Genomic DNA, 230686 nt, shown 5'->3' on the forward strand with positions numbered 1-230686 from the left:
GTGTTGGACCATCTCAACGCCCACAAAGTCCTAAACGCCTACAAAGTCGCCGGAGTTCGGGAATCCATCGAGAGTGTCGGAGCAAAAATTCGCTTTCTGCCGCCGTATAATCCCGACCCGGGTCCGATCGAACAGTTCTTCGCCAAACTCAAGCACCTCGTTCGCAAAGCCGGCGAGCAAACTGTCGAAGCCTTGTGGAGTCGCCTCGGCGAACTCCTCGAACATTTCCCAAGCGCAGAGTGCCGCCACTATCTTCGCCACTACGGCTACAACCGCTACAAATCATCGTGAACGGCTCTAGCCGAAGAGCAATCTCGGGGCCACGCTGGGACTCTTTCGGCTGGCCGGTATACCTCCAAACGTGTGAACCTACGGCACTTTGCCAAATGGTTCGGGAACTCACGTAAGTCAACGAGATCGACGGCCCAGCGGTCCAGGAATATCAACAGTTCCTTCTTGAGGGGATTGCCGAGAAAAAGTTTGCTCGAGCAACCGTCCACACGCGGCTGCAAAACACATGTGCCTTTACTCGTCGGCTCTGGGGATTACATGCGATCTCCGACCTACCCCTGGTTCTCGCCCAGAACAACCGTGACCTCGCCATTGGAAAAGACGTTCGTCGGCAGTCGTTCCTTACCATTAGTGAGGTAAAAACGTGTCTTGCCCAGGCGAACGACCGTCTATGAATGTACGTATTGCTGAGGCGCAGTTGCGGTATGTATCAGGGCGACATCGCAGCTATCATGCCGGACGAAGTCGATTGGAATTAGAGGACGATCACCCGCAAACGCAGCAAGTTCGCCCATCACGCCATGGCACCGAGCGTTCGCTATTTACTTGGGCAAGACACGTTGCAGTTTTTGCGGGATCATCGCGAGTCTGAAGGAACGTTGCTCCTGCAGAATCGCTACGGGATCCCACTTGTTGTTCGTGATATCCGTGAGAACGGAAAGGCGACCACGAACGACAGCATCAAAAACGCCTACGATCGGCTCAAGAAGAAGACCGGTATCGAGAAGCCGTTAAAATTGCTTCGCAAGGAAGCTGCGACTGACCATCAGCGATTAGTCACCCTGGCTGCTACCGGTCAAATGCCGTTTCCGGATTATCTCGCTGCGAAAGACGCTACCGAACTGCTCATGGCAGTTCGGCGGCTGCGACGAACGCGATCGGTTCAATCTATCGCCCGAGCATTGCCAAAGACATTTGGCGAGAACAACGGCGATGACCTCTAAGAAACAGGGAAGACATATTGATACGACAGTTCAATCTGCACCAGCCACACCGCGCGGTGCTCTATCTGCGAATAAGTTCCGACAAGCAGAATCCGCGGAGTCCCGAGCAGTAAGAAGCCGAGATCAAGCAGCGGATTCAGACTCTTGGGTTATCTTCTGAGCTTTTCGTCTGAATCCGATCCCACTGCACGGTTCCAACTTCATTTCTGTCAAAAACACACGACGCTTGGTCAGGTTGATTTCGAACAATTCTGGATGCCGATTTCCAGCTTGTATGGCCAACGAAACTCCCCAGCTTCCAATCAACGAAGAATTGTGGAACTCTGGTGGCACATATGCGGTATCCTCGGGACGCAGAATCAGCGAGACGTACAGGAGTCGTATATTCTCGCGAAAATCCTGCCGGACGTTTGAAGAAATGGTTCTCGCCGGATCTTTGTCGACGCCATCCAGACCGTTCCCCTGTTTTGTCAACGGGAAAGGCAGTCGCGAATCGTGGAGTTAGATCAATATTTGGCGGATTCACGGGCGGAAGAAATTGACGAGGTGCGGTTCCGCGATGCCACGGCCGAACGGATTGGACCGATGACCTACCCATCCGAAATCTGGGAAAATTTTGATGAAGTAACTAATTGTTTGTTTCGTGAAGCATACGATCGAGTTTGAACACCACGGAACCCAGGCCATTTAGTCGGTACAGCACGACTGGAAATAGATGGACAGGCTGATCGGCGGGCGAGGCGGCAATTCTATTGCCTAGCAAGTGCTCAACTCTTGTCATACGAATGCCGGACGGCGTTGCACCGTTGCTATTTAGCGATTTGGGACGTTCTGCTTCCCTATCTGGATTGGCGATATGAAAGCTGGGTTAGCGATATGAAAGATCGGACGAAAGCCACTTCTTTCGCCAACTCTGGCACCTTGATCGCTGCCGTCCGATGAGGATGAGCAAGCGCACTTCCACCTGTTTCATGGCCACATCTTTGCCCTTTATCCGGCGTGCGGCATAGTATTGCGCACACAGACTGCGGAAAGACTCGAAACGGCCTTTCAATTGTGAGTTCGCCGTACACTGGGTGTAGATCAACAAAGTGAGGAGTGCTAATCCTGACTGCGGTATTTGGAACCGCACCAGCAGGGCTTGCGGCGTCCATTCGACGCCCTCAAAGAGGACATTCCCAAGCTACTCTCACAGCAGCCAATCCGCTCCACGCAAAACCTCACGTCAGGATGTGCTTGATAGAATGCTTATAACACACGTTGATGACCGAGAGAACCTCTTGCAATTCCTTCCCAGGCACTCCACAATCCAATGTACAGGAACTCCAATTCCTCCTTGAATATGGTGCCCCTTGTCCGACTCACGCTCCAATCTTTCGCCCCAGGCAAGTCACTCCGATAATGACTTCCTTTCCGCTTGTGGCGGTGAAAATTTGCCGCGTTTGTGGATCGAAGTAGGCGACGAACGATTTTGGGAAGCCCGGTTTTCCCGGCCTGACCTGATCATCGGACAGTCGCCGCAAGCGGATATTCAGTTAGAGCATCCCAGTATCAGCTTCCGGCACATTTACCTTCAGTGGCTCAATGGCCACTTGGCGTGTTTCGATCTCAGCAGCCGCACGGGAATTCGCCGCGAATTGGGCAAAGATGCCTCTAAATGGTTAGAGCCCCAAGAAGCCTTCGGAATTGGCCCGTATACCATTCTCTCGAGTTTTTGCCGCGCGGAGACCCGGCCGGACGAGTTGGGCAAAGCCCGCAGCCCGATTGTCTTGGAAACCTTGTTTCCTAAATTGGAAGCCGAAGCGAAATGGTTGCGTCTTAATCGGTGGATACTGCTTGCGGGTTGGTCGAACAACTGTCATCTACGATTGCAGCACCCCAGCGTCTCCCGCATCCACGCAGCCTTTGTTTTGACGCCGACTGGCCAATGGGTGATCGATCTTCTGGGCAATCAGCCCGTGCTCGTCAATCGTCAAGCAATTCGGTCAGCTCAACTCCGTGACCAAGATGAATTGGAAATTGGTCAGTTCCATTTTCGCGTTCACGATACGCGGATTCGAACGCGGCTAAGCAGCAAAGCAGTTGCCAACAGCAGCAGGAGCACGGTTCCGTTCCCCAAAGGATCGGGGTTAATCGCTCCGAGTCGGGCCAGCGCCCGCCCTCCCCGTCGGATCATCCAACGGGCTCCGCAGGAATCGTCCTCTAACGATTTGCCACCCCAGAATCCCGATACGCAACGTCGAGAGCACCATGCCGACGAGATTCCGGCACATGCCGAAGAACACGCCCGTTCCGGTCATGACAGCGACGTCGCTTCGGTGATCCACGCACTGACCAGCCAGTTTGCGCAGTTGCAGCAAGACATGTTTGCCCAAAACCAGCAGATCCTGACGATGTTCGGTCAGTTGATGGACCAAGTGCATCGCGAACAACACGACTTCGTCCGTGCGGAATTGCAACAAATCCAGACGATCAGTCATGAGTTGCTCGAGGTGCGCTCACGACTGAACCGCGCGACGCCCCCTCCTGAAACTGCGCATGAGGATGAAGCTCCGTCGAGCCCCGTCAACCTGCCCGACACCACAACTCGTCAGTCGCTAGAACACGAAGAACCGACGGTTGACCGTCCCGATGACGTCGTCTCCGATGCCGATCAAACTTCGGATCCGTCCGCGGAGCCGGCTGTAACCGACAAGGTCTCCGCGGAAAATCTTCCAAACAAGCAACTCGCCGAAGAAGCCACATCAAAGTCTCGCGATTCGAGCCAACAGCATATCCTACTAACGCAACGGCTTCACGCGTTGGAAAAGGAGCGAAACAGCAGGTGGAAGCGTTTGCTGAGCACTTTAACCGGAAAACAACATCCTCCGGCTTGATTCAGCAGCCCAATCGGCATGAAGCGAGTTCTCTAACAGGCCCCCAGTTTGCTCGCCTTGGTTTGCACGGCTTGGTCTATCGCCGGGGAACGGCTCTGGCCGGCACAGCGATCAACGACCCATAATTGGCCGACCGGAGAAAGCATTTGACAGCCGTATACCGCCTGCTTAGACTTGACAACCAAGTATACGTTTCTCTTTTGGCAAGGTTTTCGCCGTGAACGACGATCCCGTGTCCACTCAACGCCCCGATCCTAACCGGCGACGCCTGCTGCGAAAAGGCGCAGGGGTTGCCTTGGTGCCGACCATCCTCACACTCCAAACCCGTACAGCTCAAGCTCACGGCGTGGGCGTCGATTACACCACGACGCAGTACCGCTACGGAATCCTAGCAGGTATGACCAAGCGGTATCGAGAGAGTTATTGGCATCATGACAATGACTTGGAGTCTGAATTTAAGCGACTTTACGGAAGCAAAAGAAATCCCGACAAATATGAATTTAGGCATACGGTCTATTTTGTGGACGGGAGCGGGATGTTAGCAGTGCTTGACGGCACGAACCAGCCGAGATCTCTCGAGAATTCAGACTGGGTTAAACGATGAGTTGTGGACGTAGCTTTTGAATGTCAGTTGAGCCTCGCTTGCGGTGGGTGGTGTGGGACGATGAGTTACTGATCTATCACGAACCCACCGGTGATTTGCACGTTTTGAACGAGGTAGCCGCGGGGGCCTTCTATCAACTAAAGGCGGGAACTCCACCGACAGCCTCTGTCTTGGCGGAACGCGTGGCGGCGGCCTTGGGATACGCCTCCGATTCAACGTTCGAACGGCATATCGAACGCTTGCTGATGGACTTCCAAGAGGCTGGGTTGACGATTGGTGAATGATTAGGATCTCAATGCCATGCCGAATCATTCCCACTCTTCTAACGAAACCTGTGTCTTGCAGCCGCAGCACGATTGCTCTCGGTCGTTCCTTGCAGATGTGTACGAGACGGGGGCCTCGAACGGCAGTGCCGCCGTTCGGTTTGACTCGTGTTCCCCCGCACAATTGCTGGATCTCAGCCGGGCGGAAAACCTTGTGTGGGCAGTCGGTCCGTTTCTCATCCGGTTGACAACCCACGATGCCACGGTTGTCAATGCACTGCGATTTTTGTATCGCGCGGCACCGTTGCTCACGGAACCGGCAACGGCGATCACAGATTTCCATCTATCCGTGCGATCGAGCTTCGGTGGTTTCACGAGCACCATCTTTGTCGATGGCCAACCGATTTTTCGCCGTGTGCGGAAACGGCATCTCGTCCCAATGGTGGAGTGGGCATTGAACTTGTGCGCCTTCCAAGGCTGCCACCATTACCTGACAGTTCACGCGGCCGTCCTTGAGCGAGGGGGACGGGTACTGATGCTGCCGGCTTTGTCGGGGTCGGGGAAAAGCACGCTCTGCGCGGCCTTGAGCCAAAAGTCCTGGCGGCTGTTTTCGGATGAGGTGGCGTTGATCGATCTCAACAATGGATTGATCCACCCGGCTCCACGGCCCATTAGCTTGAAGCGTGACGCGATCGAGTTGATCCGTCAGCGTTTTCCCCAAGCGATTCTCGGACCCACTTGGCGGGGCACGATCAAAGGCGACGTCGCGCACCTGCTGCCGATGGATGAATGCGTGGCCCGGACTTCCATAACTGGCCGGCCAGGTTGGATCGTGTTCCCTCAGTTCATCCCAGGGGCCGCCACGTCGCTAAATCCGGTGTCCAAAGCGCGCGGTTTCGTGCGGACAGTAGAGCAGTCGTTCAATTTCGCCGTACTCGGATCAGTCGGCTTTGAAGCCCTCAAGCGAGTCATCGACCAGAGCAAATGTTACGAGTTCACCTACGGTGGCGATCTCTCGGAAGCCTGGCGAACCTTTCAGGAGTTGGCCGATCGAGACTGACCATGCCATTTTGAATGCCCCTCCGCAATCGGCGGCAGCGCCTTTGATGCAGGTCCTGTCCCGGAGCCGCATTGGGGACTCCTTGTCCCCGACGGATTGGGATTGCTTGCTGCGGGACGCTCGCCGCTGCGCATTGCTGCCCAGACTTCCGCATCATTTGCCCGCGACCGCCGCAGTGCCCCCCCCCGTTCGTCGCCAATTACAGTCGGGTGAAAAAGTGGGCCGGTTTTTCGAGCGGCAACTTCGCTGGGAAATCGAATGTCTCTCGCGTGACTTGCAAGAATTTGCGGAACCCGTTGTGTTTCTCAAAGGGGCAGCCTATTTGCTCACCGACTTGCCTATCGCTCGCGGTCGCCACGTGAACGATATCGACATCCTCGTTGACCGCCAACAACTCGCGAAGGCAGAGCAGGTCCTTCGGCAGCATGGTTGGCAGCCGCTGCCGGTCAGTGAATACGATGATCGCTATTACCGCCAATGGATGCACGAACTGCCACCCCTTCGCCATCCACAGCGGAAGATGGCTCTGGATTTGCACCATGCCCTGCTACCGCCGACTGGGCGAGTGCGACCCGATACCAGTCAACTTCTGCAAGCGGCGCAGCCGATCTCCACATCAATGCTGCCCGACGCGAAAGTTTTATGTCCGGAAGACATGTATTTGCACGCTGCGGCACACATGTTCCAGGACGGGGAATTGTCGGGCTCATTACGCGACTTACTGGACTTGGACGGCCTCTACCGGCACTTTTCCGCGGCAGACGGACGATTTCCGCACCGGCTGATCCAGCGAGCGAACGTCCTGCAACTGCAACGTCCCCTCCATTATGCACTACGCTACACACGACGGTTGTTGCTGACTCCCGTTGATGAAGAAGCCGCCGCCATGCTGTCGCCACTCGGGCCTTCATGGGGCTCCGCATGGGTGATGGATAGGCTGGTTCACCGAGCATTGATTCCCCCGAACCAAGACGGCACTCCAGTCAAGCAACGCTTTGCGCAGTTCATCTTGTATCTTCGTTCGCACTGGTTGAGAATGCCGCCGCTGCTTCTCGCTCGGCATTTGACTCGCAAATTACTCAGCCGCCTGCGCTCGTAACCGCCGTACCCAAGTGAATCGACAACGAAAAACTTCATGTTGGGGGCAACTGGCTCTGTCGGTGCAAACCACATTCGAACATCAACTTGTGCCCGATCGCGAACCGCCTCTCAATCACGAGAACTTGCAATTTCCAGGCTGCTGGTCAATTGCTCATAGGTTTCGGCGTCTGGTTGCTCCAGCCGTCCTTGCGACAAGCCCTCTTTGATGGCCTTTCGAAGGTGAAATCGTGCGGAACCCGAGTTGCCGCTCCGATGGTAAGCGTGGGCCAAATGTAGGCGATAGAGCGGAGAATCTTCGATCGCGATGGCATCATGAAAATCCTGGATGGCTGACGAAAAGTTGCGTTGACGGAGACGGACCAGGCCCCGAGTGTCGAGTAGATCGGGCAGCGGGCCGGCGGTCTGCATGGCCCGGGCAAGGAGTTCTTCCGCCTCGTCGTGCTGACCTTCCACCACCGAGAGCAACCAAGCCAAATTGTTGAGAACCACGACATGTCGCGGATTCAGAGTCAACATTCGCCGATTGAGCGAAATCGCTTCGGAGTAATGTCCACGAGTTCGGTAGATCGCTTCCAACAAGTGCAAATGGAACAACGAGTCGGGGACTTGTTGCAGTTCTTCTTGGACGGCGGTCTGCATCGCGAGAAGGGTTTCCTCGGCGACGGCCACCTGTTGCGCGAGTACCACGGACGCTCCCAAAACGCTTGAAAGGTTCAGGGCATCCCGCTTCTCGAAGAGTAACTTCCATGCTTGATCCATTTGGCCGCTTTGCCCTAACAATTTGGCCAGCGAGAACGCATACTGTTCGTTGGCTGGCATCCCCTCCCGACAACGGACTTCGGCGGCGTCGGCCAATCGATCACGCATCTCCTGCGAAAGCTCTTTGGAACCCGCGAGTTTCACCAGCAACTGAGTCGCTTGCAATTCCCGCTGTGCTTGTTCGGCGGGGTCGACGGTTTGGTTCACGAATTTGCTCAGAAGCTTGAGCACGCGCTCAAATTGGCCCTGCCGAGCCGCCAAAAGGCAGGCGACTTGGACAACTTCTTCCGAATCCGGTTGCAGCTGAGCGAGCGTTTTTTCCGCTTGGCCGAGTTCGTCATGGCGTAACTGACGCCGTACGTAGGCAACTTGCACGCGGTCGTCGCCGCCGAATTCACGCAGTACCTTGTTCCACTGTTGTTCCGCGGATTCCTCGCGCTGCATTTGATCGTAGGCCTGGGCCAGCAACACGGCTTCCTCGACAGAAAGCTCGACGGCCCGAGCCACGCGCTCAAAGAGTTCCACGGCCTCTTTCACGTGGTCGGGGTGAGGCCGCGTGAGCAGCAACCGCGCTTTGAGGCGGGCGTCTGGCCAGGAGTTCTCCGCCTCTGCGCGGTTCTGATCAAGCAGATTCAACGCCTCTTCGAATCCCGGATAGTCGCGCGATCCAATTGCTAAAGCCAATAATCGCCGAACGGTGAGCAAATCGATTTCACCGCGTCGCCGAGAGTCTTGCAGGATTTCCCGTAACAGCGGTTCCGCATCGGCGCCGCGGCCGTGCCGCAAGTAGAATGCGATCAGTGTGGAAAGAGCGTCGCTGTCGCCGGGATGCTGCTGAAGCTGCTTTCGATAATGTGAATCCGCTCGCTCAAGTTGTCCGGTAATTTCGTGGCAAAATCCCAACGTCGCGTCTCGATTCTCGCCAGCGAAGGACTGCTCCGCTTGTTGAACGACGGCCAACGCATCGTCACGACGTTCTTGCTGCATGAGCAGTTGGACCAAGGCGATCCAACCCGTGGGCTCGGACGGAGCTGCGTCGACCGCGGCGGAAAGTTTGGTCTCGGCTTCTTCGAACTGACCGTTGGCAGCCAAAATCTGGCCCAACCAGATCAAGTTGGATGGCTCTTGCGGACGACGGGCGACTGCTTCCCGCGCGACTGCAACTGCTTCATCAACCCGCGATTGCTGCATCAACACTTCCGCGGTGAGTTGCGCCACGTCCGCACGGGCAGTTCCAGTGGCTTCTCGCATGGCGGTTTGCGTCAACTGACGTGCTTCCTCGTGCCGTTGTTGTTCGTAGAGCAGAGCTACCGTTCGCCGAAGCAGTGCCGGGTCGTTGGCACCCATGCGAATGGCCGCTTGGAACTGGTCGGCCGCGGTCCGGCGTTGGCCGAGCAACAAATGGACCCGGCCCAATTGGGTTTGAGCCAAGGCCCATTGCGATCGAGTCTGTAGCGCGCGTTCGAGCCAGGTTTTGGCTTGGCCCAATGCCTCTTTGGTGTCGTTGGATCGAGATTGTTGCACTTCGCGAATCCGTAGCATGGCTTGTCCACATAGGACGAGCGGCGTGTCCGCGCCGCCAATCCGCCGAAGCTGCTCGACAGCCTGGACCGCCGCAGCATCTCGATCGACATCGAGAGCCACGAGGAGCACATTGAACCAAGACTGGGCATTGTCCGGTTGCTTTTCAGCCACCATCAGAAATTGTTCTAGCGCCGCTGGCCGATCCCCCAGTTGTATCAAGCCCTCCGCCAGCGAGACGCGGGCCGCGATCTGATCTTCCGGCGAGAGTTTCGCGACGGATGACGCCAATCCTTCCAGTCGGGCCAATCCCTTGTCGCCTTGTTGGATCGCCAAGACCGTCTCCACTGTCACCAGACCGGCGGTCGGTCCCGCCGCGACTTTCGCTTCGGCCAGCAGTTGCTCGGCGCGATCACGATCTTCCTCAGCCAAAGCCAAGCGGATTTCCGCGGCCCAGAGGACCGGGTCATCGGGCCGCTCCCGACGAGCTTGTTCGAGCCGTTGGCGGGCAGCCGCCGCGTCGCCTTGAGCCAGCAGCCAGGCAGCCCGCAACGAAACCGCCTCGCTGACAAGGGATGCCTCAGAGTTAGTCGCGTCCGCATCCCGACTTTTCCAGGCCTGTTCGACGAATTGCCATCGGCGGCGGCCTGGCGGCTGTCGCATCACCTGCGCCCACTCCAACCGTGTCCACTCCAACCAATCTGGTGGGTCATTGCCGAGGACGCGATAGACCTCCAACGCCTCGTCGATGCGTCCTAATCGGGCCAGCGTGCGGGCCACACCGAGCCGGGCCGCCTGTGACAGGGGATCCAGTTTTTCGGCCCGGCGATATTCAAAAAGTTGCTCGTCGAGCCGGCCCAATCGACCGTAGCATTCTGCCAAGTGCAAACTGCCCAACCGGGCCAACGCGGACTCCTCGGAAACTTGCTGCATCACGGATTGCAGCCGGAGCGTTGCCGACAACGTGTCACCTTCCGCCAGAGCCAACCGGCCCGCGATATATTCCACCGCCTCGGGTGAACGCTCATCCGCTTGCAATTGAGCAAGACATTGGCGGGCTTCGGCCAATTCGCCACGGGCCACAAGTTCATCGGCAAGGACCAATTCCAAGCCAGGACTGTCCACACAGTTCTCGACCCCCTGACGCAGTGTCGCCAGCATGACTTCCGTTTCCCCTGCCGCGGCCGCGAAGCGGGCAAGCAGCTCGTAGAGTCGCGGTTCGTCCGGACTCTCACGCAACGCGTGACTAAGGGCTTCCCGCGAATTCTCCCTGTCGCTGTCGCAGCTTTCGGGGGAGCGCATGGTGATTTCCGCCAGAGTGATCGCCACCTCGGCGTTGCCAGGTTCCAATGTCAGCGCGGCCTTCGCATCGGCGGACGCCGCTCCCCAGTCCGCGTTCGCAGCGTGGTACTTGGCCCGTGCTACTCGTGCGGCGGCCGATTCCGGCGATTCCTCGATCATCACCTCGTACAACTGCGCGGCCTGCTCCGGTTCGTCCAGTTCATGTTCAAGCAAATGGGCGCAGCGAATGTAGGCATCGCGGCGGGTGAAGTCGGAATCGAACAACGCGACCTGCGTGAACGCGGTGTCCCGTAGCGACGCATCATAGGCGGCAGTGGCAGCGAGTGCATTGCCCTCAGCTTCGAGTGCCAACCCCCGTAGGAATTGCAATTCCCCTTGATTGGGGTCGTCATTCAACAATCGGTCCAGGTGCAAGAGGGCGTCGGCGAACCGCCCCAAACGCAACGCCACGTCGACTTGCCGCCGCCGGATGTCTGTGTCATCCGGATGCTGCCGCAGCACGTCTTCATAGAGCAGAAACACTTGCAACCATTGCCGACCCGACACCGCGACCTCATCCAGCAAACGGGCGTACTGCAATTTGGCTTGACCGTCGTCAGGCCGAAAACTCAGATACTGTGCCAACCAATTGCGTGCCTGCTCGGGCTCGTCAGGCAGGAATCCCTGGGCACGGGTCAACATCACGTTGGCCGTGCGATCGACTTGAAATGCATGCAAAAAATGAGTGCACACCGCTCCGACGCCCACCACCAGCAGCGTCACCAGCACCAACCGGCCATTCACCTGGCGGTGTGGCCGGGACTCCTGGGCATCACTGTGCTTAGCCTTGGCGTCGGCCGCTTCACCGCGGGAATTCTCGGATTTCGAAGTGGACTGTTGGCTGGGTACGGATGGCGGCTGTACTCCGAACTGAAGTGGGATGCTTACGGGGGCGTCCTTGTTGCCGCGGCGGTGTTTGCTCATGACATCTCACCGTATGAATAGTTGCAGGCCCGCTAACGAAAGTCGATGGTGCAGTATCGGCAATCTAAGGTGCGGTCACGGGAAGTTGGACAGGCGTGTTAATTGAAAGTTGACGCATTTACAGGATGCACACATTCCGTATACTGACTGGGGTCAACACAGTGATTCAAGTCAAAATTTCTGATTTCGAGTCAAATTTCTCAATTTACCCGACGCCCGCTGCACCCCATCATAAAAACGGAGAGCTGCGGTCGCTCGTGCAGAACGGCACAGTCCAAAAAACCGACATAAACCGCTTGCATCCCTCATTACGCGGCGGTACAGTCGCGTGTAGGGCATAAAGGACCACTAGTGGACAGGGCCGCCATGACAACAATGGCTTAGCGGCGTGGGCTATGATTCGTTTCCGTCTTCTTGTCATCCGTGTACTTTTTGTCGAAGCAGTCTTGCTGTTCGGTGGTGGTGCGCGTGTGACGCATGCGGGCCCGATGAACGTCAGCTTCGAGGAGTGGCAAGTATTCGGGGAGCTTTCGGAAAGGACCAGCAAGCCAGCTGAAAATCCTCCAAGGCCCGATGCTCCGCCCGCACCTGCGTCGGCTGCGGCCCCGGACGAGTTCGCCATCGCTGCTTCGTCGATGGGTTCCACTTCCAGCGTTTCCCCCAGCAGTTCGTCTGCTCCTCCCGCCGCGCTGATTGCCGCTGCGCTCCCTCAGCCTTCACTCCACCTAGTCTACACACTGGTGGACGAGTTCCTCTTTATCCCGCCTCGCTTTCTGGACGGTGTGTTCCGGCCCCCGCGATCTCTTAAGCTCTTCTCGTATTAATATTCGTCCAAGATCACAGTATTTTGTTTCTCAAGTCCGAACTTCCCTCAGCGTCACGAAAGACCTGATCTTTGTGTACGGCGGGATTTGGTTTGTGACTTGGGATTCATCGCCTTGCTTTTTTCTTTTCCTTCAAAAGAATGCTGGTTAGGCATCTTTCACCATCATGAAATCCATCAACTTAACTTTCGAGGACCATAATGAAACAACCCATTTACTCAATTCTGACTACTGTTGCATTGTTCACATTCACTGCAGGCAGCGCCCACGCGGCACCGATGTTCTTCACCGATCAGTCTTCCTTTGATTCTGCAACGAGTGCGTTGACGTTTGGACTGGAAGATTTTTCCAGTCAGACCCCGCGGCTCCTGGCTGACAACACGCCGCATACGTTCAATGGCTTCACAGCCGATTCAACAGAAGTGCCAGGAAACAACACAGCATTCTATGTGGCACCGGACGATTTTTCTGGTGCGGAACATACACCGTTTACTACGTCGCAGCACCTGGGTTGGGCAGAAAGTGTATCCACCTCAGCCTTTAGCTTCAGTGGCTTCGGGAACTTTGGTCCTACGATTACTCTCACGTTTGCCAATCCACTCAACGCCCTTTCATTTATGTTTTTAGATAGTGACAGCACTGACGAATATCGGCTCGCAGTTGATGGTGTGGATGTGGGATCTGTATTTCCCCCGACCGGCACTAGCTTTGACAACAGCACGTTTTTTGGCATCGTGGACAACATGGGAACGTTTCAAACCATTACATTCTCAACTCCCACAACAAATCCGGGTGGCTTTGTGGAAGAATTTGGAATTGATGATGTGCGGTACGCAAACGCCACAGCGACCTCGTTAGTGCCCGAACCTGCCTCGATGACGTTGTTCAGCCTCGGTGCATTGGGCATGGGTTTCGCAGCCCGGCGGCGTCGGCAGCGTGTTGAAAGTTAAGTTTCTCATGATGTGAATGACGCAGATCCAGCCCCGTGGCTACACGCCGCGGGGCTGTGTCATTTGGGCAATACTGGTTCGCCCGCCCGCCGCAACACGCCATCAAAAAAACGGACGCGAGAATCACTCCCCGCGCCCATACATTTGGTCTTTTGAAACCGCGACGAACAACAATCGTTCCCCGCGCGTTTCCACGTTAGAGACTCGCGTCCTGCTCAACCGATTGATCCTCACGCCGTCGACGCCGCGTCGCGTAAGCCATCCCCCTCGCCCCCAAACCAAACAACGTCAGAGAAGCCGGTTCGGGTGAAGTGACGACGGTGATTGAAGTGCTTGCCAGAAGGTTCGTCATACTTAGATCGGAGAAGGCGCTCAGAACAAAGGTGTATTCTGCACCCCTAATATTCGGGTCGAAATTGTTTGCCGATACCGGATCGTTGAAAAACCATGTTCCAGGAATTCTGGGCAAGATTATTGTTCGCGATCAGGTTAGAATTATTTCCCGGATCGCTTGTACCACCGCCGTTGGGAGTGGAATTGTCGCCAATGGCGTGGTCAGCGCTGGCGACATTGATGGGGTCAAACTGAAAGACGTTTGGGGCCGAAGATGGATCGAAATCGATTTGCAATAAATAGGTTCAGTCATCCAGATTGATTCCTGAGCTGTCGAGATAGTCCGAATTGATGGACCACTCGAAGTTCCAAATTGGCGTTTCGGGTGTGATCCAACCGGCACCGCTTATGGGTGAACCAGGTTCGAAGACATAGGTGCCGTTTCCTCGGCTGTTGAATACGTTTGCTGGGGGAATTCGCCATTGCCGTTCCCGTCGCCAAGAATGACGTCGTTGGTTACGTCCTTGTCATACATCAGAGCCGCATGGCTGGCCGATGAGACGGCGAGGCACAAAGCTAGGGCGATCGTATATTTCAATGACATAAAAACTTCTCCCTGTGGGTAAAGCGGAGCGTGGAACTCCGCAAATTATCGAAAGGTGGTGAAAACGATTCACAAATCGGTCCTGTGGCAGCGTTGTTTTGTCGCTGCCCGGGTCGGATTTTCAGCGTTGATCACGGACGGGGAGGACAGGATACGCCGTCGAGAAATCGCGGGGGGATGAACAGCCAGCCGCTATGGAGAAGGCGGGAAAATCCGCGTGCGTGAGCCTCGTGCAATCGGTGGTCCATGCAAAGCCGACAGTTGGCGCATGGCCTCCCGAACTGAGCGACGAGTGACCCATCAACGAATTGGCGAACGCGGACTGCTTCACATGGCGGGGCACGCGTTTTTCCGGGGACGCGTGTTGCAGAGGAGTCAAAGAACTCGCGGCTTCCCGCGCCTTAGAGTGCAGACCGAGTTCTTCGAATTCTTCCCACTCTTCGATCTGCACACAAATCATGCCCACGAGGAGGGATGACAATACCGTCGCCCCCCACGGCAAGATGCAGAGAAAGTAGAAAGAGGCAGGAAACGGATTAGGCGAGATCTTCCAGCGCCATCACGAATGTATGTGAGGCTATGGAATGAAAGATACCGCTGCAACCGCTCAAATTTTGGAATACACAAGCTAGCGAGTCAAAACGGAATCCATTCGCCTTCAGAGCGTTTCTCGAACACCCAGAGCGCGTTCCAGGCGATGGCTACATCACTTCGGTTTCGCCTGTGGATCGTGTTCCGGAGCCGTTGGCACGGACGGCCATCTGCAACATTTGATCCAGACGATGCACCTCGTCTAAGAGGTGTTGGACGGCCTGGCCCCAAGACGGAGGAAGGCGATCGAGTCGCCGAGCGATCGTCTCGACTTTATCGGGATCGGAAAGGAAACTTTCAGTTTTTACCGGCTTGCACAATTTTGGCGAGGATTGCGCTTCGGTGACGAGCCCAACCCAACCGCAGGCGACGCAGCGACACTTTGAGTCATCCGACCACTCGGAGTCCAAAGCCACTGGTTCGATAATATCGAATTCCACGCTGTCCTTGAAGGAACAGGAAACCTCGCCGACAAACGCAACTTCAACTTGGAGTTCACGACTCCGACAACGAGGGCATTTCATGGGCAATCGTATCTATGTTAGCGGTGGATGTTTGATGGGAGGACCGAAATAATGAATTGGAAATCGTTCAACACTTGAACATATTGATCACCGTTATCTCATATACACACGAGTAGTGCAGGAACATACTCACTTGTATAACAAGTAACTCCCCCTATTGCAAATCGATCACACCGCTCTTCTCTTCTTTTTGATGACCACTGAATGTAATCTTTTGGAGCAGTCAGCTAATCCTTCTCCAAGCGGATTTGCCCATTCGTGGCCCAAATACCGTTGGCCATTCGGCCTGCCAGTGCAAGGGACGCGAGCCCGAAATTCGCATCTGGCGGTATCCCGCATCATGATGTTACCCGTCAGTTCGCCGAGGCAAAGTCCAGATCAGTGGTTCATAAGATGGTGTAGGTAGAAACACCGGCGGGTCGTTCGGTTGACTGGCTGGACCAACTCGCCATTGATTTTTACCTCTAGAAATGCCCTTGCCCAAGGACTCGTCAAAAGGATTGGGTTCTTCCAATGGTTCATTGCTCTTAGCCTCGTTGGTCTGCTGCTCTTTTTCATCTGGTTGCAACTCGGGCGCGGGAGCGTCCTGCGGGATGGGCGGCAAGACCATCGACGGTTCAGCATGGAAAGGTGGAAGTTCCATTGTCACATCCGAGTAAGTCGGACACCGGCAATCCACGAATGAGCTGGGTCGCCAGCACGTCTCATGGTAGCCAAAATTGTGCTGATAGGGTGGCGGGCAAATCGGCGGGGTGTAATGAGTGTGCCAAGTCTGGTTACAAAAATAGACTTCTCGCTGGCACCTGGATGATTTGCGGACGACCGCAAACCACAGCCGTTCCAAAAAGGATTGAGGTGCTTCCTCGCACGCTTCCCAGCCGCCCCCTTCGGCTCTTCCGGCAATATCCGCGCACCGCGTCTGGTTCACGGCCGGTCGACATCCTCCGACAATCGACTGTGCGAATGCTGAGGATGATAGTGAGATAATTAATGCTGAGAGCACTAAGGTACGGTACATCAGCTTTGAGCTTGTACGTCCACTCATAATCGACGCCCTATTGAGTTTGAGTAATCGCCTTGAGAGTTCAGCACCCGCATCCTGCGTCAGATACGCAAGTTGCGTCTAGAATCCTGCACCAATTCCGCCGCCAAATCCCCCAACGCCAGTTCCTCCTTCTAGATTGCGAACCAGTCCGTTGCCGAGCAGCGTAACGCCAAACACCCGTTCGACCGGTGAGAAGACGCGACTGAGGAATGCGTCGACGGTCAGCAGCGGGTCGGCCTTCACATAAATGCGGTCGCCTGGAAGAAGTTGATAATTGGTGGCGGTTTTGCCTTCCGCAGTGATAGCACGCCAATCGACATCCATCACCTGAGCGCAGCCCTGCCCAGCGGGCGCGGGCCGCGCGACCCACATTCTTTTCGACGACACTTCGCCGATCCCGTCGATGAGGCTAATCGCGTCGAGCACGGTTTCGTTTCCGGTCGCAGGCAGCCGAACGACTTCCTCGCCGAATCCCCCGCCGTCCAGAATGATGTAATACACCTTGCTGTTGTAAGCAGCGACAGCGACATTGAGTTCCGGCTCGAGAATATACTGCGAGAGGTGAGATTCCAACGTGTTTTTGACTTCGGGAAGTGTCATGCCAGCCACAAACACATTGCCGTAAATGCCCAGCGAGACCGTGCCATCCGGATTGACCAGGTGCTCACCTGTGATTGCCTGGTTGCCGGCGATTTCGACCATCGTGACCGAGACCTGGGGGTCCTTGATACCCGCTGTCCGACCTTTGTCATCGCGGAGGTACGTTTGAAATTGCTTTTTGATGGCCTCGCGAGCCTGATCGACAGTCAGCCCTTTGATCATCACAGCACCATAAACGGGACCGAGGTCAATCGTTCCGTCGGCCTGAACGCGATACTCGCCATTGACGATCTTGGACTGCGCCTCAGATTCCAGAAGAAATTGCGTTTCAATGGGGTTGGATTGCGGTGGCGGTTCACCCGGTTCCTGGGGTGTTTCGGGGACAATCGGTTCGAGCGGTTCCGGGTTGGCGAGCCAAATGCGGACAACATCGCCAGCTCGCAGTGCGTAACTAGGTGGTCTGATATTGTTCACTGCTTCGATTAATAAAACGTCTGGTGCCGCAACGCGATAAGGCGGCAGGGCAGTCATGTCCAGCTCACGAGGAATTGGAATATGTGCCACTTCCGCTTCGATTTGCTCTTCGACATTGCGATTTGCCAGCACTCCACAACCGCTTAGCGCACTACAGCCAACACTCAGCAGGATCAAGATTTCCCACAAACGAAACTGGGGATGCGGCCGTGATGCGACCATGTTGGGGCCTCATGTTTCTGGTCAGTGAAATGCTTGTTCAGCAACCGTACCGTAATTATTGGAATAATCGACCTAACCCAATTCCAGCTTGAATCAATCTTGTAACGCAAACCGAACAAACCTTACCTAATTCGCTGTCAAAGCCAGAAAATCTTCCAGATAGAAAAAGTTTCATTATGAAATTGGAAATTGCTTGCAACCCGGATCCGCATTTGTATACTAGCCTTCTGTGAGCTGAAAAACGTTCACATCTGGCATTTCCTTATGGAAGGGGAAGATGAAACGGGTTTACCCCTACCCGTTCATCAGCAATTGCAGAAAGCCTTGTCCTTAAATGGACACTGCATAAGGCACGGGGACGGAGTCTGGGATTTTTTTGCCAATCCGTTCGCTACATCCTGAAGTCTTCGTTCGCTCATTTGGTCTTATAGTTCTTTCTCTCTAGCCCTGCTTTTTCAGGCCTTTGTTAGGGGGGGCGAACCGCTTGGCTTTGGTTCGAATCTCTTTCGTCGTGCGACTGTTCGCGATACGCTTCTATTGACGAGGCAGGGCTGCTTCGCTTTTCAGGGTTGTCCCAAGCAGATGATGTTGCCCAATCTCTCCGGTGATGTGCCTGACTGGTACTTTGAGTCTCCACCCGACCAACATTCTCCCTGGTGGGTCGCTCACATTCATACTCAAAACTCAAGGTTGTTTCTTTCTAGGTTGCGTGGAAGCGGGGTGGGCTGCTTCCTGCCAATGTACCAGCCTCGTCAGTCGCGCAAAGACCGTCGCCAGGGTAAGCGGCCGCCCGCCTATCGCCCGCTATTTCCGGGGTATGCTTTCCTTCGTGGCGATGGCGATGCGCGATCGTTGGTTGTTCGGACAAATTACGTTGTTCAAATTCTCTCTGTGAATGACCAGCAAACGCTGCATGATCAGCTGTCGGATATTTACCGCTTGATTTGTGCGGGTGTTTCGATTGCTCCCGAGGATAATTTATGCCCTGGTAAGACGGCTGAAATTGTCTCCGGGCCGTTGGCAGGCTTTAGCGGCAAGGTTCGCCACGCAGGAAGTAAGTTCAAGCTGGTGGTGGATGTCAACTTCATTCAAAAGAGTGTTTCGGTTGAAGTTGATCGCTTCAATGTTCGTGAAGTGGCTTGAAAAATAGCTTTGGCGGTGCCGCTGCCTTTGCTTTTTTGTTAATTCTTTTGCGCCCATACGGAGTGTCGATGAGCGCCGCACGACCATTCTTGTCTCCCAGTCTCGTTCCCTTGGCCGGCAGTTTTCTCGTCGCTTTGGGAGCGCTATTGTGGGCGTATTCGACGACTCTCGCACACTGCGTGGATCGCTGGTCGCACCAGCCGATTTACTCGCATGGCTATTTGGTGCCGATCTTCGCTCTTGCACTGCTTTGGCTTCGTCGTGATCGCTTGCAACCCGCTCAGTTGCGCCCGACTTGGTGGGGGTTGCCCTTCCTCTTGTTTGGCGTGGGCCTTCAACTTGCGGCCAATCATTTTTACTTTGAGTGGTTCGAGAGCTTGTCGTTCCTGCCGGCTGTACTAGGTATCGTGTTGCTCTCCGGTGGTTGGGCGGCTCTGAGGTGGTCTTGGCCCGCCGTGCTGTTCCTTGTGTTCATGCTTCCATTGCCGTATACCCTTGAAGTTGCTCTACAGGCCCCCCTGCAGCGGCTTGGTACGGTCAGCAGTTGCTACGTGATGCAAACCCTCGGAATGCCCGCGTATGCCAAAGGGAACGAGGTTTTTGTTTACGACAACGTAATTCAGGTCGGAGAAGCCTGTAGCGGTTTGGGTATGACCATGGTCTTTGTGGCTTTGGTAGTGGCTGTAAGTATTTTGAGCACGGAGCGACCGCTCTGGGAACGGCTTCTCGTCTTGTTGAGCGCGCTGCCAATTGCCGTAATTGCCAATGTCATACGGATTACAACGACGGGTTTGCTTCACGCCTGGGGTTGGCATGATGCGGCTACGCTTCTGCACGACAAATTGAGTGCGTTCTTTATGATGCCTCTGGCGCTGGGCATGCTGTGGTTTTTGCGATGGTATCTGTCCCGTTTATTCATCCATGAGATTGACCGGCCCATGTCGATGGGGCTCGGAGGCAATTCGGTCGCCGAGGCATAGGCAATGCCCGCGTTCCCGCTTCCGTCACGATGATCGCCCCCCCCTCCCTCTTGAATTCCCTCCCAAATTTCACAACTAATCCTTCCTAGGCTCCGCGCTGAGCTTTCGCCTCGGCATATGTGGGAACCCACAGGATGGGCGAGGTCAGTGAAGACTTCCGCCCTTCCTTAGTCGGAGTTTCCAAAAGGAATACAGAATCAATATGGTTTCGCCCCAAACTCAAGACTTTCCGCGTAACGGCAATGGCACGCATCATGGCCAATACGAGTTGATACCAACCTCGTCGATCCCTCTGCCCATGGGGGCATCGACAAATTCCGCGAGTGATGCTAGTCAGTCGGTTGATTTGCGCGGTCTGCTCAGTGCTTTTCGGCGTCGTTGGCTGCTCGCCACAGTTCTCGGAGTCGTTCTGGGTGCTGCCGCCGGGGCAATGGCTTGGTTTTTGCTGCCTGCCCCCTATTCCACTTTTGCGGAATTCCATATCAGTTCGGTGTCCGACCAATTGCTTCCAGGGGGTAGCGGCAATAATCGCGCCTCGTTTTCGACCTGGAAGCAAACGCAGATGAAATTGCTCACCAACCCATTTGTCTTAAATGCGGCGTTGAGAGACCCAGCGGTAGGCCAGGCTTCCGTCTTAAGAGATGAACCACGGCCGGTCGATTGGCTGGAACGAAACCTGCAAGTCAGTCAAAGCGGTGCGGAATTCTTCCGCCTGAGCCTGGAGGGTGAAAACCCGGATGAAATCACCAAAATAGTCAATGCGGTCAGTAAAGCCTTTGAAGAAGAAGTTGTCAACAAAGACGCCAATCGTCGCAAGGATCAACTTGATAATCTCAAGAAAGTGCATCGTGAGAGCGAAGATAAATTGCGTTCACGGCATCGAGCCTTAGAGAGTTATGCGCGGCAACTCGAATCTAATCCTTCGCATGTGGATGAAAAACAAGGGTTTCTACTGACGATGCAAGTCGAGATGAGCCGCGCCTTGGCGGACTTGCATCTGGAACTCATGAAAGCTGAGTTATTGGCCGCCCAACACGAGAAGGCAACCGAACAGGTTGATTCCACTATTCCTGAAGCAATTTTGAATGCCGAAATCGCTCAGCAACCTGAATATCAGAGATTGCAACAACGCTTGGCCACGCAGCGATTTCTTGTGAAACGAAGCGAGTCACTGACCGAAAATCATCCGCGACGTCTTGAGGCCGAGGCCACCCTGCAGGAATTGGAGGATGAGAAGTCCGCGCTTCGGGAACGCCTTCGCCCGAAAGTGGAAGCCGACTTTCAAACCCAACTTGCTTCCAACGTCGAGCACTCCGCGTCGTCGCTCGGCACGCAAATTGAATACATGCGGAGCCAAAAGGCGGAATTAGAAAAGCGGCTCGAAGAAATTGAGATTGAAGAACGGGACACGGCGAAATACTCGCTGGAGTTGGATCAACTTAACAAAGAAATATCCCGCGAAGAGAAGTTTGCCGAACAAGTAGCCAGTGAGATCCGTCGTCTAGAGTTTGAAGAACGCTATGCACCGACGGATATTTCACTCACGCGGAAGGCTGAGATCCCTTATCAGCGAGAAACCAAAAAGAAGGTCATGATGGCCGGTGCGGCTGGCTTTGGGTTGTGCGGGCTTCTAATGGCCAGCATCGTGTTCTTCGAGTATCAATCGCGGCGAATTCACTCTGTGGAAGAAGTAACGGGCGAGTTGAAGCTCCGTTTAGTCGGCGCCGTTCCCGCCCTGCCTCGCGATATCGTGCGGGGCAAGTCACGCCGCAACGTCGCGCGAACAGCCTATTGGTCGAACGCCTTGACGGAGGCCATCGATTCAACTCGCACCATGGTCTTGCGAGAAGCACGAGACCGGTCGTTCCAATGCCTAATGGTTGGCAGTGCGGTTGGTGGGGAAGGCAAGACCACATTGGCTTGCCACTTGGCGACGAGCGTGGCCCGGTCGGGGAGACGGGTGCTGCTCGTCGATGGTGATATTCGGCGGCCGAGTGCCCACAAAGTGTTTGGCGTGGAACAAGGACCAGGACTTTGCGAGCTTCTGCGGGGTGAGATTTCCCTAGATGAAGCGGTTGTGCCGACAACGGCCGCGCCCGGCTTGACCTTGCTCCCCGCAGGTAAACTCGATGCGGAAGCTGTTCAATTACTGGCTCAGGATCGTTTGCGTGAAGTGATCGATGCTCTGCGGACGGCTTATGATTTCATTGTCTTCGATTCTTCCCCCATTCTACCAGTCACGGACGGATTGCTCCTCGGGCAACATGTCGATGGCGTGGTCTTGGCAGTGCGGCGGGATGTCAGTCGGCTGAAAAAAGTCGGCGAGGTCTTCGAACGCCTCAATATGTTGGGTGTGCCTGTCATTGGCGCCGTGGGAATCGGCATGGTCGGGGCCGCATACAATTATCGATCAGGTTATGGCCGTGAATACCGGTATTTTCGTTCGTCGCCCTTCCAGGATTCCTAGTGTCTATTGCTTGTCGAATGGCATGGAACCGGCTGCATTCGCGGAAATCGTCAGGAGTACTATATGATCCGCTCTCTGTTACCCATTTTCGTGGGCACAAGCGTGTTGATCGCTGGAGGTTCGATTCAGAATCATTGGGCCAGTCGTTCACAAGCCGCACTGCGGCAGGCTGCCTCGCGACTGTTAGAGCTACCACCGACCATCGGAACATGGACCAGCGAAGAATTGCCTCTGCGACCCCAGGAGTTGGAAATGGCCGAGGCGGAAGTGGCAGTTTCTCGGCGTTATGTGCATCGTCAAACCGGACACGCGCTGCAAGTCATGATCCTCTGCGGACGTCCTGGCCCGATAGCTGTTCATCCCCCCACTGCGTGCTTCACTGGTGCTGGATATCGGTTGGCCGCAGCGCCTCGGGTTGCCACCGTTCCCATTGGTAAAGGCGGTGCCCAGACGTTTTGGCAAGCTGACTTTCTAGGCAATGACCAAGGGATTCAAACGAACCTCCATACATGGTGGGGGTGGACGACTGAAGGGAATTGCATCGCGGCGAAATCGCCGCGGTGGGAGTTTGCCGGAAAAGACTTCCTCTACAAAGTCTATCTGATCCAAGGTCGAAACGAACTTGAGCCTGACGAGGACGAGGCTGCGATCCAGCGGCAATTTCTCGATATCTTTCTGCCCGCCCTCCGCAAAACCCTCGCCGAAGAATCCAACAAGTCTTGAAAACTTGAAATCACGCCTGAGTTTCGACGGTCGTGTCAATCAAGACATGATCAGTGCTGGCCACTCTGCGAATTTCCTAGTACCCACTGTTTAACGAACATGTCCGCTAGGATCGCAGGAAGCAATCTTTCGCATGGTGCTGTCGCTGGGCGCGTTATGCGAAAACTTTATTGCATAAGCAACGGTTCTCATACCGCGCGGTGAAAGCTCTGATCATACATACTGTCATGGCGGAACTGACTATAAGCCCTTAGAGAACTGGCGGATCATGAGTACGAAGCCCCACTTTGAAGCAAAGCTAATGGCAAGTCAATCGGCTCCCCCGGTGCGCGGTCTGCAAAGTCTCCGAGAAGACGGCCATACGGATCGTCAATCTAGGACTTCGTACAGACGTTGGTATTGGCCGATGAAAGCGACCACTGATTGGCTCTTGGCATTGATATTGTTCTTGTTCTTGCTGCCGATCATGTTGGTCACGGCCATGCTGGTGAAACTGACTTCCGTAGGCCCCGTTTTGTACACTCAAACCCGGCTCGGAAGAAGTGGTCGATCCTTCCGGATCGTTAAATTTCGCACGATGGTCCATCGGGCCGAAGCGAAGACGGGAGCCGTCTGGAGCAAACCAGGTGATCCGCGCATTACTAAGCTAGGTCGCTTTCTCCGTGAGACGCATGTTGATGAGTTTCCCCAACTCCTCAATGTTTTGATGGGCCAGATGAGTTTAGTCGGTCCGCGTCCGGAACGGCCAGAGATTACCAGTGACTTGGAATGGCATATTCCCCAGTATCGGGAACGATTGGCCGTAAAGCCTGGAATCACAGGTTTGGCTCAAGTGAATCTTCCTGCCGATAGCGACCTGGAAGGCGTTCAAAAAAAACTGGAGCACGACCTGTACTACATCAATGGCGTCGGTCCTTGGCTTGACTTTCGTATCCTCATGCGAACCGGCTGGAATTTGGCGATAGCCTTAGTGAAGATAATAGTGAACTCAATTCGTTTACCTACAGTGGACGAAATCAATCAGTCCACTATCAAGTCCATGGTCGCACAGGCGAGCAATAGCGACACTGCGAGCCACCGCGAGCAGGCTCGGCATTCGCTCATCGGGGAGCAACCCTAGTGCAGAACGTCTTCAGTGTCGATGTCGAAGGCCACTTCCACGTCAGCGGATTCGCGGACGTAGCATCACCGAAGGGGTGGTCGCCTAAGATCACGTGTGTCAGATTGTGCGAAATCAATTGCTGAGTCAAAAATACCTTCACCTACTGGTGTCTGAATCTAGTTTAGCTCCTTACATGAAACGAGACGACTTGCCGGGAGTATCAGCCGTTGTCGAATTGGTTGATGTCGATCGTAAAAACTGGCTGGCCTATTCAGAGAAGACGCGTTAGGCGTGGAATTGGCTTAACGTCGCAGGGTTAGCTGTTGCGACGGGACGGGGTGGGTTCGTGGCCGCGCTCGCCAGTGAGTGGGTGAAACAACTTCTCAAACTCCTGCAAAGTCCTCGGCTGCAAGGGGAACTAGGCATCGCCGGACATTACTATGTTGAGAAACCCCACAATTGGAACACCTGCATGGCACCATTCGGCAAACTCGTGCAGCTCGGAACATACGAGTCTTCGCCATTGCCTATGATGCAGCCGGTCACTACGCGGACGCAAAGGTCATTTTATCCGTCATGAAAGGCTTAATCTTCACCTATGCCCTCACCTACGGGGGTGCCATTGCCTCGTTCATCAACCCCTTCTATGGATTGTTGGTCTACGTCTGCTTTGCGATCATCCGTCCCGAATTTCTCTGGTATTGGTCTCTTTCCAGCGGCGGCAATTTTAGTCGTATTATCGCTATTGCCTTATTGATGGGCTGGGCCGTGCATGGATTTGGCAAATGGAATCTGGGACGGTCGAAAAGCATTCTGTTCTGTCTATTCGGATTCTGGGTCTGGTCGCTGCTCAGCGCTCTTGTGGTCGCTTCGAACAAGAGTGTCGCGTTCGGTTTCGTCGAGGAATTGGCAAAAATCCTCCTGCCGTTCGTCGCCGGGCTCACGTTGATCGATTCCGAGAAAAAATTGAAGCAACTGGCTTGGGTCATCTTGCTCAGCCAAAGCTACCTCGCCTTTGAGATGAACCAGACATACCTCACCGCGTTCAATCCCCTGCAAACCCCGTGGGGCACTGGAGGCTTCGGCGGTATGGACAATAATTGCGTGGCCATCGCCATGGTCACCGGAGCCGGCATGGCGTTCTTCATGGGCATGCATGAGCGCGGCTGGAGGAAGTGGCTCGCGTTTGGCGGTGCTGCTCTGATGACGCACGTCGTGCTGTTTTCATTTTCCCGCGGCGGGATGGTCGGGTTGATCCTCATGGGCAGCGTGAGTTTTTGGCTGATCGACAAACGTCCCCGCCACGTTGCCCTCTTTGGACTCGCTGCCATCGCTGGCCTCATCATGGCCGGCCCCGAAGTTCGTGACGAGTTCATGTCCTCGTTCGCTGACGCCGAGCAACGCGACTACTCGTCGCAAAGCCGTATCGACATGTGGTCCGACTGTCTGGATGCCATGCAGAATCACCCTGTCCTTGGAACGGGGCCCAACCATTGGCCGGTCATCGCAGCAAGTTATGGTTGGCCGCCAGGCAAAGAAGCGCACACGTTGTGGCTGCAGATCGGCGCGGAATTGGGCATCGTGGGGCTCGGATTGTTGCTTGGATTTTACATGACGACAGCCTTTCGACTCTACCCCTACGCCAAACGCAAGGTCGCCCAAGCCTCGGAATGGGAGGTCTTGGTCGCCCGAATGACGATTGCCGCCTTGGCAGGCTTTATGGTCTCAGCGCAGTTCGTGTCCCTCGAAGGTCTGGAACTGCCCTACTACATAATGTTGGTCAGCGCGGGCACCCTCAAGGTTGCCGGCTCGCAACGACGGCAATCCGTACAGTGGGTTCTCGTCCGGCGTCGCTGGGATGGGCCAATGCAAACCGTTCGCTCACCGTTGTCGAGCTCTTAAAGTCGTGTTTTCTTGATCTATCGTAAGCCGTTTTTTGCTAGCGGAGCGTTTAACCGCAATGAGTACCGTGGCTGAAGTATTTGAAACTCCCGCAGGAGAGACCTCTCAGGCTCGGTCAACCCCCGCTGCGGGAGACGTCCCCATCACCGTCATCGAACCTCGGACTGGTTGGCAACTTGTCGATTGGCAGGAACTCGTTGCGTACCGCGACTTATTCCGTTTCCTCGTTTGGCGGGAAGTGAAGGTTCGCTATGCCCAGTCCGCCATAGGCATCGGTTGGGCCATCATTCAACCGCTGTTCTCCATGGTGGTCTTTAGCATCGTCTTCGGCAGACTGGCGAAAGTTTCCTCAGACGGCGTGCCCTACGCCTTGTTTAGCTTCGCGGCTCTCGTGCCTTGGACTTACTTTTCCAACGCTCTTGTCGATGGGGCTAACAGCCTTGTCAGCAACGCCAGTATGCTCAGCAAAGTTTACTTTCCTCGGCTGCTGATGCCTTTATCGTCCGTCATCGCGAAATTAGTCGACTTTGCAATTGCAATGACTATCTTGGCCGCTTTAATGATGTGGTATGGTCACCCTCCCACCTGGGGTGCGTTGGCGCTTCCTCTGTTAGTTTTCCTGATGATGCTTACCGCCGCGGGACTTGGCCTTTGGCTGACCGCTCTCGCTGTGCAATACCGCGACATCAAGCACGCCATGAACTTCGTCTCGCAACTGTTGATGTACGCCGCCCCGGTGGTTTACCCGGCCAGCCTCATCCCTGAACAATATCGTTTGGCCTACGCGTTGAACCCCATGGTTGGCGTGATCGAAGGTTTCCGGGCCGCCCTCCTCGGCACCAACCCCATGCCCTGGGACCTGATCGCCGTCGGCACCGCCAGCGCCCTCACCATCGCCCTCACTGGCTGCCTCTACTTCCGCAGCCGCGAACGCCTCTTTGCGGATGTTGCCTGAAACTTATTCCTCCTTCCGAGACTTGAGTCATGCTGCAAGCCCTTGAACCAGCATTGAGTTCCATTCCAACCGGCCCAATGCTCAATCTTGGTTGTGGTCCCGTGCAGCCGGATGGTTGGATCAATATCGACGGCAGTAATCGGGCTTGGCTCGCTTCCCGCCTTTCTCTACTCGATCGCTTCCTGACAAAGCTGCGGGTTGTTCCACCGACCGAGTTTGGTCCCCAGGTCAAATATCACAATCTCTTTCGTGGTTTGCCATTTGCGTCGAATTCGGTGGCCGCCATTTATGCGGGCGAATTGTGGGAGCATTTTGAACTCGCCGATGCCGAGAAACTCACGGCCGAATGCTATCGCGTTTTAGCGCCGCAGGGTGTTCTCAGGGTTTGTGTTCCTGATGGTATCCAATTCTGGACTCGCTATTTAGAAATCTTCGATGAGGTGCGATCCAAACCGGACGGTATTCGCAATGCAAGCCCGTTGAAGTCCCACGTGCAGATGTACTTTAACGAAATTTGTACGCGGCGACGGTGGTTTGGCTCTATGGGCCACACGCATAAATGGCAATTCGACGAAGTCCAGTTGGTTGAGCTATTTGAAGCCCAAGGATTTGTCGATGTCGAACGAATGCCTTTTCACTGCAGCCGAATCCTGGATGTTGCCAACGTCGAACGCTCCGATTTTCTGATCGTCGAAGGCGTCAAGCCCGAGTAATAGCCACTCCATTCTCCACGCAAAATCCACCCTGAAGCCTAATGTCGCGCCCCATCATCTCTGTTGAAAACCTCGGCAAAGCCTATCGCTTGGGCCTCAAGGAGGAGGTTCATGATAGCCTTGTCGGGGCCATGCAGTCCTTCGCCCGCAGTCCGCTTCGGAATTTTCAGCGACTGCGACGGCTGAATACGTTTACCGCGGAGGACGAGTCGGACGATACTCTCTGGGCGCTCAAGGATGTGTCCTTCGAGGTCGCCGAGGGCGAGGTCGTGGGCATTATCGGTCGCAACGGGGCCGGCAAGAGTACGCTGCTGAAAATCCTCTCCCGCATTACCGAACCGACCCGCGGCCGGGCCGTCATCCGCGGGCGGGTCAGTAGCCTCTTGGAAGTTGGTACCGGCTTCCACCCGGAATTGACCGGCCGCGAAAACATCTACATGAACGGCACGATCCTCGGCATGCGGAAGAAGGAAATCGACCGCAAGTTCGACGAAATCGTGGACTTCTCCGGCGTAGAAAAATTCCTCGACACCCCCATCAAACGCTACTCCAGCGGCATGCAAGTCCGCCTAGCCTTCGCCGTCGCCGCCCACCTGGAACCGGAAATCCTGATCATCGACGAAGTCCTCGCCGTCGGCGACGCCGAATTCCAAAAAAAATGCCTGGGCAAAATGCAGGACGTGGCGGAGGGCGGACGCACGGTGCTGTTTGTGAGCCATAACATGGCCGCAGTCCAGTCTCTCTGCCATAAAGGATACCTGCTCATCGGCGGTGCCGTGGGCGCTCAGGGCTCCATTTCGCATGTGCTTGCAGAATATCACGAGAGTACTAATTCGGTGCTACAATTAGATCATGCGACTGACCGTGCTGGAGTGCTGTCTGGCGTGTATCTGATTGGCGACGATGGAACCCCATCATCATACTTGGAGATGGGAAGGCCTCTCGTATTAGAAATTGAACTCGAGTTTGCGGAAGCAGTTTTCGAACCGACTATCGGGATTGGTATTGATAACTCATTGGGGCAACGAATCCTCTCGCTTCACACTCATCGGACAAGTTCTCTGTCAACCAGATTTCTTGGTTCAAACCGTGTGCGAGTCACTATCCCGCAATGCCCATTGGCCCCTGGCGAATATTCGTCTCGGATAGTAATTAGCTCTCGCAACGGAAATGTAGCGACAATTGATAACGCACTGCAGTTTTCAGTAATCGATGCAGACACTTTTGGTGAGGGCCGTGGATTTCATCGCGGTTATTGCATTGCACCGACGCGGTGGGAACTAGTACCGTCAGATTTTGCCTACAAAGACTGAGCGAGGTAGATGACATTGGCCACAGCAAGACAAAAGCATAGCTCAACGTATGACCGAGAGTTCTGGATGCGGCGCGACAAAGTCGCAAGAAACTCAGCCAGAGCCTGCGTACCTCTCCTGCTCAATGCGTTCACCCCAGCAAGCGTCGTCGATCTTGGCTGCGGACAAGCCCACTGGCTTTCCGTTTGGAAAGAACTGGGAGTCGAAGACGTCCTGGGTGTTGATGGCCCCGGCGTACGTGAAAACAGTACTTTGCTGATCTCGGAAGATAAGTTTCTTGAGCACGATTTGACCAAGAACCTTGATTTGTCTCGGACATTTGATTTAGCCCTGTGTTTGGAGGTGGCAGAACACCTCCCTCCAAAGACTGCACGAACACTGGTCGACACGCTAACTAGACTTGCTCCAATTGTTGTGTTTTCTGCCGCGATTCCTGGCCAGGGCGGCGTCGGACATGTCAACGAGAATTGGCCCTGGTACTGGAAGAAATTGTTCGCGGAACAGGGGTTTACCCAGTATGATCCCTTGCGTCACTTGTTGTGGCACAACGAAGATGTCGCCATCTGGTATAAGCAAAATATGTTCGTGTACGCAAAATGCTCTGATGGCTCGCCGGTACATGAATACCTTGCACCGTACGAGTCGTCACAATTGACTTTGATCGCTTCCGACACGCTTTACCGGATTTCCAAACCGAATTTTTTTAGTCGCGCACTAAATCGGGTGCGTTGTGCATTCACAGATGGGTAATTACGCCGACTCTAGGTATAGGACGTGCGAAAGTGTCTACTCCTGTCGTGTCAATTGTTCTACCAGTGCGGAACGGTATGCCGTATTTGCGGGAAGCTGTCGAGAGCATACTCGCTCAGACGTTTCGCGACTTCGAGCTACTGTTGCTCGACGATGGCTCGACGGACGATACCCCTGCCTACTGCCGGTCGATCGAGGACGCACGTCTGCGGTATTTCCGGTTGGAAGGGAACGGGTTGGTCGACGCACTGAACTTCGGTCTGCGCGAAGCACTTGCCCCCGTCGTTGCCCGGATGGATGCCGACGATGTGTCACATCCCGAGCGACTGGCGAAGCAACTGGAGTTGATGCATCGCGATAACCTCGTGCTGCTGAGTTGTGCATTCGACCGGATTGATGCGGAGGGGCATACAAACGGTCGCGTCACAAACCTTGTCACTGACGAAGCCATCCGCTGGCGCATGTTGTTTACGCCGGCGTTTGTGCATCCGGGGGCCATGTTCGACAAAGAATCTGCTCTCCGAGTCGGCGGATATCATCCCGAATTTCGGGTTGCACAGGATTTTGACCTTTGGACTCGGCTAGCTGCCTGTGGACGTTTGGGAAATCACGGAGAGACGCTGCTTCAGTACCGACAGCTAGACTCCTGCGTGTCCGCACTGAATCGCGACGAACAAGTCAAAAATGCCTCCCGCGCCGCGGCACGTTACGCATCGTCGATCTGCCCGGACGTCTCTGAGAAAGCCTGGTACGAACTGCACCGTTTTTCTTCGGTTGGTGGGATCCCCGTCGCCCATTCGATCGTTCAACTCTCGCGAGCATTTTCCGCCGTTCGGCGTTTATTCATCGACCGATTCGGCTCAGAATGCTCAGAACTTAACGCATCTATAGCCGCCTTTGAGAAGCACCTTCGTTGGCGGTCTTTCGATTCCAGTGTAAGACTCGGCATCATGGAGGCAGCTTCACGTTATCGGGCTGCCCGTAATTTTGACCCCAGCGGCAGCAGGATTGGCTCGATAGTTCACCGGCGATTCAAGCGGTTTCTGAACGTGAAATCCGTTCGGCCTGCAAGCGGTTCCTTTGGCCCAATTCCGTCGCAAGTATTGGCTAAACCTGAGAGATAGAATCGAAACCAAGCGTAAGTATTATCCAGCCGCCTTACAATCAGGATCAGTTTATGCTGGAGATACTTGTCACTTAGTCAACGTGAATAATGTCGTTTTCTTATAAGAGAGCCAAAGGCCACTGTTGGCGGTTTTTATCGCGCCGCTTGCCTTGGAACATCCGTCCGTCGTATTCCCAATTCGGCGAAGACATGATTATTGAATGGTTGACGCGCAGCCAGTCCACCGGTTTTTTTGTCGATGTGGGGGCGTTTCATCCCATTGCCCTATCTAACACGTATTCTTTGTACTGTCGTGGCTGGCAGGGGATTAACGTGGAGCCTCGCCCTAAAGTCGCACGCGAATTTGCTGCTTTTCGCCCGCGTGACACGACTCTTTCGGTAGCCATCGGCAGTGACATTGTCCGCACTACGATGCCCATGCATGTGTTCGTACAAGGTGAGTATTCAACACTCGATACGTTGCGAGCAAGAGAATTGCAGTGACAAGGGTATGAGTTGTTGGAGGTGATTGAAGTCCCGGTGAAGACACTTGCTGAGATCCTCGAAGCTCACGGACCAATGAATCGCCAAGTCGATCTGCTGAATGTCGATGTGGAGGGCCTCGATGAGCAGGTTCTGCAGAGCAATGATTGGAGCAGATTCCAACCTCGACTAGTTCTCGTCGAACGCCATGGACTGTCGTATGAAGAAGCGGTTGAGGATTCAACGGTCGTGTATCTGAAGAACCTTGGCTTAGGGTACAACCTCGTGACGAAATGTGGACCCACTCTGATCCTTCAACGTACTTCCTGAGAAAGCTCAGTCAATCCATGTATCCCACTGTCAGTATCATCCTGCCGACTTATAACCGCGAGAAGTTTCTGCCGGAGGCGTTTGCGGCTATTGCGGCCCAAACGTTCCTGGATTGGGAACTGATTGTCGTTGATGACGGCAGTACGGATGGGACGCGGGAGTTGGTGCCGCGGTTGACCGCGGAGTTCTCCCAACCGGTCCGCTACATCTATCAGGAGAACCAGGGAGCCTACGGGGCTCGCAACACCGGATTGGACCACGCCACCAGGAAGTACATCGCCTTCTACGACAGCGACGACCTCTGGCTGCCGCACCATCTCGAGGACTGTGTGGACGCCCTGGAAGCCAACCCTGACGTCGACTGGGTCTACGGGGCCTGCCGGATGGTCGATCATCCGACTGGTAAGGAACTAGCCGCCTCCACGTTCTACGTGGAAGGCCAACCGCGACCGTTTTTGCAGTTGAAAACGCGTGCGGCTGGCAAACTGCGGATCATCGAAGACGAAACCGTGCTCGAATGCATGATTACCCACGGTTTGTACAACGGGCTGCAAAACTCCGTGATGCGAAGCCAGCTGTTCGATGGCGTGCGATTCGAGGCGGCGAGCCGGAACGAAGCGGAAGACCAACTGTTCGTCATCGCCAGCCTGCGTCGCGGCTTCCAGATGGCCTACATCGACTCGGTCCACCTGGATTACCGTGTGCACGATGCGAATTCTTCCGCAGCCGGCGGAGCGGCGGATCTCGAACGGCAGACGCGAGTGCTGCGACTGCTGGCATCCGGTTATGAGCGGATGCTAGCCGAGCCGAACTGGCGACCGAACGAACGCAAGGCTCTGCGGAATCGACTGCAACAAGAGTACTTCTGGAAACTCGGCTACTCGACGTTATGGATGAGCGGCCAGCGTGTCGAAGCTCTGGAAATGTTCCGCCGCGGCCTGCACCACTGGCCCTGGGACTGGCGGTGCTGGAAGACATTCATTTTGTGTCGTGGGATTTCTATGACTGTTAGGAAGCGTCCAAAGCTAAATTGTCATGTTCTGTAAACCTAACCTATTCATTATTGGCGCAGCCAAGTGTGCAACTAGTTCTTTGCACACGTATCTGGGCCAGCACCCGCAGATCTTCATGAGCCCGTTGAAGGAGCCGGGATTCTTCGCAGGAGACAAAGAAGATGGTGCAAAGCTGCGTCCGTTCACAGTAAATGGTCAGACGATATACAAACCTTACTGTAACGACTTGGATAGCTATCTTGCACTTTTCGATGGAGCGGATGGAGCTACGTATGTTGGTGAGTCGTCGACTGCGTATTCTCAACTGCCCGTGCGGAGCGGTGTAGTCGACCGCATCTATTCGTTCAACAAGAACGCTCGCATTGTCTATGTTTTGAGAGATCCGATCGATCGCACGATTAGTCACTACTGGTGGCACGTGCAGCACGAAGGAGAGAAACGAGACCTACTGTCGGCAATCCGCGAGAATAGCCATTATTGCGACGTAAGCTATTACGCCATGCAGCTACGTCCGTATCTCGATCGATTTGGGGCGGAACGGGTGTTTTGGCTCACGACGGAGTCGCTCGCGAGTGAGCCTGTCCAAATATTGAAGCGACTGTTCGCTTGGCTTGAGATTGACGAGACCTTCACGCCCGCCGGTATCAATGCAAGGTCAAACGAGACTCCAAACGTGCTGAACCAGCCGACTTCACGGATTTTGAACCGACTACGATTTTCGCCGGCATGGGAGCGAATCAGCCCGTGGGTCCCGAAGTTGGTCCGGACGTCGGCTCGACGATTAAGCGAACGGAAGATTGATCGAGCGGCAGTTGATTCTCGAGCAGCAGTCGAGTTTCTTCGAAGCATCCAAGTTAGGCAAACAGACGAATTGCGTCGTCTGCTCAACTACGATTTCACGGAATGGAAAACAGTAAACGGCGGCGGCTCATGACAGTGCAGACAACCGATTGCACAAGATCAAAAATGAATGTACTATACCTAACGATGAATCCCAACCGGCAGAGCACGACGGTGCCGACGGAGGGGTGGTTTCGGTTTCTGCCGGAGCGGGGCCTACGGCCCGTATTGGTGTCGCGGGAACTCGGCGTGTTTCATGCTTGGGCTGTGGAAGAAGGAGTGCCCTCGTACCAGGACCCGTTGCCATTCCCTAGCAAGGGCAATCCGGTCCCCTTCGCGCGATCGCTGTGGCATTTGCGAAAGATTGTTCGCCGGCACAACATTGAGCTGATCCACTGCAACGAGCAGGACATTTATCCTATTGGGCAGTATCTTGCGAGGATTTGTAAGCTGCCAGTGGTTGTGAGTGTGCATTTTACGATGGGCCGTGAGTTCTGCACTTGGGCGTTCGGCGGAAGGAAGGCCCCGCAGCGGATGTTTTTCTTGAGCCGAGGCAGTCGGGAGGCCTGTCGGCCGGGGGTCGAAGGGGTGGTCCCCGAGGATCGGTGGCGGCTGTTGTACAACGGACTCGACCTGGAGAGGTTCCGCCCGGACGAGGGCCGCCGACAAGAATTCCGCGATGGGATCCTTAAAGAAACGGACATTGCCATTGGCGTGGCATGTGCCATTCGGCCTCGCAAGCAGCTTGAGCATCTTTTCGAGGCGGCTGCGCGGATTCAAGATGAACGGCTGAAGGTCGTCGTTGCCGGCGGACCGGTGCCCGGAGATGAAGAATATGCTCGCGAGCTTCTTGATTCAGCAAAGGCGCGGTTGGGAGATCGTTTGATACTGTTGGGGCACCTTGATGAGCTTCGAGGGTTTTACAATGGACTCGACATCTTTTTGAATACTAGCCAGGAAGAAGCGTGCAGTATCAGCGTGATCGAGTCCTTGGCATGCGGCTGCCCCATTTTGGGTTACGCCAGTAAATCGGTGGACGATCAAATTCTCCCGGAAGGTGGCGAGATCGTCGATCAGGACAATATCGATCAACTGACCGCAGCGCTTACGAGATGGATCTCGGATGTCGATGATTTGCAAGTGCGGCGTTCCGCAGCGCGAGAGCGAGCCGAGAAAATGTTCGACATTCGCAAACTCTCACACCAGCTTTGGGATGAATACCAAGAGGTCTTATCTTCGGTCCCGCACAAGTCTCCCCAAGCGGCGTCAATACTATGACAAATCTCAAAATTACCCTCACCTCCTGGGCTCCGTTTATTGGCGGGGCGGAGGTGGCGGTGGAGCGGTTGGCGATGGGGCTTTCCGCGGCCGGGCATCAGGTGCTGCTGGTCGTTGGGACCGACGGCGAGGCCCTGGCGCGGTTTCGCGACGCAGGGATTCGCTGCGAGTTCGTGCCGCAGCAGTTCACGGACAAGCTCAAATGGCTGCAGTACCGTAGGAGTCGGCATGCACTGATGGAGGTGCTACGGCGGGAAGAGCCTGATGTGGTGCATAGCAACGACTTGCCGTCACATCAGATGACCTCGGACGCGGCCCGGCGGTTGGGGATTCCGCGGGTGTGCCATCACCGCTGGATTTTCGAGGGCTCGGCGATCGAGTGGCTGAACAAGTTCGACGCGGATCGACATCTGTTCGTGTCTCAGGCACTGATGCGGATGCTCTGCCGAGAGTCGGGCCAACTGCAAGACAGTTCGCGAGCGGTGGTGTATGACGGTCTACCGCTGCCGGAGACGCCTTGTGAAGACGACCAGTTCGTGGCGAAGCGGCGTTTAGGTCTTGATCCCAGCAAGTTGCTGGTGCTGTTCGCCGGGCAGATCATCGAACGCAAGGGCGTGGCGGATTTGCTGCAGGCTTGGGCTCGGCTGCCGAGACACGCGGAGCAGGCAGAGTTAGTGATCGCGGGTGACGACCTGGAAGGCGAGGGGGCGTATCGTCGGCAGATGGAAAATTTGGCCCGCGAGTTGAACTGCACCGCGCAGTTTGTGGGTTTTCAGAAAAATATCCCGGAGTGGTTGACGGCGGCAGACATCGTCACCGTGCCCTCGCATGCCGAACCGCTGGGCAACGCCACTTTGGAGGCGATGGCTCATGCCCGGCCGGTGATCGGCGGGGACGTGGGCGGCATCCCGGAAATGGTGCTCGATGGGGAAACCGGTTTGCTCGTGCCGCCGAAGTCGCCCGACCAGCTAGCCCAGGCTCTACAGCAATTGCTCGCTGAACCTGAGCTCCGGCAACTAATGGGCCAGGCGGCGCGAAGACGTTGCGAGGAAATGTTCTCGCTAGATGCTCATGTGCAAGCCGTATTGGCGGAATACCAAATCATCTTGCAACATTCCTCCACGGGAGTTGCGGTATGAAGACACTTCTAATTTCGAGTGTCTTCCCGCCACAGGATGGAGGGAGTGGTCGCTGGTTTTGGGAAATCTACCGGCGGTTGCCGAGAAGCGAGTATCACGTCGTCACCGGTACACATCCTCGTGCGGCTGAGTTTGATGCCACTCACGATTTGAATCTCACTCGGATTCCGTTTTCACTATCGACTTGGGGAACAAGCAGTGTCGCGGGTCTTGGCGGCTATTGGCGTCTTTGGAAGCATATTCGTCAAATCGTCCGTCAGCATTCGATCGAGCGGATCCATTGTGGCGCTTGCTTGCCGGACGGTTGGATTGCATTTCTCTGCAGGCGTTTCTTGAAAATCCCATACGTATGTTACATGCATGGCGAGGAATTGTGTTACGCGGGGGCAAGTCGAGAGTTGGGATGGATGTCTCGTCGCGTGCTCGGTAACGCAGATTTCATTATTGCAAACAGCATTAATACGGAAAACATATTGCGTGATCGTTGGGGTGTTCCGCCAAGTCAGATTCGGCGACTCTCCCCCGGTGTCGATACCCGGTGGTTTTGTCCTGCTCCCCGAAATCCGGGTGTGAGGGAAACGCTGGGATGGGGAGAACGCCTCGTCATTCTCACCGTTGGGCGATTGCAAAAGCGCAAAGGTCACGAACAGTTCATTCGGGCACTCCCGGCGATTAGTCGACATTTCCCACGAGTCCTCTACGTTATTGCCGGGCAAGGAGAACAATACACTGCCCTTCAATCGCTCGTTGACGAATTAGATTTACGGCAGTTTGTTAGATTTATGGGAAGTGTCTCCGAGGAATGCTTGCTCCAATGCTATCAACAATGTGACTTGTTCGTGCTTCCTAACCGGCAGATTGGCTACGATGTCGAAGGGTTTGGCATGGTGTTGATCGAGGCCCAGGCTTGTTCTCGGGCCGTGATCGCCGGCGTTACGGGCGGGACAACAGAAACAATGCAAGTCCCGCAAACGGGACTTCTTATCGATCCCGATGACAGCAACGAAATGGTCGAAACGATCATCAAGCTGCTTGACGAGCCGAGGGAGTTGCATCGTATGGGGGAAGCGGGACGCAGATGGGTCAAGGAGCAGTTCGACTGGGAGCAACTCGCGAGGCAGGCCTATGCAACCTTCGAAAACATTGCACCGGAAGGGTCTCCTGTCCTCGTCAATGGATGAGTTCCATCGTCAAGGAAGAAGTCCGCAGTTTCCAAGTGACTACCTTTGGGTTCTGCTGATTCTCGTTCCGTTCGCCGTTCTCTTCACGAATTGTAGTCATGATGTATTGGGATCCGAGATTCGCATCGAAACCTCGGAAGAACTTCGCCATGCAATTGCCGACGCTCAGCCAGGTCAGACGATTCTCCTGGCGCCGGGTGAGTATCGAGGGGAGATGATTTTTGACGGGGTACGAGGGCTGACGTCGCGACCGATTGTGATTGCAGGGGCTCGTCCGGATATGCCGCCGGTGATTCGGGGTGGCGGCACCGGGATGCAGCTGAAATCTCCAGCTCATGTTGTGCTGCGGGACCTCGTGTTCGACGGAGCGGCGTTGAATGGAATCAACATCGATGATGGCGGACGAGCCGATCAACCTGCTCACGACATCATCCTGAAGAATTTGACTTTCCGAAATATCGGCACTCAGGGCAATGACGATTGCATCAAGCTCTCGCGTGTGAATGGCTTTCGAGTGGAAGACTGCACGATGGCCGGTTGGGGCCGCGAAGGCCAAGCAGTCGACGTGACCGGCTGTGAGGGCGGAGAAATTGTTGACTGTCGATTCGACGGACAGGATAAAGTCAAGGTCGGCATTCAGGTCAAGGGTGGCAGCCGTCTGATTCGGGTGCAGAATTGCTCGTTTTCGGGCATCACCGATCGAGCGGCACAAATCGGAGGAACAACCGGCGCGAAGTTCTTTCATGCCGGTCAAAACTTTGCGGAAGCCTCTCAGGTAATACTCGAAGACTGTAGCGTTGTTGGCTCAGAGGCTCCCATCGCTTTGGTCGGTGTCGATGGCGTGCGAGTGCACCGGAATGTGATCTACTGTCCCACCGGTTGGTTCTGCCGAATCCTGCAAGAAAACAACGATGCTCGGTTTGTTCCTTGCCGGAACGGTCTCTTTTCTGAAAATGTCATCGTTTGGCGAAACCGCGAAATGGTGAACTTTGTGAATGTTGGTGCGGGAACCGCGTCGGAGACATTTCGCTTTCGGGAGAATTACTGGTATTGTCTGGATCACCCAGGGCAAAGTCGTCCTACGGGCTTGCCGACTGCTGAAGAGCAAGGGGTCTATGGAGAGAATCCCGAACTGCTCGATCCCGATCACGGAGATTTACGACTCGGTCGCAGCCGAGCTGAAATGCGAGCCGCCAGCGATCGTGCTGGCCATCCGTTGTGGAAAGTAGGAGCATTCGTCGTCGTCAGTTTACTGTTGCTCGGATCTGGGCTCTTGGCTCGTCGCCAAGCTGGTCGTTTGTGGACAGCCGTGCCATCGGCACAAGTTGCATTGACCCGATCGGCTCCTCCGCCAAGCCAAAATGACTTAGGCATTTGCGCATTATTGTGGGCTGGCTTGATCGCAATTCCAACGGTCAGCCAATTGACTTTTATTACTTTGGAGACTGTTGAATCTGCATCACCGTTCGAGAATTTCTTCAAGCATCCCTGGGGAATCGATCCTCATCGGAAATCCGATTGGGTTGCGAATTTTCTCGCCTTCTTTCCGTTTGGTCTGCTTGTCGCAGGTTGGAGCGATGCCGACCGCACAAGCCTGAAGGCTTCAGCCGTCCGACTATTTTTCGCACTGCTCAGCATTATTGCGTTTGCCGTTAGCCTTGAATTGTTGCAGTCTTACACCCCCGAAGGGATTGTCTCGCGAAACGATGCTCTGGCAGCGGTGCTTGGTGGAGCAATTGGCATGTTGAGCTGGTTATTGCTGGGTCAAGTGAGTGTAAATCGTTTGCGATGTTGGACACGCACGTGCCGTCCTCGACAGGCGGTCGATGTCCTGCTGATTGCGTACACCTGCGGGCTAATCGTTTACGCCTTGTATCCTTTGGAATTCGTCCTCCAACCACTTGATCTCTATCACAAATTGAACAGTGGAGCTTTTCAACTGGTGCCATTCCACGGATCGGAACTCGAGGCTTCCCAATTGATTTTGGTTGCCACGGTTTTCGTACCAATTGGCTATTTGACGACATCATGGGGAACAACAACACGTCATCCCGTGCGGAGTGGTCGAAGCGGTTTCTTGCTGGCATTGGCCGTCTTGGCCTTTGTGGAATCTGCCCAACTTCTTGTTCGTGGTGGCGGATTTGATGCGACCAACATTGTCTGCGGCAGCGTGGGCGCGGGAATGGGTGTTCTTCTCGCTCGGAAGTTCGCGATGAGTAGCCCGCTCTGGTCTCCCGTACCGCCCTTGAACACAAGCTGGGTTGGACCGCGACGGGTCTTCGCATGGGGTCTCGCCGGATCCATGGTTTTGCTCATCGTTCTGGTGGGCTAAGTCGGGAACTCGAGTATCACACGACACGCAGCAATCGACGGTTCACATCCAGTCAAAGAAATGTCTCAACTCCCTCGTGCGGCATCGCCGGACTGTTGTATCTTGACCGCGATCGAGTCGGCCAAAAGCCGCTCTATTACTACCAAGGCCACGACCGCCTCATCTTTGCTTCTGAATTGATAGCCATTCTTGTCGACCAGAGTATTCTCCAAGAAGCTGAGAGCTAAGCGTTGGGGGAGTACTTCGCCTACGGAGTGATCGGCGGTGCGACGTCAATTTTTCCAAGGAATCCGCAAATCGTCTTTAACGACTTTTTCGATTGGGTTTCACGAAGACGACTTTAGCGAACTGCCCTGTACGCAGGAAGTCGCCCGACAGTATCAAATCAATCATGTTGAAGAGGTCGCGACTCCGACTGCTGGCGGAAAGCTTAGAGTCTCTCGTCCACTTCTATGAGGAGCCGTTCCCACGATGTGCGTTGCTCGACTGGCGCCGCAATCGGTAAGAGTCGTGCTTTCCGTCGAGGGCGGCAACGAAGCCTTCGGCTGCAAACGGCGTTGATGAATCTTGCGCGACCGCCGCAATCGGCCTACGCGAACATTCTCTACCTGGCAAGAACAGGGCTACGGCAACGGCATTACACCGACGAGTTTCGACAAACACTCAGTGGGTGGCGGCCAGAGTCGACCGTCGAACACCTTTATGGCCGGACCGACTATGCGATGGCGGGCATGATTAACACCGACGTCGCCTTTCTGCTACCGGATGATTTCTTGACGAAAGTCGATCGAGCGAGCATGGCAGTGGGACTAGAAGTTCGTCCTCCGTTCGACGATCACGAACTGCTCGAACTAGCGACTCGAGTGCCCTCCCAGTGGAAGATCCAGAAAGGCCAGACGAAATGGATGCTCAAGCAACTGTTTGATCAACGATTGCCAAGCAACGTCGTCTGGCGACGAAAACAGGGGTTTGAAATCCCGGTTGACGATTGGCTACGGGGACCACTGCGAGACCTCATCGAAGAAACCGTGATGGGACCATCAAACCCGATTTCCATGTACTTGAATCAATCGCAGCTTTCGCGGCTTTATCAATCGCACGGGACGGCATGGAGCTGTTCTCTGGGCCGTATTAGTTCTCGCGGTATGGATAGAAAAGTATCTAATGATCTCCGGCTCGACGACGGCCAGACTGCCGGACATTCTTAGAACGAACGAGTAGCGTCTATTTCTCTCTTTTCAGGTTCAATCTCAATTTCCAGGTTCAAATTGCGATGGCATTACCAAATACGGCTCAATCGAAACTGCAACCAATCGCTGGAGATGGCCCTCAGGATTCCATTGAGACGCCGGCAGCGCCTGTCATCTCCCCCTCGATTTCGCGTCTCTCGGCAATGGTGTCGCCATACATCGCCATTGCACGGCCCGACCATTGGTTTAAGAATGTCTTCATGCTGATTGGCGTTTTGCTCGCCTACTTCTATCATATGGGGGACGTGAGTGGGCCGTGGGTTTGGAATCTGATTGTGGGTTTAATCGCCACTTGCATCGTGGCGTCCAGCAATTATGTGATTAACGAAATACTCGACGCTCCGACGGACTGCGATCATCCCGTTAAGTGTCATCGGCCGATTCCTGCAGGCCAAGTCAATTTGTCAATTGCCTATGCCGAATGGGTTGGTTTAGGAATTCTCGGTTTAGGACTTGCGGCCGCGGTCAACCAACCCTTTTTCATCGCCGCGGCCGCTTTGCTCGGCATGGGCCTGATCTATAACATTCCACCAGTTCGCTCGAAAGAACTGCCCTATCTCGACGTGCTCTCCGAGTCGGTCAACAACCCGCTACGTCTCGCGTTGGGTTGGTTCGTGATCAGTCCCCACGAAATCCCTCCGGTCTCGCTGCTTGCCTCTTATTGGATGGTCGGGGCATTTTTCATGGCGAGCAAAAGGTTTGCTGAATACCGCGCGATTGGTAGCAAGGGCGTCGCGACAGCCTATCGAAAGTCGTTCGCGTACTATGACGAGAATCGCTTGCTCGTCAGTATCTTTTTCTACGCTTGTGGTGCAGCCTTACTCTTAGGCGTCTTTATTATCCGTTACCACTTGGAGTTAATCCTCTCGGTGCCCTTAATTGCGGGGTTCTTTGCCGCATATCTCCGTGTCGCGTTGAAAGAAGATAGCGCCGCACAAAACCCCGAGCGTTTGTATCGGGAACGCGGTCTGATGCTCTATCTTGCAGTCTGTGTACTCGCCTTCGGTGGTCTGATGTTTGTGCACATCCCCGCGCTTTACGAAGTGTTCAACGTCAATCCGTCTCAGGTGCCTGCACTTTGGAAGCTATAAGAAATTCATAGATCGCGAGATATGACATGACGATCAGCTTCATTGAGAAGGTAGCGTGAACCTTGGCAACGCGAACACTTGGAGATCCCTCGAACAACAATGACCGTGTCTGGCCACAGGCCTTGACTGCAATCTTGCTTTGTGGTTCCGTTGTTCGTTTCGGCCTTTGGCTGGCGTTTGCGGAACAGCCGGTCCAAGTTGCCGATGCTCAGGACTACAACCGCTTGGCTGTCGGCTTGGTTGAAGAACGGGCCTACCTGACCGCATCCGGCAAGCCCAGTTCGCTACGGCCTCCGCTGTATCCTTTGGTAATTGCTGGCTTGTACGAGGTCTTTGGTTTGGAAAACTACCAAGCCGTGCGGGCATTTCAGGGAATACTGAGCTTGGCGACAGTTGTTATCGTCTATTTCATGGGGCGTTTGGCATTTGACAGGGATGTCGGAGTGCTAGCTGCGGGAGTGACCTGCTTCTATCCATCACTGCTGGGTTTCAACAACTTATTGCTGAGCGAAACGCTCTTCACCTTTCTTTTGGTGCTCTCGACTTGGTTAGCGATGTTGGCAGTGGCAAAGCAGTCTTGGCAATTGCTCGCTATAACTGGTTTTTGCTTGGGTTTGGGAGCGTTGACCCGAAGCATTTTATGGCTATACAGCCCGTTTTTGAGCATCTATTTTCTGGGGGTTTGGCAGGGTTCCAGGAAACAGCGCTTCGGTGCAGCAGTGATTCCGCTCGCGACGATGCTCTTTGTAGTTGCTCCTTGGGCTTACCGCAACACAGTGATTCAGGACACGTTAACAATCGTGGATGTCATGGGTGGGCGGAACGCCATGATGGGCAACTATGAATACACCCCATTGGAACGTTCTTGGGCCACTGTTAGCGACGTGACCGGCGAACGCAGTTGGGATCAGGTGCTGCGTCAGAAGTATCCCGCGGCCAAAGGCATGACGCAAGGCCAGCTAGACAAACTCGCCATGCGGCACGGAATTCAGTTTGTTCTGTCTCATCCCATACTGACAGCCAAACGCACCGTCGTCCGCTTCTTTAATTATTGGCAACTCGAGCGAACTATGATTGCCGGGATGCGACAGGGGCTCTGGGGCAACTTCCCCGGCTGGTTCATGATTGTCGTGGCACTATTGATCGTGGGCTCTTACGTTGGAACGTTATTTCTCGGGATCGTGGGATTGATGATGACGCGGCCGAAAGACCGACGATTTTTTTGGCTCTTCATCTTGTCAATTGCGTTTCCCTGTTTAATTCACTCGGTGATTTTCGCGCACTCCCGTTATCACCTGCCTACCATGCCGATTTTGTTTTTGTTTACGGCGTCGGCGGCAACTCAGTGGTCATCGATCTGGAAACGCCGCGACGAACGAGCCTTTCGACTCGCCGCAGTCCTTTGCTTCGTGTTTGTCTTAGGTTGGGCTCGCGAATTGGTGTTCGTCGATTTAGCGCAGGCATCGAAATTGCTCCGATAAGACGGTGGTCTATCACAGGGCTCTTCGAGTCGGACAGGTTCATAAAGGGAACCTGTCGTTGCATCGATTCGCCAAGAGTTCCGCTTAGAACCACGTTCGATCTCAAAAGCTGTGCGACTTCGGCCACTTGAACTATTGAAGTCGTCGCATTGAGTCATAACCTCAAGACCTTCTTTGCGCCGGTGTCGCCTAACGTTTAGATGTTTGATCCTGCCGACGACTAGGTTCTGACGTCGTTTCTCAACTTTTTCATTCTTTTCTCGAAATCAGCAGGTCAATTCATGCCAGGAATATGCGGGATTACCGATCAAACCGCGAGTCAAGATCTCGCTCATATCGGCCTGACAATGCTGGAGAAATTACAACAGCGTTCTCGCGACCGGGTGGAGTCGAGCAATTCGTCATTCGGCGATTGCTGGATGGGTCGGGTGTCTCTCGGGGTAGTCAACAGCGGCGCCCAGCCGGTGGAAGTGACGGCCAGCGACTCTCGTGCCGTGCTCGATGGCGAGATCTATAACGTGAAAGAACTGCTTCTGCATTTGAATTTGCAATCGTCAATGATCGATCCGCAAAACCATGCGGAGATTCTGCTCCACGGATATCTCAAGGAAGGACGCGGCTTTTTTGCTAGAGTGGAAGGAAAATTTGCAGCAGCCATCTGGGATGGCCGGCATGACCGATTGCTTTTGGTCAACGACCGGTTTGGCATGAAACCGCTCTACTTCACCCGCTCCGGACGAAGATTACAGTTTGCCTCCGAGATCAAAGCGTTGCTGGCAGCCGGAAACTGCTCCACCGATCTCAATATGCGCGGGTTGGCTCAGTTCTTCACGTTTGGGCATCTCTGGTGTCAGGACACCTTTTACGCGGCCATTCAGACTCTTCCAGCAGCAGCTTGCATCACATTTGAGCCAAACACTGGCGCGCTCGAGGTCGAGCGGTACTGGCAGTTGCAATCTCAGGTTGATCGGGTAACCAATGCTCGTGATCAGCTCGACCAAGTGGATCGTTATTTCAAGGAATCGGTCGATCGTTGTTCCCTCGATACACCGCATCTCGGGTTGTCATTGTCGGGTGGTCTCGATGCACGGTCGATATTGGCGGTTATGGACCATCACCGCGTTAATGTGCAATCCGTCTGTTTGGGTATTGAGGGGAGTTTGGACTTGCGGTCCGCCAGCGAGCTCGCGCGTTTGGCTGGCAGCCAACTTCATCCGTATATTTTGAACGATCGATTTCTGACGAATTTCGAGACGCATTTGGACGCGATGGTCCACCTCACAGATGGGCATTACTTGTCGCAATGTATCGTGATGCCGACTCTGCCCGTTTACGAGGAATTGGGGATTCAAGTCTTGTTGAGGGGGCATGCTGGTGAATTGATGCACATGCGCAAGGCCTATAATTTCTCGCTCGATGCCGAGGCAAAGGAAATTCGTCAGGAACAGCAGCTGCAACAATGGCTCTCTCAGCGATTGCAAGCGTACATGCTGGATGGCTTGGATCAGCCGCTATTCGCTTGCATGGATTCCGGTGAAGTGCAAGATTTGGCACAGGAGTCGCTGAGAGAAGCCCTAGAAGAGTCGTCGGGATGGCAACCGCAATTGCACCGCATTTGGCATCTGTTCTTGACACAACGACTACGTCGCGAGACGGCGATGTCACTCGTCAAAATCAACTCGGTCACGGAAACTAGGATTCCTTATCTTTCCGCCGATCTCGTTCAAACGTTGCTGACCTTGCCGCCCGATAGGAAACTCGATGAGCTGATCCAACAGCACATCATGCAGAAACGCTTTCCTGAATTTCTCGGCGTGACGAATGTCAACACGGGGGCGAAGGTGGGAGCCGGACGACTCAGCAAATTCGTGGGTTATGGGCGGATGAGGGTTCTGGCAAAGCTCGGAGTCAAGGGCTACCAACCTTACGAGCGGCTCGGTTTATGGTTGAGGAGGGAATTGCGGACGACCGTCGAGTGCATCTTGCTGGACGACCGCTGTCTCGAACGCGGTGTATTTCGTCCCGAAACTGTGCAGAAGGTGGTCCGCGAGCATCAGGGAAATACGAAGAACCATACCTTCTTATTGATGGCCATGATGATTTTTGAACTTGGACAGCGCAAGTTCGTGGACCAACGGAGTTCACAACATCGGTTTGTGGATTCGGCCCATCAAGTTGGTGCCGGCCGGCCGCGGCTCACATCGAAGACCGCCGAACCGAAGTACTGATCCGACATCCGCCATCACAATCTGATGACTGCCATTGTATGACCCAAAGACCGCGCTCGCATGTATGCCAAGTCTTGCATAGCCTCACAGTGGGAGGGGCGGAGGTGCTTGCTGCGCAAATAGCCAGGGCATTGCAAGACCAGTTTCAGTTTTCATTCGTGTGTCTCGACGATCTGGGTAAACTTGGAGAAGAACTGCGAGAAGATGGTTTCGATGTCCTCCAACTCGATCGAGGTCAGGGTTTCGACTTGAAGACGGTTCGGCAACTCAGGCGGACGATCAGAGATCGACAATTCCAACTGATCCACGCCCATCAATACACGCCGTTCTTTTATACCGTGGCGAGCCGAGTGTTCGGTGGAAAACCGCCGGTCGTCTTTACGGAGCATGGTCGTTGGCATCCCGACCTGCCCAGTCGAAAACGAATTCTGTTTAATCGCTTGACCCTGCGAGGCGGGGATCGCGTGATTGCCGTGGGTAATGCCGTGCGGCAGGCACTGATTGATAATGAAGGACTGCCGGCGGATCGCGTCAGCGTGATCTACAATGGGGTACCGTTAGCAGCCTTTCGGGAAAGCACTCCCTCCCTACGAGAAGCGGTTCGCAATGAATTGGAGATCCCTACCGATTGTGATGTACTGATTCAGGTAGCGCGTTTGGACCATTTGAAAGATCACCTGACTGCGGTCCGGATGATGGCGACAGTCTGTCGAACGCGTCCCCAAACCCTGTTGCTGATTGTGGGAGAGGGCCCCGAACGGACGACAATTGAGCAAGCGATCGCGGAAGCGGGATTGCAGGAGCATTGCCGACTATTGGGGATGCGTCACGATGTCCCGCGTCTCCTGGCCGCCGCCGATGTCGCTGTCTTGACGAGCGTGAGTGAAGGGATTCCGCTCACCCTGATCGAAGCGATGGCAGCGAGGTTGCCGATCGTGTCGACCGACGTTGGCGGAGTCAGCGAGGTTGTTCTCGATGGGGAAACCGCTCAACTGGCGTCGGCGGGGGATGATCAAGCACTTTCTCATGCAGTTTTAAGTCTGCTCGACGCTCCCGAACGCCGCCAGCGAATGGGGCAAGCAGGCTACGAACGTGCCCACGCTATGTTTGGCGAATGTCCGATGCATCAAGCCTACGCCGATCTATATCGGAGCATGCTAGCAACGAATGGTCTAAGTTCTGCAGAAAACCCAGCCGATCCGATTGCCACACAATGAATCAAGCACACATTGACACCATCGAACAACGGAAGTTATCGAGCGGCTACCGTGGTCGCGAACTAGCAAGTCGAGAAATCCGAGAAGCTTGTCCGTCGCAATCTGTATACAGTGGATCCACTGACACTCCGCTGGCAGTATTTGACCTGGACGGTACCCTGCTGCGAAGCGATAGTTTTTTACCGTTCTTGACGAGCTATGCTCGACGTTCGCGTCGGTATCGAGGCCTACTGCGAATGCCCGTCGAGTTAACACGCTACATGTGCCGGCTTGTGAAAGATTTCGAGGTGAAAGAGCGGTTAATGGTGCAACTGCTTGGTGGGGCGTCACTCTGCGAATTACGCGAACATATCGAATGGTTTTGCAGTAGTTGGTTGCCACGTCAATTGCATCCGCTGGGAATGTCGCTATTGAAGAAACATCAAGCGCAGGGGCATCGCGTGATCTTGTTGTCGGCCAGCCCCGACGTATATGTGCCGGCCATTGCTGCCGAGCTAGGGATTACCGAAGTGCTTTGCACGCGAGTGGCTTGCCGCAACGGAATCTGCCAAGGCACCATCGAAGGCGTCAACTGTAAGGGACTAGCAAAACTGAAGATGTTAAGAGAGCATCTCGGTCTTGATGCAGCACCGCAAAATTCTCACGCTTACGGAGATTCGGCGCATGACCTGCATGTACTCCGATGGGTCGAGTACGGCTGGATGATTGGAAAGCGTCGGTCGAATCGGGTTTTGAAGCCAGACGGCAATCTGACTGCATCACTCTCTTAATGGACGGAACAATGCCATCGCGATTCGAGTTCGGTGCTGAAGCCAGCGGCGAGGCTAGACCGTGTGACTCAGCGAGTCCTGTGGACGATGATAGGGACAGGAGAGGCTCTTCCGAGATCCTAACAGGGAACGCATTGGATCAGGAGCTGGATCGGACGCTACGCATTGCTCAGCCCGCGCATCCCGCCCGGGATTTGCGGTGGTTGCGTATCTTGGAAGCTGGCTTTCGTCACCGGCCCTACTTAGTGCAATTCCGTCAGGGGGAGAATGTTCAAGGCCGATTGCCACTTGCGTTCGTCAAAAGTGCCCTGTTTGGTCGCATGCTAGTAAGTTTGCCATACGTGAATTCTGGTGGCGTACAAGCGGAAACGCCTGAAATTGCCAAGCAGCTGATTGATGCGGCGGTCGCCTTGGCCGATCAGCTTAATTGCCGCTACTTGGAATTGCGTCATGAGCAGCGTTACTCCCATCCGGCCTTGACCATGGAAATGGACTCGAAAGTTCATTTGCGGTTAACCTTGCCGACCACGGCAGGGACATTATGGGACAAGCTGAAATCAAGCGTGCGCAATCAAGTGCGAAAGGGGCAACGACAGGGCTTTACAGTTCGCTGGGGCGGCGAGGAGTTGCTGCGTGACTTCTATCAGGTTTTCTCTCACACCATGCGTAACTTGGGAACGCCTGTGTTTGGGCAGTCGCTCTTTCGGAGCATTTTAACGCATCTTTCCGATCGAGCTGAATTTTGCGGGATTTACGACGGTCGCCGTTGCGTGGCGTCTGGATTGCTTCTGCACGGGACGGAGACAACTGAAGTGCCCAGTGCCGCTGCACTACATCGCTATCGGCCCACCAATGCCAACATGCTGCTGTATTGGCACTTGTTGGAGCGGGCCGTGCAGCGTGGCCAACATTGTTTTGACTTTGGGCGATCGACGGTCGACAGTCCAACGTACCGCTTTAAGAAGCAGTGGGGGGCTCAACCATCACCCGCTTGCTGGCAATACTATCTGCGCTCTGGTAGCGTCGATGCCTTGCGACCGGAAAACGAAAGCAACCAACGGCTGATCAAAATTTGGAAACGCTTACCGGTGAGACTGACCCGCTGGCTCGGTCCTCCAATTGTCCGTGGCATTCCTTAGAGCAGTTTACTTTTGACCATAGCGGCTTCTGTCTGTGGAGGCCGAAATACAAAGGCTTTTCAGCGTCTTTCATGGACACAGAAGACCGTACACGGTCTAATCGGCTTGGAACAGTTGCGGAGCATGAGGAGCTCACCTGAGGGCCTCGCCCTGCTATGAATAAAGAACGCGTTGTGCCAGATGAACAGCAATTGCTAGCATTCGCGGATGATTGGGGTCGGCATCCATTAGGTTGTCAGAATTTGATTCAGCGTTTGCTGCGACGTTATCCCGTGATGTGGGTTAATACAATCGGAATGCGGCTGCCGCGATTCGATCTCCTGACCCTGACCCGCGGCTTTGAAAAAGTCCGTCGTTGGTCTCGAGACCAGTCAGAAGCTTCATTGCCAGACAACCTGACCGTATTGCAGCCCATCGTGTGGCCTGGGTTTCGCCGTCGGCTGGATCTGGCGGTCAATCGGCGATTATTGTTGCGTTGCCTCGACCGGTGGCTAGCATGGCAAGAGGCCCTCGTGACCGCGATCACCACTTTACCGATCGTGGCGGATTTGATGGAATGACTCTCGGTGCAATAGTGGATCTATTATCTTGTCGACGATTTCAGTCGTTGGCTAGGATTAGACCATCGAGCCATCGAATCGATGGAGTGGAAAGTGATCCGGAATTCCGGCACTGTCATCGCCGCAGGATCCACCCTGCAAAAAGCGGTTGGCGGCAAGCCGGTGCCACGTGCAATTATTGACCCACGACGTGGACCTAGCACATCGGCAGAGATCGAATGACATGTCGAATCAACTCGCCATCGATGCCGAATTAAGCCAATGCGAACGTCCGATCATCCTCTTCTGGGGGCTGATCGATCAGCGGATGGTTCTGGAAGTTTTAGATGCAATTTCCACGAGATTGCATTGGTCGGACCGGAATCCAACTCCGATTTGCGCATCAGACAAATCGAGCGCGTACACTTCGCGGGGGCAAAAATCATTGGAGGAACTCCCGGCGTGGGCTCACCAAGCAGAAGTGTTGATCATGCCCTACGCCGATCTCCCGGTCACGCGAGCCATGCAGCGTTTGAAGTTCCGTTCATCCTAGCGATCAACGATAAAGGCGTCAGTCGATGCTAGCCACCCATGCCTCCTCGAAAACAACTTGGACCGCTGGTCAACGTCCTGTGGTCTTACATACGCGCGTTGTGACAGATACCGGCGGCGGCCCTGACAAAACCATTTTGAACTCGCCGCGGTTTCTCGATGAATCCGGCTACCGCGGATTGTGCGCCTATATGCACCCGCCGCACGATCCTGGTTTTGAATCCCTGCGACAGCGAGCAATCGATGCCCGCACACAATTGTTGACCGTTCCGGATCGCGGTCCGCTGGATTGGCGAGTGGTGCGGCGGTTGTTGCAGTTGTGTCGGCGGGAAAAGGTCGCGATATGGCACGGGCACGATTATAAGAGCAACGCCCTCGGATTGCTGCTGCGGCGGCTCCATCCCATGCGGCTGGTCACAACGGTTCATGGATGGGGAGTCCATTCCGGCCGCACGCCGCTTTATTACCGCATCGACAAGTATTGTTTGCGAAGGTATGACCGCGTCGTGTGCGTTTCACCGGACCTCTTCGAGGAATGCATTGCCTCGGGGGTGCCGGCAGAACGCTGTGTCTTGATTGAAAACGCCATTGACCTTGAGCAATATCGACGCTGCCATTCTCCCGGACAGGCGAAGCAACAATTGGGGATCGATGCGTCGCGTTTCGTCATCGGGGCGGTCGGCCGCCTGTCTGCTGAGAAAGGTTTCGATCGGCTGATTCAGTCATTTGCTTCGATCGTCTCCCAAGGTCTCGACGCCGAGTTGCTGATCGTTGGCGAAGGTGATGAGCGGCCGCATTTGGAGCAACTGATCGCCAGTCTGCCATGTGCGGACCGGATTCGCTTGCTGGGCTACCGGGGGGATGTTCCTGAACTACTTCAAGCCATGGATCTCTTCGCCCTCAGTAGTTTGCGCGAGGGTCTGCCGAATGTTCTCCTGGAAGCCATGGCGCTGGAGGTGCCCGTCGTGGCGACGCGGATCGCTGGCATTCCGAGGTTGATTGCGCATCGACAGAATGGGTTGCTCGTCGACGCGGACGATGTGGCGGGGCTCACTCGGGCGATGCATGAATTGCTCGAAGATGCACCGTTCCGCCAGAAACTGGCAGTCAGCGCGCGAACAACGATCGAACAAAGATATAGTTTTGCGGTCCGCATGCAGAAAATACGTCAGGTTTATGACCAACTTCTCCAAGAAAAGCAACGTTAAATGGGTCAGTTGGCGACTATGTCGATCGCTGGCCATCCTGTACACAATACTGCTCACGTATTTATTGTTGACACCACATCCGCTGGCAATCTTTGGAGCGACAGGGGCCGAAACCGAAACGGTTGTGGATCAGACTCTTTCGGGCGCCCTGCAGCATGTGCTGGCCTATGCCGTTTTCGTCATCGTGCTATGGTGGGGAACTTCAGCGAACTGGGTGGCACGGACTGGCATGGCGGTTGCCCACGGCATATGCTGCGAGGTTCTCCAGGCATTTGTGCCGCACCGCTGCTGCGATCTACCTGACGCCATTGCGAATTGCGTGGGAGTACTGGTGGGCGGACTTGTGGTGACGCTCGTTGGCTACATTTTCAGGCAACAACCGCGGGAATGTCCTCCACAACCAATGTGAGTTGAAAATGACCGGCTGTCTGCGGCCTGGATTGAGTAGCAAGACCATGCACGCGATTGAACGTTTGCTGTTATACGCCGTTTCCGTGGGATGCGCAGTCCTGCTGTTTTGGGGAGGGGAATCGCCCTGGTCCGCGCCCTCAGCCGGGCAGGTACCCTCTCCGCGACTTAGAGAACAGACACCTCCTGCTCATCAAGCCTCCTCGACCCGGTTGAAAATGGCTGCGGAACGCGAGGACGACATCGTCTTGGCTGACAAACAAGGCCGCCCTCGCTTAGAGCTTGGACTTTCTACTCGCGGCCAACCACGATTGCTGATGCGTAATGCGGAAGGAACACCCGTCGTTCAGTTGGAAGTCACTCCCGAAGGGATCGGTCGCGTCCAGGTATCGAACAACCGGCAATCCGCCGAGTTGGCCACTGGCCATGACGGGGGCTTGGCGTTGACGATTCGCGATGAATTCCGTACCGTCGCCCGCTTTGGGTTGACGACTGATGGTGACGTGGAACTCGTGCTTCAAGCCACCAGTAAAACCCCACGTGTGGTCCTCTTAAGCGACGATCAAGGTACGGCCGAGATTACCACCCGCACCGCACTTGGTCGGAGTGGTCCCTCGTTATCCACCAATCAGCAGGGCGACGCCGCAATCGGAATCCTTGATCGTGAGGGAGAATTTGGGCCTGTCATGCACCAGTTCCGCGATGGTCTGAAGGAAATTGCCGTATTAGGCGACGCGAATCGGCCGACTGGTCCCAACATGGTACTCGCTCCCGATGGAACCTCCATCATTTCGGTGCGTCATGCCAACGGACAACCCGCAACGAGTATGCTGACGGCCCGCGACGGCATCGCCGTCGTGGCGGCCAGCAATCCCCAGGGTAGCCAACAGGCGGTCTTACGCGTGGACGCGAAGGGCAACGCGAGTTTTGGGGTGATTGAAGGAGAACCCCAACCGCCAGCCGTACCGGATCGGCCGCCACGGCCCCGCTTGCCAGCGGATCGTTTGATTCAAAACGAAGCACGGACCACTCCGCCAGCCGTCGCCCTGCATAAACATCAATCGGGAATCGAGAGAAGTGTGCTCGGTAGAACAAGTGGGAATGATCGTCCGTAGCATTGATGCCGCTGTCGATTAGAAACCGCACACACTTTGCCAGCGACTTCTTATCGTTTTGACTTATCTTTCCGTTTGACGCTATGCTTGAGGAAATCTTGACGGACCGATTGTCTTAATTCTAGTCTTTTGCACTGGATACCCACGGATGGTGATACGTTGGTTTCTGGGAATCACCATTGTCGGCCTTGTTATCGCTTGTATTTTCCGGTCCGTACTTCATCGTCTAGCGACATCGGGCGCCGCTGACTCTCAGCACGATCCTCTACCACCGCATCGCTGGCATTTCTTATTATTGGTAATCCTCGGGACGTCGACTTTGGTATACGGCTCTTTTATGCCGTTCGAATGGAGACATGTCACCGTTCAAGAGGCTTGGGAGTCCTACCGCCGACTATCATGGTTTCAATTTTCACCCGCCAGCCATGCGGATTGGGGGGTGAACTTGTTGGTCATGATTCCGATCGGTTTTTGCTGGAGTGCAGCCGCCACGCTGGACGGTCGGCAAGGTTGGGGCGGGCAGCTGCGCAGTGGACCGTTCCTTCTCTTGGGATGCGGTGTTTTTAGTATACTCGTAGAATTCGGCCAGCATTGGTTCGCACCGAGAGTTCCCTCGGCAAGTGACGTTCAAGCGCAGGTTTTAGGAGCAGTGATTGGATATGCACTGTGGGTTGGATCCGGGCAGCGCTTCATCGACTACTCACGTCAGCTCGGATTGCGAACGAATGCGAAGTTCCTCTGGGTACTTCAATTCTATTTGGCAGGCCTGATCCTCTATGCCCTGTTGCCGTTTGATGTAGTGAGCAGTCCCGCTGATATTTTTCACAAGTGGCAGCGAAACCAAATTCATCTCTTACCCTACTGGCCGACATCTTTAACGTCGCAGGTCTGGACCGGGATTCTGCTTGACATATTGAAGTTTGTTCCCGTCGGTGCTTGGTCGATGCTGGTCGCTCGCGGGGTGGGAAAAGATGCCTACGTGTTCGGTTTTATCGGCGGGATACTGGTCGCGGTCGCCATGGAGTTGTCACAAGTTTTCCTTATTAGTCGGCATGCTGATGCAAACGATCTATGTATGGCGGGCCTAGGCATTGTGATCGGCTGTTGGCTTTACAACCACTTCGCGCCTGCTCCTTTAAGCGTCAAGGTTCCTCGGCAGCACGGCTCATTGAAATGGGCCATGCTGGCCATCTTCCATGCTGGATTTCTTTGCTTCTACTATTGGCAACCGTTTGACTTTCAGCATCAACTCATTGATGCCAGTCAGCTTTGGAAACGCTTGTTTTCAACGCCAACGAAATCACTGTATTGGAGCAATGAGCTCACGGCGGGAACACAGTTTCTCGAAAAGATCGGGCTGTGGATTCCATTGGGAGCCATGCTGATGGAATTTGTGATTCGGTTGCGATTCACCGAAACCATTCGGCTTGTTATCGGTGCCGCAGCATGGAGCATCGGTTTGCTCTTCGCCCTGACCATCGAAGTTGGCCAACTCTTCTTGCCATCACGGTACCCCGATCTTAGCGATGTGATGTTGTATGGGGTAGGACTATCATTCGGTATGTGGTTTTGCAGCCGACTTCATGCTCAACCCGGCTCCCGTGGAGTCATAGCCGAGGGGCACGCCGAACGATGATCTCAGACGACGCAGCACATCAATCGCCGGCTTCAAAACGCGGTCAGAATTTGACACTTTTTTAGATCTCTTGCTATCCAAATATTTCTGATGGCAATTCGTCTCTGCCTCGCGCATAGTGGACGTGATCACACATCCGTGTTCCTGATGACCTTAGTCGTTCATCTTAAAAATTGTGCATAGGATTAGATCGGAATTAGGCCAGAGGTAAGGAACCGCAATCTTGTACGTGGCGGGTTGGTGATGGAAGTGGGCTAGGAGAGCGGCAGTCACAGTAGTATGGACGCTAGGGGGCGGCAGGTGTCACTGATTGTGAACATCGTCTCTAAGAAGCGGCTTTGCATGACAAAATTCAACTTCCACTAAATTCCGCATGACGAAACGACCACACACTGGCATTGTTTGTCAGCTCCACACATGCATGATCCTAGAGCATACACAACCTACCAGGGTCTGCTGTATCTAACATGATCTGCCGTCGCCTCAACCGGGTTTTCGGATAGTTTTTCGGCGATTTTTTTCTTCGACTAAGTATCTCTCATAACCTTTTCAGTTAAGTATCCGTTCTCAGATTAGGTTGATAAAGCATGTGCGGAATCGTAGGTTATATCGGCTATCGTCCTGCCGTCCCAGTACTGCTCGGAGGACTCCGGCGACTGGAATATCGTGGGTACGATTCGGCGGGCGTGGCGTTGGCAGACCCCACCACCGGTCAGCTCAACACTCGCCGAACGGTGGGCCCTGTTGATGCGCTCTGCGCAAGTTTGGAGGGAAACTCGCTGCTCGGAAATGTCGGTATCGGCCATACGCGGTGGGCAACGCATGGACGACCCACACCAGCCAATGCCCATCCGCATATGGACGCCGACAATCGTCTCGCGCTGGTGCACAACGGGATCATCGAGAACCATGCCGTCCTGCGAACTTATTTGCAAGATCGTGGGATCGTCTTCCGTAGCGAAACCGACACCGAGGTTCTGACGCAACTCGTTGGCATGCTCTATCGTGAGTCGGGAGATTTCTTGGCAAGTGTGCAGGAGGCGCTGGGCGAAGTGCGAGGCACCTACGGCATTGCCGTCTTATGTGCCGATCTACCCGACACCTTGGTGGTGGCACGGCGAGGTAGTCCTTTAATTCTCGGTCTGGGTGATGGCGAATACTTTTTGGCCTCCGATGCCACGGCCATCGTGGCGCATACCCGCCAAGTGGCTTACATGGATGATAACGAGGTCATTCAGCTCACCCCGAAAAGTCTTCATGCCAGTACGCTGGACAAGCAGACGGTCAAAAAATCGTTTGGCAGTCTGCAAATGACTTTGGATGAGATCGAACTGGGCGACTGCCCGCATTTCATGTTAAAGGAGATTCATGAACAACCACAAAGTCTTCAGAACACGATGCGGGGACGGGTTCAGCAAGGTCGTGATGACGTGATCTTGGGAGGCCTGTCAAATCTCGAAAGGGAGCTATCACGGTGTCGCCGGGTGCTATTGTTCGGCTGCGGCACGGCTTGGCATGCGGCATTGATCGGGGAGTATTTGCTCGAGCACGTCGCAGGTCTACCAGCCGATGTCGAGTACGCCAGCGAATTACGATATCGCAATCCGATCATCGAAGATGGCACGCTGGCCCTGGCGATCAGCCAATCGGGGGAAACCGCAGACACACTAGCCGCTCTCCAGGAAGTCCAACTCAAGGGAGCCACCTGCCTTGGCGTGGTCAACGCGGTGGGGTCGACCATCGCTCGGGAAACGGACGCCGGAATCTATTTGCACGTTGGCCCGGAAATTGGCGTGGCTAGTACGAAAGCCTTCTTGGCTCAAGTGACCGTACTCACCATGCTGTCAATTTATCTTGGCCGCCGCCGCCAGCTCGCTCCCCAGCAAGCGCGACATCTCATCGACGAATTGGCACGTTTGCCAGATAAAATTGAGCAGGTCCTTGCATGTGAACCCCTCATCAAACGACTGGCGCTGCAGTTGAGCGAGTGGGACAATTGGCTTTACCTCGGTCGCGGCGTCAACTTTCCCGTGGCTTTGGAAGGAGCACTGAAACTTAAGGAAATCAGTTATATCCATGCCGAGGGTTTGCCTGCAGCAGAGATGAAGCACGGTCCGCTGGCTTTGATCGATCCTGGCATGCCCGTGATTGTCATTGCCCCTCAGGATCACACGCATGACAAAGTCCTGGCCAACATCGAGGAGGTCCGCTGCCGGGAAGGACGCGTCATTGCCCTGGCGACGGAGGGGGATGAAGAAATTGCCCGCCTCACCGATGAAGTCATCTATGTGCCCCGAACGCTGCCCATTTTGACACCGCTGTTAACCAGCATTCCTCTGCAGCTATTGGCATATCACACCGCTGTCGCCCGGGGTTGCAATGTCGATCAGCCTCGCAATCTCGCGAAAAGCGTCACCGTCGAGTGATTCGGCAACGAACAACTCATCAGGGTGCCTCGACTTCGCAGTGTTCTTCAATTGCGCCAATTATCAAATTTGAGGAAATATCCGATGGCCGCAAAAGTGATTGTCTTCGAAGACGCTTATTGGCAAAATTTTCTGCCGCTCACGTACTGGCGGGCCACATTTCAATTGCAATGTGGCATTACAACTCTGCTCGACAAAGTTGCTTTTCAAGCTCCTGATCGACGGGCACCGAGCTACCTTTGGGATGGCGTGGCTGTGTGGTGTCGAGACGAGTTGACCGAGAAGGTTGAAGCCGAAACCGGTCTGGATACGAACGCCGCCACCGATCAACCCACGTTGCTAATTAATGGTCGCGGTATCTGGCACCGCTTGCCTGAAACCGACAACCAAGCTTCCTCCTGGGTCGGGACCACCTCCGATGATCAGGTCGCTTGCATTTTTGCCGATGCGGAGTTGGCGGGAACGCTTACGCCGGAGATCATGCTTGATAGCGAACTTTTGACAGCGACGGTGGCATCGTTACCTCACCGCAATGTCTCGGCGGACGTTGATTTGATGAGCTGGCCCTGGGAAATCATCCATGCCAACGAGCGTGCGATCGTCAGCGATTGGCGAGCAATCCTAGGCTATCAAGGACGGATCGAGAGCCACCTCATGAGCGGCAGCCACGTCCTGGCCCCAGAGTCCGTACACATTGGCGCGGAAACTCAAATCAAGCCTTGCGTTGTGATTGACGCCGAAGACGGACCGGTCTGGATCGGGGAACGCGTCACGATTTTGCCGCACAGCTACATTAAAGGCCCGGCCTTCATCGGTGATGGCTCACTCATTCAACCCGGATCAGCTGTCCACGCGGGCACCAGCATCGGCGTACGGTGCAAAGTAGGTGGGGAAGTCGAGTCCAGCATCTTGCAAGGCTATTCCAACAAACAACATGATGGCTTTCTCGGACACAGCTACATTGGCTCGTGGGTCAATATCGCGGCGGATTGTATCAATAGCGACCTGAAGAATACCTACGGTACTGTTCGCGTTCCGATTAATGGCAGTGACGTCGAAACGGGTGAGATGTTCATGGGCATGATCGTGGGGGATTTCAGCAAATTGGGGATCAATGTCAGTTTCCCCACCGGTGCAGTGATTGGCTTCTGCTGCTCGGTCGTGGCCTCTCGGACGCCAAAATACGTTCCTAGCTTCACCTGGATGAACCACGAGGGAGCGGAGCCATTTCATGTCGAGCGAGGCTTGACCCTGGCTCAGAAAGTCATGCGACGACGCAATCGCGAAATGACACTCCCCGAGCAACGATTGTTTGCCGAAGTTCATCGCGAAATGCAATTGATTGAATCACTCGAAGAACCAGGGAAAGTCGTCCGATAAAGAACTCAGGGCCGTTCTCAACTGCGATTAGGCTTTGTTGGAACGGTTGTTGATGGCGGGCGATCCTGCCGGGATCTACGAAAACAGCACCAAATTCGGTCCGCGATCCGTCGCCATATCCGGGGCCTTCTCGTCAGGTTTTCCGCAGAGTCAAGCCAATCCTCGCAGCCAGTCAACGTTCCTTCATAAACAACGTCATCTACGGAATTGACGACGACCCACTGATCCTCCTCCTGACTCCGTTGAATGCGAAATTGACTCACCAGCGATTCCTGCGGTGTGATGAAGTGAGAAACGGAAGATTCGTGGGCATCAACGACGCCTTGGGAAATATCCGCCCAAGTCTTGAAAACGCGCGACAAAGCCTGTTCCGCCCAGTTGAGATGTTTCGCTCTGCAGCAACTGCTGTGTCTCGTCAACTTCGTTGCGTAAACCTTTAATCGATTTGGCTTGGCTGGCGATTTCTCGCTGCTGGGAAATCGTCGATTCGTTCAAATAACGTTCGGGACGCACTCGTTTGTAGTAGTTGAAAGCCGGGCTGCGAGTCCGATCCAAAAGGTTCAGGTAGGGGCTGATCGTTGGCCTTCGATAACTCGGCGGGAGATTGGAAGTGGGTAGTTGCGCGTGGCACACGCTAGCCAGCATCCAACATGCGACAAACGCAGAGCAGAACTGAGGTAGGAGTCGCATTGGAGTCCTCCGAGAAAATGGAATAGGAAAGGCGGAGTGGATGTGCCGTCTCAGTTAATCTATTTCGACATTCAACGGTCAAATTCGCAAGGGTTTTCCACAAATCTTCACCGAAAACGGCGTTAATTTGCCTAGCATGCAATACGAGATTTTACATTTGTAGTGCGACTGGGTTCTGATGAAGCCTCCTCACGATCGAAAACCGCTCGTCTTCAAACAGTCAGACGGGTCGCTGATTGAGTTGCATACGCAGTCGCATCAACAGCGGCTTCCCGAATCTCCTCGGAATCGTCGATGGCGTCCTTGGCGTTGGCTGGGAGGCTTCGCAATTGCTTCGCTGCTACTCGCGGGACTGCTCGGTCTTCAAGTCTTGCGAAAACGCTCTCAGGTCGACAGAGCGTGGAAGGAAGTCGTGGCCAGTCGAATCGAGACTGACGGCCAACCCGATCTTCAACCGCTGATCCGCTATGTCGAATTGCGACCAGACGATCTTGAAACCATGGCGGATTTGGTCGAATTGATCAGCGATTCTCAATCGTCCAAACCCGACTTAACCAGTGCTTTGCTCATCGGTGAGACCATTCTGCGGCAACAACCGCAACGTAATGCGTTACGACGAACCGTCATTGAGATCGCGCTCAAACTGGAGCGTCACAAGGACGCTGTCTGGCATCTTCAGCGGTTGCGCGAGCATGACCCCCGCGATGCGGAAATGGCTTATTTGTTGGGGCAATCCCACTTAGCGTTAAATCAATCTTCCGAGGCCATGCGGGCCTTTTTGACAGCCATTGACCTGAAGAAAAATGACCTGAAGAATTACCGGGGCTTGGCAAAAGCGTTTCAAATCAGCGGTGGCAGGCTGCCTCATCGTGAAGATTTTTTGGCGATGAGTCTCGACGAAGACCTTCATGCCGTTTTTCTTCCCAAACGCTTGTTGCCACTGTTCAAAGCAGGTGATACGATCGAAGCGCTGACCGAACGCTTGTGGAATTACGCGATTGACACCGTCGAGCAGCGCGGCGACGCTCTCTTGGAGAAGTCACGTTGGCTGGTCGAGGTAGGTCGCCTGGGCGAAGCCCGCGCCGTGTGTGAAGAAGCCCTACGTCTTGATCCGGCAAATCCTCAACTGCAACAAGCTGCGGCGGAATGGGAAATGGCGGGGATTCGCGCAGAATCCGAATCAATCTCCAGTTCCGCGACCGCGGAGAAGCGGGAGCGGCTCCGGCGGGCGGAATCCTTGGTCGAACAAGCGATTGCACAAACGGCCGCCGACTTTGCACTATGGTTGCTCCGCGCCGAGATCCAAATGTATGAAGGGCGCCCACGACAGGCGGAAGACACGCTGCGTAAAGGCTGGTCGTTGATCGCGGCTGCTGAGAAGAGTTCATCGATCAACGCCGATTCCCCCGAAAACATGGAGACAAAAGACTTCGCGAAACTCGAGGCCCGCTTTGTCTGGGCGTTGGCGAATCTCATCGTGCAGCAGATGGAAAACGATTCTGCTGGTCAACCGCAACGTCTCGACGAATTCGAACGGCTGCTTCAGCGATTGGAGTCACTTTCGGTCCCTGCAGCCAATGTCGATTATCTGCGGGGACGATCCCTGTTTGCCCAGCAGCGCTGGCATTCTGCTCGTCAAGTCTTAGCGGAAGCCAGCCGTGAAATGGATCGTCGATCGAGTATTCTTGGGCATCTGCATCTGTTGCTCTCCAAATCCAATCGACGGCTCGGACTCTTCGAACAAGAAGTCAGCGTGCTCAGAGACGCAATTGAAAACAGTCGGGATTCTGCGAGCATCCGGTTACAAATGGCGGACCTGCTCAGATCGCATGGAGAGGTGAGTGAAGCGTCAGAATGGCTAGAGTGGCTGCCGGTCGAGGACTACGGCGATGCCAGCCGACTCGCGCGAGTCACGATTTTGTGCGAAGCGGCTCGGCCACCCGCGAATCGAAGGCCGCATGTGTTGGAAGCGGCGATCCAGCACGCCAAACGCTGCGGCGTTCCAGCCGCTGAAATGGCGTTTTACGAGGCGGATGTCGCACTCTTGTTGCAGAAACCGGATGAGGCGGGCAGGATCCTGGAATCTTTGCGAGATGCGCAGCCCGACCATCCGGAGGCGTGGGTGATGTTAGCGCTCTTTCACGCTCGCCATCCCGATGGAAATGGCTTCGCTCAGGCCAATACGATCTTGCGGAATGCTGAACAGCATCTTGGTCCCGATCCGAGCTTCTTTCGCGCCCGCTTGATCATCGTGGTGAACCTGCCTCAAGCCGAGGCAATTTCCGCTCTGACGCAACTTGCTGCCGAACCACTTGCTTCACTGCCTTCCAGCGCTGATTTGGCGTTTGAACTCGCTGCTGCTTTCGAGCATTGCGGACAAATAACTGCCGCCCATCACTGGTTCCGCATGGCGGCTAATCATGCCCCTATCAATCTGCGGTATCGCTTTGAATCCGCGAGACTGCTGGCTGCGCTAGGCCGCTGGCCAGAGTTTGAGAACAGTTTGATCCAGCTGGGAGAAATCGAAGGCGCGGACGGCCCACTCGGTGGTTATCTCCGGGCGGTCGCCGTCATCGTGGCACGGGAGCAAAAGATTCTCCAACAGAAAGAGATTCAATCGGCTCACGAACACCTTGATGCTGCGGAAGAGGCGCGATGGCGTTGGTATTTCGTGCCGCTGGCCCGTAGCATTCTGCTTCACCTTGAGCACAACAGGGAAGCAGCTGGGCTGCAGCGAGAGCACGCCGAACAGTTGGCCGCCGCAGCCGGACGGACGATTCGCGATACAAGCCCGCCCAGTCAAGCGCTGTTGGGATCCGAAGTGTTCCCTGTCGGGGAATGGACCAGGGATATCATGTCCCAGCCGCTTATTGCCTTCTACCTGGATGAGACATCGTTGACCTTCGTGAAATTCGACGAGAGCAGCGGAGTCAACAGCGAGGATGCTGGGCGAACTGCCCAGCTGGCATTCGCCGGGATCGACTTCGAACGTATCACGCTGACGTCTGGGAACTCTGGGTCCGCCCACGAACAGGCCGAGACTCGTGTGACCGCCGGGCTGCGTTCCATTGTCGACCAAGTCGCCGATTCGAAGAGTTCGATTTCGACCCGCGTGTTTGTCGTGACCTTGGCTTCGCTGGGTTTGGTGCTCGTCGTGAATACGATCCTCTTTGAACGCGTGGGGCCGTTTTGGGGACTGCTCATCCTCATACCCGGCTCCTTGATCACCTTTCCCGTTTGCTATATCTGTCTGAGCTGGTTCTTTCAGAATTTTTTGTAGGGCCGTTGAATATCCACGCCACAACACACTCGATGCTGTTCCGTGAATGCCGTCTGCCAACGCCTGGCAGGAAGCGAGTTGACTGATGCCTACGACCGATCATTGTTCTCCACATTCTTTGCCTGCGGACGACGGTCCCGTCGCCCTTGCAACCGAGACCGGACTGCCCGAACATGATGCGCCGGCGGATTTGATCCGACCCGTCAATTATCGCTTCGGTCTCATTTCGGTCATCGTCGCATCTGCTCTGATCGGAGGCATTTCCTGGCTGCATGGCGTGCAAATGGCCCGGTTATCCGACACATTTCTCACGCAAGGCCAGGCTGCCGAGGCTGCCAGTGAGCCCGCCCAAGCCGTGGTCCATCTGCAACAATATCTCACGTTCGAGCCCGGTGACGTTGAGGCCCGGATTATGCTGGCCCGCAATTTGGAAGCGAAGGCCGTCTCGGCACGGGATTATTTCGCCGCCCTGCGAAATTACGAAATGGCTTTGGTGCGGAATCCCAACCGCGCCGATGCCCGCCGCCGCTGTGTGGACCTGTGGCTAGCGTTTTCGCGTTATAGCGACGCACAAGTCCATCTGAGACAACTCCTTGTGCTCGAACGGAACGATCCCCAACTGTGGTTGCAAATGGCGGGATGTCATGAATCGTTGGGCGAATATGACGAAGCGATCGCCGTGTACCGCAAGGTCATTCAGCTCGCTCCTCATGAATTCGAAGCCTACGCCCGCTTGGCGAGACTGCTACGCGAACAACTCGAACAGCCGGAAGATGCGGATCAGCTATTAGGAGGACTGGTCGCCGCTCATCGAGGTCAGCCGGGGGCTCACGTCGTCCGTGCCCAATATCGAGAACAGTTTGGCTTGCCGCACGCCGAACGCGATGCACGCATCGCATGGCAGCTCGCGCCGGGTGATCCCGAGGTCGTCCGCCTTGCCGCACGCGTCGCGGCCCGTCAACTGGATCAGGGCCAATCGACGGATTTTCCCGTCCACCAGATTCGCGCCCGTTTGGAACAGCACTGGGAGGCGGACCGCCAAGATCGGGCCTCTGTTGAAGCGCTGATCGATTTGGAGCTAGCCGACGGGCATGCACATGTCGCGGAACAGCGGGTTCGCGAGGCTTTGAATACGATGGACCAGTTTAGCCTGCGGGTGCGATTGATCGACGCACTGCTCGTCCAGGGAAAGACGGCCAAAGCACGCACGGAACTCAAACAACTGCCCCGTTCGGAGTCTTCGACTCCGGTCGTCGGTTTGCTGTGGGCTCGGCTCGACATCCTCGACGATAGCTGGCTGGCAGCGATTCAACGACTGGATGCCTTGCCAGTCGACCAGATTGAGGACGTCCGCTTGCGGTTGCAAATCTGGCTTCATTTGGGGCGGTGCTACTCCCAAATCGGACACGTGCATCGTGCGTTGGACGCCTACCATCAAGCCATCGCCACAGCCCCGCGGCAAACCGAAGCACGGTGGGGTCTGGCTGGCGTGTTGGTCCGCCTGGGGCGGTTTCAAGAAGCTGTCGCCGTTTACGAACAACTGCCGCCCACCGGTCCCGTCGCGCTGGCAATGGCTCGGCTGGCCTTCTGGGAACAACTCCGAAGGCCCTCCGAAGATCGTCAATGGCAGGGTGTGCGTCTCGCGGTCGAGCGTGCTGCGCAAGCCGGGGCGGATCGTGACGAGCTGCTTCCGTTGCAGAGCCGCCTGCTGTGGGCGGAAGGACGCGCCGACGAGGCCCGACGGATGCTGCAGAACGACATCCAGGCCCGCCCCCAATCAGCGGTGGCTCCACTCGTACTAGCGGAACTGGAATCATCGACTGGTCGAATCGAGAAAGCCGCTGAAATCCTGCAGTCCGCCATGGACCGTGGCATCGATCAGCTGGCAATTGAATTGGCCAAACTGAATCTCAAGCAACCCGCTGCGGGCGACGATGCGTCCTGGCTGCTTGATGAACTGGGAGTCAATGCCCCCCAGCAGTTGCAAGCCTACGTGCTCGGCCAGCTCGCCGAGCGGCAACAGACCGCCGGAGCCGACCCCGAAAAGCTGCGCGAAATGTGGCAGCAACTGGCGGCCCTCCAACCCCACGACCTGGGGCTCTGGCAAGAATTGCTCGCTCTGGCCTTGCAGCAACGCGAAGTCCCGACTGCCCAAGCGGCGTTGGCGGAAATCGAACGCCTCGAGGGCGGGCGTGGTCCTTATTGGAAATTGGGCCGGGCGGATCTCTGCCTGATGCTGGCACGCAGGGGTCAGACGGAGAAACTTGCCGAGGCCCGTTCTCTGCTGACTGAGTTTCTGGAAACGTATCCGGATTCGCCGCAGGTCGTGCTCCGACTCGCCGAGATCGCCGAGCGTCTGGAACAGCCGGAGACCGCCATACAACACTATCAAGCAGCCGTCAACCGCGGCGTCTATCATCCGCTGGTCGTGCGGCGGCTGGTGGAGCTCTTGTCGTCCGCCGGGCGTTATCGCGAGGCCGAACAGTACCTCGCGAGTTGCCAGGAAATTCATCCCCAGGCGTTTGTCGCCCGCTTTGGACATTTGGCTACCGAGGTCCTGCTGAGGACGGAGCAACTCGAACAAGCGGTCGCCTTGGCTCGCAAGGCGGTTGCCCTCGATTCCGAGAGCTACGACAACCAATTCTGGCTCGCGCAGATGCTGTGGATGGGCGGCGACCGGGCCGGTGCGGAAGCCGCGCTGCGTCGGGCGATCGAACTGGACCCGACCCGGGCCGGTGCACGGTTCACGCTGACGCGGTTCATGGCGATGAACCAGCGTACGTCTGAAATCCCGTCGCTGCTCGCCGATATCGACGAGCAGCTTTCCCCAGGCCAAAGCCTGACGCTCCGCGGATACACGCACGAGTTGCTTGGCGAAACTGATGCCGCAGCCGAGGCCTATCGGCAAGCCGCGACCAATCCAAACGCCAAACCGCATCAGCAGCTGAATTACGCTGCATTTCTCCAGCGTCAACAACGGGGAGCCGAGGCCGAACCCATCCTACGCGGCCTTTTGCAAGCGGAAGTCTCTCCATCGACCCGTAGACAGGCACGTCGGTTGCTGGCGGGCATTTTGAGCCTCGGTCCGGCATACGCCGCGTTGCAGGAAGCCCGGAAGCTTCTCGAACAAAACCTCGCAGACGACCCGCAGTCAGCCATCGACTTGCGACAGAAAGCCCGTTTGCTAGCGAAACGCCCCATCCGGGATTGGCGTTGGGAAGCCCTGCTGACACTCGAACAAGTCGAGGAACTGGGCTTGCTCACCGCGGCGGATCAGTTGCTGCTAGTACAGTTGCTGCTGGAACAAAAGCAGTTCGATCGAGCCGAGGCGGCAATTCAAGCGCTAGCCGTCGCTCCAGACGGCAATCCGGAGACGTTGGCCTATTGCATCGAAACCACGCTCAATCGCAGTGAACTGGAAGGCGCGACCGAGCGCTGGCTCGAGCAACTCGTCGAGTGGCAACCGAACGCGCGGCCGACACGGGAACTCCAAGCGCAATTCGCCATCCACGCCGGTCGCATCGAGGAGGGCCTCCGCTACCTGGACCCCACCCCCGAGAAACCCGAGACATCGGCGTCTCCTCAAGAGACCGTGCCCCCCAAAGAGACTGTCACCGCCGAGCAACTCGCAACTCAACAGGCGGGCACAGCGCGTCTGTTAGTCAGACTGGCTGACGTCCAAGACGAATTTGGACGTGTGTCGGCGGCAGCAAGACTTTTGGACGATGCTGAACGACGGCTTCGCGTCTTGGCACAGACGCAGCCGGAGAAGTCCGCGCAGTTAGCAGCGTACTTGGTCGATCAGTTTCGCTTCGAGGAAGCAGCAGAAATCTGCCGCCAGACCGCGACTGTGGCAGATCCCGAACAACTGGCGGAAATCGCCGTTGAGATCCTCAAGCGAAGTACCGCTAGCGTAACGCTAGCCGATCCGTTGACCTTACTGGCGAAACTCCGCGAGCGAGCGCCCGACTCGCTTCGCGTGCGGTTGGCGGAAGCCCATGCCACGCATCTCACCGAGCACTACACCGAGGCGCTCCAGCTATACCAGTCTCTGCTCGACGACTATCCAGACCTTATTGTAGCGATGAACGAACTCGCGTATTTGCTCGTGGTGCATGAAGGCCGCGGACGGGCCGCCGAGGCGCTGCAACTCGCAGAACGGGCCATTGCACTAGCCGGACCGCTGCATTTCCTGCTCGATACGCGGGCAGTGGCCTGGCGGGCTGCGGGCAAACCGGACCGGGCTCTTGCCGACCTGGAACAGGCACTGGCCGACACAAACACGCCCACCAAACTGTTCCATCTGGCGCAGGTGCATCGCGACCGCAAGGACCTGCCGGCGGCCCGCGCGGCTTTCGAGCGAGCCTTGAACCAAGGACTTAGCGCCAGCAAGTTGCATCCCGCCGAACGAGCCGCCTTCCAATCGCTCGCCGACCAGCTCCGTGAATGAAGAGGGCTCCCGCGGAGGACAGTACAAAAAACCGCTCTCTTTGTGACAAAAGATCTTGGGATTTGGCAGAGAATCGAATCCGGAAACGAAGCAACCGTCCTTTTACGCCAAATCACGAAATTTCGGATAATCCAAAACTCTGGTCCAATCGATTGTTGACATCACTCACCTCGCCTGTAATTCTGAACATTTGCAGGGAAACTATCTCTCACTTCCTGGTGATTTGTTATGCAACTACAATTTCTCCTCGCCGGATTTGTATTCCTTACCGCCCTCTCCCACACCACAATTGCGGAAACAGTGACATTTTCGCAATTTAAGCATGGATTTGTGCTCGACAATCAAACGTATGATAACGGCGATGGTGATGTCTTCCATGGCATCCCAGGTGCGACAATCTCGGTGTACAAGTTTGGGAGTAACAACAATCTCGTTTCTACGCTGGGTGTCATCTTCGACTCCAGAGAATTAAACACTCAAGATCCGGACCTCGAAGACCCCTTCGTCAACGGGAATACCGCGAAGGACGGTTTTGGGAATATGCTCATCGTGCAGGAAGGCGATAATCTCTCCGTGACAAATGGTGTCTTGGATGGTGAACCAGACGATCAAGGCCCTCGTCCCTCAGGACTGATTATTGTCGAGTTTAACAATCCGATTACGTCGGTCGGTTTCGATATCATTGATATCGAAAACGATAACGATGCCAAAGACAGTGGAATTCTCGCAGCAAACGACGTCAATGACATTCTAAACTACGATTTTGGGACCACTAACGATGCCATGTTGAAGACATTCAATGAGATGCAGGCGAATGGCAATCCGCAGGGCCTTCAATTTGGCAACCGATCCGCCAATCGCATCGCTCCCCTCTCCGCGACGGATTTCGGGCTTGCTTCAGGGAGTTCATTCAGCACCATTGCCTTTTACTTCAACGACTCAGGTGCGATCGACAATATCGTCACGACGGCCTCCGCTAGCGCGGTGCCGGAACCCGCTTCCTGGTTACTTCTCTGCATTGGCGGGGGATTCTGCGTTTGGCGTCGACGCGCGTGCCCTGGGAAAGCGGCCTGACTCAAGCTGCGGTTGAAGGTCAGATATGTTGTGATCAACATCGTCTTTCGCAGTACGGAGTTGGCAAAGCATGTTTGTAGATATCGGAGCGGGTGTGCCCATTAGCATCGACACAGGTCTTGGCTGTTAGATCGGCCGACAGGCAAATTTCTATTGACCAACGGCAAGACCCTGGTGGACTTCGCTTGAAACCCCTCCCCGACGCCAGTACCGCAGATGGCGTCCGCGCCCCGTCTCGCCAAGTTTTTTTCGCTGGAAACTTCTGATGCCTCGTCAAAAAGAACAATCACGTTCGTCAGCGCACGAATCCGTGGCAACGATGGAGCCCTCCCACTCCGCGCGGTCAACCGCAACCGAAGAGGAGACCTTTCGCCGGGTGAATACGCGGTTGATCGTCATGACCGGGATCACGATTCCGGTGCTGCTTGTGGTGGTCCACTTCGTGCATGGCTTTCAAGTCGATCGTCAGGCGCAGTCCCTGTTGTCGCGAGCCGCTGCCGCTGAAGAAGCTGGTGATACCAACCAAGCTCGAGAACTGCTCGCCCAGTATATTGGCTTTCAACCGCGGGACACCTCCGCACTACTGCGATACACCCGACTGTTGAACGAATCCGCCAGCAATGCTCGGCAGCGGTTGCAAGTCTTTCTACTCTTCGAGCAAGTCGTGCGTCGCGATCCAGTGTTGGCCGAGGAAGCCGAACTCGATCGAGAAATCGCCGACGTGGCGATGGAGATCGGCCGTTACTCAGACGCGCTGCGCTACTTGACAAAGCTGCGCGAGCATCGGCCCAGCGATCCCGAGCCATTATATCTTAGCGGCCAATGTCATCATTCGTTACGCGAGTTTGGCGAGGCCATCGTGTGGTATCTCCGCGCGATTGACGCAGCTCCCGCCGAAGTCCAGCACTATCCCTTGGCCGCAACCGTGCTCGCCGACCACTATGAAGACCTGCCGCAACGGCAGAGCCCCCAGGTCTCGCAGTTTTCCATTGATGAGTCCCTGAAGAACTTACTGCCAGACAACGCATCCGCGGAAACCGAGCCGGACAACGATGACGCGACTGGGCCGATCGAATCCGCTCAACGCGCAGGGATGACGGCGGCGAAGCGTTTGTTGGAATTGATGGTGACGCAAGCTCGGCCGCGCGAAGACGCCTACCTGGCGCGAGCCCGATTTCATGTCAGCCGTGACGAACTGGCAGACGCCCGTCGCGATGTGGAGTCGGCCCGCGGCATTGCCGACGAATCGGCTGACTTGTTGCTGCTCTCGACCGACGTCGCGGTCCGCCAAGCCAAAGCCGCCCAGTTCGAAGGTCGACCGCAGCAAGTCGAAGCTGCCATGACGATCGCTCACCAAGACGCCAGCCGCGGAGTGGAGGAATTTCCCGACGACTTGCGTTTCGCTCGGATCCTGGCGGAAGTGGAGCTTCAATCCGCATCGCTCTCGGAAAATGTGACGGCCCAGCGAGAACACCTCGCCACCGCTCAAAATGTGCTCGCCAATGCCTTGGCTCGACATGCAAAATCTCCCAGGCAGCCGCAGTCCGATGCTGGCAGCCTCGGGACTCAGGCCGTGGAGCTGCAATGGCTGCTGGCTGATGTCCTCATTTCGCAGTTGCAGCTTGGCGATCGATCAGACACTGACAAGGGGCAGCGTGAGCGGGTCGCCGACATTATCGGCGATATCCGTGGAAAATCGAGCAACTCGGCAGCGGCCGATTTTCTGGAAGCTCGGCTGCTGATGGACGACAATCGCTGGCACGATGCCGCCACCACGCTGGAGCGCACCCGCCGCAGTCTGCCGGAGAATTCACCGTTGATTCGCCGGATTGATCTGTTGCTGAGCGGCTGCCACGAACGCCTGAGTAACCCCGATCGCCAAATCGATGTGCTCCGCCGGGCGCTGAAGGACGACCCGCTTTGGCGGCAGGCCCGCTTAGAGTTGGCTCGCGCGTTAGCTCGTGTCGATCGCGACGAAGAAGCGCTGCAAGAATACCAGTTGGTCGGGATGGTCTCGCTAGTGCCCGTCGAGGTCGCCCGGATCTTCTTGGCCCGCGAGTTGAAGAAGCCCGTGGAGAGCCGCCGCTGGGCCGTGGTCCGTTCCGCTCTGTTGGCCGCCAAGCAAGCCACGCCGGATCGTCCCGATGTCCCGATCCTCCAAGCCCAAGTTCTGTTGCTGGACAACCAGCCGGAAGAGGCGGACCAGGTGATGCAGCAGGCATTGGCCGACTATCCCGAAGACGCCTCGGTCTGGGCCGCGGCCGCCGAGATGGAACTGCAACGGACTGACCGGGATCCCGCCGAACGGCTCGCGGAATCCATGCGGATCATTGAACAAGCCGGTGAGAAACTCGGTGATCGGGTTCCGCTGCGGTTGGCCGCGGCCAGCGCCGCGCGGTTCCTCCCCGCCGACCAGACTTCCTTAGAGTTGATTGCCCTTGAAGACAACGCAGGTCAGTTCGAAGCCGACGAGCAGTCCGAACTCTACCACGGTCTTGCGCGGGTCCACTTGGCCTCAGGTTCAGATGATCACGCGGAGCGCCTCTGGAAAGCGTGGGCCGCGGCCCAGCCCGCCGCCATGCTTCCCCGCCTATTGCTCGCCGAACAAGCCCGCCGCGGGAATGACGCTGTCGCCCTCCGCGAAGTCGTTGAGGACCTCCGCAATCTGGAAGGACCCTCCGGACCTTACAGCAACTATTACGCCGGCATCGCCGCACTCTTGGAAATTGGCGGTGATGCCGACTTGCAAGATGATGCGGCCGCATTGGCGGCTGCGGTCGAACGCCCTCGGCGGTTGTTGCTCTCCGCGTTCCGAAGTCGTCCCACCTGGGCTGCCGTGCCGGAGGCATTGGGCAACCTGGAAATGGCCATCGGCAATCAAGACGACGGGGCCGACTATTACCAACAGGCCATCCGGCTGGGCAGCCTCTCCCAACAAGTGATCCGCCGGTTAGCCCAGTACTACTTCGACCAGCGCCGCTACAGTGAAGCGGACCGAGTGCTGCAGCAGGCCGCTGCCCAACGGCCCGATCTGGTCACCGGCGATTTGGCCCGCCTCGCTTGGCGGATCGCTTGGCAGCAGCGGCAATTCGACGAAGCCATCAGCCTTGCCACAAATGTCGCGGACAACAGCACCGACTACCGGGATTATATCTGGACCGCGCAGTTACAGTATGCCCGCGGCGAACGTGGTCCCGATGTCGAAGCCGCCCTTCGGGAAGCTGTCAAACCGGCACTAGGTGCGAAGGAACCCCAAGCGTGGCTGGCCTTGGTGCAGTACTACGCGCGGGAAGACAAAATGGAACAGGCTCGCGCGGCTATTCAGGAAGCGGCCCGCCATCTGCCGAACGATCCTCCCGCCCAGCGGCCGCTCACGCTGGCCCGCTGCTATGAATTGATCGAAGATCTCGACCAGGCCGAAACCCACTACCGCGAGGTCCTCCGCACCGACGCCGACGACCCCCGCCTCCGAATGGTCCTGGCCGACTTTTACACCCGCAACAACCAGCTGCCGAAGGCGGACGCCCACCTCGACTTCCTGCTCGACCAGCAGCATGATGTGCCCATGTTCACCCGTGAATGGGCCAACCGCCGCAGGGCTCTGGTCATCGCCTCCAGCGGCAGCTACGACGACACCCGGCGAGCGCTCGAATTGCTCACCCGAGGGCACAGCCAAAACGAAAAACTCTCCGCCGAAGACCTCCGCACCCAAGCCGCCATCCTCTCCCGCCAAGGCCGCACCCAGGCCGACCGCAAACAGCTTCGTCAAATTCTGCAGAAGCTGGTCCAAGAGAATTCGGCCGACCCCGCTGAGCGGTTCCTGCTCGCCCGAATGCACGCAGCCAGCGACCAATGGGAACTGGCCGAAGACCAGATTGATGCCTTGTTGAAGGCAGACCCCGCCAACACGGTCTACCGGGCATGGCGAGCCACGCAATTGATCGAACGCAAGGAGTTTGACGACGCGCAGTCTCTCATCGACGAGATTAAGAATCTCACGCCTGACTCATTCGGTGTTACGGCTCTCGAAGCCTACTGGAACCAGGCCCAGGGGCAGCAGAAACTGGCAGCCGATTTGATCAAACGACACTTGACGAAAATGGAGCAGGTCACGGCTCCCGATCAACTGATTCACGACCTCGTCATCCAAGGCCAGGCCGAAGCAGCTCTCGATGCTCTTGAAGAATTTCTCCAGCAGAACGGGGATCGCGACGACCGGGCCGCCCTGCAGCAGGCCCGGCAGGAGTTCGCGGCGGGCGATGTCGACTCCGCCATTCTGCAACTCAAGCGGCTTGTCCTTCGAAAGGATGTGCGAACCGCTATCTACCTCTTCCAGTACCGCCAGGCCGCCCAGTTGCTGGACCGTTGGGGCGAATTGCCGGCGGCGGAGGAGATTATTCGGCAGTACCTGGAGTTTTCCCGTAAGCCCGAAGACGCGCTGATGTTGGTCTCCAATGTGGCCCGGCAAGGGCGTCTCGAAGAGGCATTCACAATCCTCGCAGAAGCCTGGGACGATTGCCCGCCCGCCACGGTCGTTAGCACGTCGGTTGCATTGCTGCGGGAAGGTTCCCCTACGTCCGCTCAGATCCGCCGCGTCGAAACTCGGATTCAGGACCTGGTCGAAGCCCATACAGATAGCCCGGAACTGGTCATCTTTCTAGCCGATCTTCGCGACTTCCAGGGCCGCTACGATGAAGCCGAGCAAATCTACCGCGATCTCTCGCAGCAGAAGTCCGGGCATCTCGTGGCGATGAACAACCTGGCGTACTTGCTCGCCGTCCGGCAGAGGGAATTGCCGATGGCCCGCATGTTGATCGATCAGGCCCTCTCCCAGACAGGTCCCGTTCCGGAGTTGCTCGATACGCGTGCGGTGGTGCATTTGGCCGCCGGCGATGTCCAACTCGCCCTCGCCGACCTGAAGTCTGCCGTGGACAGCTCCAGCGCCCCGGACCCCGCCAAGCTCTTCCACTTGGCCGTCGCCCAGTTACGATCTGGCAATGTCAACGGGGCTCGGCAGACCTATGACCGGGCTCTCGCCGCAGATTTTGAGTCTAACAATTTGCATCCCCTTGAGAAACGACTCTTCGCCAGCGAACTGAACACTTTGACAAAACGCTAATGGGCTCCCCATCAAACGAGGCATCGAGCCGACAATTCAGGAAAATTGTTACAATTGGGCTTGTTTTCGTTGACGGCTAATGGGACCGAGTGGTAGTCTGTCTAGTGTACTAGTTTTTGGAGATTGTTGTGAGCGGTCTGTTTCGAGTCATCCTCTTCGTAGCGTTGGGCTTGGTTTGGTTACCAAGCGGCCAACAGTCTGCGCAGGCTGGGATGATCACCGCTCGCATCGCCACCAGTGAGAACTCCGCTTTCTCTCTGGGTGAAACTTCAAGTTCCGCTCCGAAATCGCAGCCAAGCTACGTGCTGCTCCGCGATGCCCAACACTGGGCGGGTACCCCGTCCGGCATGGGGGGCGCCCCCAGCAGCATCACCGGCGGTTCCGCCACCACGTTTCTCGCCGCCGTTGATACAAGTAACCTCTCCCCGACCCAGCAACTCGAAGTCTGGCTCACCAGACAGCACGAGTCCTATCACCCCAAGTTCCTCAAAACGCGATTGTTTCGACCTCCTCGATCCTAGGCAAGTGTTTGTTTTGAATTGTTTGTTCACTTGTTCTGGTTTCTAACGCTTTAGAGGAAGTCATATGTGCATTTTGATGCGCGGGTTAATCTTTGTGGTTGCTTGTTGCATGACATCTTCAGCTGTCGCTGGGATGATCTCACCCTTTGTGCCGCTCGCGACCAATGTCGTTAAGTTTCGCAACTACGAAAATATCTTAGATGCTACTACTGGTCTTAAGAAGCCGATCGGTGCGTCGATCGCAGTTGGTGACCGTCTTCGTGGAGTCCTGTTTACAGAAACCGTTACTGCGTTTCCACCTGGAGGTAGCGGCACGTCTCCCAATTCTATTGGAGTGGAAATCGGAGGCATTTTTGACATCGAGGCGATACGAATTGATGGCACTGGCGCTAGCCAAACGATTACATTCGGTCCAAGTGGTGAGTTCGGCGCGGGAGGCAGTTTGGGCTCCTTGGGGCTCGATCCGAAAACAATGGTGGCATTCTACCGCGATACCGTTCTGGATACTCAGTCCACATTTGTCGATAATACAAAGACTGAATTGGATATCGAAGCAGCCATCGCTAACGGCAGGCTGTTAGGCAACTTTGGTTATGGAACCGGTGGAACAGATCCAGGAGATATTGGTGCTGCTGGAAACGGGTATTGGTTCTCCAATGGGCTCGATTTTTTTTATGGTTTAGAGTTACTTGATCCGCTGGCAGGAGAAACTCCGAGTTTATTTACTGAACTCACGGTGAGCCCAATGTTGAATCCGGATCTAGTTACTGCGTTACATGTTCCTCCATCAACCCTCATCAACGACAACCTCGAGCCGTTTGGTACAACACTGTTCGATCTCGTTGGTCGTGGGGAAAATCGGGCGAACTCCGGCCCAACTGGTGCTCGTACTGACTTGTACAATTTGCGTAGCGAGGATCCGGCGTACATTTTCCCTAACCCTGAGCCATCGTCGTTCCTATTGCTTCTGGTCGGGATGGGTGGAGCTCAATTGATGCGTCGTCGTAACAAAGAGGAATAGTCGTTACTTAGTTCTTCGTCAGCGAACTGGGAAGAGGGAGATCTGTTCACACAGGTTTCCCTCTTTCTTTTTTGAGTTGATGGTGATGCAACTTGGGCCAGAATGGATTTAACGAATGACACGAGTTCTTGTCATTGGTGATAGCATGAGTCTTGCTCACGTGGCGCGAGCAATTGTATTTGCCCGGCGACTGCAAGAATCCGGTGAAGATGTTGTGTTTGCGACAGGTTCGCACCATCAGGCACTAGCCTACCAAGAAGGATTCAAGTCCGAGGAAGTTTTTTGTGTTCCTCCAGCCGAAGCGATTGCTGCAATCCGTCGCGGTTCACACATTTTTACCACCACCAATCTCAAGGCGTATGTTGAATCAGACAGAAAGCTGATTGACCGTGTTCAACCCGATTTGGTCATCGGAGATTTCCGACTGAGCTTAAACATTTCCGCTCAACAAATCGGAGTTGAGTATCGCAACATTGTAAGCGGTTACATGACCCGCTACTACTCCGCCCCACAAAGTCCGCCTGAAACCTTTCCGGTCGTCCGCTTGTTGGGGCGTCGAATTAGCCGTGCTGTATTCCCGACGCTGAAGAAGCTGACACTGAAGTATTATGCACAGCCATTTGTAAGGTATCGCCGACAACACGCGATGCCTCCGATTCGTGATATCTTTGACGTGATCTGTTCACCTCACCGCAACTACATTGCCGACTTGCCAGAGTACACGCCCACACAGAATCTGCCTGTCACATTTTGCTATGTCGGTCCGTTGTTGTGGGAACCAACTATTGAACCACCGGAATGGATCAATGAATTGGATCGAACAAAATCCACGGTTTACGTGACGATGGGCAGTACAGGCCAATCCAAGTCATTTATGACTGCTCTAAGGGTCTTGCGTGATGCGGGGCATCAAGTTCTGGCAACCACCGGAGGACATGTTGAGAACGTGCCGGACGGCGTATTCGCCGCTGATTATGCACCAGGCTCATTGCTACTCAGACACTGCAATGCCGTGGTGTGTCATGCCGGAAGTTTGACAACATATCAAGCAGTGCAAGAGCAAGTCCCAGTCGTCGGAATTCCCACTTTCCACGACCAGGAAACGAACGTTGAACGAATTGAGGCCCTTCGCTGGGGGGTTGGGTTACATCCTATAAAGTGGCGCGGCCGAGATTTGCTCGCTGCCGTTGATTTCGTCAAGAACTCCGAAATCCGGGAACAAGTCGCGATAGGCAGTGACCGAATACGCTCTTCAATCACCCGCTTCAATACAGAGTTTTCGATCTAAGAGGAACAACATTCGCCATGACGTCTAGCGCTACGTCCATCTGTTTCACACTGACACGATACGGCAGGAAACCAAGTTCCCGTCCATTGCTGAAGAGGGCATTGTAGCAGGTTTCCGCTTGGGCAGTCTTGGAAGAAGATTGCCGGTCGAACAGCAACGGCACCGTACTATCGAAGCAGCGGTCGGAGACGCTGGTGAGTGTGATCAGCGGGTCAATGGTGTGTGCCAAGCAGGTTTCCCGCACCATGTCAACGTAGCAGCGGCAGTCGATGGGGGTCATCGGCACGAGGGGGGAATACCACATAAGACCGCATCCATCCCGTGCGGGATTCATGGCCTGGCCGGCGGGTGGGCGTTGACCGCTCTTCCAGTACGCCAGCGGCAACGCCAGTGATTGCGGCACGCCGTTCATCATCTTCAGAAACGTCGACATCTGCTCCAACCGTTTCCGCAACCGGGCCTTCACCGGCACAGCGGGCAGCAGCCGAGTCAGCCGGTCCCCCCAGCGGAGTTCCCGCTCGCCCATGAAATGCACTGAAGCCACGTCCCGCAGTGCCTGCCGAATAATGCGCTTCGCTCCTCTCAGCATCGGGGCATCGACATACAGGGCCCCCACGCCGGTCCAGTGCGTAACGTCGTGTTGCTTCCGCAACGGGCGAAGATGCTCTTCGGTTAGTGTCCCACCGCTCGCGAGCACGTCGGCCGGGAATTCGGTGGTCATTGAGAGCACGCGGACATCGTTCATCAAGTTGATCGAACTCACCGCGCTGCCCAGCGACCGCAAAATCCGCTGCACCGCCGCCACGGCCGGCTCCAAGTCTTCCTCGCGTTTTATCTGAAATACGAATGCCCGCACGCAAGCTGGCCGCATCGCCAGCGCAAAGGTGGCTTGGGTCACAATCCCCAGGTTGCCCTGCGTAAACATGCCGTCCATGTACGGACCAAGGCCCCACTTGAAAGCCTTGTCGATCCGCGGACAGCCCATGGCGGTGAGCGTGGGTTTGTAGATGGAGCCGTCGGTTAGCACCGCCTGTAGCGTCGTCAGCGCTCCGAAGTGGTCCGCGTAAGGTGTGATCCCGTAGCCGCGCTGCATCGCGTTCCCCAGCAAGCTGCAGTCCGGTCCGCCGCCGTGCACCGGCACCATGAACGGTAGATCGCGCTCGATCAAGTAGTCCGACAACTGCCTCTGCGTGACTCCCGGTTCTACCGTGACTAGGCCGAGTTCTTCATCAAACTCAAGGATACGGTTCATGCCGGAGAGATCGAGAACGAAGTTGTTGTCATGGACGGGGTTCGCCGCCCCGTAACCCCAATTGCGACCCGTGCTGATCGGGTGCAGCTTCACGCCACGCTGTGCGGCAATCCTCGCAATTTCAGCGACTTGTTCCTGGCTGCGCGGCGCGACGGCTCCCGCGATTCGCCGCTTCACGCCCGTGGTTGACGGGCTGAACTTTTCTGTGGCCTGTTGCGCATCGAGGATGGCATCGGCACCAACCACGCGCGTCCATTCTTCTAAAACTGCTCGAAGAGGAGTAGTGGTTTGTTCTAGAGTACTAATCATGTCGGACAGAACCCAGATTTGACTTGAAGGGGAAGAGAGCTTGAGCCTGAAGGGAAACACGCCGTTTAGCCCTCATCGCAACACACTACCCTCGCGACGCAAATTTCTCGGCCTGAGAAATTGACTCGCCTAGCCAAGGGGTAGGCAGGTGTTGGCGAGGTCGGCGGCAGCGGTAAAGAAGTCGGCTTCGAAGGGTGGCATGGGGCACGGTTGCAACTGTAATTGGGGGATGGCCGTGCCAAAATAATTGTCGTAACACTTGGGGCGATCGCGGTCGATACGCTCAAAATCAAGGCAGCAAGCCACCGCCGGTGCGTGTTCGACACAAGGGTAGCATTTCTCTGGACCGATTTGCTGAAAGCCGAGAAATTTCTGATAGAATTTTGCGTGTTTGGGGTGGACAGCGGCCAGCAATTGGTGCAATCCTCTCGCGCGGGCATACTGAGCCATCAACCGCGTGAGCTCCGAGAAGATCGTAAAGAACTGCGAGGGCTCCAAGTTTTTTGCCGCCAAACACGACACTTCGCCGATCGGGATTTCTTGCAGGCGGAGTTCCTTCACCTCATCCCCATAGATGATCTCCAAGGGCAGCCCCGCGCTGCCATCGCCAATCAACGTAAGTGTGCAAATGATTTCGCCATCGTACTCCGCCGCAAACATTTCCGTGGTGGGGATCAGATGGAATGGCGTGACCCGCAGTCTAAAATGATTCTCTCGAATCAATCCGCGTTGGATGTAGGTGTCATATACCAGCCGGAAGGCTTTGAAACGACTTTCGAAACTTCCGACGACTCGATACTGCACTTCGTGCAAGGGAAGGGCCGAGCTATCCCGGTGACGGGGCGAAGCTGGACGTTCCGTTGGCAGCGGGACGCAAATAACCATAATAGAACCTTGGTAAGCAAATTCTTGAATCGCGTATCGTTTGCTGAAAACGCTGGCCCACTGAACGCTTTGCAGCACGCTTTCCAGAATCTTGAGTCCAATTTCGGATAATGGCCCGAAAAAAATCAGTCGAAAGGTTTTCTAGGGGGATGTAACGAGAAAAAGAGTCGTTCTGTTCAGGCGAAAGGGATTGTATCGCCGGAGTTGAGGACCACGCGAATGGAGGGTGCTAGTCATTAGATTAGAAATGCTTGGGGATCTGTATCGGATCCTGAACAAGGCGTCTAGACCAATTACTAGGTGACCGCGGCGAAGAAGGCCAGTAAAGTGCTTCGTCAACTGCTCGCCGACTATTTCGGCCGTCCGCCACACCGTTGACTTGTGACTTAGACACCCGGAACTCCGTCAGCTTCGCGAGCAAGCTGTGAGCAGCGGACTCGAAGGCCCCCTTGGTACACTACAGAGATCCTTCAATTTGCTCCCTGCCATCGCTCCATCTCCGTAAAGAATGCATCCGATGCAACTGAATAAATGAACCAATAACGATCATTCCAGATTTCCTACCAACTTTCACAGGACACACGCGGCTGTGGTGTAAACGGTTTTACCTAGTTGACCTAGGGGAGACACTGGTCTAGATTAACATGTCCAACTCGATTCACTGCGATCAAGTGATCGAAGGATTCGAGTGCCAATTCCGCGCCGCTTTTGGAGGACCAGTTGATGCAGTGTCCTGTCTGTTCGTTCAAGGTACTCAAAGTTTCAGTACGCTTTGAGGCACACGTTACTTGTGCCTTTGAAGGCGACGAGAACTTCCAACTTGTCGAATCAGTTGCGGTAGACTCAAGGTGGACAAACGAGTCTGCATGTGAGTGCGTGTCTTGCTCTTGGGCCGGTTATGTCTTTCAGGCCAAGCGTCAATCGGGCATTGAACGGATAGATTCGTAGGCTAATGACTCCCAAACCGATCGGTGAGCTGCCTTGTCAAGATTTCTGAAGGCTCGGGTATCTGGATGCCTACAGCGACATTTGCGACCGAATCGGCTAAGTAGCTTCAGGTCTGGCAACCATGTTGCATCCCGCAAGGGTTCGGTAGAAACTCCAGGAAAATTTCATCCATCTCAGTGACTCCACTAGACAAGTAGGCGTTCTGAATGCAGGACGTGAGCGCCTTGCTCAAGGAATCATGTTCGGCAAGTAAGTCATTGAGTTCACGCTCACTCAACGGAATTGGCTGCTGCGATTAAGACGCAGTCTTGTTCAGTCGTTCCAACCGCGCGTGCATTTCCCGCTCTGACAGCGTTTCTGGCAGGATAGTGGCCGGTGCCAAATCAGTGAAGGCATAGTTGACTCCCGCAGCCAGAATCAGCAATGCGATTAACGTTTGCGGGATAAGCCAGAGAACCGCACTAAAGCTTGAACGCTAGACGGAATCGATTCTTCAGCCGTTGCCGAGTCCGAAAATCGGGACTACCAAAGTTTGCCAACCTGAATCTCCGACCATAAAGTCGTTGCCCGCCATACCCACCTTTGAGAGCTCGCAAAATGCGGCGCCAGCGGCTATTTCGTTCTTTCTCAAGTTTGTGGAACCGTTCGGTCAACCACATATGTTGGTCCGGCGCGCGTTGCCCCGACGACGCTGGTGACGCTGATTTCTTGCTGGTCTGATCGGCGTTGAAGTTTCCGGCGTTGAGGTTTCGCTTGGCACTTCGGGCGGCAGTTTGTTGTTCAAATCGACGTTTCTGTCCTGTTCGTCGACTGATTCGAAATTCGCTTGCGGCCCAATTGCTGCCAACTCAGGATCGGTTGTCTCTTCGTCGGTTGGTACTTGGTTTGACGGCGTCGCTGTCTCGTTGTAGGTCGTTTTCGAGGACTGCAATTCTTCCGACACGATCGCTCTGGGCTGCAGTTGTGTTTCTGACGAGTCGGGTACAGCCGCGGAGTTCGAACTGGGGGATTCGTTTATCAATTGCGTTTGCAGTTGTTGGTTTTCGGCAAACATATTCTCCTGCATGAGAGCCATCCGATCGACTAGCTTGAGAACGAAATCCTGCAGTTGCGAATCGTTCGAGCTGGTGGAATTAGATGCGTTCGTCTGGTACTCATCTGATGGCTTCGATCTGGCTTTGGGTTCGTGTTCACGATCCGGTTGAGTTGTTGCACTGACTTTTTAAGGGGTTTTCGATGTGTTGGTTGGAGGAATTAGGCTGACAAACTGTTAGTACTGGTAGTCGGCTCCGTCGCGGCTGCGTTGGCAGCTTGCTTCGATCTCCTGCAGACGCTGGAGCAACTTCTTGGTTTGCTCAGGCCGTTCGGCGGATAGGTCATTCTTCTCGAAGGGATCTTGGACGATATTATACAAGCGAACGCTGCCATCCTTTTTCGCTTCTTTCAAGAGTTTCCAGTCGCCCGACAAGATTGCCTTGCCGTCGATTCCTCGGTGTAGTCGTCGGTAACCGAAAAAGAGATCTTGGTTAGGCGTTTGCACCTCTCCACGAATGATCGGCATCAGATCGATTCCATCAATCGGACGCGAAGTTTTCTCAACGAACGGATCGCCAATGATGGCAGCAATCGTCGGAAGATAGTCAACCGTGCTGCAACGAACATCGGTCTCAGTTCCTGACGAAATAACGCCGGGCCACTCCGCACACGCCGGAACCAGCAAACCGCCTTCGTACATCGTGTGTTTGTGACCTTTGAACGGTCCTGCGGAAGCGACGCCCTTCTTCGCAAGTCCATCAGATGGGCCATTGTCACTACAAAAGAAGACGACCGTGTTCCTCTCGATTCGCAGTTCACGCAGCCGTGTTCGCAGGCGGCCGATCTGTTGGTCCATGGCCGTGATGCAACCGTAATAGTTCTTTCGAGCAGTTCCCGCTTTGGGGTAGAGCTTCTTGAATTCTTCGCCGGCAACGACGGGTTCGTGAGGAGCATGAAACCACACGGCTGCGAAAAACGGTTTCGACTGGTTGGCCTCGATAAATGGAATCACACGATCCATAATTACTCGGCTGTCATCGCCGCTAAGATTCTCCTTGGCTTCGACTCCATTGTGCACATAAGGAAAACCGCCTTTCCACGGCCCACCAGGTTCACCGCCCCAGCTATCCCAATCGTCCGGAGTGATCGTTGGATTCCATGTCGGCACTGCACTGGTGGTTGCGAAGTATTCATCGAAACCATGATGAGAAGGCGGTGAATAAAAGCCACGTGTACCGACTTCTTCGGGCTTAACCCATCCGATATGCCACTTACCAAATAGACCCGTTGCATAGCCATGCTTTTTCATAAGCTCGGCGATTGTGATTTCGCCCACACGCATGCCACCGGTGTGCGCTGCGAGGATTCCAAACCGGAACGGATACCGCCCTGTCAGGCAGCTGCCACGCGTTGGCGAGCACAATGGGGCGGCGGCGTAGAATCGATTGAATCGAATTCCGCTGGCTGCCATCGCATCTAGGTTTGGCGTCTTGATGCGATCGTTGCCATTGAAGCCCACATCTCCCCACCCTTGATCATCGCTCATCAGTAAGATGATGTTGGGGTCCGCTGCCCATGACACGCCCGGAGTGCAACAGAAAACAAACAGACCTGTCACTAACAAGGTCTGTCGGAGTCGGCGGTGATTCTTCATTCTTATGGATCGCTTAGCGCTGGTGTTTGCTTAGAAATGTAGATGCTCGTTTCTTGGCGAGTTGAATTTCGTTTCCACGTCGACAAAGCCTCTCAGTTGGACATCCCTCCGTCGGCGCGGATGTGTTGGCCAGTGAGCCATTTGCCATCGTCGCTCGCCAGAAAAGAGACGACAGCAGCAATGTCTTCCGGGGTGCCTAAGCGACCGAAAGCGGACAAGTCGATGAACTTTTGCTTTCTCTCTTCGTCGTTGTCGTTGAACATACCGGGACTGGTCGCGCCTGGACGGACACTGTTGACCGTGATGTTTCGCTCACCCACTTCTTTTGACAAGGAAACTAACATCGCGTCAATCGCAGCTTTGGTCGCGGAGTATATTCCGGTTCCCGCCCGCGGTCGTTCAGCCAACTGCGAAGAGACAAAGATGATTCTTCCGTTCTCGCGAACCTGTTTAGCCGCTTCGCGAATCGTGAGAAAGGCGCCACGAGTGTTGACCGCGAATAGTTTGTCAAAATCATCCGCCGAAAAGTTTGCCACTGGCCCACTGATCATTGTGCCGGCGTTAGCAATCACGACATCGACATCCCCGAACTGTTTATGAGCTTGTGCGAACAATTGCTGTACTTCGTGTTCCGATGCGATATTGGCTCCAAACGCGATGGCGTTTCCATTTTCTGATTCAATCTCCTTCACAACAGCGTTGGCAGCTTCTTCGTCAGAACCATAATGAACGACCACGTTGAAACCATCACGTGCCAGACGACGACAAATCTCCCCGCCGATCCCTCCGGATCCGCCCGTCACGATCGCTGTTTTCAATGGCTGACTCATCGTTGGGTCTCGGCAGGTGTTGCTTCTGTGTGGACGCTGTTGTGGGTGAACCGCGACAGCGGTTTTCTCAAATTAGTTGATACCGGATGCCCCGGCAATTCCGCGAACTGTTCCGACAGTTTCGTTGTCCTGGTCTGCCAAGACTACGAATTCATTTCTTGCATCAGCTGAGTGATGTCCGGCGATTCGTAGACTTTCTTGACGAGTTCCGTAAACGTTGTGGCGAACCGATCGTTATCAGCCAAGTCACCGAAGACCGGTTTGAACTTGATGAAGGCCAGTGGATCATCGGAAGTTCCCTTGGCTGCTTGATGCAAGGCTGCTTTCATCTCATCGATCACCTCAAGCGGTTGTCCCTGTTGGTCCGCATGCATCTCGCAGTAGTAGCACCAGGCTGCAATGACCAATGTCCCATAACGAATACTTCCGTCTCGGCTCAGGTTTTCCCGAATTGTGGGAATTAGAAAGACCGGTAGCTTGCTGGAGCTTTGCGAACATATCCGTGACAATTGGTCGCTGATGTTGGGATTGCCAAAGCGTTCCATGAGCGTGTTCTTGTATTGATCGAGATCGATCCCTTCGACGTCTCCTAGCACCGGCACAGCCTCAATATCAAAGAAGCCGCGTAGGAAACTCGCGAATCGCTCGTCACTCATGCAGGCGTCAATTGTGTCCAGGCCATAGATTGCTCCGGGAATTCCCAACACTGAATGTCCGGCGTTGAGTAATCGGAGCTTCATGGTCTCATATGGGCTGACATCGGGGACAAATTGTGCTCCAACGTCTTGCCAGTTGGGGCGATCATCCGAGAACTGATCTTCGATCACCCACTGCGAGAATGGTTCGCAGGTGACTGGCCATTGATCATGCACACCGTACTGTTTTTGAAGAAATTCAATGTCGGATTTCGCTGTGACGGGCGTAATGCGGTCGACCATCGCATTCGGGAAGCTAGTATTTTTGTCAATCCAATGGGCCAAATCGGCATCCAGCAAATGGGCATAACCGACGACCATTTTCCGAGTCAGGTCGCCGTTATGCTGGATGTTGTCGCATGACTGGATGGTCAATGCCGGCAGACCGCGTTCGCGACGCATTTTCAAAGCAGCCACCAGGTATCCAAAAACCAATCGGGGTTGCATTGGGTTTTGGATATCGTATTGAGCATCGGGATTAGATGTATCAAAGTCGCCTGTTGCCGGATCGACGTTGTACCCGCCTTCGGTGATTGTGAGTGAAACGATGTGAGTCTCGGGGGCCGCCATTCGCTCGATGACTGCTTTCGGGTTATCCGGACCGATCAGAAAATCGACCAGTGACCCAATCACTTTGGCTTCAATTGTCCCGTCGGGATGTTTGACGATCAGTGTATATAGGTAATCCTGCTCCTGCAGGATGGCTTGCATTTTTCGATCTGATTCACGCAGGCCGACCCCGCAGATTCCCCAACGCAAATCGTCTCCTGACTGCAACAATTGATCGGTGTAAACCGCCTCATGGGAACGATGAAAGCCGCCCACGCCGACATGGACAATCCCAGTCGCCAATCGACTTCGATCATATGTCGGACAGCCGACCTTACTTGAAATCTGGGAAAGGTTTTCTTGGTTGAGGGGAAGGGGGTGCTGCATGGTATGGATTCTCGTTCGTTCATCGCCTTGCTCACTCCGAGGAAGGCTGGCTTATACTGCGTCGCAATGCCCAATATGACGCGGCGAAATAGACAATCGTAAAAGCGAAACTCCAAGGATAAAATATCGCAACGTTGTTTTGATAAGCTTCCATATCGGGACTATCAAACATGACGCGAAGTGCCAGGACCAGCGTTAGTGCTAGCATTGACCAAGCGATGGTTTCGAGAGCTTTGGAAAGTTTCGATTGAACATGCCCCGCGTCGATCTCCGTGACGGCCTGCTGCATTTGAAACGCTTTGATGGCCTGATTCAGTTTTTCTTCGGCAGCCTGCTCGACGGGGTAAGTCTGTCTGGCTCCGTAGCGGCTTGCCAGTAGCGTGTACAGTGCGATTGTGAAGACCCAGGTTGGCAGGAATAAATAGAAGAATGACATGACCTGCAATGCATTTAAACCGAACCCGAACACCAGTCCCGCCGCCCACGCTGCGACTGCCGGAGTGCTGTGTTTCAGTTTTCGGTAAGTCACCCAATAGCGAGTGAACCCGATGCGAGGGAAGATCACATGTTCGGCAAAAACAATTCCACCGACAGGAACCACCAATAAACCAGCATAAGTTAATAACGGCAAGATCTGGCGGAACACAAACGGGAAGCAGGCAATCATTACCGTCACGATACCAACCGTGAACGTGACTTTCTTACGCGAGTATTGATGAAAGATCGCCTGTGCAGCTAACCCCGCTCGGTACAGATTCGCGTTGGCGGTCGTCCAACCGGCAACGATCACAATCACGTAACCGGACAGACCAAGTGCTCGATAGGCGACGTCTCCCGGATCGAGTTCGACGATCGTCGATTTCATCAGGACTGCAGTCCCGGCTCCCATAATGCCCGATGCAATCCAGGCGATGTAATGCCCGAACAACATGCCTGCACTAGTACATAAACCATAAACCGACCGCTTCGCATATCTCAACAACGCCATGTCGATCAGACCGAAGTGGGTAATGGTATTCGCTGCCCATGCGAAACCGGTCACTTCCAGCAGACCGATCCCCGGTTGCCCTGTGCTGTTGACCCCGGTCCAGATGGATCGATTCCCGATAGCCATAAAGTCGGCAAATCCTGTGAGCTGAGTCCGGCCAATCACCGCGTCGGCTAGTGCTGGTAACAACACCAGTGCACCACAAACGAACATAACAACCAGCCACGGTCCGCAGAGTCCGGAAAATTCGGCCACGGCATTGAATCCATACATTGCCACCAGCACCACAATCAGACCCACGCTAAGTACCACAAGGACGAACAGCCCACTGGTAGGATACCACATCAACTGGGCAGGGATGCCGAAGAGCAAACGGACTGCAGTGCAGGAGACCGTAATCATCGCTGCTGAAATGACCGTAAAGATCAAAACGTTAGCCCAGTTATAAAGACTCGTCATCGAGTCGCCAGCGATCTTGTCTAGATAGGTGTATAGACTCAGTCGGGTCTGAACGGCGATGGGAGCGGTGATTAACGTCCAACTGAGAATTGCAAGAACATTGCCAATCAGCAATCCGGTCAGAATGTCTTGGGTTGATGCCCCCATCGCGACGAAAGTGGCACCGATGACAAACTCGGTCGCTGCAACATGCTCGCCCGCATACAGCCCCGCAAAATGCGTCCATCCGTGTAGCTTATGGTCCGGAACGGGTAACTGTTCGGGGTCCATCTCGGCAATCGCGGACGTCGAATCGATACTCATGGTGTTTACGCCGTCGATCTTGTTGCAAGGAGGCAAACCCTCATGGGTTTCTTGTCAGCATGGTGACTCATCCTCGCGTGATTTTGTTCCCAAGTACGGTTCCAAATCATTATAGATCAATCGACTGCCAAAACACCCTGAGTCAGAATTAAATCTGAAATCGGTCATTTCAAATATCCGACTTGCAGAAAGTGTTTTACCCGTGCTGACCATTGTTCCAGTGTCGAAAATCTCCCCATGGATCAACTTGATGGCTGCTGAGATGCAATCATCACCATCGATATCGACAGAGTGGGAGCGAGAATATCGGGATACGCTTTGTGGTCGTTGCAAGGCTGGAAAGTCATGATGGGAACCAACGGGCGTCAGTTTTCAAAGTCAAAGATTCGATAGACAGGAATGAAGAGGACAACAAAACTGTTCGCCAAGAAATGGATGGCTGCGATGCGATTCCGTTGACCACTTTGGTGACTCGAAGTCGCCAAGTAGACGTTTGAGGATCTTAGTAAGGAACGCAGAAGAGAGCTGTTGAATTGGAATCGTAGCGGTTTCTGTCTTGTGAAGGCCGGAATACAAGGGCTATCCTTGTTCTTCACAACATAGAAGACCGTAACACCGTTAGAATTGCCAGAGCTTCTCGCCTCCAAAATCAGCGGTGGCGATGAATGCGAGTAGTTGGTTTCGTTTTGTAAATTGATTTCGATTGAAAGGCTAAGTTAGAAATCGATTCAGCGTTACTAGTCGCATTGAGAGTTATCACCGCGGGATAATTCCCACTAGTTCTTACTTCGTAGCAGAAATGCAGTACAGCGATTTGTTACTACGCAGGTAGAGCCTATTGTCCGACACTGCGGGCGAGGCATTGAAATCGGTTTCGTCGCTAGCGATAACATTTCGTTGGGTTGGCTGAAATTCATCGCCAGGCGGATAAACAATCGTGCCGTCACGTCGAGTTACAATATAGATGTGATCGCCAATTAGAATCGGCGAGGCATAAACCGGACGTCCGCCTCCCAAACCGGCCACGCGTTTTCGGTAAATAATTTCGCCATCGTTGGCGGACGTGCAGTAGGCAATTCCTTTGTCGTCAATCCAGTAGAACCGATCATCGTGCAAGAGCGGCGTGGCAATATAGGAACTAGTGCGACTTGTCCACACGGTATGCGAGTTCGTTACATCATCCTTGCCCCCCGCTTGAACAGCGATGCTGCCCGAACCTTGATAGCCTCCAAAACTGTAAACGGTCTGACCGTCAATGATAACAGACGGGCAAACATTTCCGGTCATCGGAGTCTGACAATACCAGTTAAGTTTTCCCGTCATAGGATTCAACGACCAGAGTTCACTCGGTACGCTGATCACGACCTCTTGTTCTCCATCATCGAGTGTGACGATGCGAGGCGTGCCGTAAGTCAACTCCAGCATACTGGCTTGCTGCGTCCAGATTTTTTCGCCAGTTATCTTATCCAGGGCAATAATTGACTGCGATTCTTCCGAAGCATTCACAATCACACTTTGCTGGAAGAGAATCAAGCTCGCTGCCGAACCCCACTGCCGATTGCTTGATTCCTTGCCGACATCGACGCTCCAGTTCTTCGTACCGTCCAAAGTGATTGAATGAACCCCCGCTTTTCCTAAAAAGACATAGACGTTTTCCCCATCACTGACAGGCGTATTGCTGGCGTAGCCGTGTTCGGTAATGTAGCCCTGATAGCGATCCTCCTTGTAATCGATGGGGAAGTCGACCGACCAAAGTTGCTCTCCTGAGTTCTTATCGAAGCAGAGCACGACACGCTTCGAGTTGTTTTCACCGGTGAGGTAGCAGGTCACTACCACTTTGTCGCCGACAACAATTGGGCTTGAGGAACCAGTCCCTGGCAAGTCGACTTTCCAGGTGATGTTTTCGGTTTCGCCCCAAGTCAGTGGGACAACGTCGGTCGATTTTGCACTCCCGCCCGGCCCCAAGAACTCAGGCCAGTCGGCAGCGGAAATCTGAGATTCAAAAAAGAGCAGGCAAAGTACGGCTATTGAACAGCGTAGCATGGGTTGGAATTTCTAGTCGGAGGAGAAGTAGACAATGTTCGCAGTTATTGTTCAATGCGCCGCTTTGGCAGCAGAGGTGTCAAGGATTTTGAAATCGGAACAAATCTCTGCTAGGACGCTAGAGATATGAGTCAGTACAACAAGACTCCGCTCATGCTAAATCCTCCATTTGAGAACGTACTGCATTGAACCACAGTTGCATCTTGCTTCTTACTGTTTCCTCCGCGTCCTCTATGTTTGCAATTTGCAATCAAAGCTGGACTTGTACTCAGCCCCCATGACAACGAACAATCGCTGCGGATTCTCTTGTGAAGCGGCACGAATACTATGGTTGACTTCCATTGATGAGGTTCTTGGAAGCGGCACGCAGTTGATCGAGTTGGGAGGCCAATGGCGAAGACGTACCGCGAATTGCTTGCCAAGCTTCCCGGTTGATCAGCAATCCCTCCAGCAGATCAAACCAGGGAGCCTGCATGCTCAGCTGTGGACGATCCTGCGAGGCCGAAAGCCATTCCTTGATTCCTGCATCAGAACGCTCAAGCGCCTGGCTGGCAAGCTGAATATTACCTTGGCGATAATGGGCTAGCGCGAGCGGTGCATGAACGAGATACTTCGCTGGCCAATGAGGATCTTTCTCCGCGTTTTTTAGCATGTGGATCGCGGCATCGAAATCGGAGGCACGCAGTAGGGCCAGTCCGGCGATGTACTGGCGTAGGCACAACGGGCCAATATCAGCGGGCGCTGCTTGTCCGAATCGATCCCGGCGGGGACCATGGGGAGGTTGTCCCGGAAACCGATTTGCCGGTGAATGCATTCCAGGTTGGCGTGGGCCAGGATTCGGCGGCGGTCTATTGGGTCGCGCATCGAATTCGGGCGGCTTTGGTCGGCCTTCGAGTTCCGGCGTCTGTAACCATCGCTCCGTCATAAGCGCCAACTGGCCGTAATCAACCGCAGGGGCCAACTCACCGCTTACCGTCAAATCACGCACGAGCATCCATTGCGGGTGATCCGCATCCTGGAACACGGCCGCACGACGTTGCTCAGAGATATCTCGGAATGCGGCTTTGTCTGCTGTGTATAAGAACAAAGCGGGAACTCCCCACCACTGCGGTTCCGCAGTCGAAACCCCTTTGTTCATTGCAATGGCGTAGTCACTGCCCGCCTCCGGCCAGAGGCCTATTCGAGTATATAGTTGAGCCCGTTGAACTCGTGGGAGGTAGTAAGCCGGTTGCATCGAAACAGCGGCTTCAAAATCCTGTAAAGCGTTCGTCCAGCGTCCGGCATCAGCGTGTGCCTGACCGCTGACCACCAGTTCGTTGGCTCGGACGAGATCCTCGGCAAACTGTTCCACTTTTTGTTTGGCTGCAATTGCTTCGGATTGTGCACGAGTGGCTTGCCGTAGTGCAGCGTCTTTGGCATTGCGTTCATCAATCGCTCTCGACATCTGCCACAAGCTCGCAGCAGTTCCTACAACCATGGTGATTCCCACAAGCATGGTCGTGAGGAAAGCGACACGATGCCGCCGGGCATACTTCTGAATTCGGTACAACGTGCTCGGCGGGCGGGCCTGGATTGGTTTACCGTCAAGGTACCGCCGGATCTCCACAGCCAGGGCAGCCGCTGAGTCGTAACGACGAGAGCGATCCTTATCGAGCGACTTCATCACAATCCAGTCGAGGTCTCCCTGCATAACGGTGGCAAGTCCACGCGGATCAACACGTCGTTGATCTGCGATCGTCGTCAGGATTTTACCGCAGGTGGAAAGCCGTACGCTGGGACGAGGGGGCTCCTCTTCTCGAATAATCCGCCGCAGTTCATCCAATCCAGCAGAGTCAAGACGCTCCCGATCGAAAGGCGTTCGACCGGCCAACAATTCGTAGAGTATCACTCCAAGTGAGAAAACGTCGCTGCGTGTGTCGATGTCCAGGCCACTCATCTCGGCCTGTTCAGGACTCATATATAATGGCGTCCCAATCATCGCCAAGAAGCTAGTGTAGACGGTTTTGTCCGTCAGTTTTCCGCTGAGTGCTTTCGCGACCCCGAAATCAATCACCTTCGCAACCGGTTTGCCATCGTGAAGTGTGACCATCACGTTGGAGGGTTTTAGATCACGATGAATGATCCCTTTCTGATGAGCGTGATGGACTGCAGAGCAAACATCGATCATTAGTTCCAGCCGCTGTGGAATGCTCAACCGGAGTTGATTACAAAAGTCGACAACGGGCAATCCTCGAACCAATTCCATCGCAAAGTAGGGGCGGCCATTCGTAGCGACCCCTGCGTCGAAGATCTGGGCGATGTTCGGGTGGTTCATTAACGCCACGGCTTGGCGTTCCGCTTCAAAACGAGCGATGACTTCTCTGGAACCCAGGCCTGGCTTCACGATTTTTAGCGCGACTTTTCGTTGGACTGGTTCTTCCTGTTCGGCAACAAATACAAGTCCGAATCCTCCCTGACCGATCTGCTCCTTCAAGGTGTAGGGACCGACTTGCGTACCCAGAAGTTCGCCTGCATCACTGAGTAGCGGAAGTGAGGGAAGACGACTCCGGTCGGTTCCGATAGGGTGATCCAGCAATTTAGCGGGCGCGTCATGAGCGGCGAGCAACGCATCGACCGAGGCACGCAGATCCGCGTCGTCACCACAGGCAGCGTCAAGATAGGTCAGGCGATCGCTGAGATTTTCTTCCTCTACGGCTTGCAGAAATATGGCTCGTTCAGTGGGATTGGGCATAACCAGATTCTATTCATGCCGATTCACTTCGACCAGTTTTACAACGCCATTCGTGGACTTCGTTGGCCGTCCACGACCGGACCGGGCTTTCAACTCTCAATGCGCGAATGGAATATGAGGAAGCAGAGGTCACGCAAGTTCCGTCACCTCTGCTTCTTCCCCCTGCTTTTCCCTAGATCATCCGTCAAGAATGACCATTGTGGCATCATTCCGGACGCTGTGGGCGTTGGGGGCGTCCTTCAGGACGCTCTCCCGCTCTGCGTTCTTCGTGGCCGCGTCCATGTGGCGGGTGGGCATCTTTCAGTTGTTTTTGCTGCTCGTCCGTCAAAATTAAGGCGAGACGCCTGTCGACCTCTTTCTGCAACTCGGCGAGTTGACGTGCTTGTTTATCGTTCAAGTGGAGTGATTCCACAATCGGTTGGGGCAGCACTTCTCCCGGTTTTGGGGGTGCTCCATGATGGCCATGAGGCAACTCCCCTGCTCCACCTTCACGTGGCGGTGGTCCATCGAGTCTAGGTCGTTCGCCCTGTTGATTGCCACGCCGAAGCCGATCGCCATGCTCCGGACGTCCTCCACGAGCATGCTTTTGCATCGCCGCGGTCAATTCTTCCTTGGTGACGCTGCCATCTTTGTTCGTGTCTGCTTGCTTGAACAACTCCAGAATCATTTCTCGAGGAGGACCTCCGGCAGGACCACCAGGAGGGCCACCACGACCGGGGGGTTGAGCGAACAGGAGACCGGGGCCAGCGATGACACCAGACAAGATGGCGAATTGAATACCGCGACGGAACATTTTGCGACTCCACGAACTTTGTATATTGTGCCGAGGCAAAACGCTTGCCCCTCGAAAAGTAATGCGTCTTCTCGATTCGAAGTGGGCCACACTTTTTTGGATTTTTTGTTGGGACTTTCCTTCCAAGATTTATACGCTGAGACTGACCCTTAACTGAGGTGTGAGAATGAACCGCGATGTTACACGCATCCTCTCGGCCATCGAGCAGGGAGATCAGTCCGCGGCAGAGGAACTGCTTCCGCTCGTGTACAATGAACTGCGTCGATTGGCGGCCCATCGCATGAGACAGGAGCAACCAGGGCAAACACTCCAAGCGACCGCTTTGGTTCACGAAGCCTTTCTCCGACTCGTGGGCGATAGCTCGATCCAGTGGGATGGGCGTGGTCATTTCTTTGCCGCCGCTGCGGAATCCATGCGTCGAATTCTCATTGAAAATGCACGCCGCAAGGGACGGATTAAGCGAGGCGGCGAACTACACCGTCATGATTTGGATGACAATATTGCCGCCTCCAGTTCCGAGAATGACGAGAACCTGCTCGCCCTCGACGACGCGCTCGTCAAACTCTCCGCAGAAGATTCTCAATTGGCCAAACTTGTCGAACTGCGATACTTCACCGGCTTGACAATCGAAGAGACAGCGGAAGTCCTCGGCGTCTCGCCACGAACAACCAAACGCAACTGGACCTACGCCCGTGCTTGGCTGCAACGGGAAATGAGTCAATAGATGAATAGCGGCGAGTACAAAAATCAATGCGACCATCAAAAGCAGCTTGGAAAACGCAGAAATATGGCCCCGTATTGACTCGCCGGTTACTCGTGTTTACAATATATCGTCGATCAACGATAAATAGGTTGTCCAATGGCCAAGGCTAAAACACGTCAGCAAGAATGTGATTTGCCGCCGGCCAAGTTGCCGGATGACGCGAGTGCTGAGGCCTTGGCTGGCTTGGCCTGGGCGATTGCACACCCAGCCCGCGTGCGGATCGTGCGAATATTGATCAATCGAAACGCATGTTTGTGCGGTGAAATTGTGGCCGAGTTGCCGCTGGCGCAGTCGACGGTTTCCCAGCACCTCAAAATCCTAAAGGAATCAGGACTCGTTCAGGGTGAGATCGACGGTCCTAAGGTCTGCTATTGCATCAATCGCGAGAAACTGGATGAGTTGAAGCAACTGATTGTGAATCTGTAAGTTTTTTTGGACATGTCTATCGTTGTTCGACGATGGGCGATTTTAGGAAGCTAAGAAGGGAGACTTGAAATGAGCACCGTTCAAATCTATGACAAAGCAATGTGCTGTTCGACAGGGGTTTGTGGACCACAAGTTGATCCTGTGTTGCCTCGATTTGCGGGTGATCTCGAATGGCTGAAGTTAAAGGGCCATCAAGTCGAGCGATTCAATCTCAGTCAACAACCCGCCGAGTATGCCCAGAACCTGGCTGTTCAGCAAATGCTGCAATCGGAAGGCGTGGACTGCTTACCACTGGTGATTGTCGATGGTCAGATCGTCAGTCGCAGCGAGTATCCAACGCGGGAAAACCTTGCCTTGTGGACCGGAACTTCCTTGGGCGGATCGGCTCTGCCTCTGGTTTCAGAAACCGGCGGAGATTGTTGCGTCAACTCCGGCTGCTGTTGAGGTCTCACCATAAATTATCGTAATCCCCGACTCGCATTCTGTTCTTCACCGGCGAAGGCGGCATCGGCAAAACGACGATGGCTTGTGCTACGAGAAGTTCGTGACGAATTGGCTGCTCGACTCACCGTCGTCCCGATGCTGCCGGACCCGCCGGTTGGCATTTTCGCCTCGCGACCTCAGCAGAATGTCGCTGACCCTTCGAATCCATGGTCTTGGAATTGTTTCTCATCAAAACCGGTTGCTCTGTTGTTACGCCCGGGAAACTCGGCTCATCGTCAAATGGCGGAGGCGTTTTTGCGCCGGTTTGGTGGCGATTGGTATGCAGTACATAGTGCTGGTCTAAAACCAATCGGCATCAATCCTTCACGACTTCTTCGATCAAGTCTTGCCCTAATAGATTCTGGCAAGGTTACGACGCGGGCGAAACTAGCGCGACGTTAGCTGTTGCGTTTCTTGTAGCAATAGACGTTGCATCGCCGAGTTCTCAACGACTTTGACTTGTTGCGGTGAAACCGCGGGGATTCATCTTTGACTGCTGTAATGCTAAACTGGATCGCAGTCACCATTCCTGTCGACAGAAGTGGACGATTCGGCTCTGACTTTCACGAGCTTATCGCCCCGCCTGCAGACGCCGCTTCGTTTTAGCCTGCTTTCGTCAGAAAGTTTATTCAAGGTGAGCGTACTGTGAAATTCTTTCCCTCACTCCTATTGATAGCGACACTGTCGACAAACGCTTCCGCAGAACCAACAGCAGACTTTTATGTATCGCCAAAAGGTTCCGATGCCTGGTCGGGGACTTTGGCGGCCCCGAATGAGCAGCAATCAGACGGGCCTTTTGCGACGCTCACACGTGCACGTGATGCAGTACGGCAATTGGGGAAGAATCCATCTGGTAATGTCGTTGTCCTTATTCGAGGCGGAACCTATCGTCTTGAGAAGACCGTCGTGTTTGGACGATTGGATTCGGGACAAGGTGACTCAACAATTACCTATGCCGCCTACCCTGGTGAAACCCCGGTCTTCAGCTCCGGACAGAACATCAACGGCTTGAAGCCGGTAAAGTCTGAACTGCCAGGGTTACCGAAAGAAGCGGTAGGCAAGGTACTGGTCGCGGATGTTTCAAGTCAGTTTCGTGTTCTCTTCGACGCAGAAGGTCTCTTGCCGCGAGCCCGATCGCAAGGCTTTATTCCATTGGAAGGCGGCAGCCGCAATGAGCTTCGCTTCCCCACCGGTCGCCTCAAGAACTGGTCGAATGTTGAAGACGTGGAAGTCGTAGTTCGACCGCATCACGCCTGGATCGTGAATATCCTGCCCCTGAAGTCCGTTGACGAACAAAGACAGATTGCGCGGACATCGATCGATGCAACGTATGCGATGAATCCGTTGCACTTCCTAAAAACAACGGAATCGTGCTGGGTCGAAAATGCGTTGGAAGAACTTGACGAACCAGGTGAGTGGGTTCTGAATTCCAAGGAAGGCAAGCTGTATCTTTGGCCGCGGAATGACTCAGCTGTGCTGGCTCCGCAACTCATAGAACTTATTCGAATTGAAGGCGAAGTTGACAAGGACGGTCCCAAGGACAAGCCCGTCCGAAACCTGCGATTCCGCGGCCTCACATTCATGCATGGCGACCGCTATCAGATCGCAACCGATGATGCCGGGTTGCAGCACGACTGGGACATGCACGACAAATCGAATGCACTGGTTCGACTGCGTGGAACGGAGAACTGCACGATCGAGCAATGTCGGTTCGCCCATAGCGGCAGTGGTGCAATTCGCATCGATCTACACGGCCAGAACAACACGCTCTCAGGCAACATCATCGAGCACATTGGCGGAACCGGTATTCTACTGTGCGGTTACGGCCCGGGCACAAAGGACGTGAATCGGAAGAACCTCGTTGTTAATAACCACATCCATCATACCGGCCGAATCTACTCACATTCGCCAGGCATTATGATTTGGCAAAGTGGTGAGAATCGCGTTGCGAATAATCTCGTGCATCACACTCCTTACACCGGCATCATCATTTCCGGCTGCATGACGGACTTCTTTCACAAGCGAGGCAGAGAACTTGGCAGAACGATTCGGCGACACGAAATCGGTAGCTTGCCGAAGAGGGTGACACGCAACGATGTGAACCAGTTTCTTCACACCCGCAACAATATGATCGAGCAAAACGAAATTCATCACGCGATGGAAATGCTTGGTGACGGCAACGGGATCTATATTCGCGGTGCAGGTAACGGAAACGTCATTCGTCGCAATTACATCCATCACCTTGTCGCGCCAATGATCATGCAGGCCGCGATTCGAACAGATGGCGGGCAGAGAGATACACTTATCGCCGAAAACCTGATCTACAAATGCACTTCACAAGGCATCATTCTGAAGCTCAACAATCGCTGCGAGAACAACATCATCGCCGACGTAATCGCGCCGCCTCGTGGCTATTACCTCGCCGTGCGTGAAGGCCCGATGACCGGGGCCACCATCAAACGGAATATCTTTTACTCCACGTCGGACGATTGCACGTTCATCGATGAGTTGCCACCAGGGAGAGGCCGAACGACTGAAGACCGTCGAGGGCGAAAACTAGCATTGTCGAAACAGGCCGACACTGATCAGAACATCTACTTCTGCGTAGCCAACCCAGAGCTAGGAACGGACATGCTAGAAAAACAACAGCAGGATGGCGTAGATATTCATAGTCTGGCTGTTGACCCACTGTTTGTTGATCCTGCCCATGGCGACTTCCAATTGAAGCCCGATTCCCCGGCACTGAAGATGGGCTTTGTTCCATTTGATATGTCGAGGGTCGGATTGACCAAAAACGATCGTTAAACTCCCGACGAAATCGAGGATGTAATCCATGACCCTAATCATCGCAATGACCGCTATTGGAGCAACTTGATGAAATCCTCGACCCACGAAAGCCCGACACGCACGTCACGCCGATTGTTTCTGAAGGCGGCCGGCGTTTCGATTGCACTGCCGAGTTTGGAATCATTCGCCAAAGTCACTGGTACGGCTGAGAAACCAATAACGCGTATGGTCTGTATCGCCAGTGCGTTGGGCATGAATCCGGAAGCCTTTTTTCCCCAGTCATTCGATCCCGACTACGAGCTTTCGCCAACGCTAAAATCGCTCGCGTCGTTGCGGAAGGACTTCACCGTTTTTTCGCACATGGATCATCCGGGCATCTTTACGAAGCATGGGGCGATGAACTCGCTACTCAGCGGGGTTGATGCGAAAAAGGCGACCGCGGGCCAGAACGTTTCCATGGATCAGGTGGCTGCGGCGCATGCTGGATATGAGACCCGGTTTCCGTCCGTGCATATTTCACTGGGTGGCAGTCAGGGAGCATCGTGGACGGCGTCCGGAATCAAGGTGCGGGAAGAATCCGATCCGCTGGCTCTATTCCGGAAACTGTTCGTCAACGACTCCGCTGCAGCTAGACAGGCACGCAAGTTAGAACTCGAACAACAGGGCAGCGTGCTCGACCTCGTCCGCAGTCAGGCCGCCCGACTGGAAAAGAACGCTAATCCCGCCGACCGCAGAAAGCTAGACGAATACCTGACCGCGATCCGCGAAGCCGAAATGCGAATTCAGGGGATCCAACGTTGGCAAGCCATTCCCAAACCCAAAGTCGATTTTGACGACTCGGTAAACGCCCATGGAAACATGGATTACCCGACCCTCTCGCCGTTGATGTTCGACCTGATGTTTCTAGCGATTCAATCGGACAGTAGCCGAGTCTTCACCGCTGGCTTTGGGATGCACAACCACGTGATCGAAATCGACGGAGTCACCGACGGCTATCACGGAGTGACTCACCATGGCAACTTGCCACACCGTCTGCGTCAGCTGCGAATCATCGACGCGTTCTACATCGAACAGATGGCTCGCTTCATGACAAAGCTGAAAAGCACACAGACGGCCGGCGGCAACCTGTTAGATGAAACAATGGTCTTCTTTGGAAGCTGCCTAGGCGATGCCTCGCGGCATTCGAACCGCGATTTGCCGATCATTCTCGCCGGTGGCGGCTTCAAACATGGTTCCCACGTAAACGCAATGCAACGCAGTGGGCAACAAACACCGCTGAACAATCTCTTCACAACAATGCTGCAGCGATTCGGCGTCGAAATCAACCGTTTCAACAACGCCACCGGAACAATCACCCTGTAGTGGAATTCGCCAGAATTCCCAAGGTGCAAAGTAAGTTCTTAATTCAACGGAACTCTGGTGAGTTCTTATCCAACCGTACTCTAGTAAGTCCTCATTCAAAGGAACTCTGGCGAGTTCCACTACGAAACTATGACGCAAAGAGATCATCTTCGGCGACTTGACCCGCCGCAGTACCGAGGTTATGCGGTCGTTCATTGGATCATGACGATTCGTGACCGTCGCGCAGGATGGTTGGATGCTCGAATGTACTACCACTTTCGAGAGCTACTGACGCATTCACAGTTTCGCTATGCAATTGCATGCCCGATCTTTTGCATGATGCCTGATCATATTCATCTGATGTGGATGGGGATTTTGGAGTCGACTGACCAAAAACTCGGCATGCGGCATCTTCGGGCACGGTTCAATGGTTCGCTGTCCCGCATAGGCTATGAATTGCAGGACCAGTCGTATGACTATGTTCTGCTCGAAGAAGAACGACAGGAAGCGGCTTTCATGGCAACGTGCGAGTATATCGCTCGCAATCCGGAACGTTCAGGACTTGTGGCTGTGGACGAGTTTGCAAAGTACCCGTATTCCGGTTGTCTTGTTCCTGGCTATCCGGAGTTGAAACCGTTCGAAGCGGATTTCTGGTCTCGATTCGATCGCAGCGTTTCGTACCATCGGAAGAATGGCTTGGTCGTAGGATTTGCCAAAGTTCCCAATGAAGAAAGTGAACAAGAATGATTGAGATGATGAAGTTGGGGCTTCGGGAATTCTGGCGAATTCCACTACTCCTCATTCCTACGTTGGCCTCGGCAGCGGAGGATATTGGGTCGCATCAGCCGTTCTTTAACAAGTACTGTGTTGCGTGTCACGGGCCGAAGGAACCAAAGGGTGAACTTCGCCTCGACCGTATTACCGCCCTTAATACCGAAACGTTCCAAGCCATCTACGAACGGCTTGCGGAAGGCTCGATGCCGCCGGACGACCAACCACAACCATCATCGGCGGAACGCAAGACGCTCGTGCGTCACGTACTTGAACTTGCAAAGACAGAATCTGCGGTCACCGCTTCCGGTCTGCGGCGGTTGAACAAACGCGAATATGGAAATACGGTGCGAGACCTGTTGGGATTGCACGAGGGAATCTTCGATCCGAGTGAATACGTCTACGACGACGAGATCGACGAAGGATTCGATACGTCCGCGGAGTCGCTCGTCATTTCCAACGAATTGCTCATGGAATACATGGAGGCGGCGGACAAAAGCCTTCGGCACGCATTGTTCACCGCAGAAACGTCACGACCGAACGCTCGCACTGTTAACGTTAGCGTGCCGAGGATGAAGGGCGTTGGCGGCAGCCGGTACATCAACAATTATAAGAATCACATCGTCTGTCGCTGTGGCGGCAAGGCGATGGTCTATGACGGGCGGCCGACTCGTACGATCACCATCCCCGGCCGCTACAGGATCACAGTCAAAGCCGCTGCGATCGACCGAGACACCTATCCCGTTCGATTCACACCAGAACGTGGCCCGGTCATCATGGGCTTTGGTGTTCAGCAGGATGCCGCCACAAGCGTCTCTGTTAAGCCCCAGCTTCTCAAGACCTTTGAATTGAAAGACGAAGTCGATCAGACATTCACTTTCGACACGTGGATCGACAAAGATCACTTTCCCTACTTCTCGTTCGTCAACGGATCCAGTAAGCCGATCACTCAGGTCCGTGCTGGCATTCGCCAGCGAAAGCTCGATCGATCGGAAATCAAGAAGCCATATCGCGGCCCCGGTATTCGGATCACCGCATTTCAAGTCGAAGGACCGTTCATTGACGAGTGGCCGCCTGCGTCGATCCGAACAACGTATGGAACCAACGAGCTGCCGGATCTCACCAACCCAGCAGACCGGCAAAAGGTTCTCCTTCAATTTGCGAACCGAGCGTTTCGTCGGAGCGTGTCGCAGGATGAAGTCGCTCCATACCTCGCCTATATGAACAAGCAATTTGCTAGTAGTGGATTTCGCCAGAAATCCCAACAAAGCAATGAACCACCATCAACGACTTATATTGGGAATTCTGGCGAATCCCACTACCGCGCTTGGCATGAAGCGATTATCAAAACGTTCGCTGCGATGATGAGTTCTATGGACTTTCTTTATATTCGGGAAGAGCAGGGCGAGCTTGATCCGTTTGAACTTGCGAATCGGCTGTCGTACTTCTTTTGGAGCACCATGCCAGACGACGAATTGTTCCGCCTTGCCGAATCCGGAAAGCTCACGGATCCCTCGGTCCTTCGCGAACAGGTGTCGAGAATGCTTAGCGACCCGCGGTCGGAACAGTTCAGCACTAGTTTCGCTGAGCAGTGGTTGGCCCTCGATAAGCTAGGAACGATGCCGCCGGACGCGAAAGGCGAATTCCGGGTCTACTACAAAGCCGGGCTTGAGTCGGCGATGCTTGAGGAGACTCACCGATACTTTCGATACGTGCTCGATGAGAATCGAAGCATTCGAGAGTTTCTCGACTCGGACTACTCGTTCGTCAATCAAAGTCTCGCAGATCTTTACGGAGTACCGTTTGACGGCAGTGACAAGAATGATTTCGTTCGCGTCAAGTTTCCACCGAACGCCAAACGCGGCGGACTTCTCGGACACGGTAGCATTTTGACGCTGTCCGCGAATGGCGTCGAAACGTCACCGATCGAACGCGGAGTCTGGGTGTTGGCGGAACTGCTTGGGACTCCGCCGCCGCCACCACCAAAAGCCGTCCCTGCACTAACACCGGACCTGAACGGTGCCGTGACTGTGCGACAGATGTTAGAGAAGCACCGAAGCGATCCCGCTTGCATGGAATGTCATCGCCGGATGGATCCGCTTGGATTTGCTCTCGAAGCCTACGATCCCATCGGCCGCTATCGCACCAAATACTCAAAGACGCAAACCGTGAGCACCCACGGCAACTACCTCGGTCAGGATTTCACCGACGTCACCGAACTCAAGCAGATTCTATCGAGCGAAGTCCGACCGTTTGCTCGCAACCTCATCATTCGGATCGCCGAGTACGCAAAAGGCCGAAAGCTCATCGCGGCAGACTATGCCACCGTGGAATCGCTCGTAGAGACGGCTGCGGATAGCGGTTTCAAGTTTCAAGACATCATTAAGGGCGTCGCCTCAAGCAGTCTGATGACCCATAGATAGAACACAGAACCCGTTGATCGAGTTTTCGAGAAGTCATTAGGGCCGTAACAACGATGAGGATTGCCATTTCGGACGGTCTATTACTGTGGACGGTCGCAACTTTACTTGTGGCACTGGGCCGACGATAGCAGACGACTCTTCATCGACACTCGGGCTTCCCCCACCGAAGGGAGGGGTTCTCCTGTTTGACGGTTCAAACTTTGGGGGCGTATCACGGCCGACGAATTTCAGTTTGACGGGAATATGCTGAGCAAGTATTCCACAACACCAGCCCGGAAATAAGACCTTATGATGAAATGTCTGTTGAGAATTCTCTTCGTCCTCCTGGCCATATCTGTTTCAGGTCGCGTTTATGCAGCGGAGAAACCGAACATCATCTATTTGATGTTGGATGAGTGGGGTTACTTTGAATCCGGACACATGGGACATCCGGAACTGCTGACTCCCAACATCGATCGCTTTGCTGCCGAAGGTATGCGATTTACGAATGCATACGCCGGAGCACCTGTATGTGGTCCGACTCGGTGTGTGCTGTTGACGGGGCTGCATTCCGGTCACACATCGATGCGAGTCAACGATGGTTTCTCACCGATTCGAGCCGACGAACCAACGCTTGCTTCCATGTTGAAGCAGTCGGGCTACGTGACTGGCGGGTATGGGAAATGGGGACTCGGTGGCCGGGGCACATCTGGTGTTCCGGAAAAGCATGGCTTCGACGAATTCTTCGGCTACTACGATCAGGTTCACGCTCACACGTTCTATCCGCAGTATCTCATCCGCAATAGCGAAGAAGTACCGCTGCCAGGCAACCCGAGTGAGACCTTTTACGATGGCGACACGCACGCACAACTAGAAATCTTCAAAGAAGCGAAGGAATTCATTCGTCGCAGCAAAGACGAACCCTTCTTCTGCTATCTGCCGTGGACGCCACCACATGGGCTGTGGGGTATCGACGAAGAGGATCCATCGTGGCAATTGTTTAAAGACAAACCATGGATCGCCGGTCAGCAAACCGACCGTGACGCTCGCGTGTATGCCGCCTTCATGCACATGGTCGATCGACAGGTGGGGGAAGTCCTCGAACTGCTGCGAGAGCTGAAGATCGATCACAATACGATTGTTTTCCTGTGCGGCGACAACGGAGGCCAGGATTACTTCAAAACGAAAGACCGCCCGCACGGCTTCTTTGGTCCGAACCTGAATCCGAAGACCGGCCAACGCTTTCGAGCGGGAAAAGGGTCGCTGTACGAAGGCGGTTTGAAGGTTCCGTATCTCGTTCGTTGGCCGGGCAAAATCAAACCTGGCACCGTCTCCGATCACTTGCTGTGTTTTCAGGACGTCATGCCGACGCTCGCGGAGTTGACCAGTTCACACAGTCCCAAAACCGATGGGCTGTCGTTCCTGCCAACGCTGCTTGGCAAGTCTGGCCAGCAGAATCATGCCTATCTCTACTGGGAATATCGCGGCCAGCAAGCCGTGCGGATGAACCAGTGGAAAGCGTATCGTTCAGACCGCGAAAGGCATTGGGAACTCTACAATCTTGCCAGTGACATCGAAGAGAAAACCAACGTCGCCGCCGACCATCCCAACATCTTGAAACAACTGGTGAGCTTTGCAAAGGAATCGCACGAACCAGCGCAAGGCGGTGAAGTCTTCGACCGCAAGTTGATCGAAAAAGACCGCCGACAGGCTCCACACAATCGCAATAAGAAATGACTTTGTTTCGTAGTGGGCTTTGTCAGGATTTCATGGCACTGTGGACTTCTGGCGAAGTCCACTACCTGAACCTGATTGAACGCGTCAATGGTGATGTATTCCCTGTAGGCCGATCGAAGTGATCGGGGAAGACATGATCAATTGGGTGCATCACGGGCTGGTTGCGGATTCCAGGTCCAGTTGCGTTTGACTGATTCCACTGACAACAAATCGAAACCGATCATCGATCGACTCTCTTTGTCATTCGAGGACTGAGCCATTGACTATGAAGCACACCTTGAGAACGATCCTTCTAGTAGCCACCTGTTTGCAGACGCAGTACGCGATCGCCGATGACAAGCCCAACGTCATCCTTGTGATGACGGACGATCAGGGCTACGGCGATCTGGCCTGTCACGGGAATCCGGTTCTCAAGACACCCAATTTGGATCAGCTCTATACTGAGTCCGTGCGGTTCACCGACTTCCATGTCAGCCCATTCTGCACACCGACAAGGGCTGCACTGATGACGGGCAATTATCCGGGGTACACGGGGGCTTATCGCACTAGTTCGGGACGCACCATGATGCATCCCGACGAGAAGACCATGGGCCACCTCTTTGCGGAAGCCGGATATGCCACGGGAATGGTGGGGAAGTGGCACCTTGGCGATAACGCGCCGCATCGGCCGCAGGATCGCGGTTTTCAGGAAGTTCTCTGGCATCGCTGTGGCGGGATCGGACAGGCATCGGACTATTGGGGCAACGATTACTTCGACGACACCTACGAGCGTGCGTCGGCAGATAACCGGCAAGGCACCTTCGAGAAGTTCGAGGGCTATTGCACCGATGTGTGGTTCAGGGAAAGCCTTCGTTTTGTTGAGAAGAATCAGGATAAGCCATTCTTTCTTTACCTCGCACTCAACGCTCCGCACGGTCCGTACTATGTGGCTCCGGAATGGGCGAAGCCTTATCAGGACAACAAACAAGTCGCCAATCCAAACTTCTACGGAATGATTGCCAACGTCGATCACAACATGGGGATCCTGCGGCGACGACTGAAGGAACTCGGCCTGGCCGACAATACGATTCTGATCTTTATGACAGACAATGGAACGGCAGCCGGCGCGAAGTTCCGAGGTCTGGATTCCGAAGCTGTTATCGGCTTTAACGCCGGAATGCGGGGCAAGAAGTCGTCGATCTACGACGGCGGCCACCGCGTGCCATTCTTCATCCACTGGCCAAAGGGCGGACTGACCGGCGGACGAGATATCGACACCATGGCCGCACATATCGATGTGCTGCCGACCCTGGCGGAACTCTGCGGCATCTCAGTTTCGCAGGCCTATGCGCCGGATGGAATCTCGCTCAAGCCATTGTTCGGCGGGTCCAAGAAACCATGGCCTCGAAAGCATCATATCGTGCAGTTTCATGGCGCTGCTGGCGGAACTGCACTGCCTTCCCAGCCCTTTGCGCATTCGGTTGTCCTCACCGAACGCTGGCGTCTGGTGAACCATGGCGATCAATTCCTTTACGACATCGAGGCCGACCCTGCCCAGCGTAGGGATGTCTCCGCAGAACACCCCGAGGTCGTGAAGCGTTTACGCGAAGCCTACCAGCCATTCTGGGACAAGGTGTCTCCTCGCATGACGCCAGTGCGTATCGATCTGGGGAACCCGCATCAGAATCCCACGGAACTGTGTTCTCAGGACCGGTATCTGGAGAAGGGAAATCCGCCCTGGAACTTTGGATCGATCAGGAAATTGCCCAGGGTGACAGCGCCATGGATGGTGAATGTCAGGCGGGCCGGTCGCTATCGTTTTACATTGCGGCAATGGCCATCAGTCGCCGAGAAACCACTGGTCGCTGTGCGAGCCAAAGTCGTGATCGCGGGGCAGGAAAAGGAAATGGAAGTTCCCGCCGGTTGTAAGGCGGTCAGGATGGAACTGAATCTTCCGGCGGGTCCAACAGAGTTGTGGACTTATCTAATCGATGAACGTGGCCGAGCCGGCGGCGCTTACTTTACGGATGTGGAATTCGCGCCCGATGACAAATCACCTCTTGAAACCCAGGCGATTCCCCTGCGTGTGTCTACGAAGTAAACGACTCCTCCCACGCCAGCGACCGTATCGGAGACGACGCTTCCAGCCGGGCATCAATGACCTAGGTCTTGAGACGGCTGGATGACAGTTCGCAGTCCTCATAAACCGAGAATGCTGCGACGAGCCATGCATGCGCTTCACTCGCTTTTTGGCGACCTCGGCCAGATCGATTTAAGCTGATGCAACTTCAACAACGAGATCTTCGCTGAATCATCTCCGGCGAATACCTCTATCGAAGCCGATTTGCTGGTGGGAAAGATTCGGTCGCTAATGACTGCTTCGCCGTCGTTAATGAATACTTCGATTGTGGATCGATCGACAAAGATGCGAAGCGAGACTTTGCCATCGATCATCCGAGCCGGAGCAGTATGTCGTCCCGGAAAAGCATCGTGAAAACCGACGTTTCCCGACCTCGTTCTATCAACGTAAACGCCAGAGTAGTTTCGGTCATACGCGACCTCGGTGTATTCGTCATCTCCGGTGCGAACGCGGAATCCAACCGATCGTGATGTTCCCGGTTCGATAATCGCCTCAAGTTCAAACGTCAGGTCATCGAGTTCGTTCTGTTCAGTGACCACCACCGGAGGCCATGCCGCTTTGGTCGCATCGAGTATGCGTGTGGTCGTTCGCAGCTTCTTGAGTTCCTTCACCGGCTTCTGAACCAACACGTAGGTTGGTGGTTCTTCCTTGTTGAAGGCCACTTTTCTGAGGCTCAGGCTGCGAGGGACACTCATGCAGCTTCGCCACGGCGACGTCGGAATGAGGTGAGTTTCCCAATTGTTGAACCAGCCGATCCAGATGCGACGTCCATCCGTTTTGGGAATATTGTCCCAGCTAATCGGAGCGTAGAAGTCTCGTCCGAAGTCGACCCATTGGGCATGCTGCTTGGCCTTGAAACGGGTGCCGTCGAATTCTCCGACGAAGTACTCACCGCCGCTGCCGCCCGCGACGGAGCCATCGCCCATGTCGACTTCCAGCACCCAAAGCTTCTTTCCGGATTCACCTTCAACAGGCAGTTCAAAGAGATCCGGGCATTCCCAGTTAGGCTTATCGAGGGTGCCAGCCGGACCAAATCGGCTCAGTTCCTGCCAACTTTTTAAGTCGTTCGAACCGCAAAAGACAAGTACCTTTTCCGCAGCTAGCGAAACCACCATGACCCAACGTTTTGTTGGTTCGTGCCAAAAGACTTTAGGGTCACGGAAGTCGGCCTTTCCCAGGTCGAGTACAGGGTTCTGTTTGTACTGCGTCCAGGTGCGTCCTCGGTCGTTGCTATACGCCAGATTTTGAACTTGCTTCCCGTGTCCGTGTCCGGTGTAGATCGCAACCATCGGTGGTTTCTTCCCGTCGCCTAAGCCGGATGAGTTCATGTGGTCGACAACGCAACAGCCGCTGAACGCCATCATGCCATCTGCTTCGGGAATCGCGAGTGGCAGATGCTTCCAGTGCATGAGATCCGGACTCACGGCATGTCCCCAGCTCATGTGCCCCCATGTGTTGCCCGCGGGGTTGTATTGATGAAAGAGGTGGTATTCGCCGTCGTGGAAAACGAGTCCGTTGGGGTCATTCATCCAGTTAATCTCGGGACTGAAATGAAACTGCGGACGCAACGGTTCATTCATGTAGTCCGGCTGTTGGCGATAGTTTTCGAGATCTCTTGCCAGGTCAAATGGCTTCGGCGGCGAATCCGTTTGGATGATCTGGTCGACATTCAGGTGTCCCCAGCCCTCGGTGGCGTTATCAAAGATTCGCAGTCGAACCGTCCGTCCCTTGAATTCACGGACATCCCAGGACGCCCATAGCAGATGCTCTGATTCCGAACCGGTGGCGGTACGTACGGGCTCATCGTCCAACAGAAGATGTAACCCGAGTGTGTCCTTGTGTGCCCCACCGCCGATCAGAAATACAAGGTGTGATCGCTCGATTGTGAACTGAGGGCTTGTGGCTGTCCCGGTCGATTTGTCACCACCCAGAAAAGTGTTGATCAATCGCTCGCCGTGATAGCCGGAGACTTTCATCTGGTTGGGCAGTGTGCCTTTGGCCGGAGCCAAGCCGAATGCCTCGCCAGTCACCGTCCAATCCCCGTAGGAATCGCCTTCAAAGTCCTCAATCAGCAAATCCTCGGCGGCATGCAAACTACTGGTTACGAGAAGCAAGCAGGTGAGAAAGCTCGTGGTGAATCTGATCAACATATTTGCAAAGCTCCAGCGGAAGTATAACAGGTGCGAACAATGGCTTGGTTGCGTTGCAACGATCGGAAAACTCCGCAGTGCTCGGTCGTTTGCTCACCGAATCACCGCAGACTATCGCGACACTATCGAGTCCACGTGTCAGAGTGAGATAGCAAAGTCTGAATTGCATTGCGACCTGACGCATCATCTCGATCTCGGTTTCAGAGAATTCCTAGAATCGACCGATGACGAACAGTTCCCTGCCATTCAACTTCCGCATATTGTGTTTCTGCGTATCATACCGGTTTCTTAAAGGGTTGCATGGCTGTCATTGTGTTTTTTCTCACGGATCGTGCCACCATAGCGGATCTGAAATCGGCCACAGAAGCGGATTGATGCCCAAACGAGCCAACCGACCGGGTATCAGTGGAGGCTGCCATCATCCATAATTGAAGAAAAGCAAACTCTACGAGAGCTGCCGGCATTCCCAACGACGTGATGACCGACCGGCGGGACATGTTTGGGCAGCATTCGCATGACAGACTGTCAGTTTGTTCTACCAACTGAGGTAAACCATGATTCTTCGTGTATCAGTCCTAACAGCGGCGTTCGCGATACTGCTCAGTGCTGCACAGGCAGCCGAACGTCCCAATGTGATTGTCATCTTTACGGACGATCATGGGTTCGCGGATCTCTCGGTTCAGGGAGTCTTCGAAGACCTGAAGACTCCGAACATCGACCAGCTGGCGGCCGGCGGCGTGCGAATGACATCCGGTTATGTGACGGCTCCGCAGTGTGTGCCATCACGCGCCGGCTTGCTGAGCGGACGATTTCAGAATCGATTCGGTGTGGAGAGCAACGGCGAATCGCTGGAAGGTTTCAACAAACAGACCACCATCGCGGAACGATTGAAGAAGGCGGGCTACGCGACAGGGATGACCGGCAAATGGCACCTGGGACCACAACCGGACGTCGTTCAACATGGGTTTGACGACGTTTACTACAAAAACGCGAATCGGCCGGGATGGGCCAATTTCAATCTCGATGGAAGCGATCGCGAACCCGGTCCCGAGAACTCGAAACTCTATCACCTGGATGCGAACTCCGAGGCGGCGTGTGCGTTCATTCGACGTCACCACGACGAACCATTCTTTTTCTACTGTGCTTACCGGGCACCGCACGTGCCGTTGGATGCTCCACCGAAGTATCTGCAGCGGTTTCCCGGAAAAATGCCGGAACGGCGGCGACAGGCATTGGCGATGATTTCGGCGATGGATGATGGGGTCGGAAAGATCTTGACGACGTTGCGGGAGTTCAAAATTGAAGAGCGAACGCTGATCTTTTTCATCGGCGACAACGGGGCTCCGTTGAAGATTCATAAGCTCGATGCACCCGGTGGCGGACCCGGTTGGGATGGGTCGCTCAACGATCCGATGAACGGCGAAAAGGGCATGCTGGCGGAAGGCGGAATTCGGGTGCCGTTTGTCGTGTACTGGAAAGGTCGGATTGCTGGCGGACGGGTCTATGATCATCCCGTCATTTCCCTCGACGTGGCGGCGACGGCAAACGCATTGGCTGGGCTACCCGATGATCCACAACTTGACGGCGTCAACCTGATTCCCTTCCTGACCGACGAGACCAAGGGAGCACCGCACGAATTTCTCTACTGGCGCTGGATTGCCCAATCTGCGATCCGCCACGGAAAGTGGAAGTACCTGCGTGGAGGTCAGCGTGAGTATCTATTCGATCTCGACGCAGACGTCGGCGAGAAGCGAAGTGTGTTGAAGTCACATCCGGAGATCGCAGCGCGACTGCGAAAGAATCTGGAAAACTGGTCGAAAGAATTGCATCCGCCGGGGCTCACGACGAAGTCGATGTCTGAAACGTGGGAGCGTTACTACGACTTCTACCTGGACGGCAAGCCGGCTGGGCAGCACGGGAAAGTTCAAAGGACGGCCAATGGTGCTGGCACTGTGCAGGGGTGGCTAGTCCGAAACGGCCGATTGAAGATGACCGACAAAGCCCTGCAAGTTGTGTCCCAGGAAGCCAAACGCGATCCCTTTATCGCAAACGCAAAATTTAAGATTCCTGGTTTGTCGAAAGCTGTTATTCGCATCCGTCCGTCCGAGGACGGAAAAGTGGGAGTGGCATGGCGACTGGATGGGCAAAAGGATTTCAAATCCGTACAGTCAGCAGCCGTCACCGTCAAAGCATCTGACGATTGGCAGGACATTGAGGTCCCAGTCGACGTGACGGAACGAGTCATTCACGTTCGCATCCTGTTGCCCGGGGGATCGAGTGAGATTGGTCGAATTCAGTTGATGAGTTCCGATGGCCAGGGCTCAAAAGTCTGGACGTTTAGCTCAGAAAGGCAATAAATCTGATGTTACGAATCACCGCCCTGATGGTGTGTTTCGCGTGCTGTGTCCCGGTTGCCGCGGCAACAAAACCAAAAGTTGTCTTCATCCTGGCTGACGACCTCGGCTGGAGTGACACGACGCTATTTGGAACGACTCAATTCTATAAGACGCCGAATATCGAACGGCTCGCAAAGCGGGGGATGACTTTTACCCGGGCCTATTCATCGAGCCCTTTGTGTTCGCCGACGCGAGCGAGTGTGCTGACGGGACTTAGTCCAGCACGTCACGGCATTACGGCTCCAACGTGCCACATGCCAAAGGTGGTATTGAAACCGGTCCAGCCCACAAGCGGGCCTCCAAACGCGTTTTCGACCGTACCAGTGTCCGTCTCGCGATTGGATACTCGATTCTACACACTCGCAGAGATGTTTAAGGACAACGGGTACGTCACAGGGCATTTCGGCAAGTGGCATCTTGGGCCAGAGCCTTACTCGCCGCTCGAACATGGATTCGATGTCGATGTGCCACATCATCCGGGGCCTGGTCCGGCTGGCAGCTACGTCGCGCCGTGGAAGTTTAAAGACTTCGACCACGACCCCGACGTCCCGGACGAGCACCTCGAAGACCGGATGGCGAAGGAAGCTGTGGCTTTTATGGAGCAGAACAAGGACAAGCCGTTCTTTCTGAACTACTGGATGTTCAGCGTGCATGCTCCGTTCGACGCCAAACAGTCTCTTATCGACAAGTATCGGAAGCAGGTCGATCCCAAAGACCCGCAACGGAGCCCGACTTACGCGGCGATGGTCGAAAGCATGGACGATGCCGTGGGAACTCTGTTGGACACGCTCGACCGACTGAAGATCGCAGACGACACGATCATTATCTTCGCGTCGGACAACGGCGGGAATATGTATAACGAGGTCGACGGGACAACCGCGACCAGCAACGCACCGTTGAGAGGTGGCAAAGCGACGATGTACGAAGGCGGAGTGCGTGGCCCCGCGATCGTTGTGCATCCTAAGTCGATTGAGGCCGGTTCACGATCCGACGAAATGATTCAAAGCAGCGATTTCTATCCAACTCTTCTAGAGATGCTGTCGATCAAAGCTCAACCGAATCAGAAGTTTGATGGAGTCAGCATCGTTCCGGCGTTGCAGGGCAAATCGCTCAGCCGCGAAGCCATCTTCACCTACTTCCCGCACGCACCGGGAGTTCCCGATTGGTTGCCGCCTTCGGTTAGCGTTCATCAGGGCGACTGGAAACTCATTCGCATCTTCCATGGTGGCGAGAATCGAAAGCACCGCTACAAGCTGTTCAATCTCAATGACGACGTTGGCGAGCAGAACAATCTCGCGTCTAGGTTTCTTAAGCGTGTCGAGCAACTCGATGCCTTGATCGAGCAACACCTCATTGACACGCAGGCCGTTCGCCCATTGCCAAATTCCAGATTCGATCCGTCGAAATACGATGCGACTCAGGAAGGAAAGGCACGACTCAAGGGCAGTAAGAACCGTCCCGCGAAACCCAAAGCGAAGCCGACCGATAAACTCGTGGCCAGCTGGCGACCGCGTGGTACCTGCACGTTGTCAGCCGCCAACGGGACGCTGGTGGTCTCCAGCTCGGGCAACGATCCGTATCTCGTACATCGCCTCCCCAAACCCATCGACGAAGAATCGTTTACCCTGCACATCACGATGACATCGGACTCATCGGGAAAGGGACAGATTTTCTGGCAGGAAACAGATTCCGGTCCGTTCAACGCCGAACGCAGCAAATTTTTCGATGTCCAACACGATAGCCAACGACATGAATACGCCATCGACTTCACGACAAAAAGCCCATTACAGGCCCTGCGAATTGATCCATCACGAGGTCAAGGCAGAATCGAAATCTCCGACATTCGATTAGTTGGCAAAGATGACGCAACGCCCTAACCAATTCCTATGCCGTTCCCCTCGCCGGTGGCTGAAAATCTCAAAACCGTTCCTCTAGAACCCTTGAATGCGACCGAAAGAACAAGGGTTCTGTTGAGGCCCTCAAAGATTTGCTTCCGCCGTAGGGATTCATCCTCGAAACGACGCGGTGCAGGCTCACCAGGTCGTCGTGAAATCTCCTCGCGATAAACTGGTGAAGTCGTAGGAGCGAAACGCTGGTTGGATATCGACAGTCATCGAGTCCGCTTTTGGGCACTTCTCAGTACCAAGTTTGGTGAAAATTTGATCCGTTTTGGATATTTTCTAAAAAGTAACCAGTGGCGCCCATTCAATTCACGAAGTCAAATCCGTCTTACTGATTAGAGTCAGGTATCTTGATGTCAGAGCCGACTGAACCCCAGCACCTATTGGATGCAGCGATTGGCGGGAATCGGTTGGCGTTGGGAGAGCTTCTTGAACAGTTCCGTTCCCAGCTTCGTGAGAAGGTTCATGCTCATATCCAGGGGGCACTCCAACGTCGGGTCGACGAATCCGATATCGTCCAACAAACATGTGTGCGAGCAGTTGAAGTATTCCATAAGCAGTTTCGGGGCACCACGATCGAACAGTTCTGGGGATGGCTGGAGCAAATTCAGCATCACACATTTATCGATTTGGCCCGGAATCATCAGGCTCAGCGTCGAGACGTTAGACGACACAACAGCGATGCAAATGCTGATCAGTTTGCCGGAAAAGTCAGCTCCCCAAGCCAGAAAGCCATGCGGGCAGAAAAACAACAAAGGATCGAAGCAGCGCTTCTTCAATTGCCCGAATCTCAGCAGAAAGCCGTTCGACTGCGACATCTTGAAGGACGGAAAATCGAAGATGTTGCGCGAATTCTCGACAAATCTCCTGCGGCGACCGCGCAAGTCATTTACCGAGGTATCGCAGCACTCAAAAGACTTCTGGAATCGGACCCTCTCTGAGAACGCCCGCAGGATTTCCGGAGGTCGGCATGGCTGAGAATGAAGTTGGCGAGATTCTGGCGGATTACATGCGTCGAGTCGACTCCGGTGAACAGATCGATATCGACGCCCTATGCAGAGCACACCCTGCGATTGCGGACGATATTCGTGCCTATGTCGACGGCGCCGCTTTGGTCGAGGATTTAGCTCGCCAAGGCGACACTTCCAAAGCCGAAGCTTATCGAGACACATCGCGGTCCAAAGGATCCTATGACACTAACGTCACATTGGTCGGGCAGATGTTCGGTCGTTATCGGATTAAACGACGACTGGGCGAAGGGGCGATGGGTGCGGTCTATTTGGCCGTCGATACCCAGCTTGACCGAGAGGTTGCGATCAAGATTCCTAAAGTTCGGAATGGAGAGCACGACGAGTTTCTGGCTCGGTTTCGTTGGGAAGCCCAAGCCGCTGCGAAACTCAGTCATCCCGGAATCTGCTCTGTTTTTGATTTTGGAGAGTTCTCCAATCGGCCATACATCACAATGGCCTACATCAACGGAAAGCCTCTTTCTCAATTCATCGGCAGTGACGAACTCAGTCAAAAAGAGATCATGCAAATCGTCCGCGATATCGCAGACGCACTGCAGCACTCTCATTCGATGGGCGTCATTCATCGCGATCTCAAATCCGGCAACGTGATGATTAATGAGGAGGGCAAGCCAATCGTGACCGATTTTGGACTTGCTCGAAAAGTGGACCAGTCGGAAGAATCAAGAATTACTCGCGAAGGAGCGTTACTTGGAACGCCCGGTTATATGGCTCCCGAACAGGTCGAGGCCGATGTCGAAAGAATAGGCCCAGCCACGGACATCTACGCGCTTGGCGTGATTCTCTACGAACTCATCACCGGAGATCTTCCTTTCCGGGGCAGCATCCACTCGATCCTCGTTCAGATTACGCGGGACGAACCGAGAAACCCGCTGGATATTAATCCCGATGCTGACTCCAGGCTTTGCCAATTCTGTTTGCAGATGATCGCGAAGGAAAACGAGAGTCGTCCGCATTCGATGCAAGAAGTGGTCGATCAACTCGATCAATTCGCGGCTGAGCGGATTGGAAAACAAGATGACAAAACTAATCGTCTGAAAAAGTTGGAAAAAGCAAAGCGGAAGGTGGCCGATTTTGTCAAACGCGGGCAGTATGTCCAAGCCGTAAGTTTGCTTGAAAAGATGAGTGCGGCAACAGAGACCCAGGCTGCCGGGTACGCCAGTTGGGCGCGTGACGAAATAGAGCGAGTGAAAGAGCTTCCCCAGAAAATCCGGGAAGGAATCCCGACCCTGGTTGGAACTGCTCGCAAGTTCATGCAGAAATATGACTATGGTAGGGCTGCTAAAATCCTGCAGCAGATACCTCAAAAGATGCGTTCTCCAGCTGTCGAGCAGTTGCTGAAAAAGGCGACTGATCTGCAAGTCGAAGCAGACATGCTCCTCAAGACACTCAAGGAGTGTTGCAGATCACAAGAGTGTGAGGGGATTGAAGCGAATGTACGGAGGTTGTTGGAGATCAAACCCGACAATCAATTCGCTCGTGAACTTAGTGAGGCTTTGCAATCGTACCGTCATCTTCCAGCGGGACGTCGCGAATATGTGTTCGATCCGAATGGAAAACTCCTCCCACCGGACAAGGCGAGAAACGGTTCGAACCGTTTGGCGATGCTTTTGGCAGCAATGATTGGCATCGGCGGAATTCTTTATGGGATCACGCTGCTCATTGAGGCTGGCGATGTCACATTAATGGTGAAGACTGACGACGAGCTGCTCGAGCGTGGCGACATTACCCTGAAGTTTGATGGCGAGACTCATCTCATCTCAGGTCCCGAATTCGTACTAACGGTCGCGCCGGGCGAATACGGTTATGAAGTTCGTCAGGGCGACATAGTCATTCGAAATCCTGAGAAATTCACCGTTCGTAAGAACGGTCGTAACGTGCTTACAATCGAACCTACAGATCTCGTCGTTGATCGAGCTGACCAGTCCGACAGCGATTCGGAGTTAAACATATCCGATCAGCCATCACACTTCGCCGAGGTGCACGGAGTCACGAAATCCGAACTTCAATCCTGGCTTGAATCGATTCGCGGCGAATACATCCCCTTGTATATCAATTTGCGATGGGGAGCATCGGAATGGATTTTTGATGCCACTGCAGAAAGGGATACCACGGGAAAAAATTGGGTCGTCAACTTTTTTGAAGATGATTCCGAAGCATTCGAGTTCTCATCGAAATACCGGTGGACGCACGCCCTGTATTGGCGACTCTTGTTTCCCACCAAAGGCGTGGCACCACAAGATGGACCGGGATTGAGAATCCGCCGGGAAGTGAAGCGTACGTATAAACCTCAGGATATCAAAGACCAAGACTTTCAAGAAGCGGTCGATTATTACAGCGATCGGAAATGGTTTCCGATGTCGCTGTGTACAACAGAATCGGCGGGTCAGGAATACAACTTTTTCTTGGGTCACCAGCGCGGCGATATTGAGCACCAGTCGTTCGTGGGACTAAGTCTGGATGAGTTTAGAAACAGAGTCGAGGAGTTCGAAGGTAAAAGCTGGATCCTGCATTTCTTCCAACTTCACGCGGGGACATCAACACCAAGGATCAATTGCACGTTCTGTGAAAACAAAGTCGGCATCACATCAGCGTCGTCATTCAATCTGACAGAACCAGAGTACGAGTCCCAGCTTAAACAGCGAAGAGACTCTGGTTGGGCTCCTCATTGCGTCGGTTCCTATGTTGACGATGGAACTGTGAGCTACCTTGTTAATTGGCGGCGGCCAGCGACGTCGTCAAAGTCAGTTGCGGAACGTAATGATCGGGACAAACTTCCGCCTCACTGGCAACACCTACCTGCTGATTCTCCACCTCCCGCCATCGCTCCGTTTGATTCGCAGAAAGCGTCAACGCATCAACAGCAATGGGCCAAGCACCTGGGTGTTCCCGTTGAGTTCACCGATCAGTTCGGGTTCACGTTTCGCTTGATTCCGCCGGGCGAGTTCGACATGGGCTCATCAGAGACCGACCTCGACATCTGGATGGAGCATGGGAAAAGTGGGGGTGAATTTTGGGAACATTCGCTAATAAGCGAAGGTCCGCAGCACCGTGTGGTTCTGACTAAGCCATACTATCTGGCTACGACGGAAGTCACGCAAGAGCAGTTTGAATCCATCATGTCATTCAATCCTTCCTACTTTTCGCCGGAAAACAACGACGAGTTAAAGAATCAGTCGACAGCCAACTATCCGGTGGAAACGATTAGTTGGAACCAAATTCAAGAATTTCTGACGGGCCTTCATTCCCGACTCGGTGTTAAGGGCGAGGTTGAGAACCAGCAATTTTATCGCTTACCGACCGAAGCGGAATGGGAATTCGCTTGTCGTGCAGGAACAGATACCCTCTTTTGGACCGGCGATCATCAAGATACGATTTTGGACAAGGAGAATATTGAAGGCTTGCACGGCGGACCTTTAGCCGTTGGTTCCCTTATTCCGAATCCGTTCGGTCTCTTCGACATGGCCGGCAACATGCACGAATATGTGAACGATCGATGGTCGTCCCAGCAGTATGTCGATGAGGGGCAATCATTTACCATTGATCCACTAGGAGCAACGGATCCGAATTTACCGAACAGAGTTGTACGCGGGGGTGATTTTCATTGGTGGCACTATCACTCTCGTTCGGGATATCGCATCTCTTGCAACCAGGACATTCCCTCTGGAATAGCAATCGGGTTCCGAATTGCAGCAAATATTGGAACTCACAAGTTTGCGGTCGATCCGCTTATCGGGAATTCTCTTGAATCGCGATTCTCGGAGACTCACGGAGCTACGAAAGAAGAGCTGCAAGATTGGTTGGATTCAATTCGGGGGAAATATTACCCCAAGCACATTAACTTGCGTTGGGGGGCCTCTGATGTGATATTCGATGCGGTTGCCCTTCCGGACGTCGACGGTCAATCATTTCAAGTCAGTTTCTTTGAGAACGATCATCAGGCTGGTCAGGACTACAAAAAGCTAGGAAAGTCCCACCAGTTGCTTTGGAAGTTGCTATTCCCCAGCCCAGACGTATCACCGACAGAAGGTCCCGGATTAAAGATTTGGAGGCAGACCGGTCAGGGTTATCTAACGCTCAATATCGGAGAGAAAGACCTGCAGAAAGCCGTAGAGAATGTGTCGGGCGACGGCTGGATGCCTGCATCACTTGTATGCTCAGAATCTGCAGATCAACGAAACAACTCTTTTGTCTGCCAAAGAAACAATGGTCAAGAGCATCAAACGTTCATCGGTTTGACGCTAGGCGAATTTAAGAGCCAGGTTAAGGAATTCGATGCAAGTGGCTGGCCATTAATCTTTTTCCAGTTGAGCGCCGGAACTGCCGAGTTAAAGATATCCTGCGTCTTTCATCGAAGTGATGGCAACGAAGAATGGGACATCTCGTTCGATCTCACGGAACAGCAATATCAGTCAATGCTCAAACAGAGAAAATCGTCCGGTTGGTATCCAGACTGCGGCGGTTCCTACATGCAGGATGAGAATCCTCGCTATATTGTCGCTTGGCGTAGGCATTCGATACCTCAAGACAATTAACCCCCGGCCAGCAAAATCAACAACCAAAACCATGTTTTCTATCAGCCTCTAATAATCAACGACGGTCTTACTGCGCTAGCCTGCACTGTTTGGTCTCGGTGAAGATGAAGCTGCAGTAGAATCGCTATCAGTTTCCAATACTGCGAGCGAGACTATGGTTGACATGCCCTTACTTGGTGATCAGTGATTTGGCTTCTCGATACGCGATCCAAACGATCGTTTGGTCTGGTCCGATACCTTCGAACCAATCCTCTTTTAGTTCCGGAAGAGGTTTCATCTTTTCTTCCACAACAGCAAACATGTCTTGGGCTGCCTTCGTATTTCCCTGTTGGAACAGTGTCATTGAGAGGAAGAAGGAAGCAGTTTGACCAATCACGCCCGCAACAGATTTTACCTCTGTGAGAACTTCTTCGGCTTCAGCAAATTTGCCGACGCGGTACAAGGACATTCCAAGCGTTAGTTGGCCCCAAGGTTGGAACTCTCGGCTGTTGCCGTTGAGCTTTAACGCTTTGCGAATCAGTTTTTCGGCTTGCTCATAGGAAGCTATTTCGGCATTCGGCAGTAGACAGGCAATTTTGGCCGCCCGTTCTAACGCTGCCGGGTACTTGAGCGTGCCAGCGAAATCGAGAAGCGGATAACTCAGCCGCACGTGTGCGTCCCGCCGTTGCTCCCAGGCAAGTATTGCGATGTGTTCTAGTGCTGAATAGGTGAGGCTGTTCAATGCTTGAGCGTTCTCAGTATTGTTATATGAGAGTCGCTTCATCCATTGCAGGATGCGTTTCTCTTTGAGACTTAGTGTCTGTTCTTTACGGCCTGAGTCCTCGCAGCAAGTGATCAATTGGTTGAGACTGATCCATGTAAATGTGTGGTCGGGACCAAGTGTCCGTTGGCTAGTTTCGACCGATTCTTCCAAGAGTTTGAGAGCCTCATCGGTCCGTCCCATCCGACGATAGAGCATTGCCAGGGCGGACTTTGCTTTGATTGTGTGCAGATGCTCCTCACCAAATGCCTTGCGGCAAACTGCCAACTGTTCCTCACGCAGTTTAAGTGCCTTGCCTCGGAGATCGGTATAACCAGAAGCGAGATTATTCCGAATCCGCACGGTAAGCGGGTCTGCCTCCCCAAGAGTCTGTCGACAAGTCTGAAGCAGTTCTTCACGGAGAGCATTCGCCTTTTGATGCTTTCCGATTGCATGATAGGTGCCGATGAGAGAATCTCGGGCAGCGAGTGTCTCCGGATGTTCTTCGCCAAAATTCTCAAGGGAGTACTTGACGACTTGTTCTCGGAGATTCTCTGCTTCCTCATAACGTCCATTGAGAAAATGGAGAAATGCGAAATGACTCATTGCCTTGAGTGTACATGGATGTTGCGGGCCTAGTATTTCTCGACTAACTGTTAAGCACTTCTCATTGACTTCGAACGACTTCGCTCTTTGACTATTGTGATTGTAATAGAGCGCAAGATCGTTCATCGCAGAGAGCGTGCGAACATCGTCTTCGCCAAAGTTCTCTAGGTAGTAGGATTTTGCTTTCTCAGCGAGCTGAATGGCCTCTGGCTGTAGTCCTAATGCATGATAGGTGCGGGCTAGTGTCGTCTGAAGTCGCGATCGCTGCTCCGGCATGTCTGCCAATTCGGTATCCAACTTTTCAATAGCATTTTCGAGGAGTTCGATAACTTTGGTGTCACGACCATCCCTTTCTGGGGCAGGACTCTGGAAGACACTCGTCAGGAATTCCACGATTCGCTCAGCCTGCTTTCGAGCCATATCCTTCGCATCGCGTTCGGCTTCAACTTCTTCCAATGTCCGGGCGATTCGCTGTTCGGCGGCTTTGGCACGGATGGCCTCATTATTGGCTCGTGCAGCACTCGCGACTGCTGCCCGCTTCGCTTTGCTTTCCGCTTCGCGGGCCTGAACTGCTTCCTGCTGTTCCGACAATGCCCACATCATGCCACAAGTCGTACCGACAACTCCAAACAGTAATGCGATCGCTGTCGCACTGGCAGCGATGACGCCAACGCGATTTCGTCGAATGAACTTTCGCATGCGGTAAGTGGTCGAGGGGGGACCGGCACTAACTGGTTCATCTGAAAGGTGTCGACGGATATCTTCCGCTAAACCGTTGGCGGTGTCGTATCGGCGAGTCCGCTCCTTCTCTAACGCCTTCATGACAACCCAGTCCAAATCACCAGTGATACTGCGTGTCAGATGTCTGGGGTCGATATTCCTCTGTGCTGCGACGCTCGGGAGACTTTCGCTGCCACTGAGCCGCGTGCTCGGTTTCGGTGGATCGACTTCTTTGATGAGCCTGAGGACCTCGCCATACGCGGCCTCTCTCATTTGCGCTTCCTCGAGTGGCGTGGAGCCGGTGAGCAACTCATACAGAATGACCCCCAACGCATAGACGTCCGCACGCGTATCAATGTCGAGGTTGTTTAGCTCTGCCTGTTCGGGGCTCATGTAAAGCGGCGTGCCGACCATCATGCCATGAGCCGTGAAGTGCGAGCGATCCGTCAACGACTGGTGCATGGCTTTGGCGAGTCCAAAATCAATGACCTTGGGGACCGGCTTTCCATCGAATAGACAGACCAAAATGTTCGACGGTTTCAAGTCGCGATGAATGATGCCTTTCTGATGAGCATGCTGCACCGCATGACAGATCGGCAGAAACAGCTCCAGACGTTCCTTGACCGACAACTTCGCCTGATCACAATACTCGGTTAGTGGCACACCTTTCACGTACTCCATCGCGAAATACGGTCTTCCTTGCGTCGTCATTCCCCCATCAAGAACGCGAGCGATGTTGGGATGATCCATCATCGCCAGTGCCTGTCGTTCAGCTTCGAATCGGGCCAGTACCTGTGCGGAGTCCATTCCCGCCTTGATAAGCTTGACCGCAACCTTACGTTTGATAGGCTGTGCCTGACTAGCCACCCAAACCGCCCCCATCCCTCCTTCACCGATACGTTCTATTAACTTGTAGGGACCAATCGTCATCCCTGATGAAAGTTCCCCGGGAGGCGTTCCCTGCAAGAAGAACCCAAGCTCGTCGGTCTCGGCATCGCCGATCAGCGTCTTCTCAGATTGGGAGGGAGAAAGAAAGTTGCCCGCCTGATGATGCGCGTCTAACAGCGTCTGCACACGACTACGAAGTTCGACATCGTCGCCACAAGCGGCGTCGAGAAACTCGTCGATTTGTTCGGGCTTTAGATCGAGGGCCTTCATGAACAGGTCACGGGCTTTGGCGTCGAAGTTTGTCATCGCAGATTTCCAGGTAAGTGATTGAGTCACTTACCAATGCCCCGTTTGGCCGCAAGTTGCACCAAAAAACTCGATTTTCTCAAAAATCGTTTCTGCCGAAGATGTTACGACTCTTGAAGTCGATCGAACAGCCAAGCCCGTGCAAAAGACCACAGACGATCTCCCTGTCTGCGAGTCAGCCCCAAACTGGTTGCGGACTCTTGCAGACTCAGGCCGGCGAAAAACCGAAGCTTGACCAGTTCTGCAGATACGGAATCCTGTTCTGCCAGCGATCTTATTGCTTCGTCCAAGTCGATGAGCAACTCAGGTGGCGTTTCCAACGCGATCGAAACCGACGACAAATCGACTTGGCTCCAACCACCACCTCGTTTGAGCCGCTTTCGGTCACGAGCGCGATTAATCAAGATCCGCCGCATCGCTTCCGCTGCCGCAGCAAAAAAGTGCCCTTTGCCTTGCCAATCTTTCGTTCCTTCATTGCCAACCAATCGTAAATACGCTTCATGGACCAAAGCCGTAGCAGTCAACGATTGCCCAGGAAGCTCATGGACTAAACGAGCACCAGCAAGGTTTCGCAACTCTTCATAGACGAGCGGTAACAGTCGCTCACTCGCGACTAGTTCACCCGCATCGATTGCAGCCAAAATCTGCGAAACTTCACTCATACTCGCACCGCACTCTTCTCATGATGAATGACCAAGCAATCATCGACCATACTGCTCCGAAAAGTCAATTGGCTAAGCAATTGTTGTTCTGGGCACTCTCAGCACTGACGGCATAGTGGTTGACCATACTATAAGTGTCTTCGTGATTCAGCCGACTAACAAGCGCTCTCGAAACCACCGCGTGACGTTGGCAATACCATGTAGAACACTTATGACGCAATCTCGCAGCTAACTTTAAGCGTAAAGTACAGCATGGTGTTACGCTTGCCCACAAAGTGCGATCCAGTCGCAGTGCTGGAGTTAAAGAACATCTCCTCTAGAGGACCTCTCTCGTGAACTCTCCAGGTTGTTATTGAGCTGTATTCTGCTGAATGATCCCAGCTCCGAATCTCAACGATCGGTTGTACCAGCAATTTCGGTTGTCCACCAAAATAGATGCAAGTATCAAGCCAGCTATGGTTGTAAAGGTTCGGTGTTGCATTCGATTCTTTCAAGTTTCGTTGGCAGTCAGTTGCATGTGTCACACTACGCCGGCACTTCAATAGTTGCCAGTTTATTCGCGATTTGGTTTAGCAGATGTCCTTTTGATTGACGGCTGCTAACACCATTTGATTTGACTAGGATTGACAAGGCCGAGAGACGTGGGACGAGTGCGTGATGTTTGGTCTGTTATGGGCATGACGTCTATTCATTGTCACTTCTGGAGATGGTTCGGTTAGCAGTTGCGCGGGCTAGGCTAGCTTTGCTCCGTTGGGGACTTGTTGATCGGGAACAGCTAGGACGACGTTTCCATCGTTGCGATAGAGTCCGGTGATTAGGCATTCGGAGATGAATGGGCCGATTTGTTTCGGGGGGAAGTTGATGACTCCGATAATCTGCCGGCCGACCAACTCTTCCTTCTTGTACAAAGCCGTGACTTGGGCGCTGGACTGCTTGATGCCAATCTCTGGGCCGAAATCGACTCGGAATTTATAAGCCGATTTGCGAGCTTCCGGGAAGTCTTCCACCGAGACGATTGTGCCGACGCGAAGTTCGACACGTTCAAAATCCGACCAAGCAATCGTTTCCATCTCATTGTTTCCGTTCAATTCGATCCTCTGATTCCTATTTGTTTCATCTCAGCCCGTACTCGCGGGCTTGGTTGACGTGATTGTCGGAGCCAGTCAGTAGCAATCAAAGTCGGATTCGAGCCAAGCTACAAAACTGGCGTATGTCTAGGCTGGCACTCTAGTAGTATTTGTGACCTGCTAGAATTGTTGAACCAGTCTATTGCGGAACTGTTCCGCCTGAGCCCATCTGTCGAACTTCAAACTTTCTCAGCTGTCGTTAACCAGTATTGCCCCGATCGAACTCATGCATCCTCCGGCTTGAGCGAGATTTCCAAGAGCAGTGGCAAAGACAGCGGCTTGGAGTATCGTGTCCTGCCGATCGCGGTCGTGTCGATCGTTAGTTTGTGAAGGTTCCTACGAAGCTTTTGAAGGTTAGCCTTTGAGCCTAGGAACAGAACTTAAAGGAATGTGTGCTTAATCCATGTTGTTATGGTTGAGTCACTTTTTTTGGTCTGGATTGTATGAGTGGCCAAAGTCGCTGTTGGAAGACTCCTGGTGTTACGTAGCGTGTGTGGTAGGTCTGCCAGTCGTTGGCATGTTGTTGATAAACGGGATCCGCATCAAGGGGGCCGAGCGGTCCATCGTAGTTGGGATCCTCGTGAGTCGGCAGCGGACGGACGGTCCGAGAGAACGCGGTGTTGAAGTCTCCGTCCTTGACCCATCCATCGCCCACGAGCACGAAGTCTCGCTGATAACCCGTGGGGATCTCGGGAGCGGTGTCTGCAGAAAACTCGAACGCCAACTCATCGCCGGCGTTCATGATCACATATCGATCGTCAGTTTGCTTTAATAGTTCGCGGACATCTCCAAATCGTGTGTAATACCCTTCCAAGTCTAACCAGCGTTGCCCAACGGACTCGACATCATAGAAAGGTGTGTCAGGACGTCGGCGATCAACGGGTTTCAACTTAGAGTATCCCCGCTGTCTTAGTTCGGCGACTTGCAGCGGAAGCCTTGTGATTGTCGGTTCGACATCGTCGATTCGATAACTCCAACCAAGGAAGTCCCAGTAGATTTCCATATTGGTTCGCAAACGGAACCGCCGACTGTCAGAGAGCACTGACATTGGGACTTCAATGAGGACATTTTTGTTTTTGCCGGCGGGGAACCCTAAGTTGTCATTCACAATTTCCCAGTGGCCGTTTGAGGACTGACGTTCGAGGATCAACCCGTATGGGCGAAGATCATCTTGCTGTCCCAGGGCGACGTTCAATGAACTATCAGTGGGGTAAATCCAACCGTGCCCCATGATTAACACTGTTCGGTCGACGGAAACTTTATCAGGGATTGTGAACTCAATCCAATGGTCTTCAGCAACGCCTTGATAATCCCCCAGGGCAAACTGATCTGCATAGATTTCATCAATCGAATGAAGATGCTCATCAAGTGGTTGGCCATTGTGATTGATCGGGTTCTCGAACGGCTTGGGTTTTGTTGTTGTGAAGACTTTCTGAACGGGCGGTTGATTGGGGACGAAGCGTTCGTCGACATATATTACCGTTTCCGCTGGGTGATCGACGGCCAACAACGCCACATGATCGAAGAAATGAGTCTCCCAAAGTTCCGCGGTGATCCGCACGGAGTATAGGTCGTTGCGTGGAGCTAGTTGGTCGCCGGGGATTTTGATCCAGTCTTCGGTCTGAGTTACGCCGGCGGTGGTTTGTGCATTGATACGCAGTCCCAAAGGGGATCGCCAAATGAAGTCTTTGATAAAGCGGTATTGCGTGCCGTCATGGGTGAAGACCCACGGACAAGATCCTTTTAACCGCTGCTCTGCGATCAATTCCTGATTCGCTTCGAGTTCGAACTCGGCTTGGACGGTGCCATTCGGCCAAACAATACGTGCGACATCAGCCCGAGTCCGGTTTCCCAGGCCGAAATGGACTATTGGCGAGCGAATTGCGGCCGACTGCACCAAATTGCCGGCACGCACAGTCACCTGACCGCCAATGCCGAACGAGTTGATTCGCTGATCACCGGGGGCTTTGTTAGCTCGTGGTTTGATCACGTGCCAACCGTATCCTTTTTGACTTTGATTCGTGACGATCTTCCCGCCAGCCTGCGAGTGTCCGACCAGGTCCAACAGGCCATCATCATTATGATCGACGATCGACGTTACCATCAAATTCGGTTTCTCATCAGCTTGAGCCCATTCGCCATCTGCAGTTCGCAACCAAATACGAGTCTCATATTCGACACTGGCGACCAGATCGGTTCCTCCGTTGTTGTCGATATCTGCAATAGCCAGAAAGACTTCGCCGGTTTTCATGCGAGTCAAAGGATGCGATGTCGGCCACGAGGCTAATACCGATCGCGACCAAGTTTCGTTCAAATTCCAACTGGCGGACTGCATTTCCCCCGAATTCGAGATCGCAACGATGTCAAATTGCCCGTTGCGATCGACATCGCCGATCGCGACCGCCAATTGAGAATCCGCAAAAGGCGATGGCATTGGGACAAAGTTTCCGCCCCGCTGATTCTTCCAGACCGAGACCGTTCCCGTCGCATCGATCGTCACGAGATCAACCGTCCCGTCTCCATCCAGATCACCGGTTTGAAGATCCAAAACGGCGTCGACTGGAAGAAATTCATCGATTGCGGTGAACGTCATGTCGCCATTGTTTCGGACCCAACGCAGCAGCGATTCTCGGTTGCTCAGTAGTAGATCCAGGTCACCGTCGGCTTCCACATCCACGCTGAACACAGAAGCCCATGCCTGATCGCTACCCGAAAAACTCACGTCGGTAGGAAGATAGGAACCGTCGGCTTGCCCCAGAAGGATGCGACAACCTTGGTCGCCAACCACGACAAGGTCCTCACGAAAGTCGAAGTTCAAGTCCGCTGTGCAGAGACACGAAGTGTGCGGCTTGGACAAAGAGCCTGGCAAGGGAATTTCCGTGGACTGACCAACCTTCAATGTGCTGTCGCTGACGGCAAGCAAAGTCGAAGACTGGGTCTGAGATGACGCGAATGCCAGAAGGAATTCCGACTTTGCGAATCTGTTAGGGGCAGACTCTAAAGAGAAAGCCAATTCGAGATCCGCATCTGCAGACTGAGCGGATGGCAGTTGAAGTCGCAGGAACGAACGCAGCGGCGTCCCGATGGAGGCTCCAGAACCGGCTCCTAATTCTGCCAAACTATACTGATATTCCGGACGGGGTTTCAGCAAATTCTCGAAGAAGGTCAGTGAGACAGCCGCCTTCCGAAAGTCACTATTTTTCAATGCTTCGTCTGCGTCCTGTAACTGTTTTTGGATGAGATCCGGCCAACGATCAGCCTCGCTTAATAAGGAGTCGAGGGTGGAACGGAGGAGTTCTTCACGCTTCTCGGTTGCTGCCAATCGGGCTAGTTCACAACGTGCCCGGAGGTTTCCGGGAGCATGTTGGAGAATGTCGGTTAGTAAGGCGATCTTCTCTGCTTCGGTCTCATCGGATTGAATTTGTCCGAGTAACGAGACGAGCGAAAATGTGGTGGATAAATTCTCTGGCCAAGCTTGGTGGACTTCGCGAAGTTGCTCGATGGCCGCTTCAATTTGCCCTGCTTGTTCCAAAACTTCGGCTTTGAGAGCCGCTAATTCCCGTGAGTCACCCGCGAGGGTTTGCGCCTGTTGCAGCGACTGCTGAGCCGCTTCTGTGGATCGCAATCGCATCTGAGCCACCGCCAAGTTTGCCCACAACGCTGGCTCCTGCGGTTCCAATTCGATTGCGGTCTCGAGGGCCGTTGCAGCTCGTTCGTTCTGTTCGACATCCAACGCCGCCAACGCAGTGTAGAAACTCGCAACGACCTGTTCGGCCACCGTTTCTTCTTCCGGTTCTTGGGGATCGTGCTGCAGAAGAAACCAATACACGCCGCCGCCAACGATTCCAATCACAATTACCAAAAAGCTAATGATGGCGACGCGATTACTCGAATGGCCCGTTTGTTGATTCATGCGGTGTGGTCCTCTTTAGACGGAGCGGCTACGTCTGGAACTTGCTCGCCGTGCTTAATAACTGGTACCTGCAGATGCCCCACGACGTCTCATTCCGATAATCCCAAAAACGCCCAACAATACAAAGGGAAAAGGGTAAATCAAAGCGTTTCACCGCGATCGCCGGGGGGGCTCAAGGTCAAAGGTCAACGAGTGCGGTCCCGGACCTGAACCGATGATTCGCACCCCGCGTTCCACTGTCCCCGCCGATCGTGACCAAAGTTGGCTGAAGGATAAGATGGTTCCGTGGCGTCGATCGAGTCGCCAAATATCTTCGATGATGAAGTGGTGTGATCGTGTGTTTAGTGTTGAGGCCGCGGATAGTCTGCGGAGACATCACGTGCGGTATCGTCAGCAATCAGCCACCTTGCATCTGACTTCGGACGACAATTGCAGAAAGAACGCCTCCTAAGTGACTGTCCCCGCAATTCAGCGTTCTGCCAGAATGGTTCGACAGTTGAACTGGAGACTAGATCTCCTCGTCAACGTAGATCACATGTCGGAAATAATGATGCTCTTCAAAACTGGCGCCTAATGCTCCGACAATCACCGAGAAAGAGGCGACCATGGCTGGTACAACGAGGAAGATTTGCCAACTGAATTGATCGACCGCTGTCCATCGTTTGACGAGTTCTTCACTGAACAGAATCGTAGCGACGCCGACGAGGAGAGCAAACGTAACCGCGTAGGTCGTCAGCATTCCGAGCAGCACGACTGCAACTGCTGTGATATTCGTGATCACTGATTGTTCGCTAATTCGTTGTTCCCGACGTACTAAGAGTTGCTGTCGAATTGTTACATAACCCGTTGTGACAAGAATCGCCGTGACTGCAAGAACAACGATTGGCAAAAGTGACTGTGCGACTGCTAGTTCCCATGATTCCGCAGTCACGATGAGAATCAAAGAACTTGAGAGAGCAGCAGTTGTTAGTCGATTTAATCGCACCGGAAACTCCCAAGGCCGAGCGCCAATAATTGCACTGATGATCTCATGCCGGTTCAGCCAGGCACTATGGGCATAAAATGATATGAGCCGTTTGTTCTTTCCGTTGGGCACTTCTTCCAACCGAACATCAGCGATGAGACGTAAATTCTCGACGAGTACCTCGTGTTGCTCCGGGGACCAGTCGGCTTCGTGCAGAGTGTCGATATCAGCGAGGGTGTGAATCCTTCGCATGGCGTTCCCTGGATCATCCGTAGGCTCTAACGAGTTAATTTGGCCAAAAGCCTGACGAATCAATACGAATAGCCGACGGGCAAGTGTACTGATACGGGCGGGCTTCTCGACGAAACGGTTCTCCATCAATGGGTCTGGGCGAGAAGTAGAAATCACCGCTGAGTCAATCGATCGCGAAACGAAGCCGAACGCGAAAGGTTTGTAGTGGGATATGAGATCGACAGGTGTGATCACGAACACGAAATCCCAGTTTCTTGCATCGCGTTCCTCGCGAGCAATATTAAGAAGAACCACAGGCTCCATACGCACATTGACGGAGCCAAGTTCAGGTCGCCAAACTGTTTCGAGTGTCCAATCAAACGCGGAGAATTCGGATGTGAGCGTGTTCTTGAGATCGTCTTGAGTTTGTTGAATCGCCTGTGTGCCCGCGTCATCCAATTCCCCAGCGATGATCAGTCCAATTTCAATGGGGCGCAGCGTGGAGGTTGTACTCTGGGACATGTCATATAGCTTCCTAGTTCAACATCGACAATGCTCGACGATCGAATGTCATATGAAGAGATTGGCTTGACATTCAAAGCAGAATCGATCGATCCGATCACAAAGTCTGCCGACGCAAGAACGCTGCTAGTTCCTGGTGTTGATCGTTCGTTGTATCAAAGCCAATAACGAACTTGTGTTCTTCATTTTCAAGTGGTTCATGAGTGCGTTGCTGCATTTCAAGGATGGAAAGATCGGCGTCTGACGCGTCATTTCCCTGCTCAGCTCGGTCTGCAACACGGGACTGGAGTAATTCATCAGGAGCCTGGAAGTCGATAATGACAAAGTCGATCTGATGTCGGTCTGCGATTCTTCGAAATTCGTCTCGTCGCACTTTCTTAAGGAATGTGGCATCGATGATGGCTGGGAATCGAGTTTGTACAACTGTCTCTGCAACATCAGCGAGTCGTTCGTAAGTTTGATTTGTGACGAGTTCGGAGTATTTCTCTTCGCTCGAGGCATCGTCATTGACCAATCGTTTTCTTTCAACGTCCGACCGAATTCGAATCGCAGCAAGGTGTTCAAGGATTGATTGTGTAGCCGTTGTCTTACCACTGCCGGACATCCCATGGGTGATGAACAAACTAGACTTACGCGAAGCTGCGTAGTCCGCTGCGATGTCTAGCAATGTTTTCATGTCTCGCTGCTCTTGATCGGGAACATCGCCATTCTCATATTCTTGATTCCAACGGATGGCGGCGACTTTGGCACGAACGAGGGCACGATAAGCCACGTAGAACGGAAGTAGCTTAACGCCTTCATAGTCACCTGTGAGTTCGAGGTAACGATTGAGTAACCGATAGGCGAACGGTCGCAGACCATGATGCTCTAAGTCCATCACCATGAAAGCGACTTCGCACATCACATCAATCCAGCGAAGGTTGGGATTGAAATCGATGCCGTCAAACACAGTGACTCGATTGTCAATCAATGTGATGTTGCCAAGATGCAAATCGCCATGGCACTCGCGGATGAAACCTTGTTCTCGTCGGCATGTCCAGGCGTCTTTGTGTCGGAGCCACTGGTCATGCAGTTCATTCGAGATTTGCTCAAGTTGGTGGATCTGATCTTTGCCAGTGAGTTGTCGCCGGATCGGAGCGATGCAATCCGCAACAGCCTGCCAAACTATGTTTGCTTGTCCGAATTCCGAGTCCGAGTCTGCGATGTCGATTTCGGAATGAAAGTTCGCAATCGTCTCGGCTAATTGATCAATGTGGTTTTCTCGAAGCTCGTCTTTAGATGCAATAGTCTTAAGAAGTTGATTTGAGTCGAACCGTCTCATCTTGACGGCGTAATCGATCGGCTCGCCGTTTCCTTCAATTTCTGGATTTTCAGGAGAGCCCGTGATCGGAGCCACTTCTAAATAGAGGTTGGGAGCTAGGCGTTTATTGAGACGAATCTCTTCCTCGCAATAGTGACGTCGCCGGTCTAGCGTGGAGAAGTCAACAAAGGCCAGGTCGACCGGCTTCTTGATTTTCCAAGCATAGTCACCGTCAAGCAGTATCCAAGAAATATGCGTTTCATAGAGTTCAGGCAGCCGGCTACCCGGTCGATTGGCTTTGATCCGATCAAAGATGGCATTGGCGAGGTCTTTCATGGCGTTTTATAGGCCTTTGATTTTGTGGGATTGCCAGGCTGGCGGACTATCCGAGTGCCACATCGAGGACCATCATGATCGAAAAGCCAGTCATCAACCAAAGTGTCGCCCAATTGACTTGTCCCCCACGGTGTGATTGCGGAATGAGTTCTTCAACGACCACGTAGATCATTGCACCCGCTGCAAATGACAGGGCGTACGGAAGGACGGGAGCAACATAGACAACCATAGCGGCTCCAATCATAGCAGCAATTGGCTCGACAATCGCTGAGATTTGTCCATAGAAAAAACTTCGGCGGCGGGACAATCCATCACCACGCAATGGCATCGCAACTGCAATTCCTTCGGGAAAGTTCTGGAGGCCAATGCCAACCGCTAGCGCAACGGCTCCTCCGAGAGTCGCAGACTCCAATCCCGCGACCGATCCCCCAAAGGCAACTCCCACTGCGAGACCTTCCGGGATATTGTGAATTGTAATGGCAAGTACGAGCAGAATGCTCCGTTCCCAAGTCGTCTTAGGACCTTCTGATTGTTCGATCGGTAAGTCCGGGTGTAAATGCGGTAATGTTTGGTCGACAACCCACAAGAAGAATCCTCCAAGCAGAAAACCGATGAGGGCTGGCAACCAATCCGGGACGGATGACCATTCACGACTAATATCTATGGCCGGCGCAAGCAAGGACCAAAAACTCGCGGCGATCATTACGCCTGCAGCGAACCCGAGCATAGCATCGAGCAACTTGCGATTGACCGTCCGGGTCGTGAATACAACGGCGGCCCCTAGTGCCGTCACACTCCAAGTGAATCCACCAGCTAGTAGCGCTTGTTTAACAGGATGTAGCGTTTCAAACCAATCGGGAATCATAAGCCAGTCATGTTGGGCAGCATTCGTAATCGAGCAATCCGCGTCATAGGCGTTCGATTTTTTAGAACTATTCGTTTAGTCACCGGATGTGAGTGGGGTTTCTACCTTGATATTGTCTTGGCCAGGTTTCTGCCAAGCTGCCGGGGGAGCAGAGGCTTGATTCGGTATGACTCCGAACATCATCAACAGCAACCCAACTAGCAAGTGATTCTGAGCCATGCCTGATGCGTCGCCGAGACCCTGTGCGTATGCAAACCCGACGAGCCAACAACCAACAAGTGGTTGGAACCAATGGGCGGCACGCGTAGGTTTCCAATAGGAGAACAATGCGAGCAGGATGATCAACGTGCCGCACGCCAAGTTGTGCTCCCAGAAGCCATAGTTTCGCTCACCATAATGAAAGATCAACGGGCTTAGCAGCAGCCAGCAACCAAGCATTCCCTCGAAATCACGACTCCACATGTTTGACCTCACGCTTCCTTAGTTTCAGGGAACTTCACCATCTGGGCTGCAATTTCGTCTCCTTCAGTTGTGCGAATGCCCCAGAATGTTTTCCAGAAAATCGACCGGTCGTCCGTTTTCTTCCAGACCCGATAAAGGTAGAGCAGACAGGACCAAACCTCGTCGATTGCGAGAACAACGAGGATCAACGATATAACGGCCGTCACAAGACATAAGAAGCACCATGAGCCGACCACAGTTCCCTGCAGGATGACGAGGATCACACTCACTAAACCAAGCGGGATCACGTCAAACCCAAAGATCAGCACAAGCCACGGACGAAACTGCCAGCGGCGTTGAGAACCCGCGAGACCGAAGATGGCATCGCCTAGGTAAGCTAACGCCCCGAATATGGCGTCGGGGACGAGAAACCAGTACCGCATCTTCTCTGAGACGTCGGAATCGAGGACGGACGCCGTCTGATCACCGAAGACCGGATCCCACACGTCATCTATCATTCCCCATTGATACAAGCCCATATAGGTCGCGATGAAGAATGCGACCATCGCTAACACACAGATGGGTATCCGTTGGCTCCAGGCGGATGGGTTGTAGTCCCACGGATCAGGGATGGCATCGACGCGGCAGGCATTAGGGTCGAAGTCTGACGTGTTCGACGAGGTTTTCATGAGGGCGTATCCCGAACGGTGCAGGTTGTCAGTCCAGAATGCATTTGTTGCAAAGACCAGACCATTTCCGGTGAAGTCCTTTCCTGATTGGGAATTCCTCTCGTAACAACACTCTAGCTGGTCGCAGATCACTCAACGTGGTCGCGAAATACTCAGAATACAGCGGGTTGATTCGGATTGTTGCTGTTGTTTTCGCAATTTGAGAAGTGTCTCACGATGGCACGGATCATGCACCAATTATTGACCGAAGGGAGGAATCTCATGTCTAACCCAAATAAAAACTCTATGTCAAATCACCCCCCCGATGCCTCATATGAACAGTTGAAAACAATCCTGGATCGTGTGCAGGGTTTCCATCGGCGGTTCCGGAAAGGACTCGCCGATAGTAATAGCCTTGAGGACAGTCCGGGTCGCAAGCATGTGCTGAACTGGCTTCAAGAGACGGAGGAACGCGAGATTGAGCTGCTGAATCGCGTCCAGTCCGAGCAGAATACGGAGTTGCTGGACACATGGATTCAATATGTGCCAGATAGCGATTGTATTCAGAAACTCGAAGACCTCGAGTTGCGGCCTGGAATGAGTCTCGACGAAGTCCATGAATCGACAATGCGTTTTTATCAGTCTCTGTCAGCGTTCTACACACAACTTGCGCAGCAAGTTACTGCAGAGTCAGCCAACGAATTCTTGAGCCAACTTGTCGAGCGTTACGAATCGATCTTACGCACGCAGGCATGGATGATGAGAGACAGCCATACAACCGATTCGCGGTGACAATGTTTAATGCGTCATCGCAAGACGATCCGAACCGAACATCCAATAAGTTATTGATTCTGAAATTTGAGTTTGCCGAGAGGGAGTTTCATCGATGCCGCAGTCACAACCTGATAACGTCACACATCAGTCAAAGCCTGTTGTAGTCATTACCGGTGGGAGCGGATTGATTGGAACTCATGTCCTCAATGAATTGGGGCACGAGTACGATCTCGTCGTGCTCGACCGATATCCACCGTCGACGATGGAAGACACAGTGCATTTCATCTCGACGGACTTTACCGAGGACGATAGTCTTGCACAGGCATGTCGACAAGTCCGTGAGGAGCATGGTTCGCAGGTCGCTAGCGTGGTGCATCTCGTCGCTTACTATGATTTCTCGGGAGAACCAAGTCCTCTCTATGACAAGTTGACCGTCGAGGGGACACGGAAGTTTCTGGAACAGCTCAAAGCTGCTGGACTACAAGTGAAACAATTTGTGTTCTCTAGTAGTTTGCTAGCCATGAAACCACAGGAAGGGAAACTTACTGAGGAATCAGATACTCAAGCGGAATGGGCGTATCCCCAGTCGAAACTCGAGGCGGAACAAGTCATCCGTGATGAACGCGGCGATAGTTCCATTGTGCTGCTACGGATCGCTGGTGTCTATGATGAGAAATGTCATTCGTTACCTTTATCGCAGCAGATTACTCGTATCTATGAAAAGCAGTTGGAAAGTTGGGTGTTCCCGGGTAATCCTAAGCATGGTCAAACCTTGATTCACCTTGATGATCTTGCTCGCTGTATCAAACGGGTGATCGAGAAACGGGATGAACTGGACGAGGAAGAAGTGTTCCTCATCGGTGAACCAGACTTGCTGAGTTATGGCGAACTGCAAGAGCGGATCGGGGAACTTGTCCATGGAAGCGAGTGGACCACAATTCGAATACCGAAAGCCGTCGCGAAAGTCGGTGCTTGGGCGAAAGATCAGTTCGCTGCCGATGATGACAAACCATTCATCAAGCCCTGGATGGTCGATCTCGCCGATGCCAACTATGACGTCAGCATCGAAACCGCCCGCAGGAAACTCGGTTGGGAACCCAAACACAAGCTTGCAGACGATTTACCCAAGATGATCGATTTCTTGAAGAACGATCCTGAATCGTTCTACGAGACCAATACGCTGGGGGCATCCTAACGATATCGGTGGCTGTCCTTAAGCAAACTGCTTCCTGGCGTTTGCGAGGTGAACGGTTCTTTGCATCCAATGTCTTCCGCCGGTGGAAGTCGATATGGTAGAATGGGGTTGCTCCATCGATGTCGGCTAAATACCATAAGAGCGGAGGAATAGACCGAAGGCATGACATCACGGATTTATTCGATTGTCGTTATCGTTGCGGTTCTCGCTTGCCCCATGGCATGTGGGCTGGGGATCGCTCCGTGTTGTGCTCAAGAGAAGCCCGACGCCACTCCTGATGAGGGGCAAGAAGTCGCGTGCAAATGTCACTGTGCGTCAGCCACTCAGGACCCGTGTGAGGATGAGACATCCCGCGTTGATGCGGTCGTTCAACTTCCTGCCGATGTGCCAGGTGAACACGATCTTCCCTGTCAAGGGATTTGTGGCGGAGCGGTCGTCGAGAAACCCTCTTTGCCGGTTTTCGACCTGATTTTTCTCACGCCGATAGACCAGGACGTTTTCGAGCAGCCCACAATCTCGAATCGCTGCGATCGTTCTTTTGAAATCGACCAGAGCACCGGTCGGCAGCTGCGCGCGCTCCACATGTCGTTCTTGTGTTGAGCATCCACCGGCGAACCGCAGCTTTGCACCGCTAAGTGCTGATTCTGGCAGTTGTGCTTCGTGTTGCGCTTTCGCGAGCGTGACGTTCCTCTGCCTTTCCTACCCACGGTTTTAGGCCGGGCTATGTTGTTTCGTTTGCTCCCTTGGGAGTATGCCATCCGAAATCTATTTCGCCGTCCGTTGCGAACGTTCTTGACGTTCGCCGGGTTGACGACCGTTATCGTTCTGGTCTTCGTCGTGGTGGGATTTATTCGGGGCTTGGAGCGATCACTGGCCGTCAGTGGCGACCCCAAAACTGCAATCGTACTTTCGCTCAGCATGGGTGAAAACCTCGAGTACTCGTCGATCCCAATGCGGACAAGCGATCTCGTACCGGCCAGTGTCGCCGGGATCCAACAACGTGCCGGTCAAAAGTACGTATCACCGGAATTGTTCCTCGGGACACAGGTGACCGTCGGTCAGCAAGAGTCGATGGGGTTGATTCGTGGTGTCACGCGACCGGCACTGCTCGTGCGGAGTCGAGTCGAATTCGAAGAAGGCGAATGGCCGAAAACTGGCGAAGTTGTGGTGGGACGGATGGTCGCGACGAAACTTGGTGTGAATGGCGGAAATGTCGCATTGGGACAAACGTTGAAATTTGAAGGTCGAGAATGGCGAGTCAGTGGTGTTTTCTCGGCCGGTGGTTCGGCTTTTGAGTCGGAAATTTGGTGTCGTCTCGATGAGCTGCAACAGGCCATGAAACGCCAGGACTTGAGCATCGTTGCAGTGACACTTTCACCAAACGGCGACTTCACCGACCTCGATCTCTTTTGTAAAGAACGGCTTGATCTCGAACTTCAAGCACTGAAAGAGACCGACTATTACGCTTCTCTTCAAAGAGACTATGGACCAGTGAGATGGTTGGCTTGGCTCGTTGTGCTACTTGTTTCCGGTGCGGGGATTTTCGCCGGCTTGAACACGATGTACGGATCGGTCGTCGGTCGCATCCCGGAGCTATCGACATTGCAGACAATCGGGTTTGGACGTCGGGCTATTGTAATCAGTCTAGTTCAAGAAGGATTGCTACTCGCAGCGGGGGCTAGTTTGGTGGCAGCGTTGTTGGCACTCGTATTCATTAATGGAGCAGCAGTGCGGTTTACGATGGGGGCGTTTGCGCTTCAAGTCGACAGTACGGCTGTGTTGATCGGCTGTGGCGTCGGACTATCACTCGGATTGTTCGGCTCCATTCCCCCTACTATCCGTGCGCTCAAGATGCCTATCGTAGATGGATTGAAGGCGTTTTAATTTTGTCTGTCGACTGTAATCCTGCAGTTGGCCTAATCACCTTAGGAGTTATTCATGAAGAAACTCGTGTCACTATTGGGTTGCTTGGTCTTCAGTATGGTCATTGTTGGCTGTGCTCAGGAGTCTGAGCAGCCCTTACCGACTGCGAATGTGGACGGGGCTAAGTTCACACTGAGCAACGAACCAGAAGATGCTAAGGATGTGATTCAAGCTCGCGAAGATGCAGAGGAAGGGGATGATGTCGTCCTTGTGGGACGAATCGGTGGCAGTGCTAACCCGTGGATCAAGGATCGGGCGGCGTTCACAATCGTCGACAATTCGCTGAAAGCCTGTAGCGACATTCCCGGTGACCAGTGCGCAAAGCCTTGGGACTACTGCTGCGAAACTCCGAAGCTTCCCACGTCGACGGCATTGGTCAAAGTTGTCGATGAGAACGGGGAACTCGTCAAAGCAGATGCTCGTAGCCTACTGAATGTGGAAGAACTCTCGACGGTCGTTGTTCAGGGGAAAGCCCAACGCGACGACGAGGGAAATCTGACTGTGCTGGCCAGCGGCGTTTTCGTTAAGAAGAAATGAGGCTGATGATGTCTTCTCCCGTTGATCTTCGAGAACTAGCGATTGACCGTTCTGGTGTCGGCAGGCGGCCAAATCTCCGCGGACGACGACAACTGCTAACCCGCTACGTGTTGCCGTTGGTGTTGATTCTCGGTTTCCTTTCGTTAGTCACGTGGGCATCGTGGGACATTGTGTTCCCGCCTAAGGGCGTCACCGTGATGCCTGTAATCTCGACGACTGCTGATGTTCAACGGGAAGGTACGCCGTTATTCAAAGCCGCTGGTTGGATTGAACCACGACCGACACCGGTGCGTGTTGCCGCGCTCGCACCGGGCGTTGTGGAGAAACTTCTGGTCGTCGAAGATCAACAAGTGAGATTCGGCGAACCGGTTGCCGAGCTCGTTCGGGACGATGCCAAACTCGCCTACGACCGAGCCCTCGCAGACTTGAAGTTACGTGAAGCAGAGGTCGAGGAGACGAGATCCCAACTGAAGGCCGCCAAAACGCGATTTGCGCAACCGGTTCACTTGGAAGCGTCGCTCAGGGAAGCGGAAGCAGCACTTGCACGGACGGAAACACTGCTGAAGAATTTGCCTTTCGAATTGCAACGTGCCATCGCCGATCAGGAAGCGGCGCAACAAGACCACAACGGAAAAGTGACATCGCAGGGTGTTGTGGCCCAGGTCAAAATTGATATTGCCAAAAGCAAGCTGACTTCGGCCAAATCGTTGGTCAGTGAACTGCGTCAGCGAGAAGCGTCTCTAAAAAACGAGCGTGATTCCTTATCGAGTCGACGAGATGCCTTGCTAACCCAATTGGAACTTCTCGTCGATGAGACACAAGCGGTCGAAGCGGCGACAGCACAAATGAAGGCTGCAGAGGCACGTGTCGAACAGGCACGTGTCGCGGTAGCCGAGGCGAAGTTGCGGTTAGACCGAATGACGGTCACCGCGCCAGTCGACGGACGAATCTTCCGCTTGATTGCTCATCCCGGAGCACGGATTGGTGGCGGAATGACCCAAATGGCCGGGCACGACGGCAGCACGGTAGTCACGATGTATCAACCCGAGAAACTACAGATTCGGGTCGATGTGCGATTCGAAGATATTCCTAAGGTGACGTTAAACCAACCCGTCGAAATCGACAATCCAGCTCTTGAAGCCACGCTAGTCGGGCAAGTGCTTTTCGTCAGCTCTGAAGCTGACATTCAGAAAAATACGCTCGAGGTGAAAGTCATCATTCCTGATCCGCCAGCCGTGTTGAAGCCCGAGATGCTGGTGGATGTCACCTTTCTTGCTCCGGAACAATCCGATCGACTCAAAGAACCGTCTGAAGAGTTGAAGCTGTATGTTCCTCGCCAACTCGTCCAGCAGAGTGAAAGTGGATCGTATGTCTGGGTCGCGGATCAATCGGAAGGCGTGGCGCGTCGAGTAGCCGTTCAATCGTCTCACCCAGCATCGGGGGCTTTGCTTCCAATTGATCAAGGGCTCAATTCTACCAGTCGTCTCATCGTCAGCGGTGTCGACGGTCTCGAAGATGGTCAACGGATTGAAGTGACTGGGGAAGATTCTTCTTTGGCTGTCGGCGGCCCGAGTCGTAGCGAGAACGCAAAGAGTCTATTGTTGAATCGAATGCCCGAAAGAACGGATGAATAATGGCTTTGATCGAGATTCGAAACGTCACGAAAGAATACCGCAAAGGTGGTGAGTCGATCACGCCGTTGGATGATGTGTCGATGGATATCCAGCAAGGGGAATTCATTTCCTTGATGGGAGCCAGCGGTACGGGCAAATCGACTTTATTGAATCTGATTGCAAGCATCGATAAACCCACCCGAGGGCGAATCGTGATCGACGGTACCGAGATCACCGGACTCTCCCGCAAGAAACTCGCAAATTGGCGAGCGGAAAACCTGGGATACATCTTTCAGACACACAACTTGATTCCGGTACTGACGGCCTACGAGAACGTCGAGTTGCCCTTGCTTCTGCTACCGATGTCACGGAGCGAGCGACAGAAACGCGTCGAGATTGCGTTGCAAGCGGTGGATTTAATTGACCGGGCCGACCATTACCCACGTCAGATGTCTGGTGGTCAGGAACAGCGGGTCGGTATCGCCCGAGCTATTGTTGCTCATCCGAAAGTTGTTGTGGCTGACGAACCGACCGGCGACCTCGACCCAGAAACCTCGAAGCAAATTCTTGATCTGTTGGGCCGACTAAATCAACAACTGAACGTCACATTGCTGATGGTCACCCACGACGCTGAAGCCGCACAAATTGCCCATAAACAATTCCAACTCGACCATGGGAAATTGGTGCAAACAGGCGGCGAACTGTTCGAGCCAGTCGTCGCTGAGACAACGTGGGAGGGAAGCCATGATTAAGTTTCTTCCGTTGACGTTGAAAACACTATGGCGACATCGCTCACGAACCCTTTTAACAGTTAGCGGATCTGCAGTCGCCTTATTTGTGTTTTCTTTTGTTGGATCAATCCAAGAAGGCATGGACGACTTACAACGTCGGCAAGCTGCGAAAGGTTCGCTGGTTACCTTTCAAGCGAACAAGTTCTGCCCGGCTACGAGTCATCTGCCACAAGATTATGAACGGAAAATCGCCAGTCTCGACGGCGTACGAGAAGTTGTGCCGGTTCAGGTTTTTACGAACAATTGTCGGGCTAGTCTCGATGTTGTCGTCTTTTATGGAATCCCGCCGCAGAAACTGCAAAAGGCCCGCGACTTCAAACTGGTGTCCGGGAGTTGGGCCGACTTTGAAGGGCATCAAGATGCGGCCGTTGTCGGTCAGGCGGTGTCTCGTCGTCGTGGTATTCAGGTTGGTGATAAGTTTTCGATCGGTGAATTGAGTGTCAACGTTGCAGGGATCTTTAGTAGCACTGACCCTGCGGAAGAGAACTATATTTATTCCCATTTAGAGTTTCTTCAACGCGGCAAAGGGATGAACCTAGTCGGGACTGTGACACAGATCGAAGTACTACTCGCCAGCGGTGTTGACCCCGTTGCAAAGTGCAAGCAAATCGACGAATTGTTTCGAGGCGGTCCGATGGAAACTGATACTCGACCAAAAGGCGTCTTTCAGGCCAAAGCGTTGGGCGACTTGGCCCAGTTAATCGAGATGGCTCACTATCTCGGGTACGCCTGTGTGGGGCTCGTGTTAGCGCTTGTTGCGACTACAACTGTGATGTCAGTTCAGGATCGAATCAAAGAACATGCAGTCCTACAGACTCTCGGTTTTTCCGGGCCGAAGGTGTTCGGGCTTGTTATGACGGAGAGTCTGATTCTAAGTGTTGTCGGGGGCACGATTGGCGTTGGTGCTGCGATGCTAATGTTGGCAATTAGTAACCTCTCGGTCGGTGCCGAAGCTGTGACAATTGCGTTTACTCCGTCCTTGTCGCTTGCGATCGCTGGTGTTTTGATCTCAGCGGCGACAGGAATCCTCGCCGGAGTCGCGCCAGCATGGCACGCCGCACGAACCGAAATCGTACCTGCCCTCCGACAAGCCTAACCGCGGTGATGGTCTTCTGCGTCCGAGATATGAAACGATCTCAGACGCAAAAACCTTGCGGCGAACGAACCTTACCGGATCGCCAAACTTTTCACCTTCTAAAGAAGTATCAGGCGATAAGCTTCTATGGAAACTCAGTATCAACGCTGTTGCTTACGTCAATAGTTTCGCGATCGGTGTTCCGCGATCGGTGATGGGTACGGGGCGGTCGCCGTCGTAGAGGTTCTTGTGGTAGTCGATTCCAAGAGCTGCGAAGATTGTGGCGAAGAAATCAGGGACGCCCACCGGGTCCGCAACGATTCGTTTGGCGAGATCATCAGTCTGGCCCCATGCACCACGATGCGACAAACCGCCGCCGGCAAGTACGCAACTAAACGCCGAGCCTTGGTGGCCACGTCCTCCGCCACTATCGAACTCGGGTGGACGACCAAATTCGCTGGTGATGACAATGAGTGTCTTGTCGAGGAGTTTCTTCTTTTCAAGGTCGGTGATTAACGTCGAGACAGCCGTATCCAATTCTTGAATCAGTTTGTGCTGATTGACGATCCCGCTGTTGTGAACGTCCCAGCCGGATCCGTTCAAGAAGTTCAAATTGTGACTGACTTCAATGAACCGCACACCACGTTCAACCAACCGACGGCTGAGCAGGCAGCGTTGTCCGAACTCGCCCCCGTAACGGTTTCGCAAGTCATCCGGTTCGCCGTCGAGTTGGAAGACACGATTGAACTTGGGGCTGCTCAGTTTCAAGCTTTGTTGAATCGTGTCATCGTAGTCCTGCAATTGAGCGACTTCGGTCGCGCTTCGACTTTTGCGAAGTGTCGCGAGGAACTGTTCTCGGCGACTTTGCCGGGCGTCGGTGATACCGTCCGGCCGGGAGAGACCTGCTGGGCCTCGGCCGGTTTCCGTGAGATATAGATAACCGTACTTGGCTCCGAGAAAGCCTGGACCGCGGGTGACATTCGGATAACCGATGAGAACATACGGCGGAGCGGCTTCGTTCATCGGACCGCGTTCGTGGACGACCAGCGACCCCAACGATGGATAGGTCACCGTGCCACTGATCGCACGCCCGGTGTGCATCCGATTGGTCGCGGCGGCATGCTCGTCGATGACATCATGATTCACCGTGCGAACAGCCGTGACTCGATCCATGACGTTCGCGAGATTTCCCAGATGCTCGCAGACTTGAACGTTATCGACTGCAGTGTCGATTGCGTTGTAGTAAGCGCCGGGCTTTCTAGTTTTCGGGTCTCCCTTGGCTTTCGGATCGAAGGTGTCGATCTGGCCCATTCCACCACCCAGCCAGATCGAAATCACATGCTCAGCTTGTCCCCGAAGCAACGGTTGTTGTTCAGCCGCCCGAGCGAAGATCGGGAGACTCAGTGCGCCGGTAGTCGCGGCGGCTGTGCCTAGGAACTGACGTCGAGACGTTCTATCCATTCGAGATTGTCCTTGTGTGGTTTGGACGAATTTTACTAGTGCAGTAATAGAACTCTTTTGAACCGCGATACGGCTTAAGGGACCCAGACGAAATCACGGTCGTTGACGAGACTCCAGATGACATCTTCATACACCTGCCGCCATGAAGCACGAATTCGCGGATCGACCGCCGGTCCTCGCAGCACACGGCGTTGCCATTCTTCTTGAATCTCGTTGGCTTCGGGCACCAAGTGGTTGGTCCATGTCGCTCTCGGCAGTGGTGGCAGCGGTGTCGGTCGTTGGACTTGGTCTTTCGGAAGAATGCGATCTTCGAAACCGGCAGCGAGTGCGGGAAGAAAGTCGGCTTGTTCGTTCTTATTGGGGTATCGCGAACGGAACCGTAGGAACAGCGATTCCAATAGTTCTTCGGGAGATTCGGCCTCGATTGCCAGTTCCGCCAACTCGCTTTGATCCGCTGCCCGCGTCAGAGACATGGAAAGTGTGCCGTTGGCGAGAATTCCTGGTTGCAGCACGTTCGGATCGGTCTCGCGTTCGACGATTGGCTGTTGTCTGGTCCCGGTCCATCCAAATGCCTCCAGCACATCGACGATCGGCTGAGCCCGTGGTAGCGATAAACTTGGGCGGTCGCGTTCGTTGTTCAGTCCCGCGAACATCCACGATCGTCTTGGCCAACCCAAGGTTTGACGCGAGTGTATCGGTTCGGCACCGTCATGCGTGAATGTCAATTCTCCAGTATTCATCCGGCGACCCGTTGCGGCAAATAGCGAATCCACCACCTGTTCCGCCGTGAGTCGTCGTGGATCGGGAGCATTGAAGAATCGTTGGTCAGCCGACGCTTGCTGGTTCCGACCAACGGCCTTTCGCTGGTAAGCATCGGACGTCATGATCCGCTGCAAGACGTGACGCAAATCGTAATCATTCCGAACAAACTCCGCGGCTAACCATTTCAACAACTCGGGATGGCTCGCCGTTTTCCCTTCCCAATCGTTAACGGGTTGGACGAGTCCGGCTCCCATCAGACGATTCCAAATTTGGTTCACAATCACCTGCGGAAATCGCTCGTTTCGCGGGGACGTGATCAAAGCGGCGAGACGCTCGCGGGTATCCGTGGGTTTCTGCATGATGGCGTCGATATGCGGTCCATCATCCACACCGGTAAACGATGCAAACGGCCATTTCGGTACGACCTGCACGCCAGGCTTCAGGGTGACCTGAATGAGCGATTCGCGACCGATGCCTTCGAAGAACGCATCCGGGACACGGCTGGTTTTAGGAGGAGTGAGCTGCTTACGATTCAACATCGCAGCGAGCGAGTACAGGTCTTCCTGCGTTGTGCTGTGATACGGCGAATCATGACAACGGGCACACTGCAATTCGATGGCGAGAAATGCCGATGCCACAATGTGGCCTTTGGCAGCCATTGGGGAATCGTTTTCGCCGGCCAACCCAAATCCTGCGCTACCGCCTTCATGAGCGCTGCCACGCATGAGGATCAACTCTGTCACCATGCGGTCGAACGACTTGCCATCACGCAGGGATTCGTAAAGAAACCAGCGAAACGGACCCGTCGAGTTGAGCGATTGATTCAGCAACGTGGGATTCTCGGCCAACAAGTCCATCCACAAACTGACCCAGTGGTCTGCATAGCGGTCGTCTTGCAAGAGCCGTTCGATCAGCTTGTCTCGTTTGTGCGGATCGTTGCTTGCGAGAAAATCCCGAGTTTCGTCTTCGGTCGGTCCGACTCCGACAATATCGAGATAAACCCGACGCAAAAATGACGCGTCATCCACGATCGGTGCCAACGCAACCGACTCGGCTTCTAACGGTGGTTGCGGCCATTTGGCCCCATCTTTGACCCAGGCTTCCAAAGTGGCGATTTGCTCTTTCGTAAGTCCATCTTCGGTCGGTGGCATGTCACCGGCCCGCACACGAACGATGAGTTCACTGCCATCGGGATCGCCGGGCACGACAGCGGGCAGTTCCGAATCTCCCTGGCCCAACACACCCGCCCGGGAATTCAGTCGCAAACCGCCCTGCTCCTTCTCACCATGACAGCGGAAACAGTGTTCACGCAGAATCGGTAGTACTTGAGTGTGGAAATGCTGGGCTTCTTTCGCGTCTGTCTTCTCCGCTTGACGCGCGGCCGCTGAAATCTTCTCGGCAATGAATTGATCAACCGGATGCACATTGGATTGTTGAACCGAGACGTTTTGCGTTGCCAGTGATTCTCGGGCAAGCTGATGTCTGCGTTCCCAGTATTCGTCTTGCGATGTCGCTGCGGCACGTCGGGTTGCGTCTTCAAAGGATACTAGAGACGACTCGATTTTCCGCAATTCCGATTCGACGGCTGCGTCGGTCAGTAGCAATGAAGACGAGGGATTGCCGGTTAATACGAATAGCGGCCCTTCACCTTCCGGTTGCATGGCCACACACACTTCACCCGACTCCGTGCGATCACCATTTCCACCGACGAGAAGTTCCAAAACGACTCGAACTTTCCTTGGCCCGGCTTGGTTCGCCGCGGGAATTTCGAATTCGGTGAAGGCTTCCTGTTGGGGGAACGGTAGCAGACGTGCGTTCTCTACGAGTGGCTTTGGGATCGGGACAATCGGTTCCAGGTTACCGCCCCGATTACGAACGGTTTTCGTTCGATGGACGAGTTTCCCATCGATCCACAAGCGACTTAATGAACGAACTCTCGTGAGAAATCGATGTTGGCCAGCCGGAAGTTCCACGTCACCCGCAATGCGTAGCAGCAGCGGTGCCTGCCAACTGGTGCGGATTCCCCAATCGTCGTACCGCACTGGAATTCTCGGCAGCAAAAATGCATCGCCGTACCAGCGTGTCGTCTCGTTGGGCCAAGATTCGCTCTCGTACAGCCAGCGATTTCCCGCCGGCATACTTTCGCTGATTTGGTAAAGAACTTTTCCCGGAGGGATATCGCCGAGGTCGGGCATCACTTCTGGTGCGAGTCTAACGACACGTTCTTTACCGACGCGTTTGAACCGGTCGGCAAGTGTTTTGTCGTCTAACACTCGACGATGGATTGCAACCGCATCCAGCATGCCCGCGAACCTTTCGCCGATGCGAACTTCGTCATCGTCGACCACGGGTGGCTTCTTGGTGGGCCCACCCATGTCCCAAGTGCCATCCGTCGGTTTCCCGTTGACCCAACCACGGATCGAATCCGGTTCTCCAAACTTGTAAGTGACGGCGATATGATGCCAACCTGTCGAAACGGGAAAACCATCCTTTGATGTCCAGCGATGCCAATGCCGATCACTGCTTGCCAATTTCGATGCAAACAGAAAATTGACTCGTGCTTGGCCCGCTTGCCCCATAATTCGCAACGCCCAGTTTTGGTTGTCGCGAGCAAATTTCGGCGATGTCGTGCGGCCTTTACCGATGATGTATTGCGGTTGCCCGTTCTGGATATTGCTTGGATTGACCCAAGCTTCCAAGGTGATCGCGTCGCCATTGGTAAAGTCGAATTTGCTCTCGGGCCCGGTATCCGAAATCGAGAGAAAACCGGAGGCATCCAGCTTGATTGCAGTGTTCGCTGGGGATAACTCGGGAAACTCCGGTGGGCGTGGTCCCGCTTGATCGCGTTGCACACTCCCCCGTACACGAATCGGAGTCGTTTCTTCGGTGTCGAAGTCCCAGCGGGCGACGTCATCTGTGTGGTGGTCGTCTTGAGCGACTGCGGGGTGTACGAGACAAAGCAGCGCACATGCAGCGATGGCAGCGAATCGGCTTGGCATTTTCGGAGCTTCGGTGGGATGAACGAGTTGAGTGTGGGCGAGATGTCGTGGGGTGGGCGACGACTTACGAGGCAGCAATATCTTTGAAAACTCGACCTTCATTCTGATCGATTCGTTCCGGGCGACCTTTATGGACGAACACTAATTTCTTGTGGTCCAAGCCCATCAAATGCAAAATCGTGGAATGGATGTCATGAACGTGCAGGCGGTCCTCGACGGCGTGGAGTCCCACTTCGTCGGTCGTTCCGTAGGCTCGGCCGCCTTGCACACCACCACCGGCCATCCACATCGTAAATCCTGTGGGGTTGTGATCGCGGCCATCGCCTTTTTCGCTCATCGGCGTGCGTCCGAATTCACCGCCCCAGACGACTAAGGTTTCGTCTAACAACCCGCGTTGTCGCAAGTCTTTCAACAGGCCCGCGACCGGCAGATCCATCCCGCCACACATCCGAGTGTGATTGGATTCGATGTTGGAGTGCGCATCCCATTTGCTACCTGCACCGTGATAGCATTGCACGAACCGAACGCCACGTTCGACCAACCGACGAGCCATCAACAGATTGCGTCCGTAGGGAGCGGTTTGTTTGTTGTCGAGTCCATAGAGCTTTTGCGTTGCTTCCGATTCTTGGGACAAATCGACCGCCTCGGGAGCATGCGATTGCATCTGGAACGCCAACTCGAAACTGCGGATGCGTGCATCGAGATCGGAGTTGTCCTCACGCGTGGAAGCATGCTGCTGATTAAGCTGTTTCAGAAAATCGAGTTCCATGCGTTGTTGCGGTGTGGCGACGTGCTTCGGTGGGACCAAATTGGCAAACGGCGGCCCTTCCTTTTGCATCGTCGTTCCCTGATAAACCGCCGGCATGAATCCCGCACCCCAATTGCGAGCGCCGTTGATCACCCGACCGCTGCCTTCTTGCATGACGACAAACGCGGGCAGGTTTTCGTTCTCCGTTCCCAAACCATAAGTCACCCAACTTCCCAGCGACGGGCGGCCGGCGAACTGCGAGCCGGTGTTCATCTGGCAGATGCCGCCTGAGTGGTTGATGCCGTTGGTCCAGCAGGATCGAATGACAGCCAACTCGTCGGCCATTTCCGCCGTATGGGGGAGCCAATCCGAGATCCACAGGCCCCCTTCTCCATGTTGTTTCCATTTCCGTTTGGAGGCCAAGATCGGCGAATCGAACTCGCCCATCGCGGTGATCACCCGACCGAAACTTTCCGGGATCGGTTTCCCCGCTAACTTGTCTAGTGCCGGCTTGGGATCGAAGGTGTCTAAGTGGCTTGGTCCGCCATCCATGAAGAGAAAAATGACACTCTTCGCGCGTCCCGGCCGATTGGCCAGCTTAGCCGCCAGCGACGCAGGAGCGGCACGCTTTGCCGCTTCCGCAGACTGCTGGGGCAACATGCTGGCTAATGCCAAAGCACCAAAACCACCGCCGGTCTGCGTGAGCAGTTCGCGACGCGACAACCTGTTGTCGATAGAATGATTAGTCAACATAGATCATCTCGTTGGAACAAAGGATTGTATGAAGCAACGCCACACGAGCACGATCGCGGGAAGACTGCACGTCCGCATTGGCGAATTTGACAACTGCATGTCGCTTATGACCAGACTCATCGCGACCTAACTGGTCTTCGTTAGAAAATTGCAGGTCGAACAGCAACCGAGAATCGATCTCGTCACGCTTTTGCGGAACGATATTGACGTTCTGGGTAAATATGTCATCACTGTGCAGAGCAGCCTGATGCAAACGAACGTTATGGATCAAGCCGTCCCATGTGTGATGTTTGGATCGTCCGCCGATTTCAATCGAGCGATCGGTTTGCACATTCCAACGGGCTTGATGAGCAACGTGGGCAACTTGCGGTTTGGCATTCGGTACGGAGAGGTCTAACAAGTAAAAAGTGATGCCCGACTTCGATGCGTCGTCCAGGTCGATCGAAACCGCCACGCGGTACGGCTTATTCAAATCGAGCCGGAGATTGGAAGCTACGACTTCATACTCGGGTTTGCTTTCCTTGCTGTCTCGCGAACCAATGAGTTGCAAGATGAGATTGCGTGGCTTGTAGGCACTCTTCGTCGACGTCACCCCCAACGACCAACCACGGTCAGAGTTTTTACCGGTCCAATTCGTTGCAATCGTGCGAACCGAGGCATCAGGGTACAGCGAACGCAGCATCACGGTGGCTTCGAGTGTGAAGTCGCCAGTTTCAGGCTCGTTCTGCAACTCGTTGATTGGCGGAACTTGAATCGAGGTTGGTTGTTTCGGGTCGAGTGTGATTGCCGGTCTGCCGTCAGGAAGTTTGGCCAATCGCTTCGGTTGTTTCGCTTCCGGTGTGATTGATTCATAAGCGTGCAGAAACGATTCGGCTTGTTGAAGTTCCTCGTGAGTCGGTTCGCGGAAATACGCCTTTTGATACGCGGCTCGAACTAACGCTTCATTGCTGTCGGCCGAGCTGCGTGTCACCATTGTTTTGGCGCGATCATGCAACCAGGGATTGTTCATCATCAACAGCGATTGAGGAGCGGTCGTTGTGCGGTATCGCTTGCACTGACTCTCCACGCGATCTGGAAAATCGAAGGCCGCCAACAGCGGATCGAGGGCATTGCGTTTGACCGTTTTATAGATGGCACGTTTCCCCGAACTAAGTTCTCCGCTAGCCGACAAAACACAATCGTGGATTTCCTCGCCAGAGAGTCGGCGAGAGTTCATCCGCCATAGTAAAACATTCTGCGGATCGAGCGTTGCGTAGTTTTGATCGCTTCGTTGTTCGGAAGATTGGCGATACGTGGCCGACGTGAGAATCAGACGGTGAAGCTTCTTGAAACTCCACCCGTCCGCCATAAACCGCCGTGCGAGCCAGTCGAGTAGTTCGGGATGCGACGGCGGTGTGCCGAGTTGCCCGAAGTCGCTGCTGGTATCGACAAGTCCGCGACCAAAATGTTGTTGCCACACGCGATTGACAATGACACGAGCCGTCAGCGGGTTGTTTTCGCTAGCGATCCAACGAGCCAATGCAGTCCGTCGGCCAGTCGATTGCAAGGCTTCGTGAGGCGGTTCGATCGTTGCCGGTTCCCCATCCAAGATGACCGGGAACGCCGGTGCAATCGGCGACGAATTCGGCATATCGGGAATGACTGTTGGCGGAGCGATCGGCCCGACATCGCTAGCCACAAACTTGACCGTCGGCAACGGTTTCGGTTTGAGATGGTCGAACTCGGCCAACTTCTTTCGCAACTGTTGACGTTCCGCTTCCAGCGATTTGTCCAACCACTCGGGCAGCTTTTCAGGATTCAGCACGAGTTGGTTCATCGTCAGCGACGCGATCTGATACTGATAAGGACTGATCTCATGACGCCGACTCGAAACGAACGATTGAATCTCCTTGGTGAATTTATCGAATCCCTGCCCGCCGGCATGTTTCAACAATGCGGGTGTTTCGATCTCGTGGAGTCGTTGTCGAATGTCCTCCGTCGCCGCTTCCCAGATGCGTTGTTGTTCCAGATATTTCGCTCGTGTTTCGACATCGGCCACCGGTTGGTCTTCCCGTGGAAGCAGCGGTTCGAAGAAAGCTCTCAGACCGTAAAAGTCTTTTTGCAACAGCGGGTCGAACTTGTGATCGTGACAGCGGGCACACTTCAGCCCTTGCGCCAAAAACACGTCGGCTGTCGTTTCTGTGACGTCATTGATAATTTGCGCCCATTGACCTTCGACATCTCGTTGGTTGTATTCGTAAATCCAATGTCGCAGGTACATCGTGCCGATTAACGCATCCCGGTTACCCGGGTCAATTTCATCACCGGCCAACTGTTCCATCACGAATCGATCGTATGGCTTATCTTGGTTGAATGACCGGATGACATAGTCTCGGTAATGGTGTGCTTCGGGACGGGCGTGATCCGCGTTGTAGCCGTCGGAATCGGCGTAGCGGACCAGGTCGAGCCAGAACCGTGCTTGATTCTCTCCGTAGGCGGGGTCGTCGAGCAATTGGTCGATCAGGGTTTCATACCGGTCCGATGCCGCCGTAGAAGACGTTGCCGCGAGGGACTTTGCCAGTTTCTCGGTTGGTGGCAAACCTGTGAGGGCAAAGTGAACTCGGCGGGCAAGTTGGCTGAGTTCCGCCTCTGCGGATGGTGTCATGCCTTCGCGGGTGAGTCGGTCGAAAATGAAGTGGTCAATTTCGTTGCGACACCAACCCTGGTCGTCGACATCGGGCACGGGCGGATTAGCGACCGGTTGATAACACCACCAGTCGCGATCTTTCTCGGTAATCTTCGGAGTCGGTTTGAGCACAAGACCGTTGGGCCACTTCGAACCAGCGGATACCCACTCCGTGATTCCTGCGATCACTTTCTCGTCCAATTGCTCGGTCGGTGGCATCTCGAACGATTCGTAACGTAGCGCTTCGAGCAGCAAGCTTTCATCGGGCTGACCGGGCACAATCGCCGGACCGGAGTCGCCACCTGCGAGCAGACTTTCCAACGATGTCAGTCGCAGTCCGCCTTCTTGTTTCGTCTCGCCATGACATTGAATGCAATGACTGACCAACGTCGGACGGACGAACTTTTCAAAAGCATCGCGTTCCTGACCGAACGTGTCGGCGGCCAACACGATACTGAAGATCGCGACGAATGAAACAAAACATGAGCCGAGTTTCCGCTCTGAAACATCAGACCGGACTACGGACCCAAGTTTGAATTGGTTCTGTGTATCTCGCATGTTTATTTTATCTCCGGCAGACCGGCTACGAACACCGGATCAACACGGTGCCCATCGTCTAATGCGTCTTGAAAGAATAAACCGTCGACCGTCTCACCATTACGATATCCAAGGTCGGACAAGTCAATCCCAACCGCCAATCCCCGGAATCTCACGCTCTGTTGCTGCGATGTATATTCGCGTCCATCGAGTTGACTGGGCGATTCGACCGATTGACTAATAAAGTGGACATAGAAGTTCGTTAGGTCTTGAGCTTCCGTCGACTCCATCGTGAGGTCGTACTTTCGAATCGTGTGAGACTTTAGCCCGTCACGAAACGACAGCGGACTGACGTGAAACGCATCCCCTTCCGAGGGGTTCACAAACGTCTGCAGTTCGAAGAACACAACATCCGCACCCGGGCCGTTGACGACCGGCCGTTCGAAGCGAACCGCCATACCCGGTGTTCCGTTTTCACCCGTCATGACGGGATCGGTCGTGAGTGGTTCGTGGCTGCCATCGGGATTGATCACACCGGTCACCAGGCTGGCATCCGATAGAAAATCCAATCGCGACGCAGGCAATAACTCGTTGCCGCACAAAAACGCACGAGGCTCTGAGCCTTTGAACCAAGTGACCCGTGTCGAAATCAACTCTTCGACAGGGAGCCGATACACGTTTCCGCCGCGCTGAACGGTCACGCTTTTCAGGTTCTCGGCACCGCCGTCTGAAGCCTGCAAGGCTTCATAAGAGATCACACGGTCCGGCAACTCGTGTCGATAGAAACTGGCATCAAAATCGACCGTATCGGTATCAAGTGTGCCCCGATCAACGAATCGCCGTGCTTGCCCTACTGTGAGTCGCTTGTACGATCCCCCATCAACTGACTTCGGACTTTCTTCAGAGGGTGGACTGTTCCGGCCGGTATCGTAGACGTCAGCCGCACCTTCGATGACATGCACTTCGGTTTCGCTGGTTTCACCGACATAGACGGTAAATCGCGTTCCCCGGTCGATGACACGAGTGACCGGCGTCTCGACCCGAAAGCCTTCGGCCCCTGCCGGTGCATACACGGAACAATTGCCAACGTCCAATGCCAGGCTGTCGTTGGATGCAATTCGAAAAACAGCCGGACCTTCCAAAATTGCTGAGGCCCCGGTGGGAAATGCAACTTTGATCAACCCGCTCATCAACACGTATTCACGCTGCAAAGTCAACGTGGAGCCAACAGGCGGCGACAATTCCCCGAAGAACTTTGCCTGTGCAACGCTGGCCAGCTGTACGTGACTTCCGTCGATCGGGCCAAAATTCGGCCGTGAATCGTCGGTCACAGTCTTCGTTGGCGTGGAAGGCCAAACGGCCCATAACACTCCTGCAACCAGAATTAACGAAGTCGTCATCCAGAACCAGCGGGAGGATGCTCGATCGGTATCTCGTTGTTCCTGGGGGATGTTGACTCGTTCGACCGTCGACATCACACGACTGACAAACTCGTCCTGTCCATCCGGCAATTCAGCGAGGGTCTCGCGAACAAACTCATCCTGTCGCGTGGGGTCTTCCGCGGCGATCAGTCCTAACAGTCGATGCGTTTGCAACAGATCAACCGCTTGTGTGACGAGGTTCGAGTCGGTCGCTAACAACTGACGAAGACTCTCAACACCACCCTCGTCCAACTCCCCTTCGAGATAGTCGGTCCATAATTCGGCAAAACGATCCTGATCGTTCACGATCGACCTCCTTCAGCGGCCGCCATTCGAGTCTCGACGCAGCGTTGAAGTTTCTGTCTGATCTTCCAGAGCTGTTTTTTGACGGCCGGTACCGATCGCCCGCAACGTACCGCCATCTCTTCGAGTGGAATCTCAATATCATAACGCCAAGTGATATAACGACGCAGATCATCGCCAAGCGTGTTGAGACAGCTTTCTAGATGCTTCAGCCGCATGGTCCACATCTCGGGTGGATCCGCACTCCGTCGATCCAGTTCCCGTTGGAGCAAATCGGGGCCGTACCGAGCATGATAATCGGCGATCCGCCGCAATCGTGTGGTTTCGGTCTGCAGTTGGTAACGAGCGATTGTGAACAACCATGCACCGAAGTTTGTTCCAAGTTCGAACTCGTTCAACCGCGAATACGCCGCCACGAAACTGCGTTGAGCGATCTCGTCGACGTCCACTCCCAATGGCACATGAGCAGCCAACCACGCTCGTAATGGACGCTCAAATCGACGCAAAATCACCTCGAACGCACCCGTTTCGCCTTGCGAAACACGCCGTAGCGCTTCGTCGACTTGGGAATCATCACTCGTCGGTTTTTCGGTCATAGCTATTATGGACATGGCAGTTCCCTCGACGAGGTTACCCCCAAATCGCGACATTTTTGTCTGCTTTTCCACCACAACCGTCCCCAAAGCATCACAAACACAATTCGATGGACGTTTTGGAGGGGAATCCGTCCGGTCTGTCACGCTTGTGCTGTAATTTCCGAGGAGTTTCGTCCGCGAAACTAGAATCTCGGGAAGTCGTATGCGAAAGTGTTGATGCACCTGACTCGTGAGGACCGCGGGCACGGGCGTGCCGATTGGCTCGGCCGGAATTCTTCAACTGTGGAAAGTGGACCTTCGTATGATCGACGATCAATCACCCCAAGGGCGACTGTTAGCTTCGAAACTCTCTCGTCGACAAGCGATGTTTTCGATTGGTTTCGGTACGACGGGATTGTCGTTGTTGGGGTGGCCGAATTCGTCCCCTGCGGTTGCGGCCGACGAACTCGAGCCCATGAATCGCTTTCCACGGATGGTACAAGAGTGGTTTGTCGGTCAGGTGCGACAATCGGATCGTCGTCACATCAATGCCCTCAGCCAGCTAAAAACCAAGGCCGACGCAGAGAACTACGTGCGAAACGCGCGGGCTCGTATCCGTGCATCGTTTGGACCGGAACCCAAGCGAACGCCGCTGAATCCTCGGGTGACGAAGACAATTGAACGCGACGGCTATCGCATTGAAAACGTCATCTTTGAGAGTCGCCCCGGGTTTCCAGTCACCGCGAACCTCTATATCCCGACGAACCGAACGGGACCGCTGCCGGCAGTGGTCGGCACCTGTGGTCATTCTTCGAACGGAAAGGCCGAGAAAGCGTATCAGTCATTTGCGCAAGGGTTGGCGCGGCTTGGTTACATGTGCTTGATCTATGATCCCATTGGCCAAGGTGAACGGCTGCAGTATGTCACGGATGATCTGTCATCTCATGTTGGTGTTGGCGTCCGTGAGCACTTGCATGCCGGAAATCAGCAGTTTTTGGTAGGCGAGTTCTTCGGAATGTGGCGGGCGTGGGACGGTATCCGGGCACTGGATTATCTGCTGACACGTCCCGAGGTCGACAAACAGCGAGTCGGCGTGACTGGTAATTCCGGCGGCGGCACGATGACCACATGGCTATGTGGTGTGGAACCGCGATGGACGATGGCCGCCCCCAGTTGTTTCGTCACCACCTTCCGTCGCAACATGGAGAATGAGCTACCCCAAGACACCGAACAATGCCCGCCGCGGGCTCTCACACTCAAACTGGATCACGCTGACTTCCTGGCGTCGATGGCTCCGCATCCGGTGATCATTCTCGCCAAAGAACGCGATTATTTCGACGTTCGCGGGGCCGAAGAGACTTATGGTCGCTTGCGAAAGTTGTACCGTCTGTTGGATGCCGAAGACAATGTGGCTTTGTTCGTTGGTCCGACCGGTCATGGTTTTTCGCAGGAGAATCGCGAGGCGATGTACTCGTGGTTCAACCACGCAAGTGGACTGGTCGCCGACAGTGCGGATCGAGAATTTGACGGTACTCTCACGACAACCACCGACGTCGCGTTTTCCGCGGAACCGGAGATTACCATCGAGAAGGATGAGACGTTGTGGTGCACCGAGAAGGGCCAGGTCGCCACGCTCGACGGCACAAAAACGGTGTTCGGATTCACTCGCGAGAAATCGAAGCAACTCGAATCTCAACGCAAACCCCATGACGTTGCATCTCTACGACGTGCGGTGGCTGATGTGTTGAAGCTACATGCCAAACGCAAGGTCGCGCCGGATTATCGCAATTGGCATTATCTGGTCAGTCGTGGATATCCGACCAAGAATGCGATGGCTTACACCGTCGAAACTGAGCCGGGTATTCAGGCGATTGTCTATCGTCTCACCAGCGAGCGTTGGCATTCGCGTCCGCCTCGTTCCGGGAAACGGGCCATTTTGTATGTGTCTCATCTTTCCAGCGACGCCGAATTGCGTGACGAACCACTCATTCGCGAGGTGATAAAGACCGAACCCGATTCCGCCGTATTTGCCTGTGACGTCCGTGGCATCGGCGAATCCCTGCCGGAAACTTGTAATCCGGGTTCCTTTCATACCGCGTATGGAAACGATTATTTCTATGCGATTCACAGTCTGATGTTGGATCGACCCTACCTTGGGCAGAAGACCTTCGATGTTCTGCGAGTTCTCGATTGGCTGGCATCTCTCGGTCACACGGATGTTCATTTGGTCGGCCGGGGATGGGGGGCACTCGCAGCGACGTTCGCCGCTGTGATGTCGGATCAGGTCAAACAGGTGACACTGAAAAACTCGTTGACCTCATATTCTGACATTGCCGAAAGCGAACACTACGACTGGCCACTCTCGACGCTATTGCCAAACGTGCTCGCGAGATTCGACCTGCCGGATTGCTACTCACAACTCAAGGATAAGCAGCTTCGCCTCATCGATCCGTGGGGTGCGGAGCCTAAAGGGGAACAATAGATGCAATGAGCAAATCTATTGTTATCAATCGACAGGTCGCCAGTCGCCCCAGACTTACCTTCGAGACCTGATAGTCAATCTGGCATGGTGGCTCGGAGACTATAGAGACAAGAGACAGTCGTGTCTGATTGGTTACCAGCAGTTGCGGGTGGATCGATGGAGAATCCGCGTCCCTGCTTTGGAAGTAACCACGCATTCTCTCATAACTGGCCGTTGATCGCTCATGATGGCGTTTCGCCGATCAGTCGAGCTTGATCACGGCTTCTTCTGACAAACGACTAGACAGTCTGTAACCGTCGTCAACACTGCTTTCGCCGTGTCTCAACCGTGGGAGATGCCTCATCCGCTGCTGATGGTACGAATCTTGCACGCAGTTGCATGTCGCATCATCGAAACAAACAGTTGGGTACAACACGGGGAGGTTTCCCATGACAATGGTGTTCGAGCGGATACAAACGCAGGGGATCGCTCAGTTATCCTATCTCGTCGGCGACGACAGCACTGGCACTGCAGCAGTGGTTGATCCACGTCCCGACATTGAAATCTACCTAGAGCTCGCCCGCAAATATGGGGTCGCAATCACCCATATTTTTGAGACGCACATTCATGCCGACTTTATGAGCGGCTCGCGAGAACTCGCTGCGAGACTCGGTTCCGCGTCAATTTTTGCAAGCGGTGAAGGTGACGCCAAGTACGACTTTGAGGTTCAAAAGATCGGTGACGGGGATCGGTTCGAATTCGGGTCTGTCGTATTGACGGCTCGACACACTCCTGGCCATACCCCTGAGCATTTGGCTTACGAACTCGCCGAGAAGCAGCGGGCCGATCAGCCTTGGGGTGTGTTGACCGGGGATTCTCTATTCGTCGGTTCGGCCGGGCGTCCCGACTTGCTGGGTGAGGAAGAAACCGAAGAACTGACCAAGCAGCTTTTTCACACCTTGCAGGATTACTATCTGAAGCTGGATGACGGGGTGATCTTGTACCCCTGTCACGGGGCCGGTTCGGCTTGCGGTGCTGACATTGGCGAGCGTCCAATGAGTACTATCGGCTACGAACGAAAGACAAACGAATTTCTGCAACACGACGACTTTGAGACGTTTAAAAAGTTCGTTCAGGACGGTGCACCACCGGTCCCGCAACATTATCCCATACTCAAAAAGGTCAATGCCAAGGGCCCGAAAGTCGTGGGTCGAGCACCTGTCGTCCCCGGTTTGCCACCGGAGAAGTTTCAGGAAGCGTTGCAATCAAAGAATTCGCAGTTAGTCGATACCCGTCAGATGCTAGCTTTTGGTGGAGGACATATCCCCGGAGCAATCAATATCGGCGACCGTCCGGAGTTATCAGTCTGGGCGGGAGACATGTTGTCTTATGAGAAGCCGATTCTGCTAGTTGTCGAAGACGAGACTCAATTGAATTGGGTTGTCTGGCATTTTGGCTTTGTCGGGTTGACACAGTTCACCGGTTATCTCGTCGGAGGTATGAAAGCCTGGGAGAACAAAGGCCTCCCCTTGACAACTCTGCCGCAACTTACGGTGCAACGTCTTGCAGAACAGCGACAGCAATTCGAACTGCTCGATGTGCGATCACCAAGCGAGTACGAGAGTTCCCGCATCAAAGGAGCCAAACACCGTTTCGTTGCGGAAATGCGTGATGGTGTCGATAGCTCGTTGGATCTTGATCCCCAAAAGCCGGTCGCCGTTTACTGTGGTAGCGGGTACCGAGCGAGTATTGCTGCAAGCATTATGAAACGCGAAGGGTTTGAGAAGGTCTATAACGTCCCCGGCAGTTTCCAAGCCTGGAAAAATGCCGGGTTTGATGTCGAGAAGGCCTCCTAAATTAGGGATTACAGTGACCATGAAGAATCGAATTCGATTGGCAACAATGACACTTTTGGCGGTTTACTCGGTGCCGGCGGTTCAGGCCGCCAACGAGGTGCCATCGCCTTATCCGGCCTATCCGGAACCTGCTTGGTCTCCCTATCTGGTGGGAGCGTTAATTGGGGTCTTGGTCCTAGTAACCCTGTCACTGGTCGGAAAGAAAGTCGGTGCGTCAAGTGCCTATTCTGATCTCGCCGGTTTACTAGGACGTGTCATCGCACCGCGACATGTCCGCTCCCTGCCTTACTGGCGAGACAGCAAACCGATGATTGGCTGGACTTTAGTCTTCGTATTAGGAGCCATCGGGGGTTCATTTCTGGCGGCGTGGAGTGGAAATGAACTAACAGGAACGTTTCTCCAACCGCTTTGGGTGGCAAGGTTCGGTGACGATAGTGAGCTGTTGAGAACACTCCTAGCTTTTGCCGGTGGAGCGATTATGGCGTACGGTGCCAGATTGGCCGGTGGTTGCACGAGCGGGCACGGAATCAGTGGAACATTGCAACTGGCGGTCGGTTCTTGGATTGCCGTCATCTGTTTCTTTGTCGGTGGGATTGCCGCGGCTCTGCTTTTGTATCGTTTGTAAGTCAACCACTATAAAATCGCCTAGGCGTCTCGAACGAAGAGCGCTCGACAAGGAGAAACTGAATGACTCCGAATACTAGTCCATCGACAACTCAGCCAAACCCTTTACCGGCGACATCACAGTCGGCCCCTCAACAGTCAGACCGATCCGATCAACAGTCAGAGCAAGAATCTTGGGGATGGTTGGAAACCTCTCCTACTAAACTAGTGTTTGGTCTTCTCGCCGGTATTGTATTCGGGTTCTTGTTGCAAAAAGGTGGTGTAGCTAAGTTTGATATTCTGATCGGGGTGCTACTGCTAGAGAATTTCGTCGTCGTCAAGGTGATGCTGACCGCGATTGTTGTCGGTATGCTCGGTGTCTATTTATTGCGACGTCTCGACCTGGTTGAGTTGCAGCTCAGTGACACAAATTACGGAGCCAACATCGTCGGCGGGTTGGTGTTCGGGGTTGGTTTTGCTCTGCTAGCATACTGTCCCGGAACAAATGCAGCCGCAGTCGGTCAGGGAAATCTGGATGCCCTCGTTGGGATCGGTGGGATGATGTTCGGATCTTATCTGTTCGCCTTGTCATCACGGTTCTCAAGTGGAACTGTCAGCCGTTGGGGGCGTCGTGGCAAGCTAACATGGCCGGAACTTTTGCATGTTCCGACAGGTTTGTTCGTTGCAATTGCTGCTCCACTGCTCGTAGGGGTGTTAGTCTTGCTGGAACTCTTCGTGAAGTGACTTGTCTGTGTACTGGTTTGATGACCTAATGCTCTCATGCATAGCGGCCATGTGATGACGAATGAAACGTCAGTTGTTTTGACCGAATCGATCAGTCCTGCGATAGCGCAGTTAGTCGACGAATTGAGTTCTTGGAATCATGCAATCACTCTCGAAGAGATTAAGGTTCTAGCGTCTCGACATCGAATCAGCCGGGAAGATCTCGATCAGTTCGTGCAATTCGACGATCACGAATACTCGCATCAGCCGATTGCAGTGGGACCGTTCTTCGAGATCGGTTGCATTGGTTGGCAACCTGGGCAGTCCAGCCCCATTCACGATCATCGCGGTTGTGTCTGTTGGGTTCAGATCGTTGATGGCCCATTAACCAACATCGATTACCGCGAGGATTCGTCAGGACGCTTGAAGATAGCGGCCAGCGACCGATACCAAGCGGGCGAGTGGTTTTTAAAGAGTGACCAAGACGTTCATCAGCTCATTAACGATAACACCGATGGCCAAAATGCGGTGTCCCTCCATGTGTATTCACCACCTCTGTTGCCAATGAAAGATCGCATCCGGTTTGACCGTGCGAAAACGTCTCGTTCCGATTAACATGGCGGCTATACCTCGTCCCCGCCATTCCTTTGCGATCAGGAACCGAGCATGTCGAACTTTCGGAAGCACATTTCGGTAGCCGCTACCGGTTTGTTGATTCTTAGCCTTTCGGTTAGGCCAAATGCTGCGGAACAGACCCGTCCCGTTGCGAACACGGATGATCAGCCACCAAACTTTGTGATTTTTCTGACCGACGATCTTGGGTGGGGGGATCTGGGTTGCTATGGTCATCCCAGGATTCAGACGCCCCATCTCGACGCCTTCGCCAAAGAAGGTTTACGTTTGACGCAATGCTATGCGGCGTGTTCAGTTTGTTCGCCGTCGCGGTCGGCCATTCTCACCGGACGGACACCATACCGCAATGGCGTTTGGCGATGGATTCCGTCTGGTAGCAACATCCATCTTCGAGCAAGCGAAGTGACGATCGCTTCTTTACTCCAGAAGCGGGGCTACGATACCTGTCATGTCGGCAAGTGGCATCTCAACGGCCACTTCAATAGCGACAAACAACCTCAACCCGACGATCACGGTTATGATCATTGGCTGGCCACCCAGAACAACGCCGCCCCCAATCATATCAATCCGAAGAACTTTGTTCGCAACGGAGAATCGGTCGGCCAGATGGAAGGGCCTAGTTCACATATTGTTGTCGAGGAGGCAGCCGAATGGCTGAAGTCTCGGCCAGACCAAGGCACACCATTCTTTCTCACGGTTTGGACGCACGAACCCCATTTGCCAATCGAGACGGCTCCTCAGTTCATGAAGCCGTATGCAGACTTAGATGACGAAGGTCTACGACAACATCATGGCAATGTAACTCAGCTCGATGCGGCCTTCGGGAAACTCATGCAGACTTTAGACGCGATGGGACTCCGCGAGAACACCTGCGTGGTGTTTACTAGCGACAACGGACCGGAGGGGGCCGGTACCAAAGGACGAACCCGCGGATCGACTGGCGGACTTCGCGGTCGCAAGCGTGACACCTACGAAGGCGGCATCCGTGTACCGGGGATCATTCGCTGGCCAGGTCGGGTGAAGGCCGGCAGTGAAAGCGACGAACCGGTGATTGGCTCGGATCTCTTCACGACCATTTGCAAGACCCTCGACATCCCCATGCCGAGTGACCGGACCATCGACGGTGCGAGCATGTTGCCATTGTTTGAAGGGAAACCGATTGAACGTGCACAGCCTTTGTACTGGCGAAATCATTTGGCTCCCGCACGACAGAGGATGGCGTTGCGAATTGGCGAGTGGAAGCTTATCGGCTCGGAGGATCTCACACATTTCGAACTATACAACCTCCAGAACGATCCCGAGGAAACAATGGAACTTTCCAGCAAGCACCCCGAGGAGTTCGCCAGACTCAAAGCCAAGCTTCTGGATCACGACCGCAAAGTTCTTGAGGAAGGACCGGATTGGTGGGAGCAGGAAGCAAAACAACAACGTAAACCAAAACCAAAACGCCTTTCTGACGGTGAGGATCAAACCGGGACATTCGATGTCATCAAAGGCGGGACCGCGAAGAAATCCGACCTGGGAATCGAGTTGAGTTCCGATGGCGAATGTCTGGCTTTACAGAAGTTGAAAGCCCCCGTAACCGATCGCATGACGGTCCGGTTCCGTTATCGTAGCACCCAGAAAGACGGCATCACTCGCAACGCCGCCTGGGTGTTTGGTGCAAACCCAACCAATGCAGAGACCGTCAAAGTCGGCACGGCCATCGGATTGGGTCAGCATGTCATCTTCCTGGGAGATTGGAGGCAGGTTGGTTCCTTGGCTCGCGTTTCTCGGAAATTCGATGCTCAACAGATCTTCGAAGCCATCGTCACTGTCGATCTGCAAGCGAGAACCGTCGAGGCAACGATCGACGGTTCTAAATTGTCTGCGAAACTCCCCGCCGATCTCGAAGAGATTCGTTACATTGGGTACCACGTGAAAGGAACTTCTACCGAGTTCACGCCGTTGTCAGTTGAACCAACGACGAACCCGAACTAGTAACCGCGTTTGGCGTTAAACTCTAACGAAATCTCGTATTCCTTTCCGTCATACTAAGAGATTCAATTGTTAGACCATGCGACTGAATAATAGTTTCTAATTAGGGTTGTTCTTGAGTCGTGGATGCAGAGAACTAAGGCCGCTCTGCATCCACCACGGACACGATCGACGACAACACGTTTGCGTTGAACTACATGAGCAAACGGTTCTGGCCAGTGATGCTGTCCCAGAAGAACAGTCCTGTAGTCTCGAAGCCGAGATCGGTCACAGAACTACGCGGTGTGGCTGTGTTAAACATGTCGCCGTTAATCACGCTTGGCGAAATCGGTTGGTCGACAACCACTGTGGTTTCCCCCGTCAGCAACAAGCGATTCTCCCCAGTGACCGGGTTCCATACGAAAACGTCACTGAACCCATTGTTGTCGAAGTCGCCGAAAGTTGTTCGAGTGTAGATGTTGCTGTTGAGAAGGGGCGGCGAAACTGCATTCGTAGTGACTTGCTTGAACCGGGTGTCTTGGCCTGGGGTAATGATCGTCAACTCGACGAGTCGGTTCGCTCCGGTTTTGAGACTAAGGAACATCAACTCAGCCACGCCACCGGCGACGAATTCGCCAATCCCAATCTGCTGAAAGTCATTGCGATTGATGATCTGACGAGGAATGACATCGTTTTCGACCCTGACGACATCAGTGTCAACGCCAGCAGCGGCAGCCGACAAGTGAATCAGACGGTTCGCGCCCGTCATTGGGTGCCAGAAGAAAAGATCGTCCGGGCCCGCTGCATTGAGATCGCCCGCAACGATCGTCGTGAAATCATTGCCGTTGACGAAGGTGCGATCAATCACATCTAGTTCGATGTTGACGGTCAACTGATCATCGTTCTTAAGGTGAGCCAGGCGGTTCTGACCGGTGGTCGGGTTCCAGAACAACAAGTCGTCCAGACCACTGTCGTCAAGGTTGGCGGCGATTACCTCGAAGAAGTCATTGCCATTCACGAACGTGGGATCGATGACGTTGTCTCGTGTCGAACCGTCGCCTAGTACCAAACGGTTCGCTCCTGTTGTGGGATTCCATAGAAAGAGATCATCCAACAAGTCCAAATTCGGACTATTGTCGTCAAAGTTACCGGAGACGATGTTCGTGAAATCGCCATTGATCAGCGAGGTCGAAATCGGCGTTTCTTCGAACTGCGAGAGCGGCGAATCGATGATCGGTTCCGCCACGGCAATTGAAATCGAATCCGTGTCAGTCAGTGGTTGATTGCCGATATGAGCGAGATCGTTTGTGGTGAACGTTAGGATATCTTCACCAAAAAAATCGGCGTTTGATCGATAGGTGAGCCCATCCAATGCAGTATTGACGTGGGCTAAGGACCCACGAAATCGAAGGGTGCTATCGGCAATACCATCGCCGGTGGTCAAGGTCAGGCCGTTGGTCGTGCTGAGTGTCAGTGTGCCGCCGTTGACGCTCAGGGTCACTTCGACAGGTTCATTACCTGTACCGATGTCCGGGTCAGACACAGAAATGCTGTTACTAGTTGCATTCGAGAATACTAGGTCGCTCAGAAAATTCACCGTTTGCGAACTAGGCACTGTATTGATTGGGCTGTCATTGACCGGGGCGATAATCAGATCAATCGTCGTCATTGCAGTTTGCGATCCGCCACCACCCGTGTGACCGAGGTCATCGACACTGATCGTCAGAACCGCTGAGCCGAAGTAGTCTGCATCCGGGCGAAAGACCAGACCGTCGAGCTGCCGATTCAAGTTCTCGATGGTGTCAGTGACCTCGATCGTCAATCCACTCAACTCACCCCACGAGAGCGAGCCGTTGGTTACGGCCAACGTCAGTCCCACCTCGTTGCTAGTAGCATCAGGATCACTCAATGCAATACGATTATTATTGAAGTTCGAGAAAACTAGCGACGCGTCTTCATCGATATTTTGAACCATGGGAGCAGTGATGATAGGCGGTTGATTCAAGATGTGCACCGTCAGTGTGACATCGTTACCGTCGCCGCCGCCGTAGCTAATTCGCGTTTCGAAACCGTCGAAAACGATTGAGTCGCCCTCTGCAAGTCCATTCAGATGACCGACCGAACTCGACGCTGTATCCGCCAAGTCAACGATGGTAAATTCATCGCCATCGGTTGGTATATAGCTAGGGGCAAACTGAATTGTCAGCGAGACATCATTCCAGTTGACTAGCCGATTGTTTCCTAAAAACTGCAGTTGGTCATAGTCGACTGTAGGAGTTCCCGTGTTGGAAATGTCGACCGTGATTCCTGAAGCCGATTCATCAAATGAAACGGACGCGGCGTCGACGCTGAATTCACCATCGGGCACAAGGTTGCCGATCAATTGCACATCACCACTCGTCGTGAGATCGACGCCATCGCTACCAATAATTTCCGCACCGATCAATGTCACCTCACTCACACCGGCAACAGTGACGGTGTCGAGGGTGATCGTTGTGGTATTGATGTTGTCGCCGATTGTTACACCCAAAGAACCGAGATGGGCGATTTCTGCGTCGGTCAGGTTGAGCACACCGGTTGCACCGCCGAGTCCGATAGACGTACCTGGCGACAGCGGTTGCACAGTCGGGATAACATTGGTGAAGATACCCCCAATCTCTAAAGCGTCCGTGATCAATGTGACGGCCGTAGGCCCGTTGCCTGACACCGAGTTACCGAAAACTAACGCCGAGGCGGACACGGCAACCGGTTGGTTCACTGTAACGTTCGCCTGCAAGTTGACTGGGCCTGATGTCGTTAGTGAGTCGTCAAGTACGAACTCGTCCGTCGTCACCGCGAGCGAATTGTCGGCGAGATCGAAGGCGGTGGCGAAAATGACTTGATCTGTGCCGGCTTGCGTGTCAATGACGATGCCGGCCGTGATGTTCGCCAGCGGAACCTCCATCGTATGCTCGTCAATTCTGACAACTCCAGTTCCTGTTCCGTGGAGCGTGTTCGCTGGGTCGGTCACACGGAGATTGTCATCGACGATACTGAAGCTTAATGTGTCGTCAGAGTCGCCGCCGTTGACATCGGTGATCGTCAATTGTCCGCCGGCCAGTACAACATCGGTTTCCGCAGGTGGTCCCATCGGTTCAAGGATGGTCAGAGTCACATCGTTCCCGTCACCACCAATGTAACTAATCCGAACGGTCCGAGTAATTTGCTGAACCGGATTCTGCAATTCGAACTCAGTTCCTTCCGGCAGGTCGTTAAAGGTACCGGTGATCGGCTGCGACGATTGATTATCGAGAATGGTGAAGACATCACCTGACAACGGGGCAAACTCCAAACCCCGCGACAATGTTGCTCCGTCTAGATTGATTTCCGTCGCTGCAGCGGTGACAACGATTTGATCGTACTCGGTTCCTGCTGTTGTGCCACCGAGGACGATGGCCACATCACCACCCGAGAGATTGAAGTTCCCATCGATCGTCAGTTGGCCACTTTGTTCACCAGGGGAAACTTTGCCATTGCCAGCTGCGACCACATTCCCTCGCAGACGACCACGCCCCGAGAGCATGCTTAAGTCACTGAGTGTCAATGTACCCATTGCTGGCAAGTGAAGTTCGCCATCCACATGCAACTGCTCTCCTTCCGCAAGCAGGAAATCTGTGGATAGTTCCACTGTGGCGGTCGCGAGAATTTCATAGCGATCGGTGCCAGTACCACCGTCAATATTCCAGGTTCCGGTGTATTCACTAGTGGCAATGTCTTGGAATGTAATTGTGTCCGCGTCTGCACCGGCATTGATAGTGATTGAAGTCACGCCGTCTAAGTTCAAGGTGTCGTTGCCATGCGAGTTACTAGAGTTGTCAATGTTAAGGCTAGTATTCGTGATACTAAAATGAGTGACATCGACAGAGTCAGTGAGATTGACGACTAGACTTGCAATATTCGAGCCAAGAACCTCCAACGGTTCGATGCCATGAAACGCAACGATGGCAGAGTCGAGTTGCAACGAACCGTTGGTAAGATCGTCGTGGTTGAGCGTGAGTGCGTCGAATGTGCCCCCGTCGATGGTGAGTGTATCGCCGGTAATATGCGAACCGCCGTTGATGGTGATTGGAATGTCGATCAAGTCGTTGTTCTGGTCGATCGTGAACGAGTCGTCATCGTTGGACCCGTTGAGAGTCAACGATGTGATGTCGGCCAACGGTTGTCGTAAGACTTCCATGCCGTTGGCGGTCACGATCAGATCGGGGCCGTCAACGTCTACCACGAATGTATCGGGAGCGCCATCGTCGGCATCTTCACCAGCATCAAGAATGGGATTCGATGATGGGGGCGTTTGGAAGAAGAGACTATCGATCGCAAAGTATGCGGGTGTATTCATTCCGAAGTCGCCCACGTCGGATGAACTTAGGTTGAAGTGCAAACTTCGAGCGTCCGCCAGTGTTGATAGATCGAGCAATTCCCAAGTGTCGAGAATGTAGTCCTGCGAGTTATCGTTGAAGCGATAGTCGGCGAGGTAGAAATCGACTTCGACCCCCAGGGCTTCTCCGTCTTCACCGATTCCATACACACTCAACTTGAAGAAATCGGGATCATCGCCGGTGGAACCGCCGAATTGTTTGGCGAACAAGTCGCCGTCACGCATGGAAAGGGCTGCATAGGTTGTGTTGGAGATCAATGCCGTTTCAATCCGATAGCCATCTGGCAGAGTGATCGTCGGCAAACCGCGAAGCTGTTCTTCGTCGTTCGGATCCAGACTTCCATTGGAACCAAAAGCCAGCCCGTAGTTGTCGTCTCCGCTGCCTGCTCCTGATCCTGCGAAAGCACTATGTTGATTCGAGAAACCGGGGGTGCTGTTGTCGGTCTCGTTCGAGACGGCGAACCCGCTCCAACTACCGAAGGTCAAATCGTAGGTATTGGAAAACTCAACTCCGCCGCTTTCGATACTACCGACTTGCACATCACCGAAAGGCCCGGCTTCGACGGTGCCATTCGGATCAGGGCCATTGAAGTGTGATTCTGCATCCAGTGGAACATCATCGAAATCCACGACTGCAGTTAGCAGTGTTCGTTCTTCGAGCATTTCAACGCACGCCACCTCAAAAACTTGGGGCTGAAATCGCCGACGCGGAACACGATTAGTCTTAGGAACGGGAACCCAACTTAGAAGCCAATGAGTCAGTTGCATGAACACAATCCTGCGTAAAGAAAGAATCAGTGAAGGTCGCGCAACTTCGTTGCGCGTCGTTCCTAGTGCGAACGGAGGCAACGCGCGGGTCTTTCGAAGTCGCTGCAGATACGGAGAACAGAAGGTGGTTTAGAAGTCGTCGACGACTTCGCCGCCTTGTCGCGAAAGCAGTGCGGCTAAGGTGATAACATCAATGGATTCGTTGATAAAACGGGCCGATCCATCGACGAGTAGAAACTGCGAGCCACCACTGTGATAACTATGAAACTCTTGGCCAAAATCGCAGCCGAGTTTACCAGGTGGATTCGCGGTGCCTCCGAAGGTCACGCAGGCTTGCCAACTGGTATCACCTGCAGACGCATAACGTCCATTGAGCGGGGCACTTTGGTCGAACACATTCTTGTGACCAATCCAAATCGAGTGAATTCCCTCGGGAGCTTCACCGACAAAAATGGTGTTGGTTGTCCCATCGGTAACATCTTTGATGCCGACGCTCGGGGCGGACAGCAACGGAAACATGCCCCGGTAAGACACTGAGCCGGTCCCGCTGCCATAGTTGTTTTGGCAATTCGTCGCCGGGTAACAACGTAATCCGCGTTCCCCGTAATTGCCTCCGTAATCCGTCCTGGCGAACAGATCACTAGAGCTAGGTTGATCGCCGTTCGGCTTAAGCATCACTCCGGATGGCATCGAGGGGCAAATGTAAGTCGTGAGCACTGTCTGGCCGACAGGGACGTTGTCGGTATGGACATACCATTCGCTTTGGTTGATTTGATCGTAGAGATTGCTTTGCTCGAGACCTGGGAGAATCGCTGCTCCCCAACTCAGTGAGAGTGCAGAGGCTTTGAGTGTCGGATCGGAAGCGTTCGCCGACGTCAGCGTTCCACCATACCCACCCCGCGGAAAGCTGCGATAACTCGAATGGTAGTTGTGCAGCGCAATGCCAATTTGTTTCAGGTTATTCTTGCATTGCAGTCGTCGCGCGGATTCACGAGCTTGTTGGACGGCGGGTAACAACAACGCGATTAGAATCGCAATAATCGCAATGACGACTAACAATTCGATCAGCGTAAATCCACACCGGGGAATCCTTCGGGAAAGGCTAGCGTCTCGCCAATTCGCGAGCGTTTGACACGGGCCCGCTGAAGCACGGCCGGGACATATGTTCCTCAACCGGTTGCAAGGCTGGCGGGTATGTGGGGGCTGGCATAAATCGCTATGCAGCGTCCACCACTCCGTAGTGAAGCGAGACATTGTTCGGTCCTTTCAGCGCCAAGAAACTTCGGCTGCGGAAAGGCACTCGCGCAGACACCGTGCGCACTCAACAATGCCTTCCAAGGACGCTTGAAGCCGAAGCATCTCCCGGCAAACCTGTTGGGCCGTATTCTGACTCGCAAGTCGAACGGCTGCCGAACGCCTTCCCGCAAGCCCAGCTTGCAGTGGCATTGTGTTCGGCCGCCTTCTTGCACACAGCGGCGGTCCCGCGCCGGATTCTCACCGGCTTCCTGTTCGATTGGTTCGATCGAACGCCCAACGGGTTTCTAGACGGCGAACATAACCGAGTTCTCCAGTCTTGGCAATTGCCAATCGAAAGACGACCGAAAAAAAACGACCGCGGCCCCTGTTCGGTTTCGACTCGTTAAGGAATCGGGCACGGCTTGGCATTCCAGATCTGACTGGCGTACTCCGAGATCGTGCGGTCGCTAGAGAACTTGCCGGCACATGCGATATTGGTAATCGCTTTTCGGCACCATTCCGATTGGTTTAAATAGGATTTGCCAACTTGTTGTTCGGCTTCGGCATAAGATGTTAGGTCGGCAAGATGCATGAAGTAATCCCCATTGAGTAGCGTTGTAAGCAGGGGGGCGAATACTCCAGGTTCGTCGCGGCTAAAGTGATTGTTGATGATCAAATCTAAGACCTCTTGAGTTTCCGGTTCGTTCTCATAGTGCCATTGCGGGTTGTACCATTCACGGCTTTTGACGACCTGTTCGGCGTTAAGTCCAAACAAGAAGAAGTTTTCTTCGCCGGCTTCCTCCGCCATCTCAATTGTCGCGCCGTCTCGTGTGCCGATTGTCAATGCACCGTTCATCATGAACTTCATGTTGCCCGTCCCGCTGGCTTCGTATCCGGCCGTCGAGATTTGTTCTGAGACGTCACTCGCAGGAATGAGTTTCTCCGCCAGAGAAACATTGTAGTTCGGTATGAACAGGACTTTGAGTTTCTCACGCACCTGTGGGTCGGCATCAACCACGGATGCAATATTGTTGATCAGCTTGATGATCAGTTTCGCCAATTGGTATGCCGGAGCCGCCTTGCCTGCAAAGAAGAACGTGCGTCGTGGAATCTCAATGCTCGGGTCTTTTCTGATTCGGTTATACAGAACGATGATATGCAAAGCATTCAATAGCTGTCGTTTGTACTCATGGATCCGTTTGATTTGGCTATCAAAGATCGTCTCCGGGTCCACACTGTGACCCGTCTTGTACTTTAGCCATGTTGCAAAACGTTTTTTCGCGGACTGTTTCGCCTTGAGAAACTCGTTCTGAAAACTTGCGTCATCAGCGAGTGGTAACAAGCCTTGTAGTTGATCCAGGTCAGTGACCCAGCCATCGCCGACTTGAGCTGTGATCAATTTAGCAAGTTCCGGGTTAGCCAGTAACAACCATCGTCGCGGAGTGACTCCATTGGTTTTGTTGTCGAACCGCTCTTGGAACATTTCGCCGAAATCTGAAACCACACGGGTTCGCAAAAGATCGGAGTGAATCTGCGCCACACCATTGATGCAATGGCTACCAACGATTGCCAAATTCGCCATGCGGACCAGCCGAGGGTGCCCCTCTTCGATCAAGCTCATGCGTGCTAGTCGATTCGGGTCGTCGGGATACTGACTTTCAACCTCACGCAGGAATCGTCGATTGATTTCAAAAATGATCTCTAGTAGTCGAGGACATGCAAGCTCGAAAAAGCGGATGGGCCATTTCTCTAATGCCTCTGGGAGTAACGTGTGATTCGTATAGGCAAGCGTGTTGCGAGTCGTTCTCCACGCGTCATCCCAATCGAGATTGTGTTCGTCGAGTAGCAGTCGCATTAGTTCGGCAACAGCCATCGCGGGGTGAGTGTCGTTGAGTTGGATGGCGACTTTGTCCGGTAGGGCTTTGATGTCTTGGTTCGTGCGTAAGAACCTAGCCACAATATCGCCGAGCGAACAGCAAACTAAGAAGTACTCTTGCACGAACCTTAGAGCTTGACCGGCAGTCGTGGAATCGTCGGGATACAGGACCCGTGTGACAGATTCTGCCACAATTCGATCTACGACTGCTCCAACAAAATCACCCGTGCTGAATTCACCAAAGTCGAAATGGTCGGGAGACGATGCGCCCCAGAGCCTCAGCGTGTTGATGTTGCGTCCACCATATCCCACGACAGGACGATCGTAGGGAACCCCGAGCAGGCGTGAGGAATGACCGGCAACCGCTCGCAGTTCACCTTTCTCGAGTCGGAATTCACATTCGATTGGCACGGTTACAGCTTCTTGAGGACGCATCACTTCCCAAGGGTCGGGACGAGCCAGCCAATGGTCGGGTTGCTCGATCTGGAAACCCTTCTCGATGGTTTGTCGAAAGATTCCATATTCATATCGAAGTCCGTACCCGATCGCAGGAAACTGCAAGGTTGCCAGAGACTCGATGAAGCAAGCCGCAAGTCGCCCTAAACCGCCATTTCCAAGTCCTGCGTCAGGTTCTGATTCGATCACTTCCTTCCAATCGAGACGTGAATCGGACTGCAAGTCACTCTGCACAAGGTCTTCAATCCCGAGGTTCATAATATTATTTGTCAACGTGCGGCCGATGAGAAACTCCATCGACAAATAATAGATATGCTTCGGGTTTTCTTTGCGATACGTTTCCTGAGTCAATAGCCAACGCTGCGTAAGTAGGTCGCGAATGGAACTAGCGACCGCTTCGAATCGCTCACGGTGTGTGGCCTCATTGGAGTTGACGACATGATCGAACAGCAAATGGCGATCGTAGTTGTCATTGGCCATGTGGTCGGTTAATGGAAAGTCGCCGCAATCATATTGCTTCAACTTCTCCTGCGTTTGCTTGTTGTTCATCGGAGTCCGATCCTGATCAAGATTTCGACGACGTTGTTCTCTGTGTATGATAACAACCCAATTGCCCGACAGCTGTCAGAGCACAGTTGGGAGTGTCCGGGTTTCATGCAATGGCAATATCCTGGTCGATTGCCTGATTGTTAGCAGATTATCGGGAACATGCCTAGGCACACTCGGTTTGGATCTGTTCTGATGTACTGTTCTGGCCCCCGTATGGCTGTTTCTGGCAGTGATGTCGGGCTGCGAAAACTGCGTGGACAGTCTTGTTTAGCTTCTGTCGCCACCGGAAATCAGTGTGACAACGGAGTGGCTTTGGACGAAGTAACGCGTGCCCTCAATTGGCCTCGCAGATTCCCAGGCGATGATGTCGTCGGGTGATTCCAGGGATGTATCAATCCATCGTCGCCAAGGTTGGCCGTTGTGACAATCTGGGAGCGTTACCTCATGGGGTTCCCAATGGGCGTTCAGGATGAGATGTACGAACAGTCCATCTGCCGGCAACTCTGCCCCTAAGGCGATCAGGTGCGAAGAGTCGCTCCAATCGGGCTTCAACGGTTGGATGCCATGCCAGGCGTGGCGGGATTGTGATATCAAAGTAGTCAGACTCGTTCGTTTGGCAGCATGATCGGTATTCCGCATCGAGCGTCTTGCTATGAGAAGTTTCGCGAACCGATAAACGTCGGCATGCTTCTCCAATAGGGACCAATCAAACCAACTGAGTTCGTTGTCTTGACAGTATGCATTGTTGTTGCCGCGTTGCGTGCGACGAACTTCGTCGCCCATCAGAATCATAGGGACGCCTAATGCAAGAAGGTTGACCGTCAAGAAGTTCTTGACTTGCCGATTACGCAGCGCTTCGATTTCGCGGTCGTCTGTACTTCCTTCGACACCACAGTTCCAACTCCGGTTGTCGTCACTGCCATCCTGATTATCTTCGCCATTGTCTTCATTGTGTTTGTGGTTGTACGACACAAGATCGTCGAGCGTGAAGCCGTCGTGACAAGTCACGAAATTGACGCTTTGTTCTGGCTCGCGGGACTTATGACCGTACATCTCCGGGCTGCCGACAAGACGGTCTGCCACACGCCGAACTGAACCTTGAGTACAACGGAAAAAATCTCGAACATCGTCACGGAAGCGACCGTTCCATTCTTGCCAAGTATCGCCGATGAAGCTGCCCACTTGGTATAACCCAGCCGCGTCCCAGGCCTCTGCAAGCAGTTTTGTGCCGGCCAGTACTGGATCCGATTCAATATCCCAGAGGACTGGTGGATTTGGCAGAGGATGTCCTTGAGAGTCGCGTGCTAAGATCGACGCCAGATCGAAGCGAAACCCATCGACATGCATTTCCGAAACCCAGTACCTCAGGCTATCAACGATGAGTCGGCGGACAATCGGATGATTGGCGTTCAAGGTGTTTCCGCAGCCTGTGTAGTTTGCATAACGCGCTCCGTTGTCCTCCATCATGTAATAGGTTGGGTTGTCAATGCCTTTGAAACATAGTGTCGGTCCGTGATGATCACCCTCGGTCGTGTGATTAAATACGACGTCAAGAATGACCTCGATGTTGGCCCGGTGTAGAGCTTTGACGAGATCCCGAAACTCGTCGATTGGTCCTAAAGGATCTTGAGAACTGCTATAGGCTTGATGCGGTGCAAAAAATGAGACGGGAGCGTAACCCCAATAATTAGTTTTGCCGGGTGGACAATCTTGAGAGTCGAACTGGAACACCGGAAGTAGTTCGACTGCGGTTATTCCCAGGTTCTGAAGATACGGAATTTTTTCGATTATTCCCGCGTAGGTGCCACGTTTGTCCTCACTAACTCCCGAATTCGGATTCTGTGTTAAGCCTCGTACGTGCATTTCGTAGATGGTCGTGCGGGCTGATGGCAATTGCAGTGGCTTGTCGCCTTCCCAGTCATATAGAGTTGGATCGACGACTGCGTTTTTCATTGTGATTGCCGCCGGTCCATCACGACGAATGTGCTCACGATCATAGCCCTGTGGCACGACAACGCTTCGGCCATAAGGGTCCAGAAGCACCTTTGTACGATCGAAATGCAGACCGACATCGGGAGTATAGGGCCCGTCAACGCGGTACCCATAGATTTGGCCTACCCTAATGCCTGGTACAAAGGTGTGCCAGTAGTGATAGGTTCGGTTTTTAGCCGGGTTGAGCGAGATGACTTGCGAGGGTTGAAGGTCTTCAGAGGCATCAAATAGAACTAGCTCTACGCCCGTGGCATGACGGGAATACAGACTAAAGTTGACACCATCCTCGAAAGTCGTGGCTCCGATCGGAAAACTTTGGCCGTATGGATTGATGCCAGTCATGGTTCTCTCACCCGAGTGTCCGATCTGCTGAGTTGGCCCGGTCAATCGATGGCTGATTCAATATGCGAACACGATTGTAATATGGAATCCATCAGGGGTGGCCGCGACCACAACAAAATTGACCGGCTGATCAGTGAAGTTTGCACCGAAACTGACTATCATTGCAAGCAGCTGACCAAAGATGAGTTTGAGTTTCGGCGACAACACGATATGGTCAGCAGTTTTTGCTTCGTGCGGAAATCGAATGGCGAAGCCATTTTCCCAGTCGCGATTTGAGCCAAGTTCGAGATAGCTGGCGAGATTGGCGAGACGATCGATTTCCTGGGCATCGTCGTTGGTATTGGGGGGTATGCGGCAGGTTATTGGAACCGGTGAGACTATCAATGGCATGAATATCCCGCTGCCGTCGCCTTGATGTGGTGGAGTATGAATTCCTTAGGGGATGGGTTTGGCTGTCACGGTCACGTCGATTCCTATTATGCACGGATTTGACGATCGAAAAGTTAAGGAATCTTCATTTTAATATGGTCGGAAGCTTGAAAGACGATACCGGCCTAAACTTTCAATGTCGAGGTGAATAGAAACAGCATGGCGAACTCCGAGACAGACAGAAATTTGCTCTTCGGCGTAATCGCCATGCAAAGTGATTTGATTGACGTCCGCGAATTTGTGGATGCCTGCACGCTGTGGTCATCACGCAAAGAATCGTCACTTGCAGATATCCTGATTCAGAATGGCTGGCTGCAAGAAGAAGACCGTAGTCATGTCGACTATCTACTCGCAAGACGAGTCAAAAAGCTGGGCGGGGATGTTCGGGAGACATTGTCCAAAATGCCTGATGTCGCCAAGTCGGCATTAGAGAGCATTAGCAGTCCTGCAATTCACGAGTCTCTGCAGGGCTTAGGTTCTGACACGGTTTCGGTGGTCAAGGAAACTCGTCTGCCCGGCGATCAGGAACGTGTTGTCCTAAAAGGGTTGCATTCGACCGGAGGCATTGGACAGGTTTGGATTGCCGAGGACCAAATACTCCATCGTGAGATCGCCTTAAAAGAACTAAAACCAACGCAAACGCAATCCGTGCGGAACCGCGAACGGTTCTTCCGCGAGGCTCAGTTAACGGCTCAACTTGAACACCCTGGTGTCGTGCCGGTGTACGAGTACTCGGCCAACCCCGACGGTAGTCGCTGTTACTACACGATGCGATTTGTCAAAGGCCAAACTTTGACCGAAGTTATTCAACAGGCCCATGACGAGCGAAAGTCGAAGACTCAAAGTGGTATCAGCGAACTCGTTAAACTACTGAATACCTTTGTCAGTATCTGTCAGACAATCGCCTATGCACATTCGCGAAATATCATTCATCGCGATCTCAAAGGAGACAACGTCGTCGTTGGGGATTTTGGAGAGGTGATTGTCTTAGACTGGGGGTTAGCGAAGCGTTTGGATGAGACGATCGTTGAGGGGGACATCGATGCGGCGTTGACGGAAACTCTGATTGTCTCCGAGGACGGCAGCCAACCGGCAGAGGGAACGCTGCAAGGCGAAAAGTTAGGCACGCCGGCTTACATGGCTCCCGAGCAGGCGCTTGGACAGATCGACGAAGTCGAGAAACGAACCGACATCTATGGCTTGTCCGCTATCCTCTATCAAATACTCACTGGTGAGCCTCCATTTTCGGGGAGTAGTATCGTCGATGTCCTGAATCAAGTCATTCATGATCCACCGACGCCGCCTAGCGAACTTTATCCTGCCATTCCTTATGAGTTAGAACGTATTTGTCTCCAGGGACTCTCCAAGAAGCGGGAAGACCGGCAACGGTCGGCCTCTCAGCTTGCGGGACAAATTCAAGGCTGGATCGCGAATCGCGCGGAACGAAAACGAACCGAACAAGAACGTGAGCGGTTTTTCAATCTCTCGTTGGATCTGCTTGCAATCCTAGATTCGCAGGGAACGCTGCATCAAACCAATCCCGCCTGGGACCACTTACTCGGCTGGAAACCATCCGACCTGCAAGACACAACGGTCTGGGACATGCTACATCCAGACGACCATGCTTCGCTTACCAAGAATCTCGAACGCATCTTGGCGGGAGAGCGATTGACCGCCGTTGAACACCGTTGCCGATGCCGCGATGGCTCCTACCGTTGGGTCTTGTGGAACGCGAGCCTGATTGCCGGCGAAGGGGCCATTTATCTTGTCGGACGCGACATCACCGAGCGAAAGCAAACCGAACAAACCTTCCAAGAACTCTTGGAATCCGCCCCGGATGGCATGGTTATCGTCAACGAAACCGGACAAATCGTACTAGTCAACTCTCAGCTGGAAAAGCTGTTCGGCTTCCCGCGACAAGAACTTTTAGGACAGCAGATCGATGTCCTAGTGCCTGAGGAGTTTCGCGCCGGTCACCCGGCTCACTTCCGCTCGTATGTCAACAATCCCGAATTCCGCCCGATGGGTAACCAGTTGACACTCTATGGCCGCCAGAAATCCGGCGGTGTTTTTCCTGTCGAGATCAGCCTCAGTCCCGTGCGGACCGAGCAAGGACTCTTGATTTCCTGCGCGATTCGTCAGGTCACGCCACGCGATTCCGAACCTGCAAAGGATGTTGCTTCCGGCGAATCGTAATCACGTCTGCAATACACTCTCTCAAGAGGACCGGAAAGCGACGAATTCTCTGCGGCCGCTCATACACGCAGCCTGAATACTATGCAGTCTATTAAGGTGGCTAAGTTTCTGTAGGCTTCCTAGTTTGACTCACTGCGCGAAATCGTACCGATCAATTTCTAGGTGCTAGGAAGTATCGATAGCACCGGAATTATCGGGGTATTCGGTTCCAGAAACGTCGATACCGTTGAAATCGACACTATACGCAGCGACTTCACACTTAAGGGCATTGCCCCATGTATTCATGGATGAGTCAAAAGCAGATGTTTATCGCAGCTTTTGTCCCCTTGTTGCTGCTGCTGACGAGTTCGGTCAAGGCGGAACAACCCGCAATGTCGACTCAAACTCCGCTGTTGAACTGTCACGGTGGTGGGCCGCTGTATGCGGAAGCCGCTACGGCTTATCAGCAGGCTCAGTATTTTGCCGCCCATGCCGACCCGCGGTGCGTCGACCATTTCTTTGCCTGTGCAAGGCTAACTTGGCAGGACTTGTCCGTGGCAATCGCAAGCGATCCACCTCGGCTCCTCCATAGTGACTTGCAACTCTACAACTCGGCAGTCTCGGCGAGTCTTGTCTATGGGCATCAGCTTGGTCGGCTTGATTTTGCCCAGGGGTTATCTGTGAATGTCGACGGGCAAGAGACAGTCGTCCCGATCGTCAACCATGGGATACACTGGCGATTCGACCAAATCGATTGTATTCGCCAGGCGCATACATGTTTCGAAAACCCCGCTCTTGCCCCGACGTTTCGCCATGCGTTCGGAGCCTCGTTGATTGGTATTCACTACCGTCGTCAAGATACTCCAGGTGAAGAACGTTACCTCGAAAAGCATCCCTTTGCGATCACCGGACTGATCCGTCCCAGCGAAGCGACCACGGAAAGTGCCGTCGGGTGGACAATCGAACTGAATAGCCCCGTTTCGGTTCTCACGTCCATCGTCAACGGTTATGAGTTAAACCTATCTCGGAACATTGCTGCAGCAGTCGACTTTGCAATGCGGGAACTCGAAGATACCGCTAATCCAATGCAGGCGTTCTTCAATCCCCAGGTTGCGGTCAGCCACGAAGGAATGTTAACGCTCCAGCCATACCAGCCGGGAAAAATCCCGCTCGTACTAGTTCACGGTTTGATTTCAAATCCATCGACTTGGGGGACGATCATCAATGACTTGATGAATCAGCCGGAGCTCATGGAGAAATATCAGATCTGGGCCTATCTGTATCCCACCGGCATCCCATTCTTGATAACTGCCGGCAAGTTTCGCGAAGACTTACGAAACACTCTCGCGTTTCTTGATCCATACTGCGCGGACCCTGCATTGCAGAACATGATGCTGATTGGGCATAGCATGGGTGGCCTGTTATCGAGACTGCAGGTTGTCCATAGTGGTGAGATTCTCTGGAATGTTTTTGCAAGCAAGCCACTCAGCGCATTCGATGCAGATGCTCACATCAAACAGGAACTCTCTCAAGCGTTCTTTTTTGAGCCGCAGCCTTTTGTCAAACGGGTTGTATTCATTGCGGTACCACATCGCGGGTCTGGTTTGAGCTCTCGAGTCATTGGCTGTGTCGGCCGGCTATTGGCAGGACAATTGCTTGAGACCTCTCGGAGTTGGGCGGATATGTACCGCAAGAACAAGGAGTATCTACGCCCCGGTGTCCCTCGACGATTGCCTAGCAGTGTGGCTGGACTGTCCCCTAAAAGCCTAGGGATTTACGGTTTGTCCCAGTTGCCTTTTGCGCAGCACGTGCGTTTGCATTCTATTATCGGGACCAAAGGATGCAGCCCGTGTTTCCCGGGAGACAGTGTCGTTTCAATTCAAAGCGCACGGCTTGCAAATGTCGAAAGTGAATTGTTCGTCGAGGGAACGCACACTAGCGTCAAGGAAAAACCTGAAACCCTCAAGGAGATTCGGCGGATTCTCGATCTCCATTGGGCGGAAAGTTCGCTGCAGCTAACGCCATCTTTAGTCGAACCGAGCGTGATGCCACATCCATTAGTTTTGCCGCCCGCTCCAGCCCCGTCACCTTAGATTCAAATGATCCGCTCACAAGACATGCTTGAAACTCATGGATGAAATTCGACAATGCAGAGGCCTTACTCAGAGACATCTGGATTTGTCGTCCGCTGATCATTCTGATGGGGTTGACTACGAATCATCTGCGATTCGGAGACGTGGACAAGTCTAGCAGGACGTGCAAATGGGATTGCAGCCGCTTCGAATTGCTTCATGATTTGCAGGTAGACTCGCTCACTGAAAGCGAGGTACTCCCAATAGTCAGGCGGATGGTACCAGAAGATCAAGACGATGCCGATTGATGCGTCGTTAACGTCCCGCAAAAACACACGTGGTGGAAACTCGGCTTTCATTCCTTCATGGTTCTTCAGTGCACCGCGGACGATTGCTAAGGCGTGGTTGACCTTAGCAAATGAGGTACAAGATGGCATCTGTAGCGTCGCCGAGTGACGAATGTGCGGGCGTCGTCCGATGTTCTCAATATCGCTTCGGGCCATCTCTTCATTGGGAATCGAAGCCTGATGGCCGGACAGTAAACGGATTTTCGTGCTGCGGAGTCCAATCTCCTCGACGAAACCATCATAACCTTTCGTGACGATTCGTTCGCCTACCTGATAGGGTTTGTCAAGGGTAATCATAATGCTACCGAACACGTTCTTTAGCGTGTCTTGAGCCGCCAATGCGACTGCTAGACCGCCGACACCGGCACTTGCTAGTAGTGTCGTTAGAGGAATGCCAAACTGCTGACCACCTTCTAGAAACACAACTGCAGCAGCTGCGATACTAGCAACTCGACAAACAAGACGTACCAACTGTGCATCGAGTCCGCTAGGGCGGATCCATGGGCTAGCAATCACAATCGCAGCAATTCGGCTGCCTGCACCGAGTAACATCACAATGAGTGCGAGTAAGAAGATGAGCCTTAATGCATAGGCGGTCATCAGCTGAACGGTGCCACTGATTCTGATGTGTTCGCTAATGAAATAGTTGGCAGCTAAGGGGACAATCGTTGCAGTGATTGGGAACACGAGCGTCATGACATATCTCAGAACATTCGAGCGAAGCGAACGTGCCCGGCGGTAGCCAAACAGATAGATAGTTGCCATGAGCACCGCAGCGGAGATCAATGTGATGCCGAACAAAGTCCACTGCCAGACCGCCTGTCCGAGCCAGCGTTCGCGAGCCCAGACCGGTAGGGATCGGACCCAAGAGCGGGGAATCAGCCATCCCGGTTCAGAGAGATAGAACTGATAGAATCCCGGAGTGACGCCAGGCCGGTCTTTGTAAGGGAGGTCTCGAACGACTTCGTAAAACTCTCTGGCTCGTTCGACGGTATCGGAAGTGAACAAAAACTCGCCCTGACGAGGTCCTTCGTCGACTCGTCCGATCGTGATTTCCGTATCTGCGATTGTTCAACGGACGATTCCATCTTCTGCAACTTGCTTGGCATCTGGCCAAGTTTCCTGTGGTGGTAACTCGATTCGATCGAGGACTTCCTTGAGGTAGACAACGCCCTCCCGGCTGACATGCGTGCGAACCGATTCAGGAACATCGCTGAGATCCAGACAGCGCAGGGCCCGTGCTCCAATCGCACGTCGTTCGGCTTCACTGCGAAAGCTCAGTCCTTCGCCTCGAAAGCGTCGAAGGATCTCATCGCTCGTCTCGATGAAGCTCTGCAATGTTGCCCGCGGACTTGAGGTGTCGGCTGTCTTCAATGGATGGGAATCATGGCGAACATTGTCCTGTGCGGATACGTAGTTGGCGTGACATAGAACAATAGTAATGCCCACGCAGACTATGTTTCGCAATGCTCTATGAACTACCATCGACAGCTGGCCGTCGAGTTTGAAACAACTAGTAGTAGCTGTCGAACATCTGTGATTTCGGGCTGTTCTTAGTTCTGTCATAGTCACTGGTTGCTAGTGTCAAGAGTCAGAAACTCAAAGGAGATGTGGATTGTCATAAAAATATGTTAACTCACGGTTTTTGTTGTTGACTAGGCGGTCTGTAGTGTGTCAAGGGTGTTTCTCGATAGATTGTGCAATCACTAGGTCTGGGACAGGCTTTGGTAGTCATGGTTATGACGCATTGTTTAACGCGGTAAACAGACTTTTCGTGAGATCGGAATTGGCTCATAGAACTCGTAAGAGTTTTCTATATGTGACCCTGAGTCACATTGTAGACGCTGAGAGAATCTGACGGTCTGGGGTTGATTGCCTGAGTTGTTCGTATAGTGTATCGTACGCTGGGCAGGTTGGCGACGATCTGGAAACTATGGTTTGAAGACGAAGATGACTATTCGAACTGGCGTTAGAAATTGATTCCAAGCGTCTAGAAGATTTTTATCATCAATCAAGACTACCGTGAGTTTGATGCAAACTCTTGTCGGGAATAATCGATGAATGGACCTTTGCAGGTTGTCGTTTTTTTTCTGGGAGTCGTTACGCTGGCCGTGGGCTGCACGGAAACGGAATCGCCACCGGAATTGATCCGACCTGTTCGGGCTATCAAGGTCGGCGACATTTTGTCGATTCAGGGGCGTGAGTTCCCTGGGCGAGCGGCTGCGAAAAATGAGGTCGATCTCTCGTTTCAAGTTGGCGGGCGACTGTCATCGCTGCCTGTTGATGTCGGCAGCACCGTTAAAAAGGGAGAGGTGATTGCCGCGTTGGACCCTCGGGACTTCGAGACTGAGTTGGCGAACGCACAAGGCACATTGGCGCGGGCTCGCGCGAACTTGACGGCGATGGAAGCTGGTGCTCGTCCCGAGGAAATCGAGCAATTGAAGGCCGCTGTCGCTGAGGCGGAGGCGAACTACAAAGAGGCTCGTTCCGAATTTGAACGAATCGAGAAATTGTACGCACGAGAGGCTGCCACTCAGCGGGAACTCGATGTGGGGCTTGCTCGTCGGGACCGGACAGCCGCGCAGTTGGCTGCAGCAAAGGAAGACCTCAACATCGGGATGAAAGGGGCGAGAGAGGAAGACCTGGAGGCCAAGCGAGCTGAGATTCGCGCTCTGGAAGCAGCTGTGGCGACGGCTGAGAACCAACTTGATTACGCTATTCTCAAAGCGCCATTCGATGGTGAGATTGCAGCCCGGTACGTCGATAACTTCCAAACCGTACAACCCAAGCAATTGGTAGCCCGGCTCTTGGATGTGTCTAAGATTGAGGTTACGGTTCAGGTGCCCGAAAGCATCATTCCATTGGTTCCACTTGTGAAGCAAGTCAGCTGTCGTTTCGACGTGTTCGGAGAACGAGAGTTTCTCGGTCGCGTGACGAAAATTGGTAGTGAGGCATCGCAGACGACTCGCACTTATCCTGTCACCATCGAGATCGACCAACCCGAGGACGTACAGATTCTCCCTGGAATGGCGGCGAATGTTCGTAACAGACCTGATGAAGATAAAGATGCCCCGGAAGGTGATATCGTCGTTCCGCCAGGAGCCGTGTTCACAGCCGAAGGCGAACAGCAGAGCTATGTATGGGTTGTCAAAGAACCCGAAATGTCCGTGGAACGCCGAGAGGTCAAACTTGGTGCATTGACTTCCGTTGGGCTTGCCGTTCTGGAAGGGCTCGAACGCGGAGAATGGATCGTCACGGCTGGCGTCAACACGCTACGCGAGAATCAGCAAGTGAAAATTCTCCAAGTGGAAGGACGCTAACACGATGAATTTGACGGCTTTGTCCATCGAAAAGCGTGCAATTACGTACTTTGGAATCCTGCTAGTTGTCGTGGGAGGGATCTTTAGTTTTTTTCAGCTTGGCCAATTGGAAGATCCCGAGTTCTCCGTCAAGACGGCGGTGATTACCACTACCTATCCGGGTGCGGGTGCTGAGCAAGTCGAACTAGAAATTACCGATCGAATCGAAACCAAACTGCAAGAAATGGTGGAGTTGAAGAACGTCTACTCCAACTCCCGGGCAGGTCTTTCGATTATCAAAGTCGATATTAAAAGCAACTATTGGTCGGACCAGTTGCCGCAGGTTTGGGATGTGCTGCGAAAGAAAGTCGCAGATGTCGAACCAACGCTGCCTCCCGGAGCCGGGAAACCGAACGTCGGCGATGATTTCGGCTATGTGTTCGGTTTTCTGTTTGCGGTCAGCAGCGATGGTTTTAGTTACGCCGAATTGGAAAAGCATGTCAAAGACATGCGGAAAGAATTGAGTGTCGTTCCTGGCGTAGCACGAGTCGATTTGTGGGGTGTGCAAGACAAGCGTATCTACATCGAAGCCTCAAGCGCTCAGCTAGCATCGCTTGGAGTGACTCCGGCACAAATCATGTCGACGTTGCAGTCGCAGAATCTTGTGGTGGACGCTGGGAATGTCGATTACTACTCGCAGCGGCTTCGGGTAGCACCGAGCGGTGAGTTTCAATCACCCGAGGACATTGGGAACTTGGCGATCACTAGTCAAGTCGAAGGGCGGAACGAACTCGTTCGCATTCGCGACTTTGCCAAAGTGAGTGTCGGCTATGCGGAGCCCCCAGTCCAGATGCTGCGACAAAACGGTAAGCAGGCAATTGCGGTGGCGTTGGCTCCCAGTGCTGGCGAGAACATTGTGAGAGTGGGCGAGGCCATCGACAAACGACTGGCCGAGATGGTCGCGGAGTTACCGGTCGGAATCAACGTCGAACGCATTTCTTGGCAGTCGGATCAAGTGAGCGAGTCGATTCGCGCTTTTATGATTAGCCTGCTGGAAGCCGTTGCTATCGTGTTGGTGCTATTGGCAGTCACGATGGGTGTGCGAGCGGGGATCATCATCGGCATTAGCGGGCTTGTGTTTCCAATCCTTGGCACGTTTGTCGTCATGGCGATTATGGAAATTGACCTGCATCGGGTATCGCTCGGGGCCTTGATTATCGCGATGGGAATGATGGTCGACAATGCGATCGTCGTTACCGACGGCATCATGGTTCGTATCGCGCAGGGAATGGATCGCGAGAAAGCCGCCATCGAAGCTGCGAGTGGCCCCGCATGGCCACTTCTCGGAGCAACAGTCGTGGCTTGCATGGCGTTCTATCCCATTTTCGCCTCGACCTATGACACTGGCGAGTATGCGGGCAGCTTGTTTACCGTGGTGGCGATCTCACTGTTTCTGAGCTGGGTTTTCTGCCAAACCGTCGGACCGCTGCTTTGCATCGCGTTGTTACCGGCTCCAAAACTTGGCCAGACAGAAACAGCCCCGTATCAGGGTAAATTCTATCAACGGTTTCGTGGCCTTTTGTCTTGGACGATTCGTCACCGTCTACTATTTCTTGGCGGTATGGTCGGGCTGCTTCTTGTTTCTGTCGCCGGGTTTCGGTTCGTGCCCCAACTGTACTTTCCCGATTCGAGTCGTCAGCAGATTATGATTGATTACTGGGCTCCGCAGGGAACTCGGATTCAACAAACTAGTGCCGACCTAGAGCGGATCGAGAACTTTGTGCAAGGGCACGATGGAACAGAATCTGTCAGTGCATTCATCGGCAAAGGGCCGCCACGATTTTACTTACCCGTTAGCGCCGAAGATCCCTATTCATCGTATGCTCAGATTATCGTCAACACGAAGTCACTCGATGATGTGGATACACTCGTCGCGGAAACGGACGCCTGGGTGAAAGAGAATGTTCCGGAGGCCATGGTCCGCGTCCGAAAGTATGCCGTGGGTGCGTTTGATGACTGGAAGTTCGAGGCTCGATTTAGCGGACCGGCGATTGCAGACCCTGCGACACTAAGAAGTTTGGCCCAGCAAGGTGCCGAGATTCTGCGAGACTCGCCCTATGCGAAGGAAGTTCGTGTCAATTGGCGGGAACGTGTGCAAGCGGTCGTTCCGGAATTCAACGAGGAACGCGCACGCTGGGCCGGTGTTTCTCGGGACGATCTGGCACGGGTCATGCGACGCACTACCGATGGCATCGTCGTCGGGCAATATCGACAAGGTGACGACTTGATTCCGATTGTCGCGAGAAATATCGAATCCGAGCGAAGCCGAGCGGCTTCATCGCTCGATGGGTTGCAGATCACGCCTCAACTATCGACGAATTCGGTTCCGGTTTTGCAAGTGATTGATGGCATCGAAACACCTTGGGAAGACCCGATCATTTGGCGTTATGATCGTCGTCGGGCGATCACGGTTCAGTGTTCGCCGAACGATGTCACAGCCCCGACACTCCGAAACGCTGTGTTGCAACAATTCGAGGACATCGAACTGCCGCCCGGCTATCGGCTGGATTGGGGTGGAGAATACGATAGTGCCCGAGAATCTCAAGCGGCTCTCATCCCGGGGATTGTTCCGGCATTGGTCGTCATGTTGTTTATACTGGTGGCATTGTTCAACAGTTTTCGGCCGATGCTAATTTGCATGATGGTCATCCCCTTCGTGATGATCGGCATCACGAGCGGTTTGCTACTTACGAATACGCCGTTCGGATTCATCGCGTTGTTGGGAGCCATGAGCTTGTCCGGCATGATGATCAAGAACGTCGTAGTGTTGCTCGATGAAGTCAATGCAAACCTTGCTAAGAACATGACTCCTTATAATGCAGTTGTCGAGGCGGCGGTTTCTCGCTTGAGTCCGGTTGTCAACGCGGCGGGAACCACTGTGCTAGGTGTGCTGCCGATGTTGCAAGATGTGTTTTGGGTGGCACTCGCGGTCACGATTTTCTTCGGCCTTATTGTCGGTACGGCTCTTACGATGGTGATGGTGCCAACACTTTACAGTCTGCTTTACCGCATTTCGGCACCATCAAGTCCACAAACGAGTGCGCCAGGTCCGAACTCTGCTGAATGAAAATGAGTTCTTATGTTGAATGACCTCACGTTCTACACGCATATCTTGTCCATTGTGGGCGACATCATCAAAGTCCGGGCAAAGCAAGCCGGTCTTGGTGATTTGGCGGTGGTCGAAAATTGGGACGGTGAACGCTCGTTGGCCCAAGTCATCGAAATTCAAAACGATGAAGTTTCACTTCAAGTCTTTACCGGTGGCAAAGGGTTATCGACCGAAGCCCGGATTCAATTTCTTGGGCACCCGTCGCAGGTCACGTTTTCCGACAAAATTCTAGGACGGGTCTTCAATGGGGCTGGAGATTCCACAGACGGCGGGCCGTCTCTCAATGGCGATCCACGAGTAGAAATCGGCGGGCCATCGGTCAATCCCGTCATGCGAATTGTGCCGAAACGCATGATCGAAACCAAAGTGCCGATGATCGATGTGTTCAATTCGCTTGTGGAAAGCCAGAAGATTCCAATTTTCTCGGTCGCCGGCGAACCGTATAACCAATTGCTTGCGAGAATCGGAATCCAAGCCGACGCGGAGATCATCGTGTTCGGCGGCATGGGGCTTGTGTTCGACGACTACCACTTTTTCCGCACGACCTTTGAAGAGGAAGGTGTGTTTCCACGAACGGTCATGTTCGTCAATCAAGCCTCCGATCCAATCGTGGAACGAATGCTTGTTCCCGATATGGCGTTGAAGGTTGCCGAACGGTTTGCAGTCGAGCAAAAAAAACGAGTGCTCGTCCTCCTGACCGACATGACGGCCTACGCAGATGCCTTGAAAGAGATTGGCGTCTCGATGGAACGTGTCCCGGCGACTCGCGGTTATATGGGTGATCTGTATAGCCAACTTGCACTGCGGTACGAGCGTGCTTGTGACTATCGCGGAGCGGGATCGGTGACAATTCTAACCGTCACCACCATGCCCGGTGACGATGTGACCCACCCCGTACCCGATAACACTGGTTACATCACCGAAGGTCAATTTTACTTGCATGACGGAATGATCGATCCGTTCGGTTCCTTGTCCCGACTCAAACAACAAGTGGTTGGAAAAACCACTCGCGAAGATCATGGCCAACTCATGAATACCATGATCCGTCTCTACTCCGGAGCCCGCGACGCCGAGAAGAAACAAGCCATGGCGTTCGATCTGTCGCCGTTCGATCACAAACTGTTAGACTTCGGAAAAATCTTCCGACAACGGTTTATGGAGATCGATGTCTCGTTGCCGTTAGTCGATGCCCTGAACTTAGGTTGGAAAACTCTAGCGGAATGCTTCCGGCCGGAGGAATTGTTGATGAAGCAAGAACTCATCGACAAATACTACCCGCAGCCGGTCGGCGAGGGAGTGGCACAAACGTGAGACTTGCCCTCAACAAAAACTCGCTGAAACAACAACAAGACCAGTTGAATATGTTCCGGCGATTCTTACCTTCGCTGGATTTGAAACGCCAACAACTCCAAGCAGCTTGGAAAGAAGCCCGCACCAAGTTGGAACGTCTCGAAGCCAATGAAGTCGAGTACCGAACATCGTTAGAGCCGTTGCTATCATTGTTGGGAAGTACAACATTGCGACCTCAGGACGTTTCCCGTTTGGTGCAGGTTCGGAATGTCGTCATTGCAGAAGAAAATATTGTCGGCGCTCGCGTACCGGTTGTGCGACAGATCGAATTCGAGCGGACCCCTTACTCCACATTGACGTTTCCGTTCTGGGTCGATCAGCTTGTCGAGAGTTTAGAAAACCTCGCTCGTTTGCGTGTCGAATTGCAAGCCCAGCAGACGCGAGTCGACCGCTTGGAACTAGCAGCCCGCAAGATTACCCAACGAGTCAATCTTTTCGAAAAAGTGCTCATCCCGACAGCGGTCGAAAACATCAAACGAATTCGTATTGCTCTTTCTGATGAAGAACGAGCGGCGGTTGTGCGGTCGAAACTCGCTAAGCAGAAACATCGCAACTGAGAGCGGGAACATCGAATGGCCATTGTGGAACTGCAGAAAGCCACTTTGTATGGCACCAACTCCCAACAAGCGGCCGTCATTGAGGGCTTGCAAAAGTTGGGCTGCATGCACTTGATCAATCTCCGAGAGACACCGGTTCAAGCCCCGCAACTCGTCTCAAAGGAAGCCCGTGAAACGTTGAAGTACCTGACGGCGTCTGCTACGCAACGCAAGCAGGAGAAGTCGCGATTTCAGTTTGATCGCGAACAGCTCATTCAGGATGTCTTGGAGGTCAAGCAACAGAAAGAACGGCTGACTGCCGTACGAGACGACTTGAAGAAAGCGATTGCCGACTTAGAGCCTTGGGGGGAATTTCGACTTCCCGAACAAAGCGAAACCGGTGGCTGGAACTTCTGGTTCTTTCAAGTGCCCCGGCATCGACTGGCCGAAATCCCCGAGACGGTGAATTGGTACGTTGCCAATGAAAGTCCGCGTTTTACGTATCTCGTTGTGCTTTCCGAGAACCCGCCTGACTTGCCGTTTCAGCCATTGGATCTGGACCACAGACCGCTCTCGGAACTCCGCCGCGAGTTATTACAGATCGAACACGAACTCGAGGACCTTAACTGGAAACGAGTCACGCTGACCCGGTGGAGAAGCCTCCTCAAACAGGACTTGGATGCAGCGGACGATGCGGCCGCTCAACATTCTGCTTCCCAATGCATGCTAAGCGATCCCGAAGTCTTCGCTTTGCAAGGATGGGTTCCGACGAATGTTTGCGCGGATGTGAAGCAGTTCGCCGACGAACATCATCTTGCGATCACGTTGGAAGCTGCCACGCCCGAAGACCAACCGCCGACGCTTTTGGAAAACCCCGAACGCATAGCCGGTGCCGAGGGGTGCGTGACATTTTATATCACACCCAACTATCACGCTTGGGACCCTACGGTCATCGTCTTCTTCTCGTTCAGTTTGTTCTTTGCGATGATCATGGCCGACGCCGGTTACGGATTGCTCATGGCCGGGGCTCTTTTCCTATCATGGAAAAAACTCAGTCAGTCCGCCGCGACGGTTCCGTTCCGCAACTTGCTCGTGGGCATTGTGTTTGCAACCGTGGTTTATGGGGTACTCGTCGGTAGCTACTTCGGAGTCGAACCACGCGAGGGGTTCTTGGTTGACAAGCTACGAGTCCGCATCGGTGGCGAGCCGATGATGAGTAATCAAACCGCGATGATGGGAATCGCTGTCGCGATCGGCGTGATCCATCTTAGTCTTGCCAATGGGATTTCTGCTTGGAATTCTCGGCATTCGTTCCGTTGTCTCGGGCACTTAGGGTGGGCGTTCCTGATTCAAGGCGGGTTCCTGATGGGCGCGGGAAGCCTCGCTGAAACGCCGCAACTTTTTGAAATCGGGAAGATGTTAGCGATCGGCGGGGGTGTGGCGGTTCTGTTATTTAGCAGCGACCGCACGTTGCTTTCATGGAATCCGTTTTGGCATTTGCGGCGTCTGTTTGATGGTGTGATGCAAGTCGCGAATCTCTCGAAAGCTTTCGGCGATTGTCTCAGTTACCTACGTCTTTTTGCGTTGGGACTTGCTAGTGCTCAACTTGCAGTCACGTTCAATGATTTAGCTCACCAGGCCTCCCAGACCAAAGGATTCGGCGTCCTCTTAGCATTGCTAATTCTTGTCGTCGGGCATGGCATCAACTTGCTACTCGGATTGATGGGGGGCGTCGTTCACGGGTTGCGTCTGAATTGCATCGAGTTTTTCAACTGGAGTCTGACGAGTGAAGGTTACACTTTTCAGCCCTTCAACAAAAAAGCGGAGACATAAGACCTCATGGAACTCTTTTGGATAATGCTCGGCTGGATGGGGATCTACGGACCGACCGCGTTGGGAGCCGTAGGCAGCATCATCGGGTGTGCACGGGCGGGGCAAGCGGCTTGCGGTGCGATGATTGACGTCGAAAGCGGATACGGTCGTTTGGTTGGGCTATCGGCGTTGCCTTCGTCGCAGATCATCTATGGCATCGTGGTGATGTTTACGCTGAATCGGCCGGTCACAGCCGAGTCGGCACCGGGGCTGTTCGCCGTTGGAATCCTTTGTGGGATTGCTCTCTTGTTTAGCGCGGTGTTCCAAGGTTTGTGTTGTGCGTCCGCGATTGTCGCCAGCAAAAGCAAGCCGGAAATCTTTGGACTTTCCGCCGCACCTGCCGCGATCGTGGAAGGGTTCGCTGTGTTCGCTTTTATTTTCGCTCTGGTGATCGCCGGCGAAATTCCTACTTCTACCGGTCAGTGAGACTAGCATCAGGGACAACGAAATGAATTCCAATCCAACGGAATCCGCCGGTGTGCAACAACTGATCGATCGGCTTCATCAAGAGGGTGTATCCAAAGGGCAGACGGAAGCCGAGGCTTTGTTGGTTGCCGCCCGTCAGCAGGCTGCGGAGATCCTCGATCGAGCCAAGCAGGAAGCTGAGACGATTATCGCGAACGCGAACGAACAAGCGGAACAAACTCGAATTAACGGGGAAGGTGCGATTCGTCTGGCCGGTCGCGATGCGAGTCTGCGGCTAACCGAAGAACTCCGTCAGGATTTCGTTCGCAAGTTGCGTGCGCTTGTTGGTCACACCCTGAAAGATCGCGAGTTCCTTAAGAGTTTGATTCTCGAGATCGCAAGTCATTCCCTCCCCGAATCTCCCAACCCCCTGCCCCTCAAAGTTTTGGTGCTCACGGAACGTGAAGTCGATCACGAGTCGGCTGAAAAAGTTCGGCAGGAACTGGATGAGTTCGTGCGTTCGCTCAGTGGCGAAGCTTTGCGAGACGGTCTCACGTTTGATGTCGACGAACACGATTCTGCCGGGGTCCGTGTTCAGGTTATCGATGGCGAACTCGAGATCGATTTGACAACGGAGACACTAACCGTGCTTCTGCTGCAGCACCTCTCGCCACGTTTTCGGGCGATTATGGAACCGAACTCCTGAGGAAGCATTGTTTGTGTCCTACTTTACGCTCATTGCAAGTCTGCCCCCTTTGCCGCCGCACTTTGATGTGACGCGGCCGCCGATTACACGCTTGCAACTGAACGATCGTCTCAAAATGCTCTCGGCGGAAGATGCCAGAACCATTGAACAACTCAACGAGTTCTTAGCTTGGGATCACCAACCTTTCGACCAATCAGATGAGCAAGTCGTGGCCCGTTTCCATCGACTTGAACACGAGATTCATCATCCCGTCATCTGGAGAATCGTTGAAAACCGATTGAACATGCGAACGATTATCAGTGCCCTGCGTCGGCGGCGTGCCGATGAAGGTCCACCGCCGGGCGTTGGCGACCTGGTTGATCCGATCCGGCGACAATGGAAGGAACCGTATTTTCGCTTGGAGAATCGGTTCCCTTGGATCGAACCGTTCGTTGCACATTGGCAAGCTGGGGAAGCGTTAGAGGCCGAACGCATTCTGTTTGAGTTCATGTGGGAACTTCGCTATCGCATGGCAGCGGAGTTTACGTTTTCCTTTGAAGCCGTGCTCCTCTATCTCGCTCGCTGGACAATTATCGATCGCTGGACGAGTCGAGACGCCGAGGTTGGAAAAGCCCGTTTTGATCAGATGATTGAGGAGACGCTGGGTGATTACGCCAACATCCCCTTCTAAGGCCCGCGTTGTCGGCGTAGCGGGGAACATTGTGAAGATCGAGGCAGACTGTCCGATCATGAAGAACGAAGTCGCCTACATTCAGGTCGGTGACGATCGGCTCAAATCGGAAGTGCTGCGTGTGTTCGGCAATACGGCCGACATGCAGGTCTTCGAGGAAACCCAAGGTGTCCGTGTGGGGGATTCCGTCGAGTTGACCAAGGTGATGTTACCCGCCGTCCTTGGTCCCGGGCTGTTGGGCACTGTCTTTGATGGCCTTCAGAATCCGCTTCACGAGTTGGCCGAACGCGACGGTTTCTTTTTACATCGTGGCAGCACAGTGCCTGCGCTCTCGACCAAAGTCGAATGGGCGTTCCAACCCACGCGTGCGGTGGGAGATAAACTTCGGGCAGGCGATGTACTCGGCACCGTTCCCGAGAAGCAAATCACTCATAAAATCATGCTGCCGTTTGGGGAAAGTGATGAAGTCGAAGTGCTTTGGATCGGCACGGGCAAGTTCACGGTCGATCAACCCATTGCCAGGGTTCGGGATACCAAGGGGCGTGAGCGTGAAGTCACCATGCAACAGACATGGCCAGTCCGACGCCCACTCACTGCGAAACTGCTTCGACAACGTCTGTCCGAACGCCAGTTTCCCACCGAACGACTGACAACCACAATTCGTCTGATCGATACCTTCTTTCCCATCGCCCGGGGTGGAACAGCTTGTATTCCGGGGCCGTTCGGGGCAGGAAAAACGGTGCTGCAGGGATTGATTGCCCGGTATTCGGCCGTCGATATCGTAATTGTGGTCGCTTGCGGAGAACGAGCGGGTGAAGTGCTTGAGACGGTGACCGAGTTCTCCACGATGGTCGATCCCCGCAGCGGTGGCAAATTGATGGATCGCACGATCATTATCTGTAACACCTCATCGATGCCCGTTGCGGCTCGTGAAGCGTCAATCTACATGGGGATCACGCTCGGCGAATACTATCGTCAAATGGGGTTGAATGTGCTGTTGATTGCGGATTCGACTTCGCGGTGGGCACAAGCCATGCGGGAGACGTCCGGCCGATTAGAGGAGATCCCGGGAGAAGAGGCATTTCCCGCGTATCTCGATTCGTCCATCAAAAATGTCTACGAACGAGCTGGCCTCTTCAAGACGAATGATGGCAGCCTCGGCAGTCTGAGCATGGTAGGAACTGTCTCACCGGCAGGTGGCAATTTCGAAGAACCCGTCACCCAATCCACCCTTGGCGCGGTGAAGTGTTTTCTCGGTTTGTCCTCGGACCGGGCTTATAAACGGTTCTATCCGGCGATCGATCCGTTGTTTTCCTGGTCGAGATATTTGGATCAATTGCAGCCCAGTCTCGACCGGGAACTCGATCCCCAATGGACCGAATCGGTCAAACAGATGACGGAACTCTTGCACCGTGGTGACAGTGTCCATCAGATGATGCAAGTCACCGGTGAAGAAGGCGTCACCCTTGAAGACTTCCTCGACTATCAACGGGCGACTTTCGTCGACTTGGTGTTCTTACAGCAAGATGCCTTCGATGCGGTTGACGTTTCCGTTCCGCTTGATCGACAACTGGAATCGTTCCGACTCGTGCGGCGTCTGATCGAGCAGAATTACGAGTTTCATGATAAGGAACAGATTCGGACATTTTTTACCCAACTTACGAGTCTGTATAAGAACCTCAATTATGCGGAATGGGGTTCGCAACGGTATCAAGATTTGGTCGAGCAAATTCACGACTTAGACCGTCGTGCGATCGGCGGAGATTTTGAAGTAATGCATGCCTAACGGTCCCGTTTGGGTAATAGGAATTCTCTCAGGAGTATCGATTCGCGTTCTCCAGACCAATTTGGCACAGTTCGAAGACCGCCAGCCCATCGAAATAGAGACTCGATAGAACGGTTGCTCGCGAAGCGCTTTCGTCTCACGATAGGTGAATGAGTCCAGAAAAAAGTGGGATTCATCCCGTTTTTCGTGTCCAAACTCGGGACCGAAATCGGATGGTCTTTCAGGGCGGTTTTGTCTGTCGGTGGTCGTCGGTGAGATTACGATGCTGGAATTCGAGGAGCTGATCGACCGCTTTGATTGTACGTGGCGACAATCGGACTCGCATCCGGTCATCGCCGATTTCATGCGAGAATCGAAGGTTCCCGATGGGCGAACGTCGACGTTGTTAATCGAGTTCATTGCAATCGATCTGGAGTACCGCTGGCGAACCTACGGTGTTCATTCCGGCAAACCGGAAGCGATCTCAACCGATGCATTGACCGTCGTCGACACCTCCCTCGATCCGGCACGGAAGAATCTTTATCTCGAAGACTTCGCTCGCGATTGGCCGGAATACTCCGATCATATTCTGGGATCGATCGATTTGATTTCAGAAGAATTCCGTATTCGACATCGGTGGGGGGACTGCCCTTCGATCGAGAACTTCATCACGCGTTTCGGCGATTCCGAAGCACTCAGATCAGCAATTGAATCTGTCGTTCATCAGCTTCAACTCGAATGCGACGACGCTTCGGGATTTGAAGAGGAACATTTCCGCGGCGATACGCCGGACCGACTTGGAACACAGTTCGGGCGTTACCGAATTGTCGAGCGAATTGGCCGAGGCGGAATGGGCGAAGTCTATTTGGCCGAAGACACGCACTTAGAGCGTCGAGTCGCTTTGAAAATGCCTTCGCTGGATGCCGAACGCAATGCGCGGAAGCGATTCGTCAATGAATCGAAGGCAGCCGCCAATTTGCACCATCCCGGCATTTGTTCGGTCTTTGATGCGGGCGAAGTCGATGGTCAACCTTACATTACGATGGCCTACATTGAAGGCCAGACGTTGCGAGAGGCTTGGAACATCGCTGACGGTGTCTCGACACCGGTGGTGTTAGCGACATTAGCCGAGGTCGCTCGGGCGATGCAGGTTGCTCACGATACAGGAATTATCCATCGGGATTTGAAACCGGCCAATATCATGATCGACCACAACGGGCAACCCGTTGTCATGGACTTCGGTCTCGCACATCGCGCCGATATCGACGATGACGGGAGAGTGACTCGAACCGGAGAGGTGTTTGGCTCGCCGGCGTATATGTCGCCGGAACAAGTTGAAGCGACACAGGGCAGAATCGGCCGGGCTTCAGACATTTACAGTCTTGGGACCGTGCTCTATGAGTGTCTTGCGGGTCGGTTGCCGTTCGTCGGTCCTGTGGGGGCACTGCTCGTGCAAATCGCCCGCGATGAGCCGCAAAAACCGTCTGTCTTTCGAGCCGATATCGACGAGGAACTCGAACTGTACTGTCTTCAAATGCTGTCGAAACGTCCGATTGATCGCCCCGCGAGCATGACCGACGTGGCCGACAAACTCGACGCCATCAGGCACCGAATGAGTGAAGCAGAAAACGTGACGAGTCTGCAAAGCTCTCTGAAAAATGCTGCCGATGCGAATAGAAGTCAGCCCGTACCCGACACGGAACAAGTACGCCAACTCACCTCGAATTTGTTAGTGAGAATAGGAGTCATATCCGCGATCGTCCTGGCACTGATCGGTTTCGGCGTGTTCAGATACCGGGTGGAAACGCCCTTGGGCATCGTCGAAATCCAAGTCGATGACACGATCGCCGATCGAGTCCAAGTGCATGTCAAGCAGAATGGCCGAACCATCCAAGTGGCTGACAGTACAAGTGGCTGGTCAATGGATTTGACAGAAGGCCAATACGAATTCGAGCTGGGAACGGGGCGAGAAGAGTTCGTGATTTCTCCGCGTTGGGTTACCGTCTTACAAGGTCAGACGGAACTTGTGTCGGTTGGAATGAAGAAAACGCTTACGACACCGAGGTCACAAACCGGTTCCCAGTTACATGCCGAGGAGCCGATCTACGAATCGTCGACTGCTCCGGTCCATGGGCATTATCTCGTTCAATGGAAGGGATCCGATGGAAACTCGGGCGAAGCCGAGTATTTGTTCCGGGCAGATCATCGCGTTTACCGGGCAAGCCGCCCGATCGGTTATCTGACACGACGTGATGGGCAATGGATCATCGACTTCGATCCTCAAGGCCGGGGCCAGGTCGTTCTCAGCCATTTCACACCGAGCACGTTCCGGGGCAAACATTTTTGGGCCGACGGAAAGACGGCGACATGGACAGCGAACAAAGTCGGCACGCCACGGATACGTCGGCTCTCGGGGCTCAATACCGATGCCAACGAGGAAGCGGCTTGGCCATCGGCTGATGGTCTTCGTTTGTACTACGACGGAACCGATGACCAGACCACCAAGCCCTGCATTCTACTGGCGACGCGACCGAATCGAGACACGGATTTTGCAAGGATCAAGTCGGTGGCCTCATCGGCTCGACATCCTTCGTTGACGACAGACGAACTCGTACTTGTCTGTCTTGGAGGGGAAGACGGTCGCCAGCTCTGTACAGCGTCACGAAAAAGCCGAGAGGAGCCATTCCCGACGCCGCAGCCAATTCCAGAATTCCGAACCACTCGGAATCCGCGTAGTCCCTGGGTTTCGGGGGACGGGTTGACGCTACTATTTCACCGAGATTCTGCCGATAAAGCGTCCCCGATGGACACCTCCGAATTAGCAATCTCGACGCGAAAATCTCGACTCGACCAATGGTCAACTGCCCGAACACTGAGAGTGCCTGGTTTGGCGTCGCATCGGTTGGTTCCCACTTGGCCGTCGCTGTCGGACGATGAATTGACATTGTGGTTCACCCACGACGGATCGGCCAATGAGGAGATCTGGTTCGCTCAACGCGACTCGCTCAATGCACCATTTGAAGAGGCTCAGCCGTTCCAAGTCGATGGCAAGAACCTGATCGGTCAATCGCCGCGATTCTGTATGGCTACTGGGGAACTATTCTATTCACTGCGGATGCCGTCCGGTCATTGGGATCTTTCGCGAATCACCACACGGGCAGATCAACTCGCAAGTGACCCTACCAAAGATGAATCCAGCGGAAATTACGCCCTGCATTTTACGGGGGCTAGGCAGTACGTTGAAACTCCCGTTCGGGTCGATGAAACGCGACCGTTTACGATCGAGGTTTGGTTAACCTCGGAGAACGCTGATGGCGGCGGCACGGTGATCTCGAATTTCAAGGACGGCCGCGGCTTTGGCATCACAGAAAGTGCGACGCCCAACCCCAGATGGCTAGCCAGCGCCAAAGAAAACAGTAGGCGTTTCGTAGCGAAGTTGTGGGGTCGCAAAACGGACCGCAAGCCGACACACATTGCTACTGTTTGGGATGGCCAGCAGCTTCGACTGTACATCGACGGGAAGACAACGGGAGTTGATCAAACCGCCTCGATCACGAAGCTACCAGACTTCACTCGCACTCTGTATATGGGCCTGCTCAGCGACCATTGGCAGACCGGTACGGCGAAATCTCAATCGGAGTTATGGCAGCAATTTCATGGGATGCTGGACGAAGTCCGCATTTCCACGATTGCACGTTACCAACACAGTTTCGTTCCCGCCTTACGACACGACCCCGACGAGCACACCTGGGCACTTTACCACTGTGACGAGAATGGGGGAAAGACATTGATCGACGCCAGCGGAAACGGGAACCACGGAACGATTACCGGTGGTGTATCGTGGGTCCCGCATAGTCAGCTGTCTCAGCCCGGCCAATAAGACAACGAATTCGACCATTTCGAATGCAAAGTGACGCGACAGAAAAGAGGCGAGTGCATTCGCGTTCTCATCTACGGGCCAGCAGGGCAACAGCCACTTCTGTTTCCCACTGAGGCCAAGTTATCAACGACCTCGAAGGCAATTTGTCGGATGGCGTTCGCCTAATCTCGATTCAGCGATTCCAATCGTCCTTCCAGACTTTGTCGAAAGTCGCGGAGGAAACGGCGGACCGATCGTTCCGATCGCTCGACGTTCTCGGCAATTTCCGCAATCGATTGGCCTTGCAGTCGCATCTCTAGCATGTGTCGATGAAGCGGTGAGATACCTTGCATCAACAGTTCCACCTCATCGATCAATGCGATGGCTTCCTCCTCGGTCGGCTCATCCTCGGAAGTTGCTTCGAGTCCTGCCAAGGGTTGCTCTGCGTCGATACGTCGTTTCTGTTGATGATAACGCTCGACGGTTTTCAGCAACTTGTTTCTAGTGATTGCAACTAACAGTCCCCAAAGTTCTGCTGACCGTTCGATCGTGAAACGCCCTTGCCGCGCCCGGAGAAAGAACGACCGAAACGCGGACTGAACGATGTCTTCGGCGTCAACTTTCTGACGCATTTTGTTCGACAGATTCGCTCGAGCCAGCAACACCAAACGTTCGACGTACCGGTTGAAAATGATTGCCGCCGCATCGTCGTCGCCGCGTTCGATCTGCTCGAAAATGTTTTTCGTACTAGGATTCATCGTTATTCACACCACACGGGATCAGCACTGTTGCCAGGGTCTACCCATCACAACAACCGCTCCAAAAGTTTGGCGGACACGATTCTCTCATGAATCTGGCGAGAGATTGCTGGAGTTTCTAGGACTCTGCTCGATCTTTGGTTCTTCGTGGCGTTCCAGTTTTCCCGGTCCGTCGCATGGGCCGATTTCGGATCGTTTCATCTGGCCGTTCCCTGACCGGCTCATGCATCGGAATCCCATTTAGTATAGGTTCGCAGCGGTCAACATTGCAGTTTCATTTCGGGTCAGGATCAACTCTTTCATGAATTCGCCGAACATCGAAACCTCAATCTCCACCCGGAGGACAAGTGCTTTCGCTGGGAAAAACAATGGCTTTTGTGTTCTGGTGTCGCATCGGAGCTATGCGTGATGCACGGAGTTGGCGACTCGTCGTGAAGAACAATGCGATCTTCCATGTCCTTCTATCTGCGGGATTATCATTCGTCACTGCAGGTTTTTGATGATGACGATTGTGCAGTCGTCGTCGAGTCGGTCGGTGCCCACGTGCCCGAGAACCGCACCACGTAGAGCCGCGATGATTTCGGATGCTGCTTCCGTTCGATGGTTGACAACCGTTTCGACAACTCGATCGATCCCGAACATATCCTCTTGGGGCGAAAATGCTTCCACCAGTCCATCCGTGAGCATCACGTAGACATCACCGGGAGCGAGCGAAACGGTTGGGCTTTCCAGAAACTCTGCCGTGGCAAAGACACTGAGCGGAGGACCGTCATCTTTCGTCCAGAATCGGACCTCGCCATTAGCTCCGATGATAAAACCGGGCGGATGCCCGCAATGCACGGAACTCAGTTGCCGTTTTTCAATGTTCAGCCGAACCGCAAGCAGGGTGACGAAATTGTAATCGGAAGACTGGGATTCCAGAATAGTATTTGCTCGGGTGATGAGTTCACTCAGGTCGTCGTAATACTCGGCGAGCGTGCGAAGGTGGGCATGCAAGAACGCCATCAAGATTGCCGACGCGATCCCATGACCGCTCACATCGGAAATGAAAGCTACGAAGTCGCCGTTCTTGAGGAACAGAAAATCGAAATCGTCGCCGGCGGCGAACTCCGCGGGGAAACATCTTCCGGCAATATCGAATCCCGGTATCACCGGGGCCTCTTTCGGCAGAAGATACGATTGCACTTCTTCGGCAGCAATTAATTGGGCGAGCCGTTCTCGAAGTGATTGCTCGATTGTTTTTCGGTCGGTGATGTCTAAATGAGATCCCACCATGCGATAGGGTTTGCCAGTGGCATCACGAATGACAGCGCCGCGGGCGAGGATCCAACGGTACGAACCGTCTTTGTGACGGAGTCGGTGTTCCAGTTCGTATTCTGTGGTTTCGCCTTTGAGGTAGTTCTCGACGGTCTTGATCGCGCGAACTTGATCTTCGGGATGTAAACGAGTCCTCCATTCGTCGAGTTGGTGGCTGATCTCGTGTTCGGCATATCCAAGGATGCTTTTCCAACGCGGAGAGAAGTAGACGGAATTTGTCCGAAGATCCCAGTCCCAAATGCCAGCGCTCGAGCCCTTCACCGCCAAGGCGAATCGTTCTTCGCTATCCTTCAACTCACGCTTGGTGTTGTTCTCACCCGTCATGTCGCGAATTGTGCAGAAAATCACCTTACCGTCGCCGGCACTGGTTGGTCCCAATGCGATTTGTGCGGCGAACTCGTTTCCATTTTTCTTCCGAGCCCGCAGGTCGTCGTTGCTGCCCATCATCCGAACATAAGGGGCCTTGCCATACGACTGTCGATGTTTCTGGTGGATGGCCCGCAGTCGTTCGGGAATCAGAATTTCGATTTCTTGCCCAACGAGTTCTTCCGCCGAGTAGCCGAACAACGTTTCTGCCGCCCGATTCACCAGGCGGATGCGTCCTGTTTGACCGTCGGCGATAATCAAGGCGTCTTGAGCAGCCTTTAGAAGTTGGCTAAACCAATGTTCGAGCCGATCCCGTTCTGAAGATTCGCGTTGGAGTTTCCATTGCGTCTCGGCGGAGGCCAGTTCGGCCGCCCGTTGAGCGGTTACCAATCCGCAGATGCTCAAGCCGGCGATGCTAAACGTGAGCACAAGGACCTGCAAATCAAAGAGCGTCTCGAAAGCTGATTTCGTGTGGATTGATCCCGCTTCAACGATCGCACTCCAAATCGCGGCCGTTGCGAACAAGAAAATGCCGATGGTTACTTCTGGCAATTCGAATCGCAGTATGGGCCACAACAAGACGATGATTGGCAAGTAGAGACACTGAGCGGTTTGTCGCGACGACAAGATGCCGCCGAACAGCATGCAGCTCAGGCTGGTCAGAATCGCGAGGCCGATCAAGAATTCCGGGAGACGGGCGAGTCTCCACGAATTTCGGTTTCGGGTGACAAGGGCGTAAATCAGCGGGAGCACAACGACGAGCCCCGTCATGTCCCCGAGAAACCAAGTAGCCCAACTCTGCGTCAGTTCGCCCCGACCAATCCGAGCCGCGAAATACATCGAGGTCGTGCCGACAGTGGCTGCAATCATGCAACCGACTGCAGCGGCAATAACAAACCGGAACGCCCCACTCGGTGTCGAAAACAATGCTCTGCCGAGGAACCGCCGAATGAGCCAAGTCGAAACAATTGCCGCCGCAGTGTTTCCCGTCGCGATACATACCGCCAGCCCGAGAGAAACTTGCGTCGTCAGGTTAACGAGAATCGCCGCCAGCCAAACCGCGGGCCAAAAACGCAGCGAGAACACGAATAAGGCAGCCGTCGCAACGCCCGAAGGTGGCCAAATCACACTGGCACTGCCAGGGGGAATGGCAAAAAGTAACCCGATTAAGCCGGCGGTGAAGTAACCCGCAACTACAAGAATCCCATATCCGAACTGTGATGCGAAACCAAGGCGATTCAATTCCATGGTGCCGCCAGGTTCCTGAGGGCGTGGCTAGGCAGACCCTCCACAGGTACAGATTGTCTGACACTTGCCAACGCGGTTGAATGAAGAATCACAATCGACGCGGGCTTAACACCCTTCGAAAACGATATTGGTCCCTCTGATTACACCTTATTGACAGATATTGATCATATTAAGGTACAAATTTCCGGCAAGATGTTCCAATACATTTTTCGCTGACATCGGTATGTCGAAAACGCTTTCTCTGAAAGCACATCGCGTAGGGCTGTTGGCTGTCGTGGACAGTTCCGGCGACAAAAAAATGTTTACAGCCTGCCAAAGTTGTTTAGCATGAAGTGATGGATTGACGGGGAAAACGATTCGGATTTTCGATTTCGGTTCCCGTTTCCGCCTCGCGAGGGCAGAGAACGATGTGCTCCGCATTGCCAAAAACTCCGCAAGACTGCGTACAACGCAGCGACGATCGCTTCCCCCGATTTGCTTCAACCGGGCCTTGTCAATCCGAGGAATCCGTCGTTCCCGATGACGTTTCTCGGTCGCTTTGCCAAACCACTCCTTTTTTGGACTGAGGTGCCCTATGGCTATTCTTTCATTGGCAGCTGATTTGATGACGGTCAACTTGAAGACGCTTCGTCCCGATGTGCACGTCTTCCATGGCATTACCGAATTGATTCGTCACAATCTTTCCGGGGCCCCCGTCATTGATGCCAATCGAAACTACCTCGGCGTGTTCTCGGAAAAGTGCTGCATGAGTGTGTTTGCGTTGACGGCGGAGGCATCGGCTGATTCGTCTAACGTTCCCCGTGCACGCGATGTGATGGCAAAACGCCTGGTCACACTTTCGCCGAACGACGATGTTTTTCAAGCGATTGGCGTACTTCTGAAGAACCGGGTTTCGGGAGCGCCGGTTATGGAAGGTCGAGATGGGTTCCTGGGCGTCTTCAGCGAGCGTGACAGCATGCGGGTGGTGATCGACGCCGCCTACGAGCAGTTGCCAACGTCTGAGGTCCGTCGGTACATCAACCGAGATCATGGTCGCGAAATCGACGAGGATTGTTCATTGCGAGAGCTGACAAGAATTTTCCTCGACACGCATTATCGGCGACTCGTCGTCGTACGTGACGGACACGTCGTCGGGCAGATTAGTCGTCGTGATATAATACGTGCCGAACACGAACTGGCTGGCCCCATCGAGGATTGGGAACGACGACTTTTGGCCAATCATGATCAGCTTCAGCTCAGCGATCACGACGGAGGGATTTTGGATAAGTACCCGGAATCGAATCTACTCGCCAATTTCATGGACACGCGGGCCCGGACGGTCACTGAAGATCAAGACCTTTTGAGTATTGCTCAGATCTTCTTGCAAACGAATTATCGACGTCTGCCAGTGCTCAGGGGGGGCAAGCTCGTTGGACAAATCAGCCGTCGGGACGTTCTCCGGGCAGCTTATGGTTCGATGCACTTCTCGGAAGTGAGTGAACCGACACCATTGTTCCTCAGCGCGCTCGGAGACAGTAGCACGAGTTGAAAGTCCGTCGGGCGTGAAATCCCGTACCGCCGTCGGTGGCGTTCCTACTCTCGGTAAAACACTGACAACTGAGTCGCCAACACTTCGACGGCCTCCTGGAGCGTCGCGAACATGGAGGCGGCTTCGGTGAGGGTATCGTTCTTCCCCATTGTCTCCAGTTTCTGGGCCAAATTCACAACCGAAGTCGCCGCGAAAGCGCTCGCGGCTCCTTTCAAGGTATGAGCGGCACGATCGACCGTCGCCGAGTCGCCTTTCAAAATGCCCAGTTGAATTTGATCCATCAATAGCGGGTATTCTTGAAGAAAGGCATCGATGATTTCTTTGATCAACTCAACATCGCCATCAACCGATTCCATTGCCTGAACCCGATCAAACGCAGGCGAACTGAGTTCGGGATTCGAGTTCGCAACTGATGTCGCAGCCGAAGTGGAATAGTCTGCGATGGGACTCGGAAGGGGAGCGTTTCCGCTCGGACTTTGACTCGCAAAACTTTCGACCGTTTCAAAGAGTTCATTCGGTTGAAGCGGTTTCGAGAGATAACCATCCATACCGGCATCGAGACAGCGTTCGCGATCGCCCTTCATGGCGTGTGCCGTCATGGCGATAATTGGGATACGCTGGCCCGATTCCTGTTCGTGTCTTCGGATCGTTTGCGTGGTCTCGAAGCCATCCATCTCCGGCATCTGGACGTCCATGAGAATGATATCGAACTTATGTTTTCCCAACGCATCGAGAGCTTCTTTACCATTCCCCGCAACGACAACATCATGCCCGCGTTTTTCGAGTAGCCTGACGGCAAGTTTCTGATTGACGGCGTTGTCTTCCGCTAAAAGAATTTGCACATTGCGAATGCTGGAATGAAAATGCGGACGATTCTTGCCCGACCTTTGTGTTCGCTCGGCGGGTTCGTGTTCGATTGCGGTGAGAATGGCGTGGAGTAATTCCGATCGCTTGACCGGTTTACTCATGTAGGCGGTCAGTCCTAACTCTCGACAACGCTCGGCGTTTTCATGTCGATCGGCTGAAGACAGCATCATCATCGTCGAGGGGTGAGTGTCCGACCGTTTCAGAATTTCCTCGGCTAACATGAACCCGTCCATTTCGGGCATCATGTTATCCAACAATACAATGCGGAATGGTTCACCGATTGAGCGAGCGTGATCCAACGCCCGCAATGCATTTTGGCCGTTCGAAACCGCAGTTGGCGCAAGTCCCCAATTGGAAAGAATTTCCGAAAGAATCCTGCGGTTGGTCGCGTTGTCATCGACCACGAGCACGCGAAGACCGGCAAGTTCTGACAGCTCACGAGGGATTTGCCGAGGCGGCGGCGATTTGGAAACCCCAAACCAAGCCGTAAAGTGAAATGTGCTACCCTCCCCTTCCACACTTTCCACCCAAATCCTGCCGCCCATCATCTTCACGAGCTGTGACGAAATCGCCAAACCCAATCCTGTGCCTCCATATTTGCGGGTCGTGGATGGGTCGACTTGCGAGAACGCTTGAAACAAGAGGCTGAGTTTCTCCGCGGGAATGCCAATGCCGGTGTCTTTCACACGGAAATGAATACAAACCCCATTTTCGGTTTGCTCTTCTTTCTCGACACGGACCATGACTTCCCCCTCGCCCGTAAACTTGACGGCATTCCCGATCAAGTTGACGATGATCTGGCGGAGTCGTCCGGGATCGCCGATTAGCGAATCTGGAACGTCGGAGAGGACGTGACATGCCAGTTCAAGCCCCTTGGTGTGGGCTCTTAACGCGAGCGCGGTTACCGTGTCGTCCAGATGCTCGCGGAGATTGAAATCGATCGGGTCCAAGTCGAGTTTGCCGGCTTCGATCTTGGAGAAGTCGAGAATATCGTTGATGACCGCCAGCAAATAATCCGCCGACGATTTGACCATCTCGAGAAACTCCCGCTGTTCGTTAGAGAGTTTGGTGTCGAGGGCAAGTTCCGTCATGCCGATGATGCCATTCATCGGTGTGCGGATCTCATGACTCATATTGGCGAGAAATTCGCTTTTGGCTTTGTTGGCGCTTTCGGCGGCTTCCTTCGCCTCGCGGAGTGCCACCTCGGTTCGTTTGCGATCGTCGATATCCGTATGAATTCCGACCCATTCCCGAATGTTGTTGTCTTCACCGAGAATCGGCACAGCGCGAACGAGCATATGTCGATAGGTGGAATCGAATCGACGGAGCCGGTGTTCCACTTCATAAAGTGACCGATTCAAAACAGCATTGGACCAGACGGCCGCGGTGTTAGGGCGATCGTCGGGATGAACCGCGTTCAGCCAACCCCAGCCCTTGAGTTCGTCGAAACTCTGTCCGGTGAACGCACTCCAACCGGGTTGGGCCGACTCGAATTCTCCAGAGGCCGGCGTGTTCCAGACAATTGCGGTGGTCGCCTCGACAAGCGATCGGTAACGTTCTTCCTCGCGTTGGCGTTCGGACGCTTCAAAGAGCAGCGTATCGGTGGCGGTTTGTAGTTCCTCGGTGCGCTCCTCGACACGCTGTTCCAATTGAGCATTCAACTCGCGAACTTCGGCTTCCGCTCGCTGTTGTTGAGCGATGTAAGTCTGAATCCCCGCTGCCATTCGTTCCATGTCACGTGCAAGTTCGCCGAGTTCGTCTTGAGAGTGCACATTGATCGTTGTGATCGGTTCGCGGTTGGCGATGTGAGTCGCTGCGTCTTTGAGAACTTGAATCGGACGGACAATCTTGCGGGCAATCAGGACGCCAATGCTGCCGACGATAATCGTCAAAAGTGCAATCACGGCCCATGAAACCCAAAACACGCGTTCGTATTGCACGGTTGCATCGCGATACGCCAACACCGCATCTTGAATTTTCGTTTGCATCCACTCGTTCAGACGCGTATTGACGTCTTCAAACTGTTCGCGTTCGGCACCGATGGCATTGATGAACGCTTCTTCCCGATACTGCAGCCGAGCCTTTTCAACTGTCAGATCTTTCAAGGCTTCGTAACGTCGCCAGCTTTCTTCGAATCGTCGAAACGCATCCGCTTGTTTGGGATCGTCTTCAGGAACCTCCCAATCTCGTAAGGTTTGGTTGATTTGTTGGGTCAACTCGTCTTGTCGTTCGATGAGGGTATCACGGAACGTGGGGTTCGGTGCCATCACGACGGAAAGTGACAGCTGACGCAACTCGTTCAAAGGATTAGTAATCTGCTGGAAGCCGACCCGAAAGTCTTCCGCCGTCTTATAGACTCGGTTTACCCAGTCGAATGTCGAGGCCGTACTCGAAATTCCATAGAGTCCAAGCCCGACGAAAGCCAACACCGAGGTGCCAACGAGCCACATCAACTTGACCAACACGCCACGTTTCTTCATTTCGGTGTCTCGACTAACGGACATTGATCCGCAGGATTTTCACTGGTTCTTTCAGGGACGTCGGATACGGGGAACCCGTCGGTCTTACAGACCAATGTTGGTTGGTCACTTCAATTTTCCAAAGCGGAATCGAGGCCATCTTGTAAGGGGTGAAGACGACCTCTTTATTCACGGCGAACACCTTGTTCGGTGTCGGCACAAACAGCATGTATGCTTCCTGGTAGGCCCGTTTCATGATTTTCTCGCAGACCGTGGGAAACTCCGGATCGTCCACGGCGACGCGAAACATCTCGTCGATCAGGCGATTCATAATTGGGTCTGGATAGACAGTGCTCCAGACGTTGTTGGTTCGATAAACAAGAAATGCCGAATAGGGGTGATTGAAATACCAGTCGTCGTTGCCCCAAACCAGCAAATCCCAGGCAACTTCGTTCTTGCCGGCGTTGGTTTCGAGCAATGGCTTAAAAACCTCTTTTTCACTTTTTTTGATGAGAATCTCGAGTTCGACTCCGACACGTCCAAGTTGAGTCTCGATTCCTCGCCACAATGGCAGGAACCGATCTTGCGTCAGAACTTTCAACTTCAGACCTTGTAATACCGATTTGAGTCGGGCCTGCGTCTCTTTGTTATAGGGATTATGGTCTTCCGGAACAGGCTGGATTCGCTGGGTCACATCGCGGACGCCAGGAATGTACGGCGAAATCGGCGCAAGACGGCCTTCATCTTCGTAAACGAAATGCAACAAGTTTTGCTGATGCAACGCTTCATTCAACGCCCGGCGGACGGTACGGTCTTGCAGTCGGGGATTTCCGTTGATCAGGTTCATATGAATGGCGATATTGTCCGTCGAGGGGGTGACGACGAGCTTGCTGAACGGTGCAACAATGGTCTCGACCTTATCCTCGGGAGGAATCACCGTGATATCCAATTCGCCTTCCTGGTAGAGCACCTTGTGTTTCGCTTCCAGGGCATCCAGTTCCGTATACACGGTGACTGTTTCGATCTTCGGGTAGTCCGAGTCCCAGTAATACGGGTTCGCTTTGAGGACGGCTTTCGCAGTGTGTCGGTCCCCTTCGATATAGCCTTCTGTCAAAATGTAAGGCCCTAGACCGTATGGACCAGGCATCGACAGATTGGGACAGTTGGCTTTCCCATTCCATCCCCCAGGGTTCTTCTTGAGATATTCCTCGGTGTAGAACTGCATCCAAATGGCGTCGTTCATGAACGAGCCATACTCCTCGGTGAGATGAAAACGCACCGTGTAGTCGTCGATCTTCTCACAAAAGTCGAAAACTTCGTCGATCTTGCTGTATTTGACAGGTGCCTTCTTGAAGTACTCCATATTCAAAAGCACGGAGTCCGCGTTGAAGTCGGTTCCATCTTGGAACTTCACGCCCTGCCGCAACCGGAACTCGTAAGTCGTTTTGTCGATTCGACGATGGTGAACCGCCATGTCATATTCCCACCCCCGGTCATTGTCTGACGGCTTGATCAAAGCTCCGTTGATCGCATGGGACGTGTAGAGATACGGCAAGCTGGGCAGAAAGACTTTGAGGTGCGAGCCTTTCACCATACCGCGAGACACTCGCTGGGGAGCATCGTCGGTACGGAGGTGAACCGGTTGAATCCGGCTGGCCTGTCCAAAGACATTCGGCACTCCAAGCGTGAACGCAAGCCCGCTTGCGAAAAGGAGAACCTGCCAATGCAAGGACCGGACGAAGAACATGACGTAGCCCGACTAACCGACGAGTGTCGTTCCCGGATAGGGAAATGATTCGAGAGATTGATCCGTTCAGGATACCATGACGGGGCCTGGGACTCTCTACCCAATCCAAAAAACTCTCGATCGAGCCAACGCAGTCGACACAACGACTGTTGTCGTGACTTCGTAGAATGTAGAAAGAGACGAACAGCCAAACGTGCAAGAATCGTGAAAGTCCGTTCCCCTCTCGGCTAGTCAGGTTTCGTCGGGCGGTGACGATCGCCACGGTATGGTTCAGAGGTTGGACGTGAGCCATCAAGACAAAGGCCAGGTCACCGCGACACGCTCCCGCTGTTTGCCCGATCCCGTGAGTTCGTGACATTTGTAAGCGCTTCTCGTAAACTCGAAGTGGCGTCGAATTTGTCATGACGTCCCCACGCCGTAATCAAAAACGGAGCACAAATGCATTCGCTGCAACCGGAAGACCCGATCACGGATTGGGTGATCGAAATCCCGGAATCCATTCCCGTCTTCGAGAAATACGGCATCGACTACTGTTGTGGCGGAAAGTCGCTCGGCTACGCTTGCCTGTGTAGCGGACAAGACGTCAACAAAATCATCGCAGAGATACGATCGACGCTCAAAGATTCTATATAAAAGATCACTTATGTCATCGGGAGTTGACATTCAACGCCAGAAAAAGAAGCTCGTCGAAAAACGTGACCGCTTTTTTCTTGGGAAACCTGAATTCAGGACCTCAACGAAATCGATTTAAAGATTTCAACCCCAATAATCTGAATCACATTCTTGCGGTCTGGCGAAAATTCTCTTAAGCGGAAGTGGGCCCCGCGAGTCCGACCTTGATTTGGTGTGTGCGGTTCCGAACCAAACAGCCGATGAAAACGTCGCTGATTCGAAGGAGTGTCACCCCGAGGTGACGGTGTCGTTCATGTTTGACGTTCCCTAGTCATCTGTCCGACTGCAACTTGCCGGTCTCCGCAACTAGCTAGCTCCCTCGACGCATGCTGTAACCTGAGTCGCCGTCTAATGCTAGATACACCTACCCTCCTATCACAACCTTCGCCACATCTGACTGGCACGCACTTTGCCTAGTCGAGCTTTCAAGAACATCAGACTCACAATCAGCGCAGATTGTGGGGGAGGAACAAGGTTAGCCGACGCTCAGAGATCAATCGTTTGAAGCTGTCAGATCTCTCGAAAGATGTTCACGTCGGCGATAGAACACTGAGGTGCTCGATATGCGAATTGTCCCTAAGGTATCATTCAGTTTGGCAATCGTTGGTCTTTTCCTCGCAACGGAAATGGCTAGTGCTGGTCTCACGGGTGACAGTCGATTGCGGCCAGGTAGAGGATTTCACAATCGACCCAATGCAAGTCAACAATACCGTCCAACGCGATGGTGGGGTCGCTCGACACCAAGTCAAACTCAGTACTATGTTCCAAGAGCAACCACGCAGTATCGAACTGTCACTCCTAGCCGCACGGTCTCGCCACAGTATGTCGCTCCACAAGTGATTACTCCTCATTCGAATACCGTGCTCGTACCGAAACCACAACAGTCAGTTCGCTAGTATATTGAACCGAAGTTTATCCAAACCTTTCCTGTCCGCGCCACGGATGGCTAAAACCTCCAACGCGATGATGACATCGATTTAACAGCGTGGTGGTTGACTAACAGAGCACGCTACTAGAAAAAACGGGATGCCTTGCCAATTCGGTGGGGCATCCCGTTTTGTTTTGCGGCGACGTAATCTGACAAGACACGAAAGGTTCAGCCCAGACTCACAATAACTTAAGAACAATGTGTTCTCGACACCCGCGGTCGATCTCGAACAGCCGCGATCGCTTCGTCGTCAAATGACTGATCGAGTTGAAGCCGGCTATTTTTTTCGCGATGTCGGATGAAGATTGAGCTTCAGTTCTATATCCTCACTGGCAGTACAATCGGTCGATTTCGGCCGAACTCAGCTAACCCACGAGGAGTTCTGTCAATGTCACGAATGTTTGTGACGCCTAGTATTCTTTTCGCTGTCGTTCTTGCACTTCCAGTCTGGAGTCTAGCAGCCGATCCGCCGAATCGAGAGTCGGTGCCGCAGGACGGTTACCAAGGCATGATTGTCGAACCAACATTGCCGCTGGCGACGGATGTCCCGGACCGTGTGCTTGTTTCGTGGAACGCCGACCCTGCAAACTCGTTCTCCGTCACATGGCGAAGTCTTGCGGGAACCGAAGCTGTCGCAGAGATTGCCGAGGCCACCGAGGGGCCACAATTCCTCAAGAAGGTTGAGCGAACGAAAGCCGAAACGTCGCCTCTCAAGACCAATCTGGGTGTGGTCCATATGCATGCCGCGACTTTCGATCAACTCAAGCCGGACACGCTCTACACCTATCGAGTTGGTTCGAAACGGACGAAGCCCCTCGATAAATCGTCCGCGAAATCTCAACATCCTGATTCCGCCGACTATGCATGGAGCGAATGGTTTCAAGTCCGAACAACCAAACGATATGACGGCAAGGTCACACCTGCACGGTTTGTGTATGTTGGAGATGCACAGAACGATGTCAAAAGTCTATGGTCGCGTTTGATTCGAGAATCGTTTCGGGATGCACCACGAATGACTTTTATGCTTCACGCTGGTGACCTCGTCAATAAGGGCAATAACGATCAGGAGTGGGGACAATGGTTCCATGCAGGGGATTTCATCTTTGCCACAATCCCGCAAATCGCGGTTCCCGGCAACCATGAGTACGATCAGGATCCCTTTCATTCGGAACACTCTGCAAAGCCAAACGAAAAACATCTCGCTCGACGTTGGTCTCAACGTTTCGAGTTCCCTAAGAATGGCCCTAAAGGGAGTACGGAGAACGTCTTTTATGTTGATGTTCAAGGTATCCGAATCATCGGTCTCGACTCACCCGGCGGCCAAATTGAGTTGCAGGCTCAATGGCTAGAAAGCGTTTTGAAGAACAACCCCAATCGATGGACAGTTGTTTGTCACCATCATCCCATATACTCCACAAGTCGCGGACGAGACAATCCGCAACTACGAAAGTATTGGCAACCCCTGTATGAGAAATATGGAGTCGACCTTGTTCTTCAAGGTCACGACCATAGTTATGGTCGCTCCAGTCCTCTTACGGGTCATTCGCACGAAGAACATGGCCACGAACATGCTCAGTTATCGGAAGCCAACGTTGCGACCGGGTTGCGAGTCGTTGACCCTCAGGGGCCGGTCTATGTGGTTTCGGTCAGCGGTCCGAAAATGTATCCTCTCAAAGACTACCCCAACGATTCTGACCCCTTCAAAAAACACATTGCCAATACGCAGCTCTATCAAGTGATCGATATCAACCACGACACTCTATCCTATGCAGCCAAGACTCCGACCGGGAAAACTGTCGATCATTTTCACATTGTCAAAGACGCGAAGGGAAATTCCACGTTCGTTGATCATCATGATCATGGCGACCATCTCGATGATAAGTCCGCGGAAGAGTAAAAACGGATTCACCTGAAACATGGTTGGCCAATGCACGCGGGCATAGACCCTAAGTGCTCAGTTCCAAACCCACTCGCCGGCATCCAAAGAAGATAATCACGGCAAGCGAAACAGTCGTTGCCGTGATTTCTTTTTAGTCATTTGCCCTTTTAAAACTCAGACTTAAGGGCGAAATGCAAGGCCGCGGAACTCGAGTTGCTTTCTATCTCCGCAACTCTCCGTCGTATCCCACAGATCGGCAGTTTCATAGATCGCGTTCATGCGGTAGCACGATCTGACAGTGTTACAAGCACTCACCGATACGATCGAATTCTGAACTGGTGGCTAGATCAAAGTCGGATCGCGAAACCGATGACATCGATATACAGGTGCTAAGGGGGCCGGCCATTTCGGTTCGTCGCCACTTGTTCGGATAATAGTACGCTATCGAGCGTTCAAGCTTTTGCAGCCCCGCGTTTGCGTGTAGTTGGCTATCGACTTTGAACAAAGCCAGCCAGCTCCGCTCGTTGAGACACTCGACTACCGAGCAAATCACTCGGAAACTGCATGCCAACTGCGCGTTTCTGAATCATTACTGCTTGCTAAAGAAGCATCAATAGTTGCTAGTTTGTTGTTGTGCTTACTGGCGACTAGGGGCTACTGATTCCGGAATGATCGCCCTGGACGAAACGCGATCATACGACGTCGCAGACGTGGTCGAAAGCAAACCAATTTCGCGAGAATGCGCGACCCCAGAATCGGCTTCGATGAATTTTTGCAATGTTTGCCTGCCAAGATTCAGATTGGCCCGATTATTGCGAAATGCTGTCCAGTACATAGACAAGGCCATCTCGTAGAAAAGGGTTCGTTGATGCATTGCTGCCTTGCAAAGTTACAGCTGTCTTGTTTGACCCAATTGATTTTGGGAGTCGGATTGGTCGCCGTTTCAATGTCCTCAGTAAGAGGTGAGAGTATGCCGACGAATAGTTCTCACCAGCTCACTAGTGAATCGGTTCATGATTATCAGACTCTTCAGAAATATGCCTATGCAATTTCGAATCAGCCCTCTGTTCCTTCGCCAGAGCTACCTTCTGATCTGCAAGGTTTGACGTATGACGAATACCGCTTGATGGCCTTTGATCTTTCGAAAGGGATCTGGAAAAACGAGTCGCCATATTGGTTAGAGTTCTTCCATCGTGGATTCGTTCATCAGGACCAAGTCGAAGTCAACACGATCGTCAACAATCAATCAAAGCGGCTACCGTTTTCTAAGGACTACTTTGAGTATCGAGGACAGATGGCAGAGCGAGAGATCCCGGACTCGACTGGGTTTGCAGGGATGCGAGTTGCCGGCTACTTTCCTTTAGATGACGATCCTCAAGAAATGCTGACTTACGTCGGCTCAAGTTATTATCGAGCACGAACTGCTGCGGGGGTATATGGAACGTCGTCGCGGGGACTAGCAGTCAATATCGGTTTGAACAAGGCGGAAGAGTTTCCGGCATTCCGTCAGTTCTGGGTCAGACGTCCGGCGGCAGAGGATCAGAATCTTGAGATCTTAGCTCTCTTAGACGGAGAGTCGGTCACGGGCGCTTATCAAATGACATTGAAACCAGAACCTAAGACAACCCATATCGATGTCAAAGCGACTCTCTACTTTCGCAGTGTTCCGGACAAACTCGGGATTGCACCGCTCACAAGTATGTGGATGTGGGGTGATGGCATTAAACCGCCACCTCTTGATTCACGACCCCATGTCCATGATTCAGACGGCTTGTTAGTGCTCTCTGACGATCAGCATTGGACTTGGCGTGCACTCAATCGTCAAAGTTACCCCTCCTTAACTGCACTGAGCTTTGATCAAGTCCATGGGTTCGGACTAATGCAGCGGGACACAGAGTATTCTCACTATCTCGATGACGAAGCCAAATATCATTTGCGTCCGAGCGTCTGGGTTACACCGACCCGACCGTTCCAGGCTGGGCATATCGAACTGTTAGAGTTGCCGGGAGTCCATGAAGGTATTGACAATATTGCGGCCTATTGGGTCCCGAAAGATGTCACAGTTTCTCAGCCACTTGACCTTGAGTACCGCGTCTCTTTCTTCGCAGGCAATCACCCTCAAGAAGATTGGCTAGCGACGGCTCGTCGAGTGGATGTCTCGAGGACTAGTGAAAATGTTCTTTTGAAAGTGAACTTCGACGGAAATGCGATTCAGCAATTAAGCTTGGAAACACCGTTGGAACTTGACCTAAGCACGGTACGTGGTGAGGTCGTTCAGCAAAGTCTAGTTGCGAACAAAGACGGGTCCCGAACAGCGAAGATTGCTATCCGGCCGACTGAAGATGCCCCTTTCGAAATCCGAGTGACCCTTAAAGACGCCAACCGAACCATAAGCGAAACTTGGAGTTACCTGTGCTCATTAAAAGCTCCCCGTTATCACTTCCCTCAAGTTTACACAAGGATTGAATAATGTTTGACTTCGAAACCTCAGACTACTCAGACTTTCGAGCGGAGCCGTCCAAGTTCCGCTCACGAGCGAACCGAATTCCGAAAGCTTCAATGAACGCTGAAACCGATCGACTACAAAATCATCGACATTTGCCTCGAGTTGTTCCCCCCGAACATCGATCAGCAATGCAACCAACATTGCAGTTTCGGCCCGTACGTTGGTTGCGTCGAGACTTTTGGGTCTCGCAATTTCGACGCATCCGTGTTTCGCAAGCCGACTTGATTCCGAAACTAAAGACGCGGGCCACCTTGAATCACGAAAACGACTGACGGCTGACAAAGAGAACGGGCGTTCTCCGTTTGGTTATATCGCAGATAGCAATTCTCGAAAGCTAGTTCTCTAGATTTACTTATCTTCTTCCCAGCGAGTTTGAAGTCTCCAATGCCTACCCGTGCCATCTTTTTCACACTCGTCGGTCTGACAACTAGTGTCGCATTGTATTGTTATAGCGGCGTACTGTCCGAGAATGGTTGGAATGTCCTTGAGATCCTTAGTCTCGTGTTATTTACAGTCCTGTTTGCCTGGATCAGCCAAGGGTTTTGGACTGCAATGCTTGGATTACTGGTGTCGATCTTCCGGACTAGTCGTAGAAGGAGTGATGCAGATTTCTCGACACTAGGAGGTCGAGCACTTGGCAGGACAGCCATTGTGATGCCGGTTTATAACGAAGATCCTTCGCGGGTCATCGCGGGATTGCGGGCAACAATTAGGTCACTCTGTGCAACTGAGCGAAGTGCAGCCTTTGATGTTTTTGTCCTCAGCGATACTCGTAACACACACCGTTGGCTAGAAGAAGAGAAAGCCTGGTTGTGGTTGTCGAACGAATGCCCGGATGTGGGGGTTTTCTATCGGCGACGACCTGAGAACAAGAGTCGAAAGTCGGGAAACATCTCTGATTTTTGTCAGCGATGGGGCGCAAGCTATGACTATATGATCGTCTTGGATGCGGATAGCATCATGGATGGAGAGACACTTGTCGAACTAGTTCGGCGTATGGATGCAGATCCCGAGCTTGGCATTTTGCAAGTGCCTCCCAAACCTGTCAATCGGCTTTCCTTGTTTGCACGGCTACAGCAGTTCGCTGCTAGTGTCTATGGTCCAGTTTTTATTCGTGGTTTCTCCGCGTGGACGGGACGTGATGGGAACTATTGGGGGCATAACGCGATCATCCGAATCAAGCCATTTATGCGTTATTGTGACTTGCCGACACTGCCTGGTGAGGCACCATTGGGCGGGGAGATTCTTAGTCATGATTTCGTGGAAGCCGCTTTGATGAGTCGGGCGGGCTTCAAAGTTGAGTTGGCTGCAGATCTTGACGGAAGTTACGAAGAGTGTCCGACCACTCTTGTCGACTATGCCATCCGCGATCAACGGTGGTGTCAAGGAAACCTGCAACACGGGCGACTGCTGGTTTGTGAAGGGTTTCGACCCATGAGTCGGCTCCATTTCGCGATGGGAGTTCTGTCATATATCGCGGCTCCTTTATGGGTGATGTTTATTGCGACGAGCCTAGGAAGTATGGCGGTCGAGTCGGGTCGGCTTTCCGTAGCGAGTCAAAGCGTTGCGTGGGGACTGTTTGCAGCGTCGATGGCTATGCTGATCTTTCCAAAGGTCGCAGGGTTTCTGATTGCACTGCCCTCCGCTGCTCGAAGTGGCAATCGTGTTCTCGGGGGCATTCGGCTTGCTTTTAGTGTCCTAGTCGAAACTAGTCTGTCAATTCTACTGGCGCCGGTCATGGCACTTTTTCATTCACAGTTTGTGGTGGCGTCACTTGCTGGGCATTCGGTTCGATGGGATACACAGCAACGCGATGAAACCGGGGTGAGTTGGCGAAGTGCTGTGAAACAGTTTCTTCCACATACGATGTTAGGAGCGATCGTCATCGGTTCCGTCTTGCTTGTAGCCCCTTCTCTGGCATGGTGGTTCGTTTTGGGTTTTGGTGGTTTGCTAGTTTCGATTCCAGTAGCGGTTGTCAGTTCGAGTGTCGCGGTTGGTCGCTTGTTGAAGTCTTGGAGGTTGTTAGAGATTCCAGAGGAGGTCGATCCTCCCGCAGTGCTTAAGGAATACCAAGCTGCCTTGGAACAAGCAAAGTCGACCCTTCAGCAGTCCGCGGACCATCAGCTTTTCGGTAAGATTGTGGGGGACAAGAACGAAGTCGATCTGCACACCCATATCCTCAAAGAGACGGGTGCGGTGGTGTCTGCGTCTAACGACGACGTCGAATCGCTGCTGACGATCGCTCGGTCAAACGGTGTCGACGCAATTCCCGAAGATAAACAGGGCGTCTTCCTGGCCGATGATCAAGCATTACTGAAATTACACCGGTTGGTTCGCAATTAGGTGTTAGTGTCAGGCGAGTCGCTGAAAACTCGTTCTAGTAGCTTCGTTTGCTGAATACACTACTCCTAGTGAGAGGTCTTAATCGCGGCGAATCCCGTCGATCGATGTTTGCTCGCGAGCGTGAAAGATTTGCGGTACAGTTTCATGTATGAAGTCCAAACGAAATTGGCATTGTGCCGCCTGCAAAGAAGAATTTTTGATCCCCGTCGACGCAGATGATCCGGTCGTCTGCCAAGACTGTCTTGGCGTTGACTCTTGGCCCCATGAGTGGTTACCGGAACCTGTGCTTCAGTCTGGTCCGGCGTCGCATGACCGATCGACACCTGTCACGAAGGACGACACGTCTCGAGATGAATTGACGACCTTCGACGGGGAATGGCGTGAATCCGCAAATCCTGGTCGTCGGAAGCGTTTGTCTGTCGGCTGGCTGGGAATCGGTCTCGCGTTGATACTTGTGGCGATCGCCGCCGCTGAATGGCGAGAGATCCGTGAACTTCTTTTTGACGACGAAAGGCCGAACCTTTTCGTCCGCACGCCGGTCGTTCAACTTAATCCCGAAGAGAACGCACCGTTAGTGGCGTTGGTTCAATTCGTGACCAGCCGTCCCGTGATGACCACGATCGAGATTGATGATCGCGTCTCTGCCTGGGATTTCGTGGCAGATGAAACCCCGCAAACCGACCATCACATCGCGATTTGCGGACTGAAACCGAACCGCGAACACCGCATCCGAGTTCGCATCGAAACACCGGATCGCGAACAAAGTCAGGCGAGCAAACCAATCGTCGTCAGGACGCCGGCGTTACCTGCGGACTTCCCGCCAATCCAAGTGCATCTTAGTCGGCCCGAACGCATGGAGCCCGGTCTGACACTTTTTGCGGCGAATCGTTGGGAAAACGGCGAACGTATTCACGATTATGGATATGTCATCGCGGTGGACGCAACCGGCGATGTCGTCTGGTACTATCGGTCCGCTCTACGCATCTCCGATCTACGTTTGCTCTCGAACAACCGCCTATTGTGCAACGGAGCGAAGTTCTTTGGCCTCTACGAAGTTGATTTGCTGGGCAGAACACGACGTAAGTGGTGGGCCAGTCAGTTAGTTGCTACGCCTCATGAGGAGTTCATCTCCGTGCCGGTCGACTCGTTCCATCACGAGATTCTCGAGCTTCCGAATGGCAATTTTCTTGCGTTGAGTACCGAGCTTCGCAACGTCAGTGGGTTTCCCAAGAGCGAAACTGAACCGCTTGATCAAACCGAAGAAGCGGCGGTCGTGGGGGATGTCATTGTCGAGTTTCAACCGGACGGAACGGTTGTCGATCGGATCCATCTGCACGAGCTGCTCGACTCGCGGAGGATCGGGTATGGTTCGCTATCGAACTTTTGGGCCACTCATTACAAGGCGGTCGGAGGAAAGCCAAGTCGCGATTGGAGTCATGCAAACTCTCTAATTTATGACGCCGATACGAATGAGATTATCGTCTCTCTCCGGCATCAAGACTGTATCGTAAAGATCGATCGACAGTCTCGGGAACTCGTTTGGATTTTTGGCGACCCGATGCAATGGCGTTCTCCTTGGAAGGACGAGTTGCTAAACGCCAAAGGCGAACTTCAGTGGCCTTATCATCAACATGGAGTGCATTTAACACCGCAAGGCACACTACTAATGTACGATAATGGCAACTACCGTACACTGCCTCCTGGCGTTAAACTTCCGGCCTCTGAAAACGCTAGCCGCGTTGTCGAGTTTCGCATCGACGAAGAGATGCGGACAGTCGAGCAACTGTGGGAATACGGGCCGCGGAATGAGCAGTTTTACTCGCCCTTCTATTGCGAAGCCGACGTCCTCCCAGCGACAGGCAATGTGCTGGTAACGGATGGTGGTCGCATCGAGACCCATGAACGAATCCCTAGCGATAAGATTCCAGCAGACTACCAATGGGCGCGAATTTTCGAAGTCACTCGTTCCGAGCCCGCCGAAAAGGTTTTCGAGATCACCGTCGATAGTGGCTTAGATAGTTCAATCGGCTGGTCGATCTACCGCAGCGAACGAATCCCCGACCGTCAAGCTCTCTCAAAAATTGCGACTGCTGAACTGAAGCTTAAATAGTGTTTAGAACTCGGCTTCATCGACGGAGTTATGTGGTTTGCTGGCAGGGTGTTAGAACCTTAGCACGGTCCTAGTCTTGTCAATCCCCACCCCTGGATTTGTGCCTCTAAATGTAAATGCTTTTTTTACGAAATTTTCAGAAATTTCTAATTTCACCGAAACAAGAGTGTCTGTACAGGTTGCAAGTCGCTTTTTAATATGCAAGATCAAATGCCAGTTCGATCGGGCCAAACGTTTGCTGATCAAACTGCCTTCGTTGAGCCCATCTTAGCCATTTCGGCATACTGGGATTTTTTCATCCCAATCTGTTTTCCTATCACAGGTTTCTATTCAGACCCATTCGGGTTCGATGGTCTAGTACTGCTCTACTACTTAGGAGGCCAAAATGCATCACGCCGTCCAGTCACGTCGCGTACGAGGAGGTTTTACGCTTATCGAGCTACTGGTTGTGATCGCGATCATTGCCATTCTGATCGCTTTGTTGCTACCGGCGGTCCAGCAAGCTCGAGAAGCCGCCAGGCGTACACAGTGCAAAAACAACCTCAAGCAAATCGGTCTTGCGATGCACAACTACCATGACACGTTTGGTAGTTTTCCACCGGCGTATGTGCGGCCGAGTTGGTCGCAGTCGAACAACTACGAAACCTGGGGTTGGCATGTGTTCCTAATGCCACAGATGGAGCAAAACAATCTGTACGAGCAACTTGGAGCCAGCGACTTCTCACTTCAAGACACCCTCGACGGGCTGAATACGAACTTTGCCAACGATGCTGCGGTCGCTAGAGCGTTGCAAACACGAATCGATGCCTACATCTGCCCCAGTGACTCAAACACCGGATTAGTTGGTGGCGCACGACACTTTGGTAACCAACTCGGTCAGAACCCGTTCCGTCCTGCGGTCACGAACTATATTGCGGTCCGGGGAACACGGAACAATCCGCAACGATCAAACGATTGTCACGGCGCGATGTTCTTCAATAGTGCAATTAGTTTCCGAGATATTCCTGATGGCTCGACCAATACGTTTGCTGTCGGTGAACGCGATACGTTGCACTGCGACTCTGGAACATGGATTGGCGTCCGGAACCCGCGTGGTGGTTGGGCGCGTGGTATTTTCTATAACGTCGGACACGGTCAATACACGATCAACATCCCGGAACCGCCAAACCGACATAATAACAACGGCTGCGGCGAGAGCTTCAGCAGTATGCACCCCGGTGGCGCTCAATTCCTGTACTGCGATGGATCGGTCGGATTTGTCAGCGAGAACATTCATGCGAACCGGTCGAACACTTGGGCCGTTTCTCCTCGCCCAGATATTGGAACCTTCCAACGTCTCTGTCACCGAGCCGATGGACTCGTTGTGGGTGACTACTAGGACTTGCTAATAGCTATCGTGAAGCGTCCAGTGACTTGTTCTCTGCCATCACTAAGTGCTGGACGAGACACAATCGCTAACCACATGTTCGCTGACTAACAGTGGACGATTCTCAAGAGATCGACGGTTGAACAGAATCACAGTGTGCCGCGGCCAGGTCGTTTTCTTGGTCGCGGCCATCGATTCGGTTTTAGTGTCACTATTCCTTTTGTGATGTGCTCTTTTTCATTTCTTTCGTCGGCTTCCTGACGGCCCTTCGAGGTTCTCTCGAGATTCGAGTGGCATGACGTCATTAACGTCGGCAACGTGATATCTCTAATACTCACACACGCACGAAAACGATTGCTATGAGAACTAGTTTTACTCTGAAAGCGCTACTACCAGTCTCTATGTTTCTGCTGTTCGGTTGTGCGGATGGCAAGGTCGCCCCGGTTAGTGGGACAGTCAAACTTGATGGCAAGCCGCTCAAAGGTGCGTTGGTCACGTACACTCCGCAAGAAGGTGGTCGTCCCTCGTTTGGTGAAACGAATGAGGAAGGCTATTACGAACTGACCTACACGCGAGAACAACAAGGGGCAGAGATCGGCAAGCATGACGTAAGCATAACGACCTTCCGTGAAGGTGGTGGATATGGCGGAGGTGCTGAAGGTGCTAAAGAAACGGTTCCTTCAAAGTATAATTCTAGTACGGAACTCGTGAAGGATGTTCCATCCGGTGGTGCTACGATAGACTTCGAACTCGACTCCGATGGACAAATCGACTCGACTGGCGGATACGGAGGCGGTGGAGGCTATTCGGGAGACAGTTATTAATACCGGATCACGAGCTGTTTCTTTTGAGATCGGCTGTTGAATGTCGACGAGTCCGCCTTCTATCTATAGGTGCTGCGATGAGGCCGGCCGTTTTCGATAATCGGCGGTCTAAGCAGCGCGCTGGGAGGGTATCTCTCCGTTGGATTGCGGGCCTGCTTGGTGTGACGATTGTTGTCGTCACGCTCCTTGTCTTCACAACATGGTTTCGGCCACGTCAACCAGCGGAAACCGATTCCCGTGGCTCGGCGTTGCCGTCGGTTCGCTACCATCCGCTACCTGAGAGTCGGTTTCTCAATACAAAATCGACGGCGTACGTTGGCAGCGACGCCTGCGTAGGATGTCATGAGACCGAAGCCGAAGGGTATCAGCAAACCGGAATGGCTCGGTCTGCTGACTTGGTATCTGCAGCTAACGAGCCCGCCGCCGATGTCGTTGAACACTCTTTATCACATCGACGTTATGTGATTGCCCATGAAAGTGATCAGGTTTGGCATCGGGAATATGCTTGGTCGAATCAAGACGACGAGAAAGGCGAATTGCTAGCCGAACATGTGATGAAGTATCGCATTGGTTCCGGCAGGCATGCTCGGACTTACCTTGCCGAGATTGACGGATTCCTCGTCGAGTCGCCGGTTTCCTGGTTTGCGAATCAGAGCCATTGGGCGATGTCTCCCGGTTATGATGTTCCCGAGCAGCAAGGTTTCGAACGAGGTGTCGACCAGTCTTGTTTGCGTTGCCATGTCGGTCGGTCTCAAGCGGTCGAAAACACCCTTCACCGTATGCAGATTATTGAAGCGTCTATTGGTTGTGAACGGTGTCACGGTCCGGGAGAACAACATGTCAAGGCTCACTCAAGCACGGACACGGTTGACTTGGATTCGGCTGTTGATTGGACGATTGTCAACCCGAAACATCTTAGCCGAGAGTTGTCGGACAATATCTGCGGGCAATGTCACTTCCATGCTGCTGTGAGTCTCGCGTTTCCACATCGTTCGATCGATGACTATCGCCCTGGCCTGCCACTGGATCAGTTTCGTGTGGACTACCAACCGGAAGTCGCAGATTCGCGAATGACCGTCGTAGGACACCTCGACCAACTGCAACAGAGCAAATGTTATCAACAGTCGGAGATGTCCTGTGTCACCTGTCATAATCCCCATGCACTGCCATCGACAGCAGAGAAATTCGAGTACTATCGAAACATTTGCGTGAGTTGTCATCAGCCAGATCATTGTAGATTGTCGGTCTCTGAGCGATCGCAATCCGAGCCGGCAGACAACTGTATGGTGTGTCACATGCCTCAGTCGGCGACTGACATTCGTCATGTCGCTTTCACTCATCATCGTATTGGGATCCATTCCGCGGAATCGGAAACTCGCGTTCACGATCAACCGGGACCATTAACATTGAAGACCAATGCCGAGCTATCGCAACTCAGCGGTGCGGAGCGGGCCGGGCTTCTTGGGATGGCTTACGATGAGTATGCCTTCGAAGGTGGTCAAGAGTTTGCCGAAACCTATCAGCAACGGGGTTACAGGCTGCTTCGTCAGGCGTGGGATCAGGAAAAGAGCCAGCTTGGTTTGGTTCAGATCGGGCGACTAGCGATGTTAGCCGCACAGCGTGGTGATGCTAGGGCTCTTAAACACGCGGATTCTGTGCTTACGCAATCGCAGGCTCCGGTCAATAGTCAGATTGAAGCGTTACTCGCGCGTGCGAACCTGCGAGTTGCCCAGGGGCAATTGGATCAGGCCCTAGCTGATGCCCGTCGCCTGACGACACTTCGACGCAACTGGGGCGACTATTTACTAGTCGCCATGATCGAGCAGAAGCGGGGGCAGACTGAAAACGCGATTGAAGCGTATGAAAAAGCATTGACTATCAACAATAGGCTGGCGGAAGTTCGGCAAATGCTGATTCAATACTATCAACAGACAGGAAACAACGCTCGCCGTCGATACCATCAGAAAAGACTCTAATCAACTTCGCGGCTTCGGATGATCGAGTTTCTTCCCAGTCGCTACTTTTTACCAGCCTACCTGGTATCATGAAGATGCGGTGTCAATAGAAGCAATCGAGACTCATTCCTGATTTATCTATTGATATTCTGAGTGTCTTCCAGGTCACGCGATAGGAGTCAACCCCGATGGTTTATCGAATCCGCTCGATTCAGTTGCGGCTTATGGTACTCGTTCTGGTCGCCGTTTCCGTGCAGCAGGTTGTGGCGGACGAACCGTCTACGGGGGCGGTGAAAGTCTTTGTGCTTGCCGGCCAGTCAAACATGGAGGGCAAGGCGCAGATTCCTTTGTTGGAACATCAAATTTCCGCTCCTGAAACAAAGGACCTCTTTGCTCATCTGCATAAAGATGGTGAGTTCATCGTTCGGGATGACGTTTGGATCAAGTTTCTCGACCGCAAAGGGAAACTCACGGTGGGGTATGGAAGTCCGAAGCGTTGTGGGGTGGAACTGGAGTTCGGTTTCACTGTCGGCGACTTCTATCGAGAACCTGTGCTAATCATCAAGACTGCTTGGGGTGGAAAAAGCTTGTTTCGTGATTTTCGTCCTCCATCATCGGGTCTTCCCGACGCTGACGTGCTGGCTAACGACCTGAACCAATCGCAAAAACGACGTCCGCAAACGACGGAACAAGACATCCGTGATTCGTATGGGAACTACTATCGCCTGATGGTCAAGGATGTGAAGGAAACACTAGCGAATCTCGATTCCCATTTTCCAGAACTGAGCGGCCGAGATGTCGAACTTGCTGGATTCGTCTGGTTTCAGGGGTTCAACGATATGATCAATGAGCAATACACGGCGAGCTATTCCGAACATATGGCCAACTTCATTCGGGATGTTCGCCGAGATCTCAAGGCCCCGAAACTCCCATTCGTAATTGGTCAACTTGGTGTCGGTGGTGACCGGGATGCTGGTGCTAATGCGAAACGAGAGCGGTTTAAAACGAATCAGATAGCTCCTGCAAGTCTGCCCGAGTTTCAGGGCAACGTCCTCGTTGTGAAAACCGACCAGTATTGGGATTGGGAAGCTCAGGCGGTCTTCGACAAAGGTTGGCGACAGAACCTCGAGGAATGGAATCGAGTTGGTTCCGACTTTCCCTATCATTATTTGGGGAGTCATAAGTGCTATGGTCGGATTGGCCGAGCGTTTGCAAAGGCTCTTATCGACTATCAAACCCAGAAGGATTGAAACTCCCCACGGTTGGTTTACTTGATTCTTCAACCAAGAGCTTTGATTCGCTGCCCAATTTGCTTGTTCGACAGATGCCGCTAGTACCATTCCTTTGGGGCGACATGGTTTGTACCTGAAATTCCTTCGATCTGGTCGAGGGACTTGAGTCTGTCGCATGAGTTCGGAACAATCAGGAAGGCATAGCGCTTGCATGTGTCTCCGATTTGGCAGAACTACGTGGCGGAACGATTCATGACGATTGACAGACGAAGTTTTTTGAATGTGCTTGGTGTTACCGGGGCCACTTGCTGGTTGGCTCCGACGGGCGTTCTCAATGCGGCCAACTTACAAACGCCTCGCAAGCGGATTGCTGTTGTTACTACGGTTTGGAAAGAACGTTCGCACTCGTGGCATATGGCTGAGCGATTCATGCATGGCTATCCGCGTGGAGGTGCATGGCATCATCCGGCGATCGATGTGGTTTCCGCTTATGTCGACCAAGTTGGTGACGATGATTTGAGTCGCGATCGGGCTGAACGTTACGGGTTTCAAATCTTCCCATCAATTGCCGAAGCGTTGCGGAATGGCGGTGAGCAACTGGCGGTCGATGGTGTCCTTGTCATTGGTGAGCATGGCGATTACCCCGTCAACAAGTTCGGGCAAAAGCAGTATCCCCGCTATGATTTCTTTCGCCAGATTGCAGAGGTGTTTCGAGCGGATGGCCGTTCGGTGCCAGTCTTCAACGATAAACATCTCTCTTGGAAATTCGATTGGGCGAAAGAGATGGTGGACACATCGCGTGAACTCGGTTTTCCGCTGCAAGGCGGTTCTTCGTTGCCTGTCACTTGGCGTATGCCCGCGATCGACCTCCCTTACGAAGCGGAAGTCGAGGAGATCATGGGCGTCGCATTCGGGCCGACGGATATCTACGATTTTCATGCATTGGAAATGATGCAATGCATGGCAGAACGTCGGCGTGGGGGTGAGACCGGTGTTGCGTCGGTTCAGGCTTTGAAAGATGACGCAGTCTGGGAGGCAATGAACCATCCGACGTGGGATGCTGGCGGTTGGAACCCGAAACTTTGGGAAGCCTGCTTGTCGCGAAGTCAAACCCTCGCACAACCCGAATCGTTCAGCCACAAATTACCCAATCTCGAGCAAATGCGAGAGTGGGTCAAAGAGCCTGTCGCATATCGCATCGAATATCGGGATGGACTCAAAGCGACGATGCTCCTGATGAACGGACTCGTTGAGGATTTCACTTGCGCTGCGAAAATGAAAGAGAGCGAACGGCCGATCTCCACACTTTTCTACCTACCACCAACTCCGAACGTGGTCTACTCAGCGGGACTTATGGCTCATGCGGAGACGATGTTTCTTACAGGAGAAGCTGTCTATCCGGCTGAACGAACCCTGCTGACAAGTGGACTTGTGGAAGCATGTTTGCAGTCTTTGACTCAACACTCAAAACATCTTAAGACTCCACACCTCGATGTGCGTTATCAGGTGCCGCAAAAATCGTTCTTTCTGAGAAGATGACTTGGGGAGTTGCTAAGAAGGTTCTACGGTCTAGTGGTCGACGGATATGGCTTCGGCGTAGTCGAGTTCTCCCGTGCGACCATCGTAGTATTGAAAGATGACTTGCGGGTGCGGATAGGCGACCCAGCGTTCATCGCCTAGTTTTTTGGGCATGTTGAAGACATTGTTGATCTGAACAACGCAGAAGTGCGGATAAAGTCTTTCAAGTCTCGGAAGATCAGGGAGGATGTAGGAACTCCAGCGGATGTCACATTCACGCGGACCGAACGTCCATTTGCCAGTGGCAGGACGATCGCTTTCATCGAGTTTCGGGACGTGATTGACACTATTGTGAGGACCGCAGCAAAACTCCCAAATGTCGTCTGTCACTTTGATGGCGAAGCTATTGTGTAAGTCGCCAGTCATCACGAAGACTTTTTTATTGAGCTTGCTCCATTCGTCGATTAGCAATTCTCGCTCGGCAAAGAAACCGGTCCAGGCTTCTTCTTTGTTCTCTTCGTCAAACTCAAAACCGCCGGCTCCACTATGTGGAATCATAAACGGCACTGTGGAAACGACGAAGAAAAAGTCGGCATCACTTTCACGCATGGACTTCAGCAACCATTCACGTTGCGGTTTGCCAATCATTGAAACGCCCGGCTTGTCTCGATGACGAACATCATGCATGTCTCGGTCGCCGCGAGTGTCGAGGATATAGAACTCACAGTTGGACACGCGAAACTTTCCATAGCTGCGACGTCCGATCGAATAGTTGACATCGTCATCGACTTTCGCTGGCATATGGAGTTTCAGCGTGTGCTTGTCGACGACTTCGACAATGTCATAGACATAAGAGTTTTTATGTCCTTCGTCATTGTCATATCGAATGTCGTTTACTCCGGCTTCCGGTGTTCCCCAATGCACGTGGAGGTTCAGCATTTCTTGCAGGGGTAGCTTTGTGAAATCTGTGTCGAGGTCGACGAGCAAGTCACTCCCCGCTTTCATTTTACCTTGGCCAAAGTGGATGGGGTGCTCATGTTCCATCGGGTTGGCCCAACCGAGATAGTCAAACCAAGCATAAGTTCCGATGTCGCGGAAGACTGTGCGTCGATGTCGTTTACCGGCTTCCGATGAGCCCCAAATGTCGTTCACAAGTTCGTGGTCGTCGAACGTAAAATAGCTTGGCATGTTGCGATGCCACTTCGAGAGTTCCGCACTGCGACTCAAATAGAGTTTATAGTTCTCCCAAACACCGACGACGGTTGGCATCACCTTGACAGAAGTCGGGTAGTCTTTAATACCTTGTGTGAGTCGCCAAGCTTCAGGGGGATACTCGCGAAGCTCTTCATAGAGCCAGTCGCCATTCATGATGTGAAAGTGAACCTTGTCTGCCCAATCCCTATTGAGATGTTCATAAGTTTGCAGCCGATGTCCGCCGCCATGCAACGGGTTCTGATTGGCACACGATCCGATTTGAAAGCGAAAGTTATACAAGCCTTTCGGGTTGTGCTCGGCGTTCCTCGTATCGTCAGCGGATGGCAATGTTCGAAATTGACCCGGTAAACCATGCGGTCGGCCGTTCACCCAAACTTGATAGTGGTATTGCGAATTCGACTGCAAGTTCGTGAGTTTCGCGACACCGGTGTTGTCATGGGCGAGGGTTGTTTGAGCGGGTTGGCTCGTCTCGGTCAAACGGTCGGGAGTCAGGCCGTAACGAACGACAAATTCGCCAGGGTCGGATGTGCGTCCCCAGACATGCATCGAATGAGAACTTGCCCGGCCGAGCATTGGTCCATGCGTTAAGCGAATGGGATCGCGATCGAACGCCCAGGCGGAATTCGCGAGCAACTGAACGGCCAGTCCAAGAACTAGTAAGAACGCAGGACGAGTTGGGATTCTCATTCGAAAGCACCTGGAACAGAGTTCGCACCGACCAAAGCATGGTCACGCTTCGGAAGATTCGAGCCGAAAACAAAGAATTTGCGAAGGCGACGAACAGAAGTTGAAACGGTCGATTCCAAGAGGAAATCGACTAAGATGTTGTCGCAGTATGTGCAATGCGATCGTTGCACGCAAGACAGTGGAACGCGACGACGACTGAGTTACCGTGTCTTGTTCTTTCATGGGAATTCGAGAACAATTGGCCTCGTCGAAGTATTGAAAACTCCGCTTTCGGGGGCTTCATCGTGGGGTTTGCTTGTCACTTTCTTGGGAGTCGAATGACGTCGTGCGTGGTTTCATGTTGCATGCCGTTCGTGCAGGGCTCTTTGCGGCCATCGTGATTTTGATCCAACTGCAACACACCCGGTATGCCGCGCGGCGACAGGCGGAAGCGGCCCGGTTCGATGTCGCAATCGAGCAGGTCCGTTCAATTTTCGCAGAGGCTCAGTCACTCGGTCCGACTTCACCGGATGGTACTCGTGATGTGTTAGCAGCCGATGGAGAACGACTTGGCTCGGTCCTGCAAACCGCTCCCGACTCCGATGACAACATTGGTTTTTCAGGGCCGACCAACGTACTGGTCGGGTTGAATTCGGATGGGGCCATCGCTGGCATTGCCATCCTTTCCAGTGCCGATACCGACGAGCATGTCGAGCAAGTCATGCGTCATGAGGCATTTCGCAAGGCATTTATCGGTCGGCAATCCGAGGAGGCACCGTTTGCTGAGATCGATGCAGTTTCTGGAGCGACGCTCACCAGTGTTGCCATCATCGAGTCGATTTCGGAGCGACTCGGCGGACGTCAACCGGCGTCGTCACTGCGGTTTCCGGAACCTCCAGAACTGGAATCCGTGCAGCAATTTTTCCCCGAAGCCGATGGTTTAAAGTCGGATGCCGATTTATCGGGACTTTGGCATGTCTTGGCGGGTGATCGACGAATTGGTTCGCTGCTGCGAACTTCACCCGCAGCGGATGGCGTGGTTGGGTATCAGGGACCGACGTTGACGACGATCGTCCTCAGCCCGGAAGACAAAGTCGTGGGGCTAGTCATCGGTCAAAGTTTCGATAACGAATCGTACGTCGGTTATGTGCGAGAAGATTACTTCTTCCCGGAATCCTTCAACGACGCAACTTTGAAAAGCCTCGCGGCGTTAGATCTCGAGGAGCAAGGCATCGAAGGGGTATCGGGGGCCACGATGTCGAGCCAGGCGATCGCTCGAAGTCTGCAAGTCGCGGCGGCGGCTCATTTGAAGGCTTTGGAGAAACAACGTGCACAACGAAGCGAGCCGAAATCCTGGCGACCGACAATTCGAGATTGGGGGACGGGGCTTGTCGTTTTGATGGGGTTGGTCATCGGCTTGACATCGCTGCGTGGGAAGAAATGGGTTCGTGTGCCGTTTCTGTTCGTCCTGGTGGGTTACCTGGGATTGACGAATGGGGATATGCTCTCGCAGGCTTTGCTCGTCGGGTGGGCGAAGAACGGTGTCCCACTGCGTTCGGTGGCTGGGTTGTTTTTTTTGACGGTTGCAGCGTTCGCGGTTCCGTTATTTTCGAAGTCAAACATCTACTGCACGCATTTGTGTCCGCATGGTGCCGCCCAGCAATTGCTCCGCAATCGTTTACCGTGGCGATGGCATCTACCGACCTGGTTACGAACCGGACTGTCTCTCGTGCCCGCGATTTTGCTGATCGGTGTCGTTGTGGTGGCCATGTTGGAACTCGATTTCAGTTTGGTCGACATTGAACCTTTCGATGCTTACTTATGGCGAATCGCAGGATGGGCCACGCTCACGATTGCCATCGTGGGTCTCGTGGCGAGTTTATTCATCCCGATGGCCTATTGCCGCTATGGATGTCCGACCGGTGCGTTGCTCGGGTTCCTTCGTCGTCACCGTCGAAGTGACCAATTCAGTGCTCGCGATCTCGTGGCTGTGCTCTGTTTACTCATTGCGGTGTGTGTTCATCTGTTCGTGTTGTGAGTGGTGTGCCGGGTTGCAAAGCCATCTCACGTCACGCAAAATGAATGTTCGTTAATCATTCATTAATGTTGGGACTTCTTCCATGCGCTCTGAACTTTTGCTCGCGGTGTCGCTGGTGTTTGCACTTGGTGCAACTGGCGATGCGATGGATCATGAAATCCGGTTCAACCGCGATGTGCGTGCGATTTTGTCGTCAAAGTGTTTCACCTGTCACGGTCCTGATGCGGCGAGTCGTGAGGCTGATCTGCGTCTCGATACCGAAGAAGGTGTTCGAAGTGCATTCACTGGCGGTTTGAAGCAAAGTGCCGCATGGGAGCGAATTTCGACCGAGGACGAAACTCTCCGCATGCCGCCGGCGGATTCCCATTTGAAGCTTGAACCGAGTGAAATCGAGATTCTGCAGAAATGGATTACAGCCGGTGCGAAATGGGAAGGTCATTGGTCGTTTATTCCCGCTGTCAAACCGCCAGTCCCGGAAGTGCAACATACGGACGCAGTCCGAAACCCCATCGATGCTTACATTATCGCTCGCTTGGAGCGTGAGGGATTGAAGCCGAGCCCGGAAGCGGACAAAGCCTTGTTGTTGCGACGGGTTTCGTTGGACCTGACCGGGTTGCCTCCGTCGATTCAGGATTTGGATGCATTCATCAATGATCCGTCGGAAGATGCCTACGAACGGGCTGTCGATCGGTTGTTGGCTTCTCAGGAGTTCGGCGAACGAATGGCCGTGATGTGGATGGATGCGGCTCGCTACGGTGATACGAGCGTCTTCCACGCCGATGGTCCGCGGGACATGTGGCCTTGGCGAGATTGGGTGATCGACTCGTACAACTCGAATAAGTCGTTCAAGGACTTCACGATCGAACAACTTGCCGGTGACTTGCTGCCTGAGCCAACCTTGGAGCAGAAAGTCGCAACGGCGTTTCTGCGAAACAATGCGACTACCGACGAAGGCGGGGCTATTGCCGAGGAATATCGCGTCGAGTATGCCGTCGACCGCGTTAAGACGACTTCGATGGTGTGGCTAGGGTTGAGCATGGAATGTGCTCAGTGTCACGATCACAAGTACGACCCGATTTCCCAAAAAGAGTACTACCAGTACTTCGCCTATTTCAATCAGGCGGCCGATCCCGGAATGCAAACGCGGAACGGGAATCAAACGCCGAAAGTCGATCTGTTTGATGAGATCAAACTTGCCGAAGCAGAGAAACTCAAGCCACGGAAAGTAGCTCTTGTCAAGCAGCGGGAACAACATGCTGCTGCGATTCAACCACAGTTCGAAGCTTGGCTGGCGGATGCGTCGAAGCAAGCCAACGATGCCCCGTTGTTACCCGGCGGGTTGGCTTTTCATGCGCCACTTGACGAAGCACCGACGAACTTGATTACCGAGAATGCTGCCGGAAAGATTCAAGGGGCGGCGAAGTGGTCCGATGGAAAATCCGGTAAGGCATTCGATTGCAACGGGTCCAACTATATTGGCTACGACGGCGTCGGTGATTTCGAACGGACGGACCAGTTCTCCTACGGTTGTTGGATCAAACCTAATGGGGCGCCGACCGGAGCACCGATTGCCAGGATGAATGACGGCAACGGTCACCGCGGATTCGATTTGCATATTGCCGGCGGGATCGCTCAGATTCATCTCATCAACACTTGGCCGTCGAACTCGCTCAAAGTTCGGACGAAGGGCAAACTCAAGCCGAACGAATGGCGACATGTGTTCGTCACGTATGACGGCTCCAGCAAAGCGAGTGGAGTGAAAGTCTACTTCGACGGCAAACTGCAAGAGTTGGACGTCGAACAAGATCGGCTCACCGATACCATTCGCACCAAGGTGCCGTTGTATCTCGGGCGTCGTAATCCTGGTTCACCGTATAAAGGTTTGATCGACGATGTGCGAGTTTACCCGCGTGCCCTGTCCGAGATCGAAGTCGCGGCCCTTGCCGGGAGTGATCCGATCACACCGCTACTCGTGAAAAACGCAGAGGACCGAACCGAAGCCGAGACCAACACGCTCAAACAGCATTTCCTGACGAGTGTGGACGAAACCTATCAAAAGTTGACGACTGAAATTGCCGAACTCGATAGCAAGATCGCGGAGTTGTCCAAGCCCGCCGTCGATGTCATGGTGATGCAAGACGTTCCGAAAATGCGAACGACATTCGTGCTAGACCGCGGAAATTATTCGTCGCCGAAGAAAGATCAACCCGTCGAGCCGGGAACGCCCAGCGTGTTGCCACCCCTGCCGGAAGGTGTCGAAGCCAACCGACTAGGTCTCGCTCGTTGGTTGACGAACCCCAATCACCCGTTGACGGCCCGCGTAACGGTGAACCGTTATTGGGCGATGCTCTTCGGGCGTGGCCTCGTCAAGACGCTTGCCGATTTCGGTGCCCAAGGTGAATGGCCGACGCACCCTGCACTTCTCGATTGGCTTGCTGTCGATTTCGTCGAAAGCGGATGGGACATTAAACGCATGCTGAAGCAGATGGTGATGTCCGGAACTTACCGCCAAACCACACGCATGACGCCAGAACTACTTCGTGCCGATCCTGACAACAAACTTCTCGCGCGTGGCCCACGATTCCGGCTGCAAGCGGAGTTCATCCGGGACAACGCCCTAGCTGCCAGCGGTCTGCTTGTGAAGGAAGTTGGTGGCGCGGGGGTGAAACCGTATCAGCCGCCGGGGCTTTGGAACGAAGTCAGTTTGAGTGGCAATGTCCGGTTCGTGCAAGATCATGGCCACGATCTTTATCGTCGCAGTCTGTACACATATTGGAAACGATCTGCCCCTGCACCGGCGATGACGATTTTCGATTCTCCCACTCGCGAGCAGTGTTCACTGGAACGCTCGCGAACGAATACGCCTTTGCAAGCGTTAGTCACGCTGAACGACACCCAGTTCGTCGAAGCGGCCCGCGTGTTGGCAGCTCGGGCCATGCGTGATGGCGGGGAAAAGGTAGACGAGCAAATCGTACATGCCTATCGACTTGCGACCGGCGTGCGGCCGGCGGCTTCCGTCCTTCAACTGTTGCGGGAAACCTACGAAGAAGAATTTGCGGCATTCACGAGCGATCACGAACGCGCGACGAAACTGCTCGCTGTTGGCGAATCTCCGCGTGATGAAACCATTCCACCAGCTGAACAAGCAGCGATGACGATCGTGACGAGCATGATTCTCAACCTCGATCAAACCGTGACACGCGGCTAACGCGAATTGCAGACAACCTACCAAACGGGATAAGCGCAAACATGAATCCATTCTTGGAATATCAACGCAACCTGACACGCCGATCGTTACTCATGGACGCCACACGTCCGGTTGGTGCAGCGGCTGTTGCGTCATTGATGGGAACCGCTGGAATGTCGGCGGCTCATGCCGGTAATTCCCCCGCGATGTCCGCAGCGGCAAACGGCGGGTTGCCTTCGCTGCCGCACTTCGCTCCGAAGGCGAAGCGAGTCATTTATTTGTTCATGGCGGGTGGGCCATCGCATATCGATACCTTCGATTATCACCCTGAAATCCGCGAGCATCACGGCAAAGAACTTCCCGATTCCGTGCGTGGCGATCAACGTATCACCACCATGACGTCCGGCCAGAAGTCGTTTCCGGTCGTCGCGCCAATGTTCGAGTTCAAACAACATGGCGAGCACGGGACGTGGGTCAGCGAAATACTGCCGAACGTCGCGAGTGTTGTGGACGACATGACGATCATCAAGTCGGTGCATACCGAAGCCATTAATCACGACCCCGCGATCACGTTTATCAACACCGGTTTTCAACAACCGGGAAAAGCGACAATGGGGGCGTGGATCAGCTATGGTCTGGGCAGCCCGAACAAGAATCTCCCCGCGTACATCGTGATGATCTCCAAAGGGCCCGGACAAAAACAGGCATTGTATTCGCGATTGTGGGGTAGCGGATTTCTACCCTCGAAGCATCAAGGTGTGGCGTTACGGGCGGGAGCGGAACCGGTTCTCTATCTCAACGATCCGCCAGGGATCGACCGCAAACTTCGCCGGCGAATGCTTGATCGTATCGCCAAAATCAATCAGCAACATTTCGAGGAGTTCGGCGACCCGGAAACGCAAACGCGAATCGCCCAATACGAAATGGCGTTCCGCATGCAGACATCGGTTCCCGACCTGATGGAGATGAACGACGAACCGAAATCGACCTACGAACTCTACGGTCCCGACGCCGAGAAACCGGGAAGTTTCGCGCGGAACTGTGTCATTGCCCGTCGATTGGCCGAACGCGGCGTGCCCTTCATTCAGTTGTTCCACCGCGGTTGGGATCAACACGGGAGTCTGCCAAAACTCATTCGGGGGCAATGCGACACCATCGACCAAGGGGCCGCTGCTCTGATCAAAGACCTGAAACAACGCGGCATGTTCGAAGATACCCTCGTCGTCTGGGGTGGTGAGTTCGGACGCACAATTTACTCACAAGGCCAACTCACAGCAGATAACCACGGCCGCGATCATCACGGTCGGTCGTTCACGATGTGGATGGCAGGCGCCGGGATCAAACGCGGATTCGAGTTCGGGAAAACCGACGACTACAGCTACAATATCGTCGAAAACCCCGTGCATATCCGTGACATGTCTGCAACAATTCTTCACCAATTGGGAATCGATCACGAACGACTCACGTACCGTTATCAAGGGCTCGACCAAAGCCTCACCGGAACGGAACCCGCGCGGGTCATCCACGAGATTTTGACCTGATCGACTTCTCTCGATAACCAACAAACGCCAGAAAAGTTGCGACCTCTCGCGACCTACTCTCTAACGCTCCGTAATCGGACCAGTATCGAGTCTCGCCTGGCATGTGTATCCAACGAACAATTCAGCAGTCGTTCCGCTGACAACAAAGGTTTCGACCGAATGAGAACACCCAAACGCGGTGGGGGATGGAAAGCGATCGCTTATAGCTTGAAGCTGGCGAGACGTGTTGGCTGGCGACGCATGTGGGACGGAGTGCGTTCCAAAAACACCTGCAAAACGTGCGCAGTTGGGATGGGCGGTCAACTGGGAGGCATGGTCAACGAAGGTGGCCATTTCCCCGAAGTCTGCAAAAAGTCGTTTCAGGCGATGGCCTCCGATTTACAGCCGGCGATCACGGACGATTTCTTCGAAAAGTACTCTCTGAACCAACTGCGAAGTCTCTCCCCAAGACAGTTAGAGAACTCCGGCCGACTCACTCAACCGCTGATTCTCGACGGCGATCGGCAGCACTACCGACCAATCGAATGGAGCGAGGCTTTCGACAGAATCGCTGAGAAACTTCGGTCCGCCGGTCCGGAGAAAAGTTTCTTCTACGCCAGTGGACGCTCCTCGAACGAAGCCGGGTTCTTGCTGCAACTCATGGCGAGACTCTTCGGAACGAACTACGTCAACAACTGCTCTTACTACTGTCATCAAGCCAGTGGCGTCGGGCTTTCGAGCAGTATCGGCACGGGTGCGGGTACGGTGCGTTTGGAAGACTTGGAGCACAGTGATCTTTACATTCTCGTCGGAGCCAACCCGGCTTCGAACCATCCGCGTTTGATGCGTTCGCTGATGCAACTTCGGCGGAACGGTGGCAAGGTCATTGTGATCAATCCGCTGCGAGAATTGGGGTTGGTCAATTTCAGCGTGCCCAGCGATGTGCGAAGTTTGTTCTTCGGATCGAAGATTGCCACCGATTATATCCAACCGTCTTGCGGTGGTGATCTGGCCTTGTTCGCGGGGATTGCAAAAGCGGTCCTGGAACGCGGCGGAGAAGACTCGCAGTTCCTCGAAGAACACACGCAGCAATTCGACGAGCTTCGGACACAACTTGAGCAACTGTCCTGGGACGATATCGTCGCGGGTAGCGGTGTGGATCGAGCGACGATCGACCACATCACCGATCAATATCTCTCGGCGAAGAACGTGGTGATTGGGTGGGCCATGGGTGTTACGCATCATTTGCATGGCACGCAGACGGTGCAAGCGATCGCGAATTTGCTGCTCCTCCGGGGGATGGTCGGGCGTCGTG

Annotated in this window: 149 protein-coding genes, 2 pseudogenes and 1 riboswitch (1 of these 152 cut by a window edge); of the genes and pseudogenes, 108 read left to right on the plus strand and 43 right to left on the minus strand. The window is 53.8% G+C overall.

Annotation, left to right across the window (positions count from 1 at the left end):
* The 7 genes and pseudogenes from AC5DDB_RS10680 to AC5DDB_RS10710 form a co-directional block, all read left to right on the plus strand.
* Positions 1–291: pseudogene (locus tag AC5DDB_RS10680) on the plus strand (IS630 family transposase); the annotation flags it as partial.
* A gap of 521 nt (positions 292–812) precedes the next feature.
* Entirely contained in the window at positions 813–1235 is a 423-nt protein-coding gene (locus AC5DDB_RS10685; RefSeq protein ID WP_491739711.1) for a hypothetical protein, read from the plus strand.
* 1352 nt (positions 1236–2587) lie between these two features.
* Positions 2588–4111 carry an FHA domain-containing protein gene (locus tag AC5DDB_RS10690; protein ID WP_491739712.1) on the plus strand — a complete coding sequence of 508 codons (1524 nt, stop codon included), beginning with the start codon at positions 2588–2590 and terminating at the stop codon, positions 4109–4111.
* A gap of 232 nt (positions 4112–4343) precedes the next feature.
* A complete protein-coding gene (locus AC5DDB_RS10695) occupies positions 4344–4715 on the plus strand; it encodes a hypothetical protein (RefSeq protein ID WP_491739713.1) in 372 nt (123 codons plus the stop codon).
* A gap of 20 nt (positions 4716–4735) precedes the next feature.
* On the plus strand, positions 4736–4999 hold the full coding sequence (locus AC5DDB_RS10700) for an HPr-rel-A system PqqD family peptide chaperone (protein ID WP_491739714.1): 264 nt from the start codon (positions 4736–4738) through the stop codon (positions 4997–4999).
* Between the two features lie 16 nt (positions 5000–5015).
* Positions 5016–6038 carry an HprK-related kinase A gene (locus AC5DDB_RS10705; protein WP_491739715.1) on the plus strand — a complete coding sequence of 341 codons (1023 nt, stop codon included), beginning with the start codon at positions 5016–5018 and terminating at the stop codon, positions 6036–6038.
* A gap of 46 nt (positions 6039–6084) precedes the next feature.
* The gene (locus tag AC5DDB_RS10710) at positions 6085–7137 is read left to right on the plus strand and encodes a nucleotidyltransferase domain-containing protein (protein ID WP_491739716.1); all 1053 of its coding nucleotides are present in this window, start codon (positions 6085–6087) and stop codon (positions 7135–7137) included.
* 110 nt (positions 7138–7247) lie between these two features.
* Here the strand turns inward: AC5DDB_RS10710 and AC5DDB_RS10715 are convergent, their stop codons facing one another.
* A complete protein-coding gene (locus AC5DDB_RS10715; RefSeq protein WP_491739717.1) occupies positions 7248–11684 on the minus strand; it encodes a tetratricopeptide repeat protein in 4437 nt (1478 codons plus the stop codon).
* 395 nt (positions 11685–12079) lie between these two features.
* Between AC5DDB_RS10715 and AC5DDB_RS10720 the strand changes: the two genes are divergently transcribed.
* Together AC5DDB_RS10720 and AC5DDB_RS10725 are read left to right on the plus strand one after the other, a co-directional pair.
* Positions 12080–12508, plus strand: a complete 429-nt coding sequence (locus AC5DDB_RS10720) for a hypothetical protein (RefSeq protein WP_491739718.1) — start codon at positions 12080–12082, stop codon at positions 12506–12508.
* Between the two features lie 200 nt (positions 12509–12708).
* A complete protein-coding gene (locus tag AC5DDB_RS10725; RefSeq protein WP_491739719.1) occupies positions 12709–13458 on the plus strand; it encodes a PEP-CTERM sorting domain-containing protein in 750 nt (249 codons plus the stop codon).
* Between the two features lie 196 nt (positions 13459–13654).
* Here the strand turns inward: AC5DDB_RS10725 and AC5DDB_RS10730 are convergent, their stop codons facing one another.
* The gene (locus tag AC5DDB_RS10730) at positions 13655–13810 is read right to left on the minus strand and encodes a PEP-CTERM sorting domain-containing protein (protein ID WP_491739720.1); all 156 of its coding nucleotides are present in this window, start codon (positions 13808–13810) and stop codon (positions 13655–13657) included.
* Between AC5DDB_RS10730 and AC5DDB_RS10735 the strand changes: the two genes are divergently transcribed.
* A complete protein-coding gene (locus AC5DDB_RS10735; RefSeq protein ID WP_491739984.1) occupies positions 13770–14090 on the plus strand; it encodes a hypothetical protein in 321 nt (106 codons plus the stop codon). The genes AC5DDB_RS10730 and AC5DDB_RS10735 overlap by 41 nt on opposite strands.
* 107 nt (positions 14091–14197) lie before the next feature.
* Here the strand turns inward: AC5DDB_RS10735 and AC5DDB_RS10740 are convergent, their stop codons facing one another.
* From AC5DDB_RS10740 to AC5DDB_RS10750, 3 genes are all read right to left on the minus strand, one after another.
* Positions 14198–14395, minus strand: coding sequence for a hypothetical protein (locus AC5DDB_RS10740; protein WP_491739721.1), 198 nt, complete (start codon positions 14393–14395; stop codon positions 14198–14200).
* A gap of 701 nt (positions 14396–15096) precedes the next feature.
* Positions 15097–15510, minus strand: a complete 414-nt coding sequence (locus AC5DDB_RS10745; RefSeq protein WP_491739722.1) for a hypothetical protein — start codon at positions 15508–15510, stop codon at positions 15097–15099.
* A 1123-nt stretch (positions 15511–16633) separates the two neighbouring features.
* Positions 16634–17851 carry a polysaccharide biosynthesis/export family protein gene (locus AC5DDB_RS10750; RefSeq protein WP_491739723.1) on the minus strand — a complete coding sequence of 406 codons (1218 nt, stop codon included), beginning with the start codon at positions 17849–17851 and terminating at the stop codon, positions 16634–16636.
* Positions 17852–18433: 582 nt separating this feature from the next.
* Between AC5DDB_RS10750 and nusG the strand changes: the two genes are divergently transcribed.
* The 36 genes from nusG (at position 18434) to AC5DDB_RS10930 (ending at position 58040) form a co-directional block, all read left to right on the plus strand.
* The gene (nusG, locus tag AC5DDB_RS10755; protein ID WP_491739724.1) at positions 18434–18994 is read left to right on the plus strand and encodes a transcription termination/antitermination protein NusG; all 561 of its coding nucleotides are present in this window, start codon (positions 18434–18436) and stop codon (positions 18992–18994) included.
* A gap of 68 nt (positions 18995–19062) precedes the next feature.
* Entirely contained in the window at positions 19063–19974 is a 912-nt protein-coding gene (locus AC5DDB_RS10760; RefSeq protein ID WP_491739725.1) for an exosortase/archaeosortase family protein, read from the plus strand.
* A gap of 202 nt (positions 19975–20176) precedes the next feature.
* Positions 20177–22441, plus strand: a complete 2265-nt coding sequence (locus tag AC5DDB_RS10765) for an exopolysaccharide transport family protein (protein WP_491739726.1) — start codon at positions 20177–20179, stop codon at positions 22439–22441.
* Between the two features lie 63 nt (positions 22442–22504).
* Entirely contained in the window at positions 22505–23164 is a 660-nt protein-coding gene (locus AC5DDB_RS10770) for an exosortase-associated EpsI family protein (protein ID WP_491739727.1), read from the plus strand.
* Between the two features lie 406 nt (positions 23165–23570).
* Entirely contained in the window at positions 23571–24284 is a 714-nt protein-coding gene (locus AC5DDB_RS10775; RefSeq protein WP_491739728.1) for a sugar transferase, read from the plus strand.
* Between the two features lie 441 nt (positions 24285–24725).
* Positions 24726–26168 carry an O-antigen ligase family protein gene (locus AC5DDB_RS10780; RefSeq protein WP_491739729.1) on the plus strand — a complete coding sequence of 481 codons (1443 nt, stop codon included), beginning with the start codon at positions 24726–24728 and terminating at the stop codon, positions 26166–26168.
* A gap of 58 nt (positions 26169–26226) precedes the next feature.
* A complete protein-coding gene (locus tag AC5DDB_RS10785) occupies positions 26227–27123 on the plus strand; it encodes an ABC transporter permease (protein WP_491739730.1) in 897 nt (298 codons plus the stop codon).
* 29 nt (positions 27124–27152) lie between these two features.
* The gene (locus AC5DDB_RS10790) at positions 27153–27836 is read left to right on the plus strand and encodes a class I SAM-dependent methyltransferase (protein WP_491739731.1); all 684 of its coding nucleotides are present in this window, start codon (positions 27153–27155) and stop codon (positions 27834–27836) included.
* Positions 27837–27877: 41 nt separating this feature from the next.
* Positions 27878–29149, plus strand: coding sequence for an ABC transporter ATP-binding protein (locus AC5DDB_RS10795; RefSeq protein ID WP_491739732.1), 1272 nt, complete (start codon positions 27878–27880; stop codon positions 29147–29149).
* 66 nt (positions 29150–29215) lie between these two features.
* On the plus strand, positions 29216–29899 hold the full coding sequence (locus tag AC5DDB_RS10800; protein WP_491739733.1) for a methyltransferase domain-containing protein: 684 nt from the start codon (positions 29216–29218) through the stop codon (positions 29897–29899).
* Between the two features lie 32 nt (positions 29900–29931).
* Positions 29932–31023, plus strand: coding sequence for a glycosyltransferase family 2 protein (locus AC5DDB_RS10805; RefSeq protein WP_491739734.1), 1092 nt, complete (start codon positions 29932–29934; stop codon positions 31021–31023).
* A 191-nt stretch (positions 31024–31214) separates the two neighbouring features.
* Positions 31215–31508 carry a hypothetical protein gene (locus AC5DDB_RS10810; protein ID WP_491739735.1) on the plus strand — a complete coding sequence of 98 codons (294 nt, stop codon included), beginning with the start codon at positions 31215–31217 and terminating at the stop codon, positions 31506–31508.
* A gap of 21 nt (positions 31509–31529) precedes the next feature.
* The gene (locus AC5DDB_RS10815) at positions 31530–31817 is read left to right on the plus strand and encodes an FkbM family methyltransferase (RefSeq protein ID WP_491739736.1); all 288 of its coding nucleotides are present in this window, start codon (positions 31530–31532) and stop codon (positions 31815–31817) included.
* Between the two features lie 17 nt (positions 31818–31834).
* Entirely contained in the window at positions 31835–32863 is a 1029-nt protein-coding gene (locus tag AC5DDB_RS10820) for a glycosyltransferase family 2 protein (protein ID WP_491739737.1), read from the plus strand.
* Positions 32853–33764: a sulfotransferase family protein gene (locus AC5DDB_RS10825; RefSeq protein ID WP_491739738.1), complete on the plus strand. Its 912-nt coding sequence runs from the start codon at positions 32853–32855 to the stop codon at positions 33762–33764. The genes AC5DDB_RS10820 and AC5DDB_RS10825 overlap by 11 nt, the downstream gene beginning before the upstream one ends.
* A gap of 32 nt (positions 33765–33796) precedes the next feature.
* Positions 33797–34948 carry a glycosyltransferase family 4 protein gene (locus AC5DDB_RS10830; protein ID WP_491739739.1) on the plus strand — a complete coding sequence of 384 codons (1152 nt, stop codon included), beginning with the start codon at positions 33797–33799 and terminating at the stop codon, positions 34946–34948.
* Positions 34945–36087, plus strand: coding sequence for a glycosyltransferase family 4 protein (locus tag AC5DDB_RS10835; protein ID WP_491739740.1), 1143 nt, complete (start codon positions 34945–34947; stop codon positions 36085–36087). The genes AC5DDB_RS10830 and AC5DDB_RS10835 overlap by 4 nt, the downstream gene beginning before the upstream one ends.
* A complete protein-coding gene (locus AC5DDB_RS10840; RefSeq protein ID WP_491739741.1) occupies positions 36084–37268 on the plus strand; it encodes a glycosyltransferase family 4 protein in 1185 nt (394 codons plus the stop codon). The genes AC5DDB_RS10835 and AC5DDB_RS10840 overlap by 4 nt, the downstream gene beginning before the upstream one ends.
* Positions 37213–39600 carry a VanZ family protein gene (locus AC5DDB_RS10845; protein ID WP_491739742.1) on the plus strand — a complete coding sequence of 796 codons (2388 nt, stop codon included), beginning with the start codon at positions 37213–37215 and terminating at the stop codon, positions 39598–39600. Before AC5DDB_RS10840 ends, AC5DDB_RS10845 begins: the two co-directional genes overlap by 56 nt.
* Entirely contained in the window at positions 39552–39827 is a 276-nt protein-coding gene (locus AC5DDB_RS10850) for a hypothetical protein (protein ID WP_491739743.1), read from the plus strand. The genes AC5DDB_RS10845 and AC5DDB_RS10850 overlap by 49 nt, the downstream gene beginning before the upstream one ends.
* A 37-nt stretch (positions 39828–39864) precedes the next feature.
* Positions 39865–40056: an asparagine synthase-related protein gene (locus tag AC5DDB_RS10855; RefSeq protein WP_491739744.1), complete on the plus strand. Its 192-nt coding sequence runs from the start codon at positions 39865–39867 to the stop codon at positions 40054–40056.
* Positions 40057–40160: 104 nt separating this feature from the next.
* Positions 40161–40808: an asparagine synthase-related protein gene (locus tag AC5DDB_RS10860; RefSeq protein WP_491739745.1), complete on the plus strand. Its 648-nt coding sequence runs from the start codon at positions 40161–40163 to the stop codon at positions 40806–40808.
* Between the two features lie 65 nt (positions 40809–40873).
* Complete coding sequence (locus AC5DDB_RS10865) at positions 40874–41941, plus strand: UbiA prenyltransferase family protein (RefSeq protein ID WP_491739746.1); 1068 nt, start codon at positions 40874–40876, stop codon at positions 41939–41941.
* A gap of 62 nt (positions 41942–42003) precedes the next feature.
* Positions 42004–43422, plus strand: a complete 1419-nt coding sequence (locus tag AC5DDB_RS10870) for an ArnT family glycosyltransferase (protein WP_491739747.1) — start codon at positions 42004–42006, stop codon at positions 43420–43422.
* Between the two features lie 281 nt (positions 43423–43703).
* Positions 43704–45650: an asparagine synthetase B family protein gene (locus AC5DDB_RS10875; RefSeq protein WP_491739748.1), complete on the plus strand. Its 1947-nt coding sequence runs from the start codon at positions 43704–43706 to the stop codon at positions 45648–45650.
* Between the two features lie 38 nt (positions 45651–45688).
* Complete coding sequence (locus tag AC5DDB_RS10880; protein WP_491739749.1) at positions 45689–46867, plus strand: glycosyltransferase; 1179 nt, start codon at positions 45689–45691, stop codon at positions 46865–46867.
* On the plus strand, positions 46864–47637 hold the full coding sequence (locus AC5DDB_RS10885; protein WP_491739750.1) for an HAD-IB family hydrolase: 774 nt from the start codon (positions 46864–46866) through the stop codon (positions 47635–47637). Before AC5DDB_RS10880 ends, AC5DDB_RS10885 begins: the two co-directional genes overlap by 4 nt.
* A 134-nt stretch (positions 47638–47771) precedes the next feature.
* Positions 47772–48776 carry a FemAB family XrtA/PEP-CTERM system-associated protein gene (locus tag AC5DDB_RS10890; protein ID WP_491739751.1) on the plus strand — a complete coding sequence of 335 codons (1005 nt, stop codon included), beginning with the start codon at positions 47772–47774 and terminating at the stop codon, positions 48774–48776.
* A gap of 173 nt (positions 48777–48949) precedes the next feature.
* Positions 48950–49336, plus strand: a complete 387-nt coding sequence (locus AC5DDB_RS10895; RefSeq protein ID WP_491739752.1) for a hypothetical protein — start codon at positions 48950–48952, stop codon at positions 49334–49336.
* Between the two features lie 223 nt (positions 49337–49559).
* Positions 49560–49868 (plus strand): hypothetical protein, encoded by a 309-nt coding sequence (locus tag AC5DDB_RS10900; protein ID WP_491739753.1) that lies wholly within the window; start codon positions 49560–49562, stop codon positions 49866–49868.
* 25 nt (positions 49869–49893) lie between these two features.
* Complete coding sequence (locus AC5DDB_RS10905; protein WP_491739754.1) at positions 49894–51075, plus strand: glycosyltransferase; 1182 nt, start codon at positions 49894–49896, stop codon at positions 51073–51075.
* A complete protein-coding gene (locus AC5DDB_RS10910; RefSeq protein ID WP_491739755.1) occupies positions 51044–51484 on the plus strand; it encodes a VanZ family protein in 441 nt (146 codons plus the stop codon). The genes AC5DDB_RS10905 and AC5DDB_RS10910 overlap by 32 nt, the downstream gene beginning before the upstream one ends.
* A gap of 46 nt (positions 51485–51530) precedes the next feature.
* A complete protein-coding gene (locus AC5DDB_RS10915; RefSeq protein ID WP_491739756.1) occupies positions 51531–52598 on the plus strand; it encodes a hypothetical protein in 1068 nt (355 codons plus the stop codon).
* A 337-nt stretch (positions 52599–52935) separates the two neighbouring features.
* A complete protein-coding gene (locus tag AC5DDB_RS10920) occupies positions 52936–54234 on the plus strand; it encodes a VanZ family protein (protein WP_491739757.1) in 1299 nt (432 codons plus the stop codon).
* 587 nt (positions 54235–54821) lie between these two features.
* Positions 54822–56660 carry a glutamine--fructose-6-phosphate transaminase (isomerizing) gene (glmS, locus tag AC5DDB_RS10925; RefSeq protein ID WP_491739758.1) on the plus strand — a complete coding sequence of 613 codons (1839 nt, stop codon included), beginning with the start codon at positions 54822–54824 and terminating at the stop codon, positions 56658–56660.
* An 84-nt stretch (positions 56661–56744) separates the two neighbouring features.
* Positions 56745–58040, plus strand: a complete 1296-nt coding sequence (locus AC5DDB_RS10930) for a putative sugar nucleotidyl transferase (RefSeq protein WP_491739759.1) — start codon at positions 56745–56747, stop codon at positions 58038–58040.
* A 312-nt stretch (positions 58041–58352) separates the two neighbouring features.
* Here the strand turns inward: AC5DDB_RS10930 and AC5DDB_RS10935 are convergent, their stop codons facing one another.
* Positions 58353–58730 carry a hypothetical protein gene (locus AC5DDB_RS10935; RefSeq protein WP_491739760.1) on the minus strand — a complete coding sequence of 126 codons (378 nt, stop codon included), beginning with the start codon at positions 58728–58730 and terminating at the stop codon, positions 58353–58355.
* Positions 58731–58908: 178 nt separating this feature from the next.
* Here AC5DDB_RS10935 and AC5DDB_RS10940 point away from each other — a divergent pair, with 178 nt between their 5' ends.
* The 7 genes from AC5DDB_RS10940 to AC5DDB_RS10970 all read left to right on the plus strand — a co-directional run bounded on the left by AC5DDB_RS10940 (position 58909) and on the right by AC5DDB_RS10970 (position 75483).
* Complete coding sequence (locus tag AC5DDB_RS10940) at positions 58909–62010, plus strand: tetratricopeptide repeat protein (protein ID WP_491739761.1); 3102 nt, start codon at positions 58909–58911, stop codon at positions 62008–62010.
* An 85-nt stretch (positions 62011–62095) separates the two neighbouring features.
* Positions 62096–66460: a tetratricopeptide repeat protein gene (locus AC5DDB_RS10945; protein ID WP_491739762.1), complete on the plus strand. Its 4365-nt coding sequence runs from the start codon at positions 62096–62098 to the stop codon at positions 66458–66460.
* A gap of 228 nt (positions 66461–66688) precedes the next feature.
* On the plus strand, positions 66689–67534 hold the full coding sequence (locus AC5DDB_RS10950; RefSeq protein ID WP_491739763.1) for a PEP-CTERM sorting domain-containing protein: 846 nt from the start codon (positions 66689–66691) through the stop codon (positions 67532–67534).
* Positions 67535–67799: 265 nt separating this feature from the next.
* The gene (locus AC5DDB_RS10955) at positions 67800–72653 is read left to right on the plus strand and encodes a tetratricopeptide repeat protein (protein ID WP_491739764.1); all 4854 of its coding nucleotides are present in this window, start codon (positions 67800–67802) and stop codon (positions 72651–72653) included.
* A 128-nt stretch (positions 72654–72781) separates the two neighbouring features.
* Complete coding sequence (locus AC5DDB_RS10960; protein ID WP_491739765.1) at positions 72782–73174, plus strand: hypothetical protein; 393 nt, start codon at positions 72782–72784, stop codon at positions 73172–73174.
* 109 nt (positions 73175–73283) lie between these two features.
* A complete protein-coding gene (locus AC5DDB_RS10965) occupies positions 73284–74195 on the plus strand; it encodes a PEP-CTERM sorting domain-containing protein (RefSeq protein ID WP_491739766.1) in 912 nt (303 codons plus the stop codon).
* Between the two features lie 115 nt (positions 74196–74310).
* A complete protein-coding gene (locus AC5DDB_RS10970) occupies positions 74311–75483 on the plus strand; it encodes a nucleotide disphospho-sugar-binding domain-containing protein (protein WP_491739767.1) in 1173 nt (390 codons plus the stop codon).
* Here AC5DDB_RS10970 and AC5DDB_RS10975 read toward each other — a convergent pair.
* The 9 genes from AC5DDB_RS10975 to AC5DDB_RS11015 form a co-directional block, all read right to left on the minus strand.
* Entirely contained in the window at positions 75461–77044 is a 1584-nt protein-coding gene (locus tag AC5DDB_RS10975) for an FAD-binding oxidoreductase (RefSeq protein ID WP_491739768.1), read from the minus strand. The genes AC5DDB_RS10970 and AC5DDB_RS10975 overlap by 23 nt on opposite strands.
* A 129-nt stretch (positions 77045–77173) precedes the next feature.
* Positions 77174–77929 carry an N-acyl amino acid synthase FeeM domain-containing protein gene (locus tag AC5DDB_RS10980; RefSeq protein WP_491739769.1) on the minus strand — a complete coding sequence of 252 codons (756 nt, stop codon included), beginning with the start codon at positions 77927–77929 and terminating at the stop codon, positions 77174–77176.
* A 2218-nt stretch (positions 77930–80147) separates the two neighbouring features.
* Positions 80148–81566, minus strand: a complete 1419-nt coding sequence (locus AC5DDB_RS10985) for a sulfatase-like hydrolase/transferase (protein ID WP_491739770.1) — start codon at positions 81564–81566, stop codon at positions 80148–80150.
* A 92-nt stretch (positions 81567–81658) separates the two neighbouring features.
* A complete protein-coding gene (locus tag AC5DDB_RS10990; protein WP_491739771.1) occupies positions 81659–82396 on the minus strand; it encodes an SDR family oxidoreductase in 738 nt (245 codons plus the stop codon).
* 143 nt (positions 82397–82539) lie between these two features.
* A complete protein-coding gene (locus AC5DDB_RS10995) occupies positions 82540–84027 on the minus strand; it encodes a mannitol dehydrogenase family protein (protein WP_491739772.1) in 1488 nt (495 codons plus the stop codon).
* Between the two features lie 31 nt (positions 84028–84058).
* Entirely contained in the window at positions 84059–85777 is a 1719-nt protein-coding gene (locus AC5DDB_RS11000; RefSeq protein ID WP_491739773.1) for a purine-cytosine permease family protein, read from the minus strand.
* Between the two features lie 783 nt (positions 85778–86560).
* The gene (locus tag AC5DDB_RS11005; RefSeq protein ID WP_491739774.1) at positions 86561–87820 is read right to left on the minus strand and encodes an outer membrane protein assembly factor BamB family protein; all 1260 of its coding nucleotides are present in this window, start codon (positions 87818–87820) and stop codon (positions 86561–86563) included.
* A 325-nt stretch (positions 87821–88145) separates the two neighbouring features.
* Positions 88146–90551, minus strand: coding sequence for a protein kinase domain-containing protein (locus tag AC5DDB_RS11010; RefSeq protein WP_491739775.1), 2406 nt, complete (start codon positions 90549–90551; stop codon positions 88146–88148).
* A gap of 205 nt (positions 90552–90756) precedes the next feature.
* Positions 90757–91344, minus strand: coding sequence for an EF-hand domain-containing protein (locus tag AC5DDB_RS11015; protein WP_491739776.1), 588 nt, complete (start codon positions 91342–91344; stop codon positions 90757–90759).
* 166 nt (positions 91345–91510) lie between these two features.
* Here AC5DDB_RS11015 and AC5DDB_RS11020 point away from each other — a divergent pair, with 166 nt between their 5' ends.
* The 10 genes and pseudogenes from AC5DDB_RS11020 (at position 91511) to AC5DDB_RS11065 (ending at position 104134) form a co-directional block, all read left to right on the plus strand.
* Complete coding sequence (locus tag AC5DDB_RS11020) at positions 91511–92068, plus strand: sigma-70 family RNA polymerase sigma factor (protein WP_491739777.1); 558 nt, start codon at positions 91511–91513, stop codon at positions 92066–92068.
* Between the two features lie 135 nt (positions 92069–92203).
* Positions 92204–92533, plus strand: a complete 330-nt coding sequence (locus tag AC5DDB_RS11025; protein WP_491739778.1) for an ArsR/SmtB family transcription factor — start codon at positions 92204–92206, stop codon at positions 92531–92533.
* Positions 92534–92602: 69 nt separating this feature from the next.
* Positions 92603–92977 (plus strand): arsenite efflux transporter metallochaperone ArsD, encoded by a 375-nt coding sequence (arsD, locus tag AC5DDB_RS11030; protein WP_491739779.1) that lies wholly within the window; start codon positions 92603–92605, stop codon positions 92975–92977.
* 32 nt (positions 92978–93009) lie between these two features.
* Positions 93010–93081: pseudogene (locus AC5DDB_RS11035) on the plus strand (ArsA-related P-loop ATPase); the annotation flags it as partial.
* Positions 93082–93661: 580 nt separating this feature from the next.
* Positions 93662–95821 carry a right-handed parallel beta-helix repeat-containing protein gene (locus AC5DDB_RS11040; RefSeq protein ID WP_491739780.1) on the plus strand — a complete coding sequence of 720 codons (2160 nt, stop codon included), beginning with the start codon at positions 93662–93664 and terminating at the stop codon, positions 95819–95821.
* A gap of 69 nt (positions 95822–95890) precedes the next feature.
* Positions 95891–97165: a DUF1552 domain-containing protein gene (locus AC5DDB_RS11045; protein ID WP_491739781.1), complete on the plus strand. Its 1275-nt coding sequence runs from the start codon at positions 95891–95893 to the stop codon at positions 97163–97165.
* Positions 97166–97294: 129 nt separating this feature from the next.
* Positions 97295–97891 carry a transposase gene (locus AC5DDB_RS11050; protein WP_491739782.1) on the plus strand — a complete coding sequence of 199 codons (597 nt, stop codon included), beginning with the start codon at positions 97295–97297 and terminating at the stop codon, positions 97889–97891.
* Positions 97888–100338 (plus strand): DUF1592 domain-containing protein, encoded by a 2451-nt coding sequence (locus AC5DDB_RS11055; protein ID WP_491739783.1) that lies wholly within the window; start codon positions 97888–97890, stop codon positions 100336–100338. The genes AC5DDB_RS11050 and AC5DDB_RS11055 overlap by 4 nt, the downstream gene beginning before the upstream one ends.
* A gap of 288 nt (positions 100339–100626) precedes the next feature.
* The gene (locus AC5DDB_RS11060; protein WP_491739784.1) at positions 100627–102054 is read left to right on the plus strand and encodes an arylsulfatase; all 1428 of its coding nucleotides are present in this window, start codon (positions 100627–100629) and stop codon (positions 102052–102054) included.
* 265 nt (positions 102055–102319) lie between these two features.
* Positions 102320–104134, plus strand: a complete 1815-nt coding sequence (locus AC5DDB_RS11065) for an arylsulfatase (RefSeq protein WP_491739785.1) — start codon at positions 102320–102322, stop codon at positions 104132–104134.
* 137 nt (positions 104135–104271) lie between these two features.
* Here the strand turns inward: AC5DDB_RS11065 and AC5DDB_RS11070 are convergent, their stop codons facing one another.
* Complete coding sequence (locus tag AC5DDB_RS11070; protein WP_491739786.1) at positions 104272–106323, minus strand: glycoside hydrolase family 32 protein; 2052 nt, start codon at positions 106321–106323, stop codon at positions 104272–104274.
* 554 nt (positions 106324–106877) lie between these two features.
* On the opposite strand from AC5DDB_RS11070, the gene AC5DDB_RS11075 reads away from it, so the two are divergent.
* From AC5DDB_RS11075 to AC5DDB_RS11090, 4 genes are all read left to right on the plus strand, one after another.
* Entirely contained in the window at positions 106878–108680 is a 1803-nt protein-coding gene (locus AC5DDB_RS11075; protein ID WP_491739787.1) for a sulfatase family protein, read from the plus strand.
* Positions 108681–108685: 5 nt separating this feature from the next.
* Positions 108686–110596: a sulfatase gene (locus AC5DDB_RS11080; protein ID WP_491739788.1), complete on the plus strand. Its 1911-nt coding sequence runs from the start codon at positions 108686–108688 to the stop codon at positions 110594–110596.
* Between the two features lie 377 nt (positions 110597–110973).
* Positions 110974–111561 (plus strand): sigma-70 family RNA polymerase sigma factor, encoded by a 588-nt coding sequence (locus tag AC5DDB_RS11085; protein WP_491739789.1) that lies wholly within the window; start codon positions 110974–110976, stop codon positions 111559–111561.
* Positions 111562–111590: 29 nt separating this feature from the next.
* Entirely contained in the window at positions 111591–116183 is a 4593-nt protein-coding gene (locus AC5DDB_RS11090; RefSeq protein ID WP_491739790.1) for a bifunctional serine/threonine-protein kinase/formylglycine-generating enzyme family protein, read from the plus strand.
* Positions 116184–116352: 169 nt separating this feature from the next.
* On the opposite strand, the gene AC5DDB_RS11095 is transcribed toward AC5DDB_RS11090, so the two are convergent.
* From AC5DDB_RS11095 to AC5DDB_RS11135, 9 genes are all read right to left on the minus strand, one after another.
* On the minus strand, positions 116353–119442 hold the full coding sequence (locus AC5DDB_RS11095) for a serine/threonine protein kinase (RefSeq protein ID WP_491739791.1): 3090 nt from the start codon (positions 119440–119442) through the stop codon (positions 116353–116355).
* Positions 119443–119546: 104 nt separating this feature from the next.
* A complete protein-coding gene (locus tag AC5DDB_RS11100) occupies positions 119547–120104 on the minus strand; it encodes an ECF-type sigma factor (protein ID WP_491739792.1) in 558 nt (185 codons plus the stop codon).
* A gap of 731 nt (positions 120105–120835) precedes the next feature.
* Complete coding sequence (locus AC5DDB_RS11105; RefSeq protein WP_491739793.1) at positions 120836–121174, minus strand: tRNA-binding protein; 339 nt, start codon at positions 121172–121174, stop codon at positions 120836–120838.
* A gap of 466 nt (positions 121175–121640) precedes the next feature.
* Positions 121641–125144, minus strand: a complete 3504-nt coding sequence (locus tag AC5DDB_RS11110; protein WP_491739794.1) for a CRTAC1 family protein — start codon at positions 125142–125144, stop codon at positions 121641–121643.
* A 508-nt stretch (positions 125145–125652) separates the two neighbouring features.
* Entirely contained in the window at positions 125653–126861 is a 1209-nt protein-coding gene (locus tag AC5DDB_RS11115) for a hypothetical protein (RefSeq protein ID WP_491739795.1), read from the minus strand.
* A gap of 97 nt (positions 126862–126958) precedes the next feature.
* Entirely contained in the window at positions 126959–128497 is a 1539-nt protein-coding gene (locus tag AC5DDB_RS11120) for a bifunctional aminoglycoside phosphotransferase/ATP-binding protein (protein ID WP_491739796.1), read from the minus strand.
* Positions 128498–128543: 46 nt separating this feature from the next.
* Positions 128544–129362, minus strand: coding sequence for a ZIP family metal transporter (locus AC5DDB_RS11125; RefSeq protein ID WP_491739797.1), 819 nt, complete (start codon positions 129360–129362; stop codon positions 128544–128546).
* Positions 129363–129437: 75 nt separating this feature from the next.
* Positions 129438–129824: an SPW repeat domain-containing protein gene (locus tag AC5DDB_RS11130; protein WP_491739798.1), complete on the minus strand. Its 387-nt coding sequence runs from the start codon at positions 129822–129824 to the stop codon at positions 129438–129440.
* Between the two features lie 8 nt (positions 129825–129832).
* A complete protein-coding gene (locus tag AC5DDB_RS11135) occupies positions 129833–130492 on the minus strand; it encodes a vitamin K epoxide reductase family protein (RefSeq protein WP_491739799.1) in 660 nt (219 codons plus the stop codon).
* Between the two features lie 285 nt (positions 130493–130777).
* On the opposite strand from AC5DDB_RS11135, the gene AC5DDB_RS11140 reads away from it, so the two are divergent.
* The 8 genes from AC5DDB_RS11140 (at position 130778) to AC5DDB_RS11175 (ending at position 138400) form a co-directional block, all read left to right on the plus strand.
* Positions 130778–131263: a hypothetical protein gene (locus tag AC5DDB_RS11140; RefSeq protein ID WP_491739800.1), complete on the plus strand. Its 486-nt coding sequence runs from the start codon at positions 130778–130780 to the stop codon at positions 131261–131263.
* Positions 131264–131357: 94 nt separating this feature from the next.
* On the plus strand, positions 131358–132440 hold the full coding sequence (locus AC5DDB_RS11145) for an NAD-dependent epimerase/dehydratase family protein (protein ID WP_491739801.1): 1083 nt from the start codon (positions 131358–131360) through the stop codon (positions 132438–132440).
* Positions 132441–132602: 162 nt separating this feature from the next.
* Positions 132603–133040 (plus strand): hypothetical protein, encoded by a 438-nt coding sequence (locus AC5DDB_RS11150; RefSeq protein ID WP_491739802.1) that lies wholly within the window; start codon positions 132603–132605, stop codon positions 133038–133040.
* A gap of 123 nt (positions 133041–133163) precedes the next feature.
* A complete protein-coding gene (locus AC5DDB_RS11155; RefSeq protein WP_491739803.1) occupies positions 133164–134324 on the plus strand; it encodes an ABC transporter permease in 1161 nt (386 codons plus the stop codon).
* Between the two features lie 54 nt (positions 134325–134378).
* Positions 134379–134900, plus strand: a complete 522-nt coding sequence (locus AC5DDB_RS11160) for a hypothetical protein (protein ID WP_491739804.1) — start codon at positions 134379–134381, stop codon at positions 134898–134900.
* 5 nt (positions 134901–134905) lie between these two features.
* Positions 134906–136534 carry an efflux RND transporter periplasmic adaptor subunit gene (locus AC5DDB_RS11165; RefSeq protein ID WP_491739805.1) on the plus strand — a complete coding sequence of 543 codons (1629 nt, stop codon included), beginning with the start codon at positions 134906–134908 and terminating at the stop codon, positions 136532–136534.
* On the plus strand, positions 136534–137265 hold the full coding sequence (locus tag AC5DDB_RS11170; protein ID WP_491739806.1) for an ABC transporter ATP-binding protein: 732 nt from the start codon (positions 136534–136536) through the stop codon (positions 137263–137265). The genes AC5DDB_RS11165 and AC5DDB_RS11170 overlap by 1 nt, the downstream gene beginning before the upstream one ends.
* Positions 137258–138400 carry an ABC transporter permease gene (locus tag AC5DDB_RS11175; RefSeq protein WP_491739807.1) on the plus strand — a complete coding sequence of 381 codons (1143 nt, stop codon included), beginning with the start codon at positions 137258–137260 and terminating at the stop codon, positions 138398–138400. The genes AC5DDB_RS11170 and AC5DDB_RS11175 overlap by 8 nt, the downstream gene beginning before the upstream one ends.
* A gap of 153 nt (positions 138401–138553) precedes the next feature.
* Here AC5DDB_RS11175 and AC5DDB_RS11180 read toward each other — a convergent pair whose 3' ends face one another.
* The 6 genes from AC5DDB_RS11180 to AC5DDB_RS11205 form a co-directional block, all read right to left on the minus strand.
* Positions 138554–139840, minus strand: coding sequence for a DUF1501 domain-containing protein (locus AC5DDB_RS11180; protein WP_491739808.1), 1287 nt, complete (start codon positions 139838–139840; stop codon positions 138554–138556).
* 74 nt (positions 139841–139914) lie between these two features.
* Positions 139915–143703 (minus strand): DUF1553 domain-containing protein, encoded by a 3789-nt coding sequence (locus tag AC5DDB_RS11185; protein WP_491739809.1) that lies wholly within the window; start codon positions 143701–143703, stop codon positions 139915–139917.
* A complete protein-coding gene (locus tag AC5DDB_RS11190; protein WP_491739810.1) occupies positions 143666–145102 on the minus strand; it encodes a DUF1501 domain-containing protein in 1437 nt (478 codons plus the stop codon). Before AC5DDB_RS11190 ends, AC5DDB_RS11185 begins: the two co-directional genes overlap by 38 nt.
* On the minus strand, positions 145092–148325 hold the full coding sequence (locus AC5DDB_RS11195; RefSeq protein WP_491739811.1) for a DUF1553 domain-containing protein: 3234 nt from the start codon (positions 148323–148325) through the stop codon (positions 145092–145094). Before AC5DDB_RS11195 ends, AC5DDB_RS11190 begins: the two co-directional genes overlap by 11 nt.
* Before the next feature lie 2 nt (positions 148326–148327).
* Positions 148328–150031 (minus strand): FecR domain-containing protein, encoded by a 1704-nt coding sequence (locus tag AC5DDB_RS11200; protein WP_491739812.1) that lies wholly within the window; start codon positions 150029–150031, stop codon positions 148328–148330.
* Complete coding sequence (locus AC5DDB_RS11205; RefSeq protein ID WP_491739813.1) at positions 150028–150639, minus strand: sigma-70 family RNA polymerase sigma factor; 612 nt, start codon at positions 150637–150639, stop codon at positions 150028–150030. Before AC5DDB_RS11205 ends, AC5DDB_RS11200 begins: the two co-directional genes overlap by 4 nt.
* A 286-nt stretch (positions 150640–150925) precedes the next feature.
* Between AC5DDB_RS11205 and AC5DDB_RS11210 the strand changes: the two genes are divergently transcribed.
* From AC5DDB_RS11210 to AC5DDB_RS11235, 6 genes are all read left to right on the plus strand, one after another.
* Positions 150926–153085: an alpha/beta hydrolase gene (locus tag AC5DDB_RS11210; RefSeq protein WP_491739814.1), complete on the plus strand. Its 2160-nt coding sequence runs from the start codon at positions 150926–150928 to the stop codon at positions 153083–153085.
* Between the two features lie 428 nt (positions 153086–153513).
* Positions 153514–154920: an MBL fold metallo-hydrolase gene (locus AC5DDB_RS11215; protein WP_491739815.1), complete on the plus strand. Its 1407-nt coding sequence runs from the start codon at positions 153514–153516 to the stop codon at positions 154918–154920.
* A 19-nt stretch (positions 154921–154939) separates the two neighbouring features.
* The gene (locus AC5DDB_RS11220; RefSeq protein ID WP_491739816.1) at positions 154940–155545 is read left to right on the plus strand and encodes a YeeE/YedE thiosulfate transporter family protein; all 606 of its coding nucleotides are present in this window, start codon (positions 154940–154942) and stop codon (positions 155543–155545) included.
* A 62-nt stretch (positions 155546–155607) separates the two neighbouring features.
* The gene (locus AC5DDB_RS11225; RefSeq protein WP_491739817.1) at positions 155608–156267 is read left to right on the plus strand and encodes a YeeE/YedE thiosulfate transporter family protein; all 660 of its coding nucleotides are present in this window, start codon (positions 155608–155610) and stop codon (positions 156265–156267) included.
* Positions 156268–156321: 54 nt separating this feature from the next.
* Positions 156322–156861: a cysteine dioxygenase gene (locus tag AC5DDB_RS11230; protein ID WP_491739818.1), complete on the plus strand. Its 540-nt coding sequence runs from the start codon at positions 156322–156324 to the stop codon at positions 156859–156861.
* A gap of 51 nt (positions 156862–156912) precedes the next feature.
* Positions 156913–158859 (plus strand): sulfatase-like hydrolase/transferase, encoded by a 1947-nt coding sequence (locus AC5DDB_RS11235; protein WP_491739819.1) that lies wholly within the window; start codon positions 156913–156915, stop codon positions 158857–158859.
* 190 nt (positions 158860–159049) lie between these two features.
* On the opposite strand, the gene AC5DDB_RS11240 is transcribed toward AC5DDB_RS11235, so the two are convergent.
* The 5 genes from AC5DDB_RS11240 to AC5DDB_RS11260 form a co-directional block, all read right to left on the minus strand.
* Entirely contained in the window at positions 159050–164017 is a 4968-nt protein-coding gene (locus tag AC5DDB_RS11240) for a DUF4465 domain-containing protein (protein WP_491739820.1), read from the minus strand.
* A gap of 129 nt (positions 164018–164146) precedes the next feature.
* The gene (locus tag AC5DDB_RS11245; RefSeq protein WP_491739821.1) at positions 164147–165271 is read right to left on the minus strand and encodes a DUF1559 domain-containing protein; all 1125 of its coding nucleotides are present in this window, start codon (positions 165269–165271) and stop codon (positions 164147–164149) included.
* A gap of 106 nt (positions 165272–165377) precedes the next feature.
* Positions 165378–165566, minus strand: a riboswitch (cobalamin riboswitch).
* A 90-nt stretch (positions 165567–165656) separates the two neighbouring features.
* Complete coding sequence (locus AC5DDB_RS11250) at positions 165657–168134, minus strand: glycogen/starch/alpha-glucan phosphorylase (RefSeq protein WP_491739822.1); 2478 nt, start codon at positions 168132–168134, stop codon at positions 165657–165659.
* Between the two features lie 267 nt (positions 168135–168401).
* The gene (gene glgX / locus AC5DDB_RS11255) at positions 168402–170468 is read right to left on the minus strand and encodes a glycogen debranching protein GlgX (RefSeq protein WP_491739823.1); all 2067 of its coding nucleotides are present in this window, start codon (positions 170466–170468) and stop codon (positions 168402–168404) included.
* Between the two features lie 57 nt (positions 170469–170525).
* Positions 170526–170858 (minus strand): hypothetical protein, encoded by a 333-nt coding sequence (locus tag AC5DDB_RS11260; RefSeq protein ID WP_491739824.1) that lies wholly within the window; start codon positions 170856–170858, stop codon positions 170526–170528.
* A gap of 198 nt (positions 170859–171056) precedes the next feature.
* Between AC5DDB_RS11260 and AC5DDB_RS11265 the strand changes: the two genes are divergently transcribed.
* On the plus strand, positions 171057–173093 hold the full coding sequence (locus AC5DDB_RS11265) for a PAS domain S-box protein (protein WP_491739825.1): 2037 nt from the start codon (positions 171057–171059) through the stop codon (positions 173091–173093).
* Between the two features lie 287 nt (positions 173094–173380).
* Positions 173381–175165: an esterase/lipase family protein gene (locus AC5DDB_RS11270; protein WP_491739826.1), complete on the plus strand. Its 1785-nt coding sequence runs from the start codon at positions 173381–173383 to the stop codon at positions 175163–175165.
* Between the two features lie 65 nt (positions 175166–175230).
* Here AC5DDB_RS11270 and AC5DDB_RS11275 read toward each other — a convergent pair whose 3' ends face one another.
* Both AC5DDB_RS11275 and AC5DDB_RS11280 read right to left on the minus strand, forming a co-directional pair.
* Entirely contained in the window at positions 175231–176499 is a 1269-nt protein-coding gene (locus AC5DDB_RS11275; RefSeq protein WP_491739827.1) for a mechanosensitive ion channel family protein, read from the minus strand.
* A gap of 63 nt (positions 176500–176562) precedes the next feature.
* Positions 176563–176940: a hypothetical protein gene (locus AC5DDB_RS11280; RefSeq protein ID WP_491739828.1), complete on the minus strand. Its 378-nt coding sequence runs from the start codon at positions 176938–176940 to the stop codon at positions 176563–176565.
* A gap of 608 nt (positions 176941–177548) precedes the next feature.
* On the opposite strand from AC5DDB_RS11280, the gene AC5DDB_RS11285 reads away from it, so the two are divergent.
* The 10 genes from AC5DDB_RS11285 to AC5DDB_RS11330 all read left to right on the plus strand — a co-directional run bounded on the left by AC5DDB_RS11285 (position 177549) and on the right by AC5DDB_RS11330 (position 193143).
* Complete coding sequence (locus AC5DDB_RS11285; protein ID WP_491739829.1) at positions 177549–178811, plus strand: efflux RND transporter periplasmic adaptor subunit; 1263 nt, start codon at positions 177549–177551, stop codon at positions 178809–178811.
* Positions 178812–178815: 4 nt separating this feature from the next.
* On the plus strand, positions 178816–181917 hold the full coding sequence (locus tag AC5DDB_RS11290; protein ID WP_491739830.1) for an efflux RND transporter permease subunit: 3102 nt from the start codon (positions 178816–178818) through the stop codon (positions 181915–181917).
* 12 nt (positions 181918–181929) lie between these two features.
* Positions 181930–183270 carry a V-type ATP synthase subunit B gene (locus tag AC5DDB_RS11295; protein WP_491739831.1) on the plus strand — a complete coding sequence of 447 codons (1341 nt, stop codon included), beginning with the start codon at positions 181930–181932 and terminating at the stop codon, positions 183268–183270.
* A complete protein-coding gene (locus AC5DDB_RS11300; protein WP_491739832.1) occupies positions 183267–183866 on the plus strand; it encodes a V-type ATP synthase subunit D in 600 nt (199 codons plus the stop codon). The genes AC5DDB_RS11295 and AC5DDB_RS11300 overlap by 4 nt, the downstream gene beginning before the upstream one ends.
* 15 nt (positions 183867–183881) lie before the next feature.
* Entirely contained in the window at positions 183882–185678 is a 1797-nt protein-coding gene (locus tag AC5DDB_RS11305) for a V-type ATP synthase subunit I (protein ID WP_491739833.1), read from the plus strand.
* A gap of 6 nt (positions 185679–185684) precedes the next feature.
* Positions 185685–186143, plus strand: a complete 459-nt coding sequence (locus tag AC5DDB_RS11310) for an ATP synthase subunit C (protein ID WP_491739834.1) — start codon at positions 185685–185687, stop codon at positions 186141–186143.
* A 22-nt stretch (positions 186144–186165) separates the two neighbouring features.
* Complete coding sequence (locus tag AC5DDB_RS11315) at positions 186166–186828, plus strand: hypothetical protein (RefSeq protein ID WP_491739835.1); 663 nt, start codon at positions 186166–186168, stop codon at positions 186826–186828.
* 13 nt (positions 186829–186841) lie between these two features.
* The gene (locus AC5DDB_RS11320) at positions 186842–187498 is read left to right on the plus strand and encodes a DUF2764 family protein (RefSeq protein ID WP_491739836.1); all 657 of its coding nucleotides are present in this window, start codon (positions 186842–186844) and stop codon (positions 187496–187498) included.
* Positions 187476–189284 carry a V-type ATP synthase subunit A gene (locus tag AC5DDB_RS11325; protein WP_491739981.1) on the plus strand — a complete coding sequence of 603 codons (1809 nt, stop codon included), beginning with the start codon at positions 187476–187478 and terminating at the stop codon, positions 189282–189284. The genes AC5DDB_RS11320 and AC5DDB_RS11325 overlap by 23 nt, the downstream gene beginning before the upstream one ends.
* Before the next feature lie 262 nt (positions 189285–189546).
* A complete protein-coding gene (locus AC5DDB_RS11330; RefSeq protein ID WP_491739837.1) occupies positions 189547–193143 on the plus strand; it encodes a protein kinase domain-containing protein in 3597 nt (1198 codons plus the stop codon).
* Between the two features lie 161 nt (positions 193144–193304).
* On the opposite strand, the gene AC5DDB_RS11335 is transcribed toward AC5DDB_RS11330, so the two are convergent.
* Together AC5DDB_RS11335 and AC5DDB_RS11340 are read right to left on the minus strand one after the other, a co-directional pair.
* Entirely contained in the window at positions 193305–193880 is a 576-nt protein-coding gene (locus tag AC5DDB_RS11335; protein ID WP_491739838.1) for an RNA polymerase sigma factor, read from the minus strand.
* Between the two features lie 483 nt (positions 193881–194363).
* Entirely contained in the window at positions 194364–196811 is a 2448-nt protein-coding gene (locus AC5DDB_RS11340; protein WP_491739839.1) for a SpoIIE family protein phosphatase, read from the minus strand.
* A gap of 574 nt (positions 196812–197385) precedes the next feature.
* On the opposite strand from AC5DDB_RS11340, the gene AC5DDB_RS11345 reads away from it, so the two are divergent.
* Positions 197386–198339, plus strand: coding sequence for a CBS domain-containing protein (locus AC5DDB_RS11345; protein ID WP_491739840.1), 954 nt, complete (start codon positions 197386–197388; stop codon positions 198337–198339).
* A gap of 44 nt (positions 198340–198383) precedes the next feature.
* Here AC5DDB_RS11345 and AC5DDB_RS11350 read toward each other — a convergent pair whose 3' ends face one another.
* Together AC5DDB_RS11350 and AC5DDB_RS11355 are read right to left on the minus strand one after the other, a co-directional pair.
* Positions 198384–201686 (minus strand): response regulator, encoded by a 3303-nt coding sequence (locus AC5DDB_RS11350; protein ID WP_491739841.1) that lies wholly within the window; start codon positions 201684–201686, stop codon positions 198384–198386.
* A gap of 13 nt (positions 201687–201699) precedes the next feature.
* A complete protein-coding gene (locus tag AC5DDB_RS11355; protein WP_491739842.1) occupies positions 201700–203412 on the minus strand; it encodes an ABC transporter substrate-binding protein in 1713 nt (570 codons plus the stop codon).
* A gap of 438 nt (positions 203413–203850) precedes the next feature.
* Between AC5DDB_RS11355 and AC5DDB_RS11360 the strand changes: the two genes are divergently transcribed.
* The 10 genes from AC5DDB_RS11360 (at position 203851) to AC5DDB_RS11405 (ending at position 220766) form a co-directional block, all read left to right on the plus strand.
* Complete coding sequence (locus AC5DDB_RS11360) at positions 203851–204045, plus strand: DUF542 domain-containing protein (RefSeq protein ID WP_491739843.1); 195 nt, start codon at positions 203851–203853, stop codon at positions 204043–204045.
* A gap of 1355 nt (positions 204046–205400) precedes the next feature.
* Positions 205401–206909: a purple acid phosphatase family protein gene (locus AC5DDB_RS11365; protein ID WP_491739844.1), complete on the plus strand. Its 1509-nt coding sequence runs from the start codon at positions 205401–205403 to the stop codon at positions 206907–206909.
* A 952-nt stretch (positions 206910–207861) separates the two neighbouring features.
* Positions 207862–209361 carry a glucan biosynthesis protein gene (locus AC5DDB_RS11370; RefSeq protein ID WP_491739845.1) on the plus strand — a complete coding sequence of 500 codons (1500 nt, stop codon included), beginning with the start codon at positions 207862–207864 and terminating at the stop codon, positions 209359–209361.
* Between the two features lie 420 nt (positions 209362–209781).
* Entirely contained in the window at positions 209782–211740 is a 1959-nt protein-coding gene (gene mdoH / locus AC5DDB_RS11375) for a glucans biosynthesis glucosyltransferase MdoH (protein ID WP_491739846.1), read from the plus strand.
* Between the two features lie 148 nt (positions 211741–211888).
* A complete protein-coding gene (locus tag AC5DDB_RS11380; RefSeq protein WP_491739847.1) occupies positions 211889–213850 on the plus strand; it encodes an aryl-sulfate sulfotransferase in 1962 nt (653 codons plus the stop codon).
* Positions 213851–214235: 385 nt separating this feature from the next.
* Positions 214236–215228 carry a DUF1559 domain-containing protein gene (locus AC5DDB_RS11385; RefSeq protein WP_491739848.1) on the plus strand — a complete coding sequence of 331 codons (993 nt, stop codon included), beginning with the start codon at positions 214236–214238 and terminating at the stop codon, positions 215226–215228.
* Positions 215229–215575: 347 nt separating this feature from the next.
* The gene (locus AC5DDB_RS11390) at positions 215576–216040 is read left to right on the plus strand and encodes a carboxypeptidase regulatory-like domain-containing protein (protein WP_491739849.1); all 465 of its coding nucleotides are present in this window, start codon (positions 215576–215578) and stop codon (positions 216038–216040) included.
* Between the two features lie 161 nt (positions 216041–216201).
* On the plus strand, positions 216202–218016 hold the full coding sequence (locus tag AC5DDB_RS11395; RefSeq protein WP_491739850.1) for a tetratricopeptide repeat protein: 1815 nt from the start codon (positions 216202–216204) through the stop codon (positions 218014–218016).
* Positions 218017–218183: 167 nt separating this feature from the next.
* Positions 218184–219245: a sialate O-acetylesterase gene (locus AC5DDB_RS11400; RefSeq protein ID WP_491739851.1), complete on the plus strand. Its 1062-nt coding sequence runs from the start codon at positions 218184–218186 to the stop codon at positions 219243–219245.
* Positions 219246–219479: 234 nt separating this feature from the next.
* On the plus strand, positions 219480–220766 hold the full coding sequence (locus tag AC5DDB_RS11405) for a hypothetical protein (RefSeq protein ID WP_491739852.1): 1287 nt from the start codon (positions 219480–219482) through the stop codon (positions 220764–220766).
* 30 nt (positions 220767–220796) lie between these two features.
* Here AC5DDB_RS11405 and AC5DDB_RS11410 read toward each other — a convergent pair whose 3' ends face one another.
* The gene (locus tag AC5DDB_RS11410; RefSeq protein ID WP_491739853.1) at positions 220797–222647 is read right to left on the minus strand and encodes an alkaline phosphatase D family protein; all 1851 of its coding nucleotides are present in this window, start codon (positions 222645–222647) and stop codon (positions 220797–220799) included.
* 337 nt (positions 222648–222984) lie between these two features.
* On the opposite strand from AC5DDB_RS11410, the gene AC5DDB_RS11415 reads away from it, so the two are divergent.
* The 4 genes from AC5DDB_RS11415 to AC5DDB_RS11430 form a co-directional block, all read left to right on the plus strand.
* Positions 222985–224664, plus strand: coding sequence for an FMN-binding protein (locus AC5DDB_RS11415; protein WP_491739854.1), 1680 nt, complete (start codon positions 222985–222987; stop codon positions 224662–224664).
* An 82-nt stretch (positions 224665–224746) separates the two neighbouring features.
* Complete coding sequence (locus tag AC5DDB_RS11420; RefSeq protein WP_491739855.1) at positions 224747–227872, plus strand: DUF1553 domain-containing protein; 3126 nt, start codon at positions 224747–224749, stop codon at positions 227870–227872.
* A gap of 41 nt (positions 227873–227913) precedes the next feature.
* Positions 227914–229392: a DUF1501 domain-containing protein gene (locus AC5DDB_RS11425; RefSeq protein WP_491739856.1), complete on the plus strand. Its 1479-nt coding sequence runs from the start codon at positions 227914–227916 to the stop codon at positions 229390–229392.
* Between the two features lie 159 nt (positions 229393–229551).
* Positions 229552–230686, plus strand: the 5' portion of a protein-coding gene (locus AC5DDB_RS11430) for an FdhF/YdeP family oxidoreductase (protein ID WP_491739857.1). Its footprint extends 1049 nt past the window's final position; the window shows 1135 of its 2184 coding nt (coding positions 1–1135); it begins with the start codon at positions 229552–229554; the stop codon falls past the right edge of the window.

This window comes from Thalassoroseus sp. (assembly GCF_984380535.1).

What these genes read in the sequence shown, in the direction of transcription:
- AC5DDB_RS10830 (WP_491739739.1), top strand. Translation starts at nt 33,797, where the DNA reads ATGAATGTACTATACCTAACGATGAATCCCAACCGGCAGAGCACGACG.
- AC5DDB_RS10950 (WP_491739763.1), top strand. Translation starts at nt 66,689, where the DNA reads ATGCAACTACAATTTCTCCTCGCCGGATTTGTATTCCTTACCGCCCTC.
- AC5DDB_RS11235 (WP_491739819.1), top strand. Translation starts at nt 156,913, where the DNA reads ATGTCGAACTTTCGGAAGCACATTTCGGTAGCCGCTACCGGTTTGTTG.
- AC5DDB_RS11085 (WP_491739789.1), top strand. Translation starts at nt 110,974, where the DNA reads ATGTCAGAGCCGACTGAACCCCAGCACCTATTGGATGCAGCGATTGGC.
- AC5DDB_RS11415 (WP_491739854.1), top strand. Translation starts at nt 222,985, where the DNA reads ATGTTGCATGCCGTTCGTGCAGGGCTCTTTGCGGCCATCGTGATTTTG.
- AC5DDB_RS11160 (WP_491739804.1), top strand. Translation starts at nt 134,379, where the DNA reads ATGAAGAAACTCGTGTCACTATTGGGTTGCTTGGTCTTCAGTATGGTC.
- AC5DDB_RS10760 (WP_491739725.1), top strand. Translation starts at nt 19,063, where the DNA reads ATGAGCGCCGCACGACCATTCTTGTCTCCCAGTCTCGTTCCCTTGGCC.
- AC5DDB_RS10915 (WP_491739756.1), top strand. Translation starts at nt 51,531, where the DNA reads ATGCACGCGATTGAACGTTTGCTGTTATACGCCGTTTCCGTGGGATGC.
- AC5DDB_RS10685 (WP_491739711.1), top strand. Translation starts at nt 813, where the DNA reads ATGGCACCGAGCGTTCGCTATTTACTTGGGCAAGACACGTTGCAGTTT.
- AC5DDB_RS11175 (WP_491739807.1), top strand. Translation starts at nt 137,258, where the DNA reads ATGATTAAGTTTCTTCCGTTGACGTTGAAAACACTATGGCGACATCGC.
- AC5DDB_RS11180 (WP_491739808.1), bottom strand. Translation starts at nt 139,840, where the DNA reads ATGGATAGAACGTCTCGACGTCAGTTCCTAGGCACAGCCGCCGCGACT.
- AC5DDB_RS10875 (WP_491739748.1), top strand. Translation starts at nt 43,704, where the DNA reads ATGCCAGGAATATGCGGGATTACCGATCAAACCGCGAGTCAAGATCTC.
- AC5DDB_RS11245 (WP_491739821.1), bottom strand. Translation starts at nt 165,271, where the DNA reads ATGTCTCGCTTCACTACGGAGTGGTGGACGCTGCATAGCGATTTATGC.
- AC5DDB_RS11330 (WP_491739837.1), top strand. Translation starts at nt 189,547, where the DNA reads ATGCTGGAATTCGAGGAGCTGATCGACCGCTTTGATTGTACGTGGCGA.
- AC5DDB_RS10705 (WP_491739715.1), top strand. Translation starts at nt 5,016, where the DNA reads ATGCCGAATCATTCCCACTCTTCTAACGAAACCTGTGTCTTGCAGCCG.
- AC5DDB_RS10775 (WP_491739728.1), top strand. Translation starts at nt 23,571, where the DNA reads ATGAAAGCGACCACTGATTGGCTCTTGGCATTGATATTGTTCTTGTTC.
- glgX (WP_491739823.1), bottom strand. Translation starts at nt 170,468, where the DNA reads ATGACTGGCATCAATCCATACGGCCAAAGTTTTCCGATCGGAGCCACG.
- AC5DDB_RS11370 (WP_491739845.1), top strand. Translation starts at nt 207,862, where the DNA reads ATGCCGACGAATAGTTCTCACCAGCTCACTAGTGAATCGGTTCATGAT.
- AC5DDB_RS10990 (WP_491739771.1), bottom strand. Translation starts at nt 82,396, where the DNA reads ATGAGTCAGCCATTGAAAACAGCGATCGTGACGGGCGGATCCGGAGGG.
- AC5DDB_RS11115 (WP_491739795.1), bottom strand. Translation starts at nt 126,861, where the DNA reads ATGTCCCAGAGTACAACCTCCACGCTGCGCCCCATTGAAATTGGACTG.
- AC5DDB_RS11165 (WP_491739805.1), top strand. Translation starts at nt 134,906, where the DNA reads ATGATGTCTTCTCCCGTTGATCTTCGAGAACTAGCGATTGACCGTTCT.
- AC5DDB_RS11220 (WP_491739816.1), top strand. Translation starts at nt 154,940, where the DNA reads ATGAAGAATCGAATTCGATTGGCAACAATGACACTTTTGGCGGTTTAC.
- AC5DDB_RS11250 (WP_491739822.1), bottom strand. Translation starts at nt 168,134, where the DNA reads ATGAACAACAAGCAAACGCAGGAGAAGTTGAAGCAATATGATTGCGGC.
- AC5DDB_RS10860 (WP_491739745.1), top strand. Translation starts at nt 40,161, where the DNA reads ATGAATCTTGCGCGACCGCCGCAATCGGCCTACGCGAACATTCTCTAC.
- AC5DDB_RS11310 (WP_491739834.1), top strand. Translation starts at nt 185,685, where the DNA reads ATGGAACTCTTTTGGATAATGCTCGGCTGGATGGGGATCTACGGACCG.
- AC5DDB_RS11355 (WP_491739842.1), bottom strand. Translation starts at nt 203,412, where the DNA reads ATGTTCTTCGTCCGGTCCTTGCATTGGCAGGTTCTCCTTTTCGCAAGC.
- AC5DDB_RS10985 (WP_491739770.1), bottom strand. Translation starts at nt 81,566, where the DNA reads ATGAAGAATCACCGCCGACTCCGACAGACCTTGTTAGTGACAGGTCTG.
- AC5DDB_RS11135 (WP_491739799.1), bottom strand. Translation starts at nt 130,492, where the DNA reads ATGAAAACCTCGTCGAACACGTCAGACTTCGACCCTAATGCCTGCCGC.
- AC5DDB_RS11015 (WP_491739776.1), bottom strand. Translation starts at nt 91,344, where the DNA reads ATGTTCCGTCGCGGTATTCAATTCGCCATCTTGTCTGGTGTCATCGCT.
- AC5DDB_RS11095 (WP_491739791.1), bottom strand. Translation starts at nt 119,442, where the DNA reads ATGACAAACTTCGACGCCAAAGCCCGTGACCTGTTCATGAAGGCCCTC.
- AC5DDB_RS10750 (WP_491739723.1), bottom strand. Translation starts at nt 17,851, where the DNA reads ATGGTCGCATCACGGCCGCATCCCCAGTTTCGTTTGTGGGAAATCTTG.
- AC5DDB_RS11340 (WP_491739839.1), bottom strand. Translation starts at nt 196,811, where the DNA reads ATGGAATTGAATCGCCTTGGTTTCGCATCACAGTTCGGATATGGGATT.
- AC5DDB_RS10825 (WP_491739738.1), top strand. Translation starts at nt 32,853, where the DNA reads ATGTTCTGTAAACCTAACCTATTCATTATTGGCGCAGCCAAGTGTGCA.
- AC5DDB_RS11125 (WP_491739797.1), bottom strand. Translation starts at nt 129,362, where the DNA reads ATGATTCCCGATTGGTTTGAAACGCTACATCCTGTTAAACAAGCGCTA.
- AC5DDB_RS11090 (WP_491739790.1), top strand. Translation starts at nt 111,591, where the DNA reads ATGGCTGAGAATGAAGTTGGCGAGATTCTGGCGGATTACATGCGTCGA.
- AC5DDB_RS11065 (WP_491739785.1), top strand. Translation starts at nt 102,320, where the DNA reads ATGAAGCACACCTTGAGAACGATCCTTCTAGTAGCCACCTGTTTGCAG.
- AC5DDB_RS11365 (WP_491739844.1), top strand. Translation starts at nt 205,401, where the DNA reads ATGTCACGAATGTTTGTGACGCCTAGTATTCTTTTCGCTGTCGTTCTT.
- AC5DDB_RS11150 (WP_491739802.1), top strand. Translation starts at nt 132,603, where the DNA reads ATGACATCACGGATTTATTCGATTGTCGTTATCGTTGCGGTTCTCGCT.
- AC5DDB_RS11155 (WP_491739803.1), top strand. Translation starts at nt 133,164, where the DNA reads ATGTTGTTTCGTTTGCTCCCTTGGGAGTATGCCATCCGAAATCTATTT.
- mdoH (WP_491739846.1), top strand. Translation starts at nt 209,782, where the DNA reads ATGCCTACCCGTGCCATCTTTTTCACACTCGTCGGTCTGACAACTAGT.
- AC5DDB_RS11195 (WP_491739811.1), bottom strand. Translation starts at nt 148,325, where the DNA reads ATGCGAGATACACAGAACCAATTCAAACTTGGGTCCGTAGTCCGGTCT.
- AC5DDB_RS11105 (WP_491739793.1), bottom strand. Translation starts at nt 121,174, where the DNA reads ATGGAAACGATTGCTTGGTCGGATTTTGAACGTGTCGAACTTCGCGTC.
- AC5DDB_RS10900 (WP_491739753.1), top strand. Translation starts at nt 49,560, where the DNA reads ATGTCGAATCAACTCGCCATCGATGCCGAATTAAGCCAATGCGAACGT.
- AC5DDB_RS10995 (WP_491739772.1), bottom strand. Translation starts at nt 84,027, where the DNA reads ATGCAGCACCCCCTTCCCCTCAACCAAGAAAACCTTTCCCAGATTTCA.
- AC5DDB_RS11230 (WP_491739818.1), top strand. Translation starts at nt 156,322, where the DNA reads ATGACGAATGAAACGTCAGTTGTTTTGACCGAATCGATCAGTCCTGCG.
- AC5DDB_RS10905 (WP_491739754.1), top strand. Translation starts at nt 49,894, where the DNA reads ATGCTAGCCACCCATGCCTCCTCGAAAACAACTTGGACCGCTGGTCAA.
- AC5DDB_RS11005 (WP_491739774.1), bottom strand. Translation starts at nt 87,820, where the DNA reads ATGCTACGCTGTTCAATAGCCGTACTTTGCCTGCTCTTTTTTGAATCT.
- AC5DDB_RS11060 (WP_491739784.1), top strand. Translation starts at nt 100,627, where the DNA reads ATGATGAAATGTCTGTTGAGAATTCTCTTCGTCCTCCTGGCCATATCT.
- AC5DDB_RS11205 (WP_491739813.1), bottom strand. Translation starts at nt 150,639, where the DNA reads ATGTCCATAATAGCTATGACCGAAAAACCGACGAGTGATGATTCCCAA.
- AC5DDB_RS11050 (WP_491739782.1), top strand. Translation starts at nt 97,295, where the DNA reads ATGACGCAAAGAGATCATCTTCGGCGACTTGACCCGCCGCAGTACCGA.
- AC5DDB_RS11190 (WP_491739810.1), bottom strand. Translation starts at nt 145,102, where the DNA reads ATGTTGACTAATCATTCTATCGACAACAGGTTGTCGCGTCGCGAACTG.
- AC5DDB_RS10730 (WP_491739720.1), bottom strand. Translation starts at nt 13,810, where the DNA reads ATGACGAACCTTCTGGCAAGCACTTCAATCACCGTCGTCACTTCACCC.
- AC5DDB_RS11305 (WP_491739833.1), top strand. Translation starts at nt 183,882, where the DNA reads ATGGCCATTGTGGAACTGCAGAAAGCCACTTTGTATGGCACCAACTCC.
- AC5DDB_RS11380 (WP_491739847.1), top strand. Translation starts at nt 211,889, where the DNA reads ATGAAGTCCAAACGAAATTGGCATTGTGCCGCCTGCAAAGAAGAATTT.
- AC5DDB_RS10920 (WP_491739757.1), top strand. Translation starts at nt 52,936, where the DNA reads ATGCCGTTCGAATGGAGACATGTCACCGTTCAAGAGGCTTGGGAGTCC.
- AC5DDB_RS10970 (WP_491739767.1), top strand. Translation starts at nt 74,311, where the DNA reads ATGACACGAGTTCTTGTCATTGGTGATAGCATGAGTCTTGCTCACGTG.
- AC5DDB_RS11270 (WP_491739826.1), top strand. Translation starts at nt 173,381, where the DNA reads ATGAGTCAAAAGCAGATGTTTATCGCAGCTTTTGTCCCCTTGTTGCTG.
- AC5DDB_RS10885 (WP_491739750.1), top strand. Translation starts at nt 46,864, where the DNA reads ATGAATCAAGCACACATTGACACCATCGAACAACGGAAGTTATCGAGC.
- AC5DDB_RS10865 (WP_491739746.1), top strand. Translation starts at nt 40,874, where the DNA reads ATGGCATTACCAAATACGGCTCAATCGAAACTGCAACCAATCGCTGGA.
- AC5DDB_RS11335 (WP_491739838.1), bottom strand. Translation starts at nt 193,880, where the DNA reads ATGAATCCTAGTACGAAAAACATTTTCGAGCAGATCGAACGCGGCGAC.
- AC5DDB_RS10980 (WP_491739769.1), bottom strand. Translation starts at nt 77,929, where the DNA reads ATGGTTATTTGCGTCCCGCTGCCAACGGAACGTCCAGCTTCGCCCCGT.
- AC5DDB_RS11140 (WP_491739800.1), top strand. Translation starts at nt 130,778, where the DNA reads ATGTCAAATCACCCCCCCGATGCCTCATATGAACAGTTGAAAACAATC.
- AC5DDB_RS10850 (WP_491739743.1), top strand. Translation starts at nt 39,552, where the DNA reads ATGGGGTCTCGCCGGATCCATGGTTTTGCTCATCGTTCTGGTGGGCTA.
- AC5DDB_RS10725 (WP_491739719.1), top strand. Translation starts at nt 12,709, where the DNA reads ATGAAACAACCCATTTACTCAATTCTGACTACTGTTGCATTGTTCACA.
- AC5DDB_RS10800 (WP_491739733.1), top strand. Translation starts at nt 29,216, where the DNA reads ATGCGGCGCGACAAAGTCGCAAGAAACTCAGCCAGAGCCTGCGTACCT.
- AC5DDB_RS10835 (WP_491739740.1), top strand. Translation starts at nt 34,945, where the DNA reads ATGACAAATCTCAAAATTACCCTCACCTCCTGGGCTCCGTTTATTGGC.
- AC5DDB_RS11240 (WP_491739820.1), bottom strand. Translation starts at nt 164,017, where the DNA reads ATGCAACTGACTCATTGGCTTCTAAGTTGGGTTCCCGTTCCTAAGACT.
- AC5DDB_RS10785 (WP_491739730.1), top strand. Translation starts at nt 26,227, where the DNA reads ATGAGTACCGTGGCTGAAGTATTTGAAACTCCCGCAGGAGAGACCTCT.
- AC5DDB_RS10820 (WP_491739737.1), top strand. Translation starts at nt 31,835, where the DNA reads ATGTATCCCACTGTCAGTATCATCCTGCCGACTTATAACCGCGAGAAG.
- AC5DDB_RS11260 (WP_491739824.1), bottom strand. Translation starts at nt 170,858, where the DNA reads ATGCCATTGATAGTCTCACCGGTTCCAATAACCTGCCGCATACCCCCC.
- AC5DDB_RS11225 (WP_491739817.1), top strand. Translation starts at nt 155,608, where the DNA reads ATGACTCCGAATACTAGTCCATCGACAACTCAGCCAAACCCTTTACCG.
- AC5DDB_RS11185 (WP_491739809.1), bottom strand. Translation starts at nt 143,703, where the DNA reads ATGAAGGTCGAGTTTTCAAAGATATTGCTGCCTCGTAAGTCGTCGCCC.
- AC5DDB_RS11425 (WP_491739856.1), top strand. Translation starts at nt 227,914, where the DNA reads ATGAATCCATTCTTGGAATATCAACGCAACCTGACACGCCGATCGTTA.
- AC5DDB_RS11350 (WP_491739841.1), bottom strand. Translation starts at nt 201,686, where the DNA reads ATGAAGAAACGTGGCGTGTTGGTCAAGTTGATGTGGCTCGTTGGCACC.
- AC5DDB_RS10795 (WP_491739732.1), top strand. Translation starts at nt 27,878, where the DNA reads ATGTCGCGCCCCATCATCTCTGTTGAAAACCTCGGCAAAGCCTATCGC.
- AC5DDB_RS10930 (WP_491739759.1), top strand. Translation starts at nt 56,745, where the DNA reads ATGGCCGCAAAAGTGATTGTCTTCGAAGACGCTTATTGGCAAAATTTT.
- AC5DDB_RS10740 (WP_491739721.1), bottom strand. Translation starts at nt 14,395, where the DNA reads ATGTCATTGAAATATACGATCGCCCTAGCTTTGTGCCTCGCCGTCTCA.
- AC5DDB_RS11315 (WP_491739835.1), top strand. Translation starts at nt 186,166, where the DNA reads ATGAATTCCAATCCAACGGAATCCGCCGGTGTGCAACAACTGATCGAT.
- AC5DDB_RS11120 (WP_491739796.1), bottom strand. Translation starts at nt 128,497, where the DNA reads ATGAAAGACCTCGCCAATGCCATCTTTGATCGGATCAAAGCCAATCGA.
- AC5DDB_RS11290 (WP_491739830.1), top strand. Translation starts at nt 178,816, where the DNA reads ATGAATTTGACGGCTTTGTCCATCGAAAAGCGTGCAATTACGTACTTT.
- AC5DDB_RS11070 (WP_491739786.1), bottom strand. Translation starts at nt 106,323, where the DNA reads ATGTTGATCAGATTCACCACGAGCTTTCTCACCTGCTTGCTTCTCGTA.
- AC5DDB_RS10810 (WP_491739735.1), top strand. Translation starts at nt 31,215, where the DNA reads ATGATTATTGAATGGTTGACGCGCAGCCAGTCCACCGGTTTTTTTGTC.
- AC5DDB_RS11145 (WP_491739801.1), top strand. Translation starts at nt 131,358, where the DNA reads ATGCCGCAGTCACAACCTGATAACGTCACACATCAGTCAAAGCCTGTT.
- AC5DDB_RS10745 (WP_491739722.1), bottom strand. Translation starts at nt 15,510, where the DNA reads ATGAAATGCCCTCGTTGTCGGAGTCGTGAACTCCAAGTTGAAGTTGCG.
- AC5DDB_RS11210 (WP_491739814.1), top strand. Translation starts at nt 150,926, where the DNA reads ATGATCGACGATCAATCACCCCAAGGGCGACTGTTAGCTTCGAAACTC.
- AC5DDB_RS10935 (WP_491739760.1), bottom strand. Translation starts at nt 58,730, where the DNA reads ATGCGACTCCTACCTCAGTTCTGCTCTGCGTTTGTCGCATGTTGGATG.
- AC5DDB_RS10710 (WP_491739716.1), top strand. Translation starts at nt 6,085, where the DNA reads ATGCAGGTCCTGTCCCGGAGCCGCATTGGGGACTCCTTGTCCCCGACG.
- glmS (WP_491739758.1), top strand. Translation starts at nt 54,822, where the DNA reads ATGTGCGGAATCGTAGGTTATATCGGCTATCGTCCTGCCGTCCCAGTA.
- AC5DDB_RS11020 (WP_491739777.1), top strand. Translation starts at nt 91,511, where the DNA reads ATGAACCGCGATGTTACACGCATCCTCTCGGCCATCGAGCAGGGAGAT.
- AC5DDB_RS11400 (WP_491739851.1), top strand. Translation starts at nt 218,184, where the DNA reads ATGGTTTATCGAATCCGCTCGATTCAGTTGCGGCTTATGGTACTCGTT.
- AC5DDB_RS11080 (WP_491739788.1), top strand. Translation starts at nt 108,686, where the DNA reads ATGTTACGAATCACCGCCCTGATGGTGTGTTTCGCGTGCTGTGTCCCG.
- AC5DDB_RS11265 (WP_491739825.1), top strand. Translation starts at nt 171,057, where the DNA reads ATGGCGAACTCCGAGACAGACAGAAATTTGCTCTTCGGCGTAATCGCC.
- AC5DDB_RS10715 (WP_491739717.1), bottom strand. Translation starts at nt 11,684, where the DNA reads ATGAGCAAACACCGCCGCGGCAACAAGGACGCCCCCGTAAGCATCCCA.
- AC5DDB_RS11055 (WP_491739783.1), top strand. Translation starts at nt 97,888, where the DNA reads ATGATTGAGATGATGAAGTTGGGGCTTCGGGAATTCTGGCGAATTCCA.
- AC5DDB_RS11385 (WP_491739848.1), top strand. Translation starts at nt 214,236, where the DNA reads ATGCATCACGCCGTCCAGTCACGTCGCGTACGAGGAGGTTTTACGCTT.
- AC5DDB_RS10955 (WP_491739764.1), top strand. Translation starts at nt 67,800, where the DNA reads ATGCCTCGTCAAAAAGAACAATCACGTTCGTCAGCGCACGAATCCGTG.
- AC5DDB_RS10975 (WP_491739768.1), bottom strand. Translation starts at nt 77,044, where the DNA reads ATGATTAGTACTCTAGAACAAACCACTACTCCTCTTCGAGCAGTTTTA.
- AC5DDB_RS11010 (WP_491739775.1), bottom strand. Translation starts at nt 90,551, where the DNA reads ATGCCCAATCCCACTGAACGAGCCATATTTCTGCAAGCCGTAGAGGAA.
- AC5DDB_RS11390 (WP_491739849.1), top strand. Translation starts at nt 215,576, where the DNA reads ATGAGAACTAGTTTTACTCTGAAAGCGCTACTACCAGTCTCTATGTTT.
- AC5DDB_RS10720 (WP_491739718.1), top strand. Translation starts at nt 12,080, where the DNA reads ATGATTCGTTTCCGTCTTCTTGTCATCCGTGTACTTTTTGTCGAAGCA.
- AC5DDB_RS11420 (WP_491739855.1), top strand. Translation starts at nt 224,747, where the DNA reads ATGCGCTCTGAACTTTTGCTCGCGGTGTCGCTGGTGTTTGCACTTGGT.
- nusG (WP_491739724.1), top strand. Translation starts at nt 18,434, where the DNA reads ATGATGTTGCCCAATCTCTCCGGTGATGTGCCTGACTGGTACTTTGAG.
- AC5DDB_RS10765 (WP_491739726.1), top strand. Translation starts at nt 20,177, where the DNA reads ATGGTTTCGCCCCAAACTCAAGACTTTCCGCGTAACGGCAATGGCACG.
- AC5DDB_RS11000 (WP_491739773.1), bottom strand. Translation starts at nt 85,777, where the DNA reads ATGAGTATCGATTCGACGTCCGCGATTGCCGAGATGGACCCCGAACAG.
- AC5DDB_RS11295 (WP_491739831.1), top strand. Translation starts at nt 181,930, where the DNA reads ATGTTGAATGACCTCACGTTCTACACGCATATCTTGTCCATTGTGGGC.
- AC5DDB_RS10945 (WP_491739762.1), top strand. Translation starts at nt 62,096, where the DNA reads ATGCCTACGACCGATCATTGTTCTCCACATTCTTTGCCTGCGGACGAC.
- AC5DDB_RS10940 (WP_491739761.1), top strand. Translation starts at nt 58,909, where the DNA reads ATGAAGCCTCCTCACGATCGAAAACCGCTCGTCTTCAAACAGTCAGAC.
- arsD (WP_491739779.1), top strand. Translation starts at nt 92,603, where the DNA reads ATGAGCACCGTTCAAATCTATGACAAAGCAATGTGCTGTTCGACAGGG.
- AC5DDB_RS11130 (WP_491739798.1), bottom strand. Translation starts at nt 129,824, where the DNA reads ATGTGGAGTCGTGATTTCGAGGGAATGCTTGGTTGCTGGCTGCTGCTA.
- AC5DDB_RS11075 (WP_491739787.1), top strand. Translation starts at nt 106,878, where the DNA reads ATGATTCTTCGTGTATCAGTCCTAACAGCGGCGTTCGCGATACTGCTC.
- AC5DDB_RS11170 (WP_491739806.1), top strand. Translation starts at nt 136,534, where the DNA reads ATGGCTTTGATCGAGATTCGAAACGTCACGAAAGAATACCGCAAAGGT.
- AC5DDB_RS10910 (WP_491739755.1), top strand. Translation starts at nt 51,044, where the DNA reads ATGACCAACTTCTCCAAGAAAAGCAACGTTAAATGGGTCAGTTGGCGA.
- AC5DDB_RS11360 (WP_491739843.1), top strand. Translation starts at nt 203,851, where the DNA reads ATGCATTCGCTGCAACCGGAAGACCCGATCACGGATTGGGTGATCGAA.
- AC5DDB_RS11215 (WP_491739815.1), top strand. Translation starts at nt 153,514, where the DNA reads ATGACAATGGTGTTCGAGCGGATACAAACGCAGGGGATCGCTCAGTTA.
- AC5DDB_RS10770 (WP_491739727.1), top strand. Translation starts at nt 22,505, where the DNA reads ATGATCCGCTCTCTGTTACCCATTTTCGTGGGCACAAGCGTGTTGATC.
- AC5DDB_RS11045 (WP_491739781.1), top strand. Translation starts at nt 95,891, where the DNA reads ATGAAATCCTCGACCCACGAAAGCCCGACACGCACGTCACGCCGATTG.
- AC5DDB_RS10845 (WP_491739742.1), top strand. Translation starts at nt 37,213, where the DNA reads ATGCAACCTTCGAAAACATTGCACCGGAAGGGTCTCCTGTCCTCGTCA.
- AC5DDB_RS10790 (WP_491739731.1), top strand. Translation starts at nt 27,153, where the DNA reads ATGCTGCAAGCCCTTGAACCAGCATTGAGTTCCATTCCAACCGGCCCA.
- AC5DDB_RS10840 (WP_491739741.1), top strand. Translation starts at nt 36,084, where the DNA reads ATGAAGACACTTCTAATTTCGAGTGTCTTCCCGCCACAGGATGGAGGG.
- AC5DDB_RS11345 (WP_491739840.1), top strand. Translation starts at nt 197,386, where the DNA reads ATGGCTATTCTTTCATTGGCAGCTGATTTGATGACGGTCAACTTGAAG.
- AC5DDB_RS11110 (WP_491739794.1), bottom strand. Translation starts at nt 125,144, where the DNA reads ATGAATCAACAAACGGGCCATTCGAGTAATCGCGTCGCCATCATTAGC.
- AC5DDB_RS11410 (WP_491739853.1), bottom strand. Translation starts at nt 222,647, where the DNA reads ATGAGAATCCCAACTCGTCCTGCGTTCTTACTAGTTCTTGGACTGGCC.
- AC5DDB_RS11285 (WP_491739829.1), top strand. Translation starts at nt 177,549, where the DNA reads ATGAATGGACCTTTGCAGGTTGTCGTTTTTTTTCTGGGAGTCGTTACG.
- AC5DDB_RS11025 (WP_491739778.1), top strand. Translation starts at nt 92,204, where the DNA reads ATGGCCAAGGCTAAAACACGTCAGCAAGAATGTGATTTGCCGCCGGCC.
- AC5DDB_RS11100 (WP_491739792.1), bottom strand. Translation starts at nt 120,104, where the DNA reads ATGAGTGAAGTTTCGCAGATTTTGGCTGCAATCGATGCGGGTGAACTA.
- AC5DDB_RS10965 (WP_491739766.1), top strand. Translation starts at nt 73,284, where the DNA reads ATGACATCTTCAGCTGTCGCTGGGATGATCTCACCCTTTGTGCCGCTC.
- AC5DDB_RS10700 (WP_491739714.1), top strand. Translation starts at nt 4,736, where the DNA reads ATGTCAGTTGAGCCTCGCTTGCGGTGGGTGGTGTGGGACGATGAGTTA.
- AC5DDB_RS10880 (WP_491739749.1), top strand. Translation starts at nt 45,689, where the DNA reads ATGACCCAAAGACCGCGCTCGCATGTATGCCAAGTCTTGCATAGCCTC.
- AC5DDB_RS11405 (WP_491739852.1), top strand. Translation starts at nt 219,480, where the DNA reads ATGACGATTGACAGACGAAGTTTTTTGAATGTGCTTGGTGTTACCGGG.